This is a genomic window from Pseudomonas sivasensis, assembly GCF_052938085.1.
The window spans coordinates 1471738-1699501 of sequence record NZ_CP176442.1; the positions used below are offsets into that span (position 1 = coordinate 1471738).

203 protein-coding genes, 1 other RNA gene and 1 riboswitch (2 of these 205 running past the window's edge) are annotated in these 227764 nt (G+C 58.9%); of the genes, 126 read left to right on the forward strand and 78 right to left on the reverse strand.

From position 1 onward, the window contains the following. The 8 genes from ppsA to ACKZ62_RS07015 form a co-directional block, all read left to right on the forward strand. Positions 1-1630: the 3' portion of a phosphoenolpyruvate synthase gene (ppsA, locus tag ACKZ62_RS06980; RefSeq protein ID WP_032887588.1), read on the forward strand. The gene continues 746 nt to the left of window position 1, outside the view; only the last 1630 of its 2376 coding nucleotides appear in the window; its start codon lies off the left edge, out of view; its stop codon occupies positions 1628-1630. A 106-nt stretch (positions 1631-1736) separates the two neighbouring features. Beyond that, the gene (locus tag ACKZ62_RS06985) at positions 1737-2726 is read left to right on the forward strand and encodes an alpha/beta fold hydrolase (RefSeq protein WP_122681195.1); all 990 of its coding nucleotides are present in this window, start codon (positions 1737-1739) and stop codon (positions 2724-2726) included. A gap of 187 nt (positions 2727-2913) precedes the next feature. Continuing rightward, complete coding sequence (gene rraA, locus ACKZ62_RS06990) at positions 2914-3405, forward strand: ribonuclease E activity regulator RraA (protein ID WP_032887592.1); 492 nt, start codon at positions 2914-2916, stop codon at positions 3403-3405. 24 nt (positions 3406-3429) lie between these two features. Then, on the forward strand, positions 3430-4425 hold the full coding sequence (locus tag ACKZ62_RS06995; protein ID WP_032887594.1) for a divalent cation transporter CmaX: 996 nt from the start codon (positions 3430-3432) through the stop codon (positions 4423-4425). Between the two features lie 85 nt (positions 4426-4510). Continuing rightward, on the forward strand, positions 4511-4756 hold the full coding sequence (locus ACKZ62_RS07000) for a hypothetical protein (RefSeq protein ID WP_025854229.1): 246 nt from the start codon (positions 4511-4513) through the stop codon (positions 4754-4756). A gap of 2 nt (positions 4757-4758) precedes the next feature. After that, complete coding sequence (locus tag ACKZ62_RS07005; protein ID WP_003175519.1) at positions 4759-5583, forward strand: mechanosensitive ion channel family protein; 825 nt, start codon at positions 4759-4761, stop codon at positions 5581-5583. 87 nt (positions 5584-5670) lie between these two features. Then, entirely contained in the window at positions 5671-6261 is a 591-nt protein-coding gene (gene sigX, locus ACKZ62_RS07010) for an RNA polymerase sigma factor SigX (RefSeq protein ID WP_032887596.1), read from the forward strand. Positions 6262-6368: 107 nt separating this feature from the next. Beyond that, the gene (locus ACKZ62_RS07015) at positions 6369-7349 is read left to right on the forward strand and encodes an OmpA family protein (RefSeq protein WP_032887598.1); all 981 of its coding nucleotides are present in this window, start codon (positions 6369-6371) and stop codon (positions 7347-7349) included. A 57-nt stretch (positions 7350-7406) separates the two neighbouring features. Here ACKZ62_RS07015 and cobA read toward each other — a convergent pair whose 3' ends face one another. The 5 genes from cobA to ACKZ62_RS07040 form a co-directional block, all read right to left on the reverse strand. After that, a complete protein-coding gene (cobA, locus tag ACKZ62_RS07020; protein ID WP_032887600.1) occupies positions 7407-8150 on the reverse strand; it encodes a uroporphyrinogen-III C-methyltransferase in 744 nt (247 codons plus the stop codon). Positions 8151-8176: 26 nt separating this feature from the next. Continuing rightward, a complete protein-coding gene (locus tag ACKZ62_RS07025; protein WP_447096474.1) occupies positions 8177-9847 on the reverse strand; it encodes a bifunctional protein-serine/threonine kinase/phosphatase in 1671 nt (556 codons plus the stop codon). After that, a complete protein-coding gene (locus tag ACKZ62_RS07030; RefSeq protein WP_095185347.1) occupies positions 9847-11058 on the reverse strand; it encodes a nitrate/nitrite transporter in 1212 nt (403 codons plus the stop codon). The genes ACKZ62_RS07025 and ACKZ62_RS07030 overlap by 1 nt, the downstream gene beginning before the upstream one ends. Positions 11059-11269: 211 nt before the next feature. Continuing rightward, entirely contained in the window at positions 11270-11845 is a 576-nt protein-coding gene (locus tag ACKZ62_RS07035; protein WP_032887604.1) for an ANTAR domain-containing response regulator, read from the reverse strand. Positions 11846-11858: 13 nt separating this feature from the next. Further along, positions 11859-13085 (reverse strand): CmpA/NrtA family ABC transporter substrate-binding protein, encoded by a 1227-nt coding sequence (locus tag ACKZ62_RS07040; RefSeq protein WP_099602942.1) that lies wholly within the window; start codon positions 13083-13085, stop codon positions 11859-11861. Between the two features lie 249 nt (positions 13086-13334). On the opposite strand from ACKZ62_RS07040, the gene sctC reads away from it, so the two are divergent. From sctC to ACKZ62_RS07065, 5 genes are all read left to right on the forward strand, one after another. Next, positions 13335-14783: a type III secretion system outer membrane ring subunit SctC gene (gene sctC, locus ACKZ62_RS07045; RefSeq protein WP_447096475.1), complete on the forward strand. Its 1449-nt coding sequence runs from the start codon at positions 13335-13337 to the stop codon at positions 14781-14783. 15 nt (positions 14784-14798) lie between these two features. Further along, positions 14799-15023 (forward strand): FliM/FliN family flagellar motor switch protein, encoded by a 225-nt coding sequence (locus ACKZ62_RS07050; protein ID WP_032887609.1) that lies wholly within the window; start codon positions 14799-14801, stop codon positions 15021-15023. Between the two features lie 142 nt (positions 15024-15165). After that, positions 15166-15564, forward strand: coding sequence for a winged helix-turn-helix domain-containing protein (locus tag ACKZ62_RS07055; RefSeq protein ID WP_032888085.1), 399 nt, complete (start codon positions 15166-15168; stop codon positions 15562-15564). After that, positions 15557-16018 carry a transglycosylase SLT domain-containing protein gene (locus ACKZ62_RS07060; RefSeq protein ID WP_032888087.1) on the forward strand — a complete coding sequence of 154 codons (462 nt, stop codon included), beginning with the start codon at positions 15557-15559 and terminating at the stop codon, positions 16016-16018. Before ACKZ62_RS07055 ends, ACKZ62_RS07060 begins: the two co-directional genes overlap by 8 nt. Positions 16019-16104: 86 nt before the next feature. After that, the gene (locus ACKZ62_RS07065; protein ID WP_095185350.1) at positions 16105-17124 is read left to right on the forward strand and encodes a quinone-dependent dihydroorotate dehydrogenase; all 1020 of its coding nucleotides are present in this window, start codon (positions 16105-16107) and stop codon (positions 17122-17124) included. A gap of 123 nt (positions 17125-17247) precedes the next feature. On the opposite strand, the gene rmf is transcribed toward ACKZ62_RS07065, so the two are convergent. Then, on the reverse strand, positions 17248-17463 hold the full coding sequence (gene rmf / locus ACKZ62_RS07070; protein ID WP_002553055.1) for a ribosome modulation factor: 216 nt from the start codon (positions 17461-17463) through the stop codon (positions 17248-17250). A 532-nt stretch (positions 17464-17995) separates the two neighbouring features. On the opposite strand from rmf, the gene rlmKL reads away from it, so the two are divergent. Both rlmKL and ACKZ62_RS07080 read left to right on the forward strand, forming a co-directional pair. Continuing rightward, positions 17996-20263, forward strand: a complete 2268-nt coding sequence (gene rlmKL / locus ACKZ62_RS07075) for a bifunctional 23S rRNA (guanine(2069)-N(7))-methyltransferase RlmK/23S rRNA (guanine(2445)-N(2))-methyltransferase RlmL (RefSeq protein WP_032887613.1) — start codon at positions 17996-17998, stop codon at positions 20261-20263. A 137-nt stretch (positions 20264-20400) separates the two neighbouring features. After that, the gene (locus ACKZ62_RS07080; RefSeq protein ID WP_447096476.1) at positions 20401-22797 is read left to right on the forward strand and encodes a sensor domain-containing diguanylate cyclase; all 2397 of its coding nucleotides are present in this window, start codon (positions 20401-20403) and stop codon (positions 22795-22797) included. 52 nt (positions 22798-22849) lie between these two features. On the opposite strand, the gene dacB is transcribed toward ACKZ62_RS07080, so the two are convergent. Continuing rightward, positions 22850-24310 carry a D-alanyl-D-alanine carboxypeptidase/D-alanyl-D-alanine endopeptidase gene (dacB, locus tag ACKZ62_RS07085; protein WP_095185352.1) on the reverse strand — a complete coding sequence of 487 codons (1461 nt, stop codon included), beginning with the start codon at positions 24308-24310 and terminating at the stop codon, positions 22850-22852. A 238-nt stretch (positions 24311-24548) separates the two neighbouring features. Between dacB and ACKZ62_RS07090 the strand changes: the two genes are divergently transcribed. Next, positions 24549-24893, forward strand: coding sequence for a YggL family protein (locus ACKZ62_RS07090; protein ID WP_016979277.1), 345 nt, complete (start codon positions 24549-24551; stop codon positions 24891-24893). A 37-nt stretch (positions 24894-24930) separates the two neighbouring features. Here ACKZ62_RS07090 and ACKZ62_RS07095 read toward each other — a convergent pair whose 3' ends face one another. Further along, the gene (locus ACKZ62_RS07095; protein WP_447096477.1) at positions 24931-26121 is read right to left on the reverse strand and encodes a benzoate/H(+) symporter BenE family transporter; all 1191 of its coding nucleotides are present in this window, start codon (positions 26119-26121) and stop codon (positions 24931-24933) included. A gap of 226 nt (positions 26122-26347) precedes the next feature. Here ACKZ62_RS07095 and ACKZ62_RS07100 point away from each other — a divergent pair, with 226 nt between their 5' ends. Next, positions 26348-27112 carry a GntR family transcriptional regulator gene (locus ACKZ62_RS07100; protein WP_017134778.1) on the forward strand — a complete coding sequence of 255 codons (765 nt, stop codon included), beginning with the start codon at positions 26348-26350 and terminating at the stop codon, positions 27110-27112. A 138-nt stretch (positions 27113-27250) separates the two neighbouring features. On the opposite strand, the gene guaD is transcribed toward ACKZ62_RS07100, so the two are convergent. The 4 genes from guaD to xdhA form a co-directional block, all read right to left on the reverse strand. Next, positions 27251-28555 (reverse strand): guanine deaminase, encoded by a 1305-nt coding sequence (gene guaD, locus ACKZ62_RS07105; RefSeq protein ID WP_095185354.1) that lies wholly within the window; start codon positions 28553-28555, stop codon positions 27251-27253. Positions 28556-28562: 7 nt separating this feature from the next. Then, positions 28563-29405: a xanthine dehydrogenase accessory protein XdhC gene (xdhC, locus tag ACKZ62_RS07110; RefSeq protein WP_099602947.1), complete on the reverse strand. Its 843-nt coding sequence runs from the start codon at positions 29403-29405 to the stop codon at positions 28563-28565. A 123-nt stretch (positions 29406-29528) separates the two neighbouring features. Beyond that, the gene (gene xdhB / locus ACKZ62_RS07115; protein ID WP_032887626.1) at positions 29529-31928 is read right to left on the reverse strand and encodes a xanthine dehydrogenase molybdopterin binding subunit; all 2400 of its coding nucleotides are present in this window, start codon (positions 31926-31928) and stop codon (positions 29529-29531) included. Beyond that, positions 31921-33369: a xanthine dehydrogenase small subunit gene (gene xdhA, locus ACKZ62_RS07120; RefSeq protein ID WP_095185356.1), complete on the reverse strand. Its 1449-nt coding sequence runs from the start codon at positions 33367-33369 to the stop codon at positions 31921-31923. Before xdhA ends, xdhB begins: the two co-directional genes overlap by 8 nt. Before the next feature lie 280 nt (positions 33370-33649). On the opposite strand from xdhA, the gene ACKZ62_RS07125 reads away from it, so the two are divergent. From ACKZ62_RS07125 to ACKZ62_RS07160, 8 genes are all read left to right on the forward strand, one after another. Further along, positions 33650-34309, forward strand: a complete 660-nt coding sequence (locus ACKZ62_RS07125) for a GntR family transcriptional regulator (RefSeq protein WP_032887629.1) — start codon at positions 33650-33652, stop codon at positions 34307-34309. Positions 34310-34311: 2 nt separating this feature from the next. Beyond that, on the forward strand, positions 34312-37800 hold the full coding sequence (gene smc / locus ACKZ62_RS07130; protein ID WP_447096478.1) for a chromosome segregation protein SMC: 3489 nt from the start codon (positions 34312-34314) through the stop codon (positions 37798-37800). 258 nt (positions 37801-38058) lie between these two features. Beyond that, entirely contained in the window at positions 38059-38922 is an 864-nt protein-coding gene (gene zipA / locus ACKZ62_RS07135; RefSeq protein WP_032887633.1) for a cell division protein ZipA, read from the forward strand. A gap of 87 nt (positions 38923-39009) precedes the next feature. Then, complete coding sequence (ligA, locus tag ACKZ62_RS07140) at positions 39010-41379, forward strand: NAD-dependent DNA ligase LigA (protein ID WP_122754487.1); 2370 nt, start codon at positions 39010-39012, stop codon at positions 41377-41379. A 151-nt stretch (positions 41380-41530) separates the two neighbouring features. Continuing rightward, positions 41531-42697 carry a zinc-binding metallopeptidase family protein gene (locus ACKZ62_RS07145; protein WP_122754486.1) on the forward strand — a complete coding sequence of 389 codons (1167 nt, stop codon included), beginning with the start codon at positions 41531-41533 and terminating at the stop codon, positions 42695-42697. 237 nt (positions 42698-42934) lie between these two features. Next, positions 42935-43031, forward strand: an RNA gene (ffs, locus tag ACKZ62_RS07150) — signal recognition particle sRNA small type. A 242-nt stretch (positions 43032-43273) separates the two neighbouring features. Beyond that, entirely contained in the window at positions 43274-44320 is a 1047-nt protein-coding gene (locus tag ACKZ62_RS07155) for an N-acetylmuramidase family protein (RefSeq protein ID WP_099602951.1), read from the forward strand. A gap of 1 nt (position 44321) precedes the next feature. Continuing rightward, a complete protein-coding gene (locus tag ACKZ62_RS07160) occupies positions 44322-44918 on the forward strand; it encodes a hypothetical protein (protein WP_122754485.1) in 597 nt (198 codons plus the stop codon). Positions 44919-44984: 66 nt separating this feature from the next. Here the strand turns inward: ACKZ62_RS07160 and ACKZ62_RS07165 are convergent, their stop codons facing one another. Beyond that, a complete protein-coding gene (locus ACKZ62_RS07165) occupies positions 44985-45887 on the reverse strand; it encodes a DUF2167 domain-containing protein (protein ID WP_032887643.1) in 903 nt (300 codons plus the stop codon). A gap of 61 nt (positions 45888-45948) precedes the next feature. Continuing rightward, entirely contained in the window at positions 45949-46812 is an 864-nt protein-coding gene (locus ACKZ62_RS07170; RefSeq protein ID WP_032887645.1) for a LysR family transcriptional regulator, read from the reverse strand. Positions 46813-46914: 102 nt separating this feature from the next. On the opposite strand from ACKZ62_RS07170, the gene ACKZ62_RS07175 reads away from it, so the two are divergent. After that, a complete protein-coding gene (locus ACKZ62_RS07175) occupies positions 46915-47847 on the forward strand; it encodes a DMT family transporter (RefSeq protein WP_122754483.1) in 933 nt (310 codons plus the stop codon). A gap of 117 nt (positions 47848-47964) precedes the next feature. Here ACKZ62_RS07175 and ACKZ62_RS07180 read toward each other — a convergent pair whose 3' ends face one another. Beyond that, complete coding sequence (locus ACKZ62_RS07180; protein ID WP_122754482.1) at positions 47965-48726, reverse strand: substrate-binding periplasmic protein; 762 nt, start codon at positions 48724-48726, stop codon at positions 47965-47967. A gap of 133 nt (positions 48727-48859) precedes the next feature. Between ACKZ62_RS07180 and dnaX the strand changes: the two genes are divergently transcribed. The 5 genes from dnaX to ACKZ62_RS07205 all read left to right on the forward strand — a co-directional run bounded on the left by dnaX (position 48860) and on the right by ACKZ62_RS07205 (position 54480). Beyond that, on the forward strand, positions 48860-50911 hold the full coding sequence (dnaX, locus tag ACKZ62_RS07185) for a DNA polymerase III subunit gamma/tau (RefSeq protein WP_122754481.1): 2052 nt from the start codon (positions 48860-48862) through the stop codon (positions 50909-50911). A gap of 43 nt (positions 50912-50954) precedes the next feature. Further along, entirely contained in the window at positions 50955-51293 is a 339-nt protein-coding gene (locus ACKZ62_RS07190) for a YbaB/EbfC family nucleoid-associated protein (protein ID WP_032887653.1), read from the forward strand. Between the two features lie 142 nt (positions 51294-51435). Continuing rightward, complete coding sequence (locus tag ACKZ62_RS07195; RefSeq protein WP_122757024.1) at positions 51436-52470, forward strand: NADPH-dependent curcumin/dihydrocurcumin reductase; 1035 nt, start codon at positions 51436-51438, stop codon at positions 52468-52470. A 66-nt stretch (positions 52471-52536) separates the two neighbouring features. Continuing rightward, complete coding sequence (recR, locus tag ACKZ62_RS07200; RefSeq protein WP_032887656.1) at positions 52537-53139, forward strand: recombination mediator RecR; 603 nt, start codon at positions 52537-52539, stop codon at positions 53137-53139. Positions 53140-53331: 192 nt separating this feature from the next. Then, positions 53332-54480 carry an acyl-CoA dehydrogenase family protein gene (locus ACKZ62_RS07205; protein WP_122754479.1) on the forward strand — a complete coding sequence of 383 codons (1149 nt, stop codon included), beginning with the start codon at positions 53332-53334 and terminating at the stop codon, positions 54478-54480. Between the two features lie 107 nt (positions 54481-54587). On the opposite strand, the gene ACKZ62_RS07210 is transcribed toward ACKZ62_RS07205, so the two are convergent. Both ACKZ62_RS07210 and fnr read right to left on the reverse strand, forming a co-directional pair. Further along, the gene (locus tag ACKZ62_RS07210; RefSeq protein WP_032887660.1) at positions 54588-55136 is read right to left on the reverse strand and encodes an adenine phosphoribosyltransferase; all 549 of its coding nucleotides are present in this window, start codon (positions 55134-55136) and stop codon (positions 54588-54590) included. A gap of 79 nt (positions 55137-55215) precedes the next feature. Beyond that, positions 55216-55950, reverse strand: coding sequence for a fumarate/nitrate reduction transcriptional regulator Fnr (gene fnr, locus ACKZ62_RS07215; protein WP_032887662.1), 735 nt, complete (start codon positions 55948-55950; stop codon positions 55216-55218). 153 nt (positions 55951-56103) lie between these two features. Here fnr and ACKZ62_RS07220 point away from each other — a divergent pair, with 153 nt between their 5' ends. Next, positions 56104-56559, forward strand: coding sequence for a hypothetical protein (locus tag ACKZ62_RS07220; RefSeq protein ID WP_095185367.1), 456 nt, complete (start codon positions 56104-56106; stop codon positions 56557-56559). On the opposite strand, the gene hemN is transcribed toward ACKZ62_RS07220, so the two are convergent. From hemN to ccoN (ACKZ62_RS07290), 14 genes are all read right to left on the reverse strand, one after another. After that, complete coding sequence (gene hemN, locus ACKZ62_RS07225; protein ID WP_095185368.1) at positions 56560-57942, reverse strand: oxygen-independent coproporphyrinogen III oxidase; 1383 nt, start codon at positions 57940-57942, stop codon at positions 56560-56562. Positions 57943-58044: 102 nt separating this feature from the next. After that, entirely contained in the window at positions 58045-58728 is a 684-nt protein-coding gene (locus ACKZ62_RS07230) for a sulfite exporter TauE/SafE family protein (protein WP_122754477.1), read from the reverse strand. Next, positions 58721-58933 (reverse strand): cbb3-type cytochrome oxidase assembly protein CcoS, encoded by a 213-nt coding sequence (gene ccoS, locus ACKZ62_RS07235; RefSeq protein ID WP_032887669.1) that lies wholly within the window; start codon positions 58931-58933, stop codon positions 58721-58723. Before ccoS ends, ACKZ62_RS07230 begins: the two co-directional genes overlap by 8 nt. A gap of 22 nt (positions 58934-58955) precedes the next feature. After that, positions 58956-61406, reverse strand: a complete 2451-nt coding sequence (locus ACKZ62_RS07240; RefSeq protein WP_122681184.1) for a heavy metal translocating P-type ATPase — start codon at positions 61404-61406, stop codon at positions 58956-58958. Positions 61407-61518: 112 nt separating this feature from the next. Further along, positions 61519-62058, reverse strand: a complete 540-nt coding sequence (locus ACKZ62_RS07245) for a FixH family protein (protein ID WP_032887673.1) — start codon at positions 62056-62058, stop codon at positions 61519-61521. Between the two features lie 15 nt (positions 62059-62073). Continuing rightward, positions 62074-63489, reverse strand: a complete 1416-nt coding sequence (gene ccoG / locus ACKZ62_RS07250) for a cytochrome c oxidase accessory protein CcoG (RefSeq protein WP_032887674.1) — start codon at positions 63487-63489, stop codon at positions 62074-62076. Between the two features lie 351 nt (positions 63490-63840). Beyond that, the gene (ccoP, locus tag ACKZ62_RS07255; protein ID WP_095185370.1) at positions 63841-64818 is read right to left on the reverse strand and encodes a cytochrome-c oxidase, cbb3-type subunit III; all 978 of its coding nucleotides are present in this window, start codon (positions 64816-64818) and stop codon (positions 63841-63843) included. Then, on the reverse strand, positions 64815-65000 hold the full coding sequence (locus ACKZ62_RS07260) for a CcoQ/FixQ family Cbb3-type cytochrome c oxidase assembly chaperone (protein ID WP_003175465.1): 186 nt from the start codon (positions 64998-65000) through the stop codon (positions 64815-64817). Before ACKZ62_RS07260 ends, ccoP (ACKZ62_RS07255) begins: the two co-directional genes overlap by 4 nt. Positions 65001-65006: 6 nt before the next feature. Then, positions 65007-65615, reverse strand: coding sequence for a cytochrome-c oxidase, cbb3-type subunit II (gene ccoO / locus ACKZ62_RS07265; protein ID WP_003193167.1), 609 nt, complete (start codon positions 65613-65615; stop codon positions 65007-65009). Then, positions 65615-67057 (reverse strand): cytochrome-c oxidase, cbb3-type subunit I, encoded by a 1443-nt coding sequence (ccoN, locus tag ACKZ62_RS07270; protein ID WP_032887677.1) that lies wholly within the window; start codon positions 67055-67057, stop codon positions 65615-65617. The genes ccoO (ACKZ62_RS07265) and ccoN (ACKZ62_RS07270) overlap by 1 nt, the downstream gene beginning before the upstream one ends. A 350-nt stretch (positions 67058-67407) precedes the next feature. Next, a complete protein-coding gene (gene ccoP, locus ACKZ62_RS07275; protein WP_032887679.1) occupies positions 67408-68355 on the reverse strand; it encodes a cytochrome-c oxidase, cbb3-type subunit III in 948 nt (315 codons plus the stop codon). Then, complete coding sequence (locus ACKZ62_RS07280) at positions 68352-68552, reverse strand: cbb3-type cytochrome oxidase subunit 3 (RefSeq protein WP_032887681.1); 201 nt, start codon at positions 68550-68552, stop codon at positions 68352-68354. The genes ccoP (ACKZ62_RS07275) and ACKZ62_RS07280 overlap by 4 nt, the downstream gene beginning before the upstream one ends. A gap of 3 nt (positions 68553-68555) precedes the next feature. Continuing rightward, positions 68556-69164 (reverse strand): cytochrome-c oxidase, cbb3-type subunit II, encoded by a 609-nt coding sequence (gene ccoO, locus ACKZ62_RS07285; RefSeq protein ID WP_447096479.1) that lies wholly within the window; start codon positions 69162-69164, stop codon positions 68556-68558. Between the two features lie 10 nt (positions 69165-69174). Next, positions 69175-70599 carry a cytochrome-c oxidase, cbb3-type subunit I gene (gene ccoN / locus ACKZ62_RS07290; RefSeq protein WP_032887684.1) on the reverse strand — a complete coding sequence of 475 codons (1425 nt, stop codon included), beginning with the start codon at positions 70597-70599 and terminating at the stop codon, positions 69175-69177. Positions 70600-70678: 79 nt separating this feature from the next. Between ccoN (ACKZ62_RS07290) and ACKZ62_RS07295 the strand changes: the two genes are divergently transcribed. Then, complete coding sequence (locus ACKZ62_RS07295; protein ID WP_032887686.1) at positions 70679-71371, forward strand: alpha/beta family hydrolase; 693 nt, start codon at positions 70679-70681, stop codon at positions 71369-71371. A 254-nt stretch (positions 71372-71625) separates the two neighbouring features. Here the strand turns inward: ACKZ62_RS07295 and ACKZ62_RS07300 are convergent, their stop codons facing one another. Both ACKZ62_RS07300 and ACKZ62_RS07305 read right to left on the reverse strand, forming a co-directional pair. Then, positions 71626-73191, reverse strand: a complete 1566-nt coding sequence (locus ACKZ62_RS07300) for a methyl-accepting chemotaxis protein (RefSeq protein WP_032887688.1) — start codon at positions 73189-73191, stop codon at positions 71626-71628. Positions 73192-73334: 143 nt separating this feature from the next. Continuing rightward, positions 73335-73553, reverse strand: coding sequence for a hypothetical protein (locus ACKZ62_RS07305; protein WP_122754476.1), 219 nt, complete (start codon positions 73551-73553; stop codon positions 73335-73337). Positions 73554-75090: 1537 nt separating this feature from the next. On the opposite strand from ACKZ62_RS07305, the gene ACKZ62_RS07310 reads away from it, so the two are divergent. From ACKZ62_RS07310 to ACKZ62_RS07390, 17 genes are all read left to right on the forward strand, one after another. Beyond that, a complete protein-coding gene (locus tag ACKZ62_RS07310; protein WP_241150297.1) occupies positions 75091-76065 on the forward strand; it encodes a glycosyltransferase family 2 protein in 975 nt (324 codons plus the stop codon). Positions 76066-76069: 4 nt separating this feature from the next. Beyond that, positions 76070-77140 (forward strand): dTDP-glucose 4,6-dehydratase, encoded by a 1071-nt coding sequence (rfbB, locus tag ACKZ62_RS07315; RefSeq protein WP_099602962.1) that lies wholly within the window; start codon positions 76070-76072, stop codon positions 77138-77140. After that, a complete protein-coding gene (rfbD, locus tag ACKZ62_RS07320) occupies positions 77137-78033 on the forward strand; it encodes a dTDP-4-dehydrorhamnose reductase (protein ID WP_122754474.1) in 897 nt (298 codons plus the stop codon). Before rfbB ends, rfbD begins: the two co-directional genes overlap by 4 nt. 2 nt (positions 78034-78035) lie before the next feature. Then, positions 78036-78920 carry a glucose-1-phosphate thymidylyltransferase RfbA gene (gene rfbA, locus ACKZ62_RS07325; protein WP_099602964.1) on the forward strand — a complete coding sequence of 295 codons (885 nt, stop codon included), beginning with the start codon at positions 78036-78038 and terminating at the stop codon, positions 78918-78920. Positions 78921-79024: 104 nt separating this feature from the next. Then, on the forward strand, positions 79025-79570 hold the full coding sequence (rfbC, locus tag ACKZ62_RS07330) for a dTDP-4-dehydrorhamnose 3,5-epimerase (RefSeq protein ID WP_099602965.1): 546 nt from the start codon (positions 79025-79027) through the stop codon (positions 79568-79570). Then, positions 79570-80397, forward strand: a complete 828-nt coding sequence (locus ACKZ62_RS07335; protein WP_122754473.1) for an ABC transporter permease — start codon at positions 79570-79572, stop codon at positions 80395-80397. The genes rfbC and ACKZ62_RS07335 overlap by 1 nt, the downstream gene beginning before the upstream one ends. After that, positions 80387-81754, forward strand: a complete 1368-nt coding sequence (locus tag ACKZ62_RS07340; protein ID WP_099602967.1) for an ABC transporter ATP-binding protein — start codon at positions 80387-80389, stop codon at positions 81752-81754. The genes ACKZ62_RS07335 and ACKZ62_RS07340 overlap by 11 nt, the downstream gene beginning before the upstream one ends. Beyond that, the gene (locus ACKZ62_RS07345) at positions 81747-86444 is read left to right on the forward strand and encodes a glycosyltransferase (RefSeq protein ID WP_122754472.1); all 4698 of its coding nucleotides are present in this window, start codon (positions 81747-81749) and stop codon (positions 86442-86444) included. The genes ACKZ62_RS07340 and ACKZ62_RS07345 overlap by 8 nt, the downstream gene beginning before the upstream one ends. A gap of 497 nt (positions 86445-86941) precedes the next feature. Next, positions 86942-88312 carry a UbiA family prenyltransferase gene (locus ACKZ62_RS07350; RefSeq protein ID WP_241089483.1) on the forward strand — a complete coding sequence of 457 codons (1371 nt, stop codon included), beginning with the start codon at positions 86942-86944 and terminating at the stop codon, positions 88310-88312. Beyond that, a complete protein-coding gene (locus ACKZ62_RS07355; RefSeq protein ID WP_122754471.1) occupies positions 88309-89622 on the forward strand; it encodes an FAD-binding oxidoreductase in 1314 nt (437 codons plus the stop codon). The genes ACKZ62_RS07350 and ACKZ62_RS07355 overlap by 4 nt, the downstream gene beginning before the upstream one ends. Beyond that, entirely contained in the window at positions 89619-90359 is a 741-nt protein-coding gene (locus ACKZ62_RS07360; protein WP_122754470.1) for an SDR family oxidoreductase, read from the forward strand. The genes ACKZ62_RS07355 and ACKZ62_RS07360 overlap by 4 nt, the downstream gene beginning before the upstream one ends. Before the next feature lie 40 nt (positions 90360-90399). Next, positions 90400-92502, forward strand: coding sequence for a hypothetical protein (locus ACKZ62_RS07365; RefSeq protein WP_447096480.1), 2103 nt, complete (start codon positions 90400-90402; stop codon positions 92500-92502). A gap of 28 nt (positions 92503-92530) precedes the next feature. Then, positions 92531-93478 carry an NAD-dependent epimerase/dehydratase family protein gene (locus ACKZ62_RS07370; protein WP_099602972.1) on the forward strand — a complete coding sequence of 316 codons (948 nt, stop codon included), beginning with the start codon at positions 92531-92533 and terminating at the stop codon, positions 93476-93478. A 2-nt stretch (positions 93479-93480) separates the two neighbouring features. Further along, complete coding sequence (locus ACKZ62_RS07375) at positions 93481-94767, forward strand: NAD(P)/FAD-dependent oxidoreductase (RefSeq protein WP_122754468.1); 1287 nt, start codon at positions 93481-93483, stop codon at positions 94765-94767. Further along, positions 94764-95165, forward strand: a complete 402-nt coding sequence (locus ACKZ62_RS07380) for a GtrA family protein (RefSeq protein WP_099602974.1) — start codon at positions 94764-94766, stop codon at positions 95163-95165. The genes ACKZ62_RS07375 and ACKZ62_RS07380 overlap by 4 nt, the downstream gene beginning before the upstream one ends. A 324-nt stretch (positions 95166-95489) precedes the next feature. Further along, positions 95490-97664 (forward strand): hypothetical protein, encoded by a 2175-nt coding sequence (locus ACKZ62_RS07385; RefSeq protein WP_447096481.1) that lies wholly within the window; start codon positions 95490-95492, stop codon positions 97662-97664. 580 nt (positions 97665-98244) lie between these two features. Next, complete coding sequence (locus ACKZ62_RS07390; RefSeq protein ID WP_158234824.1) at positions 98245-98394, forward strand: hypothetical protein; 150 nt, start codon at positions 98245-98247, stop codon at positions 98392-98394. On the opposite strand, the gene ACKZ62_RS07395 is transcribed toward ACKZ62_RS07390, so the two are convergent. The 3 genes from ACKZ62_RS07395 to ACKZ62_RS07405 all read right to left on the reverse strand — a co-directional run bounded on the left by ACKZ62_RS07395 (position 98391) and on the right by ACKZ62_RS07405 (position 102689). Continuing rightward, positions 98391-99857 (reverse strand): hypothetical protein, encoded by a 1467-nt coding sequence (locus ACKZ62_RS07395; protein ID WP_442116312.1) that lies wholly within the window; start codon positions 99855-99857, stop codon positions 98391-98393. The genes ACKZ62_RS07390 and ACKZ62_RS07395 overlap by 4 nt on opposite strands. 245 nt (positions 99858-100102) lie before the next feature. Continuing rightward, a complete protein-coding gene (locus tag ACKZ62_RS07400) occupies positions 100103-100999 on the reverse strand; it encodes a DMT family transporter (protein ID WP_122754465.1) in 897 nt (298 codons plus the stop codon). 64 nt (positions 101000-101063) lie between these two features. Continuing rightward, positions 101064-102689 carry a methyl-accepting chemotaxis protein gene (locus ACKZ62_RS07405; protein ID WP_447096482.1) on the reverse strand — a complete coding sequence of 542 codons (1626 nt, stop codon included), beginning with the start codon at positions 102687-102689 and terminating at the stop codon, positions 101064-101066. Positions 102690-103077: 388 nt separating this feature from the next. On the opposite strand from ACKZ62_RS07405, the gene aceK reads away from it, so the two are divergent. Then, positions 103078-104799, forward strand: a complete 1722-nt coding sequence (aceK, locus tag ACKZ62_RS07410) for a bifunctional isocitrate dehydrogenase kinase/phosphatase (RefSeq protein WP_447096483.1) — start codon at positions 103078-103080, stop codon at positions 104797-104799. A gap of 42 nt (positions 104800-104841) precedes the next feature. Here aceK and ACKZ62_RS07415 read toward each other — a convergent pair whose 3' ends face one another. Next, the gene (locus ACKZ62_RS07415) at positions 104842-105396 is read right to left on the reverse strand and encodes a hypothetical protein (protein ID WP_122754464.1); all 555 of its coding nucleotides are present in this window, start codon (positions 105394-105396) and stop codon (positions 104842-104844) included. A 250-nt stretch (positions 105397-105646) separates the two neighbouring features. Here ACKZ62_RS07415 and hrpA point away from each other — a divergent pair, with 250 nt between their 5' ends. The 4 genes from hrpA (at position 105647) to ACKZ62_RS07435 (ending at position 111887) form a co-directional block, all read left to right on the forward strand. Further along, entirely contained in the window at positions 105647-109558 is a 3912-nt protein-coding gene (hrpA, locus tag ACKZ62_RS07420; protein ID WP_122754463.1) for an ATP-dependent RNA helicase HrpA, read from the forward strand. Positions 109559-109886: 328 nt separating this feature from the next. Further along, positions 109887-111008 carry a beta-ketoacyl-ACP synthase III gene (locus ACKZ62_RS07425; protein WP_032887699.1) on the forward strand — a complete coding sequence of 374 codons (1122 nt, stop codon included), beginning with the start codon at positions 109887-109889 and terminating at the stop codon, positions 111006-111008. A 37-nt stretch (positions 111009-111045) separates the two neighbouring features. Continuing rightward, the gene (locus ACKZ62_RS07430; RefSeq protein ID WP_032887701.1) at positions 111046-111660 is read left to right on the forward strand and encodes an RNA polymerase sigma factor; all 615 of its coding nucleotides are present in this window, start codon (positions 111046-111048) and stop codon (positions 111658-111660) included. Continuing rightward, positions 111654-111887: an anti-sigma factor family protein gene (locus tag ACKZ62_RS07435; RefSeq protein WP_032887702.1), complete on the forward strand. Its 234-nt coding sequence runs from the start codon at positions 111654-111656 to the stop codon at positions 111885-111887. Before ACKZ62_RS07430 ends, ACKZ62_RS07435 begins: the two co-directional genes overlap by 7 nt. Before the next feature lie 120 nt (positions 111888-112007). Here the strand turns inward: ACKZ62_RS07435 and ACKZ62_RS07440 are convergent, their stop codons facing one another. Then, entirely contained in the window at positions 112008-113354 is a 1347-nt protein-coding gene (locus ACKZ62_RS07440) for a putative porin (RefSeq protein ID WP_032887704.1), read from the reverse strand. Between the two features lie 283 nt (positions 113355-113637). Here ACKZ62_RS07440 and ACKZ62_RS07445 point away from each other — a divergent pair, with 283 nt between their 5' ends. Next, positions 113638-114762 (forward strand): GNAT family N-acetyltransferase, encoded by a 1125-nt coding sequence (locus ACKZ62_RS07445; protein WP_427583720.1) that lies wholly within the window; start codon positions 113638-113640, stop codon positions 114760-114762. A gap of 12 nt (positions 114763-114774) precedes the next feature. Here ACKZ62_RS07445 and aqpZ read toward each other — a convergent pair whose 3' ends face one another. The 5 genes from aqpZ to ACKZ62_RS07470 all read right to left on the reverse strand — a co-directional run bounded on the left by aqpZ (position 114775) and on the right by ACKZ62_RS07470 (position 120024). Then, a complete protein-coding gene (gene aqpZ, locus ACKZ62_RS07450; RefSeq protein ID WP_447096484.1) occupies positions 114775-115476 on the reverse strand; it encodes an aquaporin Z in 702 nt (233 codons plus the stop codon). Between the two features lie 325 nt (positions 115477-115801). Then, the gene (locus ACKZ62_RS07455) at positions 115802-117634 is read right to left on the reverse strand and encodes an ABC transporter ATP-binding protein (RefSeq protein ID WP_447096485.1); all 1833 of its coding nucleotides are present in this window, start codon (positions 117632-117634) and stop codon (positions 115802-115804) included. An 81-nt stretch (positions 117635-117715) separates the two neighbouring features. Continuing rightward, entirely contained in the window at positions 117716-118279 is a 564-nt protein-coding gene (locus ACKZ62_RS07460; protein WP_032887711.1) for a peptidylprolyl isomerase, read from the reverse strand. A 3-nt stretch (positions 118280-118282) separates the two neighbouring features. After that, positions 118283-119086 (reverse strand): alpha/beta fold hydrolase, encoded by an 804-nt coding sequence (locus ACKZ62_RS07465; protein ID WP_032887712.1) that lies wholly within the window; start codon positions 119084-119086, stop codon positions 118283-118285. Positions 119087-119100: 14 nt separating this feature from the next. Next, positions 119101-120024, reverse strand: a complete 924-nt coding sequence (locus ACKZ62_RS07470) for a PA3225 family LysR-type transcriptional regulator (protein WP_032887714.1) — start codon at positions 120022-120024, stop codon at positions 119101-119103. A gap of 49 nt (positions 120025-120073) precedes the next feature. On the opposite strand from ACKZ62_RS07470, the gene ACKZ62_RS07475 reads away from it, so the two are divergent. The 4 genes from ACKZ62_RS07475 (at position 120074) to ACKZ62_RS07490 (ending at position 122714) form a co-directional block, all read left to right on the forward strand. Continuing rightward, a complete protein-coding gene (locus ACKZ62_RS07475; protein WP_032887716.1) occupies positions 120074-120388 on the forward strand; it encodes a hypothetical protein in 315 nt (104 codons plus the stop codon). 151 nt (positions 120389-120539) lie between these two features. After that, the gene (locus tag ACKZ62_RS07480) at positions 120540-121142 is read left to right on the forward strand and encodes an FMN-dependent NADH-azoreductase (protein WP_447096486.1); all 603 of its coding nucleotides are present in this window, start codon (positions 120540-120542) and stop codon (positions 121140-121142) included. A gap of 211 nt (positions 121143-121353) precedes the next feature. Beyond that, positions 121354-122229, forward strand: coding sequence for a carboxylate/amino acid/amine transporter (locus tag ACKZ62_RS07485; RefSeq protein WP_032887720.1), 876 nt, complete (start codon positions 121354-121356; stop codon positions 122227-122229). A 68-nt stretch (positions 122230-122297) separates the two neighbouring features. Next, complete coding sequence (locus ACKZ62_RS07490) at positions 122298-122714, forward strand: Lrp/AsnC family transcriptional regulator (protein ID WP_032887722.1); 417 nt, start codon at positions 122298-122300, stop codon at positions 122712-122714. Between the two features lie 28 nt (positions 122715-122742). Here ACKZ62_RS07490 and ACKZ62_RS07495 read toward each other — a convergent pair whose 3' ends face one another. From ACKZ62_RS07495 to ACKZ62_RS07520, 6 genes are all read right to left on the reverse strand, one after another. After that, entirely contained in the window at positions 122743-123420 is a 678-nt protein-coding gene (locus ACKZ62_RS07495) for a phenylalanine--tRNA ligase beta subunit-related protein (protein WP_032887724.1), read from the reverse strand. Positions 123421-123424: 4 nt separating this feature from the next. After that, complete coding sequence (locus tag ACKZ62_RS07500; protein WP_339482045.1) at positions 123425-124642, reverse strand: ATP-grasp domain-containing protein; 1218 nt, start codon at positions 124640-124642, stop codon at positions 123425-123427. Between the two features lie 12 nt (positions 124643-124654). Continuing rightward, positions 124655-125836, reverse strand: a complete 1182-nt coding sequence (locus tag ACKZ62_RS07505; RefSeq protein ID WP_447096487.1) for an MFS transporter — start codon at positions 125834-125836, stop codon at positions 124655-124657. A 5-nt stretch (positions 125837-125841) separates the two neighbouring features. After that, positions 125842-126159, reverse strand: a complete 318-nt coding sequence (locus ACKZ62_RS07510) for a Rieske 2Fe-2S domain-containing protein (protein ID WP_032887730.1) — start codon at positions 126157-126159, stop codon at positions 125842-125844. 12 nt (positions 126160-126171) lie between these two features. Further along, the gene (locus ACKZ62_RS07515; protein WP_447096488.1) at positions 126172-127395 is read right to left on the reverse strand and encodes an iron-containing redox enzyme family protein; all 1224 of its coding nucleotides are present in this window, start codon (positions 127393-127395) and stop codon (positions 126172-126174) included. Positions 127396-127786: 391 nt separating this feature from the next. Beyond that, positions 127787-129073, reverse strand: coding sequence for a mechanosensitive ion channel family protein (locus ACKZ62_RS07520; RefSeq protein ID WP_032887734.1), 1287 nt, complete (start codon positions 129071-129073; stop codon positions 127787-127789). Between the two features lie 193 nt (positions 129074-129266). On the opposite strand from ACKZ62_RS07520, the gene ACKZ62_RS07525 reads away from it, so the two are divergent. Next, positions 129267-130613, forward strand: coding sequence for a DEAD/DEAH box helicase (locus tag ACKZ62_RS07525; protein ID WP_017735367.1), 1347 nt, complete (start codon positions 129267-129269; stop codon positions 130611-130613). Positions 130614-130662: 49 nt separating this feature from the next. Here the strand turns inward: ACKZ62_RS07525 and ACKZ62_RS07530 are convergent, their stop codons facing one another. Continuing rightward, positions 130663-130938 (reverse strand): hypothetical protein, encoded by a 276-nt coding sequence (locus tag ACKZ62_RS07530; RefSeq protein ID WP_095185399.1) that lies wholly within the window; start codon positions 130936-130938, stop codon positions 130663-130665. A 156-nt stretch (positions 130939-131094) separates the two neighbouring features. Here ACKZ62_RS07530 and ACKZ62_RS07535 point away from each other — a divergent pair, with 156 nt between their 5' ends. Next, complete coding sequence (locus ACKZ62_RS07535) at positions 131095-131484, forward strand: hypothetical protein (protein WP_032887737.1); 390 nt, start codon at positions 131095-131097, stop codon at positions 131482-131484. 42 nt (positions 131485-131526) lie between these two features. On the opposite strand, the gene ACKZ62_RS07540 is transcribed toward ACKZ62_RS07535, so the two are convergent. The 3 genes from ACKZ62_RS07540 to ACKZ62_RS07550 all read right to left on the reverse strand — a co-directional run bounded on the left by ACKZ62_RS07540 (position 131527) and on the right by ACKZ62_RS07550 (position 133568). Further along, positions 131527-132393, reverse strand: a complete 867-nt coding sequence (locus ACKZ62_RS07540) for a DUF6279 family lipoprotein (protein ID WP_095185400.1) — start codon at positions 132391-132393, stop codon at positions 131527-131529. A 66-nt stretch (positions 132394-132459) separates the two neighbouring features. Beyond that, complete coding sequence (locus tag ACKZ62_RS07545) at positions 132460-133182, reverse strand: TorF family putative porin (RefSeq protein ID WP_032887741.1); 723 nt, start codon at positions 133180-133182, stop codon at positions 132460-132462. A 206-nt stretch (positions 133183-133388) separates the two neighbouring features. Further along, positions 133389-133568 carry a PFL_1563 family small protein gene (locus ACKZ62_RS07550; RefSeq protein WP_003193095.1) on the reverse strand — a complete coding sequence of 60 codons (180 nt, stop codon included), beginning with the start codon at positions 133566-133568 and terminating at the stop codon, positions 133389-133391. Positions 133569-133890: 322 nt separating this feature from the next. On the opposite strand from ACKZ62_RS07550, the gene ACKZ62_RS07555 reads away from it, so the two are divergent. From ACKZ62_RS07555 to ACKZ62_RS07565, 3 genes are all read left to right on the forward strand, one after another. Continuing rightward, the gene (locus ACKZ62_RS07555) at positions 133891-134727 is read left to right on the forward strand and encodes a CvfB family protein (protein WP_032887742.1); all 837 of its coding nucleotides are present in this window, start codon (positions 133891-133893) and stop codon (positions 134725-134727) included. A 113-nt stretch (positions 134728-134840) separates the two neighbouring features. Next, a complete protein-coding gene (locus ACKZ62_RS07560; protein WP_032887744.1) occupies positions 134841-135239 on the forward strand; it encodes a DUF2177 family protein in 399 nt (132 codons plus the stop codon). Positions 135240-135438: 199 nt separating this feature from the next. Beyond that, positions 135439-136881 (forward strand): NCS1 family nucleobase:cation symporter-1, encoded by a 1443-nt coding sequence (locus ACKZ62_RS07565; RefSeq protein ID WP_447096489.1) that lies wholly within the window; start codon positions 135439-135441, stop codon positions 136879-136881. Here ACKZ62_RS07565 and ACKZ62_RS07570 read toward each other — a convergent pair. Then, the gene (locus tag ACKZ62_RS07570; RefSeq protein WP_447096490.1) at positions 136793-137998 is read right to left on the reverse strand and encodes an MFS transporter; all 1206 of its coding nucleotides are present in this window, start codon (positions 137996-137998) and stop codon (positions 136793-136795) included. The two genes, ACKZ62_RS07565 and ACKZ62_RS07570, sit on opposite strands and share 89 nt — an antisense overlap. 104 nt (positions 137999-138102) lie before the next feature. Between ACKZ62_RS07570 and ptrR the strand changes: the two genes are divergently transcribed. Further along, the gene (gene ptrR, locus ACKZ62_RS07575) at positions 138103-138996 is read left to right on the forward strand and encodes a putrescine utilization regulator PtrR (RefSeq protein WP_032887750.1); all 894 of its coding nucleotides are present in this window, start codon (positions 138103-138105) and stop codon (positions 138994-138996) included. A gap of 143 nt (positions 138997-139139) precedes the next feature. After that, positions 139140-139262 (forward strand): PA1414 family protein, encoded by a 123-nt coding sequence (locus ACKZ62_RS07580; protein ID WP_003193089.1) that lies wholly within the window; start codon positions 139140-139142, stop codon positions 139260-139262. A 90-nt stretch (positions 139263-139352) separates the two neighbouring features. Here ACKZ62_RS07580 and ACKZ62_RS07585 read toward each other — a convergent pair whose 3' ends face one another. Continuing rightward, positions 139353-139661, reverse strand: a complete 309-nt coding sequence (locus tag ACKZ62_RS07585; protein WP_095185403.1) for a hypothetical protein — start codon at positions 139659-139661, stop codon at positions 139353-139355. Positions 139662-140166: 505 nt separating this feature from the next. On the opposite strand from ACKZ62_RS07585, the gene ACKZ62_RS07590 reads away from it, so the two are divergent. Then, positions 140167-142239, forward strand: a complete 2073-nt coding sequence (locus ACKZ62_RS07590) for an FAD-dependent oxidoreductase (protein ID WP_447096491.1) — start codon at positions 140167-140169, stop codon at positions 142237-142239. A 63-nt stretch (positions 142240-142302) separates the two neighbouring features. On the opposite strand, the gene ACKZ62_RS07595 is transcribed toward ACKZ62_RS07590, so the two are convergent. From ACKZ62_RS07595 to speB, 4 genes are read right to left on the reverse strand one after another with little or no spacing between them, the layout of a single operon-like run. Next, positions 142303-143685 carry a sodium:solute symporter family protein gene (locus ACKZ62_RS07595; RefSeq protein ID WP_447096492.1) on the reverse strand — a complete coding sequence of 461 codons (1383 nt, stop codon included), beginning with the start codon at positions 143683-143685 and terminating at the stop codon, positions 142303-142305. 33 nt (positions 143686-143718) lie between these two features. Next, complete coding sequence (locus ACKZ62_RS07600; protein ID WP_447096493.1) at positions 143719-145230, reverse strand: purine-cytosine permease family protein; 1512 nt, start codon at positions 145228-145230, stop codon at positions 143719-143721. 21 nt (positions 145231-145251) lie between these two features. Further along, positions 145252-145677 (reverse strand): YybH family protein, encoded by a 426-nt coding sequence (locus tag ACKZ62_RS07605; protein ID WP_122681156.1) that lies wholly within the window; start codon positions 145675-145677, stop codon positions 145252-145254. Continuing rightward, positions 145677-146627 (reverse strand): agmatinase, encoded by a 951-nt coding sequence (speB, locus tag ACKZ62_RS07610; protein ID WP_032887762.1) that lies wholly within the window; start codon positions 146625-146627, stop codon positions 145677-145679. The genes ACKZ62_RS07605 and speB overlap by 1 nt, the downstream gene beginning before the upstream one ends. A gap of 149 nt (positions 146628-146776) precedes the next feature. On the opposite strand from speB, the gene ACKZ62_RS07615 reads away from it, so the two are divergent. From ACKZ62_RS07615 to ACKZ62_RS07645, 7 genes are all read left to right on the forward strand, one after another. Further along, positions 146777-147670, forward strand: coding sequence for a LysR family transcriptional regulator (locus ACKZ62_RS07615; RefSeq protein WP_017134867.1), 894 nt, complete (start codon positions 146777-146779; stop codon positions 147668-147670). A gap of 6 nt (positions 147671-147676) precedes the next feature. After that, on the forward strand, positions 147677-148282 hold the full coding sequence (locus ACKZ62_RS07620) for a tRNA-uridine aminocarboxypropyltransferase (RefSeq protein WP_447096494.1): 606 nt from the start codon (positions 147677-147679) through the stop codon (positions 148280-148282). 231 nt (positions 148283-148513) lie between these two features. Then, a complete protein-coding gene (cysM, locus tag ACKZ62_RS07625) occupies positions 148514-149416 on the forward strand; it encodes a cysteine synthase CysM (protein WP_015885254.1) in 903 nt (300 codons plus the stop codon). Further along, the gene (gene rlmD / locus ACKZ62_RS07630) at positions 149416-150768 is read left to right on the forward strand and encodes a 23S rRNA (uracil(1939)-C(5))-methyltransferase RlmD (protein ID WP_122764565.1); all 1353 of its coding nucleotides are present in this window, start codon (positions 149416-149418) and stop codon (positions 150766-150768) included. The genes cysM and rlmD overlap by 1 nt, the downstream gene beginning before the upstream one ends. 121 nt (positions 150769-150889) lie before the next feature. Continuing rightward, positions 150890-153133: a GTP diphosphokinase gene (gene relA, locus ACKZ62_RS07635; protein ID WP_032887770.1), complete on the forward strand. Its 2244-nt coding sequence runs from the start codon at positions 150890-150892 to the stop codon at positions 153131-153133. 130 nt (positions 153134-153263) lie between these two features. Beyond that, positions 153264-154097, forward strand: a complete 834-nt coding sequence (gene mazG, locus ACKZ62_RS07640) for a nucleoside triphosphate pyrophosphohydrolase (RefSeq protein WP_447096495.1) — start codon at positions 153264-153266, stop codon at positions 154095-154097. 25 nt (positions 154098-154122) lie between these two features. Continuing rightward, complete coding sequence (locus ACKZ62_RS07645; RefSeq protein ID WP_014719402.1) at positions 154123-154668, forward strand: DUF2058 domain-containing protein; 546 nt, start codon at positions 154123-154125, stop codon at positions 154666-154668. Positions 154669-154789: 121 nt separating this feature from the next. Here the strand turns inward: ACKZ62_RS07645 and ACKZ62_RS07650 are convergent, their stop codons facing one another. From ACKZ62_RS07650 to purM, 4 genes are all read right to left on the reverse strand, one after another. Then, complete coding sequence (locus ACKZ62_RS07650; RefSeq protein ID WP_032887774.1) at positions 154790-154978, reverse strand: hypothetical protein; 189 nt, start codon at positions 154976-154978, stop codon at positions 154790-154792. Between the two features lie 308 nt (positions 154979-155286). Further along, complete coding sequence (locus ACKZ62_RS07655) at positions 155287-156000, reverse strand: DUF3108 domain-containing protein (RefSeq protein ID WP_032887775.1); 714 nt, start codon at positions 155998-156000, stop codon at positions 155287-155289. Between the two features lie 8 nt (positions 156001-156008). Beyond that, positions 156009-156659: a phosphoribosylglycinamide formyltransferase gene (gene purN / locus ACKZ62_RS07660; RefSeq protein ID WP_032887777.1), complete on the reverse strand. Its 651-nt coding sequence runs from the start codon at positions 156657-156659 to the stop codon at positions 156009-156011. Beyond that, on the reverse strand, positions 156659-157717 hold the full coding sequence (gene purM, locus ACKZ62_RS07665; protein ID WP_014719398.1) for a phosphoribosylformylglycinamidine cyclo-ligase: 1059 nt from the start codon (positions 157715-157717) through the stop codon (positions 156659-156661). Before purM ends, purN begins: the two co-directional genes overlap by 1 nt. 343 nt (positions 157718-158060) lie before the next feature. Here purM and ACKZ62_RS07670 point away from each other — a divergent pair, with 343 nt between their 5' ends. The 5 genes from ACKZ62_RS07670 (at position 158061) to ACKZ62_RS07690 (ending at position 162642) form a co-directional block, all read left to right on the forward strand. After that, the gene (locus tag ACKZ62_RS07670) at positions 158061-159101 is read left to right on the forward strand and encodes a DUF2066 domain-containing protein (RefSeq protein ID WP_447096496.1); all 1041 of its coding nucleotides are present in this window, start codon (positions 158061-158063) and stop codon (positions 159099-159101) included. A gap of 35 nt (positions 159102-159136) precedes the next feature. Next, positions 159137-160210 (forward strand): AI-2E family transporter, encoded by a 1074-nt coding sequence (locus ACKZ62_RS07675; protein WP_032887781.1) that lies wholly within the window; start codon positions 159137-159139, stop codon positions 160208-160210. A gap of 203 nt (positions 160211-160413) precedes the next feature. Beyond that, on the forward strand, positions 160414-161118 hold the full coding sequence (gene hda / locus ACKZ62_RS07680) for a DnaA regulatory inactivator Hda (RefSeq protein WP_032887783.1): 705 nt from the start codon (positions 160414-160416) through the stop codon (positions 161116-161118). A 213-nt stretch (positions 161119-161331) separates the two neighbouring features. Beyond that, positions 161332-161961 carry a C40 family peptidase gene (locus ACKZ62_RS07685; protein WP_032887785.1) on the forward strand — a complete coding sequence of 210 codons (630 nt, stop codon included), beginning with the start codon at positions 161332-161334 and terminating at the stop codon, positions 161959-161961. Positions 161962-162105: 144 nt separating this feature from the next. Further along, positions 162106-162642 carry a C40 family peptidase gene (locus ACKZ62_RS07690; protein WP_099602998.1) on the forward strand — a complete coding sequence of 179 codons (537 nt, stop codon included), beginning with the start codon at positions 162106-162108 and terminating at the stop codon, positions 162640-162642. Between the two features lie 134 nt (positions 162643-162776). On the opposite strand, the gene ACKZ62_RS07695 is transcribed toward ACKZ62_RS07690, so the two are convergent. Then, a complete protein-coding gene (locus tag ACKZ62_RS07695) occupies positions 162777-164090 on the reverse strand; it encodes a PQQ-dependent sugar dehydrogenase (RefSeq protein WP_286818117.1) in 1314 nt (437 codons plus the stop codon). A gap of 99 nt (positions 164091-164189) precedes the next feature. After that, positions 164190-164442, forward strand: a riboswitch (cobalamin riboswitch). 79 nt (positions 164443-164521) lie between these two features. Between ACKZ62_RS07695 and cobO the strand changes: the two genes are divergently transcribed. The 13 genes from cobO (at position 164522) to ACKZ62_RS07760 (ending at position 175866) form a co-directional block, all read left to right on the forward strand. Beyond that, a complete protein-coding gene (gene cobO, locus ACKZ62_RS07700) occupies positions 164522-165133 on the forward strand; it encodes a cob(I)yrinic acid a,c-diamide adenosyltransferase (RefSeq protein WP_027603802.1) in 612 nt (203 codons plus the stop codon). Then, complete coding sequence (locus ACKZ62_RS07705; RefSeq protein ID WP_032887791.1) at positions 165130-166437, forward strand: cobyrinic acid a,c-diamide synthase CobB; 1308 nt, start codon at positions 165130-165132, stop codon at positions 166435-166437. Before cobO ends, ACKZ62_RS07705 begins: the two co-directional genes overlap by 4 nt. After that, the gene (gene bluB / locus ACKZ62_RS07710) at positions 166434-167084 is read left to right on the forward strand and encodes a 5,6-dimethylbenzimidazole synthase (RefSeq protein WP_286818119.1); all 651 of its coding nucleotides are present in this window, start codon (positions 166434-166436) and stop codon (positions 167082-167084) included. The genes ACKZ62_RS07705 and bluB overlap by 4 nt, the downstream gene beginning before the upstream one ends. Then, positions 167081-167989: an adenosylcobinamide-phosphate synthase CbiB gene (gene cbiB, locus ACKZ62_RS07715; protein ID WP_447096497.1), complete on the forward strand. Its 909-nt coding sequence runs from the start codon at positions 167081-167083 to the stop codon at positions 167987-167989. Before bluB ends, cbiB begins: the two co-directional genes overlap by 4 nt. Further along, positions 167982-168971 carry a threonine-phosphate decarboxylase CobD gene (gene cobD / locus ACKZ62_RS07720; RefSeq protein ID WP_122757003.1) on the forward strand — a complete coding sequence of 330 codons (990 nt, stop codon included), beginning with the start codon at positions 167982-167984 and terminating at the stop codon, positions 168969-168971. Before cbiB ends, cobD begins: the two co-directional genes overlap by 8 nt. Continuing rightward, on the forward strand, positions 168968-170419 hold the full coding sequence (locus ACKZ62_RS07725) for a cobyric acid synthase (protein WP_447096498.1): 1452 nt from the start codon (positions 168968-168970) through the stop codon (positions 170417-170419). Before cobD ends, ACKZ62_RS07725 begins: the two co-directional genes overlap by 4 nt. Positions 170420-170576: 157 nt before the next feature. Beyond that, positions 170577-171098 carry a bifunctional adenosylcobinamide kinase/adenosylcobinamide-phosphate guanylyltransferase gene (gene cobU / locus ACKZ62_RS07730; RefSeq protein ID WP_122757001.1) on the forward strand — a complete coding sequence of 174 codons (522 nt, stop codon included), beginning with the start codon at positions 170577-170579 and terminating at the stop codon, positions 171096-171098. Beyond that, positions 171095-172150: a nicotinate-nucleotide--dimethylbenzimidazole phosphoribosyltransferase gene (cobT, locus tag ACKZ62_RS07735; protein WP_447096499.1), complete on the forward strand. Its 1056-nt coding sequence runs from the start codon at positions 171095-171097 to the stop codon at positions 172148-172150. Before cobU ends, cobT begins: the two co-directional genes overlap by 4 nt. Further along, positions 172147-172722, forward strand: a complete 576-nt coding sequence (cobC, locus tag ACKZ62_RS07740; RefSeq protein WP_447096500.1) for an alpha-ribazole phosphatase family protein — start codon at positions 172147-172149, stop codon at positions 172720-172722. The genes cobT and cobC overlap by 4 nt, the downstream gene beginning before the upstream one ends. 2 nt (positions 172723-172724) lie before the next feature. Further along, entirely contained in the window at positions 172725-173453 is a 729-nt protein-coding gene (locus ACKZ62_RS07745) for an adenosylcobinamide-GDP ribazoletransferase (RefSeq protein ID WP_447096501.1), read from the forward strand. 42 nt (positions 173454-173495) lie between these two features. Further along, positions 173496-173900 carry a MarR family winged helix-turn-helix transcriptional regulator gene (locus ACKZ62_RS07750; RefSeq protein WP_032887810.1) on the forward strand — a complete coding sequence of 135 codons (405 nt, stop codon included), beginning with the start codon at positions 173496-173498 and terminating at the stop codon, positions 173898-173900. A 63-nt stretch (positions 173901-173963) separates the two neighbouring features. Further along, positions 173964-175163, forward strand: coding sequence for an MFS transporter (locus ACKZ62_RS07755; RefSeq protein ID WP_163033221.1), 1200 nt, complete (start codon positions 173964-173966; stop codon positions 175161-175163). A 151-nt stretch (positions 175164-175314) separates the two neighbouring features. After that, complete coding sequence (locus ACKZ62_RS07760) at positions 175315-175866, forward strand: glutathione peroxidase (RefSeq protein ID WP_032887814.1); 552 nt, start codon at positions 175315-175317, stop codon at positions 175864-175866. Positions 175867-175931: 65 nt separating this feature from the next. Here ACKZ62_RS07760 and ACKZ62_RS07765 read toward each other — a convergent pair whose 3' ends face one another. The 4 genes from ACKZ62_RS07765 to ACKZ62_RS07780 form a co-directional block, all read right to left on the reverse strand. Next, the gene (locus ACKZ62_RS07765; protein WP_032887816.1) at positions 175932-177209 is read right to left on the reverse strand and encodes an OmpP1/FadL family transporter; all 1278 of its coding nucleotides are present in this window, start codon (positions 177207-177209) and stop codon (positions 175932-175934) included. A gap of 146 nt (positions 177210-177355) precedes the next feature. Beyond that, complete coding sequence (locus tag ACKZ62_RS07770; protein ID WP_122754440.1) at positions 177356-177838, reverse strand: hypothetical protein; 483 nt, start codon at positions 177836-177838, stop codon at positions 177356-177358. 281 nt (positions 177839-178119) lie between these two features. Further along, a complete protein-coding gene (locus ACKZ62_RS07775) occupies positions 178120-178344 on the reverse strand; it encodes a hypothetical protein (RefSeq protein ID WP_003175353.1) in 225 nt (74 codons plus the stop codon). 444 nt (positions 178345-178788) lie between these two features. Beyond that, complete coding sequence (locus ACKZ62_RS07780) at positions 178789-179094, reverse strand: hypothetical protein (RefSeq protein ID WP_032887819.1); 306 nt, start codon at positions 179092-179094, stop codon at positions 178789-178791. 456 nt (positions 179095-179550) lie between these two features. On the opposite strand from ACKZ62_RS07780, the gene ACKZ62_RS07785 reads away from it, so the two are divergent. Both ACKZ62_RS07785 and rmuC read left to right on the forward strand, forming a co-directional pair. Further along, entirely contained in the window at positions 179551-179874 is a 324-nt protein-coding gene (locus ACKZ62_RS07785) for an SEL1-like repeat protein (protein WP_032887821.1), read from the forward strand. Positions 179875-179935: 61 nt separating this feature from the next. Beyond that, positions 179936-181414, forward strand: a complete 1479-nt coding sequence (rmuC, locus tag ACKZ62_RS07790; RefSeq protein WP_095185419.1) for a DNA recombination protein RmuC — start codon at positions 179936-179938, stop codon at positions 181412-181414. Positions 181415-181447: 33 nt separating this feature from the next. On the opposite strand, the gene ACKZ62_RS07795 is transcribed toward rmuC, so the two are convergent. From ACKZ62_RS07795 to ACKZ62_RS07805, 3 genes are all read right to left on the reverse strand, one after another. Continuing rightward, positions 181448-184918 (reverse strand): hybrid sensor histidine kinase/response regulator, encoded by a 3471-nt coding sequence (locus ACKZ62_RS07795; protein ID WP_032887824.1) that lies wholly within the window; start codon positions 184916-184918, stop codon positions 181448-181450. Positions 184919-185038: 120 nt separating this feature from the next. Beyond that, a complete protein-coding gene (locus ACKZ62_RS07800; RefSeq protein WP_032887826.1) occupies positions 185039-185422 on the reverse strand; it encodes a YbaN family protein in 384 nt (127 codons plus the stop codon). Between the two features lie 20 nt (positions 185423-185442). Then, entirely contained in the window at positions 185443-186030 is a 588-nt protein-coding gene (locus ACKZ62_RS07805) for a UPF0149 family protein (RefSeq protein WP_032887828.1), read from the reverse strand. 279 nt (positions 186031-186309) lie between these two features. Between ACKZ62_RS07805 and recQ the strand changes: the two genes are divergently transcribed. Together recQ and ACKZ62_RS07815 are read left to right on the forward strand one after the other, a co-directional pair. Then, positions 186310-188436 (forward strand): DNA helicase RecQ, encoded by a 2127-nt coding sequence (gene recQ, locus ACKZ62_RS07810; RefSeq protein WP_447096502.1) that lies wholly within the window; start codon positions 186310-186312, stop codon positions 188434-188436. 121 nt (positions 188437-188557) lie between these two features. Further along, on the forward strand, positions 188558-188992 hold the full coding sequence (locus ACKZ62_RS07815; RefSeq protein ID WP_032887832.1) for a MarR family transcriptional regulator: 435 nt from the start codon (positions 188558-188560) through the stop codon (positions 188990-188992). Positions 188993-189093: 101 nt separating this feature from the next. Here ACKZ62_RS07815 and ACKZ62_RS07820 read toward each other — a convergent pair whose 3' ends face one another. Next, positions 189094-191283, reverse strand: coding sequence for a patatin-like phospholipase family protein (locus tag ACKZ62_RS07820; RefSeq protein WP_181639421.1), 2190 nt, complete (start codon positions 191281-191283; stop codon positions 189094-189096). A gap of 84 nt (positions 191284-191367) precedes the next feature. On the opposite strand from ACKZ62_RS07820, the gene ACKZ62_RS07825 reads away from it, so the two are divergent. Continuing rightward, positions 191368-191655, forward strand: coding sequence for an Rdx family protein (locus ACKZ62_RS07825; protein WP_032888088.1), 288 nt, complete (start codon positions 191368-191370; stop codon positions 191653-191655). Between the two features lie 39 nt (positions 191656-191694). Here ACKZ62_RS07825 and ACKZ62_RS07830 read toward each other — a convergent pair whose 3' ends face one another. The 3 genes from ACKZ62_RS07830 to ACKZ62_RS07840 all read right to left on the reverse strand — a co-directional run bounded on the left by ACKZ62_RS07830 (position 191695) and on the right by ACKZ62_RS07840 (position 193842). Further along, entirely contained in the window at positions 191695-191976 is a 282-nt protein-coding gene (locus ACKZ62_RS07830) for a hypothetical protein (RefSeq protein ID WP_447096503.1), read from the reverse strand. Between the two features lie 132 nt (positions 191977-192108). Continuing rightward, the gene (locus ACKZ62_RS07835) at positions 192109-192993 is read right to left on the reverse strand and encodes a DMT family transporter (RefSeq protein ID WP_032887838.1); all 885 of its coding nucleotides are present in this window, start codon (positions 192991-192993) and stop codon (positions 192109-192111) included. Between the two features lie 99 nt (positions 192994-193092). Further along, on the reverse strand, positions 193093-193842 hold the full coding sequence (locus ACKZ62_RS07840; protein ID WP_122681137.1) for an AraC family transcriptional regulator: 750 nt from the start codon (positions 193840-193842) through the stop codon (positions 193093-193095). Positions 193843-193975: 133 nt separating this feature from the next. Between ACKZ62_RS07840 and ACKZ62_RS07845 the strand changes: the two genes are divergently transcribed. Then, positions 193976-194785: a UDP-2,3-diacylglucosamine diphosphatase gene (locus ACKZ62_RS07845; protein WP_053133181.1), complete on the forward strand. Its 810-nt coding sequence runs from the start codon at positions 193976-193978 to the stop codon at positions 194783-194785. 126 nt (positions 194786-194911) lie between these two features. Here ACKZ62_RS07845 and ACKZ62_RS07850 read toward each other — a convergent pair whose 3' ends face one another. The 3 genes from ACKZ62_RS07850 to phhA form a co-directional block, all read right to left on the reverse strand. Beyond that, positions 194912-196105, reverse strand: a complete 1194-nt coding sequence (locus tag ACKZ62_RS07850) for an amino acid aminotransferase (protein ID WP_122754435.1) — start codon at positions 196103-196105, stop codon at positions 194912-194914. Further along, positions 196105-196461, reverse strand: a complete 357-nt coding sequence (locus ACKZ62_RS07855; protein ID WP_010208721.1) for a 4a-hydroxytetrahydrobiopterin dehydratase — start codon at positions 196459-196461, stop codon at positions 196105-196107. The genes ACKZ62_RS07850 and ACKZ62_RS07855 overlap by 1 nt, the downstream gene beginning before the upstream one ends. 105 nt (positions 196462-196566) lie before the next feature. Beyond that, positions 196567-197358, reverse strand: a complete 792-nt coding sequence (phhA, locus tag ACKZ62_RS07860; RefSeq protein WP_122681135.1) for a phenylalanine 4-monooxygenase — start codon at positions 197356-197358, stop codon at positions 196567-196569. 258 nt (positions 197359-197616) lie between these two features. On the opposite strand from phhA, the gene ACKZ62_RS07865 reads away from it, so the two are divergent. The 27 genes from ACKZ62_RS07865 to ACKZ62_RS07995 form a co-directional block, all read left to right on the forward strand. Next, positions 197617-199179, forward strand: a complete 1563-nt coding sequence (locus tag ACKZ62_RS07865; RefSeq protein WP_032887849.1) for a sigma-54-dependent phenylalanine hydroxylase transcriptional regulator PhhR — start codon at positions 197617-197619, stop codon at positions 199177-199179. A gap of 272 nt (positions 199180-199451) precedes the next feature. Beyond that, a complete protein-coding gene (locus tag ACKZ62_RS07870) occupies positions 199452-200192 on the forward strand; it encodes a flagellar basal body rod protein FlgF (protein ID WP_032887850.1) in 741 nt (246 codons plus the stop codon). A 62-nt stretch (positions 200193-200254) separates the two neighbouring features. Then, positions 200255-201040, forward strand: coding sequence for a flagellar basal-body rod protein FlgG (gene flgG / locus ACKZ62_RS07875; RefSeq protein WP_032887852.1), 786 nt, complete (start codon positions 200255-200257; stop codon positions 201038-201040). A gap of 54 nt (positions 201041-201094) precedes the next feature. Continuing rightward, positions 201095-201790: a flagellar basal body L-ring protein FlgH gene (gene flgH, locus ACKZ62_RS07880; RefSeq protein ID WP_032887854.1), complete on the forward strand. Its 696-nt coding sequence runs from the start codon at positions 201095-201097 to the stop codon at positions 201788-201790. Positions 201791-201817: 27 nt separating this feature from the next. After that, positions 201818-202906, forward strand: coding sequence for a flagellar basal body P-ring protein FlgI (locus tag ACKZ62_RS07885; RefSeq protein ID WP_081797739.1), 1089 nt, complete (start codon positions 201818-201820; stop codon positions 202904-202906). Positions 202907-202916: 10 nt separating this feature from the next. Next, complete coding sequence (gene flgJ / locus ACKZ62_RS07890) at positions 202917-204182, forward strand: flagellar assembly peptidoglycan hydrolase FlgJ (RefSeq protein WP_032887857.1); 1266 nt, start codon at positions 202917-202919, stop codon at positions 204180-204182. A gap of 10 nt (positions 204183-204192) precedes the next feature. Beyond that, positions 204193-206241 (forward strand): flagellar hook-associated protein FlgK, encoded by a 2049-nt coding sequence (gene flgK, locus ACKZ62_RS07895; protein WP_099603014.1) that lies wholly within the window; start codon positions 204193-204195, stop codon positions 206239-206241. Positions 206242-206255: 14 nt separating this feature from the next. Further along, positions 206256-207896 carry a flagellar hook-associated protein 3 gene (locus tag ACKZ62_RS07900; protein WP_099603015.1) on the forward strand — a complete coding sequence of 547 codons (1641 nt, stop codon included), beginning with the start codon at positions 206256-206258 and terminating at the stop codon, positions 207894-207896. A 276-nt stretch (positions 207897-208172) separates the two neighbouring features. Then, positions 208173-209102 (forward strand): ketoacyl-ACP synthase III, encoded by a 930-nt coding sequence (locus tag ACKZ62_RS07905; protein ID WP_032887863.1) that lies wholly within the window; start codon positions 208173-208175, stop codon positions 209100-209102. Between the two features lie 265 nt (positions 209103-209367). After that, positions 209368-210843: a flagellin N-terminal helical domain-containing protein gene (locus ACKZ62_RS07910; RefSeq protein WP_447096504.1), complete on the forward strand. Its 1476-nt coding sequence runs from the start codon at positions 209368-209370 to the stop codon at positions 210841-210843. A gap of 74 nt (positions 210844-210917) precedes the next feature. Then, entirely contained in the window at positions 210918-211268 is a 351-nt protein-coding gene (locus ACKZ62_RS07915) for a flagellar protein FlaG (RefSeq protein WP_095185426.1), read from the forward strand. 80 nt (positions 211269-211348) lie between these two features. Beyond that, a complete protein-coding gene (fliD, locus tag ACKZ62_RS07920; protein ID WP_447096505.1) occupies positions 211349-212752 on the forward strand; it encodes a flagellar filament capping protein FliD in 1404 nt (467 codons plus the stop codon). Positions 212753-212891: 139 nt separating this feature from the next. Beyond that, complete coding sequence (fliS, locus tag ACKZ62_RS07925) at positions 212892-213296, forward strand: flagellar export chaperone FliS (RefSeq protein ID WP_032887870.1); 405 nt, start codon at positions 212892-212894, stop codon at positions 213294-213296. Positions 213297-213322: 26 nt separating this feature from the next. After that, a complete protein-coding gene (gene fliT, locus ACKZ62_RS07930; RefSeq protein WP_447096506.1) occupies positions 213323-213619 on the forward strand; it encodes a flagellar protein FliT in 297 nt (98 codons plus the stop codon). Between the two features lie 170 nt (positions 213620-213789). Further along, the gene (locus ACKZ62_RS07935; RefSeq protein WP_032887872.1) at positions 213790-215265 is read left to right on the forward strand and encodes a sigma-54 dependent transcriptional regulator; all 1476 of its coding nucleotides are present in this window, start codon (positions 213790-213792) and stop codon (positions 215263-215265) included. A 110-nt stretch (positions 215266-215375) separates the two neighbouring features. Beyond that, positions 215376-216587: a sensor histidine kinase gene (locus tag ACKZ62_RS07940; protein WP_032888090.1), complete on the forward strand. Its 1212-nt coding sequence runs from the start codon at positions 215376-215378 to the stop codon at positions 216585-216587. 6 nt (positions 216588-216593) lie between these two features. Further along, positions 216594-217970 carry a sigma-54-dependent transcriptional regulator gene (locus ACKZ62_RS07945; RefSeq protein ID WP_099603019.1) on the forward strand — a complete coding sequence of 459 codons (1377 nt, stop codon included), beginning with the start codon at positions 216594-216596 and terminating at the stop codon, positions 217968-217970. Positions 217971-218098: 128 nt separating this feature from the next. Continuing rightward, positions 218099-218428: a flagellar hook-basal body complex protein FliE gene (gene fliE / locus ACKZ62_RS07950; protein ID WP_017134937.1), complete on the forward strand. Its 330-nt coding sequence runs from the start codon at positions 218099-218101 to the stop codon at positions 218426-218428. Between the two features lie 16 nt (positions 218429-218444). After that, positions 218445-220226 carry a flagellar basal-body MS-ring/collar protein FliF gene (fliF, locus tag ACKZ62_RS07955; RefSeq protein WP_032887876.1) on the forward strand — a complete coding sequence of 594 codons (1782 nt, stop codon included), beginning with the start codon at positions 218445-218447 and terminating at the stop codon, positions 220224-220226. Next, the gene (gene fliG / locus ACKZ62_RS07960) at positions 220219-221235 is read left to right on the forward strand and encodes a flagellar motor switch protein FliG (protein ID WP_032887877.1); all 1017 of its coding nucleotides are present in this window, start codon (positions 220219-220221) and stop codon (positions 221233-221235) included. Before fliF ends, fliG begins: the two co-directional genes overlap by 8 nt. A gap of 10 nt (positions 221236-221245) precedes the next feature. Continuing rightward, positions 221246-222010, forward strand: coding sequence for a flagellar assembly protein FliH (gene fliH / locus ACKZ62_RS07965; RefSeq protein WP_181639417.1), 765 nt, complete (start codon positions 221246-221248; stop codon positions 222008-222010). Then, complete coding sequence (fliI, locus tag ACKZ62_RS07970; protein ID WP_032887880.1) at positions 222000-223358, forward strand: flagellar protein export ATPase FliI; 1359 nt, start codon at positions 222000-222002, stop codon at positions 223356-223358. The genes fliH and fliI overlap by 11 nt, the downstream gene beginning before the upstream one ends. A 3-nt stretch (positions 223359-223361) precedes the next feature. Beyond that, positions 223362-223811: a flagellar export protein FliJ gene (gene fliJ, locus ACKZ62_RS07975; RefSeq protein WP_032887882.1), complete on the forward strand. Its 450-nt coding sequence runs from the start codon at positions 223362-223364 to the stop codon at positions 223809-223811. A 167-nt stretch (positions 223812-223978) separates the two neighbouring features. Continuing rightward, positions 223979-224284, forward strand: a complete 306-nt coding sequence (locus ACKZ62_RS07980; RefSeq protein ID WP_032887883.1) for an STAS domain-containing protein — start codon at positions 223979-223981, stop codon at positions 224282-224284. Then, on the forward strand, positions 224281-225999 hold the full coding sequence (locus tag ACKZ62_RS07985; protein ID WP_447096507.1) for an ATP-binding SpoIIE family protein phosphatase: 1719 nt from the start codon (positions 224281-224283) through the stop codon (positions 225997-225999). Before ACKZ62_RS07980 ends, ACKZ62_RS07985 begins: the two co-directional genes overlap by 4 nt. Before the next feature lie 30 nt (positions 226000-226029). Next, the gene (locus ACKZ62_RS07990) at positions 226030-226374 is read left to right on the forward strand and encodes an Hpt domain-containing protein (protein WP_032887887.1); all 345 of its coding nucleotides are present in this window, start codon (positions 226030-226032) and stop codon (positions 226372-226374) included. Between the two features lie 131 nt (positions 226375-226505). Continuing rightward, a protein-coding gene (locus ACKZ62_RS07995) for a flagellar hook-length control protein FliK (protein ID WP_447096508.1) crosses the window boundary here: on the forward strand, positions 226506-227764 show its 5' portion. The gene runs 64 nt beyond the window's last position; the window shows 1259 of its 1323 coding nt (coding positions 1-1259); the start codon lies at positions 226506-226508; its stop codon lies beyond the right edge, outside the window.

Sequence of the window (227764 nt, forward strand, 5' to 3'; positions counted from 1 at the left end):
CATCCTGCGCCGCAACCTGGGCAGCAAAGCCATCAAGATGATCTACGGCGACGAGGCCAAGGCCGGTCGTTCTGTTAAAACCGTTGATGTGGACAAGGCCGAGCGTGCACGTTTCTGCCTGTCCGACGCGGAAGTCAGCGAATTGGCCAAGCAAGCGATGATCATCGAAAAGCACTATAAGTGCCCGATGGACATCGAATGGGCCAAAGACGGCGACGATGGCAAGCTGTACATCGTGCAGGCCCGTCCGGAAACCGTGAAGAGCCGCACTTCGGCCAACGTCATGGAGCGCTACCTGCTCAAGGAAACCGGCACCGTGCTGGTGGAAGGCCGTGCCATCGGCCAGCGCATCGGCGCCGGCAAGGTGCGGATCATCAAGGACGTGTCCGAGATGGACAAGGTCCAGCCAGGCGACGTACTGGTCTCCGACATGACCGACCCGGACTGGGAACCAGTGATGAAGCGTGCCAGCGCTATCGTCACTAACCGTGGCGGGCGTACCTGCCACGCGGCGATCATCGCTCGTGAGCTGGGCATTCCGGCAGTTGTAGGTTGCGGCAACGCCACCCAACTGCTGAAGGATGGCCAAGGCGTGACCGTGTCCTGTGCCGAAGGCGACACCGGTTTCATCTTCGAGGGGGAACTGGGCTTTGACATCAAGCAAAACTCCATCGACGCCATGCCGGACCTGCCGTTCAAGATCATGATGAACGTCGGCAACCCGGACCGTGCCTTCGATTTCGCGCAGTTGCCGAACGCCGGTGTGGGCTTGGCCCGCCTGGAGTTCATCATCAACCGTATGATTGGCGTGCACCCCAAGGCGCTGTTGAACTACGACGGCCTGCCGCTGGATATCAAGGAAAGCGTCGACAAGCGCATCGCCGGTTACAACGACCCGGTGGGCTTCTACGTCGAGAAGCTGGTGGAAGGCATCAGCACCTTGGCGGCGGCGTTCTACCCGAAAAAGGTCATCGTGCGCCTGTCGGACTTCAAGTCCAACGAATACGCGAACCTGATCGGCGGCAAGCTTTACGAGCCGGAAGAAGAAAACCCAATGCTGGGTTTCCGTGGCGCCTCGCGTTACATCAGCGAAGCGTTCCGTGATTGCTTCGAGCTGGAATGCCGCGCGCTGAAACGTGTACGTAATGAGATGGGGCTGACCAACGTCGAGATCATGGTGCCGTTCGTCCGAACCCTGGGCGAAGCGAGCCAGGTCGTGGACCTGCTGGCTGAAAACGGTTTGTCCCGTGGTGAAAACGGTCTGCGCGTCATCATGATGTGCGAACTGCCGTCCAACGCCATCCTGGCCGAAGAGTTCCTGGAGTTCTTCGACGGTTTCTCCATCGGTTCCAACGACCTGACCCAACTGACCCTGGGCCTGGACCGCGATTCCGGGATCATCGCTCACCTGTTCGACGAGCGTAACCCTGCGGTTAAGAAGCTGCTGTCCAATGCTATCCAGGCCTGTAACAAGGCCGGCAAGTACATCGGCATCTGCGGCCAAGGCCCTTCCGACCACCCTGACCTGGCCCGTTGGCTGATGGAACAGGGCATCGAAAGTGTCTCGCTGAACCCCGACTCCGTGCTGGAAACCTGGTTCTTCCTGGCGGAAGGCCAAGCGTCCGCCTAAAGTCGCTACGTCAAAAGTGCCGGTCACTCGTTGTGGGTGACCGGCATTCTTATCTGTGCAGGGCGGATCTCCTTCCGGACGCCGCCCTTTTTTGTGCAAGAGCATTATGCAAAGCAGCAGCAATCTGTTTCCCGTCGCCCTGATCAGCGCTGAACGTCGTGGCGACCTGAGTGAAGATGTATATCGCCTCAAACCCGGTAATAGCCCCGACGGCACCGTTGAGCTGGCAGTTACCCGTTTGGGCCTTGCCGATGTCCCGGAAAACCGGGGCATCCCGGTTATTTTGTTGCACGGCAGTTTTTCCAATCGGCGTTTCTGGTATTCGCCTAAAGGCATCGGCTTGGGTGCTTTCCTGGCGCGCCAGGGCTTCGATGTGTGGATACCGGAAATGCGCGGCCATGGTTTGTCCAAGCGCAATCATGACTACGCCAAAAATCGGGTCGCTGACTACGCGCGCTATGATTTGCCGGCTATCGGCGCGTTTGTGAGAGAGCAAAGTGCGCAGATCCCCCACTGGATCGGGCACTCCCTGGGCGGCACAGCCTTGGCGGCGGCGCTGGGTGGTGAGCACCTTGGCGCGCCGGCAGTGGCTTCCGTGGCCTTGTTTGGTTGCCAGGTCAGTCGCACCCACTGGCCATTGAAGCTTCCTCCGGTGGAGTGGACCGGTCGATTGCTTCTGAAACGCTTCGGGGAATTGTCCGGCTCGCGCCTCAAGCGCGGTCCGGAGGATGAGCCCGCAGGCGTGCTGATCGAAGCCATGCGTTGGAATGGCCTGTTTGGACGCTTTGGCGAGGGTAAGCAGGACTGGTGGAAAGGCCTGGCAACCGTCGATGTGCCGCTGTTGGCCGTCAGTGCTGCCGGTGATCAACAGGACCCTGATTGGGCATGTCGCAAGTTGTTCGAGCAAATCGGTTCTGAGCATCGGCAATACCTTTGCCTGGGCCGCCAGCAAGGTTTTACCGAGGATTTCGGGCATGTGGAAATGCTGGTGAGCAAGGCCGCCCAGGCCGAAGTGTGGCCGCTGGTGGCGCAATGGTTAAAAGATCCGCTCACACCGTTGCTTGGCGCCCCGGTCGCTACAGTGGCGACGGTTTGACGCAGCGCTCTGCCAAGGGCGTTTCGCTTGTGCGAGGTTGCGGCTAAGATATGACGCGCTGAACGCTTCTGGTCATATTCAGTCGCGCAGTGGCTCTTGCGTTGCGGCGAGGCGAAAGGGATGTTCCCAGTCCGCTTCGGCCGGTACTTCTTTGAAAGACACTTCTCTGGCAGAAAGGAATTTTTCGATGAACCATTACGTGACCCCCGACCTGTGCGACGCCTACCCGGATCTGGTGCAGGTGGTCGAGCCGATGTTCAGTAATTTTGGCGGCCGAGATTCCTTTGGCGGCGAGATTGTCACCATCAAGTGCTTCGAAGATAACTCGCTGGTCAAGGAGCAAGCCGACCAGCCGGGCGCCGGCAAGGTGCTCGTGGTCGACGGGGGCGGTTCCCTGCGGCGCGCGTTGTTGGGGGACATGATCGCCGAGAAAGCTGCAAAAAACGGCTGGGAAGGGTTGGTGATCTACGGTTGCATCCGTGATGTCGATGTCATCGCGCAGACCGATCTTGGCGTCCAGGCCCTGGCCAGCCACCCGATGAAGACCGACAAGCGCGGCATCGGTGACTTGAATGTGGTGGTCACATTTGCCGGCGTGACCTTTCGTCCGGGTGAGTACATCTATGCGGATAATAATGGCGTGATTGTGTCGCCAAGCCCGCTGAAAATGCCTGAATAAACCGCAATAACCGACGGGGTGAGGATGTTCGAGGAAGAAAACGCGCAATGGGGGCTGGTGCATGCCCTGGTGCTGGACGGTAAAGGCGGTGCGCGTTCGATTGCCCGGACTGAGCTCGACGACTTGCAACTGCAGCCCCAGGAAAGCCTGTGGCTGCATTGGGATCGCAGCCATCCGCAGACCCAGACCTGGCTGCGTAAATCCAGTGGCCTGAGCGAATTTGCCTGCGACCTGCTGCTGGAGGAGAACACCCGCCCGCGCTTGTTGCCGCTGCCAGAGGGCGAGCTTCTCCTGTTCCTGCGCGGGGTTAACCTCAATCCGGGTGCAGAGCCCGAAGACATGGTGTCGGTGCGTATCTTCGCCGCCGCCAGCCGCGTGATTTCCTTGCGCCTGCGCCCGCTGCGCGCTACCGATGAATTGCTTGTGCAACTGGCGGAGGGAAAAGGGCCAAGAACTGCGTCTGAACTCATCCTTTATATGGCGCAGTACCTGACCAATAAAGTGCAGGATCTGGTCACGGACCTCTCTGAAGTCGTGGATTCCGAGGAAGAAAAACTCGATACCGACGAACGGTATACTCCGGAGCACGGCAGCGTGTTGCAGATCCGTCGACGAGCGGCAGGGCTCAAGCGATTCCTCGCGCCGCAGCGGGACATTTTTGCTCAACTGACGCGGATCAAATTGCCATGGTTTTGCGATGACGATGCCGACTATTGGAACGAATTGAACAACAGCCTGACCCGCTATCTGGAAGAGCTCGAATTGACCCGCGAGCGCGTGGGGCTTGTGCTGGAGGCCGAAGACCGGCGCTTGAGCGTGCGCATGAACCGCACGATGTATCGCTTTGGGATCATCACTGGAATCTTCCTGCCCATGAGCTTCTTGACCGGCTTACTGGGTATAAATGTGGGAGGCATACCTTTCTCTCAGAGCCCCTATGGCTTCATCATTGCGTGCCTGTTGATGGTGTCGGTGGCCCTCGGACAATGGTGGCTATTTCGGCGGTTACGCTGGGTTTGAGCTGAATATCACCTGAATGTAGGAAGGGTCCTATGTGACCCCAGGAATTTTCCCCTCGTCTTTAAAACACTTGCGAGAGGTCTTTATGCACGATCCGTTCGAACAGTCTTTACGTGACATGCTCAATGCCTCGCCGTCCAACCGTGACGACGACGCGTGCCTGGGCCGCGTGTTGAAAACCGCTAACCGCCAGGTGGGCGCGGGTGACCTGTTCGGTCTGCTCGGCCGCTGGGTGCCGGCGTTGATGATGGCCTTGAACAACGGTTCGGCCCACGTTTCACCGGTTTCCCGTCGTAAACCTCTTGCTCGCACTGCTGATAAGGCTGATTGAATATGGAACTTGATCTCTGGACCCAGAGCCTGGTCACTGCAATGACCGCATTGTGGACCAAGGTGGCGAACTTCATTCCCAACCTGTTTGGTGCTCTGGTCCTGGTATTGCTGGGCTTTGTCGTAGCCAAGCTGCTCGATACCCTGCTGTCCAAATTGCTCGCTAAACTCGGGCTTGATCGCCTGATGGCAGGCACTGGCCTGACCAAACTGCTGGGGCGTGCCGGGCTGCAAGTGCCGATCTCCACGTTGATCGGTAAGATCGTCTATTGGTTCGTTTTGCTGATTTTTCTGGTTTCTGCGGCTCAATCCCTTGGACTTGAGCGAGTTTCAGCTACGCTCGACATGCTTGCGCTGTATTTACCGAAAGTTTTCGGCGGCGCGCTGGTACTGCTGGTAGGTGTTCTGCTGGCGCAACTGGCCAATGGGCTGGTGCGCGGCGCTGCCGAAGGCGTGGGGCTGGATTATGCTGCTGGCCTGGGGCGAATTGCCCAGGGGTTGGTGATCATCATCAGTATTTCGGTCGCGATCAGCCAGTTGGAGGTCAAGACTGACCTGCTCAACCACGTAATTGTGATCGTTTTGATTACCGTTGGTCTGGCCGTTGCGCTGGCCATGGGCTTGGGAAGCCGGGAAATTGCGGGTCAGATTCTTGCGGGAATCTATGTGCGCGAGCTGTATCAAGTTGGGCAACAGGTGCGTGTAGGCGAGGTCGAAGGGCAAATCGAGGAGATCGGCACGGTCAAGACGACGGTGCTGACCGATGACGGTGACCTGGTGTCGTTGTCCAATCGGATTCTCCTGGAGCAGCAGGTCAGTAGCCGCTAATCCGGTAAACCCTGCTAATGTACGCCGCCGCAAGCTCGGCTGACCGGGCTGTAGCGGACATTGACCTGACTGTCGGCACGACTTGTTTTGAATAAAGCCCAAACGCTGTCCACGCGCTATGACCCCCGTGAGCTCTCTGATGAGGAGTTGGTCGCGCGCTCGCACACGGAGCTGTTTCACGTCACTCGCGCGTACGAAGAATTGATGCGCAGATATCAACGCACTCTGTTCAACGTTTGTTCAAGGTATTTAGGGAACGATAGAGATGCGGACGATGTCTGTCAGGAAGTGATGCTCAAGGTGTTGTACGGCCTGAAGAACTTTGAGGGTAAATCGAAGTTCAAGACCTGGCTCTACAGCATCACGTACAACGAGTGCATCACGCAGTATCGGAAGGAACGGCGAAAGCGTCGCTTGATGGACGCTTTGAGTCTGGACCCCCTTGAGGAGGCGACTGAAGAGAAGTCGCCGGCACCCGAGGAAAAGGGCGGACTCGATCGCTGGCTGGTGTATGTGAACCCGATTGACCGGGAAATTCTGGTGCTGCGATTTGTCGCAGAGCTCGAGTTCCAGGAAATCGCTGACATCATGCACATGGGTTTGAGTGCTACAAAAATGCGTTACAAACGTGCTCTAGATAAATTACGTGAGAAATTTGCGGGCGAGACTGAAACTTAGTGCGTGGCAAATATCTCTTACGTGTAGGCAAGTTCTGTTAGACTTGTCGCCGAGTTGTCCCCCGGTTTGTGGGACTGCTTTACAATCACCAGATGGGGATTTAACGGATGAAACTGAAAAACACCTTGGGCTTGGCCATTGGTTCTCTTATTGCCGCAACTTCTTTCGGCGTTCTGGCACAAGGCCAAGGCGCAGTTGAAGGCGAGCTGTTCTACAAGAAGCAGTACAACGATAGCGTCAAGCACATCGAAGACGGCTTCAATCCTGGCGCTCGCATCGGTTACTTCCTGACCGACGACCTGTCCTTGAACTTGTCCTACGACAAAACCAACCACACCCGTTCGAACGACGGTACTGGTAGCCAGAAGATCAAAGGCGATACCGGCAGCCTGGTTGCCCAGTATCACTTCGGTCAAGCTGGTGTTGACAGCCTGCGTCCATACGTTGAAGGCGGTTTCGGCCACCAGAGCCGTGGCAACGTACAAGCTGACGGCCACAGCGGTCGCGATCAGACCACTTTCGCTACCGTCGGTACTGGCGTGAAGTACTACTTCACCAACAACCTGTACGCTCGTGCCGGTGTTGAAGCTGACTACGGTCTGGACAACGGCAAGTGGGACTACTCCGCACTGGTCGGCCTGGGCGTAAACTTCGGCGGTAACGCTGGCGCAGCTGCTCCAGCTCCTACTCCAGCACCAGCTCCAGAGCCAACTCCAGAGCCAGAAGCTCCAGTTGCTCAGGTTGTTCGTGTTGAGCTGGACGTTAAGTTCGACTTCGACAAATCCGTTGTTAAGCCTAACAGCTACGGCGACGTGAAAAACCTGGCCGACTTCATGGCTCAGTACCCAGCTACCAACGTAGAAGTTGCTGGTCACACTGACTCCGTAGGTCCAGACGCTTACAACCAGAAGCTGTCCCAGCGTCGTGCTGACGCTGTTAAGCAAGTTCTGGTTAAAGACGGCGTTGCTCCTAGCCGTGTAACTGCTGTTGGTTACGGCGAATCCCGCCCAGTTGCTGACAACGCAACTGAAGCAGGTCGTGCTGTTAACCGTCGCGTAGAAGCGTCGGTTGAAGCTCAAGCTCAGTAATTACTGAGTAGAAAAAAGCCCGGCTCAGGCCGGGCTTTTTTTCGCCTGGAATTTGCCTCAGGCACTGGCCGCTGCCGTGATGTAGGCCACTTGGTCGGTGGCGGCAACACTGCCAATCACCAGGATTGCAGGGCTCTTCAAGGCAAAGGAATGAGCATCCTCGTGCATGCGTGACAGCTCACTACGGCATTCGCGCTGCTGGGGCAGTGATGCATTTTCGATCATCGCCACTGGCATATCAGCTGCCATCCCGCCTCCAAGCAATTGCTGGCGAATCTCCTCCAGCTTGGCCACCCCCATGTACACCACCAATGTCGTTCCACCTTCTGCCAGCGCGCGCCAATTAACGCTGCTGTCGTCTTGAGTGTGGGCCGTGACCAACGTCACGCCGCGGCTGACACCGCGCAATGTCAGAGGAATCGCGCAGTTCGTCGCACCCGCCAGCCCTGCGGTGATCCCGTTGACCAACTCCACCTCGACGCCACGCTCGCGCAGCCACATGGCCTCTTCACCACCGCGTCCGAAAATGCACGGATCGCCACCTTTGAGCCGCACCACGCACTTGCCTTGGCGGGCGTAACGCAGCATCAGGCGATGGATAAAATCCTGCGGGGTTGAGCGGCAGCCACCGCGTTTACCCACGGTAATCACACGAGCCTCGGCGCAGTGCTCCAGTACGGCCGGGTTGACCAAATCATCGATCAACACTACATCGGCTTCGTTCATTGCCCGTACGGCTTTGAGGGTCAACAGTTCTGGGTCGCCGGGGCCTGCGCCCACCAGCCAGACTTTTGCGTTCATGTGTTTTTCCTCGTCTAGAGCTGACGTCAGCTATGAAAGAGTGAATACAGAAGAATCAGATTGATCAGCATCGAGACCAGGCCCAAGGTGCGCCAAACCTTCAAAGGTTCGCGCTCAAGGAGTGGCTTCGGACGGATGCTCAGCTCTTGGCGATCAGCCTGCTCCAGCACCAGCAGCCATTCCTCGGCAGTCTCGTAGCGATGCGCGGGCTGCGCTGCCACCGCGCGTTCCAGGCTCAGAGGGAGCCAGTCCGGGAGGTCCGGACGATAGCGGCTGGCGGTGACGGATTGGGCAAATCTAGGTCGTTGGAAAGCTTCGATTTCACCGTATGGGTAGTGCCCGGTCAGCAGGAAATACAGCGTCACACCAACGCTATATAAATCCTGTTGTGCTGTAGGACGGTCGCCATTGAACGCCTCAGGCGCGATAAAGCTCGGAGTGCCGGGCAGCACATGGGCGCGATCCTCTGACAGGCCCGAGCAATACGCCAGACCGAAATCCAATACTCGCAATTCTCCGTCGTCCCCCAGCAGCAGGTTTTCCGGCTTGATATCGCGGTGCAGGATCTGCCGTCGATGCAGCATGCCCACCGCGCGCAGCAAACGCTCGGCGACGGACTGCCATTGCGCCAGGGGCAGTGGGCCCTGGCGCTGAAAGAGCTCGGCGAGGGTCATACCGGGATATTCACGCATCACGTAGTACAAATGCTGACGCCCGCTGGCCGTATGGACTTCCGGAAACGCCCGCCCGGCAACCCGTCGCAGAAACCATTCTTCCGACAACAATGCCTGACCGCCGTCGCTGTCATTATCGCGGCTCAGGGGCAGCGTTTTCAGCAGCCAGGGTTGCTGCTGGGCATCGCGTACCCGGTACAACAATGACTGCCTGCTGTGTGCCAGGACGGCGTCGACCTGCCAACCTTCAAAGTGTTGCCCGGCTTTGAGCGGCGGTGGCAAGGGCCATTGCTGCAGCTGCACCAAGGCGTCACCGAGTGTGGCCGCGCCGACCGTGTCGACACGCACCAGCAGGGCGCTGGCATTGTCCTGGCTACCCGCCAGGTGCGCGGCGTTGATCAGGGTGCTTACCGCCAGGTCGAGGTCGGTTTGTTCACGCAGGATCGCGCTGATGCTGTGATCGGCCAGGGTCGCCCACACGCCATCGCTGAGCAGCAGGAAACACTCACCCTCGCGCAATTGACCGTCGAGAAAATCCAGGACCAGATGTTGATCCAGGCCAAGGGCACGCTTGAGCACATGCTGCATGCCCGGCTGTTCCCACACATGGTCTTCGCTGATGCGCTGCAACTCGCCGTCCAGCCAGCGATATGCCCGGCAATCGCCGACATGGGCCAGGGTGAAGCGCTGGCCGCGAAAGACCAAGGCGCTGAGGGTGGTCAGCAACGGTTGACCTCCCCCATTGGCCTGCAGCCAGCGGTTCTGTGCGAGTAGCAACCGCTCCAGTGCCTGTGCCACGCCCCAGGTTTGCGGCGTGGCGTAGTAATCCAGGGCCAGGGCCTGCAGAGTTGAGCGGGCGGCCAGGCCACCGTCTGCACACTGGCTCACGCCGTCGGCCATGGCGCACAGATAGCCTTTGCTCGCCGCCAGTTCCGCAGCGGGGGTAACCACCCGCAGCGCATCCTGGTTTTCCGCCCGTGGGCCGATGGCACTGGCGTGGGCGATGCTCAGTTGCAGGCTCATCAGACGCGCGCGGCGGTCACAGCGGCCGAACCCCAAGTAGTTCTCCAGCGGCGCTTGACGCCATGCAGACCGAACCAGGCCAATACGCCCAGGCTCGCGAACAACCACAAGGCCAATTGATAGCTTCCGGTGCTCTGCTTGATCGCGCCCATGCCCGCCGCCAGGGCGAAACCGCCGATGCCGCCGGCCATGCCAATCAGGCCGGTCATTACGCCGATCTCACGCCGAAAACGCTGTGGCACCAGCTGGAACACAGCGCCATTGCCTGCGCCCAAACCGAGCATGGTGCAGACGAAAAGCGCCAGCGCCGCGTAGGAACTGGGCAGGTTGAAACCGACTGCCGCGATGCAAATTGCTGCGACGCTGTACATGCCCAGCAGTGTGCGGATCCCGCCGAAACGGTCGGCCAAGGCGCCGCCCAGTGGGCGCATCAGGCTGCCACCGAACACGCAGGCGGCGGTGTAGTAGCCGGCGGTCATGGGGCTCAGGCCGTATTGATCGTTGAAATAGCCGGGCAGGGCGCTGGCCAGGCCGATAAAGCCACCGAAGGTCACGCTGTAGAAAAACATGAACCACCAACTGTCGCGGTCGCCCAGAGCCTTGAAGTAATCAGCCATGGACTTGGCTTTAGGGCGTTCAGGCGCATTTTTCGCGAGCCAGGCGAACACGATCAGGGTCAGGATCAGCGGAATCAGTGCGAAGCCGAACACGTTGCTCCAGCCAAAGGCCGCCGCCAGTACCGGGGCCAACAATGCAGCGAACACTGTGCCCGAATTACCGGCGCCGGCGATGCCCATGGCCTTGCCCTGGTGTTCGGCTGGATACCACTGGGACGCCAACGGCAACGCCACTGCAAAGGATGCGCCGGCCATACCGAGGAACAGCCCTAGCAACAAGGCTTGTTCGTAGCTGTGAACCCCCAGTTTCCAGGCGCCGAACAACGCGACGATCACAATCACCTGGCCAATCAGCCCGGCTGTCTTTGGCGATAGCTTGTCCGCCAGCATGCCCATCAGGAAGCGCAACACAGCGCCCGCAAGGATCGGTGTCGCCACCATCAAGCCGCGTTGTTGAGTGGTCAGGTGCAAGTCGGCGGAAATCTGTACCGCCAGCGGGCCCAACAAATACCAGACCATGAAGCTCAGATCGAAATACAGGAACGCGGCAAACAGGGTCGGGGTGTGCCCGGATTTCCAGAAGCTTGATTTCATCACGCACCTCAACGGTTGGGAGTCTTGTAAGAAGGCCTAGTGATGGAGCAGCCGGCTGGGGCCGCCCCACCGGCCCCGTGCTGCTGGGGCCAAAACGAAAAAACGCCGCCATCGGGTTCGCGAGGGCAAACCGGATGTGCGACGTCTTTGTCGTGGAGGGGCAACCGCCGTTGGTTACCTGTGATGATTGTTTAGCAAGTCCCGCGCCACATCAGCCGAGCAGTTCACTCATGGCGATGATTTGCTCTGCCACTTGGATCAGTTTCTGTTGGCGGCTCATGGCTTGGCGGCGCATCAGTGTGTAGGCCTCTTCCTCATTACAGGCCTTCATTTTCATCAGCATGCCCTTGGCCAGTTCGATGCGCTTGCGCTCGGCCAACTGCTGGTCCCGCGCCTGAAGCTGGGCGCGCAAGGCCTGGTCGCTTTCAAAGCGGGCCATGGCCACGTCGAGGATCGGTTGCAGGCGCTGGGCCTGGATGCCCTCGACGATATAGGCACTGACACCGGACTTGATGGCCTGGCGCATCACGTTCGGGTCGTGCTCGTCGGTAAACATCACGATAGGCCGGGGCTGGTCTCGGCTGACGAGCACCACTTGCTCCATCACATCGCGGCCCGGTGACTCGGTATCGATCAGAATCACATCCGGGCGCACTGTTTCGACGCGTGCCGGCAAGTCGATGGTCAGGCCGGACTCATCGATCACCTCGAAGCCAGCTTCGATCAGCGCCGTACGCAGGCGCCCGACCTTGCGCGGGGTGTCATTGATCAACAGGATTCGCAGCATAGAAGTGCTCCTGTCAGCGCAAGGCTTGGCGGTTGGCGTGGTCGGCGATGGCATGCAATCGGAAACTGCGGGCGTAGCCGACGGGGTCCGAGCCGTCCCACACCTTGCCGTCGATCAGTTGGCTGCTGCGCATGTCCTGGCGTTGCGCATTGATGCCCAGCGCGTCTGCCGCCTGGCGATAAAGCGCCAGTTGCTGGACCTGGCGCGCAACGCCCAGGTAATCAGGGTCTTCGCGCAGCAGGCCCCAGCGTCGAAACTGGGTCATGAACCACATGCCATCGCAGAGGTATGGCAGGTTCACTTCGCCATCGGCGAAAAAGCGCAGGGCATGGGGATCCTGCCAGTGGTTGCCCAGGCCATCGTCATAAATGCCCAGCAGGCGGGGTTCGATGCAGTCGAGAGGCGCGTCAAGGTACTCGCGGCCGCTGAGCAACTGCGCGGTGGAACGTCGGTTTTCGATACTTTCTTCAATAAAGCGGCTGGCTTCGAGGATAGCCATGACCAATACGCGGGCGGTGTTGGGGTATTGGTCGACGAAGGCCTGTGTGCAGCCGAGCACCTTTTCTGGATGGTTAGGCCAGATCGCTTGGGTGGTTGCCAGTGTAAAGCCCTGGTTTTGCGCGACTGCGCTGGCACTCCAGGGTTCTCCGACGCAAAAGCCATCAATCCGACCAGCTTGCAGGTGCGCAACCATTTGCGGGGGCGGTACCACGACGCTGTCCACATCCTGTAACGGATGAATGCCCTGACTTGCGAGCCAGTAGTACAACCACATGGCGTGGGTACCTGTGGGAAAGGTCTGGGCGAAGGTCAGTTTTGTTCGGCTTTGGTGCACGTGACGATCCAATGCCTCAGGAGTGACCACCCCTTGCCGTTGCAGGCCGTGGGACAGGTTGATGCTTTGACCGTTCTGGTTCAATCCCATCAGCACGGCCATGTCGGTGGGTGCGACGCCGCCGATGCCCAAGTGAACGGCATAGATCAACCCGTACAGGCTGTGGGCGGCGTCCAGTTCACCGCTGACCAGTTTGTCCCGCAGGTTGGCCCACGAGGATTGGCGCTTGAGGTTTAGCGTCAGGCCATAAGGTTGAGCGAAGCCCTGGGTTGCCGCCACCACCAAGGAGGCGCAGTCGCTCAAAGCCATGAAGCCCAGGTCGAGGCTGCTCTTTTCCGGAGCATCACTGCCGTTGACCCAGGCCAGTGGGTCTCTTGTCGGGCTGCTGCCAACCGAATCGTTCATCAACACCTACCTTTTCTTTCAAAAAAAAGCGCCGTTCCCTCAGATGGCGATGCAAGGCCATTGCGGGTAACGACGCCTTTGTCCGTAAGCTCGCTCCGCCGTTGGAGTGCGCTCTGATACCGAGTGCAATGCAAGGCACATGCCACGGGCCTGGAAGCGCTGTCGGCCGTCACCTTTCCATCAAGATTGAAAATGGACGGCCTCTCAGTATGGCCGCCTCTCACTGCCAGGCCGCCCAGGAAACCTACGGTGTACGCTGACTTCCCCTTAACGACTCCCTGCCTCTGGCTACTGCTTGCCGCGCTGATGCTGGGAGGTGCCGATGCCCATGGCGAAACCTATCAGGCGCAGGACGAGAGCCTGCATACCGTCTTTACTGCCTTGTCCGTGCCTATGGGCCTGCCCATTGTCGTGAGCAGTGAAGTGGCGCGCACACGCATCAGTGAAGTCATTGACCTCGATACACCTCAACACGCCCTGGAGACGCTTGCATTGCAATACGGCTTGATCTGGTACGGCGACGGGCAGGCGCTCTACCTCTATGACGTCAGCGAAGCAAAAAGCTCGACCGTGACGTTGTTGCATATATCCGTCGACAGGTTTCGTGCCCTCATGCGCCGCTCTGGGGTTGATGAAACGCGCTACCCCCTTAGGATCAGCGGAGCTCGGACATTCTCCTTGTCGGGTCCGCCTAATTATGTCGATCAGGTGTTGCAACTGGCCCAGTTGATGGACCTTGAACGTGCTGATTTGCGCGTGGGTACCCAGGCGTTTGCTGTCGTCCAGGTACTCAACACCCATGTTGCTGACCGGGTGTACTCCATGGGCCCGGAAAAGCTCACGGTGCCGGGGATCGCGTCGCTGATCGACACCCTGCTGGCGTCTGAGGAGGACGGACCACTGGCCGACCAGAGTCTGGCGGTGATCCCCTATTTGGACACCAACAGCCTGCTGATCAAGGGCGAACCTGAGCAATTGGTATTCATCGAGCGATTGATCGCCGAGTTGGACACACCCAAGCGGTCTGTCGAAGTCTCGCTCTGGATGGTGGACGTGGAGCGTGACGACCTGAAAAAACTGGGGCCTGCCTGGGATAAGGAGGCGAAGGGTCAGGCCACGCGAATCCTGGAACCGATTGACGATAACCGCTTGATGGGGCAAATCGCCACGCTGGAGCATCGGCGGCGAGCGAAAGTGATGACGTTACCGGTGATTCTCACCCAAGAGAACGTGCCAGCGGTATTTCAGGATAACCACACCTTCTATCTGCCCGCTCCCGGACAGGATCATGCTGATTGGAAGCCTGTGCATTACGGCTCCCAAGTCAGCGTGTTGCCGCGTTTTGCCGAAGCGAATCAGATCGAGATGCTTCTCCACGTTGAGGATGGTCGCCAGATGAGCCAGGCCGGTCGGCGCGGCAAACCGAGCGCGGTCGGGCGGGTGAGTATCAGTAGCGTGGTGCAAGTGCCGCAGGGCAAGCGCCTGTGGTTGGGGCCGTTTAGCCGTGAGGCCAATGAGCAGGGACGAAACGCCGTATCAAATGGCTCGGCCAAGGTTCGTCTGTTTGTGATTCAGTCCCGGGCCGTGGGTAGCGAGAAGGCCTTACCGGCAGGCGTTGGTGCGCCACCGTTGACTGCGGCGCAATACGAACGTGTGCAACGTGCGTTTGTGCACCCGGGTCGCGATATCTCTCCGTGAAAAAGGTGCTAACCCGTGCATATGGAAATTCTTCTACAGGAACAACTGGTCAGTTTCAGGCGCCTTTCAGCCTTTGCGCCTGGGAAGGTGCTGCCATTGGCGCCTGGAATCAACCACTGCGTGGAGGTTCGGGTTAACGGCCGGCTATTGGCGTTGGGGGAGTTGGTGCAGTTGGAGGATCGCCTGGGGATTGAATTGCACGAGGTCTATCGAAAAGGGGCATCTGACAGTTGTAAATGAACGGTCTTACAGGGTGATGCTGAAAAGCGGCGGCTGTATGGGTTTTTTCCTAGCGTGGGCTGCAAGGCGGTTTTTTATAGTCATGACGTGGGCACAAGAGCCAGTACTGGAAATAAGGAATGAGTCGGATGCCGAGGTGGATATGGCCGTCGTGAATGATGGGTTGACTGCGACTTCCCTGTATTTCTCCCAGTGGATACTGCATGGCGATGGTCGTCTAAGCGGTAAAGTCAGCGATGTTCAGTTGCCGCCCAAGGAGCTGCATGTTTTGCGGTTGCTGCTTGCCTCTGGCGGTGTCCTGATGACCAAGGATCATTTGCTTGAACTGGCCTGGCCACAAGGGGAGGTCGCGGAGGAGTCACTGACCCGTTGCATTTACTCGCTGCGCAAGCATCTTGGAGCCGACAAGGGTTTTATCAAGACCATCTACGGTCGTGGGTATCGCTTCACCTGTCCGGTGAACGTTGAGCGGCATGGGGCCGGGCATACGGATGCCGCGCAGCACCTGTGTTCGGCCTGTGGCCAGCTCAGGCGTGGCTAAGCTGTGGCGCAGGCTGCTGTTGCTCGGCCTATTGATCAGCGCAAACCAGGCGTTTGCCTACTGCTGGGAGGAAACCGCCAGTCGCTACGGTATCGAGCCTGAATTGCTGCAGGCTATCGCTGCCGTGGAGTCGGGGTTTCGTGCAGATGCGATCAACCACGCAAACCAGAATGGTACGCGTGACATCGGCCTGATGCAGATCAACAGTATCCATTTGCCCCGCTTGCTCAAGCTGGGCATTACCGAGGAGCGGCTGTTGAGTGAGCCGTGCCTCTCAGTGGAAGTGGGCGCTTCCATACTGGCCGATTTCATTCAGCGCTTTGGCTACAACTGGACGGCGGTAGGTTCCTACAATGTTGGCGCCGGCTCAGGCCCTCAGCGCGACGCATTGCGCATGCGCTATGCAGAGAAAATCTGGGCACGCTATGAGTTGCTCGTACAGCAGCGCTATTGATGTTTGGGTAGCACGCCTCGCGTGCACCCCGTCACCCCGGCTATAATCGCCGCCACCTTTCGCCGCCATCCGAGTCTAGCCCGCCCATGTATACCCTGGCCCGCCAGCTGTTGTTCAAACTCTCCCCGGAAACCTCCCACGATCTGTCCCTGGACCTGATCGGCGCCGGTGGCCGCCTGGGGCTCAACGGCCTGGTGTGCAAGGCACCCGCAAAAATGCCGGTATCAGTGATGGGGCTCGACTTCCCCAACCCGGTCGGACTGGCCGCTGGCCTGGACAAGAACGGCGCGGCCATCGATGGCTTCGCGCAACTGGGTTTCGGTTTTGTCGAGATCGGCACCGTGACGCCACGGCCGCAGCCCGGTAACCCCAAACCGCGGATCTTCCGCCTGCCTGAAGCCGAGGCGATCATCAACCGCATGGGTTTCAACAACCTCGGCGTCGATCACCTGCTGTCGCGGGTTGAGGCTGCGAAGTACAAGGGCATCCTCGGCATCAATATCGGCAAGAACTTTGATACACCGGTTGAGCGAGCGGTGGACGACTACCTGATCTGCCTGGACAAGGTCTACGCCCACGCCAGCTATGTCACCGTCAACGTCAGCTCGCCGAACACACCGGGCTTGCGCAGCCTGCAGTTCGGTGACTCCCTTAAGCAGTTGCTCGAAGCCCTGCGCCAGCGCCAGGAAGATTTGGCAGTGCGCCATGGCAAGCGCGTGCCGCTGGCCATCAAGATCGCCCCGGACATGAGTGACGAGGAAACCGTACTGGTGGCCCAAGCCCTGGTGGATTCGGGTATGGACGCAGTGATCGCTACCAACACCACCCTAAGCCGTGTCGGCGTCGAAGGGTTGGCCCATGGCGACGAAGCCGGTGGCCTGTCAGGTGCGCCGGTGCGGGACAAGAGCACCCATATCGTCAAGGTGTTGGCTGCTGAGTTGGCCGGGCGTTTGCCGATCATTGCGGTGGGCGGTATCACCGAAGGCAAGCACGCTGCCGAGAAGATCGCTGCCGGCGCGAGCCTGGTGCAGTTGTACTCCGGGTTTATCTACAAAGGCCCGGCGCTTATTCGTCAATCGGTGGATGCGATAGCAGCATTACGTTGAAGGATCGCCCAATAAAAAGGGCTCCTTAAAAGGAGCCCCTGGGCCGAAGCCCGCCGCCTTGAGAGGGCGTGCGTGGTTAAGTCGTAATCTATTCGTGGTGGTGTCGGAATTAAGTGCCCTTGATTAGCCGACGGCGTGAAGTTCGTTGAGTCTGTGGATTCCCGCAGTGCCAGTCATACCGTCCCAGTTGTCGCCTCGTCCTTCTCGCCAGCCGTTGATCCAGGCTTGGCGTACCGACGGTAGAGTAAATGGGCAAAGCTCACGGGATTTGCCATGAACGCCATATTGATATCCGCGTAAAAAAGCTCTTTCCAACGGATCACGCTTAAGTCTTCTCATAGGGTGTTTCCCTCACTTGTTGACTGTCTTGATATCCTTCGGCCTCGTCTGAGGCCGGGCAGAGTTTTTCTGCCGTTGGTGGGCTCGCTGCCGGCGTGGCGAGCCTAGGTGTTGGCGTCGTTACGGCGCCAACCTGTGTTGAGTTCTAACCAATAGGTCACACGGATTCAATGATCGTTTTGTCATAAGCACGTAACGATTACGATGCTATAGCCATAAGCTGGGATGGCTTTTCGCCCCTTTTTTGAGGCAAAGCCAGCTATGATGCACCCTGCAAAGAGGATGGGTTTAATCCTTTAGTGAGAATGCTGGCCCGTTGCGGTCGGTTACTATTCGACGAAGGGTCGGAATATTTCTTTTTGTTGCTTAAAAAAATCACTCTGCCCCGTCAATAAAGGCTCAAGGGCCCGTCAGACGGGGTGGGACGGCACATTCGTGCCACGCGAGCACTCTTCGAGAAAAGTGCTTGATTGAAAACCGAACCGGCGATGCGTCGCCCGTTCATTTATTGCTGAAAAGCCTGGAATGCCCCATGTCGGACCGTTTTGAACTCTTCCTCACTTGCCCCAAGGGCCTCGAAGGCCTGCTGATCGAGGAAGCCGTCGGGCTTGGCCTTGAGGAAGCCCGCGAGCACACCTCGGCCGTGCGCGGCATGGCCGACATGGAAACCGCCTATCGCCTGTGCCTCTGGTCGCGCCTGGCCAACCGCGTGTTGCTGGTGCTCAAGCGCTTCCCGATGAAGGATGCCGAAGACCTCTACCACGGCGTGCTGGACATCGAATGGGCCGACCACATGGTCTCCGACGGCACCCTGGCGGTGGAGTTCAGCGGTCACGGTTCGGGCATCGACAACACCCACTTCGGCGCGCTGAAGGTCAAGGACGCGATCGTCGACAAGCTGCGTACCCCGACCGGCGAACGCCCGTCCATCGACAAGATCAACCCGGACCTGCGCATTCACCTGCGCCTGGACCGTGGCGAAGCAATCCTGTCCCTCGACCTTTCCGGCCACAGCCTGCACCAGCGCGGCTACCGCCTGCAGCAGGGCGCGGCGCCGTTGAAGGAAAACCTGGCGGCGGCGATCCTGATTCGTGCCGGCTGGCCGCGTATTGCTGCCGAAGGCGGCGCGCTGACTGACCCGATGTGCGGTGTGGGGACCTTCCTGGTCGAAGGCGCGATGATTGCCGCCGACATGGCCCCCAACCTCAACCGCGAACTGTGGGGCTTCACCACCTGGCTTGGCCACGTGCCGGCGCTGTGGAAGAAACTTCATACAGAAGCCACTGAACGTGCCGCCATCGGCATGAACAAAACCCCGCTGTGGGTGCGTGGCTACGAGGCTGACCCCCGTCTGATCCAGCCCGCGCGCAACAACATCGAGCGTGCTGGTCTGAGCCATTGGATCAAGGTGTACCAGGGCGAAGTCGGCACCTTCGAGCCGCGCCCGGACCAGAACCAGAAAGGCCTGGTGATCTGCAACCCGCCCTACGGCGAGCGTCTGGGTGACGAAGCCAGCCTGTTGTACCTCTACCAGAACCTCGGCGAGCGTCTGCGCCAGGCCTGCATGGGCTGGGAAGCCGCGGTGTTCACCGGCGCACCGGACCTGGGCAAGCGCATGGGCATTCGCAGCCACAAGCAGTATTCGTTCTGGAACGGCGCGTTGCCGTGCAAATTGCTGCTGATCAAGGTCAACCCGGATCAGTTCGTTACCGGCGAGCGTCGTACCCCGGAACAGCGCCAGGCTGAACGTGAGCAGGCCGTTTACGACCAAGCCCCGGTCGAGCCACAAGAGCGCCAGTACAACAAGAACGGCAACCCGATCAAGCCAGCCCCGGCCCCAGTGGTCGAGCAGGCGCGCCTGAGCGAAGGCGGGCAGATGTTCGCCAACCGCCTGCAGAAGAACCTCAAGCTGCTGGGCAAGTGGGCCAAGCGTGAAGGGGTGGATTGCTATCGCGTGTACGACGCCGATATGCCCGAATACTCCATGGCCATCGACCTGTACCACGATTGGGTGCATGTGCAGGAATATGCCGCGCCGAAGTCCATTGACCCGGAAAAAGCCTCTGCACGTATGTTCGATGCGCTGGCGGCGATCCCTCAGGCGCTGAACATCGACAAGAGCCGCGTGGTGGTCAAGCGTCGTGAGCGCCAGAGCGGCACCAAGCAGTACGAGCGCCAGAGCGCCCAAGGCAAGTTCACCGAAGTCAGTGAAGGCGGCGTGAAGCTGCTGGTCAACCTCACCGATTATCTCGACACCGGCCTGTTCCTAGACCATCGCCCGATGCGCATGCGTATCCAGAAGGAAGCGGCCGGCAAGCGTTTCCTTAACCTGTATTGCTACACCGCCACCGCCAGTGTGCATGCAGCCAAGGGTGGCGCGCGCAGCACCACCAGCGTTGACCTGTCCAAGACCTATCTGGACTGGGCGCGTCGCAACTTCTCCCTCAACGGGTTCTCCGACAAGAACCGCCTGGAGCAGGGTGACGTGATGGCCTGGCTGGAGGCCAGCCGCGATGAGTTCGACATGATCTTCATCGACCCGCCGACCTTCTCCAATTCCAAGCGCATGGAAGGCATTTTCGACGTGCAGCGTGACCACGTGCAGTTGCTGGACCTGGCGATGGCACGCCTGGCACCGGGTGGTGTGCTGTATTTCTCGAACAACTTCCGCAAGTTCGCGCTGGAGGAAAACCTCAGCGAGCGCTACACGGTCGAGGAAATCAGCGACAAGACCATCGATCCGGATTTTGCGCGCAACGCCAAGATCCATCGGGCCTGGAAAATCACCGCTCGCGGTTAACCAACAGCCTGAAGCCGCAAGCCTGGTTTAATCCGGTCTTGCGGCTTTTTTACGCTGGTCAAACTCTGGGCCGATAGCTATAACTTAAGGCCTAGCCAAAGTGACACCCCCGCACGCTGGCGTTGTGAGTGTTGCTTATGCCGATGCAAGCCGTTCGCCCGAAAATCCTAGGCTTTATCAGTGAACAGGCGTCGGCTTGGCTGGTGGCATTGGTGGTGTTTCTGGCGGGCTGTACCCTGACGCTCATCGTCGCCTGGGCGTCCTTCGATCTCTATCAACAACAGGTGCGCCAGCGTTTCCAGTTGCTGGTCAACGAGCGGTATACCCGCCTGCAGGAACGCTTCGAAGATCAGGAACAGCGCTTGAACAGCCTGCGGCGGTTCTTCGTCAATTCCGACGATGTGTCCCGTGAAGAATTCGATGGTTTCGCCCAGCCTTTGCTATTGCGCACCCGGGCCTACGCCTGGGCGCCGCGCGTGTCTCGCGATCAACGCAGCCAGTTCGAACAAGAGGTGTCCCGCCAGCGTGGTGCGCCCTTTGTCATCCGTGAGTTAAATAGCGCCGGAGAACTGGCCCCGGCGCCCGAGCGAGATGAATACGTGCCAGTGCTCTACAGCCAGACTCAAAGTCTGCTGGGCTCGCCACTGGGTTTTGATCTGCTGGCCCAGCCCCTGCGGCGCTCAGCCCTTGAGCGCGCACAAAAAAGCGGCAAGCTGGCGGTTTCCCAGCCCATGCAACTGGTAGGCGTTGAGCCTGCTTATGCCACTGGGGTATTGCTGGTGGCGCCGGTCAGTCACCTGTCCACTTCCGAGCAGTCCCAGCATGAGCCCTTTGGCTACGTGATGGCCGTGATCAGCATGCGCCAGTTAGTAGCTGACGGCTTGCCCAAGCCGGAACGGGACAACCTGGTGATGCAGATCGTCGATACCTCCGACCTACAGAAACGTGTGCTCTACGAATCGAGCAATAGCGTGGCAAACGGCGACCTGATCGGTGCGCGCCGTCTTACCTTGGGGGACCACGTTTATGCCCTGACCCTGCGTCCGAGCCAGGTGTTCGACCAGACTAACCATTCTTCGTTGATCACGATCCTGACGATGGGCGGGTTGCTCAGCCTGTTGCTCAGCGCTTTGCTCTATGTGCTGGTGAGCCAACGCCAGCGCGCCGTGAAGCTGGTGGAACAGCGTACCGTGCAGTTGCGCCTGCGTGAGCAGGAGTTACGCGGTGCCCATGGCCAACTGCGCAGCGTGCTGAATGCGGCGACCCAGGTCGCCATCATTGCCACCGACTTACGCGGCGTCATCAACACCTTCAATGCCGGTGCCGAACAAATGCTCGGGTTCTCAGCCGAGCAGGTGGTGGGTAAGTTGACCCTGGAAAGCTTGCACTTGGCGTCGGAACTGGAAGCCCGTGCAGCTAGCCTGAGCGTGGCCTTGGGCAAGCGAATCCCTGCCAGTCAGGCGATGCTGGTCGAGAGCCCGGATAACCTGCACGAAGCCCGGGAATGGACCTTGGTGCGCGAGGATCGCAGCCAGTTGACTGTGAACATGCTGGTCACTGTGTTGCTGGATGATCACGGTTTGTGGATCGGGCACTTGGCGATTTACCTGGACATTACCGAGCAAAAACGCGCTTACGAAGCATTGGCGGCCCGTGACCGCCTGCTCAAGAAACTCAGCGCCCATGTGCCCGGCGGTATTTTCCAGTTCACCCTGGAACCCCGCGAAAACTGGCGGTTCATCTATGCCAGCGATGGTATGCGCGACATTTATGAAATCGAAACCGGTGTGTTGCAGCAGGACGCGAAGAAAGTTTTCGAGCGTATCCACCCGCTGGACGTGGAGCGGGTACGAGCCTCGATTCGCCTGTCGGCGTTGCAGTTGAGCCATTGGCGCGAAGAGTACCGGGTGCAGTTGCCACAACGGGGTCTGCGCTGGATTCGCGGCGAAGCCACACCGGAAGAGTTACCGGGTGGCGGTACGCTGTGGCATGGCTACGTGTCGGACATTTCCGATTTGAAGCGGGTTGAAGAGGAGCTACGCGCACTGTCCATCACTGATTCCCTGACCGGAATTCACAATCGACGCTATTTTCAGGACCGACTCAGGGCCGAGATGGTGAGGCTCAATCGGACCAGCGGGGCATTGTCGGTGATCATGCTCGATATCGATCACTTCAAGCGCATCAACGACAAGCATGGTCACGCGGTCGGCGACGCGGTGTTACAGGAGTTGTGCAAACGCATCGGCCAACGCTTGCGTCGTTCCGATGTCTTCTGTCGGCTGGGTGGCGAGGAATTCATGGTGCTCTGCCCCAACACCGGTGGCGAACAGGCCTACAGCCTGGCGATGGAATTGTGGCAGTCGCTGCGCAACGAGCCTATGGACGCGGTGGGCATCGTCACTGCCAGCTTTGGTGTGGCCAGTTGGCGGATCGACGAAGGTATTGATGGGTTGTTGCTGCGCGCCGACTCGGCCGTTTATGTAGCCAAGCAGGCGGGCAGGGATCGGGTAGAGGCGACGCCGCTGTGTTGAGTGACCTTTGTGGTGAGCGGGCAAGCCGCTCACCACAGGCCCCAGTTCAGCGTCAGAGTACTGGGGCTGAAGCCGCCAATTTAGGTTGGCGATACAGGTCCAGCAGCACCTGATCCAGCACCGACGAAGCGCCCCATGGCTTCGGATCGTTGAGAATCGCCACCACCGCCCAGGTATTGCCGTTGTTGTCGCGGCTGAACCCGGCAATGGCGCGTACGGTGTTCAAGGTGCCGGTCTTGACGTGGGCTTCGCCGCGCATCGCAGTGGTCTTCAGGCGTTTGCGCATGGTGCCGTCGGTGCCGGCAATCGGCATCGAACTGATGTATTCGGCAGCGTAGGGGCTTTTCCAGGCGGCTTGCAGCATCGCGGCCATCTCGCGGGCGCTGACCCGTTCGGCACGGGACAGCCCGGAGCCGTTCTCCATCACCAGATGTGGTGCAGTGATACCTTTTTTCGCCAGCCACTGACGCACTACACGTTGCGCGGCCTTGGCGTCGTCGCCGTCGGCATCGTTGCGAAACTGCGCGCCCAGGCTCAGGAACAACTGCTGCGCCATGGTGTTGTTACTGTATTTGTTGATGTCGCGGATGATTTCCGCCAGGTCCGGCGAGAATGCGCGGGCCAACACCTTGGCATCCTTGGGCACGGGTGCCTGGATATCACGGCCCTGGATGCTGCCGCCCAACTCCTGCCAGATTGCCCGCACGGCGCCGGCGGTATAGGTGGCATGGTCGAGCAGTGACAGGTACGTCTGGGAGCTGCAGCCGTCGCCCAGTTGGCCACTGACGGTGACCGTCACGCTGCCATCGGCGGCAGTGACCGGGTTGTAGCGCACGTCGCCGGTGCATTGCTTGGCGTTGGAAACCTTGACCTGATTGTCGATGCGAATACTGGCGATCGGCGGCTCCACCGATACGATCACACGGCCTGAGTCGTTGCGGGTCACAAAGCGCAGGGCCTTGAGGTTGACCAGCAGGGCGTCGGGCTTAACCAAGAAGGGCTTGTTCTCGTCGTTGCCGTCGTCATTGAATTCCGGCAGTTGTGGCGGGATAAAGAAGCCACGGTCCAACACCAGGTCGCCAGTGACTTGCTGTACGCCATTGGCGCGCAGGTCGCGCATCAACAGCCAGAGTTTTTCCATATTCAGCTTGGGATCACCGCCGCCCTTGAGGTAAAGGTTGCCATGCAACACGCCGCCGCTGAGGGTGCCGTCGGTATAGAACTCGGTTTTCCACTGGTGGTTAGGGCCGAGCATTTCCAAGGCGGCGTAGGTGGTAACCAGCTTCATGGTGGAAGCGGGGTTTACCGAGACGTCAGCGTTGAAGACGGTGGGGGTGCCAGGGCCGTTCAGGGGGATCATCACCAGTGACAGCGCGGTGTTTTGCAGCTTGGCTTTGGCCAGGGCCTGCTGAACATTCGGGGGGAGGGTGTTATTGACTGGGGCAGCTGTGGCGCTGAGGGCCAGTGGCAAGAGGAGACCGGCTAGCAAGAGTGAACGTAAAGATTTGATCATAAGAAATGAAACCCTACTGCTGAGGAGGGTGAAAAAGGCGAGGGGTAAATAGGAAAAATCCCTCATTGGTCATGAAAGTGTCGGCATTATGCCCCAAGGTGGGCGCGCTTGTGGCTGAACCATAGCTGGAAATCAGCGTTTTTTTTACAGGCAAAGTGCCGCCTGTCCCAGAGAGTCGGGCAATCGTCGCCTTAAACTGCTAAAGTGCCGCCCGTTATTACTTATGAGGATTGTTCCAATGGCGACTAACCGTTCCCAGCGTCTGCGCAAAAAACTGTGCGTTGATGAATTTCAAGAGCTGGGTTTCGAACTGAACCTGGACTTCAACGAAGGCCTGAGTGAAGAAGCTATCGACGCTTTCCTCGAAGCATTCATCAAAGAAGCCATGGAAGCCAACGGTCTGGGCTATGTCGGCGGCGATGACTTCGGTCTGGTTTGCCTGCAGAAGCGTGGCTCGGTCTCCGAAGAGCAGCGCGCTGCTGTTGAAGCCTGGCTGAAAACCCGTTCCGAGCTGACCAAGGCTGAAGTCAGCCCGTTGCTGGACGTGTGGTATCCGGAAAAGCCGATCAACGCGGCTAAGTGATACTGAAAAAAACGGCGACCTGAGGGTCGCCGTTTTTTTATGCCTTGCGCCAGTTCAGAATCAGCAGCGTCAATACCCCCGCCACAATCCCCCAGAACGCCGACCCGATGGAAAACAACGTCAAGCCTGACGCGGTGACCATAAAGGTGATCAGCGCCGCTTCCCGTTCCTTCGGCTCATTCATGGCGATACTCAAGCCGTTGATGATCGAGCCAAACAACGCCAATGCCGCAATCGACAGCACCAGCTCCTTGGGCAATGCTGCGAACAATGCCGCCAACGTGGCGCCGAACACGCCTGCAACCCCGTAGAAAACCCCGCACCACACGGCCGCGGTGTAGCGTTTGTTGCGGTCTCCGTGGGCATGGGGCCCGGTGCAGATGGCTGCGCTGATCGCCGCCAGGTTGATGCCATGGGAGCCAAAAGGTGCCAGTACCAGCGAGGCCAGGCCGGTGGCTGTGATCAGTGGTGATGCCGGCACGTTGTAGCCGTCGGCGCGCAACACGGCGACGCCGGGCATGTTTTGCGAAGTCATTGCCACCACAAACAGCGGAATGCCGATGCTGATCGTCGCGGCCAGTGAGAAGTGCGGCGTGGTCCAGACCGGCGTCGCGACTTCCAGGTGAAAGCCGCTGAAATCCAACAGCCCCATGACCCCGGACAGCGCGGTGCCGATCACCAGCGCGGCCAGCACCGCATAACGTGGCGACAGACGCTTAATGATCAGATACGTGAAGAACATCCCCAGCACCAGGCCGGTGCGATGCTGAGCGGCAACGAAAATCTCGCTGCCGATCTTGAACAGGATCCCTGCCAATAAGGCCGCCGCCAGTGAGGCAGGAATGCGTTTGACCAGTTTTTCAAAGCTGCCGGTCAGCCCGCAGATCGTCACCAGCACCGCACAGGTGATATAGGCACCGATGGCTTCGCCATAACTCACGCCGCCCAGGCTGGTGATCAACAGCGCCGCGCCAGGCGTGGACCAGGCAATGGTGATCGGTGTGCGATAGCGCAGGGACAGGCCGATGCTGCACACCGCCATGCCGATGGAAATTGCCCAGATCCATGAGGAAATCTGCGCGGTGGTCAAGCCGGCGGCTTGCCCGGCTTGGAACATCAGCACCAGGGAACTGGTGTAGCCGGTCATCATCGCAATGAAACCCGCGACGATGGCCGATGGAGAAGTGTCGGCCAGCGGGCGCAAAGGCGCTTGAGTGGCTTCGGTCATGGAGAGGTGTTCCTTTTACCTGGGTATTTGCCGGTGACGGCGCAGATTCAAGCCTAAACTCAAACGTAACTACTCATTGCAATACAGCCGCCGGCGCAATCAGCCGTACAGTGTGTTGGCGCATTGGGTTGTGTACAATGTGCCGTGTTTTTAGGTGATACTTGCCAGCGACCCTCGCTTGCCGTATTACCGTTAATTCGCCGCCGTTCTCCAAACCCGAGTGCCCATGAACGAACAGTTGCAACCTCTCAAGAAACAACCGCGAGCCGGCAAGGCCGGTCGCAGCGGAACCCAGGACGATATCGTCTATGCGCATATCTTCGAGGCCATCCTCGAACAACGCCTGGCGCCCGGCACCAAATTGAGCGAAGAAGCACTGGGCGAAATCTTCGGCGTAAGCCGCACCATCATTCGTCGCGCACTGTCGCGCCTGGCCCATGAAGGCGTCGTGCTGCTGCGGCCCAATCGCGGCGCGGTGGTGGCGAGTCCAAGTGTGGAAGAGGCGCGCCAAGTGTTCCTGGCACGGCGCCTGGTGGAGCGGGCGATCACTGAGTTGGCGGTGCAGCATGCTACCGCCGAACAACTGGCCGAGCTGCGCCAGATGGTCAACGACGAGCGCGACAGTTTCTCCCGTGGTGATCGCGGTGCGGGTATCCGCCTCTCCGGCGAATTCCACCTCAAGCTGGCCGAAGCGGCAAAGAACGCGCCGCTGATCAGCTTCCAGCGCAGCCTGGTGTCCCAGACCTCACTGATCATCGCCCAGTACGAAAGCGGCAACCGCTCGCACTGTTCGTATGATGAGCACACCCAGTTGATCGACGCGATTGAAGCGCGGGACGCGACACTGGCGGTGAATTTGATGATGCATCACATGGATCACATCGACAGCAAGCTCAACCTCGACGAGGAAAGTGCGTCGGATGATTTGCATGCGGTGTTTTCGCATTTGCTCCAGACCAAAAAGCCGGGGCGTTCTTCGGTCAAACTGTAATTTCCCCGTTTCACCCGGAAACAAATGTGGGAGGGGGCTTGCTCCCGATAGCGCTGGATCAGTTAACACATGACTAACTGAACCACTGCCATCGGGAGCAAGCTCCCTCCCACGTTTGGTTTTGTGTAGCGGTTGAGATCAGCGTTGGTGCACGAGTTGGCCGGCAGCGTAGGTCTGCAACACCGTCCGATCATCCCCCAGCGTCATCAACACAAACAACGTCTCGGCAATGTTGTTCGCCTGTTTCAAGCGATAGCTGAGCAGCGGCGTGGCGTTGTAATCCAACACCAAAAAGTCCGCATCCGTGCCCGGCTGCAACGTGCCGATCTTGTCCTCCAGGCGCAGTGCACGCGCTCCGCCGAGGGTCGCCAGGTACAGCGATTTGAACGGGCTCAACCGCGCCCCTTGTAGTTGCATGACCTTGTACGCTTCGTTCAACGTTTGCAGCAGCGAGAAACTGGTGCCGCCGCCCACATCAGTGCCCAGGCCCACATTCAACTTGTGCTTCTCGGCCATTGGCAGGTTGAACAACCCACTGCCGAGGAAGAAGTTCGACGTCGGGCAGAACGCCACCGCCGAGCCCGTCTCTGCCAGCCGCGCGCACTCGTCATCACACAGGTGCACGCCGTGGGCAAATACCGAACGCTCGCCCAGCAGGTTGTAGTGGTCGTAAACATCCAGATAGCCTTTGCGCTCCGGGAACAACTCCTTCACCCATTCGACTTCCTGCTTGTTCTCACTGATGTGCGTCTGCATGTACAGGTCCGGGTACTCGCCCAGCAGTTGCCCGGCCAATGCCAGTTGTTCCGGCGTGCTGGTCGGTGCGAATCGCGGCGTGACGGCATAGTGCAGACGGCCCTTACCGTGCCAGCGCTCGATGAGCGTCTTGCTTTCCTGGTAGCCGGTTTCGGCAGTGTCGGTGAGGTAGTCCGGTGCGTTGCGGTCCATCATCACTTTGCCAGCGATCATGCGCAGGTCGAGTTTCTCGGCCGCTTCGAAGAATGAGTTCACGGACTGCGGATGCACGCTGCCGAACACCAGCGCCGTGGTGGTGCCGTTGCGCAGCAGTTCCTTGATGAAAATATCCGAGACTTCGTCGGCGTGGGCCTTGTCGGCAAATTGGCTTTCACACGGGAAGGTGTAGGTGTTGAGCCAGTCCAGCAACTGCTCGCCATAAGCACCGACCATGCCGGTCTGCGGCAGGTGGATATGGGTGTCGATCAGGCCTGGGGTGATCAGCGCGTCCTGGTAATGGGTGACTTCGATGTCGGCCGGCAGGGTCGGCAGCAGGTCGCCAGCATGGCCGACAGCGCTGATCTGGCCGTTGTCGATCACCAGCAGGCCGTCTTCGAAATACTCATAGGACGCTTCGATCCCAACGATGGCGGGGTCGGCGATGCTGTGCAGGATGGCGGCACGGTAGGCTTTGCGAGTCAAAGGCATGGTTATCTCAATTCGTGGCTTGGCTGCGGCGTGACACCGGCAGCAATTTGGCAATGGGTTCGGCGCTCGCGGTGTGCTGGCCGAAATTAGCGTTATAGGTGGCGATGATTTCGCCGGCGATGGAGATGGCGATTTCTACCGGTAATTTGCCCTTCACCTCGGTCAGGCCCATGGGGCAGCGCATGCGTTGCAACTGCGCGGCGTCGAAGCCACGGTCACGCAGGCGGTGTTCAAACTTGACGCGCTTAGTCTTGGAGCCAATCAGGCCGAAGTAGGCGAAGTCATTGCGCTTGAGCAGGGCGGCGGTGAGTTCCAGGTCCAGCGCGTGATTGTGGGTCATGACGATGCAATAACTGCCCGCCGGCAAGTCAGCAATTTCGTCGACAGGTTCTTCGCTGACGATTTTACGCACGCCCTGGGGGATATGTTCCGGGAACTCCTGATCGCGGGAATCGATCCAGCGTACCCGGCACGGCAGGCTCGCCAACAAGGGCACCAGCGCGCGGCCGACGTGGCCTGCGCCAAATACCGCAATCTGCGCCTGCACCTGGCCCATGGGTTCAAACAGCAACACGGTGACGCCACCGCAGCACTGGCCCAGGCTGGCGCCGAGGCTGAAGCGCTCCAAATGAGTGTTTTGCTGGCCGCGCGCGAGCATGTCGCGGGCGATCTGCATGGCCTTGTATTCCAGGTGCCCGCCACCGATGGTGTCGAAGGTCTGCGCGGCGCTGATCACCATCTTCGAACCAGCATTGCGCGGCGTGGAGCCGAGTTCTTCGATGATGGTCACCAGTACGCAGGGTTCGCCTCTGTTTTGCAGGTCGGCGAGGGCGCTGATCCAGTTGTTCATGTTTACCTCAACATTACTGTTGTCAGTCAGGCCGCTATCGGGGGCAAGCCCCCTCCCACATTTGAAAGTAATCACAGATCAAAATGTGGGAGTGGGGCTTACCCCCGATGGCAGCGCCTCGGTCTAGAGCGAAGCCATCTCGGTATCAGCCTCAACTACCTTCGCAGCAGCCAACTTGCGCATCTGCTCACACCCCCACAACACTCGCTCCGGCGTCGCTGGCGCATCGATTTTCGGCTGATGGCGATAGTCACCCAGACTCGCCACCGCATCCTTGATCGCGCACCACGAGGCAATCCCGAGCATGAACGGCGGTTCACCCACGGCCTTGGAATGGAACACCGTGTCTTCCGGATTTTTGCGGTTTTCTACCAGCTTCACCCGCAGATCCAACGGCATGTCCGCCACCGCCGGGATCTTGTAGCTGGCTGGGCCGTTGGTCATCAGCTTGCCCTTGTTGTTCCACACCAGCTCTTCCATGGTCAGCCAACCCATGCCCTGGATAAAGCCGCCCTCCACCTGGCCGATGTCGATGGCCGGGTTCAGCGAGGCGCCTACGTCATGCAGGATGTCGGTGCGCAGCATTTTGTATTCGCCGGTCAGGGTGTCGACGATCACTTCGCAGCAGGCTGCGCCGAAGGCGAAGTAATAGAACGGCCGCCCGCGTGACTGGCTGCGGTCGTAGAAGATTTTCGGGGTCTTGTAGAAGCCGGTGCTCGACAGCGACACCTGAGCGAAGTAGGCCTGCTGGATCAGTGCCTCAAAGGTCAGGATCTGGTCACGCACGCGCACATGGCCGTTGTGGAATTCAACGTCCGCCTCGCTCACGTCGTATTTGCGCGCCGCAAATTCCACCAACCGTTGCTTGATGGTTTCGGCGGCATTCTGCGCGGCTTTGCCGTTCAGGTCCGCGCCGCTGGAAGCGGCGGTCGGCGAGGTGTTGGGCACCTTGTCGGTGTTGGTGGCGGTGATTTGCACGCGGTCGATTTCCACCTGGAACACTTCGGCCACTACTTGCGCCACCTTAATGTTCAAACCCTGGCCCATCTCGGTGCCGCCGTGGTTCAGGTGGATACTGCCGTCGGTGTAAATATGGATCAGCGCACCGGCCTGGTTCAGAAAGCTGGCGGTGAACGAGATGCCGAACTTCACCGGTGTCAGCGCCAGGCCTTTCTTCAGGATCGGGCTGTGGGCGTTGTACAGGCGAATCGCTTCGCGCCGCTCGGCGTATTGGCTGCTGGCCTCCAGTTCGGCGGTCATCTCTTCGAGCATGTTGTGCTCGACGGTCTGGTAGTAGTGGGTGACGTTGCGCTCGGTCTTGCCATAGTAGTTGGCCTTGCGCACCGCCAGCGGGTCCAGCGCCAGATGGCGGGCGATGGCGTCCATCACTTCTTCGATAGCGACCATACCTTGGGGCCCGCCGAAGCCACGGTAAGCCGTGTTGGACGCGGTATTGGTCTTGCAGCGATGGCCGTTGACCGTGGCATCGCCCAAGTAATACGAGTTGTCGGAGTGGAACATGGCACGGTCGACAATCGAGTTGGACAGGTCCGGCGAGCAGCCGCAGTTGCCGGCCAGCTCCAGGTTGATCCCGTGCAGGCGGCCGCTGTCGTCGAAGCCCACGTCGTATTCGATATAGAAGGGGTGGCGCTTGCCGGTCATCAGCATGTCTTCCACGCGCGGCAGGCGCATTTTGGTCGGCTGGCCGGTGAGGCGCGCCACCACTGCGCACAGGCAGGCGGGGCTGGCGGCCTGGGTTTCCTTGCCACCGAAACCACCGCCCATGCGGCGCATGTCGACGACGATTTTGTTCATCGACACATCGAGTACTTCGGCTACCAGTTTCTGCACTTCGGTGGGGTTTTGTGTGGAGCAGTAGACGATCATGCCGCCGTCTTCGGTGGGCATCACCGACGAGATCTGGGTTTCCAGGTAGAAGTGTTCCTGGCCGCCGATGTGCAGAGTGCCCTGGATACGGTTTTTCGCCGTTGCCAGTGCGCCTGCCGAATCGCCGCGTTGATGGGTATGACTGTCGAGCACAAAGTGTTTTTTGCGGTAGGCCTCGACCACGTCCAGCACCGGTTCCAGGTCTTCGTATTCGATCACGGCGGCCATGGCGGCTTTGCGTGCGGTGTCCAGGTCACGGGCGGCAACCGCCAGTACCACTTGGCCAACGAACTGCACGGTGTCGATGGCCAGCAGCGGGTCGCCGGGCATCAGCGGGCCGATGTCTTTCAGGCCCGGTACGTCTTCGTGAGTGATAGCGATGCGCACACCTTCGAAGGCGTAGCAGGGCGCGGTGTCGATGCTGATGATTCGAGCGTGGGCGCGGTCAGACATGCGCGCATACAGGTGCAACTGGTTGGGGAATTCCAGGCGGTCATCGATGTACTGCGCCTCACCGCTGACGTGCTTGGCGGCGCTGTCATGCTTGACGCTGCGACCGACTCCGGAGGTCAGGTCCTGGGCGAACAGCTCGGCGAGTTCGGCCTGGGTTTTTTCCACGGCGTGATGGTTAGACATAAGCGGTCACCCGAGTCTCGATGTGCGGCGTTTGCAGTTCGATGAAGTATTTACGCAGCAGGTTCTGCGCGCTGAGCAGGCGATATTCCTTGCTGGCGCGGAAGTCCGACAGCGGCGTGAAATCCTGGGCCAGGGCGGCGCAGGCTTTCTCCACGGTGGCGGCGTTCCAAGTGGCGCCGACCAATGCGGCTTCGCAGTTTTTCGCGCGTTTTGGTGTCGCGGCCATGCCGCCGAACGCGACGCGTGCCTCACGAATTACGCCGTTGTCGATCTTCAGATTGAAGGCTGCGCAGACGGCGGAAATGTCATCGTCCAGGCGCTTGGAAACCTTATACGCACGGAACAGCGTATGGCCCTTGGGTACGATGATTTTCTCGATGAATTCACTGTCCTGGCGGGCGGTCACGCGGTAGTCGATGAAGTAGTCTTCCAGGGCCAGAGTGCGGCGTACGTCGCCCTTGCACAGCACGATCTGCGCGCCCAGGGCGATCAGCAGTGGCGGTGAGTCGCCGATGGGTGAGGCGTTACCGATATTGCCGCCCAACGTGCCCTGGTTGCGGATTTGCAGAGAGGCGAAGCGGTGCAGCAGCTCACCGAAGTCCGGGTATTCGTGATGCAGTGCGGTGTAGCAGTCGGAGAGGGCGGTGGCGGCGCCTATTTCCAGGCGGTCGTCGAACGATTCGACGCGCTTCATTTCTTCAATATTGCCGACGTAAATCATCACTGGCAGTGTGCGGTGAAACTGGGTGACTTCCAGCGCCAGGTCTGTGCCGCCGGCCAGCAGGCGGGCTTGGGGGTAGGCGTCATAGAGGTCGGCCAGGTCGGCCACGGTCAGCGGCACCAGGCAGCGTTTGTCGCCGCTGTTGAGCTCGCCCGTTTGGGTCGGCGCGATGGCTTTGAGGCGTGCAATGGTCTCGGCCTGGCGGCTGTCGAACTGATCCTGGGGCTTGTTGCAGCAGGCCTGTTCGGCGGCCGCAAGAATCGGGCGGTAGCCGGTGCAGCGGCACAGGTTGCCGGCCAGGGCTTCATGGGCTTTCTGGCTGTCGGGAGCGTCGCTGTTCTTTTGCAAGGCGAACAGCGACATCACAAACCCTGGGGTGCAAAAGCCGCATTGCGAACCGTGGCACTCAACCATGGCTTGCTGCACGCTGTGCAGTTGGCCTTGGTGCTTGAGGTCTTCGACGCTGATCAGTTGTTTGCCGTGCAGCGACGACACAAAGGTCAGGCACGAGTTAAGGCTGCGATAACGAATCTGCTCGACGCCTTGATCGTCGCGATGCAGCTCGCCGACCACCACGGTGCACGCACCGCAGTCGCCGCTGGCGCAGCCTTCCTTGGTACCGGATTTGCCCACGTGCTCACGCAGATAGTTGAGCACGGTCAGGTTGGGGTCCAGGGCGTGCTCGCTACGGAGTTCCTGGTTGAGTAAAAACTGGATCACGGAAGGCCTCGCAGACTCATTATTGTTGTTAACCGCTTTTCGCCGAATCTAGTCATGTCTGACTTTTCGGTCAATGATTTTCTGACCGGCAGGTCAAGAAAATGCGATCGCAACACTCTCAATTATGGTCCAGTCTTTTGGAACCGGCGTTTTTGCGGGCTTACGCTGCTCAACCGCTGCTTATTTCATGCCAAATTCGCCACGGTGGGCGTAGCGCCATCAGCCAGCCAATGCGCTACACTGCCGCGCTTGTACCGATAGAAGATTTTGAAGGGAAAACATGACGTTCAAGGCGCCGGACAGTCTCGCCGAGCAAATCGCTCACCACCTCGCCGAACGCATTATTCGCGGCGATCTCAAGCCTGGTGAGCGCATCCAGGAACAGAAAGTCACGCTGGCACTCAATGTCAGCCGTGGTTCCGTGCGCGAAGCCTTGCTGATCCTCGAACGGCGCCACCTCATCGCGATCCTGCCGCGCCGTGGTGCCCACGTGACCGAGCTCACCGCGCACAAGGTGCAGAGCCTGTGCACGCTGATGAGCGAGCTGTACATCCTGCTCGGCAATGCCGTCGCCGAAGGCTGGCAGACCCAGGCCGACATGGCGCCGTTCGTGCAGATCCAGCAGCGCCTGGTGACCAATTTCGAGCGTGAGGACATCCGCGCCTTCGTCGAAGAATGCTTTAACGTGATGCGCGCCGCGTACCCCTTTGCCAACAACCCGTACCTGCAGGAAACCGTCGAGAACCTGCAGCCGGCGATGAACCGCGCTTATTACCTCGCCCTGGATCAGCGCAAGGCCTCCATGAGCGAGTACCTGGCGCTGTTCGAGCAACTGCTCGCCGCCGTACTGGCCCGTGACGTGCCGCAGATTCGCCTGGTGCTGTCGGCCTACTGCCAGCGCAGCAGCTCGTTGGTCATCGCAGCGTTGGCGGACGGCTAAGCGTGCGGCTCAAGTGCATCAAACTGGCGGGGTTCAAATCCTTCGTCGACCCGACCACGGTGAACTTCCCCAGTAACATGGCGGCGGTGGTCGGGCCCAATGGTTGCGGCAAGTCGAACATCATCGACGCCGTCCGTTGGGTGATGGGCGAGAGCTCGGCAAAAAACCTGCGCGGCGAGTCGATGACCGACGTCATCTTCAACGGCTCCACCAGCCGCAAGCCGGTGAGCCAGGCCAGCATCGAGTTGGTGTTCGATAACTCCGACGGCACCTTGATCGGCGAGTACGCGGCCTACGCGGAAATTTCCATCCGCCGCAAAGTCACGCGCGACAGCCAGAACAGCTACTTCCTCAACGGCACCAAGTGCCGTCGACGTGACATCACCGATATTTTCCTTGGCACCGGCCTGGGCCCGCGCAGCTACTCGATCATTGAGCAGGGCATGATCTCCAAGCTGATCGAAGCCAAGCCCGAAGACCTGCGTAACTTTATTGAAGAAGCGGCCGGCATCTCCAAGTACAAAGAGCGCCGCCGCGAAACCGAAAACCGCATCCGCCGTACCCACGAAAACCTTGCCCGCCTCACCGACCTGCGCGACGAGCTGGAGCGCCAGTTGGAGCGCCTGCACCGCCAGGCCCAGGCGGCCGAGAAATACCAGGAATACAAGGGCGAAGAACGCCAGCTCAAGGCACAACTCTCGGCCCTGCGCTGGCAGGCGCTGAATGAGCAAGTGGGGCAGCGCGAAGCGATCATCGGTACCCAGGAAATCAGTTTTGAAGCCTTGGTGGCGGAGCAGCGTAACGCCGACGCCAGCATCGAGCGTCTGCGCGACGGGCACCATGATCTGTCCGAACGCTTCAATCTGGTGCAAGGCCGCTTCTATTCGGTAGGCGGCGACATCGCCCGTGTCGAGCAGAGCATCCAGCACGGCCAGCAGCGCCTGCGCCAATTGCAGGACGATCTGAAGGAAGCCGAACGCGCGCGTCTGGAGACCGAATCTCACCTGGGCCATGACCGCACTTTGCTGCTGACCCTGGGCGAAGAGCTGGACATGCTCACCCCAGAGCAGGAAATCACCAGCGCCGCCGCCGAAGAAGCCGCCGCCGCCCTGGAAGAATCTGAAACCACCATGCATGGCTGGCAGGAACAGTGGGACGCTTTCAACCTGCAATCCGCCGAGCCGCGTCGCCAGGCCGAGGTGCAGCAGTCGCGCATCCAGCAACTGGAAACCAGCATGGAGCGACTGGCCGAGCGCCAGCGCCGCTTGCAGGAAGAGCGCGTATTGCTCGCCGCTGATCCGGAAGACGCCGCGATCATGGACCTCAGCGAGCAACTGGCCGAAAGCGAAATGACGCTGGAAGAGCTGGAAGCCAGCGAAGAACAGCAAGTAGAGCGCCTTGAACAATTGCGTCAGCAGTTGCAACAGGCGACCCAGGCCCAGCAGCAGGCACAGTGCGATTTGCAGCGGCTCAATGGTCGGCTGGCATCCCTTGAAGCCTTGCAGCAAGCGGCGTTGGACCCAGGTACCGGCACCGCCGAATGGTTGCGCGACCAGCATTTGGCCGAGCGGCCACGCTTGGCGGAAGGCCTGAAGGTCGAAGCCGGCTGGGAATTGGCAGTGGAAACCGTGCTCGGTGCCGATCTTCAAGCAGTGCTGGTGGATGACTTTGGCGGTTTCGACCTGGCCGGGTTTGCCCAAGGCGATCTGCGTTTGCTCAGCCCCGCCGCCGATGGTGCGCGGGTGCCGGGCAGCCTGCTGGATAAGGTCGAGGCCGCCATTGACCTGTCGCCGTGGTTGGGCCAAGTCAAACCGGTGGATTCCCTGGAGCAGGCCCTGGCCCAGCGCGGTCAATTGGCAGCCGGCGAAAGCCTGATCAGCCGCGATGGCTATTGGGTCGGCCGGCACTTTTTGCGGGTTCGCCGCGCCAGTGAAGCGGAAAGTGGCGTTCTGGCCCGTGGCCAGGAAATCGTCAACCTGATCGCTGAGCGCGAAGAGCGTGAAGCGACCCTCGAAAGCCTGGAAACCGAACTGCAAACCCTGCGCGCCACCCAGCGCCAGCAAGAGACCGGCCGCGAACACCTGCGCCGTCTGTTGCAGGACGAAGCGCGTCAGCAAGGCGAGTTGAAGGCGCAACTGTCGGCGAGCAAAGCCAAGGCCGAACAACTGACCCTGCGCCGTACCCGTCTTGATGAAGAAGTCGCCGAGATGGGCGAGCAACGCGCCCTGGAACATGAACAGATCGGCGAAGCGCGCCTGCACCTGCAGGAGGCGCTCGACAGCATGGCCCTCGATACCGAGCAGCGCGAACTGCTACTGGCCCAGCGCGACAGCTTGCGCGAACGCCTTGACCGCGTGCGCCAGGAAGCGCGGCAGCACAAGGATCACGCGCACCAATTGGCGGTACGCCTCGGCTCGCTGCGCGCCCAGCATGATTCCACACGCCAGGCCCTTGAACGCCTGGAGATGCAATCCGAACGCCTCACCGAAAAGCGCGAGCAACTGAGCCTCAATCTGGAGGAGGGCGAAGCGCCGTTGGAAGAGCTGCGCCTCAAGCTGGAAGAATTGCTCGACAAGCGCATGACCGTCGACGAAGAACTCAAGACCGCGCAGATCGCCCTGGAAGACGCCGACCGCGAATTGCGCGACGCGGAAAAACGCCGAACCCAGGCCGAGCAGCAATCCCAATTGATTCGCGGCCAACTCGAACAACAGCGTATGGAATGGCAAGCCTTGACCGTGCGCCGCAAAACCTTGCAAGACCAATTGCTGGAAGACGGCTACGACCTGCACGGCGTGCTCAACACCCTGACCTCCCAGGCCAACGAGAAAGAAGCCGAGGAAGAACTTGAGCGGATTGCTGCACGTATACAACGCCTGGGCGCGATCAACCTCGCGGCCATCGATGAATATCAGCAGCAGTCCGAGCGTAAACGTTATCTGGATGCCCAGGACGCCGACCTGGTCGAAGCCCTGGATACGTTGGAAAACGTGATCCGCAAGATCGACAAGGAAACCCGTAATCGCTTCAAAGATACCTTTGATCAGATTAATAGCGGTTTACAGGCGTTATTCCCGAAAGTTTTCGGCGGTGGCAGCGCTTACTTGGAACTGACGGGCGAAGATCTACTCGATACAGGGGTAACGATCATGGCGCGGCCTCCAGGCAAGAAGAACAGCACCATTCATTTGTTGTCCGGTGGCGAAAAAGCCCTGACCGCATTGGCCCTGGTATTTGCCATCTTCAAATTGAACCCGGCGCCGTTCTGTATGCTCGACGAAGTTGACGCTCCATTGGATGACGCTAACGTTGGACGCTATGCACGACTGGTCAAAGAGATGTCCCAGACCGTGCAGTTCATCTATATCACCCACAACAAGATCGCCATGGAAATGGCTGATCAGTTGATGGGTGTGACGATGCATGAACCGGGCTGTTCGCGTTTGGTCGCAGTGGATGTCGAAGAAGCGATGGCGATGGTGGAATCCTGAGCTGCGCCATGAGAGATAGTTTTCATGCGATGTCAGGTGATTTACCGGTCAAGTGAAAGTGGCAAATGGACATATTTGTTCAAGGCATTTTGACAGACGGTGTAAAGTTATCTTTGGTCGTGCTAGTTTAATGTCAATTTTTCGTGTGCGTGGGCAAAACGTCAGTCAGAACATAGAGTTGGCGCCACGTTTTAAAGCGGTTTGCACGGTGCTAAACCCCTTATTTTTCAGCATTTTTTATTAGAGGCACGGGATTACATGGAAATCGGTCTGCGCGAGTGGCTGATCGTCATCGGCATTATTGTCATTGCCGGTATTCTTTTTGATGGCTGGCGCCGCATGCGCGGTGGCAAGGGCAAGCTCAAATTCCGTCTGGACCGCAACCTGTCCAACTTGCCTGACGACGACGGCAGCGCAGAGCTGCTGGGGCCGCCCCGTGTGCTGGACACGCATAAAGAGCCGCAACTGGACGAGCACGACTTGCCGTCGATGAGCGCGCCGTTGCGTGAAGCCCGTGAACCGTCTTCCAAACGTGGCAAGCGCGCCAATGCCGCCGTGGCCGAGCCCCATCAGGGCGACCTGAACCTCGACGTCGACGAAGGCCCGAGTTTCAGCAGCCGTGACGATGACTTCCCGGACGAAAACGTTGGCAAGAACGCGCCGCGCCAATCGGTTAACGATCAGCCTGCTGCTGAAGAAGTGCTGGTGATCAGCGTGATCTGCCGCGACGCCGCCGGCTTCAAAGGCCCGGCTCTTTTGCAGAACATCCTCGAAAGCGGCCTGCGCTTTGGCGAGATGGATATTTTCCATCGCCACGAAAGCATGGCAGGCAACGGCGAAGTGCTGTTCTCCATGGCCAACGCAGTCAAGCCCGGCACCTTCGACCTGGACGACATCGACCTGTTCAGCACTCCAGCGGTGAGCTTCTTCCTTGGCCTGCCAGGCCCGCGTCACCCGAAACAAGCGTTCGATGTGATGGTGGCTGCAGCCCGCAAGCTCTCCCAGGAGTTGAACGGCGAACTGAAGGACGACCAACGTAGCGTCCTGACCGCCCAGACCATCGAACACTACCGTCAGCGCATCGTCGAATTCGAGCGTCGCGCCCTGACACAGAAACGCTGAGGTTTGGCTTCAAGCGTTGTCGATAGAATTAAGCGCACCAACATTTGAGCAGCTTCGGCTGCTCTTTTGCTTTATGAGAGAACACCCATGACCGCCGCCCACACCCGCATCCTCGAACTGCGCGCTGAACTGGATCAGCACAACTACCGTTACCACGTCCTCGACGAGCCGAGTATTCCGGACGCCGAGTACGATCGGCTGTTCCACGAGCTCAAGGCTCTGGAAGCTGAGCATCCGGAACTGGTCACACGGGATTCGCCGACGCAGCGGGTCGGCAGCGCGGCGTTGTCGGCGTTCACTCAGGTCAAGCACGAGATCCCGATGCTCAGCCTGGGCAACGCCTTTGATGAAACCACGATGTTAGAGTTTGATCGCCGGGTGACTGAAGGCCTGGACTTGCCGGTGGGCGACCTTTTTGGCGCTGGTGCCGAGGTGGAGTACAGCTGCGAACCCAAACTGGACGGCCTGGCGGTCAGCCTGCTGTATCAGGACGGTGAGTTGGTGCGCGGTGCCACCCGAGGTGACGGCACCACTGGCGAAGACATCAGCGTCAACGTGCGCACCGTGCGCAATATCCCTTTGAAACTGCACGGCAGCGGCTGGCCGGCGACCTTGGAGGTGCGTGGCGAAGTCTTTATGTCCAAGGCCGGCTTCGAACGGCTCAATGCCTCGCAACTGGAAGTCGGCGGCAAGACCTTCGCCAACCCGCGCAATGCCGCCGCCGGCAGTCTGCGTCAGTTGGATTCGAAAATCACCGCCAGCCGCCCGCTGGAATTCTGCTGCTATGGCATTGGCCAGGTAACGGCTGACATCAGCGATACCCACATCGGGAACCTGCAGCAGTTGCAAAAATGGGGCATGCCCATCAGCCATGAGCTGAAGCTGGCCAAGGGTATTCAGGATTGCCTGGATTACTACCGCGATATCGGCGAGCGGCGTAACAGCCTGCCCTATGAGATCGACGGCGTTGTCTTCAAGGTCAACAGCATTGCTGCTCAGCGTGAATTGGGCTTCCGCGCCCGTGAGCCGCGCTGGGCCATCGCCCACAAATTCCCGGCGATGGAAGAACTCACTGAGCTGCTCGACGTGGAATTTCAGGTCGGCCGCACCGGCGCCGTCACCCCGGTAGCGCGTCTGAAGCCCGTCAAGGTCGCGGGTGTGACTGTGTCCAACGCCACCTTGCACAACATGGATGAAGTGGCGCGTCTGGGCGTCATGATTGGCGACACCGTGATCATCCGGCGCGCCGGGGATGTGATCCCTCAAGTGGTGTCCGTAGTGCTTGAGCGACGTCCGGCCGACGCCCGCGTGGTACCGGTTCCCGAGAGCTGCCCGGTGTGCGGCTCGCACGTGGAGCGCACTCAACTGGTCAAGCGCAGCAAGGGCAAGGAAACCGTCAGCGAAGGCGCCGTGTACCGCTGCGTCGGGCGCCTGGCCTGTGGCGCTCAGCTCAAGCAGGCGATCATTCATTTCGTCTCGCGTCGGGCCATGGACATTGATGGGCTGGGTGACAAGACCATCGAGCAACTGGTGGATGAAAAACTCATCGGTTCGCCAGCCGACCTCTACACGCTCAAGTACGAGCAGATCATCGACCTGGAAGGCTTCGCCGACATCTCCAGCAAGAAGCTGATCGCCGCCATCGAGAACAGCAAGACTCCGACCCTCGCGCGTTTTATCTACGCGCTCGGCATCCCCGACGTGGGCGAGGAGACCGCCAAAGTGCTGGCACGCTCGCTGGGGTCCCTTGAGCGCGTGCAGCAGGCCTTGCCGCCGGTGCTGACGTACTTGCCCGACGTGGGCCTTGAAGTGGCGCACGAGATCCACAGCTTCTTTGAAGACAGCCATAACCAGGAAGTGATTGGCGCACTGCTGTCGCCGGAGAAGTGCGGCCTGCAATTGCAGGATCAGGGCGACCTCAGCGCCGAATTCTCCGCTAACACCACCTTGGGCGGCTTGCTCGACAAGCTGCACGTACCGTCCGTGGGCCCAGGCGCTGCGCAGAAGCTGGCGGACAAGTTCGGCAGCCTGGAAGGCGTGATCAAGGCCGACTGGCTGGACATGCGCCAGGCGCTGCCCGAAAAGCAGGCCAAGGCCGTGCGCGACTTCTTCGACAACCCGGACAACGCCCAGCACGCCTTGGCCATTGAGCAGCAGCTCAAGGACTTCGGCATGCACTGGCAAAGCGAGAAAAAGGTCGTAGAAGGCTTGCCAGAAGCCGGACACACGTGGGTACTCACTGGCTCCCTGGAGCTTATGAGTCGCGACGTGGCCAAGGAGAAGCTCGAAAGCCTCGGCGCCAAGGTGGCCGGTTCCGTCTCGGCGAAAACCCACTGCGTGGTGGCCGGGCCGGGTGCTGGTTCGAAACTGGCAAAGGCCAGCGAGTTAGGCTTGAAGGTGCTGGACGAAGAGGCCTTCGTGGCCTTTCTCGCCACGCACAACATTCCAGTCAGTTGACCCTCACCTGTAGGCGTCCGGCTTGCCGGCGATCGCGCGCCAAGGAGTGCCATCGTCGGCACGCCTGACGCCTATAGGGATGTCATCCCATTTTTGGAACGATCTTCGAAGGGAATTGATCTAGTCTTGGTCACCCCAGGAAGAGATCGCCATGTTCCGCTACTTCGAGCAACTCAGTTCGCGCATTGCCGCACCGTTCATGGCCGAATCCTCGCGCAACAGCAAGGTTTGGCAATGTCGTTGCGGCCAGTCCCTATTCTTTCGCAACAGCCAATGCCTGGCATGCGCGGCGCTGCTGGGCTATCAACCCCGGCAAAGTCGCTTGTCCTCGCTGCAACCCGGCCCCGTCGAAGGCACCTGGCTGCAGGACGATAACCTCGACGCCGGCGCCTTTCGCCGCTGCGCCAACCTTGACACGCCTGCCGCCTGCAACTGGCTGATTCCGGCCCACAGCACCGCACCGCTGTGCGTGGCCTGTAGTCTCAACCGCACGATCCCCGACCTGTCGATCCCGGAAAACCATGAGCGCTGGCGCAAGGTAGAAACCGCCAAGCGCCGGTTGGTGGCGCAACTGATCAGCCTGGGCCTGAGCGTCGTGCCCAAGAGCGTTGACGAAGACACCGGCCTGGCCTTCGATTTCGTTGGTATCGACCTGGAAGGCAACGCCCCGATGACGGGCCATTCGAACGGCTTGATCACCCTCGACATCAAGGAAGCCGACGACGCCCACCGCGAAAAAATCCGGGTGCAGATGCGCGAGCCTTACCGCACCTTGCTCGGTCACTTTCGCCATGAGGTCGGCCACTATTATTGGGATCGCCTGATCGCCAATACCCACTGGCAGGAGTCCTTTCGCACCCTGTTCGGCGACGAACGCGCCAGTTATGCCGACGCCCTTGACCAGCATTACCAAAACGGCCCGCGTCCTGACTGGCAGCAAACCTGTGTCAGCGCCTACGCCACCATGCACCCTTGGGAAGACTGGGCCGAAACCTGGGCTCATTACTTGCACATGATGGACGCCGTCGACACTGCCCTGGGCTTTGGCATGAGCGCCCGCGAGATGGACCTGGATTACCAGCCGTTCCCCCTTACTACGCTTTATGACCCCCAACATCCCAGCGGTCCGGCGTTCCTGTCGTTCGTTAACGCCTGGATTGAACTGGCGGGCATGCTCAATGAGCTGTCGCGCGCTATGGGCCAGCCGGATTTCTACCCGTTCGTGCTACCACCGGCGGTGATCGCCAAGCTGCACTTCATCCACCTGGTGATCCAGGAAGAGGGCGGCCGGGCGGATGAGGTGTTGCAGACACAATGACGAACCAATGTGGGAGGGGGCTTGCCCCCGATAGCGTTGGGTCAGTCACTGATTTATTGGCTGGCAGACGGCTATCGGGGGCAAGCCCCCTCCCACAGGGGATGGCGGGGAAGCTAATGGCCATGGCAAGTGCTTGAACCCCTTCATATTTTTAATCCCTCACCAACGGTTGTAACTTCCGATGAGATCGGTACAATGGCCCCGCTTGCCGAGAGGCAGGCGTCGTTATGGTGACCCCATCGGTCCCCCCGCAACGATTACCCGTGAACCTGGTCAGAGCCGGAAGGCAGCAGCCACAGCGGGAACATTGTGTGCCGGGGTGTGGCTGGTGGGGTTGCCTCCATAACGCTCCTCCTTGCAATACCCCTTCGATTCAAATCCAGATTTCTTATTTTCAGCCAACTGCCGATGTTTATTGCGCAGTCGATGACGGCTGTTTCACAACTTTCCAAACCCCCGCTGGACAACCCTAAACCGCCTTGTTAGTTTGCGCCGGCCACTTGTTTCAGAATATGACAAGGGCGCTGAATTGATATTGAAGTGCTATCACTTCTTTAACTAACAAGGATGTCTGTGATGAAAAGCCTGCAAGGTTTACCTCGTCTTATCAGTGCTTCGGTAGGCGCTCCGGGTAAAGCCCGCAACTTGCCCGCCGATGTGCAGTGCATCCAATATTTATTCAATCTGATCATTCCCAAGATGGGTTTCCCGTTGGCCGAAAACGGCAAATGCGATGGTCAGTTGGTGCAGTGCATCAGCCAGTATCAGTTTCGCCATCTCAAATACGCCCATCCAGATGGTGTGGTCGACCCCACCGGTCGCACGTTTAACAGCCTGATCGAAGAGGCGGTGAAGGTGCCGGTGAAGTCCTTCCCGACGATGCGTATACCGAGTTTTCTCAACGCATTTGGCAACAACCAGGGCGACGCGGTGCAGGCCACGGTCAATGTGTACCTGGACCGCATGCGCGCGATGATTGAGGCCGAGCGGCGTAACCGGCAATTGATGCTCCAGGCCACGTGCGACGGGGGCATGACCCTTAGCGAAACGGACTTCCAGAACGCCGCTACGCAACTGGGTAGCGGTATTTCGGTGAATATCATCAAGGCCTTCGCCACCGTGGAATCTGGCGGGCGCTCCGGCTTCGGGCCGGCCAAGCTGCCGGTGATCGCCTTTGAAGGTCACCTGTTTCGCAAATACACCAAGCACATCTATGACCAGGCGCACCCGCTGCTGTCCTACCCCTACAAGAAAAAAGCAGGGCCGCAGTGGCAGGCGAACAACAAGGACCAGACAAAGGCCTGGGAAACCATGGCTACCGCATTCGCCCTGGATCAGGAAGCCGCATTGATGTCGGCATCGTGGGGCATGTTCCAGATCATGGGTTTCAACTTTGCGTCGTGCGGGTACAAGACGGTATTTGAGTTTTCGTCGGCATTAAAGGTGAATGCCGGTAATCAACTAAAGGCGTTCCTCGGCTTTTGCAGTAAGAGCCCTGCGTTGATGAAGGCCATGAAGGCCAAAGACTTTACTGGAATGGCGCGTAACTATAACGGTGAGGACTACGGCAACTACGACGTCCTTATGCAAAAAGCCTACGAAAAACTTGAAGGGAAAAAATAGGATGATCCGTTTACTCGCGATAGGTGTGTTGTCGTTGTGCGCCGTGGCACCTGCCATGGCTGGTTCGGCCGCGCTGCATTCGGGCAAGTACGAAGGGCTGATGCTGGCAGTGACGCCGGAGCATCAGGTCGAAGGTTTTTACACGGAATCAATGGGTGAGGGCGTGACGCGCAGCTGTGCGTTCTACCTGCAAGGTAAGCCCGACGCGCTCATTACTTGGCTCGACGACGCCTACCCTGGCAGCGTGGCGCCGTCGTCCGACGGTGTGACCCTGACCGTGGAAGAAGGCCGTCAGCACCCCGGCTGCATCAACGTACTGATGCCGGAAATCGCCACCGGCCTTGATCTGACCCAGACCGCCAGTAAGAAGTGGATCGGCCTGGTCACAGTGTCTGCCGACAAGGCTTACCTGCAGAAAACCCCCGGCGCCAAGGTGGCCAAGCGTCCGTATATCGTCAAGAACGATGTGGTAGGGGTGCTGGCGTTTAAGGATGGCTGGGCTCAGGTTGAGTTCATCAATGCTGAAGACCGCTCGTTTAAGGGTTGGATCACCCAGGATCAATACAGTCGTCTGGCCGCGCCCACTGCAAAAAACTGAGCAGAACCGCGCACACAAAAACGCCGCAACGTGTCCAGCACGCTGCGGCGTTTTTGTGTGCGGCGGTCAGGCCTTGTTGCGGTTGAACAGCTTGCGGATCACCGCGAACAACGCCACGACACCCACCACCAGAAACTTCTTCGCGGCCAGCAGGAAGATCCCGATCTTGGCGAATAACCCGGCCTTGGCGGCAATCCCGCCGGCAACCAACGCGGCTAGGCCGTAAGTGGCGAGCTTGTCGGTTTTCGGGTTGAAGTCGGTGTAGAGGTTGCCGTCGGTGAAGTTGGTAAACGCCAGGACCTTGGGCAGTTCCTGCTTGATGGTCGGCAGGTCGGCCATCGCCGCGACGGCATTGAGTTCCAGTACGCCCTCACGGCCCAGCACGCGGATGCTGTAGTTGAGGGTGTTCTGGTCGGCGTCGTCGGCCTTCAGTTCACGGGCCCAGTACATCTTGTGGGTGGTGTCGTCGTAGCGCGGCGGCTCGGCCCAGCCCACCAGATGCAGGCCGGCGTAGCCTTGTTTCTGGCGTTCCTTGTTATCTGTTTCGTCTTCTTCCTGCATTTGCTTGAGCAGGTCGGAGTAGTCGATTTTTGCGGCATCTTCATCGGAAATATGCCCGTCGGCCTTATAGCTGACGATGACGCCCCAACCGCGCTCCGACAGTGGGCTGACAGCTTTAGGCACGATCATGCCCAGGGTCTTGAAGCCCGGCGGGTTGCCCCAGCCATCGGTGAGCAAGCGCTCAGTGTCGGCGGGGTCGAGGTAATAAAATTCGTCGTTGAGCTTGAGGGTGGCAATGCCACTTGGCAGCGTGACGGTGCCGGTCTTTTGCTTAAGTGACGCCAGAAAGTGCTCGGCCGTTTCGGCGGGGGCACTGGCTTCAACGGGGGCAGGCGAGGCAGCAGCAACGGCAGGTGCGGTAGGCAGGCTCAGAGCGGCCGCCGCCAACAACAGGCGGAAGTAATTCATGGTAGTCCCTTACATTTTGAATTAATTTCGTAAGAGGATAACCGAAACAACATGTTGCGAGTTAGCCGAAAGTCTCCCGCAACAGCCCCGCGAATGCATCCCGTGCCAGGTGGCGTTGGGTGTCCTTGTGCCAGAACAGCAGGTTATCCACGGCCGCCAGCTCTTCAAATCGATAAGACGCCAGCTGATTGGCCTGCTCATAGCGCGCCAGGATGCCTTCCGGCGCCAATGCCACGCCAATCCCGGCGCTGACGCAACCGATGATCGTGCCCCAACTGGCATAGCTGGCAATGGTCGGTTTGAAGTTGTGCGGCTTGACCCAGTTTTCCAGTGCTGCGCGATACGGGCAGCCAGGCGGCCAGACCAGCAGGGTGCGGCCGGCGAGGTCCTCGGCGCCATTGATGGGTGCACTGGATGCGCTGGCGATCAGCACCAGGCGCTCGCTGTAGACCACGCTGTGTTCGAGCTTGGAGCGTTTGTTGCCGGCGGCCACGAGCGCCACGTCCAGGCGATGGTGTTGCAGGTCGTCGAGCAACGGGCCCCAGGCGCCTGTCACCAGTTCCAGGCTGACATCCGGGTAGCGCCGGTGATACTCCGCCAGCAGCGGTGGCAAACGTCCGCTGGCGCTGGATTCCACCGCGCCGATACGCAAAGTGCCACGGGGAATGGCGCTGGCGTCCACGGCGCGTTTGGACTCATCCACCAGCGCCAGAATGCGCTCGCAGTACTCCAGGAAAATCTCACCGGCGGCACTGATCGCCAGCCCACGCCCGGCGCGGATGAACAGTGGTGTGCCAAGCTCGCCTTCCAGCTGTTTGATGCGCGTGGTGATGTTGGACGGCACGCAATGCAGCAGCACGGCCGCTTGGGCCACGCTGCCGGTTTGTGCCACGGCTCGCACCATTTTCAGTTGGGCCAGTTCCATTGCTCAGTTCCAGTGATTGCAGAAGTCAGAAACGGTTAATTGTCCTGCGCCTTACGGGGGCGAAGACTGACGGCACACCTTCTCAGTTTCTGGACGCCGTCGATGAATAACCCTTCACCCGCAAAGCTTACGCTAGTCATCGCCAGCGTCATCCTGTGTTGGGCCTATTCGCCGATTGGCGTGCACATGGGGCTGCACAGCTACAGCCCCGGACAATTGGCGTTGTTAAGGTTTTTGATTGCGTCGGTGTTCATGGGCGGTGTGGCACTGGTGATGGGCATCGGTCGTCCGCGCTTGCGGGATTTTCCGTGGTTGTTGGTGCTGGGGTTCTTCGGCGTGTTCCTGCACCACACCAGCCTCAACTACGGGCAGCAATGGGTCACGGCAGCGGCGTCCAGCGTACTGGCGCAGTCGGCGCCGCTGTTCAGTGTGCTGATCGCGTTTTTCTGCCTGAAGGAGCGGGTCAGCGCTTGGCGCTGGGGCTGCGTATTGCTGGGGCTGCTCGGCGTGCTGGTGGTGATCTGGGGGGATCAGGGGCTGGGTGAGATCGACCCGCGTGGCTTGTTGATCCTGCTGGCGGCGGTGTCGTGGAGTGTGTATTTCGCCCTGCAGAAACACTATGCCCACCGCTACAGTCCGCTGACTATGGCGTGCTACATGGTGTGGGCGGGCACCCTGATGCTGTGCGTGAACCTGCCGGGCCTGCCTGCTGCGGTGGTGCAGGCGCCGTTGGCGGAGAACGTCGCGGTGCTGGTCCTCGGTATTTTTCCCAGCGCCTTGGCGTATCTGGCTTGGGGTTATGTGTTGAAGCATGTGGAGGTCAGTCGCGCGTCGGTGGCGATGTACCTGATCCCGCCGGTGGCGATGGTGATGGCCGCGACGTTGCTGGGTGAACACATTGCCTTGCAGGTGATGATGGGCGGTGTGATCGTGCTGGCCAGCGTGGCGGCGATCAGTCTGGAAGGGCGCTGGCGGTCAATCGTTCAGACAAAACGCACGCAAACGGTGGCCATCGAAGTCCAGGGCCAGCGGTGACTGGATAAGGACGGCGCCGCGTTCTACCCATCGGTCGTGCAGCAAGAAGCCCACTTCACCGCCGGCTGTAAGCTGGACTGTGGCTCGACCAGAGCCCGAGCCTATAAGGAGCGCCTGTCAGTTTTTGTCAGGGGCGAGCAGGGGTGCCGGGTTTTCGCCGGTGTACAGCTTGATGATGTCGTCGATTTCGCCGGACATTTTCATCCGCAACAAGGTGCGCAGGATTTTTTGCGCCGGCACGTCGGGATCGTTACGCACGATGCAACCGAGGTTTTGCTCGTCAATCAACGCGACCTTGTGCAACCGCTGGCTGATCGGCATTTTCTGGTTGAAACGGTCGACGATCCATTCGTTGCTCACCGCATAGTTGAATCGCCCCGCCACCAGTTTGTGCAGCACCAGCTCTTCGCTATGGGCGTCGTCACGGGTGAGTTGGCCGTTGGCAAACAGCGGGTCGAGGGCGGCATAGCGATAGTTGAGCACCGTGCCGATCGGCTGAGGTGCCAGCTTGAGCACCTGTACCGGCTGGTTTTGCGCACTGACCAGCACATTGCGCTGCATCATTAAAGGCAAGCTCCAGATGTAGTCGCCGGACAGGTTGTCGACCCACGCCTGGGTGACGTAACAGCGCACATCAATGTCGCCGCGTCCCATGGCCGCAGAGATGCGTGCCCGGGCCAGCACGTGGAACTGTGCCGGATGACCAACCTGGGTGGCCAGGCTCAGCATCACGTCATACAAAATGCCCTGGGTCGGCCGACCGTTCTCCAGTTGCACCATGGGCATCGCCCAACTATCGGAAACCGAGAAGCGCAGCGGTGCAGGCGCCGCCAGGCTAGCCGTGGTCATCATCCATAAAGCGCCCAGGACTACGCGCATACACTCTCCGGGTTCAGGCCTTTTGGAGGCCAGTCAGCAGAGCTTAGTCAGATTAGGCGAGCGTGCCGGATGCAATTTCCCCCTTGCTCCGCTAGCATTACCGGCTTCCGCTTCCCAGTTGCGACGGTTTTCGATGAGTTATCAGGTTCTTGCACGTAAATGGCGTCCGCGCTCGTTCCGCGAAATGGTCGGCCAGACCCATGTGCTCAAGGCTCTGATCAATGCCTTGGACAGCCAGCGGCTGCACCACGCCTACCTGTTCACCGGTACTCGGGGGGTGGGCAAGACCACCATTGCGCGCATCATCGCCAAATGCCTGAACTGTGAAACCGGTATCACTTCGACGCCTTGTGGCACTTGCTCGGTGTGCCGCGAGATCGACGAAGGGCGCTTCGTAGACCTGATCGAGATCGACGCCGCGAGCCGCACCAAGGTCGAAGACACCCGCGAGTTGCTCGACAACGTGCAGTACGCGCCTAGCCGCGGTCGCTTCAAGGTCTACTTGATCGACGAAGTGCACATGCTGTCCAGCCATTCCTTCAACGCGCTGCTGAAAACCCTGGAAGAGCCGCCGCCCTACGTCAAATTCATCCTGGCCACCACCGACCCGCAGAAACTTCCTGCAACGATCCTGTCGCGGTGCCTGCAGTTCTCCCTGAAAAACATGACCCCCGAGCGCGTGGTCGAGCATTTGACCCACGTGTTGGGTGTCGAGAACGTACCGTTCGAAGACGACGCGCTATGGCTGCTCGGCCGTGCCGCCGATGGTTCGATGCGTGATGCCATGAGCCTTACCGACCAGGCCATCGCCTTCGGTGAAGGCAAGGTCATGGCCGCCGATGTGCGCGCCATGCTCGGCACCCTCGACCACGGCCAGGTGTTCGATGTGCTGCATGCATTGATCGAAGGTGATGCCAAGGCGTTGCTCGAAGCCGTGCGCCACCTCTCGGAGCAAGGCCCGGACTGGAATGGCGTGCTCTCGGAAATCCTCAACGTCCTGCACCGCGTCGCTATCGCCCAGGCTTTGCCGGAAGGTGTCGACAACGGCCATGGCGACCGCGACCGCGTGTTGGCCCTGGCCCAGGCGTTGCCGGCCGAAGATGTGCAGTTCTACTACCAGATGGGCCTGATCGGTCGTCGGGACTTGCCTTTGGCGCCGGACCCGCGTGGGGGCTTTGAAATGGTCCTGCTGCGCATGCTGGCGTTCCGGCCAGCTGATTCGGCCGATGCGCCGAGACAGCCGCTAAAGCCAGTGGGGATCAGCCAGGCCACAGTTGATTCCGCCAAACCAGTGGCTGGCGCGGCGGTGGTTGCGCCAGTGGTTGCTGCCCCGGTTGCGCCGGCGCCTGAGCCAGCCCCTGTGGTGGTGGCACCTGTGGTTGAGCCGGAGCCGGTGGTTGAGCCCGAGCCTGTCGTCGACTTGCCTTGGAATGACCCGGTAGAAGCCGAGGTCGAAGAAGTCGAACAGCAGCCCTATGTTGAGCCCGTGCTGGAAACTGCCAGCGAGCAGCCTGAGCTGACGCCTATGCCTGCGTCGACACCGGACAGCGTGGTGCCAGCCGCTCCTGAGTGGGTTTCAGCACCGGTTCCCGAGCCGACAGTCGCCCAGGTTGAAGCCGCAACCCCAGGCATCGACCTCGACGACGAGCCGCCGCTGGACGAAGACTACATCGAGCCGGACATGGATTCGGCCTACAGTTACCTGGACGATTTGGCCAGCGAACACACCGCCGAACCGGCCCCCGAGCCCGAAGCAGAACCCGCGGCAGCCCCGGCCACTGGCCTGGCGTTGCAATGGCTGGAACTGTTCCCGAAACTGCCGATCTCCGGCATGACCGGCAGTATTGCCGCCAACTGCACCCTGATTTCCGTCGACGGCGACCATTGGCTGTTGCACCTGGATCCGGCCCACAGCGCCCTGTTCAACGCGACCCAGCAACGGCGCCTCAACGATGCCCTGAACCAGTACCATGAGCGCACGCTGACTATCACCATCGAGTTGATCAAGCCCGAGCAGGAAACCCCGGCCCAGGCCGCGACCCGCCGGCGTATCAACCGTCAGCGCGAGGCTGAGGATTCGATCCACGCAGACCCGCTCATCCAGCAAATGATGCAACAGTTTGGTGCGGTCGTTCGTCACGATACTATTGAACCTGTCGAAGCCCCGGTGACCCAAGCGTCATGACACCGGGCTATTAATTGATCCACGTACTTTTGAGGTGATTCCCATGATGAAAGGTGGCATGGCCGGCCTGATGAAGCAGGCGCAGCAGATGCAGGAAAAGATGGCCAAGATGCAGGAAGAACTGGCCAACGCCGAAGTCACCGGTAAAGCCGGTGGCGATATGGTCAGCGTGGTGATGACTGGGCGTCACGACATCAAGCGCGTGAGCATCGACCCAAGCGTGCTGCCAGGCGTGGGCGAAGATGACCTGGAAATGCTCGAAGCGCTGTTCGCCGCGGCCGTCAACGACGCCGTGCGCAAGATCGAAGCCAATAGCCAGGACAAAATGTCCGGCGTGACCGCTGGCATGCAACTGCCACCGGGCATGAAGATGCCGTTCTGATTCTCCAGCGTTAGCTAGACTCCAATGCCAGGCCCAGTGCCTGGCATTTTTGTTTGTGCCTATTCAATCGAATCCCGATCGAACCCTGGCCCGGCACCCATGGTCTGCAACCTATACCGATGAATTCGATAAGGAGCCCCTGATGCCTCAAGAACTGACCCTGAACCAACGTATCGTGCTGGTCTCGCGCCCCCAAGGCGCGCCCACTCCGGAAAACTTTCGCCTGGAGCGCGTGAGCTTGCCGGAGTTGGCGGACGGCCAAGTGCTGCTCAAGACCCTCTACCTGTCCCTTGACCCCTACATGCGCGGGCGCATGAGCGACGCACCGTCCTACGCCGCGCCGGTGGAAATCGATGAGGTGATGACCGGCGGTGCTGTCAGCCGTATCGAGCAATCCCGTAACCCGAAATTCGAAGTGGGTGATCTGGTGGTCGGCGCCACCGGTTGGCAGAGCCACAGCATTTCCGACGGCCGCAACCTGATTCCGGTGCCCAAAGGTCTCGCCAGTCCGTCCATGGCGTTGGGCGTATTGGGGATGCCGGGTATGACGGCCTACATGGGCCTGATGGACATTGGTCAACCCAAGGCTGGGGAAACCCTGGTGGTCGCCGCTGCCTCCGGCGCAGTCGGTTCGGTAGTGGGCCAGGTCGCCAAGCTCAAGGGCCTGCGCGTGGTCGGGATTGCAGGCGGTGCGGACAAGTGCCGCTATGTCGTGGATGAACTGGGCTTTGATGCCTGTATCGACCATAAGAGCGCAGACTTCGCCGATCAACTCGCCCAGGCTTGCTTCAACGGCGTGGACATCTATTTCGAGAACGTCGGTGGCAAGGTGTTCGACGCCGTGATGCCTTTGCTCAACCCCAAGGCACGCATTCCTTTGTGCGGGCTGATTGCCGGCTACAACGCCCACGAAGCCCCCAGCGGGCCTGATCGCTTGCCGGCGCTGCAACGCACGTTGCTGACCAAGCGGGTGCGCATCCAGGGCTTTATCGTGTTCGATGACTACGGTGATCGTCAGCCAGAGTTCCTCAGTGCCATGGCGCCCTGGGTCCGCGACGGCAAGATCAAGTTCCGCGAGGACGTGGTCGATGGCTTGGAGCAGGCGCCCGAAGCCTTTATCGGCCTGCTTGAAGGGCGCAACTTCGGCAAGTTGGTGGTGCGGGTCGCGCAGGATTGAGGATTTGACGCTAATCCGGGGCGCGGGTATAAACCGCGTCTCGTTGTTTTGTCGGACCATTGCCCCATGAGCTTCAGCCCCCTGATTCGCCAACTGATCGACGCCCTGCGCACGTTGCCGGGTGTCGGCCAGAAAACCGCCCAGCGCATGGCGCTGCAACTGCTGGAGCGTGATCGCAGCGGCGGCACCCGGTTGGCCCAGGCCCTGAGCCAGGCCATGACGGGCGTCGGCCACTGCCGCCAGTGCCGAACCCTCACCGAAGAAGACCTTTGCCCGCAATGCGCCGACCCGCGTCGCGACGACACGTTGCTGTGTGTGGTGGAAGGCCCGATGGACGTCTACGCGGTGGAGCAGACCGGTTATCGCGGGCGTTACTTCGTGCTCAAGGGCCACCTGTCGCCGCTGGACGGCCTGGGCCCGGAGGCCATCGGCATTCCGCAACTGGTGGCACGTATCGAAGAGCAGGGCACCTTTACCGAGGTGATCCTGGCCACCAACCCGACCGTGGAAGGTGAAGCCACCGCCCATTACATCGCCCAACTGCTGAGCAACAAAGGCCTGATCACTTCGCGTATCGCCCATGGCGTGCCGTTGGGTGGGGAGTTAGAGCTGGTGGATGGTGGCACGCTGGCGCATTCGTTCGCCGGTCGCAAGCCGATCGCGCTCTAACAATAAACACCAGCCAAATGTGGGAGGGGGCTTGCTCCCGATGGCAGTGGATCAGTCATGAATCTATTGGCTGACACACTGCTATCGGGAGCAAGCCCCCTCCCACAATGGTTTTGCGGTGTGATTGAGATCTGTGTTGCTAACCAAGCAAGCGCTTGGTAATTTCGCTCCACCTCTCCGTGGAGCTTGCCGATGTCTGCCTATCAGGACTACTTCGACCCCAGCCACCAATTGCTCCGCGACAGCGTGCGCCGTTTTGTCGAGCGCGAGCTGTTACCGGGCATCGAGCAATGGGAGGAGGCGGAGAGCTTTCCCCGAGCGTTGTACCTTAAGGCCGGTGCGGCGGGGATCCTCGGTATCGGTTATCCCGAATCCTTGGGCGGCAGTCACGAGGGCGATCTGTTCGCCAAGGTGGCCGTCAGCGAGGAATTGATGCGCTGCGGCTCCGGCGGCGTGGTCGCGGGATTGGGCTCGCTGGATATCGGCTTGCCTCCCATCGTCAAATGGGCGCGGCCCGAAGTGCGCGAACGTGTGGCCCCGCAAGTGCTCTCGGGCGAGAAGATCATCGCCTTGGCCGTCACCGAACCCAGCGGCGGCTCCGATGTAGCCGGCCTGCGCACCCGCGCCGTGCGTGATGGCGACGTTTACCGGGTCAGCGGCAGCAAAACCTTTATCACCAGCGGCAACCGCGCCGATTTCTACACCGTTGCTGTTCGTACCGGAGGGCCAGGCTTTGGCGGCATCAGCCTGTTGCTCATCGAAAAAGACACCCCGGGTTTCACCGTCGGCCAGCCCCTGAAGAAAATGGGTTGGTGGGCGTCGGACACGGCAGAGTTGTTCTTCGATGATTGCCAGGTGCCCGTAGGCAACCTGATCGGCGCCGAGAACATGGGGTTTGCCTGCATCATGGGCAACTTTCAGAGTGAACGGCTGGCGCTGGCATTGATGGCCAATATGACCGCGCAGCTTGCGCTTGAGGAAAGCCTCAAATGGGCCGCGCAGCGTGAAGCATTTGGCAAGCCCATTGGCAAATTCCAGGTGCTCAAGCATCGCTTGGTGGAAATGGCGACTGCTGTGGAAGTGTCCAGGGAATTCACCTACCGCCAAGCCGCCAAGATGGCCGCTGGCAAGAGTGTGATCAAGGAGATATCCATGGCCAAGAACCTGGCCACCGATACCGCCGATCGGGTGACTTATGACGCCGTGCAGATCCTCGGCGGCCAGGGCTATATGCGCGGCAGCCTGGTGGAGAGGCTGTATCGCGACAACCGTATCCTGTCGATCGGCGGCGGCACTCGTGAAGTGATGAATGAAATCATCAGCAAACAGATGGGGCTTTGAGGCGGCTTACCTGCCTCATCGGGGCAAGCCCTCTGCCACATTTTGATGTGTAAACACCTTCAAGTGTGGGAGGGGGCAGCCCTTGATAGCGTCAGTCCAGGCAAATATTACCGCTCGCTCAGCGCAAACTGCGTCAGGCAAAACGTCGGAATCCCCATGTCTTCCAAACGCTGCGAGCCACCCAGCTCCGGCAGATCAATAATTGCCGCGGCTTCAAAAATCTTCGCACCCATGCGCCGCACCAGGTTCGCCGCAGCGATCAAGGTCCCGCCTGTGGCGATCAGGTCATCGAACATCAGCACCGAGTCGCCTTCGCACAGGCTGTCGGCGTGCACTTCCAGGAAAGCTTCGCCGTATTCGGTCTGATAACCCTCGGCCAGGACATCGGCCGGCAGCTTGCCCTGCTTGCGGAACAGGATCAGCGGTTTGTTCAGTTGGTAGGCAATGATCGAACCGATCAGAAACCCGCGGGCATCCATCGCGCCGATGTGGGTGAAATCGGCTTCGACATAGCGATGGGCAAAGGTATCGGCCACCAGGCGCAGGGCCTTGGGCGATTGGAACAGCGGCGTGATGTCACGGAAGATCACCCCAGGCTTGGGGAAGTCGATGACGGGGCGGATCAGGGATTTGATGTCGAACGAATCGAAGGTCATCGTCGAAGAGTCCTGGGAGGAAAACGGACTCGAAGTATACCTGCGGCCTCACCGATTGGCGCGGCCACAAGTGTCTGCATCAACCCTCTAGAGAACCACCCGCCAGCGCACACAGCTGGATCGGGTCGAGAATGTGCACTTCCTTGCCTTCGGCGGCAATCAACTCGTTCTGCTGGAAACGAGTGAACACGCGGGACACGGTTTCCACCGCCAGACCCAGGTAGTTGCCGATTTCGTTACGCGACATGCTCAAGCGGAACTGGTTGGCCGAGAAACCGCGTGCCCGGAACCGGGCCGACAGGTTGACCAGGAATGTCGCGATGCGCTCGTCGGCGGTTTTCTTCGATAACAGCAGCATCATCTGCTGGTCGTCACGAATTTCTCGGCTCATCACGCGCATCAACTGGCGGCGCAGTTGAGGTAATTGGATGGCCAGTTCGTCCAGGCGTTCGAAGGGGATTTCGCACACCGACGTGGTCTCCAACGCCTGGGCCGACACGGGATGCATCTCGGTGTCCATGCCCGACAAACCCACCAGTTCGCTGGGCAGGTGAAAACCGGTGATCTGCTCCTCGCCGTTGTCGCTCAGGCTGAAGGTCTTCAACGCGCCCGAACGTACTGCATAGACGGAGTCGAACTGATCGCCCTGACGAAACAGGAACTCGCCTTTCTTCAGCGGGCGACCACGTTTAACGATGTCGTCCAGCGCATCCATGTCTTCCAGATTCAGCGAAAGTGGCAGGCAGAGGGGGGCCAGGCTGCAATCCTTGCAGTGAGCCTGGCTGTGAGCGCGCAGTTTGACTGGCTCGGACATTTCTTAAATCCTTGTGGGAAAACACACATAAGACGTAAGGGTAACGCACTGGGGGGCAGTGAGGCCAGCGTGTACAAAAAACAGACAGCCGTATAAAGCTTTGTGTATCGGTGCCGATACATATGTGTACGTTCATGAGCAGGAGCTCAGCGCATGTTGATCATCGCCGCCAACAACCCCTCCATCCGTGTGCCAAACCCAGAGCCGGCCCCGCCCGCTGCGGCGGTTGAGACGCAGGATGCCGTGTCAACGCCTGCCACGAGCGAAGGCGTGAAGGTGAGCATTTCGCCGGATGGCTTTAAGGCTGCGGGTGCGGCCAAAAGTGCCAACGCCGATATCGATGACAGCGGTCTGGACGACAACGTTAAGCAAGTTCTTAAAATGATCCGTCAGTTGAAGCAGCAGATCGCCGAAAAATTGGCGGAGCTTCAGGCCATCGCCGCGGACAAAAGCCTGACGCCGGAGGAGGTTCAGGCCAAGGTCGCTAACGTGCAAGGTGCCATCAGTTCCTTGCAGGCCGGCTTGATGACGGCCCAAATCTCCTTGGCCAAGGCCATGAAAACCATGAGTGCCGATCAGGCGCTCAAGGCCGCTTCGTTGTCGATGTAACTAGATCACCCGTGAAAACCGTTGCCGGTTCTGGTGTTCCAGGTACGCGTCGAACACCATGCACACCGAGCGCACCAGCAAGCGCCCTGCGGGCAGCACCCGAATGCCCTGGGCGTCGAGCGCGATCAGGCCGTCCTTGGCCATGGCCTCAAGTTGCAGCCAGATCTCATCGAAGTACCCGCGAAAATCAATATTGAAGGCCTGTTCGATACGCTCGAATACCAGGCTGAAATTGCAGATCAACTGCTGAATCACTTCCCGTCTTAGTCGATCGTCTGTGGTGCAGACCAAGCCACGGCTGGTCGCCAGCTGCGCGCCGGCCAGGGTGTTCTGGTAGCCGTTGAGGTCACTGCTGTTCTGGCAATACAAGTCGCCGATCTGGCTGATCGCCGACACACCCAGGCCGATCAGGTCGCAATGGCCGTGGGTGGTGTAGCCCTGGAAATTGCGTTGCAGCGTGCCTTCTTCCTGGGCGATGGCGAGTTCGTCATCCGGCAGAGCGAAGTGGTCCATGCCGATGTAGCGATAACCCGCCTCGGTCAATTGCGTGATGGTGGTTTGCAGCATCAGCAGTTTTTCCGCCGGTGCTGGCAGCTCGTCGCTGTCGATGCGCCGCTGGGGCATGAAGCGCTCCGGCAGGTGCGCATAGTTGAACACCGACAGGCGATCCGGTTGCAGCTTGATCACTTCTTCCACGGTGCGCGCGAAGTTGATCGGCGTTTGCTTGGGCAGGCCGTAGATCAGGTCGATATTGATCGAGCGAAACTGCAAAGTGCGCGCCGCATCGATTACTGCGCGAGTCTCTTCCAGGCTTTGCAGGCGGTTAACGGCCCGCTGGACCTCGGGGTCGAGGTCTTGCAGGCCAATGCTGACGCGGTTGAAACCGAGTTCACGCAGCAGGCCCATGGTGGCCCAGTCGGCTTCGCGCGGGTCGATTTCGATGCCGTAGTCGCCGGAATCATCATCGAGCAAATTGAAGTGCTGGCGCAGGGAGCCCATGACCTGACGCAGTTCGTCGTGGCTGAGAAACGTCGGCGTGCCGCCGCCGAAATGCAACTGCTCCACCGGCTGTTTCGGGTCGAGGTGGCAGGCCACCATTTGGATTTCCTGCTCCAAGCGGTGCAGATATGCCTGGGCGCGGCCACGGTCTTTGGTGATCACCTTGTTGCAGGCGCAGTAGTAGCAAATGTTCGCGCAGAACGGCACATGCACATACAGCGACAATGGGCGCACAGCCTTGCGACTGTCGCGCAGGGCGTGTAGCAGGTCGAATGTGCCGACCTGGCTGTCGAATTGTACGGCGGTGGGGTAGGACGTATAGCGCGGTCCCGCCAGGTCGTAGCGATGAATCAGATCGGTGTCCCAACGAATGGCGTCGAGCATGCGGGCGTCCCCCGGATAGGCTAGTGGGCCGAGTCTAGAGGCGTGGAGCAGAGGGCATCTTGATTTGCATCAACGAGCAGCGGCGCTATGCCACATGGCCTTTTAGTGGCCCATCAGCCAGTGCTGGTGCGGCCCTGGCAAGGTCCAAATACCGAACACAATGACCAGAAATCCACCGGCCATGCGCACGCTGCGTTTGCGCAATAACGCGGTGACGCGTTCGGCGGCCAGCCCAGTCGCCAGCAGCACGGGCCAGGTGCCCAACCCGAACGCGAGCATCAGCAAGGCACTGTCCAGCGCATTGCCCTGGCTCGCTGCCCACAGCAGGGTGCTGTAGACCAACCCGCACGGCAACCAGCCCCACAGCGCGCCCAGCAGTAGAGCGCGGGGCAGGCTGGACACCGGCAGCAAACGGGTGGCAACGGGCTGGATATGCCGCCACAGGCCGCGCCCGAGGCTTTCGATACGGGTGAGGCCGCTCCACCAACCGGCCAGGTACAGGCCCATGCAGATCAGCAGCAGACCGGCGAGCACGCGCATGAACATCGCCGCCGGGCTATTGGCCACGGCCCAGCCGGCCAGGCCGATCAACAGCCCAGCCGTGGCGTAACTGAGGATTCGCCCCAGGTTGTACGCCAGCAGCAGGCGAAACCGGCGACTGCGTTGCTCCTTGGGAATTGCCAAAGTCAGCGCGCCCATCAGCCCGCCGCACATGCCCAGGCAATGACCGCCGCCCAGCAGGCCCAGGATCAGCGCGGAGACCAGCAGCGGCGCTAATTCAAGCATGAGGTGGGTCTTTGGGCGGTTGTTCCGGGCCGTTGGCTTCGTCGATGGCGGCCAGGTGGTTCGGGTCCTGGTCGTCGAACAGCACGCTGTGGGCCGGGCCGTCGAGGTCATCGTACTGGCCGCTGTCCACGGCCCAGAAGAAGATGTAAATAGCGATGGCCACTATCAGCAGCGCCGCCGGAATCATCACGTATAAAGCTGGCATCTGCACTCCATGCCCGCGCGGCTCACGCGGGCAGCGGGCGGGTGATTGAGGGGGCGCTGGCGGCCTGTGCGCTCGGCACGCGAGTCAGGCGCAGGGCGTTGAGTACCACGGTCAACGAACTGATGGACATGCCGACTGCCGCCCAGATTGGCGTGATCCAGCCCAAAGCAGCAAACGGCAACATCAGGCCATTGTATAGGCCCGCCCAGAGCAGGTTTTCAATAATCACTCGTCGGGTGCGCCGCGCCAGGCTGAAAGCCTGCACCAGAGCGTCGAGGCGATTGGAGAGCAACACCGCATCGGCACTGGTCTTGGCCAGGTCGGTGGCCGAGCCCATTGCCACGCTGATATCGGCGGCGGCGAGGACGGGGACATCGTTGACGCCATCGCCGAGCATCAGCACCTTGCGACCTTCCTTGTGCAGCTGTTGCAGCACGTGCAGCTTGTCGTCGGGACGCAGGCCGCCGTGGGCCTCGTCTATGCCCAGCTCAAGGGCGACACTGGCGACCATCGGCGAACTGTCCCCGGACAGCAGCAGTGTGCGCCAACCGCGCGCCTTGCAAGCGGCGAGCAGGGCGGGGGCGTCGCTGCGCAGGCGGTCATCCAGTACGAACCAGGCGAGGGCGCCGCTGCGGTCGCCCAGCAGCAGCCATTGCCCGGCGTCGTCCGGCGGAGCGGGGATCGGGCAGCCACTGAGTTCGCAGACGAAACCCGGCTGGCCGATGCGCAGCAGACGCTCGCCCACTCGACCTTCCAGACCGAGACCGGGGGTACTGAGCACTTCGTCAGCGGCCAATGGCGCACGGCCAAAGGCGCGGGCAATCGGATGTTCCGAGCGGTTTTCCAGTGCGGCGGCGAGACCCAGGCAGTCGTCGCTGCCCAACTCGCCCAGCGGCCGGATTGCGCGCAGGGCCAGGCGACCTTCGGTGAGGGTGCCGGTCTTGTCGAAAATCACCGTGTCGATCTGGTTCAGGCCCTCCAGCACATGGCCACGGGTCAGCAGCAGCCCGAGTTTGTGCAGGGTGCCGGTGGCGGCGGTCAGGGCGGTCGGTGTAGCGAGGGACAACGCACATGGGCAGGTCGCCACTAGCATCGCCAGCACGATCCAGAACGCTCGTGATGAGTCCAGTTCCCACCACAGCAGGCCGATCAGCGCAGCGGCGATCAGCGAACACAATAGGAACCACTGCGCGGCGCGGTCGGCGATTTGCGCCAGTCGCGGTTTTTCGGCCTGGGCGCGCTCCAGCAGGCGCACGATGGCGGACAGGCGGGTCTCGTGGCCAAGGGCGCGCACTTCGACGGTCAGCGCGCCGTCGACGTTGAGGGTGCCGGCGGTGACGGTGTCGCCGACTTGGCGCGGTTGCGGTAAGTACTCGCCGGTGAGTAGGGACTCATCAATGCTGGACTGGCCATCGAGGATCACGCCGTCTGCTGGCAGCACCGCGCCCGGATGCACCAGCACGCGGTCGCCCAGGGCCAGTTCGCTCAACAGGATGCGTTCGCTCTGGCCGTCGTCTTTCAAGCGCAGGCACGACGCAGGCAACAGGTTGACCAACTGCGCAGTGGCCGCCGCCGTGCGCTCCCGGGCACGGCGTTCCAGGTAGCGACCGGCCAGCAGGAACAGTGCAAACATGCCCACTGCATCGAAATACAGCTCGCCGACGCCGGTGATCGCGGTCCATATTCCCGCCAAATAAGCCCCGCCAATGGCGAGGGATACTGAAACGTCCATGGTCAGGTGGCGCGTGCGCAGGTCGCGCATGGCGCCCTTGAAGAACGGCGCGCAGCTGTAGAACACGATGGGGGTTGTCAGAAACATCGCCACCCAACGCAGAATTACATGCAGCTCCGGGCTCAGGTCGATGTTGAATTCCGGCCAGGTGGCCATGGTTGCCATCATTGCCTGGAACCACAGCAGCCCGGCGACACCGAGTTGGCGCAAAGCCAGACGGTTTTCGCTGGCCAGTTGCTCGGCGGCGCGGTCGGCCTGATAAGGATGGGCGGCATAGCCGATATGGCGCAGCTCACTGAGCACTTGGCTCAACGGCAATTGCCCGTCGGCCCAGCGCACCTGCAAGCGATGGTTGGACAGGTTCAACCGCGCCTCGGCAACGGCGGGCAAGCTGCGCAGGTGTTTTTCGATCAGCCAGCCACAGGCGGCGCAGCTGATGCCTTCCATCAACAGGGTCGTTTCGGCCAGTTCGCCTTGGTGGTGCACGAAGGGTTTTTGCACGTCGGCGCGGTCGTACAGCGCCAGTTCGTCCACCAGTTGCACCGGCAGCGTTTCGGGGTTGGCCGAGGCTTCGCTGCGGTGCTGGTAATAGCTTTCCAAACCTGCGGCCACGATTGCTTCGGCCACCGCCTGGCAGCCCGGGCAGCAGAGTTCGCGGCGCTCACCGAGGATATCGGCGGTGAACCGGCTGCCGGGCGGTACGGGCAAAGCGCAGTGGTAGCAGGGAGTGGGGGTGGTCATGGTTCGGGATCTTTGGTGGCTGGGAAGGCCCCATCGCCGGCAAGCCGGCTCCTACGAGAGGGGTGAGGGTCTGTAGGAGCCGGATTGCCGGCGATGCGCGAAGCGCAGGTGTTTATTTTTTCAGGTCTTCGGCACCCTGCAACGGTTCATCACCCAACAGCAAGTCTTTGTCGTGGCTGACTTCTTCTTCCTCGAACAGCCGCCAGGTCTTGTCGCCTTCCACGCCCAGCAGTTCCACGAAGCGGCGGCCTTCGACTTTGTCGGTGACCTGGCCGATGTAGCGGCCGGGTTCGCTGTCGCTGCGGGCCAGGTTGATTTTGCGATCTTTCTCCGGCTGAGTCGGGGAAATCAGGTTCAGTTCCAGGGTGTTCGGGTTGCTGTAGCCGGTGAGCTTCAGCTCGACTTCACCGGTCAGTTCGTCCAAATGCAACTTGGCGCGCAGTTGCAGGGTCTGCGCCAGGCGTTCGCGGTCCAGTGAGCGGTTGATGCCCTTGCCAGCCTCGTAGTAGTTGTCGTTGACCAGGTTGTCCGGGTTGTTTACCGCGATGGTCACCATGGACAAGGTCAAGGTCACCGAGCAGGCGAGGATCCCGATGATGATCCAGGGCCAGAGGTGCTTGTACCAAGGGCTTGCGGCAGTGGCTAAGGGCATTGTTCCGTTCTCTCTTTATCGAACTTGTGGGCCGATGAATCGGCTCTTGGCTTCAATGTTGACGCTGGCGTCATCGGCATCGGTGAGGGTGAATTTCACCTCGTTGGTGCTCGACGGCAGTTGTTCCGGCGCACTCGACAGTTCCACTGGCATGCTGACGATATCGCCGGCAGCCACCTTGATCTCGCGCCGGCCCTGCAGCTTGAGGTCTGGCAGGCCTGATGCGTCGAGCACGTAGGTGTGGTCGCGCTGGTCCTTGTTCATGATCTTCAGGCTGTAGACGTTTTCGATACGGCCTTCGGCGTTTTCGCGGTAGAGCACGCGGTCTTTGCTCACGTCGAAGCCCACCAGCGACCGCATGAAGAACGCCCCGGCCAACAGGCTGATCATCGCCAGCAACACCAGGGCGTAACCGATCAGGCGTGGGCGCAGCTTGTGGGTTTTCTGCCCGGACAGGTTGTGCTCGGTGGTGTAGCTGATCAGGCCGCGCGGGTACTCCATCTTGTCCATGATGTTGTCGCAGGCGTCGATGCACGCGGCGCAGCCGATGCACTCGATTTGCAGGCCGTCGCGGATGTCGATGCCGGTGGGGCACACCTGCACGCACATCGTGCAATCGATGCAGTCGCCCAGGCCTTGGGCCTTGTAGTCGATCCCTTTTTTACGCGGGCCACGCAGCTCTCCACGGCGTGGGTCGTAAGAGACGATGAGGGTGTCTTTGTCGAACATCACGCTCTGGAAACGCGCGTACGGGCACATGTAGATGCACACCTGTTCGCGCAGCCAGCCGGCGTTGCCGTAGGTGGCGAGGGTGAAGAAACCGACCCAGAAATACGACCAGCCATCGGCCTGGCCGGTGAAGAAATCGAACACCAGTTCGCGGATCGGCGAGAAGTAGCCGACGAAGGTAATCCCGGTGGCAAAACCGATCAGCAGCCACAGGCTGTGCTTGCTGAATTTGCGCAGGAATTTGTTGGCGCCCATCGGCGCTTTATCCAGCTTGATGCGTTGGTTGCGGTCGCCTTCGGTGACTTTTTCGCACCACATGAAGATCCACGTCCACACGCTTTGCGGGCAGGTATAACCGCACCACACGCGGCCGGCGTACACCGTGATGAAGAACAGGCCAAACGCCGCGACGATCAGAATGCCCGACAGCAGGATGAAGTCCTGGGGCCAGAAGGTCGCACCGAAAATGAAGAACTTACGCTCCGGCAGGTTCCACCACACGGCCTGGTGACCGCCCCAGTTCAGCCACACCGTGCCGAAGTAGAGCAGGAACAAAGCAGCGCCGCCGAGCATTCGTAAATTGCGGAACAGGCCGGTAAAGGCGCGGGTGTAGATTTTCTCGCGCGGGGCATAGAGGTCGACGGTGGCGGTCGAGTGTTTGGCAGGCGGGGTAACGTCATGTACCGGTATTTGGTCGCTCATCATTGCATCCCACGGCGGTGGAGATTTGCCTCGGCCAGTACGTGCCAACCGGGGTCAAATTAGGGGTCTTGCAGTGGCGTAATGATACGCCCCCGATGCTGCGCAAGGGGTGCGACCTTTGGTCGCGTTGGGAAAAATCAATTGATGGTGTACGTGATCTGGATCAATTGACTTGTGAAGTATGGACGGTTTTTGCGGGCTCAACCTTCAAAAAGCCGAAGATCCAATGTGTGAGGGGGCTTGCTCCCGATAGCGGCGTGTCAGTCAGAGTCACTAATACTGATCCACCGTCATCGGGAGCAAGCCCCCTCTCACAAGGGTTTTTTGGTGTTTCTGGGTAAGGGGGTCGCCTTACTGCTCCTCGGCCTTCTTATCCCCATGGGACAAGCTGTAAACATACGCCGCGAGCAAGTGCACCTTGTCATTGCCTTGCAATTGTTCCTGCGCCGGCATCTGGCCCTGGCGGCCGAAACGGATGGTCTGCTGCAGTTGGGCGAAGCTCGAACCGTAGATGAAGGCGCCGGGGTGGGTCAGGTCGGGCGCGCCCATTGCTGGGGTGCCTTTACCGGCTGGGCCGTGGCAGGCCACGCAGTTGGCGGCGAAGAGTTTTTCGCCGTTGGCTACGTCGGCCTTGACGCCTTCGGGCAGTTTGCGGCCGTCGAGTTGAGTGACCACGTAGGCCGCCACGTCGCTGACACCCTCTTCTTGCAGCACCGGCAGCCAGCCCGGCATCACGGCATGACGGCCTTTCATGATGGTTTCCTTGATCGTCGCCGGCTCCCCACCCCAGCGCCAGTCGGCGTCAGTCAGGTTGGGGAAGCCGTAGGCACCCTTGGCGTCGGACCCGTGGCACACCGAGCAGTTGGACGCGAACAAGCGGCCACCCATCTTCAGGGCTTGTGGGTCTTTGGCGACTTCCTCAATGGGCATGGAGGCGAATTTGGCGAAGATCGGACCGAACTTGGCGTCCGACCGGGCCATTTCCTTTTCCCATTCGTGTACACCGGTCCAGCCGGTCTGGCCGTTGGCGAAGGGGGTTTGCTTGTCGTTGTCGAGGTAGTTGTAGCCCGGCAGCAGGCCTTTCCAATTGCCCAGGCCTGGGTACAGCACCAGGTAGCCAAGGGCAAAAATGATGGTGCCGACGAACAGCATGAACCACCACTTGGGCAATGGGTTGTCGTACTCCTCGATGCCATCGAACGAGTGGCCGACGGTCTCGTCGGTTTGCTCGGCGCGCTGGCCCTTGCGGGTCGACAGCAACAGCCAGGTCAGGGCGAAAATGGTACCCAGACTGAGGACTGTGACGTACAGACTCCAGAACGTAGTCATTCTTTGTTACTCCTAGAAGCTTGCTCGACGTGCTTGATGGCTTCGGGATCATCCGCAAAGGGCAGCAAGGTCGCGTCTTCAAACTCCGACTTGCGCTTGGGGCTGAACACCCACAACGCCAGGCCGATAAAGGCCACCATCACCACAACGGTGCCCAGGCCACGAATCATCCCGATATCCATGAAGAATCACCGTTTGCTTTTGATGATGGTGCCCAGGCCTTGCAGGTAGGCCACCAATGCGTCCATTTCGGTCTTGCCCTTTACGGCTGCGGCTGCACCGGCGATGTCTTCGTCGGTGTAGGGCACGCCCAGGGTGCGCAAGACTTCCATCTTCTTCGCGGTGTCCTTGCCGTCGAGCTTGTTTTCCACGAGGAACGGGTACGCCGGCATTTTCGACTCAGGCACCACGTTGCGCGGGTTGTACAAGTGCGCACGTTGCCAGTCATCGGAGTAACGCCCGCCAACACGGGCCAGGTCAGGGCCGGTGCGCTTGGAGCCCCACAGGAACGGGTGGTCCCATACGCTTTCGCCGGCGACCGAGTAGTGGCCGTAGCGTTCGGTTTCGGCGCGGAACGGGCGGATCATCTGCGAGTGACAGCCCACGCAACCGTTGGCGATGTAGACGTCGCGGCCTTCCAGTTCAAGGGCGGTGCGCGGCTTCATGCCTTCCACCGGCTTGTTGGTCACGTCCTGGAAAAACAGCGGAACGATCTGGGTCAGGCCGCCGATACTCACGGCGATGACCATGAAGAAGGCCAGCAGGCCGATATTCTTCTCGACTACTTCATGCTTCATCAGTGGGCTCCCACAACGGCGATCTTGGCGGCGGCTTCGGCTTCTGCCGGGTCCGAGGCACGCACGGTGCGCCAGACGTTGTAGGCCATGAACAGCATGCCGGCAGCGAAGAACGCACCGCCCAGGGCACGGACGATGTAGCCCGGATGGCTGGCTTGCAGCGCTTCGACGAACGAGTAGGTGAGGGTGCCGTCATCGTTGATCGCACGCCACATCAGGCCTTGGGTGATGCCGTTGACCCACATCGAAGCGATGTAGAGCACGGTGCCGATGGTGGCCAGCCAGAAGTGCGTGTTGATCAGCCCGACGCTGTGCATCTGCGCACGGCCGAACAGTTTGGGGATCATGTGGTACAGCGCACCGATGGAGATCATCGCCACCCAACCGAGGGCACCGGCGTGAACGTGGCCGATGGTCCAGTCGGTGTAGTGGGAGAGCGAGTTGACGGTCTTGATTGCCATCATCGGCCCTTCGAAGGTCGACATGCCGTAGAACGCCAGGGATACCACAAGGAAGCGCAGGATCGGGTCGGTGCGCAATTTATGCCAGGCACCCGAGAGGGTCATCATGCCGTTGATCATGCCGCCCCAGCTCGGAGCCAACAGGATGATCGACATCGCCATGCCCAGGGACTGAGCCCAGTCCGGCAGTGCGGTGTAGTGCAAGTGGTGCGGGCCGGCCCAGATGTAGAGGGTGATCAATGCCCAGAAGTGCACGATGGACAAACGGTACGAGTAAATAGGACGTTCGGCCTGTTTCGGCACGAAGTAGTACATCATCCCCAGAAAACCGGTGGTGAGGAAAAAGCCTACGGCGTTATGCCCGTACCACCACTGGATCATCGCGTCCGTCGCGCCGGCATACGCCGAGTAGGACTTGAACAGGCTGACCGGCAGCGATGCGTGATTGACGATGTGCAGCATCGCCGTGACCACGATGAACGCACCGTAGAACCAGTTGCCCACGTAGATGTGCTTGGTTTTGCGCTTGACGATGGTGCCGAAGAACACCGCACCGTAGGTCACCCACACAATCGCCAGCAAAATGGCGATCGGCCATTCCAGCTCGGCGTATTCCTTGGTGGTGGTGTAGCCCAGTGGCAGGCTGACGATGGCGCCGACGATGACCGCCTGCCAACCCCAGAAGGTAAAGGCGGCGAGGCCATCGGAGATCAGTCGCGTCTGGCAGGTTCGCTGCACGACATAGTAGGAGGTGGCAAACAATGCACATCCGCCGAAGGCGAAAATCACCAGGTTGGTGTGCAGCGGGCGTAGGCGACCGAAGGTCGTCCATGGCAAGTCGAAATTCAATTCCGGCCAAACCAGTTGCGAGGCGATGAACACCCCGAGCCCCATGCCAAGGATCCCCCAGACCACCGTCATGATGGCGAACTGGCGGACTACCTTATAGTTATAAGCAGTCGGACTGATTGCTGTGCTCATTCTAAGGTTCCACGGTTTAGGTTTTTTTATAGGTAAAATCGGCCGCAAGTATGTAGAAAGCGAGGGGCCATTGCAACGCAATGGCTGACCTGGATCAATGCGTTCCACGCCAGATTCTGCGCCCTTTCCATGTTTGGCGTAAGGACAAAATCAGAAATCGAAAGCTGATCGAGTGGACAGGAAATTTTGGGGGTCGCAACGACTGTCGTCGCGTACGCCAAGATCGGTCCGCTGTGCAAGCAAGCGTAGACCCGAATGGCAGTAGGGGAAAGTTGTGCTTTGGAGGGGTGTGACACTTGGTCGCGTAGCGCGGTAGAGCTGCCGCCCCAAATTGGGGCGGCAGTCAGGTGTTACTGAGCTGCGCTTTCTGGCATTGCACCATCAGCGTTGTGAGACAGGCTGTACACGTAAGCCGCGAGCAGGTGCACTTTGTCGTTGCCCTGCAACAGTTCCTGCGCCGGCATCTGGCCCTGACGGCCGTGACGAATGGTCTGCTGCAATTGCGCCAGGCTGGTGCCGTAGATATAGCCGCCTGGCAGCGTCAGGTTCGGCGCCCCCATGACTTCCATACCGTGGCCTTCCGGCCCATGGCAGGCCACGCAGGTGGTGTTGAACGCCGCTTTGCCCGCATCCAGGTCGGCAGTGCTATCGGCCGGCAGTGGCAACTTGGCCAAATCGTGACGTACATAGGCAGCGACGTTTTTCACACCGTCGTCACCCAGCACCGTACCCCAGGCCGGCATCGCCGCGTGGCGACCGTTCAGGATGGTGGTCTTGATGGCCTCAGCCGAGCCGCCCCAGCGCCAGATGTTGTCTGCCAGGTTAGGGAAGCCGAACGCGCCCTTGGCGTCCGAGCCGTGACACACCGCGCAGTTGGACGCGAACAGGCGACCGCCCATCTTCAGCGCTTGCGGGTCTTTAGCGACTTCTTCCACGGGCATGGCCGAGAATTTGGCGAAGATCGGCCCGAACTTGGTATCGGCCTTGGCCATCTCCTTGTCCCACTCCTTGGCCGAGGTCCAACCGTCTTCATAGCCCGGCAGCACACCTTTCCAGTTGCCCAGGCCCGGGTAGAGCACCAGGTAGCCGACCGCAAACACCAGGGTGCCGGCGAACAGCATGAACCACCACTGGGGCAGCGGGTTGTCGTATTCCTCGATACCGTCGAAGGCGTGGCCCATGGTCTGGTCGACACTGCCCTTGGTCTCGCCCTTGCGGGTGGCGATCAATAGCCAGGTCAGCCCGATCAGGCTGCCGAGGGTCAGTACGCAGATCCATGTACTCCAGAATAGGGTCATGGCCGATTGCTCCTTGTTGCTGGCTCTTCTTGAGCGTCGGATGGAGAAGGTTCATCGGCGAAGGGCAGCAGGCGCGCCTGCTCGAATTCCTCATTGCGCCGGTTGTTGAACACCCACAGCGACAGGCCGATAAAGGCGATGGCAACGACCAGCGTGCCAAGGCCGCGGATGGTGCCCGCATCGAATTCAAATCCCATGGCTCACCTCTTGCTCTTGATGGCAGTGCCGAGTACTTGCAGGTACGAAACCAGCGCGTCCATCTCGGTCTTGCCCTTGAGGCTGGCCACGGCGCCACTGATGTCGTCGACGGTGTATGGCACGCCGAGGGTGCGCATTACTTTCAACTTGTTCTCGGTGTGGCTGCTGTCGACCTGGGCCGTGACCAGCCACGGGTAGGCCGGCATCTTCGACTCGGGCACTACGTTGCGCGGGTTGTACAAGTGCGCGCGGTGCCAGTCGTCCGAGTAGCGGGCGCCAACGCGGGCCAGATCCGGGCCGGTGCGCTTGGAGCCCCACAGGAACGGGTGATCCCACACGCTTTCGCCCGCCACCGAGTAGTGACCGTAGCGTTCGGTTTCGGCGCGGAACGGACGGATCATCTGCGAGTGGCACTGCACGCAGCCTTCGCGGATGTAGATGTCGCGGCCTTCCAGTTGCAGCGCGGTGTACGGCTTCATGCCTTCCACCGGCTTGTTGGTCACGTCCTGGAAGAACAGCGGGACGATCTGGGTCAGGCCGCCGATGCTCACGGCGAGCACCATGAGCAGCATCAGCAGGCCGACGTTCTTTTCAATCGTTTCGTGTTTCATCACAGACTCCTCAGGCCAGCTGCGCAGTGGTGGCGGCTTCGACAGGCTGCGGCGAACGCACGGTGCGCCACGTGTTGTAAGCCATCAGGAACATGCCGCTGAGGAACACCGCACCGCCCACCAGCCGCACGATGAAGCCTGGATGGCTGGCCACCAGGGTTTCGACGAAGGAGTAGGTCAAGGTGCCGTCTTCGTTGATCGCACGCCACATCAGGCCCTGGGCGATGCCGTTGACCCACATCGAGGCGATGTAGAGCACGGTGCCGATGGTGGCCAGCCAGAAGTGCGCGTTGATCAGGCCGAGGCTGTACATCTGCTCGCGACCGAAGACTTTCGGGATCATGTGGTACAGCGCGCCGATGGAGATCATCGCCACCCAACCGAGGGCGCCGGCGTGTACGTGGCCGATGGTCCAGTCGGTGTAGTGGGAGAGGGCGTTGACGGTCTTGATCGCCATCATCGGGCCTTCGAAGGTCGACATGCCGTAGAACGCCAGGGACACCACCAAAAAGCGCAGGATCGGGTCGCTGCGCAACTTATGCCAGGCGCCCGAGAGGGTCATCATCCCGTTGATCATGCCGCCCCAGCTCGGAGCCAGCAGTACCAGAGACATCACCATGCCCAGGGACTGCGCCCAGTCCGGCAGCGCGGTGTAGTGCAAGTGGTGCGGACCGGCCCAGATGTACAGGGTGATCAGCGCCCAGAAGTGCACGATTGACAAGCGATAGGAATACACCGGACGTTCGGCCTGCTTGGGCACGAAGTAGTACATCATCCCCAGGAAGCCTGCGGTGAGGAAAAAGCCTACCGCGTTGTGCCCATACCACCACTGCACCATGGCATCCGTCGCACCGCCGTAGAGGCTGTAGGACTTGGTCAGGCTGACCGGGATTTCCAGGTTGTTGACGATATGCAGGATCGCCACGGTGATGATGAACGCACCGAAGAACCAGTTACCGACGTAGATGTGCTTGGTGTTGCGCTTCATCACCGTGCCGAAGAACACGATGGCGTAGGCCACCCAGACAATGGTGATCAGGATGTCGATCGGCCATTCCAGCTCGGCGTATTCCTTGGAACTGGTGTAGCCCAGCGGCAAGGTGATCGCAGCCAGCAGGATGACCAACTGCCAACCCCAGAAGCAAAACGCGGCGATTTTCGGCGCGAACAGCTGCGTTTGGCAGGTGCGTTGCACCGAGTAGAACGAGCTGGCAAACAGTGCGCAGCCGCCGAAAGCGAAGATCACCGCGTTGGTGTGCAGCGGGCGCAAGCGGCCGAAGCTGGTCCAGGGCAAATCGAAGTTGAGTGCGGGCCAAACCAATTGGGCGGCGAGAAAAACCCCGAGCCCCATGCCGACGATGCCCCACACCACCGTCATAATGGCGAATTGGCGGACCACCTTGTAGTTATAGGCGGTACTTAAAGTAGTGTTCATGGTTCCCCATCCACGGTTCAACCCAAGCAAATGCGGCACTTGGGCTGGAGTTATAGGCAGACTAAATAGCGAGGCAAGCATGGGCAAAGAGCACAAGGCCAGTATTGACGGGGATCAATGGGCGCAGTGTGTGCGGGAACACGGCTGGTTGTGGGATGTCGCGAAAGGGTCTATCGCGCGTACACCGGTGACGCTGATCCTGGCCCACGGCGCCGGCGCACCGATGGACTCATCCTTCATGAACGACATGGCTGCACGCCTTGCCGGGCATGGCGTCAACGTGTTGCGCTTCGAGTTTCCCTACATGGCCCAGCGTCGATTGGATGGTGGCAAACGCCCACCCAACCCGGCGCCGAAACTGCTGGAAGCCTGGCGCGAAGTGCATGCCGAGGTGCGACGTCATGTCGCTGGGAAACTGGCCATTGGTGGCAAGTCCATGGGCGGGCGCATGGCGAGTCTGTTGGCCGATGAATTGGCCGCGGACGCGTTGGTGTGCCTGGGCTATCCGTTCTATGCGGTGGGCAAGCCGGAAAAACCGAGGGTCGAGCATTTGGTCGAGCTAAAGACGCCGACGTTGATTGTGCAGGGCGAGCGCGATGCGCTGGGCAATCGGGCGACGGTGGAGGGGTATGTGTTGTCACCGAGCATCGAGGTGATGTGGCTGGTGGCGGGGGATCATGATTTGAAGCCGTTGAAGGCTTCGGGGTTTAGTCATGAGCAGCATTTGGAGGCTGCGGCGGTGCAGGTCGCCAGGTTTCTCGGCGCCTGTTAGGGACGTATCGGGACGTAGGTATCTACACATCTTCGATGCAAACATACCCTGAGAAAACGAGGCTCTTGTGGGGAGCGGGCTTGCCCCGCGCTGGGCTGCGCAGCAGCCCCAAAACCTGCCAGTCGGGTGTTGCTGAAAAAATGCGGTGTCTGGGTTAGGGCTGCTTCGCAGCCCAGCGCGGGCAAGCCCGCTCACCACAGAGTTATGTGTCTGCCTTTAGGCGTTGTGTAGATAACCCTGCCCCCGAGAGCGGTCTAGCGGTTAAAACGCTCCACCAGCGAGTACTGGGTATTGGCGGTATGCGTCAATTCCTCACTCAACTGCGCCGAGTTCATCGCCTGCTCCGAGGTCTGATCTGCCAACAGCGCAATGGTGCTGATGTTACGGCTGATCTCTTCGGCTACCGAGCTTTGCTCTTCAGTCGCCGCTGCAATTTGCGTGGTCATGTCAGTGATGTGCGCCACCGCCTCACTGATGCCCACCAACGCCTGATCCGCCTCCATCACCCGCGCCACACCTTCTTCGGCCTGGCGATGCCCGGCGTCCATGGTTTGCACGGCGGCGGCGGCGGTGTGTTGCAGCTTGGCGATCAGGGCATGGATCTGCCCGGTCGACTCGGCCGTACGCTGCGCCAGCTGCCGTACTTCGTCGGCTACCACGGCAAAGCCACGGCCCATCTCGCCGGCACGAGCGGCTTCGATAGCAGCGTTCAATGCCAACAGGTTGGTCTGGTCGGCAATGCCCTTGATCACGTCAACAACGCCGCCGATCTCATCGCTGTCCTTGGCCAGTTGAGTGACGGTCACGCCCGTCTCACCCACGGCAACCGACAGACGCTGAATGGCCTCGCGGGTTTCCCCCGCGATATCGCGGCCGCGACCGGTCAAGCGATTGGCTTCCTGAGTGGCGTCCGCCGTGCGCTGCACATGGCTGGCGACTTCCTGGGTGGTCGCCGCCATCTGGTTGACCGCTGTGGCCACCTGTTCGGTTTCCACGCGCTGGCGTTCCAGGCCGCTGGAGCTGTTGTGGGCCAGGGTGTTGGACTGCGCCGCTTGCTCGTTGAGATGCTCAGCAGTGTCCTGCAAGCGTGTAAGGCATGTCTTCAGACGCGCTTCCTGGCTGAGGATCGACATCTCCAAGCGCGCCTGAGCGCCACGGCTGTCGGTGTACATCTGCGCGATCAACGGGTCGGAGGTGGTCTGCTCGGCCAAACGCAGCAGGCGCTTGAGACCGCGCTGTTGCCAGCTCAGGCCCAGCAGGCCCAACGGCACCGACAAACCCGCCGCCAGGGCAAAGCCCCAGTGGGAGTTGAGCGACACGCCAATCATGAAGCTCAACTGGCTGATCAGGATAAACGGCAGCCAGTCCTGCAACACCGGCAGCCACTTGTCCCGCTGGGGAACGGCCGACTTGCCCTGGTTGATACGTTGGTAGAGCGCTTCGGCCCGGCGGATCTGCTCGGCGGTGGGCTTGATGCGCACCGATTCGTAGCCGACCACCTGATTGCCTTCAAAGACCGGCGTCACATAGGCGTTAACCCAGTAGTGATCGCCCGTCTTGCAGCGGTTCTTAACGATGCCCATCCATGGCAAGCCTTGTTTGAGCGTGGCCCACATATGCCCGAACACCGCCGCCGGCACGTCCGGGTGACGGACCAGGTTGTGCGGGGCGCGTACCAGTTCTTCGCGACTAAACCCACTGATCTCGACGAAAGCGTCGTTGCAGTAGGTGATCACGCCTTTGGCATCTGTGGTTGAGATCAACCGTTGCTGAGCGGGGAAGGTACGTTCGCGCTGGGTAACGGGTTGGTTATTACGCATGGTTGTTCAATCCGCAAGGCTTTCAGGGGGTATCGACCGGAACGGGGGTTTATTTAACTTATTTTTGCAACAATCCCTCGGTCGGACGCCACCTCACTGTTCTATTTGAGTTTTCCGGTATTGAGAATGTCGATCGCTATAGGCTATTGAACGTCGCTGCCGTAGTACTCCTGGATAAATGCAGCACGGTCAGTAGCGCCCAGGGTCAGCTTGGCGAGTGAGGCAACCACGGCATCCGGGTTTGCGAGGGCAAATACAGAAGCATTGGGGATGATGTAAATGGTGAACCTTTTTGAATAACCGCCCAGGCCCGCCAGGATTGGTTTGCCGGTGGCTGCGTATTCGAGCAGTTCGGAGGGCACGATTTTTCAAGAGCCATTGAAGCTATTCAGGTGCAAGAACGGCGCATTTGCGTGCTGATAATAGTGAATCAATTTGTCACGAGATATCGGGGGAATGAGTTCGACATTCGTGACGGCCTTTTGATGAGTGCTTCGCTCAACTTCTTCATCGTAATGCCGTCGCCGATCACATAAAAACGCGCTGTATGCCAGCTATTCAGCCAGTGGAGGCAAAGTTTTTTCCAAGCCTTGGCTCCTGCCGATATTGCCTGCTCAGACAATCTTCAGTGGGGTGAGGATGGGTTGGGCGTACTTGGATCGAAGGGCGTTTCAAGAAACATATCGTCGACACCGTGGATGTGCGTTGAAAAGGTTTTGCCAAGATATCGAGCTGAGAAGTAATCCAAAAAGCCAGGTGATACCTGGTTGGCCTGCATCGCGTGCTGGGGGGCTTTCCAAACGGGAGAACAGTCGCACGAGGCGTTTGCCGAGGGATATCGACAAAGACATCTCGGATATCCAGATGAAGTGGCGTGTGTTTATTACGTGGCAACTGCCTTCAGCGCAGCGTCAGACATTTAACGGGTAGCAATCGGGGTTTATGCGTTGCTTCAGGCACGAAAGGGCTGTGGACGATTCAGCCCAACGGGCAAGCGGGCGAGTACTGACCGTTCGGATAGGTAAGGCATTTTGCAAGGGCAGGTAAATACAAAACCGCCTTCAGGGTGGCTTGGACTCAGGTGAAATCGGGCGGAATCAGTAAATTGGTTTAGCCACTTGTTGATAGGTGTAATTAGTCTGGAGGAGCTGATTGTCTTGGCACTATTTCGACAAGGGGAGTCGCTCGATAGCTATCAAAGATTTTATTGAAATAGCTGAATATATTTTTGAACTTTTTGAGCTTTTAGATGTATGGCTGGCTAGTTAAAACATGACCCGTGGATCACTGCTAAATACACTCTTGGAGTTTAGGGGGAAGAATTAGCTATTTCGTATTTTTCAGATTTTTGGAATGTATAGCAGCGACTATTGTGCCCGTTTGATCGTCTTTGCGACGCGTTTTGGTGATGCGGCCGATTTGCCTTGTTGACCTGGGCGCGATCATCGCCTTCTGAAATGCCGCGTTGCTGCGCGGAAGAGGTTGTGGGGCGATCTGTGGGGTATAAGCGGCGTTGTTGCTCCCTGTAACCGCTTCAATTTGAAGCATTCTTCTGGCCCCATGCCCCAAAAATACCCATCAATGAATAGGCGGTCTCGTTTTTGAATTTCACGTGGCTCAGTAAAAAGTGCAGCGACGGTTGCGGCTGTTTAAGCGAGTCGGGAGGGGGAGGGATGTGGCACTTTAATATTAATCCTCGACTGTTTGTCCGGTTGCCCAGTCGCTGACTCAGTGATGCATGGCTGTGTCGGTACTTGGAGTGCGCGGAGCTTCAAACGGAGGAGGGTGGCCATTGATCAAGAGTTGGATTGTGCCTACAGAAGATAACTGTATACTTCATCATTTCCTACGACACATGTCCGCATTTCCTACAGAAATGTTCGCCACGAAGGGAGTTTCGTGTCTATTTTTGCTTCCAGTAGTGCCTCTCTTCTTGATGTGCACGATTTTTGCCATGCAAAAGTCGCCGTATTGATGTGCACGTACAACGGCGAATCCTTTCTGGCCGAGCAGCTTGATTCCTTTGAGCGCCAAACTCATGGTAATTGGATCCTGGTTGTATCAGACGACGATTCCCAAGACGGAACCCTGGCGCTATTGGATGGCTACCGAAATAACTGGGGGGATGAGCGCATTAGAGTGGTACGTGGACCCAAGAGAGGCTTTGCGGCCAACTTTTTATCGCTGACTACTCGAGATGACATCGACGCTGATTTTTTTGCGTGGTCTGATCAGGACGATATCTGGGATCAAGACAAAATCGAGGTGGCGCTCGCTTGGCTGCAAACCATTCCTCAGCATATTCCTGCTCTCTATTGCGGCCGTACCCAACTGATCAGTGAATCAGGGGTGCCGTTAGGGGTATCGCCCCTGTTCCGTTTGCCGTCAGGTTTTGCCAATGCACTGGTTCAAAGTATCGCTGGTGGCAACACCATGGTCTTTAACCAGGCAGCCCGTGATCTTATCCGGGAAGCGGGTGCCGATATCAGCGTTCCTGCTCACGATTGGTGGGCGTATCAGTTGGTCTCGGGTGCGGGAGGGGTCGTCAACTATGACCCTGAACCCAAAGTGCGTTATCGCCAGCACAGTGAAAACTTGATAGGCAGCAATTCAGGCTGGTCTGCTCGGCGGGTGCGTTTGCGCATGGTTTTTCAAGGACGGTTTTACGAGTGGAATGAGCAGAATATTCATGCGCTCGAATCCATGCAGCATCGTCTTTGTGATGAGCACCGCGCGACGCTTGCCCGCTTCAAACATGCAAGAAACCAAACATTATTTCGAAGATTATTGGGAATGCGGCTAGCCGGCCTGTATCGACAGACCCTGCTCGGCAACCTCGGCCTAATCCTCGCAACACTACTGAAAAAGATCTGAATAAATGACTATCTTGGTAACTGGCGGCGCAGGCTTTATCGGTGCGAATTTTGTATTGGACTGGTTGGCGCAAGCGGACGAGCCTGTCATTAACTTGGACAAACTGACGTATGCGGGCAATCTGGAGAACCTCAGCTCTCTTGAGGGTGATAAGCGTCACGTGTTCGTACATGGCGATATCGGCGATACACAATTAGTCGAAAGCTTGCTCGTTAAGCATTCGCCACGCGCCATTCTGAACTTCGCTGCCGAGTCGCACGTGGATCGGTCCATTCACGGCCCGGAAGACTTTATCGAGACCAATGTTGTCGGTACATTCCGCTTACTGGAAACGGTGCGCGCCTATTGGAAAGGCTTGCCGACAGATGCTCAGCAGGCTTTTCGTTTCCTGCATGTTTCGACAGACGAGGTCTATGGCTCCTTGTCCAAGGACGATCCCGCCTTCACCGAAACTCACCAGTACGAGCCCAACAGCCCCTATTCAGCTAGCAAGGCCGCTAGCGACCACCTTGTGCGTGCCTACCACCACACGTATGGTTTGCCGGTCCTGACCACCAATTGCTCGAACAACTATGGCCCCTATCACTTCCCGGAAAAACTGATTCCGTTGATGATCGTCAATGCGCTGGCGGGCAAGGCACTTCCGGTGTACGGCGACGGCCAGCAGATTCGCGACTGGCTGTACGTCAAGGACCATTGCAGTGCCATCCGCCGTGTACTGGAGGCCGGTACGGTGGGTGAGGTCTATAACGTAGGGGGATGGAACGAAAAGCCCAACCTGGACATCGTTCATACCATCTGCGCCTTGCTTGATGGGCTGCGTCCTCGCCAGGACGGCAAGCCTTACAACGAACAGATTGCATACGTAACAGACCGCCCAGGGCATGATCGTCGCTATGCCATTGACGCGCGTAAGCTTGAGAGCGAGTTAGGCTGGAAACCGGCAGAAACCTTCGAGACTGGAATTCGCAAAACCGTGGAGTGGTACCTGGATAATCAGGAGTGGGTCAGTAATATCCAATCCGGCTCTTACCGCGAGTGGGTGGAAAAAAACTATTCCGGACGCTCTGTATGAAGATCCTTCTGCTTGGCAAGAATGGCCAAGTAGGATGGGAGTTACAACGCAGTTTGGCCCCGCTGGGCCAAGTGCTCGCGCTGGATTCCAAAAGCCTCGACTATTGCGGTGACCTTAGCGATCTAGAGGGGCTTGCTGCGACCGTGCAGCGGTTTGCTCCAGATGTCATCGTCAACGCTGCTGCATATACCGCCGTGGACAAGGCCGAAAGCGAGCCTGGCCTGGCGCGGCGCGTTAACGCAGAGGCACCGGCTGTATTGGCCGCAGAGGCCCTGAAGCTCAATGCCTTATTGGTGCACTATTCAACTGACTATGTCTTCGCAGGCGATGGCGAAACGCCTTGGCAGGAAAGCGATCCGGTCGGCCCTCTTAGTGTCTATGGCGCGACCAAGCTTGCCGGTGAGCAGGCGATTCAGTCGTCGGGTTGTTCGCACCTGATATTTCGCACCAGTTGGGTGTATGCCGCACGGGGCAACAACTTCGCCAAGACCATGTTGCGCCTTGCGCAGGAACGCGACAGCCTGAACGTCATTAACGATCAGTTCGGCACGCCGACTGGCGCCGATTTACTCGCGGATGTCACTGCGCACGCCATTCGCGCGGTAAGGCAGCAGTCACACCTGGGCGGGCTCTACCACCTCGCGTCAGCCGGTGAGACCACCTGGTATCGCTATGCGCGATTCGTACTTGAGCAAGCGCAAGCGGCAGGGGTAGAGCTTCAGGTTGGCCCAGCTTCAGTCGGCGCCATCGCGACAGCGGCCTATCCAACGCCGGCTAAACGCCCCGGCAATTCGCGACTTAATACCCAAAAACTGCAGAACGCCTTCTCATTGTTCTTGCCGGATTGGCAAGACGGTGTGGCACGGATGCTTATTGAAACACTAGAGAAATGAACATGCTCAAACGTAAAGGAATCATTCTGGCTGGCGGCTCGGGCACGCGCCTGCACCCGGCGACCTTGGCCATTTCCAAGCAATTGTTGCCTGTTTACGATAAACCGATGATCTATTACCCGCTGACAACACTGATGTTGGCCGGTATTCGCGACATCCTGATCATCTCCACCCCCCAGGACACGCCGCGTTTTGAGCAATTGTTGGGTGATGGCAGTAATTGGGGACTGAATATTTCCTACGCGGTGCAGGCCTCCCCGGATGGCCTGGCTCAGGCATTCATTATTGGTGAAGACTTCATCGGTAACGACCTGTCGGCGTTGGTGCTGGGTGACAACATCTACCACGGTCACCACTTTAATGAGCTGTTGAGAAACGCAATGGCTCGGGAAGAGGGCGCCAGTGTCTTCGCATACCACGTTAACGATCCTGAGCGGTACGGGGTCGTAGAGTTCGATAGCCAAGGCAGGGCGATGAGCCTGGAAGAGAAGCCGCTCCAGCCAAAATCAAGCTATGCCGTAACAGGTCTGTATTTCTATGACCAGGAAGTGGTTGATATTGCTAAAAGCATTCAACCCTCACCTAGAGGTGAGCTGGAGATTACCGACCTCAATCGTATCTATATGGAACGAGGCAAGCTGTCTGTAGAAATCATGGGCCGAGGGTATGCCTGGCTGGATACCGGTACTCACGATTCTCTCCTTGAGGCGAGTCACTTCATTGCCACGCTGGAGCGTCGCCAAGGGCTCAAAGTTGCTTGTCCGGAAGAAATTGCATTCAGGCAAAAGTGGATCGATGCGCAGCAGTTGGAGAAGCTGGCTGCACCGCTTTCCAAGAACGGTTATGGCCAATATCTCAAACGTTTACTGCATGAGAAGATCTTTTGAAGCACGTTGCTGCAATCTGCCTTCCAAGGCGCTTGCCCTAAGATCTTTTTTTGACCTGCAGCGTCGCCCTGTCGGCCTGGATACATTTTGGAGATATTGTAAAGATGAGAGTTACCCCACTCGTTCTCCCGGAAGTTCTTCTAATCGAACCGAAAGTGTTCGGGGACGAGCGCGGTTTTTTCTACGAAAGTTTCAATCAAAAAATTTTTGAAGAAGCACTGGGAAGGCCAGCTCATTTCGTTCAGGACAACCACTCCCGATCAGTCAAAGGTGTACTTCGCGGCCTGCACTATCAAATCCAACAGGCCCAGGGAAAGCTTGTGCGTGTCACCCACGGTGAGGTGTTTGATGTTGCTGTTGATTTGCGTAAAAGCTCGGCGACTTTCGGCAAGTGGGCGGGCGCCTTCCTGAGTGCAAGCAACAGATCCCAGCTTTGGATACCGGAGGGATTTGCGCATGGTTTCGTTGTTCTCTCCGATAGCGCAGAATTTCTCTACAAAACCACGGATTACTGGGCGCCGGAGCACGAGCGGAGTGTTGCCTGGGACGACCCTGATTTGGCGATTGCCTGGCCGATCTGCGAAGCCCCGACGCTTTCCGCAAAAGATGCCAGTGCACCTCGCTTGATTGATGCTGAGGTGTTTGCCTAGTGAACCCTCATCGCGCACCTTCCGCGGGGCCATTCAGTCTGGCTGCGAGCCTGTGGAAAAATCGTTCGTTGATTTCGCAAATGACTACTCGCGAGGTCATTGGTCGTTATCGTGGCTCGGTGATGGGCCTGACATGGTCGTTCTTCAATCCGATCCTCATGCTTGCGGTTTATACCTTCGTGTTCTCCGAGATTTTCAAAGCTCGATGGGCTGGGGTGGAAACAGGCAAAGGCGGGTTCGCGGTTCTGCTATTTGTTGGCATGATTGTTCACGGATTGTTTGCAGAATGTGCTAATCGTGCGCCATCGCTTGTGATGACCAATAGCAGCTACGTAAAAAAAGTAGTATTTCCGCTGGAAATTCTGCCGGTGATTACGCTGGGGTCCGCGTTGTTTCATAGCTGCATCAGCCTGATCGTGTTGCTGGCCGCTCAGTTTCTGATCATGGGCCAGATCCATTGGACGGCGCTCTTGTTCCCGCTGGTCCTGGTGCCCTTGATATTGGCGACGCTCGGCGTTAGTTGGTTCCTGGCGTCGCTGGGGGTTTACCTGAGGGATGTGGGGCACGTAATAACGGTACTCACGACCGTGCTTCTTTTTCTTTCCCCTGTGTTGTACCCGACCGCTGCGCTGCCTGAGGCCTACAAACCGTGGCTAAAGCTCAATCCTTTGACTTACATCATTGAGGAGAGTCGAAGCGTGCTGCTTTTTGGAAACCTGCCTGATTGGGGGAGCTTGGGGGTCGCGGTCATCATTGGAGCAGTGATGGCTTGCGTTGGATTCTGGTTCTTCCAAAAAACACGTAAAGGGTTCGCTGATGTCATCTGATCATTCGGTAATCAGCGTTCGGAATGTCTCCAAATGTTTTTACACATACGACAAGCCACGCGATCGCCTGAAGCAAGCGATTGTGCCGCGTCTGCAGCGTTGGGTGGGCGATCCGTTGACCACGTACGGCAACGAATTTTGGGCATTGCGTGACATCAGTTTTGAGGTCAGCAAAGGCGAAACAGTCGGCATCGTCGGTCGAAATGGATCGGGCAAGTCGACCTTGCTGCAGATAATCTGCGGCACACTTGCGCCGACGATTGGCGAGATTGAAACCCGCGGACGTGTCGCCGCGCTTCTCGAGTTGGGTTCAGGCTTCAACCCGGAGTTCACCGGGCGTGAGAATGTCTATCTGAACGGTGCTGTACTGGGTCTTACCCGTGAGGAAGTGGATGATCGCTTCGATGCTATCGCCGGTTTTGCGGATATCGGAGAGTTTCTCGATCAGCCGGTCAAAGCTTATTCCAGTGGCATGGCGGTCAGACTCGCTTTCGCCGTTCAGGCACAAGTGGACCCTGAGATTCTAGTGGTGGACGAGGCTCTTTCGGTAGGTGATGCTCGGTTTCAAGCCAAATGCTTTGAGCGCCTGCGCCAGCTCAAAGAGAATGGAACAAGCATTCTGTTAGTGACGCACTCCAGCGAGCAGGTGGTCACGCACTGCTCGCGTGCAATTCTGTTGGAGCAAAGTCGGGTCGAAATGATCGGTGCGTCACGCCCGGTTATAAACCGCTACACCGATATCCTCTTTGGTCGTAATGCCAGTGATGGCCCCGAAGATGGCCATTCATGCGCACCTGCGAGTACCCCTCAAGAGTCTGTAGCGCCAGTAACTCCCCATGCATTGCTTAACCTGGATAACGATGTCTATGCATCGCGCGTTGGGTACAACCCGCATGAGTATCGCTGGGGCGACGGTGCCGCCACTCTGCTTGATTTCCATTTAAGAGCCAGTGCTCGGGAGTTCCCCACCAGTGCGGAAACCGGTGAAGAGATCGTACTGAGTGTTGCATTCAGATTTAACCGCCCGGTGATCAATCCGATTCTGGGTTTCACCATTAAAACCAAGGAAGGGGTCACGGTTTACGGCACTAACTCTTATTTATTGGAGTGTGTGGAAACACGCTCCATGGGAGAATCCGGTAGCGCCGCGACTGCCAGTGTCAGATTTATAAATAGACTAGCGACGGGTGATTATTTTATATCCCTAGGGATCGCCTCCCGAGAGGGCGAAGACATCATTGCTCATGACCGACGTTATGACTCTATTCACTTGATTGTCGAGCCTACCCCTAAACTGTTGGGGCTGATTGACCTTGCAGCTGCCATGACAATCGATCCGGTAGATCCAAATGTTTAAACTCGATGATTATGGCTATACCAAGGATGATGCGACGAATGTATGGGTTCGCGCTGATTTTCAGGGCATCGCCTACAGTGATGGTGATAGTGCCGAAACTGAATTGGCGAGCATCATCCATAACGCAAATGACGTTTCTGTATTGTCGGATGAACTCCCGCAGTACTGCACCGATTGGGCAAAGCTTTATCATTTGAGTGCGACGCGGGCTAATATCCTGCGTCCGTTTGAACACTTATTAAAGTCTCGCGTGCTAGAGATCGGTGCCGGTTGTGGCGCCATCAGCCGTTACCTTGGTGAATGCGGAGCGGACGTGTTGTGCCTCGAAGGAAGCCCGCGTCGAGCGGCCATTGCAGCGAGTCGCACGCGGGATCTGGATAACGTCACGGTACTGGCCGAGCGGTTCGATGACTTTAAAGTCGAAGAGCAATTCGACGTGGTCACTCTGATTGGCGTGCTTGAATACGCCAGCATGTTCAGTAATGCCGATGATCCGGCCTTAGCAATGCTTAAGCGAGTTCGCAAACTATTGAAGCCCGATGGGCATCTATTTATCGCCATCGAAAATCAGTTGGGGTTGAAGTATTTTGCGGGGGCTCCCGAAGATCATGTCGGTATCATCATGTATGGAATTGAAGGCCGTTACGAACATGGCCAACCCAAAACCTACGGCAGGAAAGAGCTCAAAGATCTAATCACGAGCGCGGGGTTTAGCTCTTCCAGCTTCCTGGCCCCCAGCCCGGATTACAAATTGCCCAATTCGATCATCACGGAGGGTGGCTTCGAGAGTGACGAGTTCGACGCTGCGGCCTTGGCATGGCAAAACGTTAAGAAGGATCCGCAGCTTCCAGAGCAGACCACCTTTAACTTGGAAAAAGCTTGGTCGGTCGTCATTGACAACCGTCTAGGCATGGATCTGGCGAACTCCTTTCTGATTGTGGCGTCCTGCGGGAAAAATGAACCGCTTGACGTTGACGTGCTTGCCTACCACTACAGCACTGGCAGGAGGACCCGTTACTGCAAGGAATCAGTGTTCGTCAAAACACCGCAAGGTATTCAGGTCCGTTACAGAAAGCTGGGAACTCTTGCTAGCGATGTGACGGAAGCGAGCCTTGAGGATGGCTTCAAATATGTGCTTCCAAGTGTGGACGCCTATGCCAAGGGCAGCGTGCTCAGTCTTGAATTTCTTGATCTCGCGGCACGTCGCGACTGGAGCGTGGAAGGTTTTACGCCATTTTTACAAAAGTATCTCGCGTGCCTGAGGACGCTCCTCAAAAAGGAGGGGGCCGACTTCGAATTACTCTCGGCCAAGTCTCTGCTTCCGGGTCGTTTTATCGATGCGGTCCCTCAAAACATAGTTGTCGGAGCGGGCGACGTTCCACAATTCATAGATGTTGAGTGGGAAAGTTCTGAGGGCGTTGAGCTCGGCTACTTGATGATGCGGGCGCTTCTGCTGCTCATGGCAGCAGCAAGTCCTTTCTATCCGAGTACTTCTTCGGTCAGTCGGCAGGAGTTCGTCACCCAGCTGTTGGCAAGTGCTGGTATGGACATTAGCCCTGAAGACCTTGCGCGCTACATCGGTACCGAGGCGGCTTTTCAGGAGCGGGTAACCGGTGCTGACGCGAATCGCTTCCTGAATTGGTCTCCCGATGCGATGGTCCATAAGCTCGGCGTGACGCATATGCCGTCCAAGCACGCCAAGCTCTATATAAGTGACGAGGCAGGGAATCTTTCAGAGGAGTCCGCCCTGCTCCGAGTGGTAGATGATGGACCTCAACTAATCAGGTTTACCCTTCCTCGCGCGCTGCCCAAGGGGGGATTGCTGCGGTTTGACCCCATCAATAGACGTCAAAGCTTTTCGATTCACTCGATCAGGGTGTACTCTAGCGCCGAAAAGATTTTGGAGTGGCAAGATGACATCAGTCAGCCGCTTGTCATTGCGTCCGCGATGCGGATTTCCGAAGTCGGGCGCGACACGCTTTATCTAGCGCTGAGTGACGATCCGAGCGTGATGATTCCTCTGCAAGCAGAAACGCTTAGTGGTACCGATCAACTAGAGCTAGAAGTAAGCTTCACCTTATTCACGGAAGAGCAACTGGCTCAAGAGATCGAAGTGCTGAATCAATCTGGACTCACACGCAATAATGCTGAATTGCAAAATAAACTCGAACAGTTTTTAGACTCAAGTAGCAAGCTGGATTTGATTGCTGACTCAAACAGTAAGCTTGACGTTATCCTGGGTTCAAATAACAAGCTTGACCTGCTAGTTGACTCAAATAAAGAAATTACAAATATTCTGGAGTTGGTAAAGGCTTCGATAGCATCCAACAATGCGGATGTGATTTCCCGAATCATTCGCGAAAAAGATGAAGAGGTTCAAGTCGTCGTCGAACAAATTCGACAGCAGGCTGAGGAGCACGAGGCATTCGTTCAACTTTTGAGCGAGCAGAAAAAATTAGAACTGGACGAGAAAGACTCCCAGATTGAAGAGTTCATCGCAGCGACTGCACTTGAACACGCGCATTCAGAGGCCGAGCGGCTTCAGATCCTTGCGACATTGCATCAACAGGCGTCTCTAAAAGACGAGGCACTGCAACACACGCTGGCCAAGTGGCAAGAGTCGTTGCTGGAGAAGGATGTTCATATCGCCAGTCTTGAAGAGCGACTGCGTGTACAGCAGGTACAGAAAGACACTCATATCCATAACTTGAACCTGCAGATCATCGCGATGCAGTCATCGTCAAGTTGGAAGGTTACTTCACCCCTGCGAAAACTCGTTAAGAGCGTTAGACAAGCTAAGAGTTTATGGCGCCTGTTGCCCGCGGTTATCCGTCGAGGCGGTGGATTGCGCAGGACCATGCGCAAGGCTATTGCAGTTTGGCGTCAACAAGGCATTGCTGGCTTGAAGGCACGGGTGGTGTGGGTTGCTGGTGCGAGCAACTTTGCATTTGTAGGCAAGGAAACTCGTGAGGTTCCAGATCGCCACGATTATTCCAGATGGGTTCAGTACTACGACACCCTTGATGAAAATGGTCGCTGGAAAATCAGCGAAGAAATTCGTAAGTGGAAAACCAAGCCACTCATTTCGATCATTATGCCCGTCTACAACCCGCCTTTGGGCTTGTTGCGTGAGGCGGTCGAGAGCGTTAAGTCCCAGCTCTACAAAAACTGGGAGCTGTGTATCGCGGACGACGCTTCCAATGATCCTGAGGTCATCGCCTATCTCAAGTCGCTGAAGCAGCAGGATCAGCGTATTAAAGTGGTGTTCCGCCAGCAAAATGGTCATATCTCCAATGCCAGTAATTCGGCGCTGGAATTGGCGTCGGGGCAGTACATCGCTCTGATGGACAATGACGACTTGCTCGCCGAACACGCATTGTATTGGGTGACCCGTGCTGTTCATGATTGTCCGGATGTTGGCGTTATCTATTCAGATGAAGACAAAATCGACACTGCCGGTAAACGAAGCTCGCCTTATTTCAAATCGGGTTGGAATGAGTTCTTGTTCCGTTCCCAGAATATGGTTTGCCATTTGGGCGTATACCGTTCGGATCTGGTGAAAGCTGTCGGTGGGTTCCGCACAGGGTTTGAAGGCTCCCAAGACTACGATCTGGCGTTGCGATGCATCGAGAAACTCGACCGCAATCAAATCGTACACATCCCTCGCATTCTCTATCACTGGCGTATGCACGCCGGCAGTACCGCCATGGCTGGCGACGAGAAGCCTTATGCCGCGCTCGCTGGTGTCAAAGCCCTAGATGAACATCTCCAGCGCAAAGGTGATATCGGTACTACAGAGCTTTTACCGATGGGCATGTATCGCGTTCACTACACGCCTCCCGTGACGCCGCCATTGGTTACTCTGATTATTCCCACGCGCAACGCCCACTCGTTGGTCAAGCAATGCATCGACAGTATTCAGGCGCTGACTACCTACAGTCATTATGAAATTATCTTGATCGATAATGGATCGGACGATCCGGTTTCTATCGAATATTTTGCAGCGCTCGACCAACAGGACAACGTTCGCGTGTTGCGTGACGATGGGCCGTTCAATTATTCCGCATTGAACAATGGCGCCGTCAGAATGGCGCGCGGTGAGCTGATTGGCCTTGTTAACAACGACATTGAAGTCATCACGCCGCAATGGCTGGATGAGATGGTGTCAATCGCACTACAGCCGAACGTTGGAGCAGTAGGGGCGCGGCTGTGGTATCCCGATGATCGCCTGCAACACGGTGGCGTCGTGGTGGGTGTGGGGGGAGTTGCAGGTCACTCGCACAAATACTTGCCAAAAGGTGACTACGGCTACTTTTGCCGGGCGGCGCTGATTCAAGAGTTTTCTGCTGTGACCGCGGCTTGCCTAATCATCAAGAAAAGCATTTTTGAACAGGTAGGCGGTTTGGATGAAGAAAACCTTAAGATTGCCTTCAACGATGTCGACTTCTGCTTGAGGGTGCAGGAGGCGGGCTACATCAATGTGTGGACCCCTTTTGCAGAGCTCTATCACCACGAGTCCGCGACGCGTGGCTTGGAAGATACGCCTGAGAAAAAGGAAAGATTTTCTAATGAGGTTGTTTATATTCAAAGCCGCTGGCCGAATATTTTGGAAGACTACGCCTACAGCCCGAACCTGACATTGGACCATGAGGATTTTGGCTTGGCCTGGCCACCTAGGGTAAAACTTTAATCCACCGGGATCGCTGTCTGATCTGAAATAGGGCTCTGTTGGCGAGTAAAAGACTCTTGAAGTTGGCCTGTGCAGCGGCAGTGACCTGTCAATCACTATCGCCGCTGCCCTAACTGGGTGACGGAATCTGCGCGTACTCGATCAGGATCGTAAGGCCATGATTTACGCGCGGAAGCGGCTCGCCTTCGGAGGGCATTGGGAAGGTAGTCAGGGTGATCGGGCCAGCAGAGCATGCGCTATGTTGCGTGACCACCGTTTTTCCTGGCGCTATCTTCGTGGTCCCTTTTATGAAGAAATGTTTCGTCTGTGGTAACGTTGCCCGCGAATAAAAGGCACTGTGTTTGAGTATGCCTTAGCGTTTGCTTCCCGTTATTTTCATAAGTTTATTTTGTAGTAGGTTACCCAATGTTCAGGGAAGAGTTCTCGTGACTGTCCATATTGCATCTCCCGGCTTTCCGCTAGTTGTCGATCTCGACGGTACGCTGCTGCGCTCCGACATGCTGCTGGAAACAGGTATGGCTTTTGTCCGCCATAAGCCCTTGAGTCTATTCAAGGTTTTTGGATGGCTGACCAAGGGAAAGGCTGTCCTGAAAGAGGAGCTCGCCCTCGCCAACCCTATTGATGTCAGTGTCTTACCTTTCGATCCGGTAGTGATTGAGCTGATCGAGGATGAGCGACGCAAAGGTCGTACCATTGTTCTGGCTACGGCCAGTCATCACAGCCTTGCCGAAAGTATTGCAGAGCACCTCCAATTATTTGACTTGGTGCTGGCGTCGGATGCCAACCGCAACCTGTCAGCTCATCGCAAGAGAGACCTTCTGGTCGAGCAGTACGGCGAGGGTGGCTTCGATTACGTGGGCAACTCCCATGATGACATCCTCGTGTGGGCTTCAGCCCGCAAGGCCTATGTCGTCAACCCGGAGTCAGGCGTTGAGCGTCGAGCTCAGTCCCACGGTAATGTGCAACAAGTCATTCATTCCAATACATCTGGTCTAAAAGACTGGCTGAAGGCTTTTCGGCTTCACCAGTGGATGAAGAATGCGCTGATTTTTGTTCCTCTGATCGCGGCTCACCAACTGACCAGCCCATTGCTCCTATGGCAGGGCATTCTGGCCTTTTTGTTTTTTGGGCTCTGCGCGTCAAGTGTCTATGTGCTCAATGACTTATTAGATCTCGCAGATGATCGACATCATCACTCCAAAAGAAACCGACCATTTGCGTCGGGACGATTGTCGATCAAATACGGAGTGCTCGTCTTTCCACTACTGTTGCTTGGCGCTTTTGCCGGCGCCATATGGCTATTGCCTTGGGCGTTTTCTGGCGCGCTCGTCGTTTATTACATATTGACGCTGGCCTATTCGCTTTTATTGAAGCGACAAATGGCTATCGACGTGATCGCACTGGCCGCTCTCTATACCTTGCGCATAATTGCAGGGGCGGCAGCATTTGGATTGGCGCTGACCTTCTGGATTCTGGCGTTTTCAATGTTCATTTTCTTGAGCCTCGCGCTGGTTAAGCGTTACGCAGAGCTACGCGAAGCGAAGCGAAAGGGCGATACCGGGAAGACTCGTGGTCGAGGCTATTACCCGGCGGATCTGGAAATGATCTCCTCGTTGGGAGCCTCTTCCGGCTATCTGGCGGTCATGGTGTTGGCGTTGTACATCCACGACCAGGCCACCACTGGCCTTTACGCCCATCCGCAAGTCATTTGGTTGGCCTGCCCGTTGCTGCTGTTCTGGATAACCCGAGTGTGGATGCTCACGCATCGCGGACAAATGCATGACGATCCCGTGGTGTTCGCGATCCGCGACCGTATCAGCTTGATTGTCGGCGCATTGTTTGGGCTGGTGTTCTGGGTGGCTGCATGAGCCGTGCGCTTTATTCCTGGGGCTGCTATCCGCGTACGCCTCAAACTGCACACGCGTTTAGCTGGCTTAGCGACGTCGCCGCTCTACGGGATGCAGTGGTCGCGGCGCAGGGCAGCACGCTGCCCTATGGTAACGGACGCAGTTATGGCGACAGTTGCATGGCCGATAGCAATCATGTTTTGCATATGCGAAGCCTTGATCGCTTCATCCAGGCCGACTGGCAGCAAGGCATTGTTACCGCCGAAGCAGGTGTAACCCTCGCCGAGATACTGGCAATCGCTATACCACAAGGCTGGTTCTTGTCCGTCACGCCAGGCACGCAGTTCGCAACACTAGGCGGTGCGATTGCGAACGATGTCCACGGAAAAAACCATCACCTGCGCGGCACTTTCGGCAACCACGTACGTTCCTTCGGTTTGTTGCGACACAACGAAGAACATCTGAGCTGTTCCCCAACTGAAAATACAGAGCTTTACGCTGCGACCATTGGCGGCCTGGGCCTGACGGGGATTATTACCTGGGCGCAAATTCAGTTGATCCCGATTCGCGCGAGCCAGATAGATAGCAAAGTGGTTCGATTCGAGAACCTGGCGGAGTTTTTCAATTTGTCCGCTGAACTGGATCATCAGCATGAATACAGTGTTGCCTGGATCGATTGCCTGGCGAAGGGCCCCCAGACTGGGCGCGGTGTATTCATCGTGGGTGACCATGCCCGTTATGGCTCACTGGAAGTGGACGCGCGGACAAAGTTGAGTGTTCCGCTGACACCGCCAATTTCCCTGATAAACAATCTGTCCTTGCGTGCCTTCAATGATTTGTATTGGCGGGTACATCCTGCGCAGAGCACACGCAAACGTAGCAGCTACGAACCGTTTTTTTATCCATTGGACCGCATCCTGCATTGGAACCGTATTTATGGCCGCCGTGGGTTCCAGCAGTACCAGTGTGTGATTCCTGACGTAGTCGCTGACGTGGTCATGCGCGACCTGCTGGGCGCTATTGCCGAGTCAGGGCAGGGCTCGTTTCTAGCCGTGCTCAAACGCTGTGGAGACATCGCTTCTCCGGGCCTGCTTTCGTTTCCGCTGCCTGGAACTTCCCTGGCCCTCGACTTTCCCCACAAGGCGGATCTGGCGCGTCTGTTCACCCGGTTGGATGCCATCGTTCGCGAAGGAGGAGGGCGTCTGTACCCGGCCAAGGATGCTCACATGAGCGGCGCCGATTTTCGCCAGGCCTATCCTGGCTGGGAGCGACTGGAAGCGTTGCGTGATCCCTCGCTGAATTCCCACTTTTGGAAACGAGTTACTCAATGAAACGAATTTTGATTATTGGCGCTACATCGGCCATCGCCACTGCTTGCGCTCGCCTTTGGGCAGAACAAGGCAGCGAGTTCTTTCTCGTCGCTCGCAGTGCCGACAAGCTCGCACAAGTCTCGGCGGATCTCACCGCGCGCGGTGCAAAAACAGTGACTGTTCACTGCATGGATGCCACCGATTTTGCTGCCCATGGCCCGATGCTCGAAAGCTGTGCCGCTACGCTGCAACAAATTGATGTTGCGCTCATAGCACACGGTACTTTGCCAGATCAAAAAGCGTGTGAGCGGGATGTCTCTGTTGCATTGGCAGAGCTCAGCAACAACGGAACGTCGGTGATTGGTCTGCTCTCGCTTCTTGCCAATCAATTTGAGACCCAGCGCTGTGGCACGTTAGCGGTGATCTCATCTGTGGCAGGCGACCGCGGCAGGCCTTCGAACTACCTTTATGGTACGGCGAAAGCGGCGGTGTCGACCTTCTGTGAGGGGTTACGCGCGAGGATGTTCAAGGTCGGCGTGCATGTGATGACAATCAAGCCGGGGTTCGTTGACACGCCTATGACTCGTGGTCTGGCCTTGCCGGCTGCGCTGCTGGCGACGCCAGAACAAGTGGCGGCTCTTATCATCAAAGGCGTTGAAAAGCAAAAAGACACACTGTATGTGCCGGGGTTTTGGCGCCTAATCATGCTGATTATAAAAAGTGTACCAAGTGTAATTTTTAAAAGGCTCAACCTTTAATTTTATCTTGTTGCGTTGGGCTTTATTGGGGAGGGATATTTTGAAATCTAATAGTATTCGTAATTTTACGGTCGCCGCGTTGCTTCTATGCATTGCCATCGTAATAACTTCACTCATAGGCGGTGTAATTTCATTTTCCCCCGTGCCCTATTGGGACATGTGGGACGGCTATATCGATTTCTACACAAAAGTGTCTGAGGGTAATTATGCCGCTTGGTGGGCGTCGCATAACGAGCATCGAATTGTACTATCCAGACTTTTCTTCTGGAATGACATTCGCTGGTTTGGTGGGTTAAGTTACTCACTTATCCTTATAAACTACCTGCTTGCAGCGGCGGGCTGCCTGGTGTTTGTCAAGTTTCTAAGTGAGGCGTTTAAACACCTTCCGAACAAAGCCACTCGCCCTTTCTTCATGTGTGTACTGGTAAGTTGGTTGTTTTGCTGGAGCCAATACGAGAACTTCACGGTCGGCTTTCAAAGCCAATTTTTTATGGCGCAGTTGTTGCCGCTGTGTGCTTTCTATTTTATTTATAAAATGTCCAGCGTTCCGCAAAAATCCACGCGTTACTTTGTCTGTGCTGTGCTGTTTGGGGTGCTCGCGGTCGGTACCATGGCGAATGGTGTTATAACCATGCCTCTTTTGTTGCTGTATGGCGTGTTCTGCAGGATCGGCTGGCGTAGAAATGCGATTGTAGGTGTCCTTGCGGTCGTTTGCATAAGCTTTTACTTTTATAAGGCACCGGTGAAAGAAGGTTCTTTGCTGCGTACCTTGTTGAACGATCCATTGGGGATTGCACACTACATATTTGTCTACGTAGGCAGCCCGTTTTATTATATTGCACCTTTTTCAGAAAATTCGCTGAAGGTTGCTGTTGCGGCTGTTGCTGGCTTTTTACTTATTGTTGTCATCGCTGCCCAGGCTTATTTGACTATTCGCTCCAGACAGAAAAACTACCTTCATCTCAGTCTGCTGTTATTTGTTCTTTATATCGGTGGGACGGCGCTGGGGACTGCGAGCGGACGCCTGGAGCTGGGCGTCGAGCAAGCGTCGAGTAGTCGATATACTACTCCGGCGCTCATGTTATGGGCCGCCCTGTTTGTCATGATGATGCCGATTTTGTCTCGTTGGGCCGAAAAATATCGCGTTATACTCCCAATTTTCTTAATGCTCTCAATTGCTTTGTTGCTGGGACAGTCACGCGCGCTTGGGGCGAAGAGCGATGAGCATTTCGAGCGGCTCGTTGCGGCTTTGGCACTCGAACTCAATGTCAGTGATAAAGCCCAGATCAATTATGTTTATCCGAGAGTTGATCGGGCTCTTCATGTTGCCCAAAGCGCATCTGAACATAATATCTCTATCTTTGGTATTAAACCTATTCTTGGTGCTCAGCGAAAAATCGGTACCTTGAGTAATCGCACTGATGGAAAACAGTGTTTGGGAAGTGTCGAGCAAATCACCCCTATTGTGGGGGAGGAACGTTGGGCCGCGATCAGTGGTTGGATCTATGATGAAGCCTCTGAAACGGTTCCGCGCTCAGTTGTTATCCTCGATCAAAAAAATATTGTTGTGGGTTACGCGGTGACTGGTGGTAGCCGAAGTGATATAGCCGAAATTGAGGGGGCCAGCGCTGCTAACGCTAAGCTCAAGGGCTATGTACTCAAAGGTAGCCTTGGTGGTCAGTTGAAGATCATCTCCAGCGGTTCGTGTTACTTCAATGTATTGTCTACCCCCATTCTGTACAGCTTCAGTCTGGTCAACCCAGGTGTGAATGCCACTGCTGTGACAACTTCGGATGTCGTACAGGGAACAGAATGGAGTGGCACTGACTCGTGGCACTCCAAGATTGATGGGCTGACGGTGATGGGGAGCTGGCGGCAATCAGATGCTGATACAGGGTCGATTGTGCTACGCCTCAAGCGAGGCGATAAGTTGCTGTATAGATCAGGTCCCACAAGCGGTCGCCAGACACTTCAGGTGAACGACGAGCCGAATAGCTTCTCTGTTCTTCCAATTGCCACTGAATGGGCAGCATTGGATTTTTCCGATAAGCGATTCCCTGAAAGTTTCACCATAAAGATTTCAGATAACGGCGATGCTTGGGGCGAGTGGTCTGCGATAGCGCTTAAGACTGATCACAACTAAATTTTCGCCCACGAGTGAGGCAGATTCAATGCAAGCAACACTGAACAAAAAAATTATTCTTCCCGGCGGTGCCGGCCTCGTGGGCCAAAATCTGGTTGCCCGGTTCAAGGCAAAGGGCTACACCGATATTGTGGTGCTGGATAAGCACCGCGCGAACCTTAAGGTGCTGAAGCAGGTTCAACCCGATGTAACTGTTGAGTATGCCGACCTTGCTGAGCCAGGCGAATGGCAGCGCCACTTCGTAGGTGCCGACGTCGTCGTGATGCTTCAGGCGCAGATTGGTGGTCTCGATTATCAGGATTTTGTGCGCAATAACGTCGATGCCACTGCGTTGATTCTTGAAGCCATCAAGTTGAACGATGTTCCTTGCCTGGTGCACATCAGTTCGTCTGTTGTGGAGTCCCTGGCAGATGACTTTTATACGAGGACTAAAAAAGATCAGGAAAAGATGGTGCTCGACAGCGGTATCCCATGCCCTATCCTGCGTCCGACCCTGATGTTTGGCTGGTTTGACCGTAAGCATTTGGGTTGGCTGTCGCGCTTCATGAAGAAAGTCCCGGTTTTTCCGATTCCAGGACATGGCCGCTATATGCGTCAACCCCTGTATGTGGGTGACTTCAGTAATGTAATCATCAGTTGCATAGAAAATAATATTAAAGACGGCATCTACAATATTTCAGGGCATGAAAAAATCGATTATATCGATATGATTTGTGTCATCAAAACGGCCATAAAAGCCAAAACCCCGATTGTGCGCATTCCGTACACATTGTTCTACGGCTTGATCTGGATGTGGGGGTTGTTTGATAAAAACCCGCCCTTCACGACTCAGCAGTTAGCAGCGTTGAGTACCAAAGACGAGTTCGAAGTAATCGATTGGCCGGGTATTTTCGGAGTTCCGTACACACCCTTTGCCGAAGCGGTGGAAGAAACATTTAACGATCCAACTTACGGCAAAGTGGTTCTGGAGTTTTGAGTATGGGGCAGCGAATTGCGGTATTGGGTGCGGGTCCTATGGGGCTTGCCGTAGCGTACCAATTGGCACGTGACGGGCACACGCCAGTTATTTTTGAGGCGGATGATCGTGTCGGTGGTATGACGGCAGCGTTTGATTTTTCCGGTTTGACCATTGAACGTTATTACCACTTTCATTGCATTTCCGACCATGCGTTCCTCACCATGCTGGATGAGTTGAGCCTGGCGGATCAGATGCGCTGGGTGGAAACCAAGATGGGTTATTGGTATCAAAACCGCCTTCAGCCATGGGGTAATCCCATAGCGCTGCTCAAGTTCAAGGGGTTGAGTCTGGTTGCCAAGGTTCGCTACGGCCTGCACGCTTTTCTTTGCACAAAGCGTAATGACTGGAAGCCACTGGACGATGTTGAGGCCACAGGCTGGATCCGTCGCTGGGTAGGTGAAGAGGCCTGGGAAGTCTTGTGGCGTCGGTTGTTCGATTACAAGTTCTATGGCTACGCCAGCAACCTTTCTGCCGCCTGGATCTGGAGCCGTATTCGCCGCATAGGTCGTTCCAGATACAGTCTGTTCCGCGAGAAACTCGGTTATCTGGAAGGCGGCTCAGAGACACTGTTGCAGGCCATTAAGCGGGACATCGAAGCCCATGGCGGCGATATCCGTTTGAAGGCGCCTGTCACCAAAGTGCTGATGGAAGGTGGGAAGGTTCATGGGGTCGAGGTAAATGGCGTAATTGAGCACTTCGACAAAGTGATCAGTACCATTCCATTGCCTTACGTCCCAAAGGTGATGCCGGATCTGCCCGATGACATTCTCGAGCGCTTCAAGGCACTGAAGAATGTGGCCGTGGTTTGCGTGATTGCAAAGCTGCGTAAACCACTGACCGAAAACTTTTGGCTGAACACCAACGATCCGGATATGGATATTCCCGGCCTAGTCGAGTACAGCAATCTGCGACCTCTGGATCAGCACATTGTCTATGTGCCGTTCTATGTACCCGGCGAGCATCCGAAATTCGCTGAGCCGGATGAGGTTTTTCTCGACAAGGTTCGCCGGTATTTCAAAAAGATCAATCCAGCGCTGACGGACGATGACTTTATCGACCTGCGTGCCAGTCGTTATCGGTACGCACAGCCGATTTGTGATCCTAGTTATCTGGACCGGCTGCCTCCCGTATCGCTGCCGGTGGTTGGGCTATGGGTGGCGGATACGTCGTATTACTATCCTGAGGATCGCGGTATCTCTGAGAGTATTGATTTTGGTCGGAAGATGGCACGGGATGCAGTCAAGTGATTCAGCAATTCATGTCCCGGCAGTTCTTGACGTTTCTGTTCACCGGTGGAACCGCAGCAGTTGTGAACTTCGGCTCACGAATCATTTATAGCCATTGGGTTGGTTTTTCGACTGCGGTAATCCTGGCTTATATCACCGGCATGATTACTGCGTTCGTGCTGGCGAAACTTTTTGTTTTCAAAGAAAGCGAACAGTCGGTGCAACGATCAGCCGTAATTTTCGTTCTTGTCAATATCGTTGCTGCGCTGCAAACATGGTTGATTAGTATGGGGCTGGCGTTTTATATCTTGCCAGCGTTGGGCGTACAGGCGTTTATAGATGAGATTGCTCACGCGGTCGGTGTTGCTGTGCCAGTATTCACCAGCTATTTGGGGCATAAACGCTGGTCATTTCGTTGAAGTACTGAAGTGTTGCCACTCATCGCTACTGCCAGCGTTACTTAAAACCTGGCAGTTATTAGCGATATGTGTGAGACGGCGCTGTTCAAATGGCGTGATATACCTATGCCCGGTTGTTTGGAAAGTAAGACGGTTCGATTGCCGCATGCAATCTAAGATTTGGAGAGATAGTCAATGAGCAGTGCCGGGACAGCCCCCATAATGTCATCACGGAAAATATGGATAGCGTCATGCGTACTTTTGCTTATTTCTGTGCTGATAACCTTCGTTTCGTTCGCCCCGCATATGCCTGAAAATGCTCTCGACCCTTCATGGATGTGGGGTATGAGCTATGCAGTTGATAACGGTATCAGCCTCGGTAATGATATGGTTTTCACATATGGTCCGCTGGCTAATGTGTACACTTGGGTATATTCCTTAAAGTACGGGAATTTTTATTTTATATTGTCTCTGTATCTCGCTGTTGCTATGTATTTTGGTATTTGGTCAATCTTTGTTGATCGACGTCGCGTTATTCCAGTCATCATGTTGGTTTTGGTTTTTGCGTGGTTCGGAGATCGCAAGGACGCTTTTTTCATGGTGATGCCCATTATCGTACTGTTCAATGTAATTGGATCGAACTTAGAAGGGGAGAGGTGGAAGGGGCGTCGTCTATATGTGTTTATAGCTTTACTTCCTGTCTTTGGGATACTGCCTCTGATCAAGCTCAGTTTTTCGGTGATTTGTTGCTTCAGTGCATTAATCGCAATTTTGCTTTTTGTGCTTCAGCGTGAGTACAAGGCGATAGCTGCAGTCTTACTGATTCCTGTGATCACACTTATTAGCTTGTGGGTAGTAGTTGGGCAGAAGCTAAGTGATCTTCCCATGTATGTTTTTAATGCTCTTCCAATTATTTCAGGATACACCGAGGCTATGGCTATCTACGGGAGCCTGGTAATTCCTGCTGTCGCATTAGTTGGGTCCGTGGTTGTTCTATTCGGTATCTTGAACTCTGCGCGATTGTCCAAGTTGCTCGTAGCTACTGTGGCAGTACTGGGCGGCACTTACCTATTCCTGCTATTCAAGGCTGGCTTCGTTCGGCAGGACACGCACCCTGCGATGATGGGTATTGGGATTATGACTCTCGCCTTACTGGCTTGGCCCCTGATCCACTCATTACGCACTCTCGGTACAACGGTTATCGCGATTGTCTTGGGCTCTGCAGTGGCTTTCGTGAGCCTGTCCACCCATCCTGTTGGAGTCACCAATTACTTTTTATCGCGCGCTGAATCGAGCTTGAACGGCGCTTTGATTCGAGTATTGGACCCGGATGTGTTAGCTGCAAATTTCAAGGCGGCCAAGCAGGAAATTGCGGTAAGTGATCCCATTCCTAAATTGAATGGCTCTACCGACGTCTACTCTTACGGACAGGCTGCTTTACTCGCGTCTGATAACGAGTGGTCCCCCAGGCCGATTTTCCAAAGCTACTCGGCGTATACGCCTGCACTACTTGAAAAAAATGCCAATTTTCTTCAAAGCAACCGAGCGCCGAAAAATATAATTTTCAATATAGAGCCCATCGACGGGCGCCTCGCTTCTCTAGAGGATGGCGCAAGTTGGCCTGCACTGTTTCAGCAGTATGAGCCCCAAGCGTTGGCTGGTAAAAGAATCATCCTCTCTCGCAATAACAATCCTGCGCCAACGCTCGTTGATCTTGGGCAGGCTGATACTCGAATGGGGCAACCGGTCAAGATTCCTGACTTTGACGGGCAGGTGTACATGACGGTTAAAGTCAGGCCGAGTATGCTGGGTAAACTCAAATCCTTACTGTTCAAGCCCAGCTATCTTTTAGGTCGGGTGACATTGAAAAGCGGCCAAATTCTGGAGTACCGTGTTATTTCAGGAATGATGCAAACACCGTTCCTGGTATCACCACTGGTCGAGAGTTCGAAAGAGTTTTTGTCCATGTATGTGAGTGCTGAGTTTATTGATATCAAGAAGGTCGACAGTATCGCGATATACAGTACAAAAGATAATGACCGTGGTTGGCTGGATGCGGTAGGTGTGAAGTTCTATGGCATGAAAAACCCGCACAGTAGACGCGCCAGTGAGTTGTTGAATATTGCTAAGCTCAAAGCGGCTACCCAACCAGTATTAGCGGAGTGTGTTGGCTCATTGGACGCTATCAATGGTAGTCCGGTGGTGAAGGGAGCTGCCAAGGTCAATAATTTCATTTCCGTCCGAGGTTGGAACGCCGAGAAAGCCGATTCGAACATGGACAATGTTCAGCGTGTTGTCTTTTTAAGTGGGGATAAGGGCTTGCTCATGGCGAATATTAACAGTGAGCCGCGCGTGGACGTGGCCGATCACTTCAAAGCACCGCAAATGCTGATGGCGGGGTATTCCGGCTATGTTGATGTGACCGACCTGCAAGGCCGTTATGAGCTGACCACTGGGATTGAGCGCAATGGACAGGTCATCCGCTGTCCCCAGCCGCCGGTTGAGATCTTCGTCAAGTAAAGCTCACCGTAACCGGGTCGCGATCGAGGACAAGTATGACGGGAAGGCCTATCTTGGGCTCCAGCTTTATACTCCCCGAACTAATACACTGTAGGGGGGAACGCCCTACAGTGCCGTGACTGAGTAAACGATCCATCACCCACGCATTCAAAACCTCAACTTGAAATCTGATGCTCTGCTCCGATCCTTTTCTGGAGCCAGCCCCTCATGAGGCGACCCGACGCCAAAGTCAAAAAGTGTACCTCTATCCCTAGCCCGTCGACGTCCAAAAGTCTATCGATGGCCTCGCTGCTTTGGTCGTGCTGTTATCAAAGTAGCGGTGTTCGGCCCTGTGCTTTTCGTCTTTCTCAACAAGCCATGCAACTGGTCGAAGATATTGTATTAGGAGCGCAACTGCTTCTGCCTTTGGCTCAAGCGCCTCGAATCCGAACGTTTTAAAACATCGCCTAGGCCTGCGAAGAGGTGATCGTCCTGGCTGTTCTGGAACTTAACTGGTTACTCGACGGTTTTTACCTTTGGCGTAATCGCCCTCATCAGGTTTTGAACACACGCTAAGTAGGCTGACGGTGCAGTCCGGGCCATGATTTCGCTGCCCGACGACATTCCGGATAATCCTGTTTTGCCCAAGCAACTGTTGCTTGAGGCGCTCAGCCGTCAGGAAGAAGTGCCCGGGCTTATCAAACCCACATCGTCGTTGGCTCCTCGCAACTCGAATGCCCGTGCGCTTTAGAAGCACGCTATCACTGGTTTGTCTAATGATATTGTGGAGCTGCTGCCGGTTGTTTCAATGTAGAGGTCGATCGGCCTTTTACTTTTTTTGAATGCAATTTGCACGCGCGCCTCACCAGCATTGTAATACCGGCTGATGCTTTCAAACTTGGAGCGTCCCTCACGCCGCCACTTTAACGTAACATACTCCCCCTTAGGGAGCGTAAGGCTTACGGCGTAACCTACGTTACGGCTGTTCTCGCAAATGTGTTCGACCAATTTTGTTATTCCGGCTGCAATAGCTGGGCCATCAGCTGATATACCCGGTATTTGGCCAGATTTAGTAATTTGTATTGAGTACCCTACGTCATCCGCTCCGAGTGGAGCGGTGGGGATTTTCAAGTCTTTTTCGAATTTAGAGAACTTCGCATAACCTCGATAATTGGTGTCGGTCTGCTTGATAGTATGCAGGGAGAATATAAGTACATATCCCAAGGCTATAAAGGTAGTTCCATTTAAAACGGTAATAGTCCTAATGTTGTTAAACGTGGCGATTATGATTAGGGCGTAAGGTACTACAAAATATCGACCGCCATTCAACAGCGGACTCAATGCCTGAGGCATGCCCTTCAGTGAGTAGAGTGCTGCGATAAAGGTAGCGAGGCCGCAAGCAACTAACGGCCATGAACCTCGGGCGGGGCGAATCATGGTTGCTAAAAATCCAACCCAAAATACTGAGGATGCTATGCGAGTTAAGAGGTTGTCCGATCCAAACGTTAAGAACGTGATCAGACTCGAAACCCAATGATCGATGATGGGATCAAGCTCTTGCGCGTTCCTAGGGTTGTTAAAAAGGACTACTGTTTGTAATGCTGCACCGATTGTGATGGTGGCCAGGAGCGCATATCGCTTATGGCGCACGCATTGAATGGCGGCGATAGGTAAAAAAAGTATTGAAAAAGGCCCGGTTAACGAAAGAACGGCGACGACTGGGATGGATCGATTTCCGAACGCCCAAGGCATTGATGCGATGACAGCCAGGACACAGCCAAGCCACCACTGAGAATTGGTAAGATTTAGAAAGGTTTCTCCTGAGTGAGGTTGTAGCAACGCAGCAAGCGGGACCATAAAGCTGATTAGTGCAAAATGTGGCCGGTCAGCCATTACTCTTCTTACTGACCAATACAACATAAGGGTGGAGAGCAGCCATCCACTGAAAAATATTATTGGTATCAGTGGAGCATTCACGACTGTTGCTAGAAACGCAAAAAGCCGTGGAAATAGGTGCAAGTACCCTGAGTAAGGATGAAACAGAGAGTAGAGCCCTAAGTGAACGGCCTTTGGATAAAATTCGGCACCGTCCTCCGCCCAGAGCGAGTTGCTGGCAAAATCAAGCATCCCGTAGCGTAACGACATCAGGGCCAGCACAGCCACGGCGAATAGGAGGAACTGCGTGCTGGCACGGTGTTTTTTGAAGATTTCCATATCAGTTATCCATTAACTTATAAGCCTGCCTATCGGGTATTGATGTTGCTGTGGGGGCCGGCCGTTGATCATCGGTGATTGCCACTGCGCCATCTTCCTGCGCCGTTGAAGTTTGGCCTGTGCCGGCGGGCTCGGCACCATACCTCCTGCGATACGGGGAAGCAACGGTCATTGAGTATGTAGGTTCGAGCACCGCAGATTGACTGGAAACCCAGTAAATTTGTCATTAAAAGTCGTGGCAAAAATTACCGGGCCTTAGCCACCTTCCCCACCCGCAACACCAACCACAACGCCCCCCCAATCAACACCCCGCCGTATAGATGAGCCATCGATAACGGTTCGTCGAGCAACAACGCCCCCCACAGCACCCCAAACGGCGGGATCAGGAAGGTAGTGGTCATCGACCTCACCGGTCCAATAGCCGTCAGCAACCGGAAGTACAAAACATACGCCAACGCTGTACACCCCAACCCCAACCCGAGCAACGATGCCCACACCTCCCAGCCACCCCAGCTCGCGGGCGGATGCAGGGCGGCGCTGTAGGCGAAGAGCGGCAACAGAAACAACGTCGCGCCGAGCATGCTGCCCAAGGCGGACAGGCGACTGTCCAACCCGCCACGCTGGTCCAGCCAACGCCGCGCGAGGAAGCCGGCGAAGCCGTAACAGGTGGTCGCCACCAGGCAGGCCACTGCACCCATCAGCAGCTCAAGGTCAAAAGCCACCGGCCCGGCGCGCGTGAGTACGCCTACACCAAGCAGGCCCAGGCTCACCCCGGCGATTTTTGAAGCGGTGAGCCGTTCGCTGAAGAACAGCCCGCCGATCAATACGCCCATCAGCGGCGTAGTGGCATTGAAGATCGCCGAGTAACCGGCCGGCAGCACTTGGGCGGCCACGGAGTACATGGTCGCCGGGATCCCGGAGTTGATCACGCCGAGCAACAGGACTGTCTTGAACTTGCCCTGGAAATCCCAGCGCACTCGCATTACTGCCAGCATCACCAGCAGGCCGACAGCGGCAATCGATACGCGGAAAAACGCGGTCGGCACGGGGCCGATTTCCGGGGCGATGATGCGCATGAACAAAAAGCTCGCGCCCCAAATGGCAGCCAGCCCCAACAGGTACAGGGTGTCGACAGGTCTCACGGAATATTCCTACATCAATAAGGCCGCGAGTGTTGCCCAGTCACCTGTCCGACACAATCACTGTTTACACGACAAACCGCGTCACCAAACCGTTGAGGTCCACTGCCAGGCGCGACAATTCCTGGCTGGCGGCCGAGGTCTGGGTAGCGCCGGCGGCGGTCTGGGTGGACAGGTCGCGGATATTCACCAGGCTGCGGTCCACTTCGCGGGCCACCAGCGCCTGTTGCTCGGCGGCGCTGGCGATCACCAGGTTGCGCTGGCTGATCTGCGAGATGGCGGCGGTGATTTTCTCAAGGGCGCTGCCGGCGCTGTTGGCCCGTTGCAGGGTCTGGCCAGCGTGCTCTGCGCTGCTGTTCAACGCTTCGACGGTGTCCTGCGTGCCTTGCTGGATACCGCTGATCATCTGCTCGATTTCTTCGGTGGAATCCTGTGTGCGCTGCGCGAGGGAACGCACCTCGTCGGCAACCACCGCAAAACCGCGCCCGGCTTCACCTGCGCGCGCCGCTTCAATCGCAGCGTTGAGGGCCAGCAGGTTGGTTTGCCCGGCAATCCCACGGATGACTTCCAGCACCTTGCTGATGTCCTGGGCCTGTACCGCCAGGCCTTCGGCTTTGTTCGAGGCGCCGAGTACTTCATCCACCAGGTTCTGGATCGAGCTGATGGTTTCGCTGATTTGGTAGTGGCCGTGCTTGCTGTCTTCATCCGAGGCCTGGGACGCTTCGGCGCTGGACACCGCATTGCCCGCCACTTCGTCCACGGCCGCGCTCATCTGGGTAACGGCGGTGGCGGCTTGTTCGATTTCATCGTTTTGCGCTTGCAGGCCGCGCGTGCTCTGTTCCATCACCGAGCTCATTTCTTCGGCGGCCGACGCCAGTTGTTGCGCCGATTCGCTGATGCCACGGATGGTGGTCTGCAACTGCGTCTGCATGGTGACCAGGGCGCCAAGCAGTTGGGCCGGCTCATCATTGCCGCTGACGTTGATCGGTTGGCTCAAGTCGCCGGCGGCGATGGTGCGCGCCACGGACAGCGCCTGGCTGAGCGGCGCGGTGATGCTGCGGGTCAGCAGCCACGCCAGCAGCAAAGTGGCGATCAGTGCAATCACGATGATCAGGCCGACCACCCATTGCGCGCTCGAATACATCTGTGCGGCGGAGTCCGCAGCGGCTTCGACACCGTTCTGATTGAAGACGATCAGCTTTTCCAAACTCTGGGTGAGGAGGGTGCCTTGAGGCGCAAGACGGTTGTTGAGCAGGTCAATAGCGTCTTGTTGCTGATCCTTATCGATCAAATCAACCATTTGGCCGACGATCGCCAGGTAGCCGGCCACGTCGGTTTTGACCTGCTTGAGCATCTCGCGCTCTTCGTCATTGGTCAGCAGGGTTTCATGGCGGGCCAGCAGGGTTTGCAGTTCGTTGCGCTGCAGGGTAATCAGGTTTCTGCTGTTGTCACGCACCCGGGACTCATCGGTGGTCACCAGGCGCAAAGCCTCCAGGCGGATACTGGCCGCGAAGGCCGCGCTGTCGTGGATATTCTCGATGCTCGGCATCCACGACTGCTCCATGACCAGCGCGCTTTCGCGCAGCTTGGCCATCTGCCCCAGGCCGAACAGGCCAACAATCACCAGCAAGCTGGCCAACACCCCAAAACTCAGACTGGCACGCAGACCGATCCTCATGTTCCTCAATGACATCTCAATGCTCCTTGGGCAATTAGAACCTGCTCCCGGATCGGTCTTTTGACCTTGTTAGGGTGGGAGAGGGCGCGCTGTATATCAAAGTGCCATCAAGGTGGTAATCGGGGTTTCCCTTAGTTGGATCCAACGCTTGAGGCGGGATCAAAATTGGAATTGGCACCGCTATTTCTGGCACCAAGTGCCAAGCCCCGCCGTTAGCGGCTATTGGTCAAACGGATGACGACTAATAGGTGTTTTTATTGACCGTATGGTCGAATTAAAAAAATTGAAAACAAATGTACGATGTGAACGAAGTTGTACAACGCAGCGCAAAAAATCAGCCTTCTCCTGCTTACATACACTGGCTAAGCTCAGGGCTTCCCGATGCTCGTTCGAGGTTTTCCGCATGTTGCAACCCACGCCCGCCCTCGCTATCGCCCGCACGATCCTCGACGGCTTCGACGATTACCGTGAGCACTTTCGCCAGATCACCGATGGCGCCCGCGAGCGTTTCGAAAAGGCGCAGTGGCAGCAGGGCCAGGCGGCGTCTGCGGCGCGGATCAACCTGTACGAAGAGAAGGTCTCTGAGGTGATCGCTGGCCTGCGCGCCCGTTTCGAAGACGCGGACTTACTGGATGTCGACCTGTGGCCCTTGGTCAAAAGCGCCTACATCGACTTGATCGACCTGCGTTTCGACGATGAGCTGTCCGAGACTTGGTACAACTCGATCTTCTGCGGCCTGTTCAGCCACGACCTGATCAGCGACGGCTGCATGTTTATCCACACCACTCGGCCCAGCCTGCGCCGGGCGCGGGCAGCGCAGACCCGCACCTATACGCCCGCCGGTAAAATCGGCGAGATGCTTGCGCAGGTCTTTGCGGACTACCGTTTCAGCGAGCCCTACGCCGATCTGAACGCAGACCTGCAGCGCCTCGAAGCGCAATTACGGGAAAACTTGCCCGATTGGGTGTGCAAGGACCCGGACCTCAAGGTCGAGTTGTTTTCTTCGGTGCTCTACCGCAACAAAGGCGCCTATCTTGTAGGTCGCCTCTACACCCGAGAGGAACAATGGCCCCTGGTGATTCCGTTGTTGCACCGCGAAGGGCAGGGCATCCAGATCGATGCGTTGATCACCGACGAAGCCGATGTGTCGATCATCTTTTCGTTTACGCGCTCCTACTTCATGGTCGACGTACCGGTGCCCGCGGAGTTCATCGGTTTCCTCAAGCGCATCTTGCCGGGCAAGCACATCGCCGAGCTGTACACCTCCATCGGCTTCTATAAGCATGGCAAGTCGGAGTTCTATCGCGCGCTGATCAATCACCTGGCCACCACCGACGACCAATTCATCATGGCGCCGGGCGTGCGTGGCATGGTCATGAGCGTGTTCACGCTGCCGGGTTTCAACACCGTGTTCAAGATCATCAAGGACCGCTTTTCACCGTCGAAAAACGTCAACCGCGCCACGGTCATCGAGAAGTACCGGCTGGTCAAAAGCGTCGACCGTGTGGGGCGCATGGCCGATACCCAGGAGTTTGCCGACTTCCGTTTCCCCTTGAGCAAGTTCGAGCCCGAGTGCCTGGCCGAGTTGCTGGAAGTCGCCGCCGGCACCGTCGAAGTAGAGGGCGACACCGTGCTCATTCGTCACTGCTGGACCGAGCGGCGCATGACCCCGCTCAACCTGTACCTCGAAAACGCCAACCCCGCCCAGGTGCGCGAAGCCCTGGAGGACTACGGCTTGGCCATCAAGCAACTGGCGGCGGCGAATATCTTCCCCGGCGACATGCTGCTGAAGAACTTCGGCGTCACCCGCCACGGCCGCGTGGTGTTTTATGACTACGACGAAATCTGCTTTCTCACCGAGGCCAATTTCCGCCACATCCCCGAGCCACGCACGCCCGAGGATGAAATGGCGTCGGAACCCTGGTACTCCATCGGTCCGCTGGACGTGTTCCCAGAAGAATTCCCGCCGTTCCTGTTCGCCGACGCCGGGCAGCGCAAGCTATTTGATGAATTGCATGGCGAGTTGTACAACGCCGACTACTGGAAGGGGCTACAAGAAGCGATTCGCGCGGGGAAGGTGATTGATGTGTTTCCTTACCGACGCAAGGAGCGCGGTTACTCCTGAAGGGCGAGGTATGCTGGAACCCCCGCCCTGAGTCGGCTGGCGTCAGACGATGACACATACGCCCTTGGTTGCCTCCACGCCCATGCTCCTTAAATGTTGCAGCGCGGGCCTCAAGTCACTTTGCTTGGGTAAGTAATGGCCTGACGTATTGGATAGACAAACTTTCCCCAACAGGTTTTTTTTCATATACCCGGCACTGATGATCTTCTGCGACTGACCGGGGCCAGCGCCGATTTCGGCAATGGCGGGGTGAGACATCCACTTGGGTGGCACGTTTTTGTCGATGTTGCCGACTACCAATTGGCCGCCTTGGGTAAGCACAAACTTATTCAACGAAGTTGGTTTATCCAGGATCTTCAGGTCTTTTGGCTGATTGACGTTCACCAGCTGACCTCTGGGGCTTCTGGGGTTCAGCGCCGCGCCTGCCAGGTGCAGTTCTGCATTCAGGTCCCGCGCTTTTGTATTGTTCAGCAGCGCATAGCCAACGGAAGTGCAGCAGGGTAACGGCGAGCCCTTATAAGGCGTGACGTCGTGATGTGTGTTGGCGTGTGAATGCGAGAAACTGCCGCTGGTAGAGCGATGGGGATCAATAGGCATACGAAATCCTCTTGGGGGGGGGCAGATTTGAACCCCGCGTCGCTCGCTCAATACATCGGATTTCAGCTTTAACGCGTGGGAACGGTGGTCGGATTTTTGTAGGAACCGTCCTTGTGATGGGGTTGCCAGCGCCGTTACCCGATGACGCAACGTCTCCCGTCCTGTCGAAATCTGCGACAATCGCGTCCATTCCATCGACTGATGCTGCGCAGGCCTCACCTGCCTCACCCAAAAGACCCTTGCCGCCCTGATGACTGACCAAGCGCCCGCTATTGACCAACTGCTGAAAAACCTCGATCACGCCATGCTCGCCGACCGCCACCGCTTGCGGCGGCAGTTGCTTGAGCTGCGCAAGAAGCCCGACGAGGAAAAACTGGCGCAGTGGGTCACGCGCATGCAGGCGTCCTGCGCCCAGGTCACGGCACGGCGCGCCAGCCTGCCGGTGATTCGCTACGACGACAGCCTGCCGATTGCCGCCAAGCGCGACGAGATCAAGGACGCGCTGAACAAACATCAGGTGCTGATCATTGCCGGCGAAACCGGTTCGGGTAAAACCACCCAGTTACCGAAAATCTGCCTGGAAATCGGTCGCGGCCAGTACGGTTTGATTGGCCACACCCAGCCACGCCGGATTGCCGCGCGCAGCGTTGCCAGCCGGGTTGCCGAAGAGTTGGCCACGCCTTTGGGCGCGTTGGTGGGCTATCAGGTCCGGTTCGAGGATCAGAGCGATTCCAACACCCTGATCAAGCTGATGACTGACGGCATCCTGCTGGCGGAAACCCAGAACGACCGTTACCTGGAACGCTACGACACGATCATCGTCGACGAAGCCCACGAACGCAGCCTGAACATCGACTTCCTGCTCGGTTACCTGAAAACCCTGCTACCGCGTCGCCCGGACCTCAAAGTCATCATCACCTCAGCCACCATCGACCTGGAGCGCTTTTCCAAGCACTTCGACGATGCACCGATTGTCGAGGTCTCGGGTCGCACGTTCCCGGTGGACACGTGGTACCGCCCGCTGACCCTGGAGCAGGACGAAGAGGGCAACCGCGTCGAGGATGACTTGACCGTTGACCAGGCGATTCTCGCCACCCTCGATGAAATTGCCGCTTACGAGCGCAGCGAACGGCGCAGCCCCGGCGATGTGTTGGTGTTTTTGCCGGGCGAGCGCGAGATTCGTGACGCCGCCGAGATGCTGCGCAAGGCCCAGCTCAAGCACACGGAAATCCTGCCGCTGTACGCGCGCCTGTCACCGGCCGAGCAGCAGCGGATTTTCCAATCCCACCCGGGCCGGCGCGTGGTGCTGGCGACCAACGTCGCGGAAACCTCGCTGACCGTGCCTGGCATTCGCTATGTGATCGACAGCGGCACCGCACGCATCAGCCGCTACAGCTACCGCGCCAAGGTGCAGCGCCTGCCGATCGAGGCGATTTCCCAGGCCAGTGCCAACCAGCGTAAAGGTCGGTGCGGCCGGGTCGAGCCGGGTATCTGCATCCGTCTGTTCAGCGAAGAAGATTTTATCGGGCGGCCGGAATTTACCGATCCGGAGATCCTGCGTACCAACCTCGCCGCCGTGATCCTGCAGATGCTGCACCTGCGCTTGGGTGAAATCACCGACTTCCCGTTTATCGAACCGCCGGATGGCAAGGCGATCAGCGACGGTTTCAACCTGTTGCAAGAGCTCTCGGCCGTGGACCGCAACAGCCAACTCACCCCGCTGGGCCGCCAACTGGCGCGCCTGCCGGTGGACCCGCGCATGGGGCGCATGTTGCTGGAAGCCGCCAAGCTCGGCAGTTTGCAGGAAGTGCTGATCGTCGCCAGCGCCATGTCGATCCAGGACCCGCGCGAGCGTCCGCCGGAGCGCCAACAGGCCGCCGACCAGGCCCATGCACAGTGGAAAGATCCCGATTCGGACTTCGCCGGGCTGGTCAATTTATGGCGCGGCTTTGAAGAACAACGCCAGGAATTGACTGCCAGCCCGTTGCGCAACTGGTGCCGCAAGAACTTCCTCAACTACCTGCGCCTGCGCGAGTGGCGTGATTCCCATCGCCAGTTGAGCCTGATCTGTCGTGACATGCAGCTGACCATCAACAAAGAACCGGCTGATTTCCCGAAACTGCACAAAGCGGTGCTCTCCGGCCTGCTCAGCCAGATTGGGCAGAAGACCGAAGACGGTGATTACCTCGGTGCGCGCCAGCGGCGCTTTTGGATTCACCCCTCGTCGGGTATCGGCAAGAAGCGTCCGCAATGGCTGATGACCGCCGAACTGGTGGAAACCACCAAGTTGTACGCGCGGATGGTCGCCAAGATCGACGCGGACTGGATCGAGCCGCTGGCCGGGCACCTGATCAAGAAAAACCACTTCGAGCCGCATTGGGAGAAGAAGCGCGGCCAAGTGGTGGCGTTTGAGCAGATCACCTTGTTCGGGTTGATTGTGGTCGGGCGCCGGCCGGTGCATTACGGGCCGATTGACCCGGTGGTGTCCCGCGAGCTGTTTATCCGCGAAGGCCTGGTGCGCGGCGAGATTCAATCCCGCGCCAAGTGCCTCACGGCCAACCAGCAACTGCTGGAACAACTCGACGAACTGGAAGCCAAGGCCCGCCGCCGCGACATCCTGGCCGATGAAGAAACCCTGTACGCCTTCTACGACGCGCGTTTGCCGGCGGAGATCCACCAGACCGCCACCTTTGACAGCTGGTACAAGGTCAACAGCCAGAAAGACCCGCAACTGCTGATCATGCGCGAAGAAGACGTGCTCGCCCGCGAGGCCAGTGAAGTCACCGCCGCGCATTACCCGGACACCCTTCACTTGGGCGATCTGGAACTGGCCCTGAGTTACCACTTCGAACCCAACCACCCGCGCGACGGCGTGACCCTGCGCGTACCGGCGCCGCTGTTGCCGGCCTTGCCGCCGGAACGTTTGGAATGGCTGGTGCCGGGGGTGATCGAAGCCAAGTGCATCGCCCTGGTGCGCAACCTGCCCAAAGCGCTGCGCAAGAATTTCGTGCCGGTGCCGGACTTCGTAAAGGCCGCACTGCAACGCATCGAGTTCGGTCAGGGCTCGCTGCCCCAGGCGCTGGGGCGTGAACTGTTGCGCATGACCGGCGCGCGGGTCAGCGATGAAGCTTGGGCCGAGTCGGCGCAGCAGGTGGAAAGCCACCTGAAGATGAACCTGGAAGTGGTCGACGGCCAAGGTAAGTTCCTCGGCGAAGGCCGCGACTTGGCTGAGCTGACCGCACGCTTTGCCGAAGCCAGCCAAGCCGCGTTGGCCGTGCCGCAAACGGCGAAAAGCCAGCAGCCGGTGGAAGCCAAGGTGTTCGCCGCCGTGGCCGAGAAAACCCAGCAAAAGATCGCTGGGCTGTCGATGACGGTGTACCCGGCGCTGGTGGAAGAAAACGGTACGGTCAAGGAAGGTCGTTTTTCCACCGCCGCCGAGGCTGAGTTCCAGCATCGCCGCGCGTTGCAGCGTCTGCTCATGCAGCAACTGGCGGAACCGGCGAAATTCCTGCGCGGCAAGCTACCCGGCCTCACCGAGTTGGGGCTGATGTACCGTGAATTGGGGCGTATCGACGCGCTGGTGGAAGACATCCTGCTGGCGAGCCTCGACACCTGCGTGCTCGAAGGCGAAGCCAGCCTGCCGCGTGATGGCGCTGGTTTGGCCGCTTTGGCCGAACGCAAGCGCGGCAGTTGGACCGAACACGCCGAACGCCAGGCGCGCTTGACCCTGGAGGTGCTGAAACTCTGGCATGGCTTGCAAAAGCGCTTCAAAGGCAAGATCGACCTGGCGCAGGCGGTGGCCTTGAATGACATCAAGCAGCAACTGAGTAATTTGGTCTATCCAGGTTTTGTGCGGGAAACCCCGGCGCAGTGGTTCAAGGAGCTGCCGCGTTACCTCAAGGCCATTGAGTTGCGTCTGGAAAAACTGCCGAGCCAGGTGCAAAAAGATCGGGTGTGGAGCAGCGAGCTCAGCGGTCTGTGGGTGCAATACCAGAACCGCCTGAACAAGCATGCCCAGGAAGGTAAGCGTGATCCTCAGTTGGAGCTTTATCGCTGGTGGCTGGAGGAATATCGGGTGTCGTTGTTTGCCCAGCAGTTGGGCACCAAAGTGCCAATTTCCGACAAGCGCTTGAGCAAGCAGTGGACGCTGGTCGAGGCCTGATCCCTTCACGATTTCCAGCATCGACAAGGTTTCAATGTGGGAGGGGGGTTGCTCCCGATGGCGGTCTATCAGAAACAAATTCTGTAACTGACACACCGCTATCGGGAGCAAGCCCCTCCCACACATTAAAAAGGTGTTTGTCTGGGAAGTGGCGCCAAACCCCAGCGTTTGTGGCAAACTTCGCGCCCATAAATGCCGGGATCGTCGTAGCAGCGACGCGATGGAATAAAGCGATGCCAGTTTGATGTCCGCTGGGCGGAATAGAACTACTCACAGTTTGGTACGACGGTACCAATATCTTCTGCCTGACAGATTTAGAGGAACGACCGTGCATAACGTCGTCATCAGCGGCACTGGCCTTTACACCCCTGCCAACAGCATCTCTAACGAAGAGCTGGTGCAGTCTTTCAATACCTACGTGCAGCAGTTCAATGCTGACAACGCCGCTGCCATCGAGCGTGGCGAGGTGCAGGCGCTGACTGAGTCCAGCGCGGCCTTTATCGAAAAGGCGTCAGGCATCAAGAGCCGCTTCGTGATGGACAAAGACGGCATTCTCGATCCGCAGCGCATGGCCCCACGCCTGCCTGAGCGCAGCAACGACGAATGGTCGGTGCTCTGCCAGATGGCCATCGGCGCCGCCGAACAAGCCCTGCAGCGTGCAGGCAAGACCGCCGCCGACATCGACGGCGTGATCGTCGCTTGCTCCAACCTGCAGCGCGCCTACCCGGCCATTGCCATCGAAGTCCAGGAAGCCCTGGGTATCGCCGGGTTCGGTTTTGACATGAATGTTGCGTGCTCCTCGGCGACCTTCGGCATCCAGAACGCCGCCAACAGCATCCAACTCGGCCAGGCCCGGGCGATCCTGATGGTCAACCCGGAGGTCTGCACCGGCCATCTGAACTTCCGCGATCGCGATAGCCATTTCATCTTTGGTGACGCCGCTACTGCTGTGGTCCTGGAACGTGCCGACCTGGCAACGTCCGAGCACCAGTTCGATGTGGTGAGCACCAAGCTGCTGACCAAGTTTTCCAACAACATCCGCAACAACTTCGGCTTCCTCAACCGTGCGGCGGAAGAGGGCATCGGCGCGCCCGACAAGCTGTTCGTGCAGGAAGGCCGCAAAGTCTTCCGCGACGTATGCCCGATGGTGGCCGAGCTGATCGGCGTGCACCTCGAAGAAAACCAGTTGAACGTGGCCGATGTGAAACGCTTCTGGCTTCACCAGGCCAACCTGAGCATGAACCACCTGATCGTGAAGAAACTGCTGGGCCGCGAAGCTACGGTAGAAGAGGCCCCGGTGATTCTCGATACTTACGCCAATACCAGCTCCGCTGGCTCGGTGATTGCGTTTCACACCTACCAGGATGACCTGCCCAAAGGGTCGGTTGCGGTGCTCAGTTCGTTCGGTGCAGGTTATTCCATCGGCAGCGTGATCCTGCGCAAGCGTTGATCCTGCGACAGGCCTTGCAGTGAAATCGAGGTAGACAATGGCAGCAGCGGACGACGCGCATCTGCTTGAACGCCTGCTCAAGGGTGATCAACGGGCTTACAAGGAGTTGGTCACCACCTACCAGAGCGCCATGCGGGCGGTGGCATATGCCATCGTCGGCCAGCGCCATGCCGATGAAATCGTCCAGGACGCCTGGCTGTCGGTAGTGCGCAACCTTTCCAAGTTCGAAGGCCGGTCCAGCCTCAAGACCTGGCTGCTGACCATCACCGCTAACGCCGCCAAGGGGCGCTACAAGCAGAATCGTCGTGAGGTGTTGCTCGACGATTTGCCTTCGCCCCACGGCACCATCGGCGATGACCGCTTTACCCCCGACGATGGCCACTGGGCGGTCGCCCCCTTTGCCTGGCATCAGGACACGCCGGAAGCCTTGCTGACCGAGGATGAGCTGCGTGATTGCCTGGAGCATACGTTGCTGAGTTTGTCGCAGTTGCAAAGCAGCGTCCTGGTGCTGCGTGAACGCCAGGGCCTGGAGTTGGAGGAGATTTGTAATCTCCTGACGCTCTCACTCTCCAATGTCCGTGTGCTGTTACATCGAGCACGGCTTAAAGTCTTTGCCACGGTGGAGCATTTTGAGGAAACGGGCGAATGTTGACCTGTAAAGAACAAGTGGCACGTTCCAGTGACTATCTCGATGGGCAACTGACCTTTCGCGAGCGCTTGCTGGTGCGTCATCACTTGATGTTCTGCCCGAACTGCCGCCGGTTTATCCGTCAGATGCGCCTGATGCAGGCGACCCTGAAGATCATGCCGGATGAGCCGGTGAAGGATGTGGATGCCTTGGCGCAACGGCTGGCTGCCGAGCGGCTCAAGGATCAATAAAGGCGGGGTAGAAGCAGACTCGCGTGGCGCGATCTAACGGATGATGGGGATCGATCTCGCCACGCAAGGCTGTTGCAACCACCTCGGGCCGTCCTGGCCCAAGGCTTATTACACGTACTGTTAGAACTTGGCTTCTGCGTCCAACTGCAGGGTATTGGCATTGGCGTCGCGGTAACCTGCGACGCTGGCGTAGTCTGCCTTGGTCAGGAAGTAAGTCGCGCCGATGGCGAAGTTCTTGTCGATGTCGTAACCGACCTTGAACTTGTGACCCCGTGCACCGGTGAAGCCGCCGGCGAAGTCCGAGTCGGTGAGGGCACCCACCACTGCGTAACGCTGCACATCGCGGTAGTTGTAGTCCAGGTTCAGGCCAAACACCTTGGACTTGGCACCCAGCAACCAGGCTGTGTCCTTGTCTTTATCAGTGGCTTTGGTGTTTTGCACGTACTGGCCGTAGAACGACAACGGTACGGCCAGGCCGCCGATATCGATTTGGCTGAAGCCTTCGTACAGGCGGTATTCGCTGGCATTGCCGGCCGTGGTGTTCGCCACGGTTTCAGCCGGGGTCAGGCACTGGAAGGAACCGGCGGTCGGGCAGCGGCTGTCTTCGTCATTCTGGAACGCATAGACACTGCCGCCCAGCGTCAGCTTCAGGTTGTCGGTCAGGGTGAAACGCGAGCCCAACTGGCCGGCGGTCATGCGCAGGTCATTGCGAAATTGCACGCCGTCGCCATTGACGTTGTCTTTGAGGTTATAGTTACCCAGGCTGCCGAACAGCTCGGCGCTGCTCCCCAGTGGGTATTTGTAGGTCAGGGCCAGACCTTCCGGGTTGATATCGCTATCCCAGATCACGTCGCCCATGCTGACCCACGGTTGCAGCATCTTGCCGCCGATCACGTGCAGGTTTTTGATCTGGTCCGGGTGGTAGTCGATGTAGCCCAGGTCCAGCCAGATCGACTTCTTGTTGAAGTAGCCATCCAGGTCCTGGTTGGTGGAACGGGCGTCGTCGCTGCTACCGGTAGCAATGCGGATGCCGGTATCCACTTGTGGGTTGATTTCGGTGTAGGCGCCCAGACGCGCGCGGATGCGCTCACGGTCCTTGTCCTTGCCGCCATTGTTGGGGGTGCCATCGATCTTGATGGTCTCGTGGCGGAAACGTACGTCACCCTTGAATTGTGTCTTGGCTGCCCAAGCCAGCTTCTGGTCGAAGCTGCTCAGCTCGTTGGTTTTTTTCGCGGTGGCCGCGATCTGTTCGTTGCTCTCTTGCTGAGCTTGCCGGGCGATCTGCTGTTCTTTCTGGTCTTTGGCCAACTCGTTTTGCAGTTCGGTGTACTGCGAAGCGGTGATCTGGCCGTTGGCCTTGAGCATGTCGAGCAGTTTAGCGTCGACTGCAGCGCTGGCCGGAACGCTCAGGGCCAGTAACAGGCCGCCGCACAGGGCCGCCGCAGTTTTAGTGGAAGCAAGACGCATATCAATCTCCGAAAGTGAGGAGGGATGGCAAACCATCCAGGACACAACCGACCGATGACGGACGGAAAAATAGCCGACTGGTAGAACCAGGCGCTCTAAAAACAGGCGTCAGTATCGCGATGGTTTATGACGCAGCAGTGGCGAAGTGATGTCATCTGTGTGACAAATTCTTTTGCCTCGGAACTATTGTTTTAGAGCCTTGTCGGGCGATTTGAGGGTGTGTGAAACCTAGCGATAAGCGATACTCGCGGAGCTTTTACGCCCTGATGTAGTGAGGATGCCGATGCCGTTGCAACGCCTGCAAAGCTTGTCCGAAATAGCCCCGCAGATCTGGGATGCCTTGGTGCCTCAGGCCCAACCGTTCGTGCGGCACGCGTTCCTGAGCGCCCTCGAAGACAGCGGCAGCGTCGGCCCGCACTCCGGCTGGCAGCCGGAGCATTTACTGCACTGGGAAGGTGATCGGCTGGTGGCGGCACTGCCGGGTTATCGCAAGTGGCATTCTTATGGCGAATACGTGTTCGATCACGGCTGGGCCGATGCCTGCGAGCGGGCCGGTATCGAGTACTACCCCAAATTGCTGACAGCTGTACCGTTCAGTCCGGTCAGTGGCCCGCGCCTGTTGGCGGCCAACGCACAGGATGGTTTCGAATTGCTCAACAGCCTGCCGGGCTACCTGGAAATCGAAGGGCTATCCAGTGCGCATATCAACTTTACCGATGCCTTGGCCGATGAGGCCTTAGCCCTGCAACCGGGCTGGATGCAGCGCTTGGGCTGCCAGTTTCATTGGCAGAACCGTGGCTACCGTGACTTCCAGGATTTCCTCGACGCCCTGAGTTCACGCAAGCGCAAGCAGATGCGCAAAGAGCGTGAGCAAGTGGCGGGGCAGGGTATCGACTTCGAATGGTTGCAAGGCCATGAGTTGAGCGAGGCGCAGTGGGATTTTGTCTACGCCTGCTACGCCAACACCTACGCGGTGCGCCGCCAATCGCCCTACCTGACCCGCGCGTTTTTCAGCCTGCTGGCCGAACGTATGCCCGAGGCAATCCGGGTGGTGCTGGCCAAACAAGGCGCGCGGCCGGTGGCCATGGCCTTCAGCCTGATCGGCGGTGACAGCTTCTACGGCCGCTACTGGGGTTGCCTGGCGGAGTTCGACCGCCTGCATTTCGAAACCTGTTTCTACCAGGGCATGGACTACGCCATTGCCCACGGCGTGCAACGCTTCGACGCTGGCGCCCAGGGCGAGCATAAATTGATTCGCGGGTTTGAGCCGGTGATTACCCACTCCTGGCATTACCTGCGCCATCCAGGGTTGAAGAATGCCGTGGAGGATTTTCTTGAGCGTGAGCGGGTAGGGATTCTGGCGTATGCCGAAGAGGCGAGGGCGGCCCTGCCTTATCGGCAGGGCTGACCCCCGCTGGTTTCAGGCTGAGTCCTCCCTGCCCAGCCATCGATAGGTAACACCGCCGATGACCGCACCGAGGATCGGCGCGAGCCAGAACATCCACAATTGCTGGATCGCCCACCCGCCCACGATCAGTGCCGGCCCGGTACTGCGAGCCGGGTTGACTGAGGTGTTGGTGACAGGGATGGAGATCAAGTGGATCAAGGTGAGCGCCAGGCCAATGGCGATGGGCGCGAGGCCCTTCGGGGCGCGGTGGTCGGTGGCGCCGAGGATGATCAGCACGAACATGGCCGTCATCACCAGCTCGCACACCAACCCCGCCGCTATCGAATAACCGCCCGGCGAATGCTCGCCATAGCCGTTGGAGGCCAGCCCGCCGGCCAGTTCAAAGCCAGGCTTGCCGCTGGCGATGAAGTACAACAATGCGGCGGCGACTACCCCGCCAATGACTTGGGCCACGATGTACGCCGGTAACTCCCTGGCCGGAAACCTCCCGCCCACGACCAGCCCCACCGATACCACCGGGTTGAGGTGACAACCGCTGATATGCCCAATGGCAAACGCCATGGTCAGCACCGTGAGCCCGAACGCCAGGGACACGCCCAACAACCCGATCCCGACAGCAGGAAACGCGGCGGCCAACACCGCACTCCCGCAACCGCCCAACACCAGCCAAAACGTACCCAGCCCCTCTGTGACTGAACGCTTGAACAAAGACATGCAGCACGTCCTTGATAGATCACTCTACCGAATCAGTAAATCAATGATGCTCCCTGCAGATTTACTTCAGCGCCCGTCTGGGCACTGCACTCAGTACAGCACGGTTTTTACACAAATCCAGGCGATGAAAAAGCGCCAAAGGGCTGTGGGCATTGGCGCGAACTGCACATTCTACTGAGTGGCTGGCTACTGAATGGCTGTGAGCAAATGTGGGAGAGGGCTTGCCCCCGATAGCCGTGTGTCAGTCACCGATGCAGCAACTGACACACCCTCATCGGGGGCAAGCCCCCTCCCACATTTTGAACGGCGTATAGGATTGAAATCCTCAGTCGATTCCGACAAACCCGCCCGTCTGGTGCTGCCACAACCGCGCATACAAGCCCTTATGGGCCAGCAACTCGGCATGGCTGCCGCTTTCGGCAATCTGGCCTTTCTCCAGCACCACCAAGCGATCCATCCGCGCAATCGTAGACAAGCGGTGTGCAATCGCAATCACGGTCTTGCCTTTCATCAGGGTTTCCAGGCTTTCCTGAATCGCCGCTTCCACTTCCGAGTCCAGGGCCGAAGTGGCTTCGTCCATGATCAGGATCGGCGCATCTTTGAGAAGCACGCGTGCGATGGCAATACGCTGACGTTGGCCACCGGAGAGTTTCACCCCGCGTTCGCCCACGTGTGCATCCAGCCCGGTGCGGCCTTCGGAGTCTGACAGCAGTGGGATGAACTCATCGGCGCGAGCCTTGTGCACGGCGGCCCAGAGCTCTTCGTCGGTGGCGTCGGGCTTGCCGTACAGCAGGTTGTCGCGGATCGAACGGTGCAGCAGCGAGGTGTCCTGCGTGATCATGCCGATTTGGGCGCGCAGGGATTCCTGGGCGACCTCGGCTATGTTCTGGCCATCGATCAGGATGCGCCCGCCTTGCAGGTCGTACAGACGCAGTAGCAGGTTGACCAGGGTCGATTTGCCCGCCCCGGACGGGCCGATCAGGCCGATCTTTTCACCGGCCTTGATCTCAAGGTTCAGGCCGCCAATGATCCCGCTCTGTTTGCCGTAGTGGAAATCCACCTGCTCAAAGCGTACTTCGCCACGGGGCACTGTCAGGCGGGGCGCGTTGTCGCGGTCAATCACCGCCAATGGCTGAGCGATGGTCTTGAGACCGTCCTGCACCATGCCGATGTTTTCGAAGATGCCGTTGACCACCCACATGATCCAGCCGGACATGTTGACGATGCGGATTACCAGACCGGTGGCCAGGGCAATCGCGCCCACGGAAATCAGCGACTGGGTCCATAGCCACAGGGCGAGGCCGGTGGTGGTGACAATCAGCAGGCCGTTCATGGTGGTGATCACGATGTCCATGCTGGTCACCACGCGGCTGGCCAACTGGGTTTTTTCGGTCTGCTCGATGATCGCTTCCTTGGCGTACTCCTGTTCGGATTGGGTGTGCGCGAACAGCTTCAAGGTGGTGATGTTGGTGTAACCGTCGACGATGCGGCCCATCAGTTTGGAGCGCGCCTCGGAGGAAATCACCGAGCGCTCCTTCACCCGTGGCACGAAGTAACGCAGTGCCAGGCTGTAGGCGATGATCCAGGTCGCCAGCGGGATCATCAGGCGCCAGTCGGCCTCAGCGAACAGCACCAGCGAACTGATGGCGTAGATCGCCACGTGCCAGATCGCATCCACCGCCGCCACGGCGGAGTCGCGCAGGGAGTTGCCGGTCTGCATGATGCGTTGGGCGATACGACCGGCGAAGTCATTCTGGAAGAAGTTGAGGCTCTGTTTGAGCACATAGCTGTGGTTCTGCCAGCGAATCAGGCTGGTCATCCCGGGGCTGATGGTCTGATGCACCAGCAAGTCATGCAGTGCGCCGAAGATCGGGCGCAGCAACAGGGCGACCACGGCCATCCAGATCAGCTCGGTGCTGTGGACCTGGAAGAAGTCAGCGGGCGGGGTGCCTTGGGCGAGGTCGATGATGCGGCTCAGGTAGCTGAACAGCGCGACTTCGATCAGCGCACCGATCAGTCCCACTACCAGCAAGGCGGCGAAGTGCGGCCACACCTGGCGCAGGTAGTAGAGGTAGAAGGGCAGGACTTTATCGGGAGGGGCTTCGCTGGGTGCGTCGCGGAAAATATCGATCAGTTGTTCAAAACGACGATAGAGCATTGAGTATGACGCCCGCTGTGCGGGCTCTCCTTTCAAATGCGCGCGCCGCCTTGTGGGCCGCGCGCGGAACTACCTGCTACCTCAGTCGATGCGCTTGGCCGACTTGATGTACACAGGATCGATTGGCACGTTCTGCATGCCCTGCTTGGTAGTGGTTTGCGAGTTGACGATCACATCAACCACGTCCATGCCCTTGACCACTTTGGCGAACACGGCATAACCGGCATCGCGACCCGGATCGAGGAAGGCGTTGTCAGCCACGTTGATGAAGAACTGGCTGGTCGCCGAGTTCGGGTCATTGGTGCGCGCCATGGACAAGGTGCCACGCACGTTATGCAGGCCGTTGCTGGCTTCGTTCTTGATCGGTGCTTCGGTCGGCTTTTGCGACATCGACTGGGTAAAACCGCCACCCTGGACCATGAAGCCCGGGATCACACGGTGGAAAATCGTGTTGGTGTAGAAACCCTTGTCGACATAGGCCAGGAAGTTCTTGGTACTGATCGGCGCCTTGACCGGGTCCAGTTCGATTTCAATGTCGCCGTTGGTGGTGGAGATCAATACGTGTGGCGCCTTGGCGGGTTCGGCCGCCATCAGGTTGGCAGCGAACAGAACGGAACCGGCAAAGAAGGCGATTTTTTTCAGCATGGGTCAGTGATCCTGGGTAGTGGTTTCGACTGTCTCTAGAAAATCGAGCAGGGTGGTATTAAAGACTTCGGGTTGGTCCAAGGGCGTGGCGTGGCGGGAATCCTTGATCACCACCAGCCGCGCATCGGGCAGCAGTTTTACATAGTTTTCTTTCTGGGCCACGGGGGTGTAGTCGTGGTCGGCGCTGATGACCAGGGTTGGACAGGTAATCCTCGAAAGTCGTTCCTGCACGCCCCAGCCCACAATCGCATCGAAGCTGGCGAGATAAGCACGTTTGTCGTTTTTTGCCCAGCGTTCGGCCATCTTGCGGCGCAGGTCGGCCTGCGCGGGTTTGGGGAACAGCCGGTCGCCGAGGGCCTTGCCGATGGTGGCCAGGCTGAGCACGCGGGCCAGCGTCCAGCGCTTGGCCCACTGCCAATAGTCATCGGCACTGCGCACCTTGACCTCGGGTGCGCTGTTGACGATGCACAGGCTTCTGACCAACGTAGGTTCATCCACGGCTAACTGGAAAGCGATCATGCCGCCCATGGACAGGCCCACCACATGAGCGGCAGGCAGGTTCAGGTGCTCGAACAGCGCCACCACGTCATGGGTGAACCCTGGGATGCTGTAACGCTCACGCGGTTTGTCTGAGCGACCATGACCGCGTACGTCCACCACGATCACCCGGTAGTGCCTGGACAGTACCGGAATCTGCAATTCCCAATCCTGGCTGCTGGAGCCCAGGCCGTGGATCAGCACCAGCGGTGTACCGTGGCCGTATTCCTCGTAGTGCAGGCTGCATCCTTCGTGGTCGAACCAGGCCATGGATGAACTCCGTTTCAGGCTTGTTGGGGGGCGGCGAAAGGTGCGTCCAGGGGCGCCGTGTCAAACGTGCGCAGTAATTCCACGAGGATCTGCGTCGCCGGCCCCAGGGGTTTGTCCTTGTTCGAGTACAGGTAGAACGCGGGGTGACGGCTGCCGCCCTGTTCCAAGGGTAGTTGCTTGAGCACGCCCTCGGCGAGTTCGCGTTCGATCATGTGCCGCGGCAGCCAGGCGAAGCCCAGGCCGCTGCCGACAAAGGCGGCCGCGGTGGCCAGGCTGCCGACGGTCCAGCGTTGTTCGGCGCCGAGCCAGCCTACATCCCGTGGCTGCTGGCGGCCGGAGTCGCGGATCACCACTTGCATCTGGCTTTCCAGGTCCTGGAAGCTCAGCTCGCGATTCATACGGTGCAGCGGATGCTCGGGGTGGGCCACGGCGACGAATTCCACGTCGCTCATTTCCGTGCCCAGGTAACCGGGGATGCTGAAGCCGCAGATCGCCAGGTCGGCCACGCCTTCGATCAACAACTCTTCAACGCCGGACAACACCTCTTCACGCAGGCGCACGCGGCAACCACGGCTTTGCGGCATAAAGGCCGTGAGAGCGCGCACCAGGCGGGCGTTGGGGTAGGCAGCGTCCACGACCAGCCGCACTTCGGCTTCCCAGCCCTGTTCCATATGGTGGGCGAGGTCTTCCAGCTGACTGGCGTTTTTCACCAGTTGCCGGGAGCGGCGCAACAGCACTTCACCGGCGTCAGTGAGCACGGCTTTGCGCCCGTCGATGCGCAGCAGCGGCACGCCAAGCTGGTCTTGCATACGGGCCACGGTGTAGCTCACCGAAGACTGCGAACGGTGCAGCGCTTCGGCCGCCTGGGCGAAGCCGCCATGGTCGACCACGGCTTGCAGCGTGCGCCATTGATCGAGGGTAACGCGGGGCGCTTTCAAGATAGGTTCCTCTTGTCCTAAGCTGGCGGTCCTTATTGGAGACTGCCGAATGAGAAAATTTTGTTATGTGCTGTTGGCCCTGCTGCCGATGAGCGCGTTTGCGTACCCCATCGACGTGACAAAAAAGATCAGTGGCGTGAGCGTGGACTACACCGCCTCAGACGTGGACGGCGACATCAGTTCGATTCAACTAAACAACTACGGCACCAACGATGCCTTGTGCTCGGTAGTCTTCACCAATGGCCCGGAGGCGCCCCGCCGACGCACGGTCTCGGTGCCGGCAGGCAAAAGCACCAACACCACGGTCAAGTTCAACCGCGCCATTATCAAGATGCGGATTGCCTTGGACTGCGCGCCAAAATAAAGGGGTAGCGGAGCATGTCTACAGGAATACTCCGCATATCAACAAATTTCTAGATGGGTTATAGCAGTTTTTTGCGCTTTTTTATCGAATGAGCCATGGTTAATCTTTTCTCCATCGACTTACAGCATTTACAGATGGAGCCTACGAAGCCATGTCCAACGTTCTGATCATCGAAAGCAGCGCCCGCCAACAGGACTCGATCTCCCGTCAACTGACCCAGCAGTTCATCAGCCAATGGCAGGCCGCCCACCCGGCAGACCAGATCACCGTGCGCGACGTGGCCCTCAACCCGGTGCCGCACTTGGACGCCAACCTCCTTGGCGGCTGGATGAAACCTGCGGATCAGCGCAACGACAGCGAGCAGGTCTCCCTCGACCGCTCCAACGAATTGACCGACGAACTGCTCGCCGCCGACGTACTGGTGATGGCCGCGCCGATGTACAACTTCGCCATCCCCAGCACCCTCAAGGCCTGGCTGGATCACGTGTTACGCGCTGGTGTGACCTTCAAGTACACCCCCACCGGCCCACAGGGTCTGTTGACCGGCAAGCGTGCCATTGTCCTGACCTCGCGCGGCGGCATCCACGCCGGCGCCAGCTCCGATCACCAGGAACCTTACCTGCGCCAGGTCATGGGGTTTATCGGGATTCATGACGTCACCTTCATTCACGCCGAAGGGGTGAACCTGAGCGGTGACTTCCAGGAAAAGGGCATCAACCACGCCAAGGCCCTGCTGGTGCAGCTCGTGGCATGAGCCGCTTGATCCTTTAATCGTCAGATAATCGCGCGGTGTTTATATCGCTCCACGCAAACCCTTCAAGTACGCGTACGAACCTCCCTTTGCACTTGTTGCTCCTAAGTGCTCCTGCCCGACTGACGCTTTAGCGAGGTCGGGTTTTTTTTGCCCTGAGTTTCTTCAAACCCTGAAAACCTTTAATGTCGCGCCCATTCGAAGCGAGGCACACATGGGCTATCTACTGGTTGTCACCCTGATTCAGGCATTTTCCTTCAGTCTGATCGGCGAATACCTCGCCGGTCATGTCGACAGTTACTTCGCCGTGCTGGTACGCGTCGTGCTGGCCGGGCTGGTATTTATCCCGCTGACCCGCTGGCGCTCGGTAGAGCCGGCCTTCATGCGAGGCATGCTGGTGATCGGCGCGCTGCAGTTTGGCGTGACCTACGTGTGCCTGTACCTGAGTTTTCGCGTGCTCACGGTGCCGGAGGTGTTGCTGTTCACCATCCTCACGCCGTTGCACGTGACGCTTATCGAAGATGCGCTTAACCGGCGGTTCAATCCCTGGGCCCTGGTCGCCGCCTTGGTGGCAGTGGCGGGGGCGGCGGTGATTCGTTTCGATCAGATCACGCCTCACTTCCTGATGGGCTTCCTGCTGCTGCAACTGGCCAACTTCACCTACGCCGCCGGGCAAGTGATGTACAAGCACCTGGTAGCGCGTTATCCGAGTGACCTGCCGCACTACCGGCGCTTCGGTTACTTCTACCTCGGTGCGTTGCTGGTGGTGTTGCCGGCGTTCCTGCTGTTCGCCAAGGCCGACTTTCTCCCGCAAGCGCCGCTGCAATGGGGTGTGTTGGTGTTCCTCGGGCTGGTCAGCACGGCGCTGGGCATGTACTGGTGGAACAAGGGCGCGTGTTTGGTGCATGGCGGCACGCTGGCGGTGATGAACAATCTGCATGTACCAGTGGGGTTGTTGCTGAACCTGCTGATCTGGAACCAACACGAACCATTGGGCCGCCTGGCGTTGGGTGGGTTGGTGATTCTGGGGGCGGTGTGGATCAGTCGGTTGGGCATAAAGCCTGCGCCTGGCGTAAAGTCTGCGACGTGATGGCCCCAAGGCATGCGTGAGCGGCAATGAAAGTCTGTTATAGAAAAGAACGGTGTGGGGGCGGCAGAGTGGACAAGATTGATGAACTGATCATTGCAGCCTTGAAGGACGACTCCCGGGTCAGCCTGGCGCAATTGGCGCGGCAAGTTCATAAGTCGCGAACAGCGGTGGAGTCGCGTGTCCAGAAGTTGATTGAAAAGGGCATCATCCTAGGCTTCACCATCAACGTAGCCGAGGGCGATGAGACCCTGCAAGCGGCGTTCTTGATGCTGACGCTCAATGGCAGCAACTGCCACCTGGTGTTTCCGAAGATCCAGCAGTTCAGCCAAGTGGTGCACGCCTACTCACTGTTTGGCGACGTGGACATGATGCTCGACGTTCGCTACAGGAGCTTTGAAGAACTGATGGTCTTCAAGGAAAGCCTGCTGAACATCGAGCATGTGAAGGAAGTCGTGGTCAACCCCGTGCTAAAGGCCTGGCGCTAGGCGCCGGCCGTTTCTTCAACGCGTGGCTTCAGGCGTGATCGCGAACCGTTTCAAGGAAGTGATGGCTCAGGTTCGGCATTTTCTGACGAAGCGTGTCCACCAGCTCTTCGATGACGCCTTGGTTGAATTGAAGCGACGTGTCGTCATGCCCCAGGATCACCACCAGAAGCCTTGACGAGTCCTTCGTCAGCCGGAAGTCATGGGCGTCGGCGTCAACCTTGCCGATGCTCGCCAACGGCACATCCCCGCAGGTATAGACGATATCTCCAACGGGAATGGTGATGGCCTTCTTGGCAAACAGTGGGCGTAGAACCCTTGGTTTGTCAGAGCGCATCACGTAGATGTCATCTTTCTGATGATAGGTGTGCACACCGATGCTGACCCCATGGCGGATCGAGACTGCGTTATAGGCGTCAACGATGTTGTTGATGGGGTACACGCCCTTGGCGATGAAACGCCGCAGCAGCTTTTCGTTGGCGCTGACAGTGTTTTCGTAGCCGAGTTTTTTGAGCTGCTTGGCAAACCCTTCATACACGATGTTCGAGTCCAGCTCATTGAGGCGGGATGCGACGTGGTTCAGGTTGCTCTGCAACACCCCGACGAAGCTTTGGTCGTCTGAAACGGTGATGTCTTCGATAACCGCGGCGCACGCATTATTGATGCCCAGCTCACAGGCTGATTTTTTGATGATCAAGCGACTTTGCATAACCTTAGCCCCAGAGTAGTTTTCGAAGGTTCGCGGTACTGGTGTCCAGTTGCAGCGCCGAAGGACTCTGTAGCCAGAACAGCCCCGGACAGGTGGCGAAGTCGATTGTGACCGGCGTGGTATGACCGGGAGCGATGAAGTACCGGTGGCCGCAATAGGCCTCGTCCGCTTGCGCACTCTGGAGGGCCTGGGGAGAGGGAGGATAGAAGGTGCGTTGTGCGTCGGAGCAGAAGAAACCGATCCGGCCATGGCTGATCTGGCTCGCTGCATCAGCTTGCGGGCGTGGGTGGCCGAGGTAGCTGTCGATCGACAGCGACAGCAAGTCGGGGTGATAGACCTGTTGAAACAGAAGGGGCGCGATGCCGCCGTGCAAGCGACCTCCGGCTTCAATCATCACCGGCCCGGCATCGGACCAAATGATCTCCATATGAATCGGCCCGACCCGCACGCCGAGCGCCGCGGCTGCCTGGCGGGCGTAATCGGTCAGCGGTTGCAGGTGCGCAGCCTGGGGATCAAGCGTGTCCAGGCTTTCGTAGACAAACATGCTGCCGTTCTTCTGGATCTTGGTGTACTTGCAGACACTGGCAATGATGTACGTGCCGTTGAAGGCGACCATATCCACCACGTACTCCGGCCCCGCGATAAACGACTGCACGATAAACCCCAGGTTGACCTCACCCAGGTCATTCTTCTGCTGCCAGGCCGCGTTTCTCAACGCGGTCTCTGCTTCGCCTTTGCCCTGGGCAAACACCACGCCTTCGGTGGCGGCCGAATTCAGCGGCTTGACCACATAGGTGGCCGACTCTTCCAGCTTGGCCACCACTTCGCCAATGCGGCTTGGCGAGCTCAACAGGTGCGAGTCGATGTGCGCCAACTGGTGTTTTTTCAGCGCCTGCTGCATGGAGAATTTGTTGCGCCGCAGGTCGCTGGTGATACGGCTGTTACCCGGAATGCTGAGCAACTCCGTCAGGTAGTCCGTGAGGTAGATGGCGGTTTCGCAACCGGCGATTACTGCGCTCAAAGACAACGTTTCCAGGGTGATCAGCAGGCTCTCTTCCCAGTGATACACCTCATGGAAATTCTCAGCGACCAGGTCGTTGGTGAAGTGTTCGGGCAAGGCGCGTGTGGAGATCACGGCGATGCACCGTATGCCTTGCGCGTTGAGCAGGGGCGCATAGAGCTTGCCCGTGGAGAATGGGTCAACAATCAGTACGGTTTTCACGTCGTGCAATCCTTATTCCGTGGTGGCGGCAGGCGAGGCTGCGGGGGTCAGGTTCCACGCCAGTACGGCAGTGGCCAACAGGCCGGCGGAGACGATCATCAACAGCCGTGCGCCTTCGAGTCCGAGAAAGCCCGAGGTGGTAAAGAACGTCAGGATCATCGGTGCCGAGCCACTGACCAGCAGGTAGTAGAGCGAGCTTTTCGCGGCGATGACGTCGGCTACCCGGTCGTTGGGCGCCGATTCGATCAGGGTTTTACGCAGTTGGATCCGCAGGCTGTTGATGCAAAAGCCCAGCAGGAACGCAGCGGCCATCATCACGTAGAGATTATGGAAGTAGACGATTGCCACGTCCGCCAGAATCACCAGTGCGATGGCCCCATAGCTGTTGAGCTTGATACGCGGAAGCACGGCGGCGCTGAAGGCCCCCAGGCCGGCCAGGCCACTGGCGACGCCAAACAGGGTGGCGTTCCACTCATTGAGCTTTTGAAAAACGATAGGCACCAGGCTGTTGAACGCGCCGATATGGAAGCCGATCATGCTCAGCACAATGATCAGAATGTAGAGGTTGCGCGGCAGGTCCAGCGGCGCGGCGGCGGTGGAGGCTGCGGTCTGATCGGTGCCATGTGCGCTGGGGCTGTCGGCCACCAGGTAGACGCCCGCCAGTGACACAATCGCCGCCAGGCTGATGATTTGCAGCGTCTCGTTGACCGAGAACACATCCACGATCAAACCGCCCAGGAGCGCGCCGCCGAAGGCACCGATCTGGATGGAGGTTTGCATCAACCGCGCGCAGGTATCGCTGTCGGTGAGGCCTGCCAGCACCAGCTTGGTGTTTTTCGATTCCAGGGTACTGATGGTGAAGTAGTCGGTGACGCCCACCACAAACGCGATCGCCAGGAAGCCGATCGGCAGCAAGGCGGCCTGGGTAAACGACAATCCCAGGACGGCGGCGAACGCAGCCAGGCGTATGTACAGCAGCCGTTTCAGGCTGAGTTCAATCGTGAAGAACTTGCCGATGTACTGTTCACATAAATAGGGCACCACGGTCGCTACACACAAGGTGGCGCCTACCAGGAATGTCGAGCCGGTGGTCTCAAGGCCAAACCAGACCATCGCGATCACAATCGCCATGTCGAGGCCGGTGAAGAGGGTCACGATTGAATAGAACGCGGTCAGTGTCGAATTAGTCTTCATGGGTTTCATCCGTCGTAACGGGAGAGTTTAAGTAGCGGCACGCACCGTTCGGTGTCGCCGACCACGGTGCTGATCTGGTTTCTGACGCGCACGGTGGGCAGCGCCTTCTTTTCCAGGTTGCAGACCTTGTAGGCGTTGTCGTGCCAGGGACAGATCACGCTTTGGCCGTCGCCCGTCACTTCGCCCATATGCAGTGGGCCGCCACGATGGGGGCACGAGGTGGGCAGCAATTGCGTCGAATACGCGTGACGCTTCAGAAAATAGGTTCTGTCCTCCACGGCCACGTAATGGGCGTGGGTGATATTCAGGCTGATGGCTTTCATTGGGTGGCCCATTCAGATGGCGGTGACGGTGTACGTGCAGGACGGACTGACGATGCGCGTGCCATGGAGCATTCCCTTGGGAATCACGACGCCTTCGCCGGCGATGAGGCGCACAGTCAATTCGGGGCTGGCGACAAACTCCAGCTCGCCGGATTCGACCCAGAACAGTTCGTCATTGGGGTGGGTGTGCAGCACCGAGAGCTCGTGTTCAGCCTCGGTGATTCGCAGGCCCACCGGCTTTTGGCCCTGAAGCTGCGAAGCCTTGGCGCGATGTTCATCCAGCTCGTCGTGCCATTTGATATGGGCATACAGTTCTTCGTCGGCGATGTCCTGAAGGAGCTTGAACTCTTCAAAGCCGCGGATAAGGTCGGGGATGATCTTGGTGCCGAACTGCTTGATCATGGGAATGATCAGGCGCTGAAGTGCCATTCTGCCGTGGTGCACATCGATATGAGCATGCTCATCGAAGTAGGCAGTGGAGACCTGGCCATCGAAGATGGTCTTGATCGCACGGGACTGGTGCTTGGTCGTCAGCGCCAGCGTGGCTTCGGTGTAGTACATGGCGCCGATGTAGCGGAACAGTTCGCCGTGGTTGGCCGACACATAGTGGAAATAGTTGGTCAGCGACAGCGACGCCGGCGTGTAGAACTGCCAGTAATGGTGCACGTGGTGTGACATGTCCATGTCCTGGAGCATGTCTTCAAAGATGGTGCTGTGCTTCTTTTTGTCGACGCCGTAGCCATACTCGTCGATCAGGATCTTGAACAACTCGCTGGTGTACACACCGCAGTTACCCAGAACATTGCGCGCCATGGCCGAGGCTTCACTGAGGAAATCCCCTGCGCATTGGGTCATGAAAAAACGCGCGGCACGCTGGGGGTTGCGGCTGGTGGTCAGCACCTCATGCAGTTTGGAGTCGGCTTGGGCTACATCATCCAAGACTTTATCGGTGTGGGCGACAAAAGAGTCCAGGCACCAAGGACCATTGATGTGCACTTCTTCCTTAAGCCAGTTGTATAAGTAGTGTTCCAGTAACGGGCGGATCTTTTTGCCACTGGCGGCATGTTGGGGGTCATAGAACTGTTTGAAAGCCTTTAAGTCGAGTTCTAATGGCGGCTTGGGCAAGAAGACTAAGTCTTGCTCGTAGATATTCAATAACAAGCGTTGTGCCAACAAATGCTGACTGTCTGAAAGTTGGTCGCTGGTCAGGCTGGTGGTGATGATCGAGTCGGTCACGTCCTGCGGCCTGGAAGGTCGCTGATAGGGACTAGTGGTATAAAAATCGCGAGGTTGAGCAAAGGCACTAGCACCACAATAGTGGGTCAACGCTTCGGCATTCGAAGTTAATACAAAGTCTGCCGCATTATCAGAAAGCTGAGTTGTCCATAACATGAGGGATGGCCTTTATCTGGCGTTGTTTGATGGCCAAATGCTAAGGCGTTGGTTTTTTTAAAAACAGATTAGAAATAGTGCGCACAAGTAGTGAAAATCACTAAAGGCGTAGGAGAAATTTTCTTTATTGTTTGCGTCAGTTGATTATTCGGTCGCAGCGGCTACACATAGTTGCCGGCGCTTAGCGGGATATTGCGCCGGCGAGGCGCGTATTTTCACCTCGCCGGCTTCGGGCTCACTGCAGGGCTGGCGTGCTCTGGGGGCTGGGTGTCAGCGCCAGAATTCCTGCCCGTAGATCGGTGCCACTCGGTTGCTGGTACAGACTCAGTCCAAACTCCGGCAACACCGCCAGCAGGTAATCGAAGATGTCCCCCTGGATGCGCTCGTAATCGGCCCACGCCGTGGTGCGGGTGAAGCAGTAGATCTCCAGCGGCACGCCCTGAGCCGTGGTTTGCATCTGGCGCACCATGCAGGTCATGTTCGGCTGGATGTCCGGATGGCTTTTCAGGTAGGCCAGGGCATAGGCGCGGAAGGTGCCGAGGTTGGTCATTCGGCGACGGTTGGCCAGCAGTTGTGCGCTGTGTCCTTGGGCTTCATTCCAGGCCTTGAGCTCTGCCTGCTTGCGCCCGATGTAGTCGGTGAGCAGGTGCACCTGGGTCATGCGCACCTCTTCGTCATCGCGCAGGAAACGCACGCCGCTGGCGTCGATGAACAGGCTGCGCTTGATCCGACGCCCGCCGGAGGCTTGCATGCCGCGCCAGTTCTTGAACGACTCGGACATCAGGCGCCAGGTAGGAATGGAGACGATGGTCTTGTCGAAATTCTGCACCTTGACCGTGTGCAGAGTGATGTCCACCACGTCGCCGTCGGCGCCGACCTGGGGCATTTCGATCCAGTCACCGACCCGCAGCATGTCGTTGCTGGTGAGCTGCACGCTGGCGACGAACGACAGTAGCGTGTCCTTGTACACCAACAGAATCACCGCCGACATCGCACCCAAACCCGACAGCAGCAACAGCGGCGAGCGGTCAATCAGGGTGGCGACGATGATGATCGCGCCGAACACGAACAGCACCATCTTCGCCAACTGCACGTAACCCTTGATTGAGCGGGTGCGTGCGTGTTCGGTGCGGGCATAGATGTCCAGCAGGGCATTGAGCAGGGCGCTCATGGCCAGGACCAGGAACAGGATGGAGATGGCCAGTGCCACGTTGCCGATGAACAGAATCGCGGTTTTGCTCAAATCCGGCACCAGGTACAGGCCGAACTGGATCACCAGGGACGGCGTCATTTGCGCCAGGCGGTGGAAGACTTTGTTGTGCCGCAGATCATTGAGCCAGTGCAGCGACGGTTGGCGGCCGAGCAATTTGACGGCGTGCAGGGTGAGGTATCGCGCTACCCGTCCGAGCAGCAGGGCCACCACCAGCAACACCATAAAACCAAGGCTGGCATGCAGCACCGGGTGTTGGTCGAGGGCGCCCCATAGGTCTTGGACGTTGAGCCAAAGCTGTTTGATATCCATGGGTGAAACCGATTCCTCTGTAAGACAAGACGGCGCGATTAGAGCATCTAAGTGCGACAAAGTTGACGTTGTAGACAAATGCCCTGACAAAAAAGCACCTGATTCGCACCGTTCGCGTAAAGAAACTCGGTTTGGGCGCCCGAAACCGTTACCCTATGCAGCTGATATTTTGTATTTCTTCGAGGTAGCACCCGTGTTTTCCCAATTCGCCCTGCACGAACGCCTGCTCAAAGCCGTGGCCGAGCTAAAATTTGTCGAGCCTACGCCTGTGCAAGCAGCGGCCATCCCGCTCGCGCTCGAAGGGCGTGACCTGCGGGTGACGGCTCAAACTGGCAGCGGCAAAACCGCCGCTTTCGTCTTGCCGGTTCTGAATCGTCTGATCGGCCCGGCCAAAGTCCGCGTGAGCATCAAGACCCTGATCCTGCTGCCGACCCGTGAGCTCGCCCAGCAGACTTTGAAGGAAGTGGAGCGCTTCTCGCAGTTCACCTTCATCAAGTCCGGCATTATTACTGGCGGCGAAGACTTCAAGGTCCAGGCCGCCATGCTGCGCAAGGTGCCGGACATCTTGATCGGCACCCCAGGCCGTATGATCGAGCAACTCAACGCCGGCAACCTCGACCTCAAGGAAGTCGAAGTGCTGGTGCTCGACGAAGCCGACCGCATGCTCGACATGGGCTTTGCCGACGACGTTCAGCGTCTGGTTGCCGAATGTGTCAATCGCCAGCAGACCATGCTGTTCTCCGCCACTACCGGCGGCTCGACCTTGCGCGAAATGGTCGCCAAGGTGCTGAACAACCCTGAGCACTTGCAGGTCAACAATGTCAGCGACCTGAATGCCACCACGCGCCAGCAGATCGTCACCGCTGACCACAATGTGCACAAAGAACAGATCCTCAACTGGCTGTTGGCCAACGAGACCTACCAGAAGGCCATCGTGTTCACCAACACCCGCGCTGCCGCCGACCGCATCTACGGTCGCTTGGTTGCCCAGGAATACAAGGCGTTCGTGCTGCACGGCGAGAAAGACCAGAAGGACCGCAAGCTGGCCATTGATCGCCTCAAGGCGGGCGGCGTGAAGATCCTGGTGGCTACCGACGTGGCTGCCCGTGGCCTGGACGTTGATGGCCTGGACCTGGTGATCAACTTCGACATGCCACGAAGCGGCGACGAGTACGTGCACCGTATCGGCCGTACCGGGCGTGCCGGCAACGATGGCCTGGCCATCTCGCTGATCTGCCATGGCGACTGGAACCTGATGTCGAGCATCGAGCGCTACCTCAAGCAGTCGTTCGAGCGCCGCACCATCAAGGAAGTCAAAGGCACCTACACCGGGCCGAAGAAGGTCAAGGCGTCGGGCAAGGCTGTTGGCGTGAAGAAGAAAAAGACTGACGCCAAGGGCGACAAGAAGAAAACCGGTGCCAAGTCGCCGACCAAGCGCAAGATCGCCAACCGTCCGAAGACCGATAACCTGTCGTTGGTCAGCAAAGACGGCATGGCCCCGCTTAAACGCCGCAAGCCCGAAGCACCGGCTGCTGAATAAGCCAGCGCTGATGTGAAAAAACCGGACATCGTCCGGTTTTTTTATGCCTTCAGTTTTTGGCTTTTGCCGCAGCTTCTTTCAATTCTTTAAGGCGGGCGTCGATGAGCTGGCACTTGTCAGGGAATTCCGCGCTTTCAGTGTCCAGGTCCATCTTCTGCAGCTCGTCGTTCATCTCTTTGGCTTTGGTGGGGTTCTGCTCGGTGAGCTTGGTCACTTCCGTCGCCAACTGCTCTCGTTTCGCCGTGGCCTCTTCGGGCGTGCAGGCCCAGGCGGGCAGGGCGGTGAGCAGGGCGGCGGCGATGGCCAGGTTTCTCAAGGTGTTCATGGTACGTACCTCCTTGGTGATGATGTGCGGTTGAGGGGGCGAACGTCTGGAAAGTTCAGAGAAATGACGTCCGTCTGGCTGGCTGAACGGTGGCAGGTGTGGCATGTCACACCTTTTGACGGGCTACTTTTTCTTAGGCCTGCAGGAGGAATCAGGATGACGACTTACAACTGGGATCTAATCGAACGTCTGCTGCACGAAGTGCAGAACGGCGAAGGCAGCTTTGCCCCGCGCAAATACGCCGAGCAGGAAGCGGCCGAGAAGGCCACGGCGGGTGAGAACACCGGCAATCTGGATGCGCTGAAAAAGACCGCAGCGGATTATGAAGCGCTGCTGTTCAAGCGCGGTTTTATTGAATCGCGCCCCGAGGCAGAGGGCGGAAATGGTGAGAACTTCATTTTGACGCAATTGGGTGCCCAACTGCTGGCGCTGATCGACAGTTCCATTCCCGGCAACGATCACCCGCGCCAAGTGCTGGATGAGCAGCCGGATGCACTGGACCCGGCAACCTTCGCTGAAGTGGCGTCCAAAGCGCAGATTGCCTGACGGGTATGCGCGGACCCAGTGTGGGTGGCAGTCCCTCCCACATTAAATCCCGGCGGCCTTGAGGCATTTGAGTGCCTTGAAGTCGCTGCGTACGCCGTCGATTTTCTGCGTGAGTTTAAGGCGTTGCTGCGGCGTACTTTCGGCCATCACGTCGACAATCAGGCTGCGCGCCGCAGCTTCGGTCTGGGCGTAAGCCGCGCGATATTGCGGGGTCCATAGGCTTTCGCGGTCCACCAGCAGTTGCTGCATCTTCTGTGGGAATTCGGCGCTGTGGCGTTGCTGCACCGCTTCGATAAATTGCGCCTGCCAATGGGCGCGATTGCCGATCCATTCCTGATTCTGTTCGCCCAGCGCGACGGACCACGCGGTGACGCGATTTTGCTGGCTAGCGCTCAGTGGGCCCATCCAGGTGTCCAGGCGTTTGTTCATGCGCTCGGCGCGGTCCTTGATTTGTTGGGCGAGGGGCGGCTTAAGGTAGTCATCCTGGCGTTTACGCAGATCCTTGGCCAGGGCGTCGTTCATTTCTTTGACCTGCTGATCATTCAGTCCCTGGAGCAATTCGATGGCTGAGGGGGTGATTTCGCGGGCGACTTCAGCGATTGCCTGTTCGGCTTCGGCGGTGCGCGTTTTCAGTGCCGAATCGGTGACCTGGTTTTCGTCGACCATCTGTTGCAGGCGATCGAGCCAATCGAGATAACCCGGCAACTGCGTGGTGCAATGCCAGGCCAGGTGTTCCTTGAGCTTATCGTTGAACCAACTCTTCTGCCCGGCGTTCATGTCCAGGTAGTCATTGAGGGTCCAGGGGATGATCACGTCCAGGTTGCGGTAGGCCAGGCCCACGCGGTTGCAGCCGGCGAGTGCCAGGCTTAGGGTCAGCAGGGCCACCAACAGTTTGAGCCGACGCAGCATGGGCGTTTCCTTGGGCAGAGGGATTCAATGTATGTGAACCCGCGCCAGGCGCTACAGTTCAGCCCATCAATAAAACGACCGCGCGGCCTTTAACGTCAACAGCCCGTCGCATTGCGAATTGTGTCCGGAGTACGCCGAGCAGTCGCCGCCGCTAAGGCTGGAGTCGCTGTAAATCAGGTCCAAGTCGATGCCCTTCCAGGCGCGGGAGAACTGAACCGACCAGTCGCTGAAGCTGCTGATGGTGCCGCCGTCCACCGAAGCTGGAGTGCCCAATTGGTGGGTGGTGTACTTCATGCTGACGCCGATGCCGAAGGGTTGGGTGCCGCCCAGGTCGGCGAAGAGGGTGCTGTCCTGGCGGTCCGGGTCGTTGCTGAAGGAGGCACCGAAACGATTGCCCAACAGGTTCAAGCCACCGTAGAACTCTTGGCTGTCGAGGGGGCTGAGCTTGGGGTAGCTGTAGTGGATCAAGCCGACTTCGTAGCCGAGCGTCTGGTCGAAGGGGTGTTTGAAGCCCATGTAGGAGTCGACTTCGAGGGTGCTTGCCGAAGACAGGCCCATGTTTGGCGAGAACTGGCCGAAGTACAGGCCGCTGTTGTGGCTGAGGTCCAACCCCCCGTGGAAAGAGTCGCTGCCCGGCGAGGTCGGCTTGACCAGGCCCTGTGCCATGCTGCGGCTGGGGGTGGTGCCTAATTTCAGGTCGAAGTCGCCCAATTCGCGCTGGAAGATCTGCGCTTCGGCAAGGGGGCAAGCCACTAATGTGCTGACCAGAAAAATGCAGGATTTGAGCATGCTTCACTCCATGAAAAGCGAGGAGCAGTAACGGAGAAAATCGGGCAGATGCCCGTGCTAGACGTGTGCAAGGATACCGGCGAATGCCAGGCGATGAGGCCCGTTCGTCGATTAACGCAATATTGAATGTAGAAGGAGGGTGTTTCGGGCTCTAGTCCTAGCGCCTTGGAGGCAAGACGCTTAGGGACCAGGTATTTTGCGCGGTATTACTTTTTACCCAGGCTGATTTGCTTGGACGGGCCGAAAGTCTGGCCGCTCACGCCTTTTGCAATTTGCTGGATTTCGCCACCGGACTTGAGGAAAGCAGCGATTTGGCTGTTGATCGATTCGCTGGTTTCAACGGCTGGAGCTGGCTTTGCTTTGCTGTTGGATGCTTTTACGCGCATGGCGGCCACTAACCTGTAGAAAATTAACTTGGCCAGGCATCGTACAGGAAATACTTGACAATTGCTTGGCAAATATCCCCTGGGAATAAGTGGCGCGGCTGGAAATAACCGAAGTTCATCGCTGGAATTAGGCCCTAACTTACTGTTTTGACTCGAAACCACCCAGCAATGCAGTGCTGGTGGAAGGGCAAAACTCAGTCGAATGATCGGACGAGCGGAGCGATGCCATCGTAGGGCCATGCCAGGCCGCGATTTTTCAGGCGTGCGCGCGTCGCGGGCGCAACTCGGGTAGAATGCCGCCCACGCAATGAGGGTATTGGAAATGGCTCTAGTCGGGCGCTACAACAGCTTACAAGTGGTTAAACACACTAACTTCGGTTTGTACCTTGATGGTGCGCAAGATGGTGAAATCCTCTTGCCTAATCGGTATATCCCAAAAGATATTCCCAGTGAAGATGAAGACTGGCTTAACGTTTTTATTTACCTGGACAGCGATGACAAACTTATCGCCACCACCGAAAAACCCAAAGTTCAAGTCGGCGAATTTGCCAGTTTGAAAGTGGTGGAAGTCAACAGTATTGGCGTGTTCCTCGATTGGGGGCTGCCAAAGGACCTTTTGCTTCCGTACTCGGAAGAAAAACGTCAGATGACCGCCGGTGAATACTGCGTGGTGCACGTCTATCTCGACAAGCACACCAAGCGTATTACCGCCACCGCGCGCCTTGACCGCTACCTGGACAAGACGCCGGCCAACTACGTTGTGGGCCAGGAAGTCGACCTCTTGGTGGCCGAAGCCACTGATATGGGCTTCAAGGCGATCATCAACAACAAACACTGGGGGCTGATCCACAAGAACGAAGTGTTCAAGTTCCTGCGTCCCGGCAAGGAAGAGAAAGGCTTCATCAAAGAGATCCGCGCCGATGGCAACATCAGCCTGAGCCTGCAACCGGTCGGCCAGGAAGCGGCCTCCAGTCTCAACTCGAAGATCCTCGCCAAGTTGCGCGAAAACAACGGCACGTTGCCGGTCAGCGATAAAAGCGACCCGGCAGTAATCAGCAACTTGTTCGGCGTGAGCAAGGGTAACTTCAAGAAGGCTATTGGTGCGCTCTACAAGCAGGGTCAGATCGTGATTCACGCGGATCGCATTGAACTAAGCTGAGTAGGGTTTGCTCTTCTGTAGGAGCGAGCTTGCTCGCGAAAAGGGTACATCCGATACCGCGATGGGCCTGAGATATTTTCGCGAGCAAGCTCGCTCCTACAGAGGTCCGCTTGATGTCTAAAAAATCGTTGTTCGCCTACCTCGGCACCTTGCTTGCTTTTCTGGTGCTCGACGGCCTCTGGCTCGGCGTCCTCATGGGCCCTACCTACAAATCCTTGCTGGGCCCGCTGATGCTTGATCAGCCCCGCCTATTGCCCGCAGTGCTGTTCTATCTCCTGTATGTCCTCGGTTGTGTGGTGTTCGTGGTCTTGCCAAGCATCAACTGGCAACGCGCAGCGCGTCTGGGTGCCTTGCTGGGTCTGGTGGCCTATGGCACCTATGACCTGAGCAACTGGGCCACACTGCAAGGCTGGTCTGCGAGCTTGGCCCTGATGGACATGGCCTGGGGCACCTTCCTGACAGCGGTGTGTTGCACGGTTGGACACGTGTGTGCACATCGGGTGCACCGATGATTGTGTACAGGATTTATGTGCACCGTTGCTGAGCGCGGTCCCCGCTACTAAACCGTCATAAGCGCCTTTGGAGCACCGTCGTAGAGGGATTGTGTGCTATTGGCACGCATTCTGCTGACTGTCTCGTATACAAACCTGGCCGCCTCCCGTATGCATCCCCGTGTCGGAAGCGCAGGCCGGTATTACGAGGAGCCCAGCGATGACCGAACAATTGCCCAAAGGCTATAGCCCGCGCCTGTACAACCAGGATCTGGGCCCACTGCCGCAGAAGTGGAACTGGTACAACATTTTTGCCTTCTGGATGAGTGACGTGCACAGCGTCGGTGGTTATGTATTCGCTGCCAGTCTGTTCGCCTTGGGGCTAGCCAGTTGGCAGGTGTTGATCGCCTTGCTCGCGGGTATTTGCATCGTGCAATTGATCGCCAATCTGGTGGCTAAGCCTAGCCAGCAGGCCGCCGTTCCTTATCCAGTCATCTGCCGGCTCGCATTTGGTGTGTTTGGCGCGAATATTCCTGCGGTGATTCGTGGCCTGATTGCCGTGGCCTGGTACGGGATTCAGACCTATCTGGCGTCCAGCGCTTTGATCATCGTGGTGTTGCGCTTTTTCCCACAGATGGCGGTGTATGCAGAACCGCATTTCGCCGGTCTGTCCTACCTGGGCTGGTTTGGTTTCCTCAGCCTGTGGGTACTGCAAGCTGCAGTTTTCTGGGCCGGCATGGAGTCTATCCGCCGCTTTATCGATTGGGCGGGGCCGGTGGTATATGCGGTGATGTTTGCCCTGGCTGGCTGGATTGTGTGGAAGGCTGGCTGGTCGAACATCAGCTTTACTCTGTCGGAAAAGTCCCTGTCGGGCTGGCAAGCGTTCGGCCAAGTGATCGTAGCCACGGCGCTGGTGGTGTCGTACTTCTCTGGGCCAACCCTGAATTTCGGCGATTTCAGCCGCTACTGCCGCAGCATGCAGGATGTGCGACGCGGAAACTTTTGGGGCCTGCCGGTGAATTTCCTGGCGTTTTCCCTGGTGACGGTGGTGATCGTCTCTGGCACCTTGCCGGTGTTTGGCGAAATGCTCCACGACCCGATCGCCACGGTTTCGCGTATCGACAACAACATGGCCGTGCTGCTTGGCGCATTTGCCTTTGTGACCGCGACCATCGGTATCAATATCGTCGCCAACTTTGTGTCCCCTGCGTTTGACTTCGCCAACGTCGCGCCAAGCAAAATCAGCTGGCGTGCCGGGGGCATGATCGCAGCAGTAGCCTCGATCTTTATCACTCCATGGAACCTGTTCAATAACCCGCTGATGATCCACTACACCCTGGATATCCTCGCGGCGTTTATCGGGCCGCTGTTTGGGATTCTGTTGGTAGATTTCTACCTGATCAAAAAAAAGAAAATCGATGTAGATGCGCTGTTCGATGACAGCCCAAGTGGGCGCTATTACTTCGACGGCGGCGTGAACTGGACAGCGGTCAAGGCGCTGGTGCCCGCAACACTGGTGGGCGTCGCGATCACCTTCACACCGGCGTTGCAGGGCATGGCCAACTTCGCCTGGTTTACCGGCTGCTTCCTGGGAGGGCTGTTTTTCCTGGCGCTGTCACGGCGCGAACAGGTGCGCACGCAAGCGCCTTTGGTTGCTGGCTGACCAATATCCACCCCGCCAAGAACAGGCCTGTACCGGCAATCACCAATGCCGGTTGCAGGCCTCCACTCAGATGGCTGCTCGCGGACGCTAATAAGGGCCCGCTCAATTGGCCGATGGCAAAGCTGGCGGTCAGCAGACCGGTGCTGCGCTGGTAGCCGTGGGGCGCCACATCCCGCAAGCGCGCCATCACCAATTGCATACAGGCCAGGAACGGACCGCCGCAAAGCAGAACGCCCAGTGCCAACCCCCAGCCATTGCCCAGCAAGCACGTGAACACTCCGGCCGCTTGCAGCCACAGCGTTGTCATCAGCCAGCGGCGAGTAGCGTCTGGATCTTTGCGACGCAGAGTCGCCACGCCCACGCCAATCGCTGCCAGCAGGCCAAAGCACGGCCAGAACAGATCTGCCTGCCAGGCCCCTTTGAACTGGGCGCTGGCCATCTGTGACAGGAAGGTCGCTGGAATGATGTAACCCAGTCCGAATAGCACATAAATCCAGCACAGGTGCGTGATGCTGCCGTTGCTGCCCGCGTCGCTATGACCCGCGCCAGGGGCGCTGGCACAGGGCTGCGGCAAAAACGGCAGGATCGCCAGCAGCATGAGCAGCGCCACAGCGCCATAGATCAACCATAACGTGGCGGAGTTTTGCCCCAGCAGGTTTGAGCCGAGCGCCAATAGCCCGGTCAACAGAATCCCCAGGCCCGGTCCGGCAAATACCAGAGCACCCAGACGCGGGCGTCCGGCGGTGAGCGCCAGCGGCTGGCTCAAGCTAGTGATCATCACCAATGCCCAGGCACTTGCCACGCCAGTGCCAAAGCGCAACAGCAGATGAGGCCAGAACCCATGGGCCCAAGAGGACGCAAAGGTCAGCAGCACACATAACCAGAGCCCACCGTACAGCCGACCGCGTACATGACGGTGATCGCGGGCGAAAATCGAATCCACCGCGCCCACGAAGTAGCCGAGGTAATTGGCGGCGGCGATCAGGCCGGCGTCGGTCAGGTCGATCTGCCCTTCGCTAAGCATGTGGGGCATTTGTGGGGTGAGGGCGAAGCGGCCAATGCCCATGGCCATCATCAGGGCGATGGAGCTGGCGAGTAAGCGAATCAGGGGTGACATGGTCAGGTGTCCTGCTGAGAAACGAATGACCCTCAGCCTAAGGTGTGTTGACTTTCTGTAAAATTGAATGATATTGAGTAACTTATTCAGTTTTGGAGAAAGTCGTGGAGTTCAGTCAATTGCGCATTTTCCAGGCCGTGGCGGAAGAGGGGTCCATCACCCGCGCGGCTGAGCGCCTGCACCGCGTGCCGTCAAACCTATCGACCCGACTCAAACAGATGGAGGAACAGCTCGGTGTAGAGCTGTTCCTGCGCGAACGTCAGCGCTTGCAGCTGTCTCCGGCGGGCAAGATATTGCTGGACTACAGCACCCGTCTGCTGGCGCTGCACGATGAAGCCCATGGCGCCGTGCAAGGTGGGCAACCGGCCGGCGACTTTGTTCTGGGCAGCATGTACAGCACTGGAGCAGTGCATTTGCCCAAGCTGCTGGCGCGTTATCACAAGGCCTACCCAATGGTGAATCTGCAGGTGCAGTCAGCGCCCAGTGGTGAGTTGCTGGAAGGTCTGATCACGGGGCGTCTGGACGCAGCGTTTGTGGACGGCCCGCTGACCATCGCCAGCCTGGACGGCGTGCAGTTATGCGAGGAAAAACTGGTGCTGATCTGTGAAGCCGACCACCCACCCGTGCGTGGTCCCCAGGATGTTGCCGGCCGCTCGGTGTTTACGTTCCGACGCAGTTGCGCTTATCGCACACGCCTGGAAAGCTGGTTTTCCCACGAGCGCGTAGCCATGGGACGGGCGATTGAGATCGAGTCATATCAAGGCATGCTCGCTTGCGTGATTGCCGGTTCAGGGGTGGCGTTGATGTCACAAGCCATGCTCGACAGCCTGCCAGGCAAGGACAGCGTGTCCGTTCATCCACTGACAGGGCATTTTGCCACTGCGACCACCTGGTTGATGTGGCGAAAGGGTATGCTCGGCGCTAACCTCAATGCGTGGATCGACTTGCAGCAAGAGGGCCAGGCGACGGTAATGAAAGACACCCGCGCCATTGCCTGACCGGTCCGTCAGAATTCGGATGAATTCAGTAATAGTTCGTTGTGGTTTCGTTCAAGCAATATGTAGGACTTAGGGCTACTATCAGTGTAGGAAAAGGCGACATAGCTTGCGCCTACAAGCATTACCCTCAAAGGGGGCAAACCATGAAAGAGAAAATCCAAAACTGGCTCCATGATCTGGGCGTTGCACTGGGCTTGATCGAGCCTCCGCTGCAGCCGGTGCCGATTCGTACGGATGACGAGCAGCGTCGCCCACGTCGCAGATGAGGCCCGGGGAGCGCTCGCGCGATGAATACCTCTCTATGTCGTGGGAGCGCTGCCAGGTAAATCGGATGGCTGTACGACGTGTGAGTTGCGTCATTCGCCTTTACTGACTTCGGTAAACCCGAAGCTATGTATGTGCTCCTCGTCAGTGGCGCAATCGTGATAATGGCCCTTCACCTCCATCTCACCATTGAAACTTCCGTGAACTTCAAAGCCGAACCAGTCTTTAAATGCTCGTTCTATGGGCAGTGTGGCAAATGAAGTCCCGTTTTTATAAAACATGAGCTTGTATATTCCAGTGCAGACGCCTGCGTGGGGGCCGTTTATATGCACGCGGTCGCCTGTCTTAAGTTGCGGTGGAACTGTTGACGCAGCGGGGTAGCTAGGATCGCGCTGTTTCATTTCATCACCTCATGGGTTATCGGGTAGCCAAGCCAATTTCTTCAGATTTGAAATGGCCATGTCAGGCTATTACGGCCCTCAGCGGTCCTTCTACTGTGATAACTATCAGTTCCGACTAATGGCAGCTGGGTGAGCTCAGGGAAAACAGGTGCAGCATCCGCGTGCATCTGATGCAGTAAATTCCTCCCGAACATATTCGTTGGGTAACGCCTCGTAGACACGGGTTGCAGTCCGTAAGTGAGCGTGCCATTCAGGCTGTGCTTTTTTAAGACCGGAATTGGACTACCCGTTTATCAGAAGCGGTTGGGTTAGTTAGTTTGAAATATCGGAGTAGTTTGAGTTTCGTTAAGTAATGATTTGTACCGCTTACTGATATAAAGCTTCCTGAAGAAAACGGGTTTATGAAGAGTGAGTTTTAGGGCTTTAAGTATTTAAAGTGTTGGCCCCAACTTATTTAACTCCTATCTCCAGGCATTAGTCAGCCAGAATTGTTGGAGACGAAACTATGCTGCTCTCTCACGTTCCGCCAGTTGCCGCGTCACTCATCGCCACTACCGAAAATATTTTACATATCGCACCTACGTCGAGCCGTTGGAAGGCTGATGCACCCAGCAACGTAGTGTTTTTCCCCCCGAACTCAACCAAGCAAGCGCTGCTGCTACAGATCGGGCTCGTGCGCCCATCAACGATCATTATTGGAGATCAGGTTATCGATGGGGAGGTCATTGACCTATGGCGTTTAAGCCACCCATTTGGAGATCTCTGTCTGATTCGCCGAGGCACAAGTCTGGATAAGGTGCGGTTGGATTTATGCGAGTCAAACGGCATTCGAGTGGTCAACACTCCTGGGGTCAACGCGCCGCACGTTGCGGCTTATATCGCGCACTGGCTGACACTTGCCGATGGCTCTACACCCCAAGACATCTGTGTCCTGGGTTACGGAAATGTGGGGAAAGAGCTGGTCAAGTTGTTACTTGATCGAGATCCGCATGTTCGGATCAAAGTGTTGAGTCCACGCAGCCAGGCGTGTCCAGATAGCCGAGTCTCATTTGTGTCGGACTGGTCCGAGGCACTGCAAGGGGCCCGTTCTATCGCCATTTGTTTATCCCTGAATGATGATTCTGCCCATCGCATTGATCGGGCCCTGATTCAATGTATGCACAGGCAGGCGCGTCTGATCTGCGTCGCCAAACCAGATGTGTTCAGCGACGATGCGTTGCAAGCCCTTTCACTGGCTGACGACGTCCAACTTGTCTTGGATTACGGGCCTGCGACATTGGAGGCGTTTCGGATGCGTACACAAGCGCTCGGTTGCAGTGTCGCCACCTGGCGCAGACCGGCGACGCTGACTGCACAGGCGGCAACCACCGAAGCCTGCCATTGCGACCTTGATTATGCCGCCGCTGTTCAATTGAGCTTGATGGCCCTGCGTGGCCTTGTCAGGCGCAAACTTGCACGCTCACTGACGATCCCCACACTGCATGCACATGCCGATGCGCCCCGTGTATCAATCATCGGCAGAGGGATCAACGGCCTGCTCCAGGCCGTGATGTTTCGCTTGGCGAATTATCAGGTCACAGTCTATGGAGGCAATCGGGACAGTGATGGTGCCAGCCATAAGCGTATGAATATGCGCCATCTTTCAGCAACTGAGGCGACTGCAAAGCCGCCACATAACGACTATTTACTTCCAGGAAATCAGTATCTGGCCATTGAGTGCAACCGCGCCGGCATTGAGTTGTTTGAAAAATTTCTGGCTGACAACCCATCACTGGAGCAATTTGCGCGAGCGCGGGTTGTGCGCGCTTATAGGGAGACAACCAGTGAAGTAGATGCCGCAATACGCCAGCAGCGCGAGATCGAAAGCAGACCGTGGCCTAGTGGCAAACCTGGAGGTGAGCTCAGAGAAATCAGCCCACAACAACTCCACGCGCTTTGTGGCATCCATGGAGTCGGTAGGGCTATTGAAGTATCAGGCTACGATGTGGAATTTGTTCACCTAATGGATGAGATTGAGGTGCTGTTGCAGTGCTCTGGGGTTCAGTTCCAGGCTCAGCATCTGAGTCGTGTCCAAATTGCTGAGCTGAGCAAAGAACATTTCGTCGTCAGTGCCATGGGCGTAGAGGAGCCAGAGGTTATCGCGATCATCGGCTGGTTTTTCAAGCTGCCTGCTGTGGGTAATGAAGGCGCTGAAATGCGGGGGCTCAAGCTTCAATACGATCTGCCAATTGGTGTCATGAATTGCCGCTTGGACGGGCACAGCATTCTCGTCTCCGGTGGACAGGTCCCGCCCGATTCGGCGCCGGAGTACAAAGAGCAGATCCTGGCAGCCTGTCTGGCCGCTGTTTCTCTTCACTTTCCAATGTCTTATTGCAGTGCAATCGAAAGTGGCGACTTGCATATTGTCGAATGTGCCAGGCCCGGCACCTCAGATGGACTTTCGATCGTTTATTGGGCCGCCCATCATCAAATCGCCGCCGGAGGCACCTATGCCGGAGGCACAACCCAAGGATTGGTATGGGCCTCCCTGGTCCAGGAAATCATCCAGGCAAACCAAAACCTGTCAGTTGGACGATAAAAAAACGGGCGCGACATCCGACGTCGCGCCCGCTGAAGAAACCGCTCTTGATTCTGTGAGGCGTCAAACCACCCGAGTCGCCATCGCCTCCGGCCGCCGGGACAACAAACTGACCAGCACAAAACTCACCAGCCCAACCGCCAGGCTGTAGTAAATCGGCGTGTTCGCATCCAGCCCATCCTTGAACATGAACACCAGCGCCGTCACAAAGCCCAGCGTCATGGACGTAATCGCCCCCGACGTGGTCGCGCGCTTCCAGAAGATCGCGCCAATCAACGGGATCAACATCCCGCCGACCAAAAGGTTATAGGCCAGGGTCAGCGCGCTGATTACATCGCTGACCACCAGCGCGATACCCAGCACGGCGATACCGGTCAGCATCGTGAACAGGCGGTTGATGTTGAGGCTCGACTGCTTACCACCACGCAAACGCGGCAGCAGGTCCTCGGTCAGTACGGTGGAGGCGGCCAGCAAGCCGGCGCTGGCCGTCGACATCATCGCCGCCAGTGCTGCCGCGATCACCAGCCCACGGATGCCGTCCGGCAGCGACAGTTTGACGATGGCCGCAAACGCGTTGTTGACGTTGTCCAGGTCCGGAATCAGTACATGGGCCGCCATGCCGATCAGCGCACAGGCCAGGCCGTAGAGGATGCAGTAGAAACCGGCGAAGGTGCCTGCGTACTTGGCGACTTTTTCATCACGGGCGGTGAACACCCGTTGCCAGATGTCCTGGCCGATCAGGATGCCGAAGAAGTAGATCATGAAGTAGGTGATGATCGTGTCCCAGCCGATCGCGGTGAAGCTGAAGCTCGACGCCGGCAGCTTGGCTATCAGTTCATCCCAGCCGCCTACGCGGTACAGGCAGATCGGCAGCAGGATAAACATCAGGCCGACGGTCTTGATCACGAACTGCACGATGTCGGTGAGGGTCAGCGACCACATGCCGCCGATGGTCGAGTACACCACCACCACGCCGCCGCCCAGCAGTACCGAGATCCAGAACGGCAGGCCGAACAGCACTTGCAGCACGGTACCGATGGCCAGGATCGAAGTTACGCCGATCATCAGCGCGTAGGCCAGCATGATCACCGCACTCGCTTGGCGAGCCATGGGGTTGTAGCGTTTTTCCAGCACCTGGGTGACGGTGAAGATCTTCAGTTTGAGCAGCGGCTTGGCCAGGAACAGGTTCAGCGCGATGATTCCCATGCCCAGCGCGGCGCACAGCCAGAAGCCGGAGATGCCATGCACATAACCCAGGCGCACGGTGCCGACGGTGGACGCGCCGCCCAATACCGTCGCGGCCATGGTGCCCATGTACAGCGACGGGCCCAGGTTGCGCCCGGCCACCAGGTAGTCCTCGTGGGTCTTGGCGCGGCGCATGCCGTAATAGCCGAGCACGAGCATGCCGGCGGCGTAGATGAGTACGACGAATAAATCCAAAGCCATGACGGCGAGTCTCCGATTATCTTTTTTATGAGGTCAGGCGGCGTGTTGCATCGCCGGTTTAGCGAGCGAATCCATGCTCTTGCTGCGTGGATCAGTCGGTCCATAAACAGAGGCCGGCTCCGGGAACACTCGCAACAACGTCAGGTAAACCACTGACGCCAACCCCAGCGTTAACGGCAGGCTGATATCGATGCCATCGGCCAAATTGCCCAGCGGCCCGACAAACTGCCCCGGCAGGTTGACGAAGCACAGGCCCACCAACGCGCTCGGAATCCAGGCCCCCAGCCCGCGCCAGTTCCAGCCATGGCTGAACCAGTAGCGCCCGCCGGTTTCACCGCGGGTGAACACTTGCAGGTCATCCGGGCAGTAGAAGCCGCGGCGCACGATCAGGCCGATGATCATCATCACCATCCACGGCGTGGTGCAGGTGATGATCAGCACGGCGAAGGTCGACACGCTCTGCACCAGGTTGGCGGCGAAACGTCCGATAAAGATGAAGGCAATCGACATCACCCCAATCAGCAGCGTGGCCTTGACCCGCGACAGCAGGCGCGGGAATACGCTGGACATGTCCAGCCCCGTGCCATACAGCGAGGTCGTGCCGGTGGACATGCCGCCGATCACCGCGATCAGGCACACCGGCAGGAAGAACCAGGTAGGCGCCACCGCCAGCAGGCCACCGACATAGTTGTTGGCTGCGATGTAATCCGGTGCCTTGATCGCCACGATGGTCGCGGTGGCGAGGCCAAACAGGAACGGGATCAAAGTAGCGATTTGCGCCAGGACCACTGCCAGCATGATGCGCAGTTTCGGCGTCTCACGGGGGATGTAGCGTGACCAGTCTCCGAGGAACGCGCCGAAGGAAATCGGGTTGCTCATGGCTACCAGCGTAGCGCCGATAAACGCGGCCCAGAAGCCGGTCTGGCCCATGGCGACGCTGCCTGAGAAGTGGCTGTCAAAGGCTGGCGCGAACGCGAAGATCCCCAGCAAAAACAACAGGCTCGCTGCCCACACCGCAATTCGGTTGACCCACAGCATGAAGCGAAAGCCGTAGATGCACACCGTGAGGACAAGCAGGGCGAACAGGCCGTAGGCGAGGCCCAGGGTCAGGTCGGTTTCCGGCAGGCCAATCAGGCGTTTCGCACCTCCGACCAGCGCATCGCCTGAACTCCACACCGACAGTGAGAAGAAGGCAATTGCCGTCAGCAATGACAGAAACGAACCGACGATCCGCCCGTGCACCCCAAAGTGCGCACCGGAAGACACCGCGTTGTTAGTGCCATTGATCGGCCCGAACAAGCCCATAGGCGCCAGGATCAGAGCACCCAGCAGCACGCCCAGCACAATGGCCCAGACACCGGCCTGGAATGACAAGCCAAACAGCACTGGGAACGAGCCCAGCACGGCAGTGGCGAAGGTATTGGCACCGCCGAAGATCAGACGGAACAGATCCTTGGGGTTGGCGGTACGTTCGTGGTCCGGGATCTGTTCGACCCCGTTGGTTTCAATCTTGCGAATACTGTTTTCGTTTTTTTTATTATTCATGATCAGCTCCGATCACATTGGCTAAGGGGGCGGCAGCCCTTCCGGCACAGCGGACAAATGTTCGTGACAGGCCAGCCACAGGCCTTGTTTTTGTTGTGTGCGTAGCCCTTGCCGTTTGAAGACAATGGTCTCGCGTTCCTGGCTGAAAAATTGCTCCCCGTTCATGCGCAACTCGGTGGCCACGTCATGAATAAATATCGCCACATCCTCACCTTGCAGGCTGACAGACGGGTTGCTCGACGTGCAGGACAGCACCTCGAAGCCCTCGTCCGCGCGCCAGCTGTCCCACAACGCCTGGTAGGCATCGCGGCTGAGCAGCGGTTGGGGGAGGGTGTAGAACACAAAGCTGGCATCGGCCGTGAACGCACCGAAGTAGGCGGCGCGGTCATTGCGGGCGAAGGCCGCCACCAGGTCGGCGGCGGCTTGCAGCACCTCGTGCGTGCTCATCAGCGATGCGCCACGCCGGGCAGTACGCAGAGCATCTCGTACAGCAGGTTGGCGCCGAGCAGCGAGGTGTTGCCGGTGGTGTCGTAGGGCGGCGAAACTTCTACCAGATCACAACCAACCAGGTCGAGGCCCTGGCAACCACGGATGATCTCAATGGCCTGGATAGTGGTCAGCCCGCCGATTTCCGGAGTGCCTGTGCCGGGGGCCCAGGCGGGATCGATGCCGTCGATGTCGAAGCTCAGGTACACCGGGCCGCCGCCGACTTTCTCCCGCACTTCGGCCATCAGCGGCGCGAGGGAGTGGTGCCAGCATTCTTCCGCCTGGACCACGCGAAAGCCCTGTTTGCGGCTCCAGTTGAAGTCTTCCGCGGTGTAGCCCTGGGCGCGCAGGCCGATCTGCACCACGCGGTCGCAATCGAGCAGGCCTTCTTCCACGGCGCGGCGGAAGGTGGTGCCGTGGGCGATTTTCTCGCCGAACATATGGTCGTTGACGTCGGCGTGGGCATCGATGTGCACCAGCCCGACCTTGCCGTGTTTCTTGTGGATCGCCCGCAGGATCGGCAGGGTGATGGTGTGGTCACCGCCCAGCGTCATGGGGATCACATCGTGTTCTAGGATCTCGTCGTAGGCTTCTTCGATGATGCGCACGGCGTCGAGCAGGTTGAAGGTGTTGATCGCCACGTCGCCGATGTCAGCCACGGAAAGCGAGTCGAACGGTGCTGCACCGGTGGCCATGTTGTACGGGCGGATCATCACTGATTCGGCGCGGATTTCACGCGGCCCGAAGCGGGTGCCGGCACGCAGCGAGGTGCCGATGTCCAAGGGCACGCCGACAAAAGCAGCGTCCAGGCCTTTGGCCGATTGCAGGTGGGGAAGACGCATCATGGTGGCGATGCCGGCGAAGCGCGGCATTTCGTTGCCGCCCAGTGGTTGGTGGAAGATCTTGTCCACGGGATTGCCTCATCGTTGTTTTGTTTATTAGGGGCCGATTCTGCGAAATGCGAAGGAAGGGAAGAATCGGCAGAGGCAAATACTTAGTTCAGGTTTTTCTAAACTAATGCACGCGAGTAAACTGCCCCGGTCCTTACCCGGAGCCGACCATGGCCAACGCCTTGCCCGACCTCAAACTCCTGCGCATCTTCGTCAGCGTCGTGCGCCACCAGGGGTTCGCCAACGCCCAGCACGAACTCAACCTGTCCACGTCGGCCATCAGCACCTATATGAGCCAGTTGGAAAGCGCGTTGGGCCTGGTGCTGTGCCATCGCGGGCGCGGCGGCTTCAGCCTCACCAGCAAGGGCGAGTTGTTTCACCAGGAAACCTTGCGCCTACTCGGTGAACTGGAAGGCTTCGAGCAGTACGCCGCCGCGCTCAAAGGGGAGTTGCGCGGCACTCTCAAGCTCGGCGTGCTCGATTCCACCGTCAGCGACAAGGCCCTGCCGTTCGCCGAAGTGATCGGCGCCTACAGCCTGGAACACCCGGCGGTGCATCTGCATCTCTCGGTGATGAGCCCGTACGAATTGCAATTGGGTGTGCAGGACAACCGCCTCGACCTGGCCATCGGCGCCTTCTCCAACCGTATGAGCGGGCTGATCTACATGCCGCTTTATCGCGAGCAGCATTGGCTGTATTGCAGCACGCGGCATCCTTTATTCAATGAGCGACGCATTCCCGAACAAGTGATCACCCAGCAACGCATGGTCGGGCGCGGCTACTGGAGCCAGGCGGAACTCGCGCGCCACGGCTTCAAGCACAGCGCCGCCACGGTGGAAAGTATGGAGGCGCAGCTGATCTTGGTGCTGTCCGGCGCCTATATTGGTTACCTGCCGGAGCATTACGCCCAGGCCTGGGCCGACAAGGGTGACCTGCGCGTATTGCTGCCAGCCACCTTTGGCTATCAAGCGCCATTTTCGATGATCATGCGCCGGGGCCGCAGCCGTGAGCCGCTGATCCAGACCTTCCGCGATTTGCTCAAAGCCCAGCTCAATCAGGCCTGAAGAACCATGTCCAGACCCCAATGCTCCCGTTGCCTCAGGCCCACTGCCCATTGCTTGTGCGCGCTGATCCCCAACCTCGATAGCCGCACCCGCGTATTGCTGTTGCAGCACCCGAGCGAGGTCAACCATGCGCTCAATACCGCTCGGTTGGCGGCGCTGGGATTGAACAATGCGCAGTTGGTGGTGGGCGAGGTCTTTGATGACTTGCAGGCCCTGTTGAACCCGCCCGGCTACCAGGCGAGGCTGTTGTTTCCTGCTGACGATGCCCAGCCGATGCAAGCCTACGCGCCAGGGGCTCAGCCGCTGTTGCTGGTGGTGCCTGACGGCACTTGGCGCAAGGCGCGCAAGCTGTTGCACCTCAATCCTTTGCTGGCGGCGTTGCCTCGGGTGACGCTGGCTGAGGCCGCCGTGTCCCGCTATCGACTGCGCAAGGCGCCCGGGCCAGGGGCGTTGTCGACGGTGGAGGCGATTGTGCAGGCGCTGCAGGTGCTGGAGGCGCCGGTGTCGTTTGAACCGTTGCTCAAGCCGTTTGATGCATTAATCGAAGGGCAGATTGCGGCGATGGGTGAGGAGGTCTTTCGGAGAAATCATGGCGATGGGCATTTGGGCTAGGTGGGGTATCGAGGCGCGGCCATCGGGAGCAAGCCCGCTCCCACATTCGACCGAGTTCCAGCATGAGAATGCGGTCCAGTGTGGGAGGGGGGCTTGCTCCCGATGGGGTCCCCAAGCTCACCCTCTTTTCCGCTTATTCCTTTAAGCCATAAGCACCACACTTTGCGTGATATGGCCCGCCGGCCTTTCCCGGTATGATGTGCGCCCCGCAGTCTGGATTGCGAATACGCCATGACCTTGCAGTACCCTACAATCGCCGATTGCGTCGGCAACACGCCCCTGGTCCGCTTGCAACGCATGGCGGGTGAAACCAGCAATACCCTGTTGCTCAAGCTTGAAGGGAACAACCCGGCTGGCTCCGTCAAGGACCGCCCGGCGCTCTCGATGATTACCCGTGCCGAATTGCGCGGGCAAATCAAGCCTGGCGACACCCTGATCGAAGCCACCTCCGGTAACACCGGGATCGCCCTGGCCATGGCCGCCGCGATCAAGGGTTACAAGATGGTGCTGATCATGCCCGACAACGGCAGCGCCGAGCGCAAGGCGGCGATGACCGCCTATGGCGCCGAGTTGGTGCTGGTCACCCAGGAAGAAGGCATGGAAGGCGCCCGCGATCTCGCCGAGCGCATGGCCGCCGAAGGCCGTGGCCAGGTGCTGGACCAGTTCGCCAATGGGGACAACCCCGAAGCGCACTACACCACCACCGGTCCGGAAATCTGGCGTCAGACCCAGGGCACCATCACCCATTTCGTCAGCTCCATGGGCACCACCGGTACCATCATGGGCAACTCGCGCTACCTCAAGGAGCAGAACCCGGCGATCCAGATCGTCGGCCTGCAACCGATGGAAGGCGCGGCCATCCCAGGCATTCGTCGCTGGCCCGAAGAGTACTTGCCGAAGATCTACAACGCGACCCGCGTGGACCGCATCATCGACATGGCCCAGCGTGAAGCCGAAGACACCACCCGCCGACTGGCCCGTGAAGAAGGCATCTTCTGCGGCGTGTCGTCCGGCGGTGCCGTGGCGGGTATGTTGCGCTTGTCCAAGGAAGTGGAAAACGCGGTGATCGTCGCGATCATCTGTGACCGAGGCGACCGTTACTTGTCGACCGGCATTTTCGACGAACCCAACTGATGGCCAAGCACGAGAGAGGCCTGCGCTTCCAACCGACGGGCGGCAGCCGGGCCCCACAGATTCCAGTGGGCAAGAAACAACGCCTGACCATTGAGCGCCTGGCCAACGATGGCCGTGGCATCGTCTTTTTTGAAGGCCGCACCTGGTTCGTCAATGGCGCGCTGGCCGGCGAAGAAGTCGAAGCGCGGGTGTTGGGTACCCACGGCAAAGTGGTCGAGGCCCGCACCGAGCGGGTGTTCAAGGCCAGTGAACTGCGCCGTCCTGCACCGTGCGCGCACTTCGGCCGCTGTGGCGGTTGCAGCGTGCAGCACTTGCCCCACAACGAACAACTCGCCCTGAAACAGCGCATGCTCGCCGAGCAACTGTCCCGCGTGGCCGGTGTCGAACCGCAAGAGTGGGCCGCACCGTTGAGCGGCCCGGAGTTCGGTTACCGGCGCCGTGCCCGCGTGGCGGTGCGTTGGGATGCCAAGGCAAAAAAACTCGACGTGGGTTTCCGCGCCGTTGCCAGCCAGGACATCGTCGCCATCGATGATTGCCCGGTGCTGGTACAGGCCTTGCAGCCGATCATGCAGCGCTTGCCCAACATGCTCCGTCGTCTGAGCAAACCTCAGGCACTGGGCCATGTTGAGTTGTTCAGTGGCTCGTCCGTCGCCGTCTTGCTGCGGCATATGGCGCCGTTGTCGGAGGCGGACCTGCTGATCCTGAAAGAATTTTGTAGCTTCCATGAAGCCCAGTTGTGGCTGCATGGCGAAGGCCAGCCGGAACCCTTTGAGGCCGATCAGTCACTAGGTTTCCGATTGGACGCATGGGACTTGGAGTTGGCGTACCGGCCGGGGGATTTTGTCCAGGTCAACGCCGGGGTCAATGAGGCGATGGTTGCCCAGGCCCTGGACTGGCTGGCGCCGCAACCTGATGAACGGGTGTTGGACCTATTTTGCGGCTTGGGCAATTTTGCCCTGCCACTGGCCAAACAGGTGCGTGAAGTGGTGGCAGTGGAAGGGGTGCAGACCATGGTGGACCGGGCTGCACAGAACGCCATCAGCAACAATTTGCATAATGCGCAGTTTTTTCAGGCCGATTTGTCCCAGCCTTTGACTGACGCGGATTGGGCCAAACAGGGCTTTTCTGCGGTACTCTTGGATCCACCCCGCGATGGTGCCCAAGAGGTTGTGCGCAAGCTCGCCACCCTGGGGGCCAAGCGCCTGGTGTATGTGTCCTGCAACCCGGCGACGCTGGCGCGGGACACGGTTGAGTTGGTCAAGCAAGGCTACCGGCTAAAACGGGCCGGGATCCTCGACATGTTTCCGCAGACGGCGCATGTCGAGGCGATGGCGTTATTTGAAGCGGGCTAGGATGCCCGTTTAATCCGACTGGCCTGCATTCTCCAAGGCCGTGAACTGCCAGGGAGTTTGCAGCAAAAGGTCGGCATGATTTTTGGCGCATCCAAGGTGCGTCGTAGGGAAGGTAAGCAAGATGGTACAGGTGAGAGCACACCAGCCGATCAACACCGACGGCAGTATCAACCTGGAGGCATGGCTGGATCATGCCATCAGTGTCGACCCGGCACTGGACCGTGAAGCCTTGAAAGCAGCCTGCGAGTTCGCTCGCGAGTCTGAGCAGCAAGACAATGCGGCCAAGAACCTGTGGGCTGAAGGCACTTCCAGCTTTCGCACCGGGTTGGAAATCGCCGAGATTCTTGCCGATCTCAAGTTGGACCAGGATTCGCTGATCGCCGCCGTGCTCTATCGCGGCGTGCGTGAAGGGCACATCCAGTTGCCTACGGTCAGCCAGCGTTTCGGCGCAGTGGTGGCCAAGCTGATTGACGGCGTCCTGCGCATGGCGGCCATCAGCGCGAGCCTCAGTCCGCGCCAGTCCATGGTGCTGGGCACCCAGGGCCAAGTCGAGAACCTGCGCAAGATGCTGGTCGCTATGGTCGACGACGTACGCGTCGCCCTGATCAAGCTGGCCGAACGCACCTGCGCGATCCGTGCGGTAAAAACCGCCGACGACGAGAAACGCAACCGCGTCGCCCGCGAAGTCTTCGACATCTACGCCCCCCTGGCTCACCGCCTTGGCATCGGTCATATCAAATGGGAGTTGGAGGACTTGTCCTTCCGCTACCTGGAACCCGATCAATACAAACAGATTGCCACGCTGCTGCATGAGCGGCGGCTCGATCGCGAGCGGTTTATCAGCGACGTGATGGGCCAGTTGCGCTCCGAGTTGCAGGCCACCGGGGTCGACGCCGACATCAGCGGCCGTGCCAAGCACATCTATTCCATCTGGCGCAAAATGCAGCGCAAGGGCTTGGCCTTCAGCCAGATCTACGACGTGCGTGCGGTGCGCGTGCTGGTGCCGGAAATGCGCGACTGCTACACCGCGCTGGGCATCGTTCATACGCTGTGGCGTCACATTCCCAAGGAGTTTGACGACTACATCGCCAACCCCAAGGAAAACGGCTATCGCTCTCTGCACACCGCCGTGATCGGCCCCGAAGGCAAGGTACTGGAAGTGCAGATCCGCACCCACGCCATGCACGAAGAGGCTGAGCTGGGCGTGTGCGCGCACTGGCGCTACAAGGGCACCGACGTCAAGGCCGGGTCCAACCAGTATGAAGAGAAAATCTCCTGGCTGCGCCAAGTGCTGGAATGGCATGAAGAGCTCGGCGACATCGGCGGCCTGGCCGAACAACTGCGTGTGGATATCGAACCGGATCGGGTCTACATCTTCACCCCCGACGGCCACGCCATCGACCTGCCCAAGGGCTCGACGCCGCTGGACTTCGCCTACCGCGTTCACACCGAGATCGGCCACAACTGCCGGGGCGCCAAGATCAATGGGCGCATCGTACCGCTCAACTACAGCCTGCAGACCGGTGAGCAGGTCGAAATCATCACCAGCAAACACGGCACGCCGAGCCGTGACTGGCTGAACCCGAACCTGGGCTACATCACCACGTCGCGGGCGCGGGCGAAGATCGTCCACTGGTTCAAATTGCAAGCGCGCGACCAAAACGTCGCCGCCGGCAAGACCCTGCTTGAGCGCGAACTGGCTCGCCTGGGCCTGCCGCAGGTGGACTTCGACAAGCTGGCCGAAAAGGCCAACATGAAGATTGCCGAAGACATGTTCGCCGCTCTGGGTGCCGGCGACCTGCGCCTGGCGCAACTGGTCAATCTGGCCCAGCAACTTGTCGAGCCGGAACGCGGCAACGAACAACTTGAGCTGATCCCCCGTAAAGCCACCGGCTATAAGCCTGGCAAGCGCGGTGATATCCAGATCCAGGGCGTGGGCAACCTGCTGACGCAAATCGCCGGCTGCTGCCAGCCGCTGCCGGGGGATGCGATCGTCGGTTACATCACCCAGGGCCGTGGCGTGAGCATTCACCGCCAGGACTGCGCCTCGGTGCTGCAACTGGGTGGGCGCGAGCCGGAGCGGATTATCCAGGTCAGTTGGGGCCCAGTGCCGGTGCTCACCTACCCGGTGGACATCATCATCCGTGCCTACGACCGTTCCGGTTTGCTGCGTGACGTCTCGCAAGTGCTGCTTAATGAGCGGATCAACGTGCTGGCGGTCAACACCCGCTCGAACAAAGAGGACAACACCGCGTTGATGTCCCTGACCATCGAGATCCCGGGGTTGGACGCATTGGGCCGGTTGCTGGGGCGGATTTCCCAGTTGCCGAATATCATCGAGACACGGCGTAACCGCACACCATGATTCGCGGAATGAATGCAGGCTAAATGGGGGGGGGCTTGCTCCCGATAGCAGGCTGTCAGTTGATACATCTGGTGGCTGACGCACCGCTATCGGGAGCAAGCCCCCTCCCACACTGATCGGACACGGAAAGATGTATTCTCTTGAAGACCTGCTGCACCTGATGAACCGCCTGCGGGACCCGCAATATGGTTGCCCGTGGGACCTCAAGCAAACCTACGCGACCATCGTCCCGCACACCCTCGAAGAAGCCTATGAAGTGGCCGACGCCATTGAGCGCGGCGACTTCGATCACCTGCAAGGCGAGTTGGGCGACCTGTTGTTCCAAGTGGTGTATTACAGCCAGTTGGCGCGGGAAGAGGGGCGTTTCGAATTTGCCGGCGTGATCGACAGCATCACGCGCAAGCTGATCCGGCGTCATCCCCATGTGTTCCCCACCGGTGATCTGTATGCGGCACTGGATATCCCACAGTTGAGTGAAGAGCAGGTCAAGGAGCGCTGGGAGCAGGTCAAAGCCGAGGAGCGTGCGGAAAAATCCGACGCACCTGAGCAGCTTTCCCTGCTGGATGATGTGCCCACGGCGCTGCCGTCCTTATCCCGTGCCGCCAAATTGCAAAAGCGCGCCAGCCAGGTCGGTTTCGACTGGCCGTCTGCCTTGCCGGTGGTGGACAACGTGCGCGAAGAGCTGGATGAAGTGCTCGAAGCCATGGCCGATAATGACTCGGTGGCCATTGCCGATGAAGTCGGTGACCTGCTGTTTGCGGCGGTCAACTTGGCCCGTCACCTCAAGGTTGACCCGGAAACCGCACTGCGTGGCGCCAATGCCAAGTTCGAACGACGTTTCCGATTTATCGAACAGGCATTGCGCGACACCCGTCGTCCCATAGAAGATTGCACCCTCGAAGAGTTGGACGCCCTATGGGGCGAAGCCAAACGTCAGGAAAAGAATGTGTCCAGCTGCGGTTGAGCAGTTGCCTAAGTGAGTAAGCACCATGAGCCTTTCCCTTCGCGACCAGTTGCTCAAAGCAGGTCTGGTCAACCAAAAGCAGGCCAAGCAGGTCGGCAAAGAGAAACAGAAGCAGCAGCGCCTGGTCCACAAAGGCCAAGCCGAGGTCGATGACACCCAGGCACGCCTGGCTGCCGAGGCACACGCCGAAAAGGTCAAACGTGACCAGGAGCTGAATCGCCAGCAGCAGGAAAAAGCCGAGGCCAAGGCCCGCACGGCTCAGGTCAAGCAATTGATCGAAACCTCGCGCCTGCCCAAGCTGACCACCGAGGATTACTACAACTTCGTGGATGACAAGAAGGTCAAGCGCCTGTCGGTCAACACGCTGATGCGTAACAAGCTGAGCAACGGCTCCCTGGCGATCGTGCACCACGGCGGCGGCTACGAAGTGATCCCGCGTGAAGCGGCGCTGAAGATTCAGGAGCGCGCACCAGAGCGCATTGTGCAACTCAACATCCTCACAGAAAGCCAGGTGCCGGATGAGGACGATCCGTACGCGGCTTACCAGATCCCGGATGATCTGATGTGGTAAAGCGTTCAAGCACCTGAGTGGTAAGCAGTACTTCTCAAAACAACAAACCCCGCTCAAAAGGCGGGGTTTGTGTTTTCAGGCGTCGGGCTGCGTGGGCCTTGTGCCGAAATCCTGCGAATATTCAGGAGCTTTGTGCCTGGCGTTTCATCTCAAGCGACTCAAGCTCGTTTTTATAATTGTGAGCGTCGCTCTCGTTGTGAAACATGCCGACCAGCAGGTCTTGTTGGTGTACATCCCAGATGTGAATCCCATGGCCCAGTGCTTCGTGGGACATATGTGCATCGTCGCGTTCAGTTACTTTTACAGTCATCTGCTTGCTCCAATTTCTGGTGGGTATGCGGCAAGTCGTCGCAGGTCTTTTTATACGATTTGTTAGCTTGCTAAGTAAACCGCTTTGGCGGTTTATGACAGAAGTTTCATGTTGGGCGGCAGCCTGATAGGGCTGTGTTGGTCATGCCGGCGCCATCGGGAGCAAGCCACCTCCCACAGGGAAAAGTGTTCGCAGTTCAAATGTGGGAGGGGGCTTGCTCCCGATGATGGCAGACACTTCAACCCAAAACCGCCAGACGAAAAAAAGCCCCGCATTCAGCGAGGCTCTTGTTCAGCTCATCCGCGCAATCAGTTGCCTTTGACAGCCTTGCCGTCAACGGTACCGTCTTGCAGCATGATGTTGTATTCCTTGCCGTCGGTCTCAACCTGACGCAGGGCGACCAGGATGCCGCCCTGGTCCTTGGCAAACCACATCTGGGTGATGCGCTTGCTTTGGGTCGGGTCACGCACGCGCTCGACCTTGATCGCGTCGATGGAGCCTACCTTGGTCTGGACCTTTTCCGGGCCGATCACGCGGAAGTCGTAGGTGTCGACGTCGGTCCCTTCAACCACGTTGTAGCTCATGCTTTTCTTGCCGGCTGCCACATCGCGTTGCAATGCGAGCTGGTAGGTCGACTTGTCGAGCATGTTGCTTTGCAGGGCCACGTTCACCGGGTCTTTGTTTTCAAAACCGGTGACTTTCTTGGCGGTCTGGTCGAAGTCCAGGTTGATTTTCTTTGCCTTGCCCAGGCCGCCACGTTCGAAGCTGTAGCTCACGGGTTGCAGGGTGTCCTTGTCGAAGCGGATCACGCTGGTTTCGGTCAGGCTGGCGATCATCATGGATGCCTTGAAATTCAAGGTCCACGAGCCGTTGTCGTTCTTGGTCAGGCTGCGCTCAGCCGAACCACTCATGGGCAACTGTTTCCAGTCGGCGGTGTAGCTGGCGGAGAAGGGGTGAAGGTCGGCTGCCTGCACGGCAGGCAAGGCGAACAGCGCAACAGCGAAAAGCAAGGCGCGACGCATAAAATCTCCTAGGTTCGAATCAAGTGGCCGCTGGCCGCAAGTAACTGACCGTCCAATAATGCACCCTGGTCACCAAGAATCAACCGCCCCTCGGCAAACCAGCGCACAGCCAGCGGGTAAATCCTGTGTTCCTGGGTATGAACCCGTTGCGCAAGTGTCTGCGCCGAGTCGTCAGACTCTACCGGAACCACTGCCTGTACGACCAGAGGCCCGCCATCGAGTTCCTCGGTGACAAAGTGCACGCTGCAGCCATGCTCACTGTCACCGGCTTCAAGGGCGCGCTGATGGGTGTGCATGCCTTTGTATTTGGGCAGCAGGGAAGGGTGGATATTCAGCAGGCGCCCGTCGTAGTGCCGCACGAAATCGCCGCTGAGGATTCGCATGAATCCGGCCAGTACCACGAGTTTGGGGTTGAAGGCATCGATGAGTTCGATCAAGGCGCTGTCGAAGGCCTCGCGGCCCTCGAAAGCCTTGTGATCCAGCGAGCGGGTTTCGATACCCGCGTCCCTGGCACGTTGCAGGCCGTAGGCGTCGCTGCGGTTGGAGATCACCGCAGCGATGCGCACCGGGCTGTCGCCGGTGCGCGTGCTGTCGATCAGGGCCTGCAAGTTACTGCCGGTGCCGGAGAGCAGCACCACAACATCACAGGTCTGAGACATCAATGAGCCTTGAGGTTCTTCAGTTCAACCTGGGCCGCGCCTTCGGCAGCGGTGGCGATCTGGCCGATGACCCAAGGCTGCTCGCCGGCTTCACGCAGGACGTTCAGCGCAGTTTCAACGTGCTCTTGCGCTACGCAGATCACCATGCCCACGCCGCAGTTCAGCACGCGGTGCATTTCGGTTTCATTGACGTTGCCTTTCTCTTGCAGCCAGTCAAATACCGCAGGACGCTGCCAGCTGGCCACGTCGACGATCGCCTGAGCGCCTTTTGGCAGGACGCGCGGGATGTTGTCCAGCAGGCCGCCGCCGGTGATGTGGGCCATGGCTTTGACCGCGCCAGTGTCCTTGATCAGCTTGAGCAGTGGCTTGACGTAGATGCGGGTCGGGGCCATCAGCAGGTCGGTCAGTGGCTTGCCGTCGAGTTGGATGTTCTCGATGTCGGCACCGGACACTTCGATGATCTTGCGGATCAGCGAGTAACCGTTGGAGTGCGGGCCAGAGGATGGCAGGGCGAGCAGGGCGTCACCGGCAGCCACTTTGGAACCGTCGATGATTTCGGCTTTCTCTACAACACCCACGCAGAAACCGGCCAGGTCGTAGTCTTCGCCTTCGTACATGCCTGGCATTTCAGCGGTTTCGCCGCCTACCAGGGAGCAACCCGACAGTTCGCAACCCGCGCCAATGCCGGTTACCACTTGGGTAGCGGTCTCGACGTTGAGCTTGCCGGTGGCGTAGTAGTCAAGGAAGAACAATGGCTCGGCGCCGCATACCACCAGATCGTTGACGCACATGGCCACCAGGTCGATGCCGATGCTGTCGTGCTTGTTCAGGTTCAGTGCCAGGCGCAGCTTGGTGCCCACACCGTCGGTGCCGGAAACCAGAACAGGCTGCTTGTAGCCGGCCGGGATTTCGCAGAGGGCGCCAAAACCGCCCAGGCCGCCCATGACTTCGGGGCGCGCAGTGCGCTTGGCGACGCTCTTGATGCGTTCGACCAATGCTTCACCGGCGTCGATGTCTACACCGGCGTCCTTGTAGCTCAGGGAGGGTTGCTTGCTCATGATCCAGGCCTTTAGGGGGGATTCAGGGGTAACGACCGAGCGGGCAGGGGCTTTTGGTAAAAGGCCCAGCCGATGACGGTCTGCGAAGGCGCGCGATTTTATCAGGCTTGAGGGGCAGCGGCCATCCTCGGGCCGACGGGCAGGGCCATATAGGTTAAAAAAATGCTAATCGCGTCAGCCGTGGCACGTATTAAGGTATAGCCTTGAACCCGCTATCGTTATGACAGCATGAAAACTTACCAGGACCCTGTGAATGTTTTACCGGTTGCCGTGGTCACAGCCTTGGCAAACCGAGTTCACGCGGTCTGTTCCAGCCGCTAAATTTGTCGTTCGGGAATCTTCCATGCGTCTGTGTAAATTCTTCTTTATGGGCTGCTTGTCGTTGGTCAGCCTGGCGAGTCATGCCGAAACCCTCAATGGCCTTTATCAAGTATTTGAACCCGTCAGCAGCCAATCGCCCCAAGAGCGCGACCAGGCCACCCAGCGCGCGGTGCAGACCCTGGTAATCCGCCTGACCGGCGACGCCAAAGCCGCCGACGGCCCAGGCCTGGCGGCGATTCGCAAGGATCCGCAGCAAATCATCACGCAATACGGTTACGACGCCGGCCCACCCGAGAGTCTGCAAGTGGATTTCGACCCGGTCAGCACCGACCGCGCTCTGCGTGATGCGGGCCTGTCGATCTGGGGCAGCAATCGGCCGTCGATCCTCGGCTGGTGGTTGAACGATTCCACTGAAGGCAGCAGCCTGGTGGGGGATGGACAGACCGTCGCCCAGTCGCTGCGTCATGCAGCCCAGCACCGTGGCTTGCCGTTGCGTCTGCCGCTGGGCGATCTGGATGAGCAGGTCGTCGCCACGGCGCCGAACCTGGAGAGTGCCGACGCCACACCGTTGCGCGCCGCATCCGAGCGCTACGGCGCCGATGCGTTGCTCGCCGTGCACGCGCGTCAGGAAGGTAACCAATGGCAGGCCAAATGGCGCCTGTGGCTGGGCGACAAGAGCGAACAGGGCACAGCCCAAGGCGCCGACACCGGCGCGGTGGCCGATGCAGTGATGCTGGCGGTCAGCCAGAAATTGGCGCCGCGTTTTGCGGTCAAGCCTGGCGTGAGCGCCGAACAACTGCTGGAAGTGCAGGGGATGACCCTGGAGCGCTACGCGGCACTGGGTCATCTGCTGGAGCCGTTTGGTGGTCAGCCGCAGTGGGTTGACGGCAATCGCATTGTGTATCGGGTTAACGGTAGCGCCGATCAGTTGCGCACCCAGTTGAGCCTGGCCAAGCTGCAGGAGATCCCTGCGGGCGAGGCGCCGGCTACGCAGCCAGTCGCTGAGGGCGCGCAACCGGCCGCTGCGCCTGAGCCTCAGGCGCAACTGCGTTTTCGTTGGTAACAGTTCTTCCTTATATAGAAGCAATGGAGTGGTTTATGGCGGATACGCGTCGTTGGGTGTGGCTTGGCGGGATCGTCCTGCTGTGCGTTTTTGTGTTCTTGCTGCATTCGATCCTGACGCCGTTCCTGGTTGCGTTGCTGCTGGCCTATCTGTTCGATCCGGTGGTGGATCGTTTGGAGAAAGCCGGGCTGTCGCGGACCTTGGGCGTAGTGGCGGTGTTTGCGCTGTTCACCTTGATCATCACCGCGCTGGTGCTGGTGTTGGTGCCGATGCTGGCCAAGCAACTGTTTCGTCTCTATGAGTTGGCGCCGCAGATGCTCGACTGGTTGCAGCACACGGCAATGCCGTGGGCCCAGGCCAAGTTGGGGTTGTCGGACGGCTTCTGGAAGTTCGATAAGGTCAAGGCGGCGATCAGTGAGCATATGGGGCAAACCACCGATATCGTCGGTGTGATCCTCAGTCAGGCGACTGCGTCGAGCCTGGCGTTGATCGGCTGGCTGACCAATCTCGTGCTGATCCCGGTGGTGGCGTTCTATCTGCTGCGCGACTGGGACATCATGATGGCCAAGATCCGCAGCTTGCTGCCGCGTGATCGTGAGGAGCGCATCGTCTCCCTGGCCGGTGAGTGCCATGAAGTCCTTGGCGCATTCGTGCGTGGCCAGTTGCTGGTGATGCTGGCCCTGGGCGTTATCTACGCCGCCGGCCTGATGGCCATCGGCCTGGAGCTGGGCCTGTTGATCGGCCTGATCGCTGGCCTGGCGGCTATCGTTCCTTATATGGGCTTTGTGATCGGCATCGGCGCGGCGCTCGTGGCTGGCCTGTTCCAGTTTGGTGGTGATCTGTATCCGATGCTCGGGATTGTCGCGGTGTTCATGGTCGGCCAGGCCCTTGAGGGCATGGTGCTGACGCCGTTGTTGGTGGGTGACCGGATCGGTCTGCACCCGGTGGCGGTAATCTTTGCGATCCTGGCGGGGGGCGAGCTGTTTGGCTTTACCGGCATCTTGTTGGCATTGCCGGTGGCGGCGGTGATCATGGTGCTGGTGCGCCATATGCACGATTTGTACAAGGATTCGGATGTGTACACGGGCGTCGAAGACCCCGACCTGTAACCGCTGCTTCATAAACCCGGCTTCGGCCGGGTTTGTTGTTTATGGGGGGATGGCGTCAAACAATCCGCGTAAAACCGGCAAGTTAACGCAAACCTTTGATTTTGCTTGTGGTCTGCTGCATTGTGCGCCCCGCGTCACGGGTATAAACTTTGCAAACTTTACACAGAGGCCACTAGCGGTTCGATGGGAGCCGTTCAGTCAGCATGAAACCGATTCAGCTGCCCTTAGGTGTGCGTCTGCGTGATGACGCCACCTTTATCAATTACTACCCAGGCGCCAATGCCGCTGCACTCGGCTATGTCGAGCGGCTCTGCGAAGCCGACGCCGGGTGGACTGAAAGCCTGATCTATCTGTGGGGCAAGCACGGCGTGGGGCGTACTCACCTGTTGCAGGCCGCCTGCTTGCGCTTCGAGCAAATGGGCGAGCCGGCGGTGTACCTGCCTTTGGCTGAATTGATGGACCGCGGTATCGGGATCTTCGACAACCTTGAGCAATACGAGCTGGTGTGCCTGGATGACCTACAGGCGATTGCTGGCAAGGCCGATTGGGAAGAGGCGCTGTTTCATCTGTTCAACCGCCTGCGAGACAGCGGACGGCGCTTGTTGATTGCTGCCTCCACATCGCCCCGCGAGTTGCCCGTCAAACTGGCCGACCTCAAGTCGCGCCTTACCCTGGCGCTGATCTTCCAGATGCGCCCGCTCTCCGACGAAGACAAATTGCGCGCCCTGCAACTGCGTGCCTCTCGCCGCGGCCTGCACCTCACCGACGAAGTCGGACACTTTATCCTCACCCGTGGCACTCGCAGCATGAGTGCGTTGTTCGATTTGCTCGAACAGCTCGATCAAGCCTCTTTGCAGGCCCAGCGTAAACTGACCATTCCCTTTCTCAAAGAAACCCTCGGCTGGTAGCAACCCCTTTGTTTGCAGGGGTTTTGGCAAATTCCAGGCGTCAGAAAACCCGCGTTTGGGCCGGTTTGGCCACGCGAAAGGCGCTTATAGGGTGTTAAGGGCTTAGATGTCATAGTCCAAACAGGAAGTCACATAGATCACGATTGAATTTGCAAATCGATGTGATAGAGGGCATAGTCTCGGCTTCTTTACACATCAGCCACGGTCGTGCCCATGCTAAATCGCTTCGCACCCCTCGTGCCCCTCGCACTCGTTACCCTGTTGTTTGGTTGCGCCTCCCACCCTCAGCAGGTGGTTGAGCAGCAAAAGCCTCAACAACATTCCCAGGCAAAATTTGTTGCAGCGCAGTCTTCCACTGTCTATGAGGAAGAAGTTGCAACAGAGAAAGAACTGGCCGATTTCTCCGGCAGCAAGCCTTATCAGCTTCCAGTTCTGGCCGACAGCATTCTCGAACGCGGCATGTCCCTGATCGGTACCCGTTACCGTTTTGGCGGTACTTCCGAAGCCGGTTTCGACTGCAGCGGTTTCATCGGCTATCTGTTTCGTGAAGAAGCTGGCATGAACTTGCCACGCTCCACTCGCGAAATGATCAACGTGAACGCACCGTTGGTCGCGCGCAACAACCTCAAGCCCGGTGATCTGCTTTTCTTCAGCACTGCAGGTCGTGGTCGTGTCAGTCACGCCGGTATTTACCTGGGTGATAACCAGTTTATCCACTCCAGCAGCCGTCGCAGTGGCGGTGTCCGAGTCGACAACCTGGGCGACAGTTACTGGAGCAAAACCTTCATCGAAGCCAAGCGCGCACTCGCCATGGCCCCGACGACCGTTACCGCTAGCAAGTAAACTTAAAGTGATACTTGAAGTTTGACGTGTAAGCGCTAGAATCCCTGGACATTGTTGTAATCCGTTCGCGCGAGCCTTGCTTGCGCGTTCTGGTTTTCAGCGTTCGGCAGCGAAAGCCGCATCCAGACCAGGATTGTTCTGCACATGTCGACGTCAGCCCGCCTAGTTCTTCTCGTTTGCGCCGCGCTGCTCAGCGCCTGCGCCAGCCGTCCGCCGCCTGCTCCTGTCGCGGTCAAGCCCAAGCCAGTATTCAACTACGCCACTCAGAACTTCTCGCCTGCTGCCGAAGACGTGCTCTTCCGTGCGCTGGGCCTCGTCGGCACTCCTTATCGCTGGGGCGGCAACACGCCGGACTCGGGCTTTGATTGCAGTGGCCTGATCGGCTTTGTGTTCCGTGACGCCGCCGGCATTTCCCTGCCACGCACTACCCGTGAGCTGATCGTGATGCGCGCTCAGGACGTGAGTGAGCAGAACCTGCAAACCGGTGACCTGCTGTTCTTCGCCACCGGCGGTGGTTCGCAGGTCAGCCATGCTGGGATCTATGTGGGCGAGGGCCGCTTTGTCCATGCGCCGCAAACCGGCGGTACGGTGAAGCTCGATACCCTGTCCAAGGCGTATTGGCAGAATGCTTATCTGAGCGCCAAGCGGGTATTGCCAGCAAACCTGGCACGTAATCCCTGAACCCAATACCTAACTAAATGTGGGAGGGGGCTTGCCCCCGATAGCGAAGTATCAGTCACAGTATCTGTGCCTGACCCACTGCTATCGGGAGCAGGCCCCCTCCCACATTGGTTTTGTGATGCTTCTGGGGGCGTTTATTTGGCCGCCGACACCCGCCATACCTTGTTCCCCACGTCATCCGCCACCAGCAAGTCCCCTTGCTGATCAATCACCACGCCCACTGGGCGGCCCATGGCTTTCTCATCTTTATCAAGGAAGCCGGTCAGCACGTCCACCGGCTGACCTTTAGGCTGGCCTGCGTCGAATGGCACGAAAATCACCTTGTAGCCGCTGTGCGGCTTGCGATTCCACGAGCCATGCTGGCCGATGAATGCGCCGTTGCGGAACGGCGCCGGGAGTTTGCTGCCCTCGGCGAACGTCAGGCCCAAAGAAGCGGTGTGCGGCCCTACGGCGTAGTCCGGCGCAATGGCCTTGGCGACCAGGTCCGGGTTCTGCGGCGTGACGCGCACATCCACATGCTGACCGTAATAGCTGAACGGCCAGCCATAGAAACCGCCGTCCTTGACCGAGGTGATGTAGTCCGGCACCAGGTCGCTGCCGATCTCGTCGCGCTCGTTCACCGCCGTCCACAGCTTGCCGCTCTGCGGTTCCCAAGCCATGCCATTGGGGTTGCGCAGGCCGGAGGCGAAAATACGGTGCTGGCCGCTGGCGCGGTCGACTTCCCAGATCGCGGCACGCCCCTGTTCCGCCTCCAGGCCGTTTTCACCGACGTTGCTGTTTGAGCCGACGCTCACGTACAGCTTGCTGCCGTCCTTGCTGGCCACCACGTTTTTCGTCCAGTGGTGGTTCAGCGGGCCGCCTGGCAAGTCGACCACCTTGGAGCCTTGGGCCTTGATGGCAGTTTCGCCTGGCTGATAGGGGAAACGCAGCAGCTTGTCCGAGTCGGCCACATACAGGTCGTTTCCGACCAGGGTCATACCGAACGGCGAATTGAGGTTTTCCAGGAACACCGTACGTGTTTCGGCGACGCCGTCGTGGTCGGCATCGCGCAATAGAGTGATACGGTTCGGGCTCGGCACCCCGGCGCCGGCACGTCCCATGACCTTCTCCATGACCCAGCCGCGTATGCCCTTGGCGTCATCCGGTTTGGGCGGTGCGTTGGTTTCCGCCACCAGCACATCGCCATTAGGCAACACATACAGCCAGCGCGGGTGGTCGAGACCCTCGGCGAACGCGGCCACTTGGGTGCCGGGGGCTGCCGTTGGCTTCGCGCCATCTGGCCAGCCGATGGCCGGAGCGATGTTGACGGTAGGGATCAGCGTTTTGTTCGGTTCCGGCAGTCGGGGCGAGGGGCCGGTGCCGTCGGAAACCTTCAGGGTTGAGCTTTCTCCGCACGCCGCGAGGGTGCCGGCAAGCATGATTAACAGGGCGAGTCTGGTTTTATGCATGGTGTTCTCCTTGATACCTGTAAGGGTAGAGGAGGGCGGTGGTGCGATGGTTCAAGTACTCGACTAGCTTTCATTGACGCTCCACCCCCAACCCACTAACCTTCGCCGCTTGTTCCAGGTGCTCTGTGACCCGTGGGTCGACAGAGTGAAACAGGGAAGCCGGTGAGTGAGCGCGCTTGTACACAGCGCCGCCGCAATTCCGGCGCTGCCCCCGCAACGGTAAATGAGTCAAGACGCTGCTTTTGCCACTGTATCGCGTGCGATATGGGAAGGCGCAGCGTTGGCCTGCTTGCTCTCTACAAGAGCTGCGCCACTCATGAGCCCGGAGACCGGCCTGGATCATCCAACAGCATCACGGTGGGCGATGCTTGGCTGTCTGTTTTTTCTTTTTCCTGCCCGCCGTTTTTGTCCAGCCCCAACGGAGAGCTGCCATGACCGATACCCCCGACCGCGACGAACGCCACCTGGCGCGCATGCTGCGCAAAAAAGCCGTGATCGACGAGCGCATTGCCAACTCCCCTAACGAATGCGGCTTGCTGCTGGTACTCACCGGCAACGGCAAAGGCAAGAGCAGCTCGGCGTTTGGGATGCTCGCTCGCGCTATGGGCCATGGGATGCAATGCGGTGTGGTGCAGTTCATCAAGGGGCGTAACAGCACTGGCGAAGAGTTGTTTTTCCGCCGCTTCCCCGAGCAAGTGCGTTTCCACGTCATGGGCGAAGGCTTTACCTGGGAAACCCAGGACCGCCAGCGCGATATCGCCGCCGCCGAGGCAGCCTGGGCGGTATCTCGCGAACTGCTGCAAGACCCAACCATCGGCCTGGTGGTGCTGGACGAGCTGAACATAGCCCTCAAGCACGGTTACCTCGACCTGGACCAAGTGCTCAGCGACCTGCAAGCCCGCCCGCCGATGCAACACGTGGTGGTCACTGGCCGTGGCGCTAAGCCGGAGCTGATCGAGATGGGCGACACCGTCACCGAAATGGGCATGCTCAAACACGCATTCCAGGCCGGTATCAAGGCACAGAAGGGCGTCGAACTTTGAATCAGCCCCGTCATTGCCCGGCCGTATTGATCGCCGCACCGGCGTCCGGCCAAGGCAAAACTACCGTCACCGCCGCCCTGGCCCGTTTGCACCGCAATCTGGGACGTAGGGTGCGCGTGTTCAAATGCGGTCCGGACTTTCTGGACCCGATGATCCACGAACGCGCCAGCGGTGCGCCGGTGTATCAATTGGATATGTGGATGGTGGGCGAGCAGGAAAGTCGCCGCCTGCTGTGGGAAGCGGCGGGGGAGGCCGACCTGATCCTGATCGAAGGCGTGATGGGTCTGTTCGACGGCACGCCCTCCAGTGCCGACCTGGCGCGGCACTTCGGCGTGCCGGTGCTGGGCGTGATTGATGGCACCGCCATGGCCCAAACCTTTGGTGCTCTGGCGCTGGGCCTTGCGCGCTACCAGCCGGATCTACCGTTCGCGGGCGTGTTGGCCAACCGCGTCGGCACGTTGCGTCATGCGCAATTGCTCGAAGGTAGCCTCACTGAAGGCCTGCGCTGGTACGGCGCGCTGTCCCGCGAGACGGGAATCGAGCTGCCGAGCCGTCATCTGGGCCTGGTTCAAGCCAGCGAACTGAATGACCTCGATGCACGCCTGGACGCCGCCGCCCAAGCCTTGGGCAGCAGCTGCGAAGTCGCTTTACCGCCGCCCGTGACCTTCGCCGCGCCTGAAGTGATCGAAGCTGAGCCGTTGTTGGCCGGTGTCCGCATTGCCGTGGCCCGCGACGAAGCCTTCGCCTTCACCTACGGCGCCAGTCTTGACCTGTTGCGGGCGATGGGTGCTGAGCTGACATTTTTCTCCCCGATCCACGATCGCGAATTACCTGACGCCGACAGTCTGTATCTGCCTGGCGGCTACCCGGAACTGCACCACCAGGCGTTGTCGGAAAATACCCCGATGCTCGACGCCATCCGTGCTCACCATGCGGCGGGTAAGCCGTTGCTCGCTGAGTGTGGCGGCATGCTCTACCTGCTGAACTCCCTCACCGACGTCGACGGCAACCGCGCCGAATTGCTCGGCCTGTTGCAGGGTGATGCAGTGATGCAAAAGAAACTGGCGGCCCTGGCGCTGCAAAGCGTCGAATTGCCGGAAGGCGTACTGCGCGGCCATACCTATCACCACTCCCTGACCAGCACAGAATGGCAACCGATTGCCCGTGGTCTGAGCCCCAATGGTGGGCGCGGGGCCGAAGCGGTCTACCGACAGGGGCGGATGACGGCCTCTTACGTGCACTTCTACTTTCCGTCGAATCCGGCTGCTGTGGCCGCATTGTTTTTACCCACGATAGCGCCATGACTGACAACGCCTTCCCCCAGGCCGACCGCGATGCCGTCTACCGCGCCATCGCCGAACGCCGCGACATGCGCCACTTCAGCGGTGGCACTGTCCCCCCTGAATTGCTCCACCGCCTGCTTCAGGCCGCGCATCAGGCGCCGAGTGTCGGCCTCATGCAGCCCTGGCGTTTTATCCGCATCAGCGACCGCCACCTGCGCGGGCAGATCCAGCAACTGGTGGAAGAAGAGCGCGTGCGCACAGCCGAGGCCCTTGGCGAACGTACCGATGAGTTCATGAGGCTTAAGGTCGAAGGCATCAATGACTGTGCCGAAGTACTGGTGGCGGCATTGATGGATGATCGCGAGCGCCATATTTTCGGCCGGCGCACCTTGCCGGAGATGGACATGGCCTCGCTGTCCTGCGCGATCCAGAATCTGTGGCTGGCCGCTCGCGTGGAAGGCCTTGGCATGGGCTGGGTCTCGTTGTTTGAGCCCCAGGCCCTGGCCGATTTGCTGGGCCTGCCGCCCGGCGCAAAACCTCTGGCTGTGTTGTGCCTGGGGCCGGTCGCCGAGTTCTATCCGGCACCGATGTTGCAGCTCGAAGGCTGGACCGAACCGCGTCCGCTGAGTGACATGTTGTATGAGAATACGTGGGGAGTAAGTCAATGAGTGTGGCCTTGCTGTGTGTCGCTGCAGTGGCGTTGGATGCGCTACTGGGCGAGCCCAGGCGCTGGCATCCGCTGGTGGCGTTCGGCAATTTTGCCGGGCGCATCGAGCAACGTTTCAACAGTGGCGGCCGTGGCTGGCGCAGTCACGGCGTGACGGCGTGGTTTATCGCCGTGGTGCCGCTGACGCTGCTGGCCACCGCGTTGTCGTGGGCGCCTTATATCGGCTGGGTGTTGGAGATTCTGGCGTTGTACTGCGCCCTCGGTATGCGCAGCCTCGGCGAGCATGTGATGCCGGTGGCCCAGGCGTTGCGCAGCGATGACCTGGATGAGGCCCGCACGCGGGTGAGTTACCTGGTGAGCCGCCAGACCAGTGAGCTGGATCGCACCGAAGTCGCCCGCGCTGCCACCGAATCGGTATTGGAAAACGGCAGCGATGCGATATTCGCCGCGCTGTTCTGGTTCGTGGTCGCTGGCGTACCGGGCGTGGTGCTCTACCGATTGAGCAACACCCTTGATGCCATGTGGGGCTATCGCAACGAACGCTTCGAGCGCTTCGGCTGGGCCGCAGCGAAAATCGACGACGTGCTCAACTACATTCCGGCACGCCTGGTGGCCTTGACCTACGCCGTGCTCGGCAAAACCCGCCTGGCCCTCAAATGCTGGCGCACCCAGGGCCCGACCTGGGACAGCCCCAACGCCGGGCCGGTGATGGCTGCCGGCGCAGGCGCCTTGGGTGTTGAATTGGGTGGTGCTGCGATTTATCACGGCGAAGTGCACCAGCGTCCGCCATTGGGCGATGGCCCGGCGGCGGATGCCGACTCCATCGACCGAGGCTGGCAAATGGTGCAGCGCGGCGTATGGTTGTGGCTGCTGATCCTATGTGTGGGGGCGCAATTCTATGCTTGAACACGGTGGCCGACTGCGTAAAGCATCCATTCAATACGGGATTGCCGAGGCCGACTGGCTTGACCTGTCCAGCGGTCTCGCGCCTTGGCCCTGGCCGATCCCGCCGATCCCCCTGCGTGCCTGGGCACGATTGCCAGAGACCGACGACGGCCTGGAACAGGCTGCCAGCGAGTACTACGGGGCCGCGCATTTATTGCCGGTGCCCGGTTCCCAGGCGGCGATCCAGTTGCTGCCGCGCCTGCGCCGATCCGGCAAAGTCGGCGTGCTGTCGCCTTGCTATGCCGAGCATGCCGAAGCCTGGCGCCGCGCCGGGTATGTGGTGCGCGAGGTGCAGGAACAGGAAGTCGACTTCTTCCTCGATAGCCTCGACGTTTTGGTGGTGGTCAATCCCAACAATCCTACAGGCCAGAGCCTGACTCCCCAGCGCCTGCTGGACTGGCACACACGGCTGGCCCAGCGCGGCGGCTGGCTGGTGGTGGACGAAGCGTTTATGGACGTGACGCCGGAGTTGAGTTTGGCAGGCCAGGCTCATCAGGTCGGTCTGATTGTGTTGCGCTCGTTCGGCAAGTTCTTCGGCCTGGCCGGCGTGCGTCTGGGGTTTGTGCTGGCCGAACGCAAGTTGCTCAAGTTGCTCGCTGAACAGGTCGGGCCTTGGGCCGTCAGCGGACCGACACGCGTGTTGGGGCAAGTGTGCCTGCGCGACACTGCCGGGCATACCCGTCAGCGGGCGCGTTGCGTCGAGGCTGGCGAGCGATTGTTCACGCTGCTTGAGCGCCACGGATTTCAGCCTCAGGGCGGCTGCGCGTTGTTCCAATGGCTGATCACCCCGCACGCCGAACGCATGCACGAATTCATGGCCCAGCGCGGCATCCTCCTGCGCCTGTTCGTCCACGACAGCAGCCTGCGCTTCGGCCTGCCCGACACCGGGGCCGATTGGTTGCGCCTCGACACCGCACTGGCCGCCTATAAGGATGCTTCATGAGTACGCTGATGGTGCAAGGCACCACGTCCGACGCCGGCAAAAGTACGCTGGTGACCGCGCTGTGCCGCTGGCTGGTGCGCCAGGGCGTCGCAGTGGTGCCGTTCAAGCCGCAGAACATGGCGCTCAACAGTGCCGTGACGGCCGAAGGCGGCGAGATCGGCCGCGCCCAGGCGGTGCAGGCCCAGGCAGCTAATCTGGCGCCCCACACTGACATGAACCCGGTGCTGCTCAAACCCAACAGCGACACCGGTTCCCAAGTGATCATCCACGGCCGCGCCGTGACCACCATGAACGCCGTGGCCTATCACGACTACAAAGCCATCGCCATGCAGGCAGTGCTGGCCTCCCACGCACGGTTGAGCGAAGCCTATCCGGTGGTGATGGTGGAAGGCGCAGGCTCCCCGGCGGAGATCAACCTGCGCGCCAATGACATTGCCAACATGGGCTTCGCCGAAGCCGTTGACTGCCCAGTGTTGCTGATCGCCGACATCAATCGCGGCGGTGTGTTTGCCCATCTGGTCGGCACCTTGGAATTGCTTTCGCCCACCGAACAAGAGCGGGTCAAGGGCTTCGTCATCAACCGTTTTCGCGGCGATATCGCGCTGTTGCAACCCGGTTTGGATTGGCTGCAAGCACGCACTGGCAAACCGGTGGTGGGGGTTTTGCCCTACGTGATGGATTTGCACTTGGAGGCTGAAGACGGCATCGACCAGCGTCAGATCGACAAGGCGGCGCAGGTGCTCAAGGTGGTGGTGCCGGTATTGCCGCGCATCAGCAATCACACGGATTTTGACCCACTGCGCCTGCATCCTCAGGTGGATTTGCAGTTTGTCGGTCCGGGCCAGTCGATTCCTGCCGCCGACCTGATCATCCTGCCGGGCTCGAAAAGCGTGCGCAGTGATTTGGCGTATCTGCGTGCCAATGGCTGGGATATCGCCGTAGCGCGGCATTTGCGGTATGGCGGCAAGGTGCTGGGGATTTGCGGCGGGTTGCAGATGCTGGGCGAGCAGGTGCATGACCCATTGGGGCTGGAAGGAGCGGCGGGTTCCAGTGACGGGTTGGGGTTGTTGGCGTTCAGCACGACTTTGGAAGAAGAGAAGCAACTGCGCAATGTGCGGGGGCGGTTGTTGCTGGAGGATGCTGAGGTCAGCGGGTACGAGATTCATGCGGGTGTGACGTGTGGCGCTGCTCTGTCGAACGCCGCCGTGCTGCTGGAGGACGGTCGCAGTGACGGCGCGCAAAGTGCTGACGGGCAGATTCTCGGCACGTATCTGCATGGCTTGTTCGAGACCCCGGCGGCCTGCAGTGCGTTGCTGCGTTGGGCCGGGTTGCAGGATGTGCAGGAGGTGGACTACCACGCCCTGCGCGAGCGCGATATCGAACGCCTGGCCGATCTGGTGGAGAACCATTTGGACACCGATTTGTTGCGCAAACTGTGTGGGATTTAATGGTGTACACACGGTTCAAAGGTGGGAGGGGGCTTTCGGTGTACATATCCATTCCTGCGTTCGGCCAGCGTGGTTTACGGGGCGACTTCAGATCAAAAGCAGGATCAAAAACGACTCGCTTCGCATCGTGGATGGGTGGGTGGGTAGGGGGTGTCTCATGCTTCAACTGATTTTAGGCGGCGCTCGTTCCGGTAAAAGCCGCCTGGCCGAAAAGCTCGCCAGCGACAGCGCTTTGCCCGTCATCTATATCGCCACCAGTCAGCCGCTTGACGGTGAGATGAATGCCCGCGTTGCTTTGCATCGCGAGCGTCGCCCTGATCATTGGGGTTTGATCGAAGAGCCTGTCGAGCTGGCGCGTGTGCTACGCGAAAACGCCGGACCCGGTCGCTGCTTGCTGGTGGATTGCCTGACCCTGTGGCTGACCAATCTGCTGATGCTCGAAGACGCAGAGCGCTTGGCGTTTGAGCGCGATCAATTGCTGGAAACCCTGGCCACGCTGCCGGGGGAAATCATTTTTGTCAGCAACGAGACCGGAATGGGTGTCGTGCCGCTGGGCGAATTGACTCGCCGCTATGTGGATGAAGCCGGTTGGCTGCATCAAGCTTTGGCCGAGCGGTGTCAGCGTGTTGTCCTGACGGTTGCCGGCCTGCCCCTGACTTTGAAAGGTATTGCGTTATGACTGACACCTGGTGGCTCAACCCTTGTAAGGCGATTGACGCCTCGGCGTACGAAAAGGCCCTGGCGCGCCAGCAGCAATTGACCAAGCCGGCCGGTTCCCTCGGTCAGTTGGAAGCGCTGGCCGTGCAATTGGCTGGCTTGCAGGGCCAGGTCAAACCGTCGGTTGATCACGTGTGGATTGCGATTTTTGCCGGGGATCACGGCGTGGTTGCCGAAGGTGTGTCGGCGTATCCCCAGGAAGTGACCGGGCAGATGCTGCATAACTTTGTCACCGGTGGTGCGGCCATCAGCGTACTGGCGCGGCAATTGGATGGGCAATTGGAGGTGGTCGACCTCGGTACGGTGAACCCGTCGCTGAGCCTGCCGGGCGTGCGTCACCTGAACATCGGTGCGGGCACCGCCAACTTCGTCAAGGGCCCGGCAATGACCGTGGCTCAGGGGCAATTGGCATTGCAAGCGGGTCGCGATAGCGTGCTGCGTGCCCGTGAAAGCGGTGCGCAGTTGTTTATCGGCGGCGAAATGGGCATCGGCAACACCACCGCTGCCAGTGCGTTGGCGTGCGCGTTGCTCGATTGCCGCGTCAGCGATCTGACCGGCCCGGGTACAGGGTTGAACGCTGAAGGGGTGAGCCACAAGGTTGCCGTGATCGAACGCGCATTGGCGTTGCATGGAGGGCAGCGTGGTGACGCACTGCACACCCTGTTCAACCTGGGCGGCTTTGAGATTGCTGCGTTGGTGGGAGCTTATCTGGCGTGCGCCCAAGAAGGCGTGGTGGTGCTGGTGGATGGGTTTATCTGCACGGTCGCCGCACTGGTGGCCACGCGTCTGAATCCGGACTGCCGCGATTGGCTGTTGTTCGGCCATCGGGGCGCTGAACCGGGTCATCGTCATGTGCTGCAAAGCCTTGATGCACAACCGTTGCTCGAACTCGGCTTGCGCCTGGGCGAAGGCAGCGGCGCCGCGTTGGCGGTACCGTTGTTGCGCCTGGCGTGTGCGCTGCACGGGCAGATGGCGACCTTTGCTGAAGCGGCCGTGGCAGACCGTCCGGCATGATTTTGCACCTGGACCTGCTGCGCCACGGCGAAACCGAGCTGGGCGGCGGCCTGCGTGGCAGCCTGGATGACGCCTTGACCGCCAAAGGCTGGGAGCAGATGCGCGCCGCCGTCGTAGCGCAGGGGCCTTGGGATCGGCTAATCAGCTCGCCGCTGCAACGCTGCGCGCGCTTCGCTGATGAGTTGGCGGCGCGGCTGAAGGTGCCGGTGAGCTTGGAAAAGGACCTGCAAGAGCTGCACTTCGGCGCTTGGGAAGGACAGAGCGCGGCGGCGTTGATGGAAACCGACGCCGAAGGCTTGGGCCTGTTCTGGGCCGATCCCTATAGCTTCACGCCACCTGAGGGTGAGCCGGTCAGGGAATTTTCCGAACGTGTTTTGAGCGCCGTCTCACGCTTGCATCAGGCCTATGCTGGTGAGCGCGTGCTGTTAGTCAGTCATGGCGGGGTGATGCGTTTGCTATTGGCCCAGGCCCGAGGCTTGCCCCGCGAGCAGTTGCTGAATGTCGAAGTCGGCCATGGTGGGCTGTTCAGCTTGCAGGTCGCTGCCGATGGCGTGTTGAAGGAAGGAATCTGACGATGCTGCCGTTCTGGATTGCCCTGCAATTTCTCAGCAGCCTGCCGATTCGCTTGCCGGGCATGCCGCAGCCGCAGGAGTTGGGGCGCTCGTTGCTGTTTTATCCGGTAGTCGGGCTGCTGTTCGGGTTGCTGTTGTGGGGGCTGAATACGGCGTTGATGGGGGCGCCATTGTTGCTGCATGCCGCGCTGCTGCTGACGGCCTGGGTGCTGCTCAGTGGCGGGTTGCACTTGGATGGCCTGGCGGACAGCGCGGACGCCTGGCTCGGTGGTTTTGGCGACCGTGAGCGCACCCTGACCATCATGAAAGACCCCCGCAGTGGACCGATTGCGGTAGTCACCCTGGGCTTGGTGTTGCTGCTCAAGTTCACTGCACTGGTGGCCTTGATTGAGCAACACAACGGCGCTGCGCTTATTTTGGCACCGCTGATCGGGCGGGCCTCGATGCTGGCATTGTTTCTGACCACTCGTTATGTGCGTGCAGGCGGATTGGGTCAGGCATTGTCGGATCATTTACCTCGGCTGGTCGGCCAACAGGTGCTGATCCTCAGTGGTCTGGCCTGCATTCTCATCGGGGGTGTCAGTGGTGGGGTCGCGGTGCTGCTCGCGGCGATCTGCTTCATTGGTCTGCGCCAGTTGATGGTCAATCGCCTCGGCGGCACCACCGGCGACACCGCTGGGGCCTTGTTGGAGCTGCTGGAAGTCGCTGTATTGGTCGGTCTGGCGCTGTAACACTTTCTTGCATTTCAATAATCGCGGGTATATACACGTTCCATGCTTGCCTCCCAATGTTTATGCACCAACCTGCGACGCGCCGCCCGTGGCGTCAGCAGGCATTACGACGGCGCCCTCGACGGCTTCGGGATCAACGTTGCCCAGTATTCTTTGCTGTGTAACCTGCAGCGCCTTGATCAGCCGAGCATTTCCAGCCTGGCGGACGCCATGGGGCTGGACCGCAGCACCTTGGGGCGCAATCTCCGGGTGTTGGAGTGCGAAGGATTGGTCCAGTTGGTCGAGGGCAATGACCTGCGAAATCGCCTGGTGCTGCTGACCGAGGCGGGTGCAGAACGGCTGGCTGCGGCCTTGCCAGCCTGGGAAGCAGCGCAACAGAAATTGATCGATCAACTCGGCGCGGATAAACGCGAAACCTTGTTGGCCTTGCTGGATGAGCTCGCCTGAAGGCGAGCTTGTTCGAACATAAGCGGGTATATACCCGCGAGCGGAGAATAAGAAATGACCTCGATGTGGCGCACCAGTGGTTGGATCCTAGTGGGGAGTGCGCTGATCCTGGCGTTGTCATTGGGGGTGCGGCACGGTTTCGGCCTGTTCCTTGCGCCAATGAGCAGTGAATTCGGCTGGGGTCGAGGCACGTTCGCCTTGGCGATTGCGCTGCAGAATCTGATCTGGGGCCTGGCGCAGCCATTTGCGGGGGCGGTGGCCGACCGATTCGGCGCGACCAAAGTGGTATTTGTAGGTGGAGTGCTGTACGCCGTGGGCCTCGTGTTGATGGGCCTGTCCGATTCCGCGTGGTCGCTTTCGCTGAGTGCCGGTCTGCTGATTGGTATCGGCCTCTCTGGAACCTCGTTTTCGGTGATTCTTGGGGTCGTCGGCCGTGCCGTGGCGCCGGAAAAACGCAGCATGGCCATGGGTATTGCCAGCGCCGCAGGTTCATTCGGCCAGTTCGCTATGGTGCCCGGCACCTTAGGCTTGATCAGTTGGCTGGGCTGGTCCGCAGCACTGCTTGCGTTGGGCCTGATGGTGGCGTTGATCTTGCCGCTGGTCAGCATGCTCAAGGATCAGCCGCTGCCGGTACTGGCCGGGCAGCAGACCTTGCGCGAGGCATTGCACGAAGCCTGCGGACACTCCGGATTCTGGCTGCTGGCCTTTGGTTTTTTCGTCTGTGGTTTCCAGGTGGTGTTTATCGGTGTGCACCTGCCGGCCTATCTGGTGGATCAGCACTTGCCGGCCACCACAGGCACCACCGTGCTGGCATTGATTGGCCTGTTCAATATCGTCGGTACCTACACCGCCGGTTGGCTGGGTGGGCGTATGTCCAAGCCGCGTCTGCTGACCGGGTTGTACCTGTTGCGAGCGGTGGTGATTGTGCTGTTCCTGTGGGCGCCGGTGACCCAACTCAGCGCCTACCTGTTCGGCATGGCGATGGGCTTGCTGTGGTTGTCCACGGTGCCGCTGACCAACGGCACAGTAGCCACCTTGTTTGGCGTGCGAAATCTTTCGATGCTCGGTGGGATTGTGTTCTTGTTCCATCAGATTGGTTCGTTCCTCGGCGGTTGGTTGGGCGGGGTGGTCTATGATCGAACCGGCAACTACGATTTGATCTGGCAAGGTGCCATTGTGTTGAGCCTGCTCGCAGCCGCCCTCAATTGGCCGGTACGCGAGCGGCCGGTGGCGCGTCTACAGGCGCAAATGGAGGCGGCATGAGCCTGAAAGCACAGGGTTTATTGATTATTGCGGGGCTCATCCTGCTGGTGCTGGCATGGTGGGGCTGGCAGCGCGGCGGGCTGGCATTGATGCAACTGGGTATGTCGATCTGTTAAGTTCGATCCCTGAACTCTTGAAAGGACGTTTCGACATGCAGATGCGCTGGCTGGCTGTACCTGTGCTGATGGCGGCTTTTGGCGGTGTGGCGTTGGCTGCTGATTGCCCACCTTTGCTTGAAGGCCAATTGCCCAAACTGCGCGCCAAGGAATCCATCGACCTGTGCCAGCGCTTTGCCGGCAAGCCTTTGGTTATCGTCAACACCGCGAGCTTTTGCGGATTCGCCCCGCAGTTCAAAGGCCTCGAAGCCTTGTATCAACGCTACAAGGATCAAGGGCTGGAAGTGATCGGCGTGCCGTCCGATGACTTCAAGCAGGAAGCCAAGACCGGCGAGGAGACCGCCAAGGTCTGCTACGTGAACTACGGCGTGACCTTCACCATGACCGAGCCGCAGAAGGTCAAGGGCCCTGATGCAGTGAATCTGTTCAAGGTGTTGGCACAGCAGAGCAACGCGCCGAAGTGGAATTTCTACAAGTACGTGGTGGATCGCCAGGGTAAGGTGATTGCCGATTTTTCCAGCCTGACCAAGCCGGACAGCCCGGAGCTGATCAAGGCGGTGGAGCAGGCGATAGCGTCTAAACCCTGATCCGCGCCCAATGAAAAGCCCCGCCTCCTTTGCAGGAGAGCGGGGCTTTTTTACACCTGCCTGAATCAGAAGGTGTAGGTCATGCCCAGGCCGAAACCGTTGGCACTGTTTTCGTACTTGGCGCGATAGCTCGACGGCGCCGCAGTGTTATTGACCTTGACGTCTTCTTCCTTGAGGTAGGAATAAGCCAGGTCTACCGTCATGTTATCCATCACTTTGTAGCCCAAGCCAACACTGAAGATCGTACGGTCGCCAGTAGGAATACGTGGCGAACGGTCGGTGTTGTTGGTTGGCGACTGGTCGAAGGTCAGGCCGGTACGCAGCACGACCTGTTTGGTCAACTGGTACGAAGTACCTACGGCGTACGCCCAGGTGTCATGCCAGTTTTGTTCTTCAGTAATGTTGCTGATTCGGCTCGGGGCCAGGATGCCGCCGTTTGTACCGGTCACGCCTTCGTTGTTAACAGTGATTTCTTTCAGGCGGCTCCAGCGGGTCCAGGTTGCACCGCCGTACAGTTTCCAGGCATCGGTCAGGTCTTGAGTGACCGACAGATCGTAGGATTCTGGCGTTTCAATTTTCAACGATGCGTCGTAGCGGTTGTTACGCAGGAACCCTTGGGTCGCTGCCGGGCCGCTGACGGTCGTGTGACCCTCAAGCTTGTACTTCACTTTGGAGTGGTAGGTCAGGCCGACTCGGGTGGTATCGGTGGCTTGTACCAGTACGCCGACATTGAAGCCCAGCGCGGTATCGTCGCCCTTGATTTTGACATTGGTATCGGAGAATGCAGGGGACAAGGTCTTGTCCGATTCCAGCACGCCGGAAATCCGGTTGATCGTTGGACCAAAGCCGATCGACACACGATCGTTGAACGCGTAGCTGACAGTTGGCTGGAAGGTCATGACCTTCACTTCACTCTTGCTGCCGAAACCACGGCCCTGGAAGCCGTTTTCATAGTCGGTCACCAGGCCGAACGGTGCATACACACCGAAGCCGATGGCCCACTGATCGTCAAGTTTGTTGGTGTAGAAACCGAATGGCACGGCGGTGAACGGTACCATGTCACCTTTGTTCGAGCCGCTGGAGGCGCCGCCCGTGTCCTTGATGTTGGACGAAGCATCAATGGCAGCAACACCGCCCGTGATCTGCTGGCCATTCAGGCGAGCCATACCGGCAGGGTTACCGTAAACAGTGCTTGCATCATCGGCAGAAGAGGAGCGACCTGCGAAACCCGTACCCATCCCGCTCACGCTTTGTTCGTTCAGTGCAAAGCCGCTTGCGAACAGTTGGGAGGATGCCATGGCAACGGCGAGGCTAAGTGTGGTCTTGAGCATTACTTTTTTCATTATTAGAACTCCGTGGTGATCACCGCTGCGGAAAGTACCAATAAAATTAACATCGCGCTATAGGCTGTAATGTCGGAGATAGAGCGTTTTTGTAGGACAATCCGACCAAAATTCAGCGTTTTTGGCGAATCTTGCAAATTGCCCGGTCAGCAGGCCACGTGATTCATGGGTGAAACACAGGTTTGCCAGGTTTGGGTGAAATCTCGCAGCCTTCCTTGCGGATGAAATATTTCTTTCCAGATACGTGCCATCGCTAAAACGTCACCGGATTGAGGCAGGGCAGGGCTGTGTTGTTCCACCAGAAGCCATGCGATGGCGGTGGCGTAACGCAGGTTTACGGTGAGCTCCAATTGTGGGGCGCTGAGAAAGGCGTGTTGGCTGGCCAGCCCGCGCACCAGGCTGGCACGCTCGGGGTCGAGTGCCAGGTAGGTGTCCCACAAGGCGCGATGACGGGGTTCGGTGATGCTGTACAGGCCGTGACCGCGTCGATCGTGCAAGGCGGAACCCAACTCCGACTGGCTGGCCGCGATACCCAGGAGCAGAGACTCTGCCGTTGGGCTCTGTCGGTCGAGGTACATCAACGTGGGCCGGATTACATAACGACACAATTCACTGGCAGCGATACCCATACAAGCCTCAATCCGTGAAAGTGGTCGACGAGACCTGAGAAGGAGGGGGCTTGGCAGCAGTGGATCGGATCTCAGGCTCGCCGGAAGCGGATCACGCCGCTTGAGTTGAAGTGTAGTGTCATATTCACGATGTAAAGGTCTGTTTTTAAAACATCTTATTCAACCAGTTATAATGTTTATATCGATTTGAACTTAGTAAAACTTCGCAATTCAGGAATCGCAGGCAATAAAAAACCCTGTGTTTTAAACAGGGTTTTTTGTGTTTCAGCGACTCGGGTCGATCAGGCAACCAGTGCCTGACGGGTACGCTCGATCACGGCCTGCAGCGGTTCTGCGCTGGAGTATTGATCGGGGTACAGGCGTTCGCTGTGACGAGCGATGCCGTGTTCGTTGACCAGTGTGAAGCTGAAGCAGCCTTTGCGAGCGGCCATGATCAGGCAGTTCATTGGGGCAAAAGCATTAGTGAGGGTGCGAATGGCATCCTGAGTATGGATTTGAGCGTTCATATTATTGGTGTTCCTACAAATGACACGGATTAAGAGCCGTGCAACGTTAAAACGTTCCAGTAACGTTGATCACCATTGATCAAACGAAGAACCTGACTGGAACAAAGCAGCCAGTTTGAAGCGCTAATAAGTTAGGCGCGCTTGGGCTGGCAGGTAGGTACTTAGGAGGGCAGGCAGCACAACAGGGGCAAAGGTTCTGGGCCCAGGGTGAAGATCCTGATCAATTTGCAGGTTGGTTCGGTCAGAGTATGGAAACTTCGCGACACCCTTTGCTTGTTCAAAGGCAATGTCGTCGCAAGTGATACCTGGAAACCTTCGAGGTGGTCGATCCCGTGTTGTTCAGGGGAGTTGTTCGACCAGAATTGACTTTCAGCTTGGTACTAACGCCGCGTATAGTAACGGAATGAAACAGGTAATGGAAGTGTGTTACCAAAAAAACTTCAATCAGCCAGCAAGCAGGCTGCGGTAGACCAGTACGGTGATAGCTGCGGCCATCGAACAGCCCAGCCCATAGGCGGCTAAGGTCAGGCGCAGTGATTGGCCGGTCTCAACGACCTTCATCACATCGCGCATATCGTTGATGCGGCCTTCGCCGAGCTCGATGCACAGGCTTATGGCCGTGAAAGCGGCCGACAGCAAGATAGCGATGGCGAACAGCGCGCCATCTGGCGATGGCAGCGCGGCATTAATCCACAATGAGATGGCGCAGATGGCCAGTAACAGCACAGCGAATAACAGAATTCCTTTCATCGACCTAGTCCGCATTGCGTTGCCCGTCGGGCAGTGTGGAGAGCCGGTAAAGATTTGAAAAGTCCCCAATTGGCTTCGCGGTAACGTTTTTGAAGGCAGTCGCTCCAAAAAAAGCCGGGGATATAACCATCGGATCGGTACTTGTGCACATTGGTTGCGGCAGGTGTAACCAGGCTGTCCATCGCATCGCAGCCTCGCCATTTGCCTGTAATGGAAATTTAAGTCAATGAAAAATCTGGCTTTTTTTTATTGGTGAAAAAATCGTCAGTTTGACTGCGAGCCCCGCTCCATGGGCCTTTGCGCGAGTTTAAGGTAGGTTGTCCACTGAGTTATCCACAGCTTCTGTGGATTGTCCCAAGCGCTTGCTCTAGCACGGGCGTGCACGGTTTTTTGAGCTTTACCTGTACGAAAAAAAGAGTAGAGTGGCGCGCCTTCCGTTCTGTCCCACAGTGCTTTATGAAGTTTCGCTCAGTATCACCTTCTGTTACCGACACCCTACAGACTGTTACCGCACCCAAGCGCTTCTCATTGAAAGTGGCCCTGTGGTTGCTCGACAGCCCGCGCCTGGGACACAGCAGCAACGTCAAACACTTCGCCGGACGCTTGCTCAAGCAGCCGGCTCGTGAAGGCGTCGTCGCCGCACAAAGCCGCCTGGGCCAATTGATGTGCCGTGAATGCGGCAATGCCCGCGACCGCCGTATCGGTCACGACCTGCTGCGCATGGCCGCCCGTGCCGGTGACCTGCGCGCCCAACGCGAACTGGGCCAGGTCGAAGACTGAGCTGTCTTCCCGCCCTATGCTTGGTTAACCTTGCTCCTTTTCGGTGATGGCAGAAATGGCTATGGCTTTTGACTGGACCAGTATTGCCCTGGGCCTTGCAGGCGCTGCAGTGCCGTTGTTGGCCGTGTGCTGGCAGCTCCAGCGGCGGTTGACCGCGCGCACCACTGGCTGGGAATTGCTTGAAGAGCGCCTGGCCACTGCGCAACTGGCCCAGGAAGGTCTCGCCGCGCAACTGGATGCCAGCCGCGATGAAATCAGCGACCTGAGCCAGGCCAACGCCGCCAAGCAGGCCGACCTCGCCGCTGTACGCCGTGAAGTCGAACTACTGCAGATCGACCGTGACAACGCCCGCGACGCCGCACACGCCTGGAACCTCGACCGCAGTGCAAAAGACACCGAATTACGGCGCCTCGACGCCCTGGCGGCCGGCTTGCGCGCCGAACTGCGTGAGCAACAGGACAGCCATCAACAGCGTCTGACTGACCTGCAAGGCTCGCGAGATGAGCTGCGCGCGCAGTTCGCCGAATTGGCCGGCAAGATCTTCGACGAGCGTGAACAGCGCTTTGCTGAAACCAGCCAGGAACGCCTCGGACAGTTGCTCGATCCGTTGAAGGAACGCATACAGTCCTTCGAAAAGCGTGTGGAGGAGAGCTATCAGAACGAGGCGCGTGAGCGTTTTTCCCTGGCCAAGGAGCTTGAGCGCTTACAGCAACTGAACCTGCGTCTGTCAGACGAAGCCACCAACCTGACCCGCGCCCTCAAGGGCCAGAAAACCCAGGGCAACTGGGGCGAACTGATCCTTGAGCGCGTGCTGGAACATGCGGGACTGGAGAAGGGGCGCGAGTACCAGACCCAGGTCAGCCTCAAAGGGCCGGACGGCGAACGCTTTCAGCCGGATGTGCTGATCATGTTGCCTGGCGACAAGCAGGTGGTGGTGGATTCCAAGGTCAGCCTGACGGCGTATCAACAGTACGTTGCGGCTGATGATGAAGTGATTGGCCAAGCGGCGCTGAAACAGCACGTGCTGTCGCTGCGCAATCACGTCAAAGGCTTGGCCGGCAAGGACTATAAGCGCCTGGAAGGCCTGCACAGCCTGGATTTCGTCTTGCTGTTTGTGCCGATCGAAGCGGCGTTTTCCGCCGCGTTGCAGGCCGAGCCGAATCTGTTTCAAGAGGCCTTCGACCGCCATATCGTGATCGTCAGCCCTACGACCTTGCTTGCGACACTGCGGGTGATCGATAGCCTTTGGAAGCAGGAACGCCAAAGCCAGAACGCCCGGGAAATCGCCGAGCGCGCTGGTTGGCTGTATGACAAGTTTGTGCTGTTTATCCAAGACCTGGACGAAGTGGGCAACCGTCTTCAGCAGTTGGATAAGGCCTACAGCGCCGCGCGAAACAAGCTGACAGATGGACGCGGAAATCTGGTCAGCCGCACCGAGCAATTAAGGCTGCTGGGTGCTCGCGCGAGCAAAAGCCTGCCGGCGGACTTGCTGGAGCGGGCGATGACCGATTCAGACGGCGTCGCACACCTTCCCGAATAAACGCAGCGCTAAATGTGGGGGGGCGCATCCGGTTTATAGAGGTAAGTGTCGACTCAGCAACGCCCGCAACGCCGCCGGCTTCACCGGCTTGGCCAGATAGTCCAAGCCAGCCGCATGCACCTCGGCAACCATCTCCGGACGGCCGTCGGCACTGATGACCACGCCGGGAATAGGCTCCGCCAACTGCGCGCGTAGCCAACCCATCAATTCAGTGCCGGTTTCTCCATGATCCAAGTGGTAATCCACCAGCGCCAGTTGCGGCCGCACCCCTTCGGCTAACAACGCCGCGCACTGCGCCTGGTCGGTGGCGGTCCACACTTCGCACCCCCAGCGCGTCAGCAGGCTGCGCATGCCGATCAGGATGCTTTCTTCGTTATCCACGCACAGCACTTGCGCGCCGCTCAATGGCTGGCCGTTATCCGCTGTCGGCTTGGGCTGCGGGCTGGCCTGGTTGCGCGCCAGTGGCACGCGCACGCTGAACACGCTGCCTTTGCCCGGCCACGAGCGCACGCTCAGACGATGGCCCAGCACCCGGCACAGGCCGTCGGCAATCGCGAGGCCCAGGCCCAGGCCTTTCTCGGCGCGGGTCTGATGGCTGTCCAGGCGCTTGAACTCTTCGAAGATCACCTTCTGTTTATCCTGCGGAATACCGGGGCCTCTGTCCCACACCTCCAGGCACAACTCGCCCTTGCGCCGGCGTACGCCAAGCAGCACCGGGCCGTCGGCATAACGGAAAGCGTTGGTCAGGAAATTCTGCAGGATTCGTCGCAGCAGCTTGATGTCGCTGTCGACCCGCAGGCGACTACCGCGCAGGCGGAAGCGCAAACCTTGCTCCTGGGCCAGTGCCTTGAATTCCGCGCCTAAAGTGTCGAACAGCTCGTTGAGCACAAAGGGCTGGCGTTGCGGATTGATTTTGCCGTTTTCCAGGCGCGAGATATCCAGCAGGTCGCTGATCAGGTCTTCGGCGGAGCGCAGCGAACTGTCCAAGTGCTGCACCAGTTGCCGGGCTTCGCTGGACAGGCCGTCGTTCTGGTGGGAGAGGGCGGCTGAGAACAGGCGGGCGGCGTTCAATGGTTGCATCAGGTCATGACTGACGGCTGCGAGAAAGCGTGTCTTCGACTGGCTGGCGGATTCGGCCACGCCTTTGGCATCGGTAAGCGCCACATTGAGCTGCGACAGTTCATGGGTACGTTCGGTCACCCGCTGCTCAAGGCCTTCGTTCGCTTCGGTGAGCGCCTGCTCGGCTTCGCGGAACGCGGTGATGTCAGTGAAGCTCATGACAAATCCACCACCGGGCATCGGGTTGCCAATCAGCTCAATCACCCGTCCATTCGGGAACAAACGCTCGGAGGTGTGCGCGCGGCCCTGGCGCATCCAGTGCAGGCGTCGCGCCACATGCACTTCGGCTTCGCCCGGGCCACAAAGGCCGCGCTCTGCGTTGTAGCGGATGATGTCGGCGATTGGCCGGCCGACGCTGATCAGCCCGTCGGGGTAGTTGAACAGTTCCAGGTAGCGTCGATTCCAGGCCACCAGCTTGAGCGACTGGTCGACGACGCTGATGCCTTGGGTAATGTTTTCGATAGCACCTTGCAGCAGCGCGCGGTTGAACTGCAGCACTTCCGACGCTTCATCGGCGATGCGTACTACGTCCTCCAGCTGCATTTCCCGCCCTTCAATCGCAGCTTTTACCACCGCACGCGTCGAAGAGGCGCCGAGCACACCGGCCAACAGGCGTTCGGTGTGGGCGATCCAGTCGTTATCGGCATTCTGATTGGGGTTGAAGCCTTTGCCCTGGCGGTAGGCAAAGCGAATAAAGCTCTGCTGGGCACGTTCTTCACCAACAAAACGTGCCGCCAGGCTGAGGAGGTCGCTGATCTGTACCGACAGCATTGAGCGGGCGTTGGCGCGCTGGCTGATTTCCTGGCCGATAAAACGCCCGGCTTGCCAGTGCTCCGACACCCGCGTGCGCGACAGCATCGACACCCACACAAACAGCGTGAAGTTACCCGCCAGGGAGAACACCGTGCCCAGGGTCAGCGAGGTGACGGATAAACCCAACGGGTGTGAATGCATCCACGTAAGCCCTGGGAAAAGGCTGAGGGACCAGCCCAGGCTTTTCGCCGTTACGGGTAGGACCAATGTGTAGAACCACAGGAATGTGCCCGCCGCCAAGCCGGCAAACACACCGCGGCGGTTCGCCTGCTTCCAATACAGCGCGCCAAGCATGGCCGGGGCGAGCTGGGTCACGGCGGCAAAAGCGATCTGTCCGATAGTTGCCAGGCTTGCCGTAGAACCCAGTAAGCGGTAACTCACGTAAGCCAACAGCAAAATGATCACAATGCTGACCCGGCGCACGGAGAGCATCCAGTGGCGGAACACCTCGAACGGGCGCTCTGCGCTGGAACGGCGCAACAGCCACGGCAGCAACATGTCGTTGGAGACCATGGTCGACAGGGCGATGCTCGCCACAATCACCATGCCGGTGGCCGCTGAGGCGCCGCCGATAAATGCCAGCACCGCCAACGCCGGATGGGCTTCGGCCATGGGCAGGCTGATCACGTAGGAGTCCGGCAATACGGAGCCGGGCAGCAGCATCTTGCCGCCGAGAGCGATGGGGATGACGAACAGAGCGGCGAGGATCAGGTAGGCGGGGAATACCCACTTGGCTACGCGCAGGTCCTGCGGGTCGATGTTCTCTACCACCGTCACATGAAACTGTCGGGGCAAGCAGATGATCGCCATCATCGCTACGCCGGTCTGCACCACCATTGACGGCCAGTTGACGGTCTCCTTCCAGTATTCCTCCAAGCGTGGCGCGAGCATTGCCTGGCTGAACAGGTCGCCGAAACCGTCGTAAAGGCCGTAGGTCACGAACGCGCCCACTGCAAGAAAAGCGAACAGCTTGACCAGGGATTCAAACGCAATCGCCAGCACCATGCCACGGTGGTGTTCCGTGGCGTCGAGGTTGCGCGTACCAAACACAATGGTGAACAGCGCCAGCACCAAGGACACGATCAGTGCCGTGTCCTGGGCCCGCGTGCCGGTGGTATCGGCGCCCGCGCCGATCAGCAGGTTCACCCCCAGCACGATGCCTTTGAGTTGCAGGGCGATATAGGGCAGCACGCCCACCAGGCAGATCAGCGCGACCACCACTGCCAGGGACTGGGATTTGCCATAGCGCGCGGCAATGAAGTCTGCGATGGAGGTGATGTTTTCCTGCTTGCTGATCAGAATCATCTTCTGCAGCACCCAGGGTGCCAACACAAGCAACAGCACCGGTCCCAGGTAGATCGGTAAAAACGCCCACAACTGTTCGGCGGCTTGGCCTACGGCGCCGAAGAACGTCCAACTGGTGCAATACACCGCCAGAGACAGGCTGTACACCCAGGCGCGCACGCGCGGCGGCAATGGCGCGCGACGGCGGTCACCGTAGAAGGCAATGGCAAACATAATGGCCATATAGGCCAGGGCAACGGCTGCAATCAGCCCGCTGGACAGCGTCATGGTAACTCCGAGCATAGAAACACCCGGGTATTCCTGCCCCGGTTGGACAGTCTCGCATGATGGCTGAGGTTAGTCAGTGTCGACCAAGGTCGTGTGGGATCTAATGTCGCAGGGCGGCACTTAGCGCGGTGGCAGGGTTTTCTGGCGCAGGATGTAGATCGTGACCAGTACCGCACTGGTCAGCATGAACCCGCGTGCCCACGGGAGCGGCACCAAGTAGCACGAGAGGCCGATGCTCAGCCACATCAGGCCAATGGCGTAGACCTTACCCTTGAGTGGGATGCCATTGCCGTCCAGATAATCGCGAATCCAGGGGCCCAGGCGCGGATGTTCCACCAGCCACTGGTAGAAACGCGGGGAGCTTCGAGCGAAGCAGGCGGCGGCGAGCAGGAGGAAAGGCGTGGTCGGCAATACCGGTAGGAAAATGCCGATTACCCCCAGCGCTACGCTTAACCAGCCGATGGCTAGCAGCACGTAACGCAGGAGGAGCGAGCGATTGCCCATGGGTGTCACGGGCAAGGGACTCAGTGGTGACGAGGCTTGAGGATCGCCGGTTTTTCGTCAGGGGCGTTGCACAGCAGGTACAGGGCGGTCAGGGCTTCCGGGATCTGTACGATCATGTCGTCCATCAGGTTGGCGTCGGCGGCGATGTCGGAAAACTCAGCTTCTTCTTCAAACAGCCCCGAACCGACCATGATCGGCAGCAGCATTTCGCTGACTTCTTCCTCGGCGGTTTCGAACCAGGCAGCTTCACGCAGGAACACGCCTTCCATGAAACCGATGCACCAGCCGCGCAGGTCGGAGTCGTCCGGATCTTCGCCCAGGTCCAGCTCGCATGGCAGTTCGAATTCCTCATCGGAGGCCAGTTGGCGAGCGATGTGGGCCTTGAGGGCCAGCAGGGTGGATTCGATTTCTTCGCGCTGGGCGTCGTCTGCGTAATGAGGCTCTTCAGCGAATAGCGCGTCAATCCATTCACGGTCGGGAACGACGTCGGAGCAGATCGAAAGGGCGGTCAGGTAGCCGTGGGCGGCCACATAGTCCAGCGCCTCGTCATGCAGCTCATCGGCGTCGAGGAAGGCTTGCAGGCGGGTTAGTTGCTCAGCGAAGGACATTGAAGGACTACCTTGGGAATAAACGATGCTGAATTCTAGGCGTTCTTGCGCGCCCAAGCCAGTCGGCATGCAGATTTGCCCGGTTTTAGAGACGGGCTGCAATTCGTCAGCGGCGCCCTTTGCCGGATGGTGCTCGGGTATACTGCCGCGTTTTGTGATGCCCCAGCAGGCCAAGCGCCAGGTCGAGAAAACTCCACTTACGGATTATTTTCCGTGAGGTCGGATTTTTTCGACCAGCCTGTATAGAGGGATTTCGGCACTATTTTGTTGGAGTTATACATGCTCGATCAGGCTCAACGCGTCCTCAAGGACATCTTCGGCTACGACAGCTTTCGTGGCCGCCAGGGTGCGATCATTGAGCGCGTGGCCAAAGGCGGTGACGCCCTGGTACTGATGCCTACCGGCGGCGGCAAGTCGTTGTGTTTCCAGGTGCCTGCATTGTTGCGCAACGGGCTGGCCGTGGTGGTGTCGCCGTTGATTGCATTGATGGACGACCAAGTGGCGACCCTGGAAGAACTTGGTGTCGCCGCCGCCGCCTTGAATTCCACCCTCAGTGCCGAGCAGCAGCGTGACCTGGCCGCACGCATCAAGCGCGGTGAAGTGAAAATGCTCTACCTGGCCCCCGAACGCCTGGTGCAGCCGCGCATGCTGGCGTTTTTGCAGAGCCTGGAAATTGCCCTGTTCGCCATCGACGAAGCTCACTGTGTATCCCAATGGGGGCACGATTTCCGCCGCGAATATTTGCAGTTGGGTCAACTGGCGGAGCTGTTCCCGGACGTTCCGCGCATCGCCCTGACCGCCACCGCCGACAAGCGCACCCGCGAAGAAATCGTCGAGCGCCTGCACCTGCAGAACGCCGAGCGTTTCCTGTCGAGTTTCGACCGACCGAATATTTTCTACCGCATCGTGCCCAAGGAGCAGCCGCGCAAGCAGTTGCTCGCGTTCCTCTCTGAACGGCACAGCGACGCTGGCATCGTCTATTGCCTGTCGCGCAAGAAGGTCGATGAGGTGGCCGCGTTCCTCTGCGAGCAAGGCTACCCGGCGCTGCCGTACCACGCCGGTCTACCTAATGAAACGCGCTCCGCTCACCAGAAACGCTTCCTCAACGAGGAAGGCCTGATCATGGTGGCGACCATCGCGTTCGGCATGGGCATCGACAAATCCAACGTGCGTTTTGTCGCCCATATGGACCTGCCAAAATCCCTTGAGGCGTACTACCAGGAGACCGGGCGTGCTGGTCGTGATGGTTTGCCGGCGGATGCGTGGATGGTCTACGGCCTGCAGGACGTGGTGATGCTCAAGCAGATGCTGCAGAACTCCGAAGGCGATGAACGGCACAAGCGCTTGGAGCAGCACAAACTCGACGCCATGCTCTCGTTGTGTGAAGAGACTCGCTGCCGTCGTCAGACCTTGCTGGCGTATTTCGACGAAGACATGCCGGAGCCTTGCGGCCATTGTGATAACTGCATTGATGGCGTGCAGACCTGGGACGCTACCGAGCCCGCACGCCAGGCGTTGTCGACCATCTACCGCACCGGTCAGCGTTACGGTGTGGGCCATCTGGTGGATGTGTTGCTGGGTAAGGACAACGAAAAAGTCCGCAGCTTCGGTCACGAAAAACTCTCGGTCTACGGCGTCGGTAAAGCCCGCGCTGAGGGCGAGTGGCGTTCGCTGTTCCGCCAGATGGTCGCGCGCGGCCTGGTGGATATCGACATTGAAGGCTACGGCGGCCTGCGTCTGAATGACAGTTGCCGCCCGCTGCTCAAGGGCGAGGTCAGCCTGGAACTGCGTCGCGACCTCAAACCGCAAACCACTGCCAAGACCAGCACCAGCCAGGCCAGCCAGCTCGTGCGAGGCGAGGAGCGCGAGCAGTGGGAAGCCTTGCGCACCCTGCGGCGCAAATTGGCACAGGAACACAGTGTGCCGCCTTACGTTATTTTTCCCGACTCCACTTTGCTGGAGATGCTGCGCGAGCAGCCCACCACCATGGCCGAGATGGCGCGGGTCAGCGGCGTCGGTGCACGCAAACTGGAGCGCTATGGCCAGGCGTTCCTCGAAGTGCTCGGCGGCCAGGCCGAAGCACCGAAGGAAATCGCCGACATTCGGCACGAGCTGATCAGCCTGGCGCGCGCTGGCATGACGCCGATCCAGATCGCGGGCCAACTGCAATGCTCGGAGAAAAACGTCTACACCCTGCTTGCTGAATCCATCGGCAAGCAGCAGTTGTCCCTGGAGCAGGCCCTTGATTTGCCGGAAGATTTGCTTGGTGAAATCCAGGATGCATTTCTCGACGGAGAAGGCGAACTACCACCAGTATCCGAGATTGCGCCACTGTTCACAGGACGTGTTCCAGAGGGTGTTTTGTACTGCGTGCGGGCCGCTTTGCAGTCTGAATTCGAAATTTAGTGTGCCAATTACGACAATGTAACGATTCAGTTCATAGCAACTCTTGCCTAGTGGCATGGCTCATGCTTAGCTGGCTAATAATTAGCCACACTTTATTTTCAGTCTAACCCATGAGTTTTTTATGCCGTTAACCGATCAACACCGATTTGGCATGCAGCTGGCGCAAATGTCCCGAGGTTGGCGCGCCGAGCTAGACCGCCGTTTGGCGGGGCTGGGCTTGTCCCAGGCGCGCTGGCTGGTGCTGCTGCACTTGGCCCGTTTTGAAGAAGCTCCCACTCAGCGTGAGCTGGCGCAAAGCGTTGGCGTAGAAGGGCCGACCCTGGCTCGCTTGCTCGACAGTCTCGAAGGCCAGGGCCTGGTGCAACGCCAGGCAGTGGTTGAAGACCGCCGCGCCAAGCGCATTCTGCTGTGTGACACCGCGCGGCCGCTGATCGAACAGATTGAAACCATCGCCACTGAGTTGCGTCACGAGCTGTTCGTGGGCGTGGATGAAGCGGATTTGAGTGTGTGCATGCGCGTGCACGGGCACATCCTGGCGAATCTGGAAAAGTCCTGAACCCAAGTGCAGTGAAGATCAACGTGTGTGGGGCTAATTGTGGTGAGCGGGGCAAGCCCGTTCACCACAATTAGCGGCTCCAACACTGATTCAGCGTTGTCTCAGAACGTCTGCCCCAGGTTCAGGTACACCGCCTTCTGATTATCATCGTTGAACCCGTAGCTGAAATTCAGCGGCCCCAACGGTGTATCAAACCCCAGAAAAATACTCGCAGCGTTGATATAACCGCTGTCGAACTCATTGTCGTTGTTCCATGCCCGGCCCCGCTCCAGAGACGCGCCCAGGTACAACGGGAAATCCAACGGTAAGTACGAGCGCGGCGTCAGTCGGCGGTAGTACACCGCGCGCATCAGGCTGATGTTCTGCCCGGAAATCGCATCCTGGCGGAAGCCCGACAACTGTCGTGCACCGCCCAGCAGGAAGCTGGAAATCACCACATCGGAATCATCCAGGGTGCGCCCATACCGGCCGCCCAGCACCAGTGTGTCCGGGCCATGGCTCATGGCCTTGTCCAGCTTGAATTCCCATTGTCGATAGCGCTGGTCCGAACCCAGTCCCGGTTCGAACTCGCGGTAGGCCAGGCCGATGTCCTCACCGGTGTGCGGGAAGTACACGTTATCCAGGGTGTCGAAGGAGTACTTCAGTTCATAGAAACCTTCGCTGAAGCTCACACTCGGCAGGTCGCGGTCGCCAATGCGCACATCCGCCTTGCCCCAGGCCTCGCCGACACCGAAGCGGATCTCGCCGCTGTTGCCGATCTGCCGCCCCACGTTCAGGCCGAAACCATAGCGTTCCAGGCGGTATTCGGAGATGGGGTCGTTGTCCAGAATCAGCTCGACGTTCTGCGCCTGGGCGCTGAGATAGGGCGCGATGAAGTAGCGCGAGCCAGCGTCCATCGGTTGATAGAACTCGCTGTACAACTCTTGCCGATCACCGATCTGCACGCGGGTCAGCCACTCGGCGCCGAGGCGATTGATGCCGTTCATGCGGTAGCTCGCGCCGAGGTTGAAGGCGCTGTCGCCGCGCATATCGTCCGACAGGTTCAAGCCCAGGCGCAGGTAGTCGGTGCCGCTGCGCTTGCCCCGCGCGCTGATCACCAAGGTGTTGTCGTGGCCTTTTTTCACCACGCGGTATTGCACCTGCTCGAAGTAATCCAGGCCGTACAACGTGCCCATGTCGGTTTGCAGGCGGCCAAGCTCCAACGGTTCGCCCAACGGTTGGCGGATGTAGTAGCGGATCACGTCGTCGCTGACTTTCGAGTCGTTCTCCAGCTTGATCGCGGTGATCACCGGAGTCCGCTCGCCCGGAGTCCGCGCGGCCACCAGTTCGGGGTCAACCGGTTCGGCGGGGCGCAAATGGGCCAGGCGAACGTCAAGGGCGCGTGTAGCACGGTAGCCGGCGTCGATCATGTCTTTGGCGCGGCCGAAATCGGTCACGCCAAAGGCGGACAGTGGCGGCTGGATCAGTACGTCCTTGGGATTGAGGGCCTTGAGCTGTTCTTCTGAGTTGCGCCGGGTCATCAGGGTGATGGACTGGTTGAGTACATCTACCACGGTCGCGAGTTGCTTGCGTGAGCGCAGCGGGGTGCCGATGTCGACCACGATGGCGATGTCCACGCCCATCTCACGCGCCACATCCAATGGGATGTTATCGGTCATGCCTCCATCCACCAGCAGCCGGCCATCCAGTTCCACAGGGGCGAACACCGCCGGGATCGACATACTGGCGCGGATTACCTGGGGCAGGTGGCCCTTGCGGAACACTACTTTTTCGCCGGTGGTGATGTCGGTGGCCACGGCGCGGAAGGGGATCGGCAGCTTGTCGAAATTACGCGTGTCGCTGCTGTGGGCGAACATGCTTTCCAGCAGCAGCGCCAGATTCTGGCCCTGGATCACGCCCAGGGGCAGGCCGAGGCTGCCGTCATCGCGGAAGCTGAGCTTCTGCTTGACCAGGAAATCCCGGTCATCCTGCTTGCGCCGAAACGGCACGTCTTCACGCGGCGGCGCGTCGGATAACGCCTGCTGCCAGTCGATGCTCAGGGCGAGCTTTTCCAGCTCGTCGATCTTGTAGCCCGAGGCGTATAACCCACCAATCACCGCGCCCATGCTGGTGCCGGCAATGGCGTCGATATGGATGCCCTGTTCCTCCAGGGCCTTGAGCACGCCAATGTGCGCCAGGCCGCGGGCGGCACCGCCGGACAGCACCAGGCCGATTTTTGGTCGGGGTGGTTCAACGGCGTCGGCAAGCAAGGGGACGAGGCACAGAAACAGGCAGGACAGCAGGCGGCGCATCAGGAATCTCAGGGCTGGGCGATAAAGGCCGGTATTATAGCCACTCGATCCTCATCCCTCGTCATGCCAGGAACTTGTCAAATGATGTCCGTCAGCAAACCCGAGATCGTTATCACCTATTGCACCCAGTGCCAGTGGCTGCTGCGCGCTGCGTGGTTGGCTCAGGAACTGTTAAGCACCTTTGCCGATGACCTGGGCAAAGTGTCGCTGGAGCCAGCGACTGGCGGCGCGTTTCGTATTACCTGCGATGGCGTGCAGCTTTGGGAGCGCAAGGCTGACGGTGGTTTCCCTGAGGCCAAGGTGCTCAAGCAGCGCGTGCGCGATCAGATCGACCCGCAGCGTGACCTGGGGCACAACGACCGTACACAGTGAAGGTCACCGCCATCGGCTGACGGTGACTGATGGAGGCCGCTACTTGGCGGCCATTTTGCTTTTGATGAAGCCCACGACCCACGTCAGCACCAGGCCTCCGACGCCGCCGCCGACAATATTGCTGCCGACCGCCGCCACATCCAGCGCCTCACCGCCCGAAGCGCCCGTCAGTGCCGTCACTATCTGGCCCAGTACAAGCCCGCCGACACCGCCCAGCATGGTATTGAGCCCGGTCCCCAGGCTTTGTTTGGTCATGCCGGCCAAATTGCCGCCGACGGCACCGCTGATGAGTTGAACCAGTAAGCTGATAAACATTTCCATGATGTAGCCTCTGCATCGCGTTTAAGGAGTGACTACTCGCTTGCAGCAACTGCAGGGCACACCAAGGCTGTCGTCGAGCGGTCAGTTATCCGTTGAACGACTCCAGACTGTTGCGGATGTTTAAAGTATAGATCAGGTCGTTGCAGTCGGCTGTTTGGCCTGGCTGGCGCTGCCCATCAGCCCTGAGAGCACGATGGCGACGATGATCAGCGCGCCCCCCAGCAGCATGCGCAGCGTCGGGGTTTCGGCGAACAGCAGCCAGGCCGCGGTAATGCCGTAGACCGGCTCCATGGCAAATACCACGGAGGCGGTACGCGCCTTGATTACTGCGAGGCTGGCGACAAACAGGCTGTGGGCCAAGCCTGTGCAGAACACGCCGAGCAGGCCGATCCACAACCAGTCCAGCGCGCGCACATCCGCCAACCCCGGCGCGGCCACGGGCAATAGGCACACCGCAACGACCACGTTCTGGCACAGGGCTGCCTGTACGGCAGGAATGCGCCCGGAGCTGGCACGGTTGTTCAGCGACAATAAAGAGAACAGCAGCCCCGACGCGATGCCCCACAGCAGGCCGCCGGTGGCTTCGCTGGCCAGGTTGAAGTCCGGCGTCACCAGCACCAGGCCAACGGTGACCAGCGCCACCAACACGACTTCATTGGCGCGGATACGCTCGCGGAAGATCAGTCCTTCAAGGATCACGGTAAACGCCGGAAACGCCGTGAACCCGAGCGTGGCGACGGCCACGCCAGCGACTTTGACCGCCATAAAGAACGTCACCCAATGTGCGGCCAGCAACACGCCGCTGACCAGCAGGCGTTTCCAGTCGCGCAGTTCCAGCGTTTTCCAGGGTGCGTTGCTGACGAAGCGCGCAAACACTGCCAGGGCAATCACGGCAAACGCGGCGCGACCGAATACGATAATGGCTGGTGAGGCGGCCGCCAGCTTGCCGAATACGCCGGTAAGGCCAAACATCAGTGCGCCGATATGCAGGGCGCCGAGGGCTGAACGGGGAGTCATTGCGATCCTTGAACCAACGGGAGTGACAGGACCGCAGTCTAGAGGGTGCTACTACGCACGTCTGTCGCGCAGCTCGCGATTTTTAGCGCCAGCCTCGCCCTATGCCGAGCGCCGCAACGCGCCGGGAGAGGCGCCAAACTCGCGCAACATAGCGGCGGCAAAGGCACTTTGCGAGGTGTAGCCGACACGCTCGGCGATTTCACCGATGGGCAATGGCGTTTCGCGCAGCAGGTTCAGGGCCAGTTGCAGGCGACGGCTGCGGATGTAATCCATGGGCGTTTGGCCGCACTCGGTCACAAAGCGCGCATGCAGGCGCGCCACCGACAGGCCGGCAATCCGCGCAAGGTCGGCGACCTGCAGCGGATGGGCGACGTGGCGCTCTATATGCGTATTGAACGCCGCATACGGCAGGCGCCGGCCAGGTACTGGTTGGGCCAGTGAATGATTGAGGCTGGCCAGCAACAGCACCGCGCCCTGTTGCACGATCAGTGGGTCATCCACCGGGCTATGGGCCAGCCATTGCACCAGTTGGTGTTGTCGCGAATCCAACGCCAGGCGCGCCGGTTGATCCAGCAAGCGGCGGCTTGCATCGGCGTGTTCACCCAACGATTGCAGCACCCAATGCTCCGTGGGCACATCCAGCACCAGGCAGCGGCTGCCATCGCGACTGCCGCAGGCATGGTGGGCAGAGAAGGGCAGGACCATCACGCTGCTTTCACGCACCTGGCTGCCACGGCCATCGACTTCCAGGTCCAGATGACCGGACAGGCCGAACACCAACTGCGCATGTTCATGGCTATGGGCGATGGGCGCTTCGAGGTAGTGGCGCAGGGTGAGGGTAGGTCTCATCGCGGTCTCCTATGCAGGTCGCCAGTCTACAACGCTTCGCGAATACGGGCTTTGTCATCAGACTGACGCACAGTTGTCATGGGCTATTAATCGCTATGGCGCAAGCTCGCGAAAACAGCGTCGAGTGATGCCCATGACCAGTGCCGAGTTCACCAAGCCCAGCCGCAAGCAACGGGTACGTACCCTGTGGATTTCCGACGTGCACCTGGGCACCCGGGATTGTCAGGCCGAACATTTGTCGCAATTCCTCAAGGGTTACCACGCCGACAAGGTGTACCTGGTGGGCGATATCATTGACGGCTGGAAAATGCGCGGCGGCATGTATTGGCCCCAGGCCCATACCAACGTAATCCGTCGCCTGCTGACCATGGCCAAGCGCGGCACCGAGGTGATCTACGTCACCGGCAACCATGATGAGTTCCTGCGGCGCTATTCCAAGCTGATTCTGGGCAATATCCAGTTGGTCGATGAAGCAGTGCACGTCACCGCCGATGGCCGGCATTTGTTGGTGATCCACGGTGACCAGTTTGATGTGATCACCCGTTATCACCGCTGGCTCGCATTCCTCGGCGACTCTGCCTACGAATTCACCCTCACGTTGAATCGCTGGTTGAACCATTGGCGTGCGCGGTATGGCTACGGCTATTGGTCGTTGTCGGCGTATCTGAAGCACAAGGTCAAAACGGCCGTGAGCTTTATCAGCGATTTCGAAGAAGCCATCGCCCATGAGGTGACCAAACGCGAGTTGCACGGCGTGGTGTGCGGGCATATCCACCATGCGGAGATTCGCAAAGTGGGCGAGGTGGATTACCTCAACTGCGGGGATTGGGTGGAGTCGTGCACGGCATTGATCGAGCACTGGGATGGGAGTATCGAGTTGTATCGGTTGGCGGACGCGCAGGCGAAAGAGGCGCTGTTGAAAGCCGAGATGGTCGCCAGCTGAAGGGTGTGCTCGGTCAAAATGTGGGAGGGGGGGTGCTCCCGATGAGGGAGTGTCAGCCAGTACACCTGTCACTGACCCACTCCCATCGGGAGCAAGCCCCCTCCCACATTTTCAGTCCCGGTTTCGTCAGTTGGATACGTCGGCGATGGCTTCGGCCAGGAGTGTCAGGCGTGTCGCATCAATACCCGCCACGTTGGCTCGCCCCGAACTGACCATATACACGCTGTGCTTTTCCCGCAGTTGCTTGACCTGCTCGGCACTCAAACCGGTATAGGAAAACATCCCGCGTTGTGCGCCGATGTGCGCAAAGCGCTCCGATAAACCATGGGGCGCCAACGCCTCCACCAGTCCGGAACGCAACTGCGCGATCCGCGCACGCATGGCTTCGACTTCCTCGCTCCACTGCTTTTTCAGCTCGGCATCACCGAGGATAGTCGCGACCACTGCCGCACCATGGTCCGGCGGCGTAGACCACAGATTACGCGCGATATTCGCCAGTTGGCTGCGTACATCCGTCAGCTTCTCGGCGTCTGCAGCGCACACGATCAGCGCGCCAACACGGTCGCTGTAGAGGCCGAAGTTTTTCGAGCACGAGCTGGTGACCAATACTTCCGGCAACTCTCTGGCAAACAAACGCACCGCCCAGGCGTCCTGCTCCAGGCCATCGCCGAAGCCCTGGTAGGCGAAGTCGATCAGTGGCAGCAGTTGGCGCTCGCGCACGATCTGCAGCACGTGGCGCCAGTCATCCTGGGACAGGTCGAACCCGGTGGGGTTGTGGCAGCACGCGTGCAGCAGCACCACATCACCTTTTGGCACGGTGGAAAGGGTCGCTAGCATCGCCTCCACATCCAGGCGGTTGTCGGCGCCTACATACGGATAGTGGCTGACCTTGAGCCCGGCCTTGGCAAAGATGCTTTCGTGGATTGGCCAGGTCGGGTTGCTCAGCCACACGCCGCGTCCTGGAAGGTTTTGAGCGATGAAGTCGGCACTGAGGCGCAAAGCACCGGTACCACCCGGGGTTTGCGTGGCGCCGGCCCGGCGTTCACGGATAAGTGCAGAATCGGCACCGAGGACCAGCTCGCTGATCAATGTGCCGAACGCTGCATTACCGTGGCCGCCGATGTACGTCTTGGTGGTTTGGGTGTCAACCAGGCGCTGTTCGGCGAGCTTCACCGAATGGGGAATCGGCGTCAGGCCCTGATCATCTTTATAGACACCCACGCCGAGGTCGAACTTGTTCGGGTTGGTGTCCTGGGCATACAGGTCCATCAGCCCGAGGATCGGGTCGCCGGGCACGCGGCCAATGGCATCGAAATGCATTACTTGCGGCCCTCGGCGTCCTTGGCCACTTCGTCGGTGCGCGCGGCCATGATGAAGTCGTTGCGGTGCAGGCCTTTGATGGAGTGGCTCCACCACGTCACGGTGACTTTGCCCCATTCGGTGAGCAGGCCCGGGTGATGGCCTTCGGCTTCGGAGATTTCACCCATGGCGTTGGTAAAGGCCAGGGCGAATTTGAAGTTCTTGAACAGAAAAACCTTTTCCAACTGCATCACGCCGTCGCGGACTTCGATGTTCCAGTCTGGGATCTGCTTGAGCAGCACCGGCAATTCTTCATCGCTGACTTGTGGGGCATCGGCGCGGCAGGCTTCGCAGTGGGCTTGGTTCAAGGTGGTCATGTGGTGGTGTCCTGAATTCGAGTGTTTAAAAACGGTCGTCAGTGGCGTCACCCTAAAGCAACGCGGGGCCAGGGAACAGACTCACCTGGCCTTAAAAGCCACGGTTCACGCGGCCTTGGGTTTTGGCGGGAATTTCGGCGCATGCAACCCAAGCTGCATACCGCGCTCGACCATGCCCATGATGTCTTCCTGCGCGACTTCGAACAGGCGCTTGAGGTTGGGCAGTACGAAATACAGCGGTTGGAGGATGTCGATGCGATACGGCGTGCGCATCGCTTCCAGCGGGTCGAAGGCCTGGTGCTCGGGCTCGTCCGACAGGCAGTACACGCTTTCCTTGGGCGACGACAAAATCCCGCCACCGTAGATGCGCCGACCCTCGGGCGTATCCACCAGGCCGAACTCGATGGTCATCCAGTACAGGCGCGCCAGGTACACCCGTTGCTCCTTGGTGGCTGCCAGGCCGAGCTTGCCGTACGTGTGAGTGAATTCGGCGAACCAGGGGTTGGTCAGCAGTGGGCAGTGGCCAAAGATCTCGTGGAAAATATCCGGCTCTTGCAGGTAGTCCAGTTCTTCACGGGTACGAATAAAGGTCGCCACCGGAAATTGCTTGTTAGCGAGCAATTCGAAGAAGGTTTGAAAGGGGATTAGCGCGGGGACCCGGGCCACTTGCCAGCCGGTGGTCTCGGCCAGCACTTTATTGATTTCGCCCAACTGTGGAATGCGGTCCAGGGGCAGGCCAAGTTTGTCGATACCGTCCAGGTATTCCTGGCAAGCGCGGCCTTCGATCACTTTCAACTGACGCGTGATCAGAGTGTTCCACACCGCGTGTTCTTCCGGCGGGTAGTGGATAAAACCTTGCGCATCGGGCTCGCGGGCCACGTACTGCGTCTGCTTCATACGGCTCTCCTGCTAGGCATTCGTTCTTGTTATGTCCTGCGATGAACCTATTGATAACCCGCGCGGAGCAGGATTCCATCTGTCTGTGAGCGGATCTTGTAGGAAAAAATACCGATTTTCGTAAAGTAATCGTTACGCTCGTGTGGTTCATCGCGCCGTTGGGCTGTGAAAAGCACACAAGCTGTCACATAATCTTGACGACTATCTGCGCCCAGCGACAAAAAGACGCGGCGCCTACCCACTTTTTCGGGCCCTTTCATGCGTATCAAAGTGCACTGCCAAAACCGCATCGGCATATTGCGGGACATTCTCAATCTGTTGGTGGAGTACGGCGTCAATGTCGCCAAGGGCGAGGTCGGTGGTGAGCATGGCAATGCCATTTACCTGTTTTGTCCGAACCTGGTGAACATGCAGTTCCAGGCATTACGTCCGCAGTTCGAAGCCATTGCCGGGGTGTTTGGCGTGAAAAGGGTAGGGCTGATGCCCAGCGAGCGCCGGCACATGGAGCTCAATGCCTTGCTCGGTGCGTTGGAGTTTCCAGTGCTGTCCATCGACATGGGCGGCTCCATTGTCGCCGCCAACCGCGCGGCGGCGCAGTTGCTCGGGGTGCGCGTGGACGAAGTGCCGGGCATTCCGCTGTCGCGCTACGCCGAGGACTTCGACTTGCCGGAACTGGTGCGAGCGAGCAAGTCGCGGATCAATGGTCTGCGGGTCAAGGTCAAGGGTGACGTGTTCCTGGCGGACATAGCGCCACTGCAATCCTCCGAGCACGACGACAGCGAGGCCATGGCTGGCGCCGTGCTGACCCTGCATCGCGCCGACCGCGTGGGCGAGCGCATCTACAACGTGCGCAAGCAGGAACTGCGCGGCTTTGACAGCATCTTCCAAAGCTCCAAAGTCATGGCGGCGGTGGTACGTGAAGCCCGGCGCATGGCGCCGTTGGACGCACCGCTATTAATAGAAGGCGAAACCGGCACTGGCAAAGAATTGCTGGCCCGCGCCTGCCACCTGGCCAGCCCCCGTGGGCAATCGCCGCTGATGGCGCTCAATTGTGCTGGTCTGCCGGAGTCGATGGCTGAGACCGAGTTGTTTGGCTATGGCCCCGGCGCGTTCGAAGGCGCGCGGGCCGAAGGCAAGCTCGGGCTGCTGGAGCTGACGGCGGGCGGTACGTTGTTTCTCGATGGCGTGGGGGAAATGAGTGCGCGCTTGCAGGTGAAATTGCTGCGCTTCCTGCAGGATGGTTGCTTCCGTCGCGTGGGCAGTGATGAGGAGGTGTACTTGGATGTGCGGGTGATCTGCGCAACCCAGGTGGATTTGTCCGAACTCTGCGCCCGTGGCGAATTCCGCCAGGACCTTTATCACCGCCTCAACGTGCTGTCGTTGCACATCCCACCACTGCGCGAATGCCTTGATGGGCTGGGGCCGTTGGTTGACCACTTTCTTGACCAGGCCAGCCGTCAGATCGGCTGCCCACTGCCCAAGCTGGCGCCGGCGGCGATGGAGCGACTCAGTCACTACCACTGGCCGGGCAATGTGCGGCAGTTGGAAAACGTGCTGTTCCAGGCCGTGTCGTTGTGCGAGGGCGGGACGGTCAAGGCCGAGCATATTCGCTTGCCGGATTATGGCGTGCGTCAGCCGCTTGGCGATTTTTCCCTGGAGGGTGGGTTGGAGGCGATCGTCGGACGGTTCGAGAAGGCGGTGCTGGAGAGCCTGTATGCCGAGCATCCGAGCAGCCGGCAGTTGGGCAAGCGGCTGGGGGTATCGCACACCACCATCGCCAATAAGTTGCGCGATTACGAAATTCTGAAGGCTGATAAATAACCTGTGTGGTTGGGGGGCTGCTTCGCAGCCCGGCGCGGGGCAAGCCCGCTCACCACAGCAAGCTCGCTCTCACATTTGATCTGCGTCGTTGCCGTAAGCGGCAGTAGTCCGCCGTTTTTTCGACTATCCCCAGTCCTTCAAATCCTGCTGACTCAACGCAAACCCCCGTACTGCCTGGGTTTTCCCCTTTTTTTAAAAGTTGGTTCGCAAATTGCTTAAGCCTCATCAGTACAGCGGTGGGCGGCAAGCCTGCGTCAGAAAGAGGAAAGAATGTGGACAAGTACCTTTATGTGGCAATGACCGGCGCCAGCCAGAATGCTCTGGCGCAGAAGGCCCATGCCAACAACTTGGCGAACATTTCCACCAACGGCTTTCAACGTGACCTGGAACAGGCGCGTTCGATGCCGGTGTTCGGTGACAGCTTTCCGGCGCGGGCGTTTGCCCTGACCGAACGTCCAGCCACCGACTTCACCCCCGGCGCGATGATCGAAACCGGTCGTGATCTGGACGTGGCGGTCAACGGCGACGGTTGGATGGCGGTGCAAACTCCGGATGGCAGCGAAGCCTATGTGCGCAGCGCCAGCATGAACGTCGATGCGTTGGGCGTGCTGCGCGCCGGTAACGGCATGCCGATCATGGGCAACGGTGGCCCGATTGCCGTGCCACCCCAGCAGAAGATCGAAGTCGGTTCCGACGGCACCATCAGCATCCGCGCCATGGGCGAAGGCCCACGGGTGATGGCTGAAGTGGACCGGATCAAGCTGGTCCAGCCCGACCTGAAGAATATGAATAAAGGCCTCGATGGCACCATTCACACCAAAGATGGCCAGCCGGCCGTGGCCGATGCGAGTGTCAAGCTGACCTCGGGTTTCCTGCAGGCAAGCAACGTCAATGCCGTGGAAGAAATGACGGCAGTGCTGGCGCTTTCCAAGCAGTTCGAGCTGCACATCAAGATGATGAACAGCGCCAAAGAAGACGACCAGGCCATGACTCGCGTCATGCAGATGAGCTGATCAGCGCTCACTCACTAATTTGCTAAACGGCGCCAACAAACAGGCGCACGAAGGAGAACACCATGCTTCCGGCTCTATGGGTTGCCAAAACAGGTCTGTCCGCCCAGGACACCAACCTGACCACCATTTCCAACAACTTGGCCAACGTGTCGACCACGGGCTTCAAACGTGACCGCGCCGAGTTCCAGGACTTGCTCTATCAGATCAAGCGCCAGCCAGGCGCCCAGTCGACCCAGGACAGCGAATTGCCGTCGGGTCTGCAATTGGGTACCGGTGTGCAAATCGTCGGCACCCAGAAGAACTTCAACGCCGGTAACCTGCAGCAAACCGGCCAGCCGCTCGACATGGCTATCAACGGCAAGGGCTTCTTCCAGATCCTGCAACCGGATGGGACCACTTCGTACACCCGTGACGGCACGTTTCACCTGGACGCCAATGGCCAGATCGTGACGGCCAACGGTTTCGCCCTGGAACCGGCCATCGTCGTGCCGAACAACGCCCAGACCTTCACCGTCGGCAACGACGGCACCGTGTCCATCACCGTGGCCGGTAACCCGGCATCGCAAGTGATCGGCAACCTGCAAACCGCCGACTTCATCAACCCGGCTGGCCTGCAGGCCATGGGTAATAACCTTTTCCTGGAAACCGCCTCCAGCGGCGCGCCGCAAATCGGCACCCCTGGCCTGAACGGTTTCGGCACCACGCTGCAAAGCACCCTGGAAACCTCCAACGTGAGCACCGTTGAAGAGATGGTCAACATGATCACCACTCAGCGCGCCTACGAGATGAACTCCAAGGTGATTTCCACCGCCGACCAGATGCTCTCGTTCGTAACGCAGAATCTGTAATCAAGTCTATGGGGCGCTCTTGAAGGGCGCCTGCAACACCGTGAGGTATGGGTCATGAATCGCTATGTTTCCGTTTTGGCATTGAGTGGGATTGCCGTGCTCGCGGGCTGTGTCGCCCCGACGCCCAAACCCAATGACCCGTACTACGCGCCGGTGTTGCCGCGCACGCCGTTGCCGGCGGCGGCCAACAATGGCTCGATCTACCAGGCGGGTTTCGAACAGAACCTGTACAGCGACCGCAAGGCGTTCCGGGTTGGTGACATCATCACCATCACCCTGAACGAGCGGACCCAGGCCAGCAAGAACGCCAACTCGCAGATCGGCAAGACCAGCAAGGCCAGCATTGGCCTGTCCTCGCTGTTCGGCGGTGTGCCGAACACCAATAACCCATTGGGCAGCGGTGACCTGAGCCTCGATGCCGGCTACAGCGGCGACCGTGCTACCAACGGCAAGAGTGCGGCGGCGCAAGGCAACACACTGACCGGTTCGATCACCGTGACCGTGGCCGACGTGTTGCCCAACGGCATCATCGCTGTACGCGGTGAAAAGTGGATGACCCTCAATACCGGTGATGAACTGGTGCGCATCGCCGGCATGGTCCGTGCCGATGACATCGCCACCGACAACACCGTGCCGTCGACACGGATTGCCGATGCACGCATTACCTACTCGGGTACGGGTTCGTTTGCTGATGCGAGTCAGCCGGGTTGGTTCGACCGTTTCTTCCTTAGCCCGCTGTTCCCTTTCTAGGTGGCCACTTTGAAACTCAAACAGCTGATGGCTGCCGCACTCCTGCTTTCGTTAAGCGCTGTCGCCCAGGCCGAGCGCCTGAAAGACATTGCGAGCATCTCCGGCGTGCGTTCCAACCAGTTGATCGGTTACGGCCTGGTAGTGGGGCTCAACGGCACGGGTGACCAGACCACCCAGACCCCGTTCACTCTGCAGACCTTCAACAATATGCTCTCGCAGTTCGGCATCAAGGTGCCGGCGGGCTCGGGCAACGTGCAGCTCAAGAACGTCGCGGCCGTGTCTATCAGTGCCGACTTGCCGGCGTTCTCCAAGCCGGGTCAGGTGGTGGACATCACCGTGGCTTCCATCGGTAACTCGAAAAGCCTGCGCGGCGGCACGCTGCTGATGACGCCGCTCAAAGGTATCGACGGTAACGTCTATGCCATCGCCCAGGGCAACCTGGTGGTGGGTGGGTTTGACGCCGAAGGTCGTGACGGTTCGAAGATTACCGTCAACGTGCCATCGGCCGGTCGTATTCCTGGCGGCGCCACGGTGGAACGTACCGTGCCCAGTGGTTTCAACCAAGGCAACAGCCTGACCCTGAACCTCAACCGTTCCGACTTCACCACCGCCAAGCGCGTGGTCGACAAGATCAACGACATGCTCGGCCCTGGCGTGGCCCAGGCCATCGACGGCGGCTCGATCCGTGTAACTGCGCCGCTGGACCCAAGCCAGCGTGTGGATTACCTGTCGATCCTGGAAAACCTTGAAGTCGACCCAGGCCAGGCGGTGGCCAAAGTCATCATCAACTCGCGCACCGGCACCATCGTGATCGGCCAGAACGTCAAGGTGTCGCCGGCAGCGGTGACCCACGGCAGCCTGACCGTGACCATCACCGAAGACCCGATCGTCAGCCAGCCTGGGCCGTTGTCCAATGGCCAGACGGCAGTAGTGCCGCGCTCGCGGGTCAATGCTCAGCAGGAAGCCAAGCCGATGTTCAAGTTCGGCCCCGGCACCACGTTGGATGAGATTGTCCGCGCGGTGAACCAGGTGGGCGCTGCGCCAGGCGACTTGATGGCAATTCTTGAAGCCCTGAAACAGGCCGGCGCCTTGCAAGCCGACCTGATCGTAATCTGAGGCCGTGGCCATGGATATGCGCAAGAGCGGGATCAGCAGCACGGCGGACTCGGGGTCTTACTCCGACTTGAACCGGCTTAACCAGCTCAAGGTCGGCGACGACAAGAACAGCGAAGGCAATATGCGCAAGGTGGCGCAGGAGTTCGAGTCGCTGTTCTTGAGCGAGATGCTCAAGTCGATGCGCTCGGCCACCGAGGCCCTGGGCAAAGACAACCCGATGAACACGCCTGCGGCCAAGCAATATCAGGAGATGTACGACCAGCAACTGGCGGTGTCGTTGTCCCGTGAGGGCGGTGGTATCGGCCTCGCCGACGTGCTGATGCGCCAGATGCAGAAGAACAAACCGGTGGACGCCGCTGCGGCCACTTTGCAGGGCCCGGCAGCCGCTGAACCGGTTAAGAAAGTCGACGTGCCGACGGAAATTGCCGCCGGCACCCAGGCTCAGGGTCCGCTGGGTCGATCCAATGGCCAGCGTCCGTTGTGGGCCTACCGCGTGGCAGAGCCCCAGGCCGGTGCCGCTGCTGCCCATAGCAACGATATGGAGCTGATGAACCAGCGCCGGATCGCCTTGCCAAGCAAGCTGACCGATCGCCTGCTCGCCGGCATCGTTCCGAGCACCCAAGTGGCGACCGAAGCCAAGGCCGCGCCGCTGCGTAACAGTGCCTCCGATGACAACGTCGTCAACAGCACCGCTCGCAGTTTTGCGGTGCCCAGCGACCGTATGCAGATCTACAGCCGCGCCGTGGCCCAGCCGCCGCTGGCACCGGCGAAGAAAGCGTTCAGTTCGCAGGACGAATTCGTCGCCACCATGTTGCCGATGGCCAAGGCGGCTGCGGCGCGCATTGGTATTGATCCGAAGTACCTGGTGGCCCAGGCCGCCCTGGAAACCGGTTGGGGCAAATCGGTGATGCGCGCCGAAGATGGCAGCAGCAGTCACAACCTGTTCGGCATCAAGGCCGGCCAGAGTTGGCAGGGCGGTCAGGCGCGTGCGATCACCAGCGAGTTTCGCGATGGCGCGATGGTCAAGGAAACGGCGCAGTTCCGTTCCTACGACTCCTACCAGGACAGCTTCCACGACCTGGTGACATTGCTGCAAAGCAATGATCGCTATAAAGAAGTTGTGAAGTCGGCCGACAACCCGGAACAGTTTGTGCGCGAGTTGCAAAAAGCCGGTTACGCCACCGATCCGGCCTACGCCAGCAAGATTTCGCAGATCGCAAAAACGATGAACAGTTATCAGAATTACGCTGCCGCGGGCGCGACCACTCATTTATAAGGTCTGAACCATGAGTTTGCTCAATATCGGGATGTCGGGGCTTAACGCCGCTCAAGGATCGTTGTCGGTCTTGAGTAACAACATCGCCAACGCCAATACCGCGGGCTATTCGCGTCAGCAGACCACCCAGAGCGCGAACGCGTCGAATCAGTACGGCGGCGTGTTCATCGGCAGCGGCACCACCCTGGCCGACGTGCGCCGGGTCTACAACGAATACCTGGACACCGCTTACCAGAACAGCACCTCGCTCAACAGCGATGCCAAGGCTTACCTGGACCAGATCAGTGCGGTCGACAAGACCCTGTCAGACAAGACCACCGGCATGTCCGCCGTGCTCAGCTCGTTCTTCGCGGCGGTGCAGACCGCCTCGGCCAGTCCGAACGATGCTTCGGCCCGTCAGATCCTGCTTACGAACGCCCAGACCCTGACCAACCGGTTCAACACCATCTCCAGCCAGTTGAGCCAGCAGAAAGAGACCATCAACAGCCAGTTGACCTCGATGAGCGATCAGGTCAACCAACTGACGTCGTCGATTGCGTCCCTCAACAAGCAGATCGCCCAGGTACAGGGTTCGTCGAACACCTCCCCGGCTAACCTGCTGGACTCCCGTGCCGAGGCTGTACGCTCGCTCAATGAGCTGATCGGCGTGACCGCCACGGAAAAGAACGGCGTGTTCAGCCTCAGCACCGGCAGTGGCCAGTCCCTGGTGCTGGGCGATCAGTCCAGCAGCATTTCCGCGGTGCCGAGCAAGAGCGACACCAGCCAGTACACGATCCAGCTCAATGCGCCGGGCGGTACCGCCCTGGACTTGGGCAACGTGATCAGTGGCGGCAGCATCGGTGGCCTGCTGCGTTATCGCAGCGATGCGCTGATGCCGGCAATCAATGACTTGGGCCGTATCGCGATTGTCACTGCCGATGCGCTCAACAGCCAGTTGGGCCAAGGCCTGGACCTCAATGGCGAGTTCGGCGCCTCGATGTTCACCGACATCAATAACGCAGCCTCCGTTGCCCTGCGTAGCCAGGCGGCCCAAGGCAACCTGGGCGACGGCGCCCTGGGCGTGACGATCAAAGACAGCAGCCAGTTGACCAACTTTGATTACAAGGTCAGCTTCAACGATGGGACCAATCTCAACAAGGTGACGGTCCTGCGATCCGACGGCAAGGCTATGGGCACTTATGACCTGAGTGCCACGCCGCCGCCGGTTATCGACGGTTTCACCCTGGCGGTCCAGAGCGGCGCAGTGCAGGCGGGTGACAGCTTCAAGGTCAGCCCGACCGCCAACGGCGCCAAGGAAATCGGCACCGTGCTCAGCGATCCGAGCAAGATTGCCTTTGCCGCGCCGTTGCAGGGCGAGGCGGGTAAAACCAACCAGGGCACCGGCACCTTTACGCCGCCGACCCTCACAGTGCCTCTGGATATCCAGGGTGGCGCCGACACCGCGCAATTGCGTACTGGCATTGAGCACTCGATGCCGGTGACGATGGTCTTTGGTAAGCCCGCGGCCGATGGCACTCAGGCTTACACCCTCAGCAACGCCCAGGGTGATCCGATCGGCTCCGGCACTATCATTCCAGGCCAGGCCAACAAGATCAGCATCAGCGTGCCGATGCGCGATGCCGGCGGTGTCTTGTTGTCGCCAGCCAAGAGCTTCAGCTTCGACACCACGGTGGGCGGTTCGCCAGCGAACGGCGACAGCACCTCCTTCTCGTTCAATGCCTCCGGCAAGTCCGACAACCGTAACGCCCAGGCTCTGCTCAACCTGCAGACCAAGTCAACCGTAGGCCTCGCGGCCGATGGCAGTGGCGGCACCAGCCTGGTGGGGGCCAACAGCAAGTTGGTCTCGACCGTCGGCGCCAAGGCCGCAGCGGCCACCACAGACACCACAGCGACCAACGCGCTGTTGACGGCCAACAAGAACGCACGCAACTCCGTATCCCAGGTCAACCTGGATGAAGAAGCGGGTGACATGATCAAGTTCCAGCAGTACTACACAGCGTCGTCGCAGATCATCAAGGCTGCGCAAGAAACCTTCAGCACGCTGATCAATAGTCTTTAAGGGAGTCTGGGACGATGCGCATTTCTACACAGCAGTATTTCGACACCAGTGCCAGCAAGTATCAGAACAATTATTCAGGTGTGGTGCAGGCCCAGCAGCAGGCCAGCTCCGGCGTGCGTGTGCAGACCGCCGCCGATGATCCGGTGGCTGCCCAGCGCTTGCTGATGCTGCAACAGCAGAAAGATATGCTGTCGCAGTACAGCGGCAATATCACCAGTATTCAGAACAAGCTGACTAACGAAGAAAGCATCCTGGATGCGATCAACACCACGATCCAGGCCGGCAGCCAACTGGCGCTGCGTGCCGGTGGCGTGACCAGTGATGCTGACCGCAAGTCCATTTCGGTTGAGGTGGGCGCGCTTGAGGATCAACTGTTGGGCTTGCTCAACAGCAAGGACTCGGCCGGCAACTATCTGTTCTCAGGCTCCAAGACCGACACGCCGCCGTACTCGCGCAACAACGATGGTACTTACAGCTATCAGGGCGACGAGAACGAGCTGAGCCTGCAGGTATCCGAGACCCTGACGGTTCGCACCGGCGACACCGGCAAGACCATCCTGGAAGGGGCGGTCAATACCAGTCGCACCCAGTCCAATTACCTCGCGCCTGCCACTGCGCCGGTGGCGCCTGCGATTTCGCCGCCGCTGGTCGACGACCACAAGGTCGCCTTATCGAGCGGCCTTGTGACTTCGGGTTCCGACTACACCCGGCAGTTTGCCGACGGCCAGCCGTACAAACTGACGTTCACCAGTAGCACCCAGTACGTCATTACCGACAAAGACAACAACGACATTACTTCGCAGGTTGCCGGTAACGGGACGTTCGACTCCACCAAGGAAGGCAGCGCCAGCGTCAACCTGCGTGGCGTCAAGTTCGATATCACGGTAGACCTGACCGACCTTGCCACGGGGCCTGATGCCGATGCGCTGGTCAAGGGGCGTGAGTTCAGCCTCAGCGCCAAGCCTGACGGGTTCAACATCGCTCGAACCCCGAGCAACACTTCCAGCGCGCAATTGACCAATGCCAGCGTCAGCAGTGCGGCCAACTATTCGAGCACGTTTCCTAACAGCGGCGTATTGATCAAGTTCGACGACACCGACCCGACGGCCTACAAGGTCTATGCCCAGCCGTATACCGCCGGCAGCAAACCGATCGTGGACAATGGCGTCATCACTCCCGGCACCGGCACCCCGCCAGGCCCGAGCACCATCACGGCGGCAGGCGTTACCTTCGAACTGAGTGGCACGCCGAACGTTGGCGACCAGTTTTCGGTGGGCAACACCACCCAGAAAACCCAGAACGCCCTCGATACCCTGGGCCAACTGCGTATGGCTCTGGAGCAACCGGCAGACGGCATTCCGGGCGCGCGGGTCAAACTTCAGGACGCCTTGAATGCCGCCGTCAGTAACCTGACCAGCTCGGCCGACCAAGTGGACAACGTACGTGGCTCCATCGGTGCGCGTGAGAATGCGTTGACGGTGCAGGCCAGCGCAAACACTAGCATCAGCTTGGCCAACACCACGACCATGAGTGCATTGGCCAACGTCGACATGGGTGAGGCGGCGATCAACCTGACGCTGCAGCAAACCATGCTCGAAGCCTCGCAGCTGGCGTTCGTGAAAGTCTCGCAGTTGAGCCTGTTCAACAAGATGTAAGTGGCGCCAAGTCAAGCGGCCCGCTCTGGAAACAGGGCGGGCCGTTGTCGTTTCTGGGGTTAAATTGTTGAAACGTTTTGCATAAAGCGCACAAAATTGAGTGACCTGTGAGTCATAAAGCGCATCTTCACTGTATCGTGTGAAAAGGATAAGTCGTCACAGGGTCCTTGCGGGGCGGCTTTCAGCGAGATTTTTATGGGGTTATCCCCTTTATTGTCAGCACTCCGGGCGCAGTCCTCGGGGTGTTCTCCAGCTATTTAGTATTGGGAAGCCACAATGATTGGCATAAAAAGCATCGCCAGTTACGTGCCGGCAGACGGGATCGATAACTACGCCCAGGGTGCCAAATTCGCCAAGGATGAAGAATTCATCATTGGCAAGATCGGTTCTGCGTTCCTGCCGCGCAAGGAAGCCGCGCAGGAAACCTCCGATCTGTGTGTCGAGGCGGTTAACGCTTTGTTTGCCAACAACCCGGATCTGAAGCGCGAATCGATTGATGCGCTGATCGTCGTCACCCAGAACGGTGATGAAGAGGGTTTGCCCCACACCGCCGCGATCGTCCAGGACAAACTGGGCTTGCCGACGCATGTGGCGGCCTTTGATATTTCCCTGGGCTGCTCCGGCTACGTCTACGGTATCTACGCGATGAAGGGCTTCATGGAAGCCACTGGCCTGAAAAACGGCCTGCTGATCACCGCCGACCCGTATTCGAAGATCGTCGACCCGGAAGACCGTAACACCACCATGCTGTTCGGCGACGCCGCTACCGCCACCTGGATGGGTGAAGACGCGCCGTGGTTGCTGGGCAAGTCCAAATTCGGCACCGACGGTTCCGGCGCACCGCACTTGAAGGTCAGTGATGGCGTGTTCTTCATGAACGGTCGCCAGGTCTTCAACTTCGCCTTGCTCAAGGTGCCGGCGCATTTGCACGAACTGCTCAACGAGTCGGACCTCAAGGCTGATGAGATCGACGCGTTCTGTATTCATCAGGGCAGTGCGGCCATCGTTGATGCCGTGGCACGCCGTTTTGAAGATGCCCCGGTGGACAAGTTCATCAAGGACATGGTCGAGACCGGCAACACCGTGTCGTCGAGCATTCCACTGCTGCTGGAAAAGCATGTGATGGACGCCAAGTGGAAGCGCGTGGCAATCAGCGGTTTTGGTGTGGGTCTGTCGTGGGGTTCGGCGATTCTGTATCGCCCGTGACGCTTTAATAGGCTGCATAAAAAAACGCCGATGATCTAGAGATCATCGGCGTTTTTTATTTGGCGCCAGAAAAGCCAATGAATCCGGGGTTTTGAGCTGATGTAAGCCGTTGAATTGCAAAGGGTGGCACGGCGCCAGTAAAAAAAATCAAAAAAATCCTCAAGCAACTGCCTACCACGACGATAACTATTACGTAGGTTCTCAGGCCACACCCGGCGGTTGCCAGGGCCGGAAGCCGCAGTATCCATCCAACGAGGATTTCGTCATGGCTTTAACAGTAAACACCAACATTGCTTCGATCACTACTCAGGGCAACCTGAACAAAGCTGGCGGCGCCCTGGCCACTTCCATGCAGCGCCTGTCTTCCGGCCTGCGTATCAACAGCGCTAAAGACGACGCAGCTGGCCTGCAGATCTCCAACCGCCTGACCAGCCAAATCAACGGCCTGGGTCAAGCAGTAAAAAACGTGAACGACGGTATCTCCATCGCTCAGACCGCTGAAGGCGCGATGCAGGCTTCGACCGACATCCTGCAAAAAATGCGTACCCTGGCTCTGTCTTCCGCTACTGGCTCCCTCAGCAATGACGACCGTAAGTCGAACAACGACGAATACCAGGCTCTGACTGCTGAACTGACCCGTATCTCGCAGACCACTACTTTCGGTGGCCAGAAGCTGCTGGACGGTTCGTACGGTACCAAGGCTATTCAGGTTGGCGCCAACGCTAACGAAACCATCAACCTGAGCCTGGAAAACGTTGCAGCCAACAACATTGGTTCGCAGCAGATCAAGAGCTCCGGCGTTGCTATCGACGCCACTGGCTTGACCAAGGGTGACATCAACATCACTGGTAACGGTCAATCCAAAACCGTTAGCTACGACGACGGTGCATCGGCTAAAGACATCGCCGCCAAGCTGAACGGCGCTATCGGCGGCCTGAGCGCTTCTGCCAGCACTGAAGTACGCTTCAGCGTTGATACCGCTAAGACTCAAGCAGCTACTCCTGCACCAGCCAACTTCAAGCTGGCAGTGGGCGGTGGTAAAGAAGTTAGCTTCATCGGCGTGACCGATACCGCTAGCCTGGCTGACCAACTGAAATCCAACGCTGCAAAACTGGGCATCAGCGTTAACTACGACGAAGCCAACAAGACTCTGGAAGTTAAGTCGGATTCCGGTGAGAACCTGGTTTTCACCAGCGGTGCTGGCGCTGATGCGATCTCCGTCAACTCCAAAAACGGTGCTGGCGAATACGCTACCACTGGTACTCCACCAGTTGATGCTCCAACTGCTCTGTCGGCTACAGCTGATGCAGTGGCAACTGTTACTGGTCAGGTTTCCCTGGATTCCGCGAAGGGTTACTCCCTGGCAGCCGGTACTGTTGACGGTGTGACCAAGTTGTTCGGCGCTGCCAGCGCTGTAGCGACCAAAACCACCATCTCCGACACCGACGTTACCAGCTCCTCGCAAGCTCAAAACGCTCTGGCTGTAATCGACAAAGCCATCGGCACAATCGACGGCGTTCGTTCGGGCCTGGGTGCTACCCAGAACCGTCTGACTACCACTGCAGACAACCTGCAGAACATTCAGAAGAACTCCACCGCTGCACGTTCCACCGTTCAGGACGTCGACTTCGCTTCCGAAACCGCCGAACTGACCAAGCAACAAACCCTGCAGTCGGCTTCCACCGCGATCCTGTCGCAGGCTAACCAGCTGCCATCCGCTGTACTGAAGCTGCTTCAGTAATCCCAGCGCTTGGTAACTAACGGAAGGGCGCGTCTACGTGCCCTTCCGTTTTTTCGGTTTAGAGGAGATTGGACATGGACATGAGTGTAAAGCTGAACCAGTCTTATCCGCCGGTTGCACCTCAAAGCGCACCTGCCAAGGTAGTGGCTGACAACAACGTTCTGAATGTCCAGGCAACGCCCGCGATTAGCCAAGAGCCCGCACGCGCCGACCTGGAAAAAGCAGTCACCGATATTCGCGATTTCGTTCAAGCTACCCAGCGTAGCCTCGATTTTTCCATTGATGATTCCACCCACCGTGTGGTGGTCAAGGTCATCAATACCGACAATGGTGAAGTGATTCGCCAGATTCCGTCGGAAACAGCATTGAAGCTGGCACAGAACCTCAGCAGCGCAAGCAACCTGTTGTTTGACGACAAGGCCTGAGCTGGCATGAAACTTGTTGCTGTCCTGTCTTGAGGCGTAATAAGTCAAGATAACGGCAGCCACCGAACAGGAGATAGATGATGGCGGGTTCAACGGTAAGTGGTATCGGTTCGAACATCGATACGCAAGCGATCGTGACATCCTTGGTTAACGCCGAAAAGGTGCCCAAGCAAACGCAGATCAATACCGCGTCTCAGAAGGCGACCACCACACTGTCTTCGATCGGCAAGATTCAGGCGGCGCTGGATGCGTTTCGTGGTGCGATTGACACCATGACGACCAGTTCCAGTTTCACCGGCTTGACGGGCTCTTCCTCGGACGAAAAAGTCGCCACGATGACGGCCAGTAACACGGCCTCCAACGGTAGTTTCCGACTGATCGTCAGTCAGTTGGCACAGGCCTCGAAGCTGTCGAGCAAGAACTTCCCTGGCGGCACCTCCACTGTGGTGAATGCCACCGACAAGCCAACCACTCTGACCATCAGCCAGTCCGGCAAGAATTTCGATGTGAGTGTGCCTGCGGGTGCGACCTTGCAGCAGGTGCGTGACTCGATCAACACCCAGTTCGGTACCTCGGGGTTGAGTGCCAATATCCAGACCGACTCCAATGGTTCGAGGCTGATCCTGACCTCTACCACCATGGGCACAGGCTCGGACTTGAAGCTGTCAGGTACTTCCGGGTTGGATGTCGGTTCCACGGTAGTTGATCCGCCCAAAGATGCGCTGTACAGCATCGACGGCGTTGCTTCGGTTTCCAAGAGCAACACCATCGAAGGCGCGTTGAGCGGGGTGAATATAAAGCTGGTATCGGTATCGGGCTTCAAGGTGGCCGCCAACAGCGAGCCGGATGACGAAAGAAACGCCACGCTGATTACAGTGAGCACCAACAACACGGCGCTCAAATCCGGTGTAAAGGGTTTTCTCGATACCTACAACGCCTTGATCACCGCGATGAACGCCGAAACGAAGGTCACCACGAACTTGGACGGCAGCACTACAGCGGCGGCCCTGACAGGCGATTCGACCATGCGCTCGTTGCAGAGCGCGATTCGGAATGAGTTCAACGCACTCTCCGGCACCGGTACTTTCAAGTCGCTGGCTCAGTTCGGTATGGTCACCAATTCGACGACGGGCCTGCTGTCGTTGGACGACAAAAAGTGGGATGCCGCGGTGAAAACCAACGCAGCCGACATCAACAGCATATTCAGCGGGCCGGACGGAATGTTAGCGCGTATGAAAAGCGCGACGAATGACTACGCCAAGTCCACCACCGGCATCCTGGCAACACGCTCCACATCGCTGTCCGACACCCTCAAGGACCTGACCAAGCAACAGTCCTCTCTCGACGAGCGCATGACCCTGCTCACCAGCAGCCTGTCGGCCAAATACAACGCCATGGACACCCTGGTCGCCCAATTGCGCCAGCAAAGCACCAGCGTCATGACCACGCTCAACGCCTTGAACAATCCCAAAACCAATAGCTGATGCCTGCGCATGAAAAAGGCCAGGCAATCTGCCTGGCCTTTTTTTATCGCGGGACAACTGGCCCTAAAGCTTTTTGCGAACCCGTCGACATATTGGTTACTAGAATCCTTTTCGCTGTCGCCCGTCACGAGGTAGAAACATGAATCCCATGAGAGCCCTTCGCCAATACCAGAAGGTCAATTCCCATGCTCAGATCTCCGAAGCCAGCCCTCATCGCCTGGTGCAGATGCTGATGGAAGGCGGGCTCGACCGCATGGCCCAGGCCAAGGGCGCGCTGGCGCGTGGCGACATCGCCCAGAAGGGGCTGATGCTCGGCAAGGCCATCGATATCGTGATCGGCCTGCGTGACGGCCTGAACGCTGAAAAGAGTGATAACCCGGCTTACGTTCAGCAGTTGGAAAGTCTGTATGCGTACATGACCAACCGTCTGATGGAAGCCAACCTGCATAACGACGCTGACATGATCGACGAAGTTGCTCGTTTGATGATTACCGTTAAAGAAGGCTGGGATGCGATTGGCGCGCCACAGGCTGCAGCAGAATAAGGCCTGGGTGCCTTGAGGAACACGTCATGAGCCAAGCACTGCAACGCATTGATGAAACCCGTGAGGCGCTGATGGGCGCGCTGGCAGACCGTAACTGGGACGCCATTGGCGAGCTGGATATGTGCTGTCGCGACGTGATCGAGCAGGTGCTCAGCGAAGCACCGGTGGATGAGGATGCGTTGCGTGAAAAGCTTGAGAGTCTGTTGGCGGTATACCAGCAATTGCTTGAGGTGACGACCGGCGAACGCCAGGCGATTTTCGAAGAGATGTCGCAGATCAACCAAGCGAAAAATGCGTCAAAGGTTTACCATCTGTTCGGCTGAACAGTCGAAGTTAATCCTACCGGCGCGTCATAAATTTGACCGTGCCAGCATTTTTGACTTAACTAGTGCTGTTTTCAGATTTCAGACGTCTATAAGGTAAGAAGTCTTACAGGCGCCTCGATTGCCCTCAATCTCGGGGCAGGAAGTTTTACTAGGGAAGTTGCTATTGCATGTGGCGTGAAACCAAAATTCTGCTAATCGATGACGATAGCGTCCGCCGCCGCGACTTGGCGGTGATTTTGAATTTTCTTGGCGAAGAAAATCTGCCCTGCGGTAGCCATGACTGGCAGCAGGCGGCCAGCTCATTGTCATCGAGCCGTGATGTCATTTGTGTGCTGATCGGGACAGTAAACGCTCCAGGCGCTGTTTTGGGCTTGTTAAAGACACTGTCTACGTGGGATGAGTTCCTTCCGGTCCTGCTGATTGGTGATATTTCTTCTGTCGAGCTGCCGGAAGACCAGCGCCGCCGCGTGCTTTCCAGTCTGGAAATGCCTCCCAGCTACAGCAAATTGCTTGATTCCCTGCACCGTGCCCAGGTCTATCGCGAGATGTACGACCAGGCCCGCGAGCGCGGTCGCCACCGCGAACCTAATCTATTCCGCAGCCTTGTCGGCACCAGCCGCGCCATCCAGCACGTGCGCCAGATGATGCAGCAAGTGGCCGATACCGACGCCAGCGTGCTGATCCTCGGCGAGTCGGGCACTGGCAAAGAAGTGGTCGCGCGTAACCTGCACTACCATTCCAAGCGCCGCGACGGGCCATTTGTGCCGGTCAACTGCGGGGCGATCCCTGCAGAGCTGCTCGAAAGCGAACTGTTCGGCCATGAGAAGGGCGCCTTTACCGGGGCGATCACCAGCCGTGCCGGGCGTTTCGAGCTGGCCAACGGCGGCACCCTGTTCCTTGACGAAATCGGCGACATGCCGCTGCCGATGCAGGTCAAGCTGTTGCGCGTATTGCAGGAGCGCACCTTCGAGCGCGTGGGTAGCAACAAGACCCAGAGCGTCGACGTACGCATCATCGCCGCTACCCACAAGAACCTCGAAAGCATGATCGAGGTGGGCAGCTTCCGTGAAGACTTGTACTACCGCCTAAACGTTTTCCCAATCGAGATGGCCCCGCTGCGTGAGCGCGTGGAAGACATCCCGCTGCTGATGAATGAACTGATCTCGCGCATGGAACACGAAAAGCGCGGCTCGATTCGCTTCAACTCCGCTGCGATCATGTCCCTGTGCCGCCATGGCTGGCCGGGCAACGTCCGTGAGCTGGCCAACCTGGTGGAGCGCATGGCGATCATGCACCCCTACGGTGTGATCGGTGTGGTCGAGCTGCCGAAGAAATTCCGTTACGTCGACGACGAAGACGAGCAGATGGTCGACAGTCTGCGCAGTGACATGGAAGAGCGGGTCGCCATCAACGGCCATACCCCGGACTTCGGTTCTACCGCCATGCTGCCGCCGGAAGGTCTCGACCTCAAAGACTACCTCGGCAACCTGGAGCAAGGCTTGATCCAACAGGCCCTGGACGACGCCAACGGCATTGTCGCCCGTGCCGCCGAGCGCCTGCGTATCCGTCGAACCACCCTGGTGGAGAAGATGCGCAAGTACGGTATGAGCCGCCGAGAAGGTGATGAACAGGCAGATGATTGACGCCTGTTTTTCAAGCCGCTGATTAATCAGCGGTTTTTTTTCGGCACAAGTATTGCTACAGCCCTCGCAACGTTCCGTTTAACTGACGGTCAGCCAAGCGAGAGAGCATGATGCCCCACGCCGCCCAACTATCTTCGGCCCCTGCCATCCAGGGACTGATTGCGCCTGTAGAACCGCAGACCCGCCAGGGTCTTGAACAAGCGTTCTCGCAGTTCAACCAGATGTCGAGCCAACTGACTGATTCCTACAGCCTGCTGGAGGCCCGGGTCTGCGAGCTGAAAGGCGAACTGGCGGTGGTTAGCGCCCAGCGCATGCAAGAGCTGGCCGAGAAAGAGCGCTTGGCCAACCGTCTGCAGAACCTGCTGTCGCTGCTGCCCGGTGGCGTTATCGTCATTGACGAAGAGGGCCGCGTGCGCGAAGCCAATCCGGCAGCCTGCGACATGCTCGGCCTACCGCTGGAAGGCGAGCTGTGGCGCCACGTCATTACCCGCTGCTTTGCGCCGCGCGAGGATGATGGTCACGAAATCTCCCTTAAAGACGGGCGCCGCCTGTCCATCGCTACCCGTTCCCTGGACGCTGAGCCAGGGCAATTGGTGCTGCTCAACGACCTGACCGAAACCCGTCACCTGCAAGACCAATTGGCGCGCCACGAGCGTTTGTCCTCGTTGGGCCGAATGGTCGCTTCTTTGGCGCATCAAATCCGTACGCCGTTGTCGGCGGCCTTGATTTACGCCAGTCATTTGACTGATGAACAATTGCCCGCTGCCACACAGCAGCGGTTTGCTGGCCGTCTCAAAGAGCGCCTGCACGAACTGGAGCATCAGGTACGCGACATGTTGGTGTTTGCCCGCGGCGAATTGCCGCTGACTGACCGCGTGACACCTGCCCAATTGATGCAGGCCCTGCAAGCGGCGGCGGCCACCCATATTCAAGACACTCAGGTGCGTTGGCAGTGCGACAGCCACCTTGGCGAGTTGCTGTGCAATCGCGACACCCTGGTGGGCGCGTTGCTTAACCTGATCGAAAACGCTATCCAGGCCAGCGGCCCGGGCGCACGGCTCAAGGTGCACCTGTACAACCGCGAGCAAACCCTGCGCCTGTGCATCAGCGACAGCGGTGCTGGCATTGATCCTGTGGTGCTTAAGCGCCTTGGCGAACCCTTTTTCACCACCAAGACCAATGGAACCGGCCTCGGCCTGACCGTGGTCAAGGCTGTGGCGCGTGCCCATCAGGGAGAATTGCAGCTGCATTCCCGACTGGGGCGTGGCACGTGTGCATTGATGAGCTTGCCGCTGTTTTCATGCGCGGCAAGCGCGGAGTAAAAAGTAATGGCTATCAAGGTTCTGTTGGTGGAAGACGATCGCGCCCTGCGTGAAGCATTGGCGGACACGCTGCTGTTGGCGGGTCATGACTACCGGGCGGTCGGTTCTGCCGAGGACGCCTTGGACGCGGTGGAGCAGGAAACCTTCAGCCTGGTGGTCAGTGACGTGAACATGCCCGGCATGGACGGCCACCAGTTACTGGCCTTGCTGCGCGCACGCCAGCCGCAACTGCCGGTGTTGCTGATGACCGCTCACGGCGCCGTGGAGCGTGCGGTGGACGCCATGCGCCAAGGCGCGGCGGATTACCTGGTCAAGCCGTTCGAACCCAAGGCGCTGATCGAACTGGTGGCGCGGCACGCCCTGGGTGTTATCCCTGCCAACGAAGGCGAAGGCCCGATTGCCTTCGAGCCGGCCAGTGCGCAATTGCTTGAGCTGGCGGCCCGGGTGGCGCGCAGTGATTCCACGGTGCTGATCTCCGGCGAGTCCGGTACCGGTAAAGAGGTGCTGGCGCGTTACATCCACCAGCAATCCACTCGCGCCAAACAACCGTTCATCGCCATCAATTGCGCGGCGATCCCCGACAACATGCTTGAAGCCACCTTGTTCGGTCATGAAAAAGGCTCGTTCACTGGCGCCATCGCGGCCCAGGCCGGCAAGTTCGAACAGGCCGATGGCGGCACCATTCTGCTGGATGAAATCTCGGAAATGCCTCTGGGCCTGCAAGCCAAGCTGCTGCGGGTGCTGCAAGAGCGTGAAGTGGAGCGCGTCGGTGCGCGTAAGCCGATCCAGTTGGATATCCGTGTGGTCGCCACCACCAACCGCGACCTCGCTGGCGAAGTGGCGGCGGGGCGCTTCCGCGAAGACCTGTTCTACCGGCTATCAGTATTCCCCCTGGCCTGGCGCCCGCTGCGTGAGCGTCCGGCGGACATCATTCCGCTGGCCGAGCGCTTGCTGAACAACCACGTCAAAAAAATGAAGCACGCCCAGGCGCGGCTCTCGGCCGAGGCGCAAGCGTGTCTCATCAGCTATCCCTGGCCGGGCAACGTGCGCGAGTTGGATAACGCCATCCAGCGCGCGCTGATTCTGCAACAGGGTGGCTTGATCCAGCCCCAGGATTTCTGCCTGGCCATGGGCAGTGGTGCGGCCCCATTGCCTACCTTGGCGCCCGCGCCGGTGGTTGCAGAGGCTGAGTCTGCCGGTGCCCTGGGTGACGACCTGCGTCGCCGCGAATTCCAGATGATCATCGACACCCTGCGCGCCGAGCGCGGCCGTCGCAAAGAGGCCGCCGAGCGTCTGGGCATCAGCCCGCGCACCCTGCGCTACAAGCTGGCGCAGATGCGCGACGCCGGGATGGACGTCGAGGCGTATCTGTTCGCCACATAACCGGTAACAACGTCGATAAGGTTTGTCGCCTTTTCTTACGAGTTGATACAGAGCTGGCACCCTTGTTGCTACCTCCCCTAGTAATCGCTGCGTAGTGTCAAAAATTTGCGGGTTGGAGAGAGAAGTTCATGAGCCAGGGTATTGAGTTCAATCGGTTGATGTTGGATATGCGCTCCATGCAAATGGATGCCATGGCTCAACCGAAATCCGTCGCGCCAGCGCCGGAATTGGGCCAAAGCAGCTTCGCCGACATGCTCGGCCAGGCCATCAACAAAGTCAGTGACACCCAGCAAGCTTCCAGCCAGTTGGCCACCGCGTTCGAGATCGGCAAAAGCGGCGTGGACCTCACCGATGTGATGGTCGCCTCGCAAAAGGCCAGCGTCTCCTTTCAGGCTCTGACCCAAGTGCGTAACAAGTTGGTTCAGGCCTATCAAGACATCATGCAGATGCCGGTTTAAGGGCGAGATTTAAGTCATGGCAGAAGCAGTCTCCGACAACGTACCCGCCAAGGCAGACGGCAAGCCGCCGCTGTTTGGCCTGTCGTTCCTGGAAAACCTCTCGGAAATGACCATGTTGCGTCAGGTGGGCCTGATGGTCGGCCTGGCTGCCAGCGTGGCGATTGGTTTCGCCGTGGTGTTGTGGTCGCAACAACCCGATTACCGTCCGCTTTACGGCAGCCTGGCGGGCATGGATTCCAAGCAGATCATGGAAACCCTCGCCGCCGCCGACATCGCCTACACCGTAGAGCCCAACTCCGGCGCGCTGTTGGTTAAGGCCGATGACGTGGCCCGTGCGCGCATGAAGCTTGCCGCTGCCGGCGTAACGCCGTCCGACAGCAATATTGGTTTTGAAATCCTCGACAAGGACCAGGGCCTCGGGACCAGCCAGTTCATGGAAGCCACGCGCTACCGTCGTGGCCTGGAAGGCGAGCTGGCCCGCACCATCTCCAGCTTGAACAACGTCAAGGGCGCCCGTGTGCACTTGGCCATTCCGAAAAGCTCGGTATTTGTGCGCGACGAGCGCAAGCCAAGTGCTTCGGTACTGGTGGAACTGTTTTCCGGCCGTTCGCTGGAGCCTGGCCAGGTTCTGGCGATTATCAACCTGGTGGCCACCAGCGTTCCCGAACTGAGCAAGTCGCAAATCACCGTTGTCGACCAGAAGGGCAACCTGCTGTCCGACATGGCGGAAAACTCCGCGCTGACCCAGGCCGGCAAGCAATTCGACTACAGCCGCCGTATGGAAAGCATGCTCACCCAGCGTGTGCACAACATCCTGCAACCGGTGCTGGGCAACGACCGCTACAAGGCTGAGGTGTCCGCCGACGTGGACTTCAGTGCCGTCGAGTCGACCTCCGAGCAGTTCAACCCGGACCAGCCAGCGCTGCGCAGCGAACAGTCCACCAGCGAACAACGCACCGCCAGCAATGGTCCGCAAGGTGTGCCGGGTGCCCTGAGCAACCAGCCGCCAGCCCCGGCTTCGGCCCCGCAAACCACCGGTGGCGCTGCTGCCACCGCTGGCGCGATCCAGCCCGGCCAGCCATTGTTGGACGCCAACGGCCAGCAGATCATGGACCCGGCCACCGGCCAACCGATGCTCGCCCCGTACCCGGCGGACAAGCGTAACCAGTCCACCAAGAACTTCGAACTCGATCGCTCCATCAGCCACACCAAGCAGCAGCAGGGTCGCGTCAATCGCCTGTCGGTGTCGGTGGTGGTCGATGACCAGGTCAAGGTCAATGCGGCGGATGGCGCCGTTACCCGTGCGCCGTGGAGCGCCGACGAATTGGCGCGCTTCACTCGCCTCGTGCAGGACGCCGTCGGCTTTGACGCCAGTCGTGGTGACAGCGTCAGCGTGATCAACATGCCGTTCTCCGCCGAGCGCGGTGAAGTCATCGCCGAAGCGGCGTTCTACACCCAGCCGTGGTTCTGGGACATCGTCAAGCAAGTGCTGGGTGTGTTGTTCATCCTGGTATTGGTGTTCGGCGTGCTGCGCCCGGTGCTCAACAACATCACCGGCAACGGCAAGAACAAACAGCTGGCGGCGTTTGGCGGCAGTGACGTCGAGTTGGGTGGCATGGGCGGCCTGGACGGCGAACTGGCCAACGACCGCGTCAGCCTCGGCGGCCCGCAAAGCATCCTGTTGCCAAGCCCGAGCGAAGGTTACGACGCTCAGTTGAACGCAATCAAAAGTCTGGTAGCAGAAGACCCGGGCCGTGTGGCCCAGGTCGTGAAAGAGTGGATTAACGCAGATGAGTGATCGAGCCGCTGTTGCCAAGCTCACCAAGGTCGACAAAGCCGCAGTACTGCTGCTGTCGCTCGGTGAAACCGATGCCGCCCAAGTGCTGCGCCACATGGGGCCCAAAGAGGTCCAGCGTGTGGGCGTGGCCATGGCGCAGATGCGCAATGTGCACCGTGAGCAAGTCGAGCAGGTGATGAGCGAGTTCGTCGAGATCGTCGGCGACCAGACCAGCCTGGGCGTCGGCTCCGACAGCTACATCCGCAAGATGCTCACCTCGGCCCTGGGCGAAGACAAGGCCAACGGCCTGATCGACCGCATCCTGTTGGGTGGCAACACCAGTGGTCTGGACAGCCTCAAGTGGATGGAACCGCGCGCCGTCGCCGACGTGATCCGCTTTGAACACCCGCAGATCCAGGCCATCGTGGTGGCGTACCTCGACCCGGACCAGGCCGGTGAAGTGCTCGGCCATTTCGACCATAAAGTGCGTCTGGACATCATCCTGCGCGTCTCGTCGCTGAACACCGTGCAGCCGGCGGCCCTGAAAGAATTGAACACCATCCTGGAGAAGCAGTTCTCCGGCAACTCGAATGCCTCGCGGACCACCTTGGGTGGTATCAAGCGTGCGGCAGACATCATGAACTTCCTCGACAGCTCGGTCGAAGGCCAGTTGATGGACTCGATCCGCGAGATCGACGACACCCTGTCCGGCCAGATCGAAGACCTCATGTTCGTGTTCAACAACCTCTCCGATGTCGACGATCGTGGCATCCAGGCGTTGCTGCGCGAAGTGTCCTCCGACGTGCTGGTGCTTGCCCTCAAAGGCTCGGACGAAGGCGTCAAAGAGAAGATCTTCAAGAACATGTCCAAGCGTGCTTCCGAACTGTTGCGCGACGACCTGGAAGCCAAAGGCCCGGTGCGCGTCAGCGACGTGGAAACCGCGCAGAAAGAAATCCTCACCATTGCCCGCCGTATGGCCGAAGCCGGAGAAATCGTTCTCGGTGGGAAGGGCGGCGAAGAAATGATCTAAGGCGCCCCTGATGTCGAACAAAGATGAGGCGCCCAGCGATCTGATTCGCGCACGGGATGTCGGTGGGTTCGACATCTGGTCGTTGCCCAGCTTCGACCCGCATGTGCCTGAGCCTGAGCCGGAACCCGTTGAAGAAACGCCGGTGGAAATGGAAGAAGTGCCGCTGGAAGAAGTCCAGCCACTGACCCTGGAAGAGTTGGAAAGCATCCGCCAGGAGGCCTACAACGAAGGCTTCGCAGCGGGTGAAAAAGACGGTTTTCGCAGCACCACTCTCAAGGTGCGCCAAGAGGCCGAAGCGGCGCTGAACGTCAAGCTGGCCAGCCTGGAACGTTTGATGGGTGTGTTGTTCGACCCTATCGCCGAGCAGGATGCGCAGATTGAAAAATCCATGGTCGGCCTGGTGGAGCATATTGCACGCCAGGTGATCCAGCGCGAACTGGTGCTCGACTCCAGCCATATCGAAAGCGTGATGCGCGAAGCACTCAAGTTGCTGCCCCTGGGTGTCGGCAATGTGCGGCTGTACATCAACCCGCAGGATTTCGAACAGGTCAAAGCCCTGCGCGAGCGCCATGAAGAAACCTGGCGCATCGTCGAAGACGCAGCGCTTCAGCCCGGTGGTTGCCGGGTCGAGACCGAACACAGCCGCATTGATGCGACGGTGGAAACCCGCATCAGCCAGATCATGGCCAAGCTGCTGGATCAAGTCCACGAGCAGGTGTTGAACCCCGCCGAACCTGACCTCAGCGTCGACCTGGACGCCGCCGATGCGCCTTGATCGCACCAGCTTCGTCAAGCGCCTGAGCGGCTACGTCGAGGCGACTGAATTGCCCGGCCAGCCGATCCTTGAAGGGCGCCTGTTGCGTATGGTCGGCCTGACCCTCGAAGCCGAGGGCCTGCGCGCCGCCATGGGCAGCCGCTGCATGGTGATCAACGACGACAGCTACCATCCGGTGCAGGTCGAAGCGGAAGTGATGGGCTTTTCCGGCAACAAGATCTTCCTGATGCCCGTCGGCAGCCTGGCGGGCATCGCCCCCGGCGCCCGCGTGGTACCGCTGGCCGATACCGGCCGCCTGCCCATGGGCATGAGCATGCTCGGCCGGGTGCTGGACGGCGCCGGTCGTGCGTTGGACGGCAAGGGCGGCATGAAAGCCGAAGACTGGGTGCCGATGGACGGCCCCACCATCAACCCGCTCAACCGCAACCCCATCAGCGTGCCGCTGGATGTGGGCATCCGCAGCATCAACGGTTTATTGACGGTCGGCCGCGGCCAGCGTCTGGGCCTGTTCGCCGGTACCGGTGTGGGTAAGTCGGTGTTGCTCGGCATGATGACGCGCTTTACCGAGGCCGACATCATCGTGGTGGGGCTGATCGGCGAGCGGGGCAGGGAAGTTAAGGAATTCATCGAGCACAGCCTCGGTGAAGAAGGCCTCAAGCGCTCCGTCGTCGTCGCCTCCCCAGCGGATGATGCGCCGTTGATGCGTTTGCGCGCGGCCATGTACTGCACGCGCATCGCCGAATACTTTCGCGACAAGGGCAAGAACGTCCTGTTGCTGATGGACTCGCTCACCCGTTTTGCCCAGGCCCAGCGGGAAATCGCCCTGGCCATCGGCGAACCCCCGGCGACCAAGGGCTACCCACCGTCGGTGTTCGCCAAGCTGCCGAAACTGGTGGAGCGCGCCGGCAATGCCGAGGCCGGTGGCGGCTCGATCACTGCGTTCTACACGGTGTTGTCCGAAGGCGATGACCAGCAGGACCCTATCGCCGACTCGGCGCGGGGCGTGCTCGACGGCCACATTGTGCTGTCGCGCCGTTTGGCCGAAGAAGGGCACTACCCGGCTATCGATATCGAAGCGTCCATCAGCCGGGTCATGCCGGCGGTGGTCACGCCGGAGCATATGGTCCGTGCGCAACAGTTCAAGCAGTTGTGGTCGCGCTATCAACAGAGCCGCGACCTGATCAGCGTTGGCGCCTACGTGGCCGGTGGCGATCGCGACACCGACCTGGCGATCGCCCTGCAACCGCAGTTGGTGACTTACCTGCGCCAAGGCCTCAACGACAAGATCAGCATGGGTGAAAGCGAAGCGCATCTGCATTCCATCTTCGCCCCTGCGCCAGGCGGCTAAGCCATGGCCAACAGCCGCGCCGCGCGCCTGGCCCCCGTGGTGGACATGGCCGAAAAGGCCGAAAAAACCGCCGTACAGCGCCTGGGTTATTTCCAGGGCCAAGTGCGCTTGGCGGAAAGCAAGTTGGGTGACCTGGAACGCTTTCGCGGCGAGTACCAACAGCAATGGATCGAGCGCGGCACCAAGGGTGTTTCGGGTCAGTGGCTGATGGGCTACCAGGGCTTTCTCAACCAGTTGGAAACCGCCGTGGGCCAACAGCGCCAGAGCCTGGCCTGGCACCAGAACAACCTCGATAAGGCCCGCGAAAGTTGGCAAGAGGCGTTTGCCCGGGTCGAAGGTTTGCGCAAGCTGGTGCAGCGCTATATCGATGAAGCGCGGGCGCTGGAAGACAAGCGTGAGCAGAAGTTGCTCGATGAGCTATCACAACGTCTTCCCCGCCAATCACAATTCTGAATGTGCGAGGGGGCTTGCCCCCGATAGCGATAGATCGGTCACTGAATTTGTTGACTGACCCACGGCTATCGGGACCAGGCCCTCTTCCGCATTTGACCTGCGGTGTTGCCCGGATCTCATTCGCCTGCTACACCTTGTGTCTATGCCCATGACAAGGAAGCAGTCGCATGTCAATCGAGTCAGAAGTATCCCTGGACGGGAAGAAGTTGACGATCGCTATCAAGGGACGGTTTGACTTCGGCAGTCATCAGACGTTTCGTGACGCCTACGAGCGTTACTACAAAGTGCCTGAGCTGTATGTGGTCGATCTGAAAGAAACCACGTACATGGACAGCTCGGCCTTGGGCATGCTCCTGCTGTTGAGGGACCATGCTGGCGGCGAAAAGGCGCAGGTTGAGGTGGTCAACACCAACTCCGATGTGCGCAAGATCCTCGCCATCTCCAACTTCGACAAGCTGTTCGACATCAAGTGAGCGCCCAGGCCCCCGCGGTTGAGCCGCTGACGATCCTGATCGCCGATGATAACGCTGCTGATCTTCTGTTGCTGTCGACCATTGTGCGGCGCCAGGGGCATCAGGTGCTCACCGCTACCAACGGCGAGGAAGCCGTCGAAGTCTTCGCCCGCGAACGGCCGCAGCTGGTGCTGATGGATGCCTTGATGCCAGTGATGGATGGCTACGGCGCTGCGCGGTGGATCAAGCAACTGGCGGGGGAAGAATTGGTCCCCATCATTTTCCTCACCTCCCTGCGCGAAAGCGCTGCCCTGGCCGAGTGCCTGGATGCCGGCGGTGATGACTTCCTGCCCAAACCCTATAACCAACTGATCCTGGCGGCCAAGATCAACGCCATGGACCGCCTGCGCCGCCTGCAAGCCACGGTGTTGCAGCAACGCGACATGATTGCCAAGCACCACGACTACCTGCTGCATGAGCAGCGCGTGGCCAAGGCAGTGTTCGATAAGGTCGCCCACTCCGGCTGCATCAATGCCGCACCGAACATCCGCTACCTGCAATCGCCCTATGCGCTGTTCAATGGCGACCTGCTGCTGGCGGCCTACACGCCGTCAGGCGACATGCACGTGCTGCTCGGCGATTTCACCGGCCATGGCTTGCCGGCGGCGGTGGGCGCTATGCCCCTGGCGGAAGTGTTCTACGGCATGACCGCCAAGGGTTATGGCCTGACGCAGATCCTTCGGGAGATGAATGCCAAGCTCAAGCGCATCCTGCCGGTGGACATGTTCTGCTGCGCCACCCTGTTGTGCCTGAGCACCGAGCGGCGCGTGGTGGAGGTGTGGAACGGGGGCATGCCCGACGGTTATGTGCATGACATCGCCAGCGGCAAGCGCACCCCGATGCAGTCGCGGCATTTGCCGTTGGGGGTGTTGTCGGCGCAAGCCTTTGATGACCGCACCGAAGTCTGGCCCATGGCGTTGGGCGACCGTGTGTTCCTGCTGTCCGACGGCGTGCTGGATACCGCAGATGCCAACGATCAACTGTTCGGCGCCGAGCGTTTGCAGCAGGTCTTTGCGGCCAATCGCGAGCCCAATCGTCTGTTTGAAGACATCGAACAGGCCCTGGCGGCGTTTCGCGGTGAAGCGCGTGATGACGTGAGCATGGTGGAAATCACCCTGCAGCACGGCCAATCCCTGCGCGCCACCGGGCCGTTGTATGCCGACAGCGGCCAATCCTGCCCGCTGGATTGGTCGGTGAGCTTTGAGTTTCGCGCCGAGACCCTCAAGCGCTACAACCCTTTGCCCTATCTGCTGCAACTGCTGCTTGAGATCCACGGCCTGCGCGAGCAGAGCGGGGCGCTCTACAGCGTGATGGCTGAGCTGTATTCCAACGCCCTGGAACATGGTGTGCTGGGGCTGGACTCGCGGCTCAAGCGCAATGCCCAGGGATTTGCCGAGTATTACCACCAGCGCAATGACCGCCTGGCGAAGTTGAACAGCGGTTACGTGCGGGTGCATGTGCAGGTGGTGCCCACCCACATGGGCGGCAAAATGACGTTGCGCCTGGAAGACAGCGGGCCGGGTTTCGACGTGGAACAGATGCTGGCACGGCCGCTGGACGTCGATCGTCTGTCGGGTCGGGGCCTTAGCCTGGTGCGCCAGTTGAGCAGCGACGTACGCTGGTCTGACGGTGGGCGCAGTGTCTGCGTGGAGTTTTGCTGGGGGGCTCTGGCATAATCCGCCGATTCTTGATCAAGGAGCGAGCAAGTGGCAGAGATTCATATGGACCCGCAGGTGTTGTCGGGTTTGCAGGAGGTTATGGAGGGCGAGTATCCCAAGCTGCTTGATACCTTTCTTGATGACTCCCAGAAACGCATCGAGGCCCTGCACCAGGCGCGGGATGATGCCAAGGCATTGGGACGGATTGCGCATAGTTTCAAGGGGAGCAGTGGGAACCTTGGGGCGCTGCGGTTGGCGCAGTTGTGTCAGTCGCTTGAGGCCAGGTCTTCTGAGCCGGCTTCGGACTTGGGGGAGTTGGTGGATCAGATTGATCGGGAGTTTGCGTTGGTGCGGCCGTTGTATGAGCACGAAAGGCAACGGTTTCAACTTTGATGGGTGACCTGTCCGTTACCGAATAACGGATAGGCCCACCCAAAAAACCGCAATCCAAGAAACCTGGCCCAACTCTTGCTCTACCTCCAGATACTGCATCCCCGATCCCCATGCAGTGGAGACCTTTACCTATGCCAGTCGCCCCCAATTCGCTTCTTCAGGCTGCCCCCGCGGCCAAGCCTCAAGCGCCCGCTGCCAACCCCCAGGTAGCGGCTGCGGACCCACGGGACAAGGGCCCTGGCTTCGCTCAAGTGTTCGCCAGCCAAGGCTCGAAACCGTCGGTCAAAACCGACGACAGCGCGGCCAAACCCACACGCGACAAGCCTGTCGACGCCAGCGCCAAGCCGGCTGCCGGTGCCGACAAGCCTGCCGCCAGTACACCGGCGGTTGCCGATAGCGGCAAGACCTTGCCTGCCAAGCCGTCCGACGACAGCGCCAATAAGGATGACGACGCACCCGCCGATCCAGCACTCGCGCAGCAGCCCCCGACTGATCCCGTCGTCGACCCGGCCATGATTGCCGCTGTGACGCCTGTGGTCTTGCCGGTGGAAACCCCGGAACCCGCCGCTGCCGCCCAGGACGACAAGGCCCAGCCGTTGGTCGCTGCGCCCATCGTGGCGACCGAGGAGGTCAAGCCGGCCTTCGATCCTGAGGCCGATCCCCTGGATGCCATGCCGGCCGTGCGCCTGGCGATGGAGCAGGGCGGGCATGTGTCGGCCAGCAGTCAGGCGCCGGCCAAAACCGCACCGACGACTACCCAGGACCAGCCAACCGCCGCGCAGAACTTTGCCGCTGGCCTGGCCACAATGGTCGACCAGCAAGCCACCAAAGACAGCACTGACCAAGGCGGTGACAAGGCCTTCAGCGGCTTGATCGAAGACGGCCTCAAAGACCTTAAAAACGCCACCAGCGACACCCGTGTCGATGATTTCGCCAATCGTTTGGCGGCATTGACCCAGGCGGCCACGCCGAAAACGGCCAACGCGTTGCCGCCGGTGACGAATGCGCCACTGGCCATGCACCAGAGCGGTTGGACCGACGAGATCGTCAATCGAGTGATGTACCTGTCCAGCGCCAACCTCAAGTCGGCGGAGATCCAGTTGCAACCGGCTGAACTCGGTCGTCTGGATATCAAGGTCAACATGACCGCCGACCAGCAAGCCCAGGTCAACTTCATGAGCGCCCACCCGGTGGTGCGTGAAGCGCTGGAAAGCCAGTCGGGTCGCCTGCGGGAAATGTTTGCGCAACAGGGCATGGGGCAGGTGGACGTCAACGTGTCCGACCAATCCCGTGGTCAGGAGCAGCAACAGCAGCAGGCCCAGACCAGTGGCGTGAGTCGCAGCGGGCGAGGGGCTGACAGCGGCGACAGTGGCAACCACATTGATGTGGC

Excerpts from the sequence above, each read along its gene's own strand:
- rfbC (WP_099602965.1), top strand. The coding sequence starts at position 79,025 with ATGAGAGTTACCCCACTCGTTCTCCCGGAAGTTCTTCTAATCGAACCG.
- ACKZ62_RS07180 (WP_122754482.1), bottom strand. The coding sequence starts at position 48,726 with ATGCGCGTAGTCCTGGGCGCTTTATGGATGATGACCACGGCTAGCCTG.
- ACKZ62_RS07670 (WP_447096496.1), top strand. The coding sequence starts at position 158,061 with ATGCGTCTGTGTAAATTCTTCTTTATGGGCTGCTTGTCGTTGGTCAGC.
- phhA (WP_122681135.1), bottom strand. The coding sequence starts at position 197,358 with ATGAAGCAGACGCAGTACGTGGCCCGCGAGCCCGATGCGCAAGGTTTT.
- ligA (WP_122754487.1), top strand. The coding sequence starts at position 39,010 with ATGACCGCCGCCCACACCCGCATCCTCGAACTGCGCGCTGAACTGGAT.
- ACKZ62_RS07430 (WP_032887701.1), top strand. The coding sequence starts at position 111,046 with ATGGCAGCAGCGGACGACGCGCATCTGCTTGAACGCCTGCTCAAGGGT.
- cysM (WP_015885254.1), top strand. The coding sequence starts at position 148,514 with ATGACCTTGCAGTACCCTACAATCGCCGATTGCGTCGGCAACACGCCC.
- fliG (WP_032887877.1), top strand. The coding sequence starts at position 220,219 with ATGAGTGATCGAGCCGCTGTTGCCAAGCTCACCAAGGTCGACAAAGCC.
- ACKZ62_RS07690 (WP_099602998.1), top strand. The coding sequence starts at position 162,106 with ATGTCGACGTCAGCCCGCCTAGTTCTTCTCGTTTGCGCCGCGCTGCTC.
- ACKZ62_RS07530 (WP_095185399.1), bottom strand. The coding sequence starts at position 130,938 with ATGAACACCTTGAGAAACCTGGCCATCGCCGCCGCCCTGCTCACCGCC.
- ACKZ62_RS07415 (WP_122754464.1), bottom strand. The coding sequence starts at position 105,396 with ATGCCTATTGATCCCCATCGCTCTACCAGCGGCAGTTTCTCGCATTCA.
- ACKZ62_RS07570 (WP_447096490.1), bottom strand. The coding sequence starts at position 137,998 with ATGTCACCCCTGATTCGCTTACTCGCCAGCTCCATCGCCCTGATGATG.
- ACKZ62_RS07495 (WP_032887724.1), bottom strand. The coding sequence starts at position 123,420 with ATGCAAAGTCGCTTGATCATCAAAAAATCAGCCTGTGAGCTGGGCATC.
- rfbA (WP_099602964.1), top strand. The coding sequence starts at position 78,036 with ATGCTCAAACGTAAAGGAATCATTCTGGCTGGCGGCTCGGGCACGCGC.
- ACKZ62_RS07360 (WP_122754470.1), top strand. The coding sequence starts at position 89,619 with ATGAAACGAATTTTGATTATTGGCGCTACATCGGCCATCGCCACTGCT.
- ACKZ62_RS07220 (WP_095185367.1), top strand. The coding sequence starts at position 56,104 with ATGTTGATCATCGCCGCCAACAACCCCTCCATCCGTGTGCCAAACCCA.
- ACKZ62_RS07915 (WP_095185426.1), top strand. The coding sequence starts at position 210,918 with ATGGACATGAGTGTAAAGCTGAACCAGTCTTATCCGCCGGTTGCACCT.
- ACKZ62_RS07805 (WP_032887828.1), bottom strand. The coding sequence starts at position 186,030 with ATGTCCTTCGCTGAGCAACTAACCCGCCTGCAAGCCTTCCTCGACGCC.
- ACKZ62_RS07510 (WP_032887730.1), bottom strand. The coding sequence starts at position 126,159 with ATGAAAGCCATCAGCCTGAATATCACCCACGCCCATTACGTGGCCGTG.
- ACKZ62_RS07885 (WP_081797739.1), top strand. The coding sequence starts at position 201,818 with ATGGCTGCCGCACTCCTGCTTTCGTTAAGCGCTGTCGCCCAGGCCGAG.
- ACKZ62_RS07780 (WP_032887819.1), bottom strand. The coding sequence starts at position 179,094 with ATGAAAGGAATTCTGTTATTCGCTGTGCTGTTACTGGCCATCTGCGCC.
- ACKZ62_RS07545 (WP_032887741.1), bottom strand. The coding sequence starts at position 133,182 with ATGCTCAAATCCTGCATTTTTCTGGTCAGCACATTAGTGGCTTGCCCC.
- aqpZ (WP_447096484.1), bottom strand. The coding sequence starts at position 115,476 with ATGTCTTTGTTCAAGCGTTCAGTCACAGAGGGGCTGGGTACGTTTTGG.
- ACKZ62_RS07195 (WP_122757024.1), top strand. The coding sequence starts at position 51,436 with ATGCCTCAAGAACTGACCCTGAACCAACGTATCGTGCTGGTCTCGCGC.
- ACKZ62_RS07595 (WP_447096492.1), bottom strand. The coding sequence starts at position 143,685 with ATGGCTTTGGATTTATTCGTCGTACTCATCTACGCCGCCGGCATGCTC.
- ACKZ62_RS07900 (WP_099603015.1), top strand. The coding sequence starts at position 206,256 with ATGCGCATTTCTACACAGCAGTATTTCGACACCAGTGCCAGCAAGTAT.
- ACKZ62_RS07655 (WP_032887775.1), bottom strand. The coding sequence starts at position 156,000 with ATGCGTCGCGCCTTGCTTTTCGCTGTTGCGCTGTTCGCCTTGCCTGCC.
- ACKZ62_RS07440 (WP_032887704.1), bottom strand. The coding sequence starts at position 113,354 with ATGCGTCTTGCTTCCACTAAAACTGCGGCGGCCCTGTGCGGCGGCCTG.
- fliD (WP_447096505.1), top strand. The coding sequence starts at position 211,349 with ATGGCGGGTTCAACGGTAAGTGGTATCGGTTCGAACATCGATACGCAA.
- ACKZ62_RS07580 (WP_003193089.1), top strand. The coding sequence starts at position 139,140 with ATGAAAGAGAAAATCCAAAACTGGCTCCATGATCTGGGCGTTGCACTG.
- ACKZ62_RS07190 (WP_032887653.1), top strand. The coding sequence starts at position 50,955 with ATGATGAAAGGTGGCATGGCCGGCCTGATGAAGCAGGCGCAGCAGATG.
- ACKZ62_RS07645 (WP_014719402.1), top strand. The coding sequence starts at position 154,123 with ATGAGCCTTTCCCTTCGCGACCAGTTGCTCAAAGCAGGTCTGGTCAAC.
- ACKZ62_RS07505 (WP_447096487.1), bottom strand. The coding sequence starts at position 125,836 with ATGAAGACTAATTCGACACTGACCGCGTTCTATTCAATCGTGACCCTC.
- dnaX (WP_122754481.1), top strand. The coding sequence starts at position 48,860 with ATGAGTTATCAGGTTCTTGCACGTAAATGGCGTCCGCGCTCGTTCCGC.
- ACKZ62_RS07650 (WP_032887774.1), bottom strand. The coding sequence starts at position 154,978 with ATGACTGTAAAAGTAACTGAACGCGACGATGCACATATGTCCCACGAA.
- ACKZ62_RS07840 (WP_122681137.1), bottom strand. The coding sequence starts at position 193,842 with ATGAGACCTACCCTCACCCTGCGCCACTACCTCGAAGCGCCCATCGCC.
- ACKZ62_RS07405 (WP_447096482.1), bottom strand. The coding sequence starts at position 102,689 with ATGTCATTGAGGAACATGAGGATCGGTCTGCGTGCCAGTCTGAGTTTT.
- ACKZ62_RS07260 (WP_003175465.1), bottom strand. The coding sequence starts at position 65,000 with ATGGATATCGGGATGATTCGTGGCCTGGGCACCGTTGTGGTGATGGTG.
- fliJ (WP_032887882.1), top strand. The coding sequence starts at position 223,362 with ATGGCCAACAGCCGCGCCGCGCGCCTGGCCCCCGTGGTGGACATGGCC.
- ACKZ62_RS07745 (WP_447096501.1), top strand. The coding sequence starts at position 172,725 with ATGCTGCCGTTCTGGATTGCCCTGCAATTTCTCAGCAGCCTGCCGATT.
- ACKZ62_RS07100 (WP_017134778.1), top strand. The coding sequence starts at position 26,348 with ATGAACGAACAGTTGCAACCTCTCAAGAAACAACCGCGAGCCGGCAAG.
- ACKZ62_RS07160 (WP_122754485.1), top strand. The coding sequence starts at position 44,322 with ATGATCCGTTTACTCGCGATAGGTGTGTTGTCGTTGTGCGCCGTGGCA.
- ACKZ62_RS07055 (WP_032888085.1), top strand. The coding sequence starts at position 15,166 with ATGGCCGTCGTGAATGATGGGTTGACTGCGACTTCCCTGTATTTCTCC.
- ACKZ62_RS07825 (WP_032888088.1), top strand. The coding sequence starts at position 191,368 with ATGTCCGTCAGCAAACCCGAGATCGTTATCACCTATTGCACCCAGTGC.
- ACKZ62_RS07455 (WP_447096485.1), bottom strand. The coding sequence starts at position 117,634 with ATGCTCTATCGTCGTTTTGAACAACTGATCGATATTTTCCGCGACGCA.
- ACKZ62_RS07015 (WP_032887598.1), top strand. The coding sequence starts at position 6,369 with ATGAAACTGAAAAACACCTTGGGCTTGGCCATTGGTTCTCTTATTGCC.
- ACKZ62_RS07095 (WP_447096477.1), bottom strand. The coding sequence starts at position 26,121 with ATGACCGAAGCCACTCAAGCGCCTTTGCGCCCGCTGGCCGACACTTCT.
- ACKZ62_RS07025 (WP_447096474.1), bottom strand. The coding sequence starts at position 9,847 with ATGAGCCTGCAACTGAGCATCGCCCACGCCAGTGCCATCGGCCCACGG.
- ACKZ62_RS07845 (WP_053133181.1), top strand. The coding sequence starts at position 193,976 with ATGACCAGTGCCGAGTTCACCAAGCCCAGCCGCAAGCAACGGGTACGT.
- ACKZ62_RS07535 (WP_032887737.1), top strand. The coding sequence starts at position 131,095 with ATGACGACTTACAACTGGGATCTAATCGAACGTCTGCTGCACGAAGTG.
- ccoS (WP_032887669.1), bottom strand. The coding sequence starts at position 58,933 with ATGCCAGCTTTATACGTGATGATTCCGGCGGCGCTGCTGATAGTGGCC.
- ccoG (WP_032887674.1), bottom strand. The coding sequence starts at position 63,489 with ATGAGCGACCAAATACCGGTACATGACGTTACCCCGCCTGCCAAACAC.
- ACKZ62_RS07685 (WP_032887785.1), top strand. The coding sequence starts at position 161,332 with ATGCTAAATCGCTTCGCACCCCTCGTGCCCCTCGCACTCGTTACCCTG.
- ACKZ62_RS07835 (WP_032887838.1), bottom strand. The coding sequence starts at position 192,993 with ATGACTCCCCGTTCAGCCCTCGGCGCCCTGCATATCGGCGCACTGATG.
- aceK (WP_447096483.1), top strand. The coding sequence starts at position 103,078 with ATGTTGCAACCCACGCCCGCCCTCGCTATCGCCCGCACGATCCTCGAC.
- ACKZ62_RS07370 (WP_099602972.1), top strand. The coding sequence starts at position 92,531 with ATGCAAGCAACACTGAACAAAAAAATTATTCTTCCCGGCGGTGCCGGC.
- cobA (WP_032887600.1), bottom strand. The coding sequence starts at position 8,150 with ATGAACGCAAAAGTCTGGCTGGTGGGCGCAGGCCCCGGCGACCCAGAA.
- ACKZ62_RS07155 (WP_099602951.1), top strand. The coding sequence starts at position 43,274 with ATGAAAAGCCTGCAAGGTTTACCTCGTCTTATCAGTGCTTCGGTAGGC.
- ACKZ62_RS07465 (WP_032887712.1), bottom strand. The coding sequence starts at position 119,086 with ATGGCCTGGTTCGACCACGAAGGATGCAGCCTGCACTACGAGGAATAC.
- rfbB (WP_099602962.1), top strand. The coding sequence starts at position 76,070 with ATGACTATCTTGGTAACTGGCGGCGCAGGCTTTATCGGTGCGAATTTT.
- ACKZ62_RS07175 (WP_122754483.1), top strand. The coding sequence starts at position 46,915 with ATGAATAACCCTTCACCCGCAAAGCTTACGCTAGTCATCGCCAGCGTC.
- ACKZ62_RS07350 (WP_241089483.1), top strand. The coding sequence starts at position 86,942 with ATGCTGCTGGAAACAGGTATGGCTTTTGTCCGCCATAAGCCCTTGAGT.
- ACKZ62_RS07585 (WP_095185403.1), bottom strand. The coding sequence starts at position 139,661 with ATGAAACAGCGCGATCCTAGCTACCCCGCTGCGTCAACAGTTCCACCG.
- ACKZ62_RS07800 (WP_032887826.1), bottom strand. The coding sequence starts at position 185,422 with ATGGGCAATCGCTCGCTCCTCCTGCGTTACGTGCTGCTAGCCATCGGC.
- ACKZ62_RS07205 (WP_122754479.1), top strand. The coding sequence starts at position 53,332 with ATGTCTGCCTATCAGGACTACTTCGACCCCAGCCACCAATTGCTCCGC.
- mazG (WP_447096495.1), top strand. The coding sequence starts at position 153,264 with ATGTATTCTCTTGAAGACCTGCTGCACCTGATGAACCGCCTGCGGGAC.
- ACKZ62_RS07600 (WP_447096493.1), bottom strand. The coding sequence starts at position 145,230 with ATGAATAATAAAAAAAACGAAAACAGTATTCGCAAGATTGAAACCAAC.
- ACKZ62_RS07935 (WP_032887872.1), top strand. The coding sequence starts at position 213,790 with ATGTGGCGTGAAACCAAAATTCTGCTAATCGATGACGATAGCGTCCGC.
- flgH (WP_032887854.1), top strand. The coding sequence starts at position 201,095 with ATGAATCGCTATGTTTCCGTTTTGGCATTGAGTGGGATTGCCGTGCTC.
- recQ (WP_447096502.1), top strand. The coding sequence starts at position 186,310 with ATGCTCGATCAGGCTCAACGCGTCCTCAAGGACATCTTCGGCTACGAC.
- recR (WP_032887656.1), top strand. The coding sequence starts at position 52,537 with ATGAGCTTCAGCCCCCTGATTCGCCAACTGATCGACGCCCTGCGCACG.
- fnr (WP_032887662.1), bottom strand. The coding sequence starts at position 55,950 with ATGTCCGAGCCAGTCAAACTGCGCGCTCACAGCCAGGCTCACTGCAAG.
- ACKZ62_RS07125 (WP_032887629.1), top strand. The coding sequence starts at position 33,650 with ATGACGTTCAAGGCGCCGGACAGTCTCGCCGAGCAAATCGCTCACCAC.
- ccoN (WP_032887677.1), bottom strand. The coding sequence starts at position 67,057 with ATGAGCACAGCAATCAGTCCGACTGCTTATAACTATAAGGTAGTCCGC.
- ACKZ62_RS07040 (WP_099602942.1), bottom strand. The coding sequence starts at position 13,085 with ATGAACGATTCGGTTGGCAGCAGCCCGACAAGAGACCCACTGGCCTGG.
- fliT (WP_447096506.1), top strand. The coding sequence starts at position 213,323 with ATGAGCCAAGCACTGCAACGCATTGATGAAACCCGTGAGGCGCTGATG.
- rlmKL (WP_032887613.1), top strand. The coding sequence starts at position 17,996 with ATGTCGGACCGTTTTGAACTCTTCCTCACTTGCCCCAAGGGCCTCGAA.
- ACKZ62_RS07435 (WP_032887702.1), top strand. The coding sequence starts at position 111,654 with ATGTTGACCTGTAAAGAACAAGTGGCACGTTCCAGTGACTATCTCGAT.
- bluB (WP_286818119.1), top strand. The coding sequence starts at position 166,434 with ATGACTGACAACGCCTTCCCCCAGGCCGACCGCGATGCCGTCTACCGC.
- cobO (WP_027603802.1), top strand. The coding sequence starts at position 164,522 with ATGACCGATACCCCCGACCGCGACGAACGCCACCTGGCGCGCATGCTG.
- ACKZ62_RS07945 (WP_099603019.1), top strand. The coding sequence starts at position 216,594 with ATGGCTATCAAGGTTCTGTTGGTGGAAGACGATCGCGCCCTGCGTGAA.
- ACKZ62_RS07540 (WP_095185400.1), bottom strand. The coding sequence starts at position 132,393 with ATGCTGCGTCGGCTCAAACTGTTGGTGGCCCTGCTGACCCTAAGCCTG.
- ACKZ62_RS07775 (WP_003175353.1), bottom strand. The coding sequence starts at position 178,344 with ATGAACGCTCAAATCCATACTCAGGATGCCATTCGCACCCTCACTAAT.
- rfbD (WP_122754474.1), top strand. The coding sequence starts at position 77,137 with ATGAAGATCCTTCTGCTTGGCAAGAATGGCCAAGTAGGATGGGAGTTA.
- cobC (WP_447096500.1), top strand. The coding sequence starts at position 172,147 with ATGATTTTGCACCTGGACCTGCTGCGCCACGGCGAAACCGAGCTGGGC.
- ACKZ62_RS07760 (WP_032887814.1), top strand. The coding sequence starts at position 175,315 with ATGCAGATGCGCTGGCTGGCTGTACCTGTGCTGATGGCGGCTTTTGGC.
- flgK (WP_099603014.1), top strand. The coding sequence starts at position 204,193 with ATGAGTTTGCTCAATATCGGGATGTCGGGGCTTAACGCCGCTCAAGGA.
- ACKZ62_RS07565 (WP_447096489.1), top strand. The coding sequence starts at position 135,439 with ATGACCGAACAATTGCCCAAAGGCTATAGCCCGCGCCTGTACAACCAG.
- ACKZ62_RS07905 (WP_032887863.1), top strand. The coding sequence starts at position 208,173 with ATGATTGGCATAAAAAGCATCGCCAGTTACGTGCCGGCAGACGGGATC.
- ACKZ62_RS07345 (WP_122754472.1), top strand. The coding sequence starts at position 81,747 with ATGTTTAAACTCGATGATTATGGCTATACCAAGGATGATGCGACGAAT.
- ACKZ62_RS07375 (WP_122754468.1), top strand. The coding sequence starts at position 93,481 with ATGGGGCAGCGAATTGCGGTATTGGGTGCGGGTCCTATGGGGCTTGCC.
- relA (WP_032887770.1), top strand. The coding sequence starts at position 150,890 with ATGGTACAGGTGAGAGCACACCAGCCGATCAACACCGACGGCAGTATC.
- ACKZ62_RS07385 (WP_447096481.1), top strand. The coding sequence starts at position 95,490 with ATGAGCTATGCAGTTGATAACGGTATCAGCCTCGGTAATGATATGGTT.
- ACKZ62_RS07695 (WP_286818117.1), bottom strand. The coding sequence starts at position 164,090 with ATGCATAAAACCAGACTCGCCCTGTTAATCATGCTTGCCGGCACCCTC.
- guaD (WP_095185354.1), bottom strand. The coding sequence starts at position 28,555 with ATGCCTTTGACTCGCAAAGCCTACCGTGCCGCCATCCTGCACAGCATC.
- ccoO (WP_003193167.1), bottom strand. The coding sequence starts at position 65,615 with ATGAAGCATGAAGTAGTCGAGAAGAATATCGGCCTGCTGGCCTTCTTC.
- ACKZ62_RS07520 (WP_032887734.1), bottom strand. The coding sequence starts at position 129,073 with ATGGATATCAAACAGCTTTGGCTCAACGTCCAAGACCTATGGGGCGCC.
- cbiB (WP_447096497.1), top strand. The coding sequence starts at position 167,081 with ATGAGTGTGGCCTTGCTGTGTGTCGCTGCAGTGGCGTTGGATGCGCTA.
- ACKZ62_RS07815 (WP_032887832.1), top strand. The coding sequence starts at position 188,558 with ATGCCGTTAACCGATCAACACCGATTTGGCATGCAGCTGGCGCAAATG.
- ACKZ62_RS07765 (WP_032887816.1), bottom strand. The coding sequence starts at position 177,209 with ATGAAAAAAGTAATGCTCAAGACCACACTTAGCCTCGCCGTTGCCATG.
- purM (WP_014719398.1), bottom strand. The coding sequence starts at position 157,717 with ATGAGCAAGCAACCCTCCCTGAGCTACAAGGACGCCGGTGTAGACATC.
- rraA (WP_032887592.1), top strand. The coding sequence starts at position 2,914 with ATGAACCATTACGTGACCCCCGACCTGTGCGACGCCTACCCGGATCTG.
- ACKZ62_RS07770 (WP_122754440.1), bottom strand. The coding sequence starts at position 177,838 with ATGGGTATCGCTGCCAGTGAATTGTGTCGTTATGTAATCCGGCCCACG.
- ACKZ62_RS07830 (WP_447096503.1), bottom strand. The coding sequence starts at position 191,976 with ATGGAAATGTTTATCAGCTTACTGGTTCAACTCATCAGCGGTGCCGTC.
- ACKZ62_RS07065 (WP_095185350.1), top strand. The coding sequence starts at position 16,105 with ATGTATACCCTGGCCCGCCAGCTGTTGTTCAAACTCTCCCCGGAAACC.
- hrpA (WP_122754463.1), top strand. The coding sequence starts at position 105,647 with ATGACTGACCAAGCGCCCGCTATTGACCAACTGCTGAAAAACCTCGAT.
- ACKZ62_RS07030 (WP_095185347.1), bottom strand. The coding sequence starts at position 11,058 with ATGAAATCAAGCTTCTGGAAATCCGGGCACACCCCGACCCTGTTTGCC.
- ACKZ62_RS07340 (WP_099602967.1), top strand. The coding sequence starts at position 80,387 with ATGTCATCTGATCATTCGGTAATCAGCGTTCGGAATGTCTCCAAATGT.
- ACKZ62_RS07785 (WP_032887821.1), top strand. The coding sequence starts at position 179,551 with ATGAAGTTTCGCTCAGTATCACCTTCTGTTACCGACACCCTACAGACT.
- rmuC (WP_095185419.1), top strand. The coding sequence starts at position 179,936 with ATGGCTTTTGACTGGACCAGTATTGCCCTGGGCCTTGCAGGCGCTGCA.
- rmf (WP_002553055.1), bottom strand. The coding sequence starts at position 17,463 with ATGAGAAGACTTAAGCGTGATCCGTTGGAAAGAGCTTTTTTACGCGGA.
- hemN (WP_095185368.1), bottom strand. The coding sequence starts at position 57,942 with ATGCTCGACGCCATTCGTTGGGACACCGATCTGATTCATCGCTACGAC.
- ACKZ62_RS07755 (WP_163033221.1), top strand. The coding sequence starts at position 173,964 with ATGTGGCGCACCAGTGGTTGGATCCTAGTGGGGAGTGCGCTGATCCTG.
- ACKZ62_RS07300 (WP_032887688.1), bottom strand. The coding sequence starts at position 73,191 with ATGCGTAATAACCAACCCGTTACCCAGCGCGAACGTACCTTCCCCGCT.
- ACKZ62_RS07460 (WP_032887711.1), bottom strand. The coding sequence starts at position 118,279 with ATGCTGAAAAAAATCGCCTTCTTTGCCGGTTCCGTTCTGTTCGCTGCC.
- ACKZ62_RS07675 (WP_032887781.1), top strand. The coding sequence starts at position 159,137 with ATGGCGGATACGCGTCGTTGGGTGTGGCTTGGCGGGATCGTCCTGCTG.
- ACKZ62_RS07165 (WP_032887643.1), bottom strand. The coding sequence starts at position 45,887 with ATGAATTACTTCCGCCTGTTGTTGGCGGCGGCCGCTCTGAGCCTGCCT.
- dacB (WP_095185352.1), bottom strand. The coding sequence starts at position 24,310 with ATGATCAAATCTTTACGTTCACTCTTGCTAGCCGGTCTCCTCTTGCCA.
- ACKZ62_RS07560 (WP_032887744.1), top strand. The coding sequence starts at position 134,841 with ATGTCTAAAAAATCGTTGTTCGCCTACCTCGGCACCTTGCTTGCTTTT.
- hda (WP_032887783.1), top strand. The coding sequence starts at position 160,414 with ATGAAACCGATTCAGCTGCCCTTAGGTGTGCGTCTGCGTGATGACGCC.
- zipA (WP_032887633.1), top strand. The coding sequence starts at position 38,059 with ATGGAAATCGGTCTGCGCGAGTGGCTGATCGTCATCGGCATTATTGTC.
- ACKZ62_RS07620 (WP_447096494.1), top strand. The coding sequence starts at position 147,677 with ATGTCCAGACCCCAATGCTCCCGTTGCCTCAGGCCCACTGCCCATTGC.
- ACKZ62_RS07855 (WP_010208721.1), bottom strand. The coding sequence starts at position 196,461 with ATGACCACCTTGAACCAAGCCCACTGCGAAGCCTGCCGCGCCGATGCC.
- ccoP (WP_032887679.1), bottom strand. The coding sequence starts at position 68,355 with ATGACCCTATTCTGGAGTACATGGATCTGCGTACTGACCCTCGGCAGC.
- ACKZ62_RS06995 (WP_032887594.1), top strand. The coding sequence starts at position 3,430 with ATGTTCGAGGAAGAAAACGCGCAATGGGGGCTGGTGCATGCCCTGGTG.
- purN (WP_032887777.1), bottom strand. The coding sequence starts at position 156,659 with ATGTCTCAGACCTGTGATGTTGTGGTGCTGCTCTCCGGCACCGGCAGT.
- ACKZ62_RS07080 (WP_447096476.1), top strand. The coding sequence starts at position 20,401 with ATGCCGATGCAAGCCGTTCGCCCGAAAATCCTAGGCTTTATCAGTGAA.
- ACKZ62_RS06985 (WP_122681195.1), top strand. The coding sequence starts at position 1,737 with ATGCAAAGCAGCAGCAATCTGTTTCCCGTCGCCCTGATCAGCGCTGAA.
- fliI (WP_032887880.1), top strand. The coding sequence starts at position 222,000 with ATGCGCCTTGATCGCACCAGCTTCGTCAAGCGCCTGAGCGGCTACGTC.
- ACKZ62_RS07230 (WP_122754477.1), bottom strand. The coding sequence starts at position 58,728 with ATGCTTGAATTAGCGCCGCTGCTGGTCTCCGCGCTGATCCTGGGCCTG.
- flgJ (WP_032887857.1), top strand. The coding sequence starts at position 202,917 with ATGGATATGCGCAAGAGCGGGATCAGCAGCACGGCGGACTCGGGGTCT.
- ACKZ62_RS07795 (WP_032887824.1), bottom strand. The coding sequence starts at position 184,918 with ATGACGCTGTCCAGCGGGCTGATTGCAGCCGTTGCCCTGGCCTATATG.
- ACKZ62_RS07605 (WP_122681156.1), bottom strand. The coding sequence starts at position 145,677 with ATGAGCACGCACGAGGTGCTGCAAGCCGCCGCCGACCTGGTGGCGGCC.
- ACKZ62_RS07210 (WP_032887660.1), bottom strand. The coding sequence starts at position 55,136 with ATGACCTTCGATTCGTTCGACATCAAATCCCTGATCCGCCCCGTCATC.
- ccoP (WP_095185370.1), bottom strand. The coding sequence starts at position 64,818 with ATGACTACGTTCTGGAGTCTGTACGTCACAGTCCTCAGTCTGGGTACC.
- ACKZ62_RS07240 (WP_122681184.1), bottom strand. The coding sequence starts at position 61,406 with ATGACCACCCCCACTCCCTGCTACCACTGCGCTTTGCCCGTACCGCCC.
- cobD (WP_122757003.1), top strand. The coding sequence starts at position 167,982 with ATGCTTGAACACGGTGGCCGACTGCGTAAAGCATCCATTCAATACGGG.
- ACKZ62_RS07865 (WP_032887849.1), top strand. The coding sequence starts at position 197,617 with ATGCGTATCAAAGTGCACTGCCAAAACCGCATCGGCATATTGCGGGAC.
- fliF (WP_032887876.1), top strand. The coding sequence starts at position 218,445 with ATGGCAGAAGCAGTCTCCGACAACGTACCCGCCAAGGCAGACGGCAAG.
- ACKZ62_RS07725 (WP_447096498.1), top strand. The coding sequence starts at position 168,968 with ATGAGTACGCTGATGGTGCAAGGCACCACGTCCGACGCCGGCAAAAGT.
- ccoO (WP_447096479.1), bottom strand. The coding sequence starts at position 69,164 with ATGAAACACGAAACGATTGAAAAGAACGTCGGCCTGCTGATGCTGCTC.
- ACKZ62_RS07750 (WP_032887810.1), top strand. The coding sequence starts at position 173,496 with ATGCTTGCCTCCCAATGTTTATGCACCAACCTGCGACGCGCCGCCCGT.
- ACKZ62_RS07000 (WP_025854229.1), top strand. The coding sequence starts at position 4,511 with ATGCACGATCCGTTCGAACAGTCTTTACGTGACATGCTCAATGCCTCG.
- ACKZ62_RS07820 (WP_181639421.1), bottom strand. The coding sequence starts at position 191,283 with ATGCGCCGCCTGCTGTCCTGCCTGTTTCTGTGCCTCGTCCCCTTGCTT.
- ACKZ62_RS07940 (WP_032888090.1), top strand. The coding sequence starts at position 215,376 with ATGCCCCACGCCGCCCAACTATCTTCGGCCCCTGCCATCCAGGGACTG.
- ACKZ62_RS07005 (WP_003175519.1), top strand. The coding sequence starts at position 4,759 with ATGGAACTTGATCTCTGGACCCAGAGCCTGGTCACTGCAATGACCGCA.
- ACKZ62_RS07590 (WP_447096491.1), top strand. The coding sequence starts at position 140,167 with ATGCTGCTCTCTCACGTTCCGCCAGTTGCCGCGTCACTCATCGCCACT.
- ACKZ62_RS07145 (WP_122754486.1), top strand. The coding sequence starts at position 41,531 with ATGTTCCGCTACTTCGAGCAACTCAGTTCGCGCATTGCCGCACCGTTC.
- ACKZ62_RS07295 (WP_032887686.1), top strand. The coding sequence starts at position 70,679 with ATGGGCAAAGAGCACAAGGCCAGTATTGACGGGGATCAATGGGCGCAG.
- ACKZ62_RS07910 (WP_447096504.1), top strand. The coding sequence starts at position 209,368 with ATGGCTTTAACAGTAAACACCAACATTGCTTCGATCACTACTCAGGGC.
- ccoN (WP_032887684.1), bottom strand. The coding sequence starts at position 70,599 with ATGAACACTACTTTAAGTACCGCCTATAACTACAAGGTGGTCCGCCAA.
- fliE (WP_017134937.1), top strand. The coding sequence starts at position 218,099 with ATGAGCCAGGGTATTGAGTTCAATCGGTTGATGTTGGATATGCGCTCC.
- ACKZ62_RS07850 (WP_122754435.1), bottom strand. The coding sequence starts at position 196,105 with ATGCATTTCGATGCCATTGGCCGCGTGCCCGGCGACCCGATCCTCGGG.
- ACKZ62_RS07445 (WP_427583720.1), top strand. The coding sequence starts at position 113,638 with ATGCCGTTGCAACGCCTGCAAAGCTTGTCCGAAATAGCCCCGCAGATC.
- ACKZ62_RS07555 (WP_032887742.1), top strand. The coding sequence starts at position 133,891 with ATGGCTCTAGTCGGGCGCTACAACAGCTTACAAGTGGTTAAACACACT.
- ACKZ62_RS07035 (WP_032887604.1), bottom strand. The coding sequence starts at position 11,845 with ATGCTGCGAATCCTGTTGATCAATGACACCCCGCGCAAGGTCGGGCGC.
- ACKZ62_RS07980 (WP_032887883.1), top strand. The coding sequence starts at position 223,979 with ATGTCAATCGAGTCAGAAGTATCCCTGGACGGGAAGAAGTTGACGATC.
- ACKZ62_RS07480 (WP_447096486.1), top strand. The coding sequence starts at position 120,540 with ATGTCCAACGTTCTGATCATCGAAAGCAGCGCCCGCCAACAGGACTCG.
- rlmD (WP_122764565.1), top strand. The coding sequence starts at position 149,416 with ATGGCCAAGCACGAGAGAGGCCTGCGCTTCCAACCGACGGGCGGCAGC.
- xdhB (WP_032887626.1), bottom strand. The coding sequence starts at position 31,928 with ATGTCTAACCATCACGCCGTGGAAAAAACCCAGGCCGAACTCGCCGAG.
- cobU (WP_122757001.1), top strand. The coding sequence starts at position 170,577 with ATGCTTCAACTGATTTTAGGCGGCGCTCGTTCCGGTAAAAGCCGCCTG.
- ACKZ62_RS07485 (WP_032887720.1), top strand. The coding sequence starts at position 121,354 with ATGGGCTATCTACTGGTTGTCACCCTGATTCAGGCATTTTCCTTCAGT.
- ACKZ62_RS07355 (WP_122754471.1), top strand. The coding sequence starts at position 88,309 with ATGAGCCGTGCGCTTTATTCCTGGGGCTGCTATCCGCGTACGCCTCAA.
- flgG (WP_032887852.1), top strand. The coding sequence starts at position 200,255 with ATGCTTCCGGCTCTATGGGTTGCCAAAACAGGTCTGTCCGCCCAGGAC.
- ACKZ62_RS07390 (WP_158234824.1), top strand. The coding sequence starts at position 98,245 with ATGATTTCGCTGCCCGACGACATTCCGGATAATCCTGTTTTGCCCAAG.
- ACKZ62_RS07245 (WP_032887673.1), bottom strand. The coding sequence starts at position 62,058 with ATGCCCTTAGCCACTGCCGCAAGCCCTTGGTACAAGCACCTCTGGCCC.
- ACKZ62_RS07475 (WP_032887716.1), top strand. The coding sequence starts at position 120,074 with ATGAGAAAATTTTGTTATGTGCTGTTGGCCCTGCTGCCGATGAGCGCG.
- fliS (WP_032887870.1), top strand. The coding sequence starts at position 212,892 with ATGAATCCCATGAGAGCCCTTCGCCAATACCAGAAGGTCAATTCCCAT.
- ACKZ62_RS07170 (WP_032887645.1), bottom strand. The coding sequence starts at position 46,812 with ATGGAACTGGCCCAACTGAAAATGGTGCGAGCCGTGGCACAAACCGGC.
- ACKZ62_RS07615 (WP_017134867.1), top strand. The coding sequence starts at position 146,777 with ATGGCCAACGCCTTGCCCGACCTCAAACTCCTGCGCATCTTCGTCAGC.
- ACKZ62_RS07395 (WP_442116312.1), bottom strand. The coding sequence starts at position 99,857 with ATGGAAATCTTCAAAAAACACCGTGCCAGCACGCAGTTCCTCCTATTC.
- ACKZ62_RS07280 (WP_032887681.1), bottom strand. The coding sequence starts at position 68,552 with ATGGGATTTGAATTCGATGCGGGCACCATCCGCGGCCTTGGCACGCTG.
- cobT (WP_447096499.1), top strand. The coding sequence starts at position 171,095 with ATGACTGACACCTGGTGGCTCAACCCTTGTAAGGCGATTGACGCCTCG.
- ACKZ62_RS07090 (WP_016979277.1), top strand. The coding sequence starts at position 24,549 with ATGGCGACTAACCGTTCCCAGCGTCTGCGCAAAAAACTGTGCGTTGAT.
- xdhC (WP_099602947.1), bottom strand. The coding sequence starts at position 29,405 with ATGAACAACTGGATCAGCGCCCTCGCCGACCTGCAAAACAGAGGCGAA.
- fliH (WP_181639417.1), top strand. The coding sequence starts at position 221,246 with ATGTCGAACAAAGATGAGGCGCCCAGCGATCTGATTCGCGCACGGGAT.
- ACKZ62_RS07550 (WP_003193095.1), bottom strand. The coding sequence starts at position 133,568 with ATGCGCGTAAAAGCATCCAACAGCAAAGCAAAGCCAGCTCCAGCCGTT.